170 protein-coding genes, 2 tRNA genes, 2 rRNA genes and 1 pseudogene are annotated in these 205,823 nt (G+C 60.0%); 104 read left to right on the top strand and 71 right to left on the bottom strand.

Annotation, left to right across the window (positions count from 1 at the left end; translation table 11 throughout):
- From rrf (ACP7C6_RS21955) to ACP7C6_RS21945, 3 genes are all read left to right on the top strand, one after another.
- A 5S ribosomal RNA gene (rrf, locus tag ACP7C6_RS21955) occupies positions 1–102 on the top strand; the annotation flags it as partial.
- A gap of 109 nt (positions 103–211) precedes the next feature.
- Positions 212–327: ribosomal RNA gene (gene rrf, locus ACP7C6_RS21950) — 5S ribosomal RNA — on the top strand.
- Between the two features lie 283 nt (positions 328–610).
- Entirely contained in the window at positions 611–2,491 is a 1,881-nt protein-coding gene (locus ACP7C6_RS21945; protein ID WP_028615204.1) for a methyl-accepting chemotaxis protein, read from the top strand.
- A gap of 38 nt (positions 2,492–2,529) precedes the next feature.
- Here ACP7C6_RS21945 and ACP7C6_RS21940 read toward each other — a convergent pair whose 3' ends face one another.
- The 5 genes from ACP7C6_RS21940 to ACP7C6_RS21920 form a co-directional block, all read right to left on the bottom strand.
- Complete coding sequence (locus ACP7C6_RS21940; protein ID WP_426109232.1) at positions 2,530–2,988, bottom strand: SRPBCC family protein; 459 nt, start codon at positions 2,986–2,988, stop codon at positions 2,530–2,532.
- A gap of 19 nt (positions 2,989–3,007) precedes the next feature.
- Complete coding sequence (locus ACP7C6_RS21935; protein ID WP_426109231.1) at positions 3,008–6,376, bottom strand: amino acid adenylation domain-containing protein; 3,369 nt, start codon at positions 6,374–6,376, stop codon at positions 3,008–3,010.
- The gene (locus ACP7C6_RS21930; RefSeq protein WP_426109230.1) at positions 6,373–7,320 is read right to left on the bottom strand and encodes a diiron oxygenase; all 948 of its coding nucleotides are present in this window, start codon (positions 7,318–7,320) and stop codon (positions 6,373–6,375) included. The genes ACP7C6_RS21935 and ACP7C6_RS21930 overlap by 4 nt, the downstream gene beginning before the upstream one ends.
- Positions 7,317–8,075, bottom strand: a complete 759-nt coding sequence (locus ACP7C6_RS21925) for a DUF3050 domain-containing protein (RefSeq protein ID WP_028615208.1) — start codon at positions 8,073–8,075, stop codon at positions 7,317–7,319. Before ACP7C6_RS21925 ends, ACP7C6_RS21930 begins: the two co-directional genes overlap by 4 nt.
- 375 nt (positions 8,076–8,450) lie before the next feature.
- Positions 8,451–9,149 carry a GntR family transcriptional regulator gene (locus ACP7C6_RS21920; protein ID WP_305383343.1) on the bottom strand — a complete coding sequence of 233 codons (699 nt, stop codon included), beginning with the start codon at positions 9,147–9,149 and terminating at the stop codon, positions 8,451–8,453.
- A 322-nt stretch (positions 9,150–9,471) separates the two neighbouring features.
- On the opposite strand from ACP7C6_RS21920, the gene ACP7C6_RS21915 reads away from it, so the two are divergent.
- The 11 genes from ACP7C6_RS21915 (at position 9,472) to ACP7C6_RS21865 (ending at position 22,097) form a co-directional block, all read left to right on the top strand.
- Positions 9,472–10,365 (top strand): TauD/TfdA dioxygenase family protein, encoded by an 894-nt coding sequence (locus ACP7C6_RS21915; RefSeq protein ID WP_426109229.1) that lies wholly within the window; start codon positions 9,472–9,474, stop codon positions 10,363–10,365.
- A gap of 40 nt (positions 10,366–10,405) precedes the next feature.
- A complete protein-coding gene (locus ACP7C6_RS21910) occupies positions 10,406–11,257 on the top strand; it encodes an ABC transporter ATP-binding protein (protein WP_068937688.1) in 852 nt (283 codons plus the stop codon).
- A gap of 11 nt (positions 11,258–11,268) precedes the next feature.
- The gene (locus ACP7C6_RS21905; protein ID WP_012721565.1) at positions 11,269–12,117 is read left to right on the top strand and encodes an ABC transporter permease; all 849 of its coding nucleotides are present in this window, start codon (positions 11,269–11,271) and stop codon (positions 12,115–12,117) included.
- A 99-nt stretch (positions 12,118–12,216) separates the two neighbouring features.
- On the top strand, positions 12,217–12,843 hold the full coding sequence (locus ACP7C6_RS21900) for a TonB family protein (protein WP_305383345.1): 627 nt from the start codon (positions 12,217–12,219) through the stop codon (positions 12,841–12,843).
- 52 nt (positions 12,844–12,895) lie between these two features.
- Complete coding sequence (locus ACP7C6_RS21895; RefSeq protein ID WP_028615213.1) at positions 12,896–13,816, top strand: LysR family transcriptional regulator; 921 nt, start codon at positions 12,896–12,898, stop codon at positions 13,814–13,816.
- Between the two features lie 152 nt (positions 13,817–13,968).
- A complete protein-coding gene (locus ACP7C6_RS21890; RefSeq protein ID WP_068937690.1) occupies positions 13,969–15,504 on the top strand; it encodes an MFS transporter in 1,536 nt (511 codons plus the stop codon).
- 15 nt (positions 15,505–15,519) lie between these two features.
- Positions 15,520–16,578, top strand: coding sequence for an HlyD family secretion protein (locus tag ACP7C6_RS21885; RefSeq protein WP_028615215.1), 1,059 nt, complete (start codon positions 15,520–15,522; stop codon positions 16,576–16,578).
- Positions 16,575–18,020, top strand: a complete 1,446-nt coding sequence (locus ACP7C6_RS21880; RefSeq protein ID WP_068937691.1) for an efflux transporter outer membrane subunit — start codon at positions 16,575–16,577, stop codon at positions 18,018–18,020. Before ACP7C6_RS21885 ends, ACP7C6_RS21880 begins: the two co-directional genes overlap by 4 nt.
- 74 nt (positions 18,021–18,094) lie before the next feature.
- A complete protein-coding gene (locus ACP7C6_RS21875) occupies positions 18,095–18,604 on the top strand; it encodes a sigma-70 family RNA polymerase sigma factor (RefSeq protein WP_028615217.1) in 510 nt (169 codons plus the stop codon).
- On the top strand, positions 18,601–19,551 hold the full coding sequence (locus ACP7C6_RS21870) for a FecR domain-containing protein (RefSeq protein WP_308908189.1): 951 nt from the start codon (positions 18,601–18,603) through the stop codon (positions 19,549–19,551). Before ACP7C6_RS21875 ends, ACP7C6_RS21870 begins: the two co-directional genes overlap by 4 nt.
- A 92-nt stretch (positions 19,552–19,643) precedes the next feature.
- Positions 19,644–22,097 carry a TonB-dependent siderophore receptor gene (locus ACP7C6_RS21865; protein WP_426109228.1) on the top strand — a complete coding sequence of 818 codons (2,454 nt, stop codon included), beginning with the start codon at positions 19,644–19,646 and terminating at the stop codon, positions 22,095–22,097.
- Positions 22,098–22,226: 129 nt separating this feature from the next.
- On the opposite strand, the gene ACP7C6_RS21860 is transcribed toward ACP7C6_RS21865, so the two are convergent.
- Together ACP7C6_RS21860 and ACP7C6_RS21855 are read right to left on the bottom strand one after the other, a co-directional pair.
- Positions 22,227–22,931, bottom strand: coding sequence for a DUF3142 domain-containing protein (locus ACP7C6_RS21860; protein ID WP_028615220.1), 705 nt, complete (start codon positions 22,929–22,931; stop codon positions 22,227–22,229).
- A complete protein-coding gene (locus ACP7C6_RS21855) occupies positions 22,928–25,096 on the bottom strand; it encodes an outer membrane assembly lipoprotein YfiO (RefSeq protein ID WP_236317881.1) in 2,169 nt (722 codons plus the stop codon). Before ACP7C6_RS21855 ends, ACP7C6_RS21860 begins: the two co-directional genes overlap by 4 nt.
- A gap of 168 nt (positions 25,097–25,264) precedes the next feature.
- Between ACP7C6_RS21855 and ACP7C6_RS21850 the strand changes: the two genes are divergently transcribed.
- From ACP7C6_RS21850 to ACP7C6_RS21765, 18 genes are all read left to right on the top strand, one after another.
- Positions 25,265–26,869 (top strand): glycosyltransferase family 39 protein, encoded by a 1,605-nt coding sequence (locus ACP7C6_RS21850; RefSeq protein ID WP_028615222.1) that lies wholly within the window; start codon positions 25,265–25,267, stop codon positions 26,867–26,869.
- A 35-nt stretch (positions 26,870–26,904) separates the two neighbouring features.
- On the top strand, positions 26,905–27,150 hold the full coding sequence (locus tag ACP7C6_RS21845) for a DUF2789 domain-containing protein (RefSeq protein ID WP_028615223.1): 246 nt from the start codon (positions 26,905–26,907) through the stop codon (positions 27,148–27,150).
- Between the two features lie 347 nt (positions 27,151–27,497).
- The gene (locus ACP7C6_RS21840) at positions 27,498–27,908 is read left to right on the top strand and encodes a MarR family winged helix-turn-helix transcriptional regulator (protein WP_028615224.1); all 411 of its coding nucleotides are present in this window, start codon (positions 27,498–27,500) and stop codon (positions 27,906–27,908) included.
- Entirely contained in the window at positions 27,905–29,983 is a 2,079-nt protein-coding gene (locus tag ACP7C6_RS21835; protein ID WP_028615225.1) for an FUSC family protein, read from the top strand. Before ACP7C6_RS21840 ends, ACP7C6_RS21835 begins: the two co-directional genes overlap by 4 nt.
- Complete coding sequence (locus ACP7C6_RS21830) at positions 29,980–30,189, top strand: DUF1656 domain-containing protein (RefSeq protein ID WP_012721577.1); 210 nt, start codon at positions 29,980–29,982, stop codon at positions 30,187–30,189. Before ACP7C6_RS21835 ends, ACP7C6_RS21830 begins: the two co-directional genes overlap by 4 nt.
- Complete coding sequence (locus ACP7C6_RS21825; RefSeq protein ID WP_028615226.1) at positions 30,186–31,076, top strand: efflux RND transporter periplasmic adaptor subunit; 891 nt, start codon at positions 30,186–30,188, stop codon at positions 31,074–31,076. Before ACP7C6_RS21830 ends, ACP7C6_RS21825 begins: the two co-directional genes overlap by 4 nt.
- On the top strand, positions 31,073–32,515 hold the full coding sequence (locus tag ACP7C6_RS21820; protein ID WP_426109227.1) for an efflux transporter outer membrane subunit: 1,443 nt from the start codon (positions 31,073–31,075) through the stop codon (positions 32,513–32,515). Before ACP7C6_RS21825 ends, ACP7C6_RS21820 begins: the two co-directional genes overlap by 4 nt.
- An 81-nt stretch (positions 32,516–32,596) precedes the next feature.
- Positions 32,597–33,229, top strand: a complete 633-nt coding sequence (locus ACP7C6_RS21815; RefSeq protein ID WP_028615228.1) for a hypothetical protein — start codon at positions 32,597–32,599, stop codon at positions 33,227–33,229.
- A 147-nt stretch (positions 33,230–33,376) separates the two neighbouring features.
- Positions 33,377–34,873, top strand: coding sequence for a YdgA family protein (locus ACP7C6_RS21810; protein ID WP_426109226.1), 1,497 nt, complete (start codon positions 33,377–33,379; stop codon positions 34,871–34,873).
- A gap of 300 nt (positions 34,874–35,173) precedes the next feature.
- Positions 35,174–37,654, top strand: coding sequence for a poly-beta-1,6 N-acetyl-D-glucosamine export porin PgaA (pgaA, locus tag ACP7C6_RS21805; protein ID WP_068937699.1), 2,481 nt, complete (start codon positions 35,174–35,176; stop codon positions 37,652–37,654).
- Between the two features lie 12 nt (positions 37,655–37,666).
- Positions 37,667–39,664 (top strand): poly-beta-1,6-N-acetyl-D-glucosamine N-deacetylase PgaB, encoded by a 1,998-nt coding sequence (gene pgaB, locus ACP7C6_RS21800; RefSeq protein ID WP_122730218.1) that lies wholly within the window; start codon positions 37,667–37,669, stop codon positions 39,662–39,664.
- Between the two features lie 2 nt (positions 39,665–39,666).
- On the top strand, positions 39,667–41,007 hold the full coding sequence (pgaC, locus tag ACP7C6_RS21795) for a poly-beta-1,6-N-acetyl-D-glucosamine synthase (RefSeq protein ID WP_068937700.1): 1,341 nt from the start codon (positions 39,667–39,669) through the stop codon (positions 41,005–41,007).
- Positions 41,008–41,009: 2 nt separating this feature from the next.
- Positions 41,010–41,492 (top strand): poly-beta-1,6-N-acetyl-D-glucosamine biosynthesis protein PgaD, encoded by a 483-nt coding sequence (gene pgaD / locus ACP7C6_RS21790; RefSeq protein WP_068937701.1) that lies wholly within the window; start codon positions 41,010–41,012, stop codon positions 41,490–41,492.
- A gap of 366 nt (positions 41,493–41,858) precedes the next feature.
- On the top strand, positions 41,859–43,580 hold the full coding sequence (locus ACP7C6_RS21785; protein WP_426109225.1) for a ShlB/FhaC/HecB family hemolysin secretion/activation protein: 1,722 nt from the start codon (positions 41,859–41,861) through the stop codon (positions 43,578–43,580).
- 31 nt (positions 43,581–43,611) lie between these two features.
- A complete protein-coding gene (locus ACP7C6_RS21780) occupies positions 43,612–51,864 on the top strand; it encodes a DUF637 domain-containing protein (protein WP_426109224.1) in 8,253 nt (2,750 codons plus the stop codon).
- A gap of 1 nt (position 51,865) precedes the next feature.
- Entirely contained in the window at positions 51,866–52,273 is a 408-nt protein-coding gene (locus tag ACP7C6_RS21775) for an Imm63 family immunity protein (protein ID WP_305383357.1), read from the top strand.
- Between the two features lie 562 nt (positions 52,274–52,835).
- Positions 52,836–53,102, top strand: a complete 267-nt coding sequence (locus ACP7C6_RS21770) for a hypothetical protein (RefSeq protein ID WP_426109223.1) — start codon at positions 52,836–52,838, stop codon at positions 53,100–53,102.
- A gap of 505 nt (positions 53,103–53,607) precedes the next feature.
- On the top strand, positions 53,608–56,196 hold the full coding sequence (locus ACP7C6_RS21765) for an autotransporter domain-containing protein (protein ID WP_426109222.1): 2,589 nt from the start codon (positions 53,608–53,610) through the stop codon (positions 56,194–56,196).
- Positions 56,197–56,259: 63 nt separating this feature from the next.
- Here the strand turns inward: ACP7C6_RS21765 and ACP7C6_RS21760 are convergent, their stop codons facing one another.
- Together ACP7C6_RS21760 and ACP7C6_RS21755 are read right to left on the bottom strand one after the other, a co-directional pair.
- On the bottom strand, positions 56,260–56,847 hold the full coding sequence (locus ACP7C6_RS21760) for a hypothetical protein (RefSeq protein WP_068937705.1): 588 nt from the start codon (positions 56,845–56,847) through the stop codon (positions 56,260–56,262).
- A gap of 15 nt (positions 56,848–56,862) precedes the next feature.
- Positions 56,863–57,474 (bottom strand): hypothetical protein, encoded by a 612-nt coding sequence (locus ACP7C6_RS21755; protein WP_028615239.1) that lies wholly within the window; start codon positions 57,472–57,474, stop codon positions 56,863–56,865.
- Positions 57,475–57,646: 172 nt separating this feature from the next.
- Between ACP7C6_RS21755 and ACP7C6_RS21750 the strand changes: the two genes are divergently transcribed.
- The 7 genes from ACP7C6_RS21750 to ACP7C6_RS21720 all read left to right on the top strand — a co-directional run bounded on the left by ACP7C6_RS21750 (position 57,647) and on the right by ACP7C6_RS21720 (position 63,056).
- Complete coding sequence (locus ACP7C6_RS21750) at positions 57,647–58,228, top strand: hypothetical protein (RefSeq protein ID WP_426109221.1); 582 nt, start codon at positions 57,647–57,649, stop codon at positions 58,226–58,228.
- Positions 58,229–58,268: 40 nt separating this feature from the next.
- The gene (locus tag ACP7C6_RS21745; RefSeq protein ID WP_010214228.1) at positions 58,269–58,949 is read left to right on the top strand and encodes a CsgG/HfaB family protein; all 681 of its coding nucleotides are present in this window, start codon (positions 58,269–58,271) and stop codon (positions 58,947–58,949) included.
- Positions 58,950–58,978: 29 nt separating this feature from the next.
- Positions 58,979–59,341 (top strand): DUF4810 domain-containing protein, encoded by a 363-nt coding sequence (locus tag ACP7C6_RS21740; RefSeq protein ID WP_028615241.1) that lies wholly within the window; start codon positions 58,979–58,981, stop codon positions 59,339–59,341.
- The gene (locus ACP7C6_RS21735; RefSeq protein WP_028615242.1) at positions 59,338–59,988 is read left to right on the top strand and encodes a DUF799 domain-containing protein; all 651 of its coding nucleotides are present in this window, start codon (positions 59,338–59,340) and stop codon (positions 59,986–59,988) included. Before ACP7C6_RS21740 ends, ACP7C6_RS21735 begins: the two co-directional genes overlap by 4 nt.
- A 112-nt stretch (positions 59,989–60,100) precedes the next feature.
- The gene (locus ACP7C6_RS21730) at positions 60,101–61,741 is read left to right on the top strand and encodes a vWA domain-containing protein (protein ID WP_426109220.1); all 1,641 of its coding nucleotides are present in this window, start codon (positions 60,101–60,103) and stop codon (positions 61,739–61,741) included.
- Between the two features lie 152 nt (positions 61,742–61,893).
- A complete protein-coding gene (locus ACP7C6_RS21725; protein WP_028615244.1) occupies positions 61,894–62,466 on the top strand; it encodes an RNA polymerase sigma factor in 573 nt (190 codons plus the stop codon).
- Complete coding sequence (locus tag ACP7C6_RS21720; protein ID WP_426109219.1) at positions 62,463–63,056, top strand: hypothetical protein; 594 nt, start codon at positions 62,463–62,465, stop codon at positions 63,054–63,056. Before ACP7C6_RS21725 ends, ACP7C6_RS21720 begins: the two co-directional genes overlap by 4 nt.
- Before the next feature lie 56 nt (positions 63,057–63,112).
- Here ACP7C6_RS21720 and ACP7C6_RS21715 read toward each other — a convergent pair.
- Positions 63,113–63,189, bottom strand: a tRNA-Arg gene (locus tag ACP7C6_RS21715).
- Positions 63,190–63,560: 371 nt separating this feature from the next.
- On the opposite strand from ACP7C6_RS21715, the gene gabD reads away from it, so the two are divergent.
- From gabD to ACP7C6_RS21700, 3 genes are all read left to right on the top strand, one after another.
- The gene (gabD, locus tag ACP7C6_RS21710) at positions 63,561–65,003 is read left to right on the top strand and encodes an NADP-dependent succinate-semialdehyde dehydrogenase (RefSeq protein WP_126569792.1); all 1,443 of its coding nucleotides are present in this window, start codon (positions 63,561–63,563) and stop codon (positions 65,001–65,003) included.
- A gap of 182 nt (positions 65,004–65,185) precedes the next feature.
- Positions 65,186–66,463 carry a 4-aminobutyrate--2-oxoglutarate transaminase gene (gene gabT, locus ACP7C6_RS21705; protein WP_028615250.1) on the top strand — a complete coding sequence of 426 codons (1,278 nt, stop codon included), beginning with the start codon at positions 65,186–65,188 and terminating at the stop codon, positions 66,461–66,463.
- Between the two features lie 139 nt (positions 66,464–66,602).
- Positions 66,603–67,811 carry an HDOD domain-containing protein gene (locus tag ACP7C6_RS21700; RefSeq protein WP_236317838.1) on the top strand — a complete coding sequence of 403 codons (1,209 nt, stop codon included), beginning with the start codon at positions 66,603–66,605 and terminating at the stop codon, positions 67,809–67,811.
- A 101-nt stretch (positions 67,812–67,912) separates the two neighbouring features.
- Here ACP7C6_RS21700 and ACP7C6_RS21695 read toward each other — a convergent pair whose 3' ends face one another.
- On the bottom strand, positions 67,913–68,914 hold the full coding sequence (locus ACP7C6_RS21695; RefSeq protein WP_028615252.1) for a sensor domain-containing diguanylate cyclase: 1,002 nt from the start codon (positions 68,912–68,914) through the stop codon (positions 67,913–67,915).
- A gap of 188 nt (positions 68,915–69,102) precedes the next feature.
- Positions 69,103–70,287 carry a delta-9 fatty acid desaturase DesA gene (gene desA / locus ACP7C6_RS21690; RefSeq protein ID WP_353631970.1) on the bottom strand — a complete coding sequence of 395 codons (1,185 nt, stop codon included), beginning with the start codon at positions 70,285–70,287 and terminating at the stop codon, positions 69,103–69,105.
- A gap of 165 nt (positions 70,288–70,452) precedes the next feature.
- On the opposite strand from desA, the gene dibA reads away from it, so the two are divergent.
- The 6 genes from dibA (at position 70,453) to ACP7C6_RS21660 (ending at position 76,770) form a co-directional block, all read left to right on the top strand.
- Positions 70,453–72,366: a phosphodiesterase DibA gene (gene dibA, locus ACP7C6_RS21685; protein ID WP_028615254.1), complete on the top strand. Its 1,914-nt coding sequence runs from the start codon at positions 70,453–70,455 to the stop codon at positions 72,364–72,366.
- Between the two features lie 301 nt (positions 72,367–72,667).
- A complete protein-coding gene (gene oscA / locus ACP7C6_RS21680) occupies positions 72,668–72,850 on the top strand; it encodes a sulfur starvation response protein OscA (RefSeq protein ID WP_003170956.1) in 183 nt (60 codons plus the stop codon).
- 66 nt (positions 72,851–72,916) lie between these two features.
- Positions 72,917–73,927: a sulfate ABC transporter substrate-binding protein gene (locus ACP7C6_RS21675; protein ID WP_028615255.1), complete on the top strand. Its 1,011-nt coding sequence runs from the start codon at positions 72,917–72,919 to the stop codon at positions 73,925–73,927.
- 154 nt (positions 73,928–74,081) lie between these two features.
- Positions 74,082–74,900, top strand: coding sequence for a sulfate ABC transporter permease subunit CysT (gene cysT, locus ACP7C6_RS21670; protein ID WP_010214167.1), 819 nt, complete (start codon positions 74,082–74,084; stop codon positions 74,898–74,900).
- A 13-nt stretch (positions 74,901–74,913) separates the two neighbouring features.
- Positions 74,914–75,786 carry a sulfate ABC transporter permease subunit CysW gene (gene cysW, locus ACP7C6_RS21665; protein WP_010214166.1) on the top strand — a complete coding sequence of 291 codons (873 nt, stop codon included), beginning with the start codon at positions 74,914–74,916 and terminating at the stop codon, positions 75,784–75,786.
- 3 nt (positions 75,787–75,789) lie between these two features.
- Complete coding sequence (locus tag ACP7C6_RS21660) at positions 75,790–76,770, top strand: sulfate/molybdate ABC transporter ATP-binding protein (protein ID WP_028615256.1); 981 nt, start codon at positions 75,790–75,792, stop codon at positions 76,768–76,770.
- Positions 76,771–76,902: 132 nt separating this feature from the next.
- On the opposite strand, the gene ACP7C6_RS21655 is transcribed toward ACP7C6_RS21660, so the two are convergent.
- A complete protein-coding gene (locus ACP7C6_RS21655) occupies positions 76,903–77,427 on the bottom strand; it encodes a DUF962 domain-containing protein (RefSeq protein ID WP_426109218.1) in 525 nt (174 codons plus the stop codon).
- 83 nt (positions 77,428–77,510) lie between these two features.
- Here ACP7C6_RS21655 and ACP7C6_RS21650 point away from each other — a divergent pair, with 83 nt between their 5' ends.
- Entirely contained in the window at positions 77,511–78,200 is a 690-nt protein-coding gene (locus tag ACP7C6_RS21650; RefSeq protein ID WP_426109217.1) for a Crp/Fnr family transcriptional regulator, read from the top strand.
- Here ACP7C6_RS21650 and uraH read toward each other — a convergent pair.
- Positions 78,197–78,607, bottom strand: a complete 411-nt coding sequence (uraH, locus tag ACP7C6_RS21645) for a hydroxyisourate hydrolase (protein ID WP_028615259.1) — start codon at positions 78,605–78,607, stop codon at positions 78,197–78,199. The genes ACP7C6_RS21650 and uraH overlap by 4 nt on opposite strands.
- Positions 78,608–78,617: 10 nt before the next feature.
- The gene (locus ACP7C6_RS21640) at positions 78,618–79,091 is read right to left on the bottom strand and encodes a GlcG/HbpS family heme-binding protein (protein WP_028615260.1); all 474 of its coding nucleotides are present in this window, start codon (positions 79,089–79,091) and stop codon (positions 78,618–78,620) included.
- Positions 79,092–79,189: 98 nt separating this feature from the next.
- Between ACP7C6_RS21640 and ACP7C6_RS21635 the strand changes: the two genes are divergently transcribed.
- Entirely contained in the window at positions 79,190–79,555 is a 366-nt protein-coding gene (locus ACP7C6_RS21635; RefSeq protein ID WP_028615261.1) for a response regulator, read from the top strand.
- 128 nt (positions 79,556–79,683) lie between these two features.
- Here ACP7C6_RS21635 and ACP7C6_RS21630 read toward each other — a convergent pair whose 3' ends face one another.
- Complete coding sequence (locus tag ACP7C6_RS21630) at positions 79,684–80,688, bottom strand: AraC family transcriptional regulator (RefSeq protein ID WP_426109216.1); 1,005 nt, start codon at positions 80,686–80,688, stop codon at positions 79,684–79,686.
- A gap of 101 nt (positions 80,689–80,789) precedes the next feature.
- On the opposite strand from ACP7C6_RS21630, the gene ACP7C6_RS21625 reads away from it, so the two are divergent.
- Entirely contained in the window at positions 80,790–81,884 is a 1,095-nt protein-coding gene (locus tag ACP7C6_RS21625) for a fatty acid desaturase (RefSeq protein ID WP_236317836.1), read from the top strand.
- On the opposite strand, the gene ACP7C6_RS21620 is transcribed toward ACP7C6_RS21625, so the two are convergent.
- The 3 genes from ACP7C6_RS21620 to ACP7C6_RS21610 all read right to left on the bottom strand — a co-directional run bounded on the left by ACP7C6_RS21620 (position 81,775) and on the right by ACP7C6_RS21610 (position 84,425).
- Positions 81,775–82,710 (bottom strand): LysR family transcriptional regulator, encoded by a 936-nt coding sequence (locus tag ACP7C6_RS21620; RefSeq protein ID WP_122554713.1) that lies wholly within the window; start codon positions 82,708–82,710, stop codon positions 81,775–81,777. The genes ACP7C6_RS21625 and ACP7C6_RS21620 overlap by 110 nt on opposite strands.
- Before the next feature lie 97 nt (positions 82,711–82,807).
- The gene (locus ACP7C6_RS21615; protein ID WP_323988629.1) at positions 82,808–83,977 is read right to left on the bottom strand and encodes a CynX/NimT family MFS transporter; all 1,170 of its coding nucleotides are present in this window, start codon (positions 83,975–83,977) and stop codon (positions 82,808–82,810) included.
- Complete coding sequence (locus ACP7C6_RS21610; RefSeq protein WP_426109215.1) at positions 83,964–84,425, bottom strand: nucleoside deaminase; 462 nt, start codon at positions 84,423–84,425, stop codon at positions 83,964–83,966. The genes ACP7C6_RS21615 and ACP7C6_RS21610 overlap by 14 nt, the downstream gene beginning before the upstream one ends.
- A gap of 106 nt (positions 84,426–84,531) precedes the next feature.
- Here ACP7C6_RS21610 and ACP7C6_RS21605 point away from each other — a divergent pair, with 106 nt between their 5' ends.
- From ACP7C6_RS21605 to ACP7C6_RS21555, 11 genes are all read left to right on the top strand, one after another.
- Positions 84,532–85,383 carry a LysR family transcriptional regulator gene (locus tag ACP7C6_RS21605; RefSeq protein ID WP_099491454.1) on the top strand — a complete coding sequence of 284 codons (852 nt, stop codon included), beginning with the start codon at positions 84,532–84,534 and terminating at the stop codon, positions 85,381–85,383.
- Positions 85,384–85,623: 240 nt separating this feature from the next.
- The gene (locus ACP7C6_RS21600; RefSeq protein WP_426109214.1) at positions 85,624–86,439 is read left to right on the top strand and encodes an energy transducer TonB; all 816 of its coding nucleotides are present in this window, start codon (positions 85,624–85,626) and stop codon (positions 86,437–86,439) included.
- A gap of 51 nt (positions 86,440–86,490) precedes the next feature.
- A complete protein-coding gene (locus ACP7C6_RS21595) occupies positions 86,491–87,213 on the top strand; it encodes a MotA/TolQ/ExbB proton channel family protein (protein WP_099491561.1) in 723 nt (240 codons plus the stop codon).
- A gap of 1 nt (position 87,214) precedes the next feature.
- Positions 87,215–87,616 carry an ExbD/TolR family protein gene (locus tag ACP7C6_RS21590; RefSeq protein ID WP_010565408.1) on the top strand — a complete coding sequence of 134 codons (402 nt, stop codon included), beginning with the start codon at positions 87,215–87,217 and terminating at the stop codon, positions 87,614–87,616.
- Between the two features lie 175 nt (positions 87,617–87,791).
- Positions 87,792–88,373, top strand: coding sequence for an alpha/beta hydrolase (locus tag ACP7C6_RS21585; RefSeq protein WP_016975008.1), 582 nt, complete (start codon positions 87,792–87,794; stop codon positions 88,371–88,373).
- A 50-nt stretch (positions 88,374–88,423) separates the two neighbouring features.
- Positions 88,424–89,350 carry a sigma 54-interacting transcriptional regulator gene (locus tag ACP7C6_RS21580; protein WP_028615271.1) on the top strand — a complete coding sequence of 309 codons (927 nt, stop codon included), beginning with the start codon at positions 88,424–88,426 and terminating at the stop codon, positions 89,348–89,350.
- 127 nt (positions 89,351–89,477) lie between these two features.
- Positions 89,478–90,260, top strand: a complete 783-nt coding sequence (locus ACP7C6_RS21575; protein ID WP_122685646.1) for a MetQ/NlpA family ABC transporter substrate-binding protein — start codon at positions 89,478–89,480, stop codon at positions 90,258–90,260.
- Positions 90,261–90,753: 493 nt separating this feature from the next.
- Positions 90,754–91,419: an amino acid ABC transporter permease gene (locus tag ACP7C6_RS21570; protein WP_016975005.1), complete on the top strand. Its 666-nt coding sequence runs from the start codon at positions 90,754–90,756 to the stop codon at positions 91,417–91,419.
- Positions 91,400–92,059, top strand: a complete 660-nt coding sequence (locus ACP7C6_RS21565) for an amino acid ABC transporter permease (protein WP_028615274.1) — start codon at positions 91,400–91,402, stop codon at positions 92,057–92,059. Before ACP7C6_RS21570 ends, ACP7C6_RS21565 begins: the two co-directional genes overlap by 20 nt.
- Positions 92,056–92,832 carry an amino acid ABC transporter ATP-binding protein gene (locus ACP7C6_RS21560; protein WP_068937730.1) on the top strand — a complete coding sequence of 259 codons (777 nt, stop codon included), beginning with the start codon at positions 92,056–92,058 and terminating at the stop codon, positions 92,830–92,832. Before ACP7C6_RS21565 ends, ACP7C6_RS21560 begins: the two co-directional genes overlap by 4 nt.
- Positions 92,829–93,677, top strand: a complete 849-nt coding sequence (locus ACP7C6_RS21555) for a transporter substrate-binding domain-containing protein (protein ID WP_071493188.1) — start codon at positions 92,829–92,831, stop codon at positions 93,675–93,677. The genes ACP7C6_RS21560 and ACP7C6_RS21555 overlap by 4 nt, the downstream gene beginning before the upstream one ends.
- Positions 93,678–93,767: 90 nt before the next feature.
- On the opposite strand, the gene ACP7C6_RS21550 is transcribed toward ACP7C6_RS21555, so the two are convergent.
- Positions 93,768–94,928 carry an AAA family ATPase gene (locus ACP7C6_RS21550; protein WP_068937753.1) on the bottom strand — a complete coding sequence of 387 codons (1,161 nt, stop codon included), beginning with the start codon at positions 94,926–94,928 and terminating at the stop codon, positions 93,768–93,770.
- Positions 94,929–95,049: 121 nt separating this feature from the next.
- Here ACP7C6_RS21550 and ACP7C6_RS21545 point away from each other — a divergent pair, with 121 nt between their 5' ends.
- Genes ACP7C6_RS21545 through ACP7C6_RS21530 form a run of 4 tightly spaced genes read left to right on the top strand, consistent with a single transcriptional unit; the run spans position 95,050 to position 102,435 of the window.
- Entirely contained in the window at positions 95,050–96,132 is a 1,083-nt protein-coding gene (locus ACP7C6_RS21545) for an efflux RND transporter periplasmic adaptor subunit (protein ID WP_028615278.1), read from the top strand.
- Positions 96,129–97,199 (top strand): efflux RND transporter periplasmic adaptor subunit, encoded by a 1,071-nt coding sequence (locus tag ACP7C6_RS21540; protein ID WP_426109213.1) that lies wholly within the window; start codon positions 96,129–96,131, stop codon positions 97,197–97,199. Before ACP7C6_RS21545 ends, ACP7C6_RS21540 begins: the two co-directional genes overlap by 4 nt.
- Positions 97,196–100,249 carry an efflux RND transporter permease subunit gene (locus tag ACP7C6_RS21535; protein ID WP_305383381.1) on the top strand — a complete coding sequence of 1,018 codons (3,054 nt, stop codon included), beginning with the start codon at positions 97,196–97,198 and terminating at the stop codon, positions 100,247–100,249. The genes ACP7C6_RS21540 and ACP7C6_RS21535 overlap by 4 nt, the downstream gene beginning before the upstream one ends.
- A 2-nt stretch (positions 100,250–100,251) precedes the next feature.
- Positions 100,252–102,435: a glycoside hydrolase gene (locus ACP7C6_RS21530; RefSeq protein ID WP_426109212.1), complete on the top strand. Its 2,184-nt coding sequence runs from the start codon at positions 100,252–100,254 to the stop codon at positions 102,433–102,435.
- A gap of 40 nt (positions 102,436–102,475) precedes the next feature.
- Here ACP7C6_RS21530 and ACP7C6_RS21525 read toward each other — a convergent pair whose 3' ends face one another.
- Positions 102,476–103,102: a class I SAM-dependent methyltransferase gene (locus ACP7C6_RS21525; protein ID WP_311894127.1), complete on the bottom strand. Its 627-nt coding sequence runs from the start codon at positions 103,100–103,102 to the stop codon at positions 102,476–102,478.
- Positions 103,103–103,280: 178 nt separating this feature from the next.
- Here ACP7C6_RS21525 and ACP7C6_RS21520 point away from each other — a divergent pair, with 178 nt between their 5' ends.
- A complete protein-coding gene (locus ACP7C6_RS21520) occupies positions 103,281–104,384 on the top strand; it encodes a hypothetical protein (protein WP_426109211.1) in 1,104 nt (367 codons plus the stop codon).
- Between the two features lie 2 nt (positions 104,385–104,386).
- On the opposite strand, the gene ACP7C6_RS21515 is transcribed toward ACP7C6_RS21520, so the two are convergent.
- From ACP7C6_RS21515 to ACP7C6_RS21465, 11 genes are all read right to left on the bottom strand, one after another.
- A complete protein-coding gene (locus ACP7C6_RS21515) occupies positions 104,387–105,031 on the bottom strand; it encodes a methionine ABC transporter permease (protein WP_027607841.1) in 645 nt (214 codons plus the stop codon).
- A complete protein-coding gene (locus ACP7C6_RS21510; protein ID WP_028615286.1) occupies positions 105,021–106,136 on the bottom strand; it encodes a methionine ABC transporter ATP-binding protein in 1,116 nt (371 codons plus the stop codon). Before ACP7C6_RS21510 ends, ACP7C6_RS21515 begins: the two co-directional genes overlap by 11 nt.
- Complete coding sequence (locus ACP7C6_RS21505) at positions 106,133–106,948, bottom strand: MetQ/NlpA family ABC transporter substrate-binding protein (RefSeq protein WP_068937738.1); 816 nt, start codon at positions 106,946–106,948, stop codon at positions 106,133–106,135. Before ACP7C6_RS21505 ends, ACP7C6_RS21510 begins: the two co-directional genes overlap by 4 nt.
- A complete protein-coding gene (locus ACP7C6_RS21500) occupies positions 106,945–108,324 on the bottom strand; it encodes an LLM class flavin-dependent oxidoreductase (RefSeq protein WP_068937739.1) in 1,380 nt (459 codons plus the stop codon). The genes ACP7C6_RS21505 and ACP7C6_RS21500 overlap by 4 nt, the downstream gene beginning before the upstream one ends.
- Entirely contained in the window at positions 108,324–109,517 is a 1,194-nt protein-coding gene (locus ACP7C6_RS21495; protein WP_028615288.1) for an SfnB family sulfur acquisition oxidoreductase, read from the bottom strand. Before ACP7C6_RS21495 ends, ACP7C6_RS21500 begins: the two co-directional genes overlap by 1 nt.
- Positions 109,518–109,541: 24 nt before the next feature.
- Positions 109,542–110,783, bottom strand: coding sequence for an SfnB family sulfur acquisition oxidoreductase (locus ACP7C6_RS21490; RefSeq protein WP_068937740.1), 1,242 nt, complete (start codon positions 110,781–110,783; stop codon positions 109,542–109,544).
- A gap of 187 nt (positions 110,784–110,970) precedes the next feature.
- Entirely contained in the window at positions 110,971–111,735 is a 765-nt protein-coding gene (locus ACP7C6_RS21485; protein ID WP_236317807.1) for a hypothetical protein, read from the bottom strand.
- A 372-nt stretch (positions 111,736–112,107) separates the two neighbouring features.
- Positions 112,108–112,854: an L-cystine ABC transporter ATP-binding protein TcyN gene (gene tcyN, locus ACP7C6_RS21480; RefSeq protein WP_016974987.1), complete on the bottom strand. Its 747-nt coding sequence runs from the start codon at positions 112,852–112,854 to the stop codon at positions 112,108–112,110.
- A gap of 3 nt (positions 112,855–112,857) precedes the next feature.
- The gene (tcyL, locus tag ACP7C6_RS21475) at positions 112,858–113,523 is read right to left on the bottom strand and encodes a cystine ABC transporter permease (protein ID WP_010214112.1); all 666 of its coding nucleotides are present in this window, start codon (positions 113,521–113,523) and stop codon (positions 112,858–112,860) included.
- A complete protein-coding gene (gene tcyJ / locus ACP7C6_RS21470; protein WP_028615291.1) occupies positions 113,523–114,317 on the bottom strand; it encodes a cystine ABC transporter substrate-binding protein in 795 nt (264 codons plus the stop codon). Before tcyJ ends, tcyL begins: the two co-directional genes overlap by 1 nt.
- Before the next feature lie 281 nt (positions 114,318–114,598).
- Positions 114,599–115,594 (bottom strand): D-cysteine desulfhydrase, encoded by a 996-nt coding sequence (locus tag ACP7C6_RS21465; RefSeq protein ID WP_068937741.1) that lies wholly within the window; start codon positions 115,592–115,594, stop codon positions 114,599–114,601.
- Positions 115,595–115,758: 164 nt separating this feature from the next.
- Between ACP7C6_RS21465 and epsC the strand changes: the two genes are divergently transcribed.
- From epsC to mgrA, 5 genes and pseudogenes are all read left to right on the top strand, one after another.
- Entirely contained in the window at positions 115,759–116,685 is a 927-nt protein-coding gene (gene epsC, locus ACP7C6_RS21460; RefSeq protein ID WP_028615293.1) for a serine O-acetyltransferase EpsC, read from the top strand.
- 307 nt (positions 116,686–116,992) lie between these two features.
- Positions 116,993–118,954: a choline transporter BetT gene (gene betT / locus ACP7C6_RS21455; RefSeq protein ID WP_162834914.1), complete on the top strand. Its 1,962-nt coding sequence runs from the start codon at positions 116,993–116,995 to the stop codon at positions 118,952–118,954.
- Positions 118,955–118,993: 39 nt separating this feature from the next.
- Positions 118,994–119,086: pseudogene (locus tag ACP7C6_RS21450) on the top strand (LysR family transcriptional regulator); the annotation flags it as partial.
- 161 nt (positions 119,087–119,247) lie between these two features.
- Positions 119,248–120,576, top strand: coding sequence for an OprD family outer membrane porin (locus tag ACP7C6_RS21445; protein ID WP_028615295.1), 1,329 nt, complete (start codon positions 119,248–119,250; stop codon positions 120,574–120,576).
- A 108-nt stretch (positions 120,577–120,684) separates the two neighbouring features.
- Positions 120,685–121,722 carry an L-glyceraldehyde 3-phosphate reductase gene (gene mgrA, locus ACP7C6_RS21440; protein ID WP_068937742.1) on the top strand — a complete coding sequence of 346 codons (1,038 nt, stop codon included), beginning with the start codon at positions 120,685–120,687 and terminating at the stop codon, positions 121,720–121,722.
- 132 nt (positions 121,723–121,854) lie between these two features.
- Here the strand turns inward: mgrA and tauD are convergent, their stop codons facing one another.
- The 7 genes from tauD to ACP7C6_RS21405 form a co-directional block, all read right to left on the bottom strand.
- Positions 121,855–122,691 (bottom strand): taurine dioxygenase, encoded by an 837-nt coding sequence (tauD, locus tag ACP7C6_RS21435; protein WP_426109210.1) that lies wholly within the window; start codon positions 122,689–122,691, stop codon positions 121,855–121,857.
- A gap of 11 nt (positions 122,692–122,702) precedes the next feature.
- A complete protein-coding gene (gene tauC, locus ACP7C6_RS21430) occupies positions 122,703–123,539 on the bottom strand; it encodes a taurine ABC transporter permease TauC (protein WP_028615298.1) in 837 nt (278 codons plus the stop codon).
- The gene (tauB, locus tag ACP7C6_RS21425) at positions 123,536–124,315 is read right to left on the bottom strand and encodes a taurine ABC transporter ATP-binding subunit (RefSeq protein ID WP_426109209.1); all 780 of its coding nucleotides are present in this window, start codon (positions 124,313–124,315) and stop codon (positions 123,536–123,538) included. The genes tauC and tauB overlap by 4 nt, the downstream gene beginning before the upstream one ends.
- Positions 124,316–124,331: 16 nt before the next feature.
- Positions 124,332–125,309 (bottom strand): taurine ABC transporter substrate-binding protein, encoded by a 978-nt coding sequence (gene tauA, locus ACP7C6_RS21420; protein WP_426109208.1) that lies wholly within the window; start codon positions 125,307–125,309, stop codon positions 124,332–124,334.
- 203 nt (positions 125,310–125,512) lie between these two features.
- The gene (gene gshA, locus ACP7C6_RS21415) at positions 125,513–127,096 is read right to left on the bottom strand and encodes a glutamate--cysteine ligase (RefSeq protein ID WP_426109207.1); all 1,584 of its coding nucleotides are present in this window, start codon (positions 127,094–127,096) and stop codon (positions 125,513–125,515) included.
- A 214-nt stretch (positions 127,097–127,310) separates the two neighbouring features.
- Positions 127,311–127,694: a PaaI family thioesterase gene (locus tag ACP7C6_RS21410; protein WP_016979039.1), complete on the bottom strand. Its 384-nt coding sequence runs from the start codon at positions 127,692–127,694 to the stop codon at positions 127,311–127,313.
- Positions 127,694–130,018 (bottom strand): Tex family protein, encoded by a 2,325-nt coding sequence (locus ACP7C6_RS21405; protein ID WP_028615303.1) that lies wholly within the window; start codon positions 130,016–130,018, stop codon positions 127,694–127,696. The genes ACP7C6_RS21410 and ACP7C6_RS21405 overlap by 1 nt, the downstream gene beginning before the upstream one ends.
- 356 nt (positions 130,019–130,374) lie before the next feature.
- Here ACP7C6_RS21405 and ompR point away from each other — a divergent pair, with 356 nt between their 5' ends.
- A complete protein-coding gene (gene ompR / locus ACP7C6_RS21400; RefSeq protein ID WP_016979041.1) occupies positions 130,375–131,115 on the top strand; it encodes a two-component system response regulator OmpR in 741 nt (246 codons plus the stop codon).
- 117 nt (positions 131,116–131,232) lie between these two features.
- A complete protein-coding gene (locus tag ACP7C6_RS21395) occupies positions 131,233–132,546 on the top strand; it encodes an ATP-binding protein (RefSeq protein ID WP_021491614.1) in 1,314 nt (437 codons plus the stop codon).
- Between the two features lie 48 nt (positions 132,547–132,594).
- Here ACP7C6_RS21395 and rimK read toward each other — a convergent pair whose 3' ends face one another.
- The 3 genes from rimK to ACP7C6_RS21380 are packed head-to-tail and all read right to left on the bottom strand — an operon-like array spanning position 132,595 to position 134,772.
- Positions 132,595–133,500: a 30S ribosomal protein S6--L-glutamate ligase gene (gene rimK / locus ACP7C6_RS21390; RefSeq protein ID WP_010214091.1), complete on the bottom strand. Its 906-nt coding sequence runs from the start codon at positions 133,498–133,500 to the stop codon at positions 132,595–132,597.
- Positions 133,497–133,946, bottom strand: a complete 450-nt coding sequence (locus ACP7C6_RS21385) for an ATP-dependent zinc protease family protein (RefSeq protein ID WP_170949822.1) — start codon at positions 133,944–133,946, stop codon at positions 133,497–133,499. The genes rimK and ACP7C6_RS21385 overlap by 4 nt, the downstream gene beginning before the upstream one ends.
- 46 nt (positions 133,947–133,992) lie before the next feature.
- The gene (locus tag ACP7C6_RS21380) at positions 133,993–134,772 is read right to left on the bottom strand and encodes an EAL domain-containing protein (protein WP_028615304.1); all 780 of its coding nucleotides are present in this window, start codon (positions 134,770–134,772) and stop codon (positions 133,993–133,995) included.
- A 116-nt stretch (positions 134,773–134,888) separates the two neighbouring features.
- Between ACP7C6_RS21380 and ACP7C6_RS21375 the strand changes: the two genes are divergently transcribed.
- Complete coding sequence (locus tag ACP7C6_RS21375) at positions 134,889–135,296, top strand: RNA-binding S4 domain-containing protein (protein ID WP_028615305.1); 408 nt, start codon at positions 134,889–134,891, stop codon at positions 135,294–135,296.
- A 116-nt stretch (positions 135,297–135,412) separates the two neighbouring features.
- Here ACP7C6_RS21375 and ACP7C6_RS21370 read toward each other — a convergent pair whose 3' ends face one another.
- Positions 135,413–136,216 carry a phosphatase PAP2 family protein gene (locus ACP7C6_RS21370; protein WP_028615306.1) on the bottom strand — a complete coding sequence of 268 codons (804 nt, stop codon included), beginning with the start codon at positions 136,214–136,216 and terminating at the stop codon, positions 135,413–135,415.
- 104 nt (positions 136,217–136,320) lie between these two features.
- Between ACP7C6_RS21370 and hslO the strand changes: the two genes are divergently transcribed.
- On the top strand, positions 136,321–137,223 hold the full coding sequence (gene hslO, locus ACP7C6_RS21365; protein WP_028615307.1) for an Hsp33 family molecular chaperone HslO: 903 nt from the start codon (positions 136,321–136,323) through the stop codon (positions 137,221–137,223).
- 179 nt (positions 137,224–137,402) lie between these two features.
- The gene (locus ACP7C6_RS21360) at positions 137,403–138,944 is read left to right on the top strand and encodes a phosphoenolpyruvate carboxykinase (protein ID WP_016979047.1); all 1,542 of its coding nucleotides are present in this window, start codon (positions 137,403–137,405) and stop codon (positions 138,942–138,944) included.
- 57 nt (positions 138,945–139,001) lie between these two features.
- Here the strand turns inward: ACP7C6_RS21360 and ACP7C6_RS21355 are convergent, their stop codons facing one another.
- The 4 genes from ACP7C6_RS21355 to ACP7C6_RS21340 all read right to left on the bottom strand — a co-directional run bounded on the left by ACP7C6_RS21355 (position 139,002) and on the right by ACP7C6_RS21340 (position 141,640).
- The gene (locus tag ACP7C6_RS21355; protein WP_353631954.1) at positions 139,002–139,865 is read right to left on the bottom strand and encodes a DMT family transporter; all 864 of its coding nucleotides are present in this window, start codon (positions 139,863–139,865) and stop codon (positions 139,002–139,004) included.
- A gap of 91 nt (positions 139,866–139,956) precedes the next feature.
- On the bottom strand, positions 139,957–140,604 hold the full coding sequence (locus ACP7C6_RS21350; RefSeq protein ID WP_426109206.1) for a DUF1493 family protein: 648 nt from the start codon (positions 140,602–140,604) through the stop codon (positions 139,957–139,959).
- Between the two features lie 266 nt (positions 140,605–140,870).
- Positions 140,871–141,470 carry a putative adenosine monophosphate-protein transferase Fic gene (locus ACP7C6_RS21345; protein ID WP_426109205.1) on the bottom strand — a complete coding sequence of 200 codons (600 nt, stop codon included), beginning with the start codon at positions 141,468–141,470 and terminating at the stop codon, positions 140,871–140,873.
- Entirely contained in the window at positions 141,470–141,640 is a 171-nt protein-coding gene (locus ACP7C6_RS21340; protein ID WP_016979054.1) for a YhfG family protein, read from the bottom strand. Before ACP7C6_RS21340 ends, ACP7C6_RS21345 begins: the two co-directional genes overlap by 1 nt.
- 175 nt (positions 141,641–141,815) lie before the next feature.
- Here ACP7C6_RS21340 and ACP7C6_RS21335 point away from each other — a divergent pair, with 175 nt between their 5' ends.
- The 3 genes from ACP7C6_RS21335 (at position 141,816) to ACP7C6_RS21325 (ending at position 145,704) form a co-directional block, all read left to right on the top strand.
- Positions 141,816–142,991 carry a tetratricopeptide repeat protein gene (locus tag ACP7C6_RS21335; protein ID WP_028615311.1) on the top strand — a complete coding sequence of 392 codons (1,176 nt, stop codon included), beginning with the start codon at positions 141,816–141,818 and terminating at the stop codon, positions 142,989–142,991.
- Positions 142,992–143,312: 321 nt separating this feature from the next.
- The gene (locus tag ACP7C6_RS21330) at positions 143,313–145,250 is read left to right on the top strand and encodes a RecQ family ATP-dependent DNA helicase (RefSeq protein ID WP_236317618.1); all 1,938 of its coding nucleotides are present in this window, start codon (positions 143,313–143,315) and stop codon (positions 145,248–145,250) included.
- A 22-nt stretch (positions 145,251–145,272) separates the two neighbouring features.
- A complete protein-coding gene (locus ACP7C6_RS21325; RefSeq protein WP_311894153.1) occupies positions 145,273–145,704 on the top strand; it encodes an acyl-CoA thioesterase in 432 nt (143 codons plus the stop codon).
- Positions 145,705–145,729: 25 nt separating this feature from the next.
- Here ACP7C6_RS21325 and ACP7C6_RS21320 read toward each other — a convergent pair whose 3' ends face one another.
- From ACP7C6_RS21320 to ACP7C6_RS21305, 4 genes are all read right to left on the bottom strand, one after another.
- Complete coding sequence (locus tag ACP7C6_RS21320; protein ID WP_028615314.1) at positions 145,730–146,209, bottom strand: glycine zipper domain-containing protein; 480 nt, start codon at positions 146,207–146,209, stop codon at positions 145,730–145,732.
- 202 nt (positions 146,210–146,411) lie between these two features.
- Positions 146,412–148,760, bottom strand: coding sequence for an FdhF/YdeP family oxidoreductase (locus tag ACP7C6_RS21315; RefSeq protein ID WP_028615315.1), 2,349 nt, complete (start codon positions 148,758–148,760; stop codon positions 146,412–146,414).
- Entirely contained in the window at positions 148,757–149,596 is an 840-nt protein-coding gene (gene fdhD, locus ACP7C6_RS21310; RefSeq protein WP_305383393.1) for a formate dehydrogenase accessory sulfurtransferase FdhD, read from the bottom strand. The genes ACP7C6_RS21315 and fdhD overlap by 4 nt, the downstream gene beginning before the upstream one ends.
- Positions 149,597–149,693: 97 nt before the next feature.
- Positions 149,694–150,581, bottom strand: coding sequence for a LysR family transcriptional regulator (locus ACP7C6_RS21305; protein WP_028615317.1), 888 nt, complete (start codon positions 150,579–150,581; stop codon positions 149,694–149,696).
- Between the two features lie 132 nt (positions 150,582–150,713).
- Between ACP7C6_RS21305 and lysM the strand changes: the two genes are divergently transcribed.
- Positions 150,714–151,154 carry a peptidoglycan-binding protein LysM gene (gene lysM, locus ACP7C6_RS21300; RefSeq protein WP_068933749.1) on the top strand — a complete coding sequence of 147 codons (441 nt, stop codon included), beginning with the start codon at positions 150,714–150,716 and terminating at the stop codon, positions 151,152–151,154.
- Between the two features lie 108 nt (positions 151,155–151,262).
- On the opposite strand, the gene yrfG is transcribed toward lysM, so the two are convergent.
- Positions 151,263–151,925: a GMP/IMP nucleotidase gene (gene yrfG / locus ACP7C6_RS21295; RefSeq protein WP_426109204.1), complete on the bottom strand. Its 663-nt coding sequence runs from the start codon at positions 151,923–151,925 to the stop codon at positions 151,263–151,265.
- 87 nt (positions 151,926–152,012) lie between these two features.
- Here yrfG and nudE point away from each other — a divergent pair, with 87 nt between their 5' ends.
- Both nudE and cysQ read left to right on the top strand, forming a co-directional pair.
- Complete coding sequence (gene nudE / locus ACP7C6_RS21290) at positions 152,013–152,579, top strand: ADP compounds hydrolase NudE (protein WP_028615320.1); 567 nt, start codon at positions 152,013–152,015, stop codon at positions 152,577–152,579.
- On the top strand, positions 152,576–153,412 hold the full coding sequence (gene cysQ / locus ACP7C6_RS21285) for a 3'(2'),5'-bisphosphate nucleotidase CysQ (RefSeq protein ID WP_028615321.1): 837 nt from the start codon (positions 152,576–152,578) through the stop codon (positions 153,410–153,412). The genes nudE and cysQ overlap by 4 nt, the downstream gene beginning before the upstream one ends.
- A 124-nt stretch (positions 153,413–153,536) precedes the next feature.
- Here the strand turns inward: cysQ and ACP7C6_RS21280 are convergent, their stop codons facing one another.
- The 7 genes from ACP7C6_RS21280 to rfbB are packed head-to-tail and all read right to left on the bottom strand — an operon-like array spanning position 153,537 to position 160,599.
- Positions 153,537–153,992 carry a YiiD C-terminal domain-containing protein gene (locus ACP7C6_RS21280; protein ID WP_068933750.1) on the bottom strand — a complete coding sequence of 152 codons (456 nt, stop codon included), beginning with the start codon at positions 153,990–153,992 and terminating at the stop codon, positions 153,537–153,539.
- Between the two features lie 26 nt (positions 153,993–154,018).
- Positions 154,019–155,395: a sigma-54-dependent transcriptional regulator gene (locus tag ACP7C6_RS21275; protein ID WP_028615323.1), complete on the bottom strand. Its 1,377-nt coding sequence runs from the start codon at positions 155,393–155,395 to the stop codon at positions 154,019–154,021.
- On the bottom strand, positions 155,392–157,200 hold the full coding sequence (locus tag ACP7C6_RS21270; RefSeq protein WP_236317611.1) for a sensor histidine kinase: 1,809 nt from the start codon (positions 157,198–157,200) through the stop codon (positions 155,392–155,394). Before ACP7C6_RS21270 ends, ACP7C6_RS21275 begins: the two co-directional genes overlap by 4 nt.
- A 45-nt stretch (positions 157,201–157,245) precedes the next feature.
- On the bottom strand, positions 157,246–158,106 hold the full coding sequence (rfbD, locus tag ACP7C6_RS21265; RefSeq protein ID WP_308908219.1) for a dTDP-4-dehydrorhamnose reductase: 861 nt from the start codon (positions 158,104–158,106) through the stop codon (positions 157,246–157,248).
- Complete coding sequence (rfbC, locus tag ACP7C6_RS21260; protein ID WP_323988642.1) at positions 158,103–158,648, bottom strand: dTDP-4-dehydrorhamnose 3,5-epimerase; 546 nt, start codon at positions 158,646–158,648, stop codon at positions 158,103–158,105. Before rfbC ends, rfbD begins: the two co-directional genes overlap by 4 nt.
- Positions 158,645–159,520: a glucose-1-phosphate thymidylyltransferase RfbA gene (gene rfbA, locus ACP7C6_RS21255; RefSeq protein ID WP_016979071.1), complete on the bottom strand. Its 876-nt coding sequence runs from the start codon at positions 159,518–159,520 to the stop codon at positions 158,645–158,647. The genes rfbC and rfbA overlap by 4 nt, the downstream gene beginning before the upstream one ends.
- Positions 159,517–160,599, bottom strand: coding sequence for a dTDP-glucose 4,6-dehydratase (gene rfbB / locus ACP7C6_RS21250; RefSeq protein ID WP_028615327.1), 1,083 nt, complete (start codon positions 160,597–160,599; stop codon positions 159,517–159,519). Before rfbB ends, rfbA begins: the two co-directional genes overlap by 4 nt.
- A 151-nt stretch (positions 160,600–160,750) precedes the next feature.
- Between rfbB and ACP7C6_RS21245 the strand changes: the two genes are divergently transcribed.
- The 3 genes from ACP7C6_RS21245 to ACP7C6_RS21235 all read left to right on the top strand — a co-directional run bounded on the left by ACP7C6_RS21245 (position 160,751) and on the right by ACP7C6_RS21235 (position 165,327).
- Positions 160,751–163,651: an aminotransferase gene (locus ACP7C6_RS21245; protein ID WP_426109203.1), complete on the top strand. Its 2,901-nt coding sequence runs from the start codon at positions 160,751–160,753 to the stop codon at positions 163,649–163,651.
- Positions 163,652–163,773: 122 nt separating this feature from the next.
- Positions 163,774–164,880, top strand: coding sequence for an agmatine deiminase (gene aguA / locus ACP7C6_RS21240; RefSeq protein ID WP_068933757.1), 1,107 nt, complete (start codon positions 163,774–163,776; stop codon positions 164,878–164,880).
- A gap of 234 nt (positions 164,881–165,114) precedes the next feature.
- Positions 165,115–165,327 (top strand): hypothetical protein, encoded by a 213-nt coding sequence (locus tag ACP7C6_RS21235; protein ID WP_028615330.1) that lies wholly within the window; start codon positions 165,115–165,117, stop codon positions 165,325–165,327.
- 115 nt (positions 165,328–165,442) lie between these two features.
- Here ACP7C6_RS21235 and ACP7C6_RS21230 read toward each other — a convergent pair whose 3' ends face one another.
- Positions 165,443–167,530 carry a TonB-dependent receptor gene (locus tag ACP7C6_RS21230; RefSeq protein ID WP_426109202.1) on the bottom strand — a complete coding sequence of 696 codons (2,088 nt, stop codon included), beginning with the start codon at positions 167,528–167,530 and terminating at the stop codon, positions 165,443–165,445.
- Positions 167,531–167,942: 412 nt separating this feature from the next.
- Between ACP7C6_RS21230 and ACP7C6_RS21225 the strand changes: the two genes are divergently transcribed.
- The 3 genes from ACP7C6_RS21225 to ACP7C6_RS21215 all read left to right on the top strand — a co-directional run bounded on the left by ACP7C6_RS21225 (position 167,943) and on the right by ACP7C6_RS21215 (position 170,389).
- Positions 167,943–169,259: an OprD family porin gene (locus tag ACP7C6_RS21225; RefSeq protein ID WP_010214034.1), complete on the top strand. Its 1,317-nt coding sequence runs from the start codon at positions 167,943–167,945 to the stop codon at positions 169,257–169,259.
- A 204-nt stretch (positions 169,260–169,463) separates the two neighbouring features.
- Complete coding sequence (locus ACP7C6_RS21220; RefSeq protein WP_016979078.1) at positions 169,464–169,667, top strand: tautomerase family protein; 204 nt, start codon at positions 169,464–169,466, stop codon at positions 169,665–169,667.
- Between the two features lie 20 nt (positions 169,668–169,687).
- A complete protein-coding gene (locus tag ACP7C6_RS21215) occupies positions 169,688–170,389 on the top strand; it encodes an SDR family NAD(P)-dependent oxidoreductase (protein WP_028615332.1) in 702 nt (233 codons plus the stop codon).
- 15 nt (positions 170,390–170,404) lie between these two features.
- Here ACP7C6_RS21215 and ACP7C6_RS21210 read toward each other — a convergent pair whose 3' ends face one another.
- The gene (locus ACP7C6_RS21210) at positions 170,405–170,539 is read right to left on the bottom strand and encodes a helix-turn-helix domain-containing protein (protein ID WP_240037385.1); all 135 of its coding nucleotides are present in this window, start codon (positions 170,537–170,539) and stop codon (positions 170,405–170,407) included.
- A gap of 525 nt (positions 170,540–171,064) precedes the next feature.
- Between ACP7C6_RS21210 and ACP7C6_RS21205 the strand changes: the two genes are divergently transcribed.
- The 4 genes from ACP7C6_RS21205 (at position 171,065) to ACP7C6_RS21190 (ending at position 178,691) form a co-directional block, all read left to right on the top strand.
- A complete protein-coding gene (locus tag ACP7C6_RS21205) occupies positions 171,065–172,258 on the top strand; it encodes an SIR2 family protein (protein WP_120731273.1) in 1,194 nt (397 codons plus the stop codon).
- Positions 172,248–174,008, top strand: coding sequence for an ATP-binding protein (locus ACP7C6_RS21200; protein ID WP_426109201.1), 1,761 nt, complete (start codon positions 172,248–172,250; stop codon positions 174,006–174,008). The genes ACP7C6_RS21205 and ACP7C6_RS21200 overlap by 11 nt, the downstream gene beginning before the upstream one ends.
- A 15-nt stretch (positions 174,009–174,023) precedes the next feature.
- Entirely contained in the window at positions 174,024–174,236 is a 213-nt protein-coding gene (locus tag ACP7C6_RS21195; protein ID WP_120731278.1) for a KTSC domain-containing protein, read from the top strand.
- 669 nt (positions 174,237–174,905) lie between these two features.
- Positions 174,906–178,691 carry a hypothetical protein gene (locus ACP7C6_RS21190; RefSeq protein ID WP_426109200.1) on the top strand — a complete coding sequence of 1,262 codons (3,786 nt, stop codon included), beginning with the start codon at positions 174,906–174,908 and terminating at the stop codon, positions 178,689–178,691.
- A gap of 277 nt (positions 178,692–178,968) precedes the next feature.
- On the opposite strand, the gene ACP7C6_RS21185 is transcribed toward ACP7C6_RS21190, so the two are convergent.
- The 5 genes from ACP7C6_RS21185 to ACP7C6_RS21165 all read right to left on the bottom strand — a co-directional run bounded on the left by ACP7C6_RS21185 (position 178,969) and on the right by ACP7C6_RS21165 (position 183,649).
- Complete coding sequence (locus ACP7C6_RS21185) at positions 178,969–179,244, bottom strand: hypothetical protein (RefSeq protein ID WP_150579524.1); 276 nt, start codon at positions 179,242–179,244, stop codon at positions 178,969–178,971.
- Positions 179,241–180,221, bottom strand: coding sequence for an integrase domain-containing protein (locus tag ACP7C6_RS21180; protein ID WP_426109199.1), 981 nt, complete (start codon positions 180,219–180,221; stop codon positions 179,241–179,243). Before ACP7C6_RS21180 ends, ACP7C6_RS21185 begins: the two co-directional genes overlap by 4 nt.
- Before the next feature lie 913 nt (positions 180,222–181,134).
- The gene (locus ACP7C6_RS21175) at positions 181,135–182,457 is read right to left on the bottom strand and encodes a tyrosine-type recombinase/integrase (protein ID WP_426109198.1); all 1,323 of its coding nucleotides are present in this window, start codon (positions 182,455–182,457) and stop codon (positions 181,135–181,137) included.
- Between the two features lie 172 nt (positions 182,458–182,629).
- Positions 182,630–182,705 (bottom strand) — tRNA-Thr (locus tag ACP7C6_RS21170).
- Positions 182,706–183,304: 599 nt separating this feature from the next.
- A complete protein-coding gene (locus ACP7C6_RS21165) occupies positions 183,305–183,649 on the bottom strand; it encodes a hypothetical protein (protein ID WP_426109197.1) in 345 nt (114 codons plus the stop codon).
- 218 nt (positions 183,650–183,867) lie between these two features.
- On the opposite strand from ACP7C6_RS21165, the gene bcsQ (ACP7C6_RS21160) reads away from it, so the two are divergent.
- The 10 genes from bcsQ (ACP7C6_RS21160) to bcsQ (ACP7C6_RS21115) all read left to right on the top strand — a co-directional run bounded on the left by bcsQ (ACP7C6_RS21160) (position 183,868) and on the right by bcsQ (ACP7C6_RS21115) (position 199,401).
- Positions 183,868–184,902, top strand: a complete 1,035-nt coding sequence (gene bcsQ, locus ACP7C6_RS21160) for a cellulose biosynthesis protein BcsQ (protein WP_308908232.1) — start codon at positions 183,868–183,870, stop codon at positions 184,900–184,902.
- Positions 184,899–187,118 (top strand): UDP-forming cellulose synthase catalytic subunit, encoded by a 2,220-nt coding sequence (bcsA, locus tag ACP7C6_RS21155; RefSeq protein WP_068933761.1) that lies wholly within the window; start codon positions 184,899–184,901, stop codon positions 187,116–187,118. Before bcsQ (ACP7C6_RS21160) ends, bcsA begins: the two co-directional genes overlap by 4 nt.
- Positions 187,115–189,382: a cellulose biosynthesis cyclic di-GMP-binding regulatory protein BcsB gene (gene bcsB, locus ACP7C6_RS21150; protein ID WP_028615343.1), complete on the top strand. Its 2,268-nt coding sequence runs from the start codon at positions 187,115–187,117 to the stop codon at positions 189,380–189,382. Before bcsA ends, bcsB begins: the two co-directional genes overlap by 4 nt.
- On the top strand, positions 189,379–190,575 hold the full coding sequence (gene bcsZ, locus ACP7C6_RS21145) for a cellulose synthase complex periplasmic endoglucanase BcsZ (protein WP_426109196.1): 1,197 nt from the start codon (positions 189,379–189,381) through the stop codon (positions 190,573–190,575). The genes bcsB and bcsZ overlap by 4 nt, the downstream gene beginning before the upstream one ends.
- Positions 190,557–194,405 carry a cellulose biosynthesis protein BcsC gene (locus ACP7C6_RS21140; RefSeq protein WP_028615345.1) on the top strand — a complete coding sequence of 1,283 codons (3,849 nt, stop codon included), beginning with the start codon at positions 190,557–190,559 and terminating at the stop codon, positions 194,403–194,405. The genes bcsZ and ACP7C6_RS21140 overlap by 19 nt, the downstream gene beginning before the upstream one ends.
- Before the next feature lie 16 nt (positions 194,406–194,421).
- Entirely contained in the window at positions 194,422–195,087 is a 666-nt protein-coding gene (locus ACP7C6_RS21135; RefSeq protein ID WP_028615346.1) for an SGNH/GDSL hydrolase family protein, read from the top strand.
- A complete protein-coding gene (locus tag ACP7C6_RS21130; protein ID WP_426109195.1) occupies positions 195,087–195,752 on the top strand; it encodes a cell division protein FtsQ in 666 nt (221 codons plus the stop codon). The genes ACP7C6_RS21135 and ACP7C6_RS21130 overlap by 1 nt, the downstream gene beginning before the upstream one ends.
- Before the next feature lie 17 nt (positions 195,753–195,769).
- Complete coding sequence (locus ACP7C6_RS21125) at positions 195,770–197,185, top strand: MBOAT family O-acyltransferase (protein ID WP_426109194.1); 1,416 nt, start codon at positions 195,770–195,772, stop codon at positions 197,183–197,185.
- A 12-nt stretch (positions 197,186–197,197) separates the two neighbouring features.
- Positions 197,198–198,322 (top strand): alginate O-acetyltransferase AlgX-related protein, encoded by a 1,125-nt coding sequence (locus tag ACP7C6_RS21120; RefSeq protein WP_308908237.1) that lies wholly within the window; start codon positions 197,198–197,200, stop codon positions 198,320–198,322.
- Between the two features lie 176 nt (positions 198,323–198,498).
- On the top strand, positions 198,499–199,401 hold the full coding sequence (gene bcsQ, locus ACP7C6_RS21115; RefSeq protein WP_122685727.1) for a cellulose biosynthesis protein BcsQ: 903 nt from the start codon (positions 198,499–198,501) through the stop codon (positions 199,399–199,401).
- A 241-nt stretch (positions 199,402–199,642) separates the two neighbouring features.
- On the opposite strand, the gene ACP7C6_RS21110 is transcribed toward bcsQ (ACP7C6_RS21115), so the two are convergent.
- The 5 genes from ACP7C6_RS21110 to ACP7C6_RS21090 all read right to left on the bottom strand — a co-directional run bounded on the left by ACP7C6_RS21110 (position 199,643) and on the right by ACP7C6_RS21090 (position 203,848).
- Positions 199,643–200,830 (bottom strand): methyltransferase, encoded by a 1,188-nt coding sequence (locus ACP7C6_RS21110; RefSeq protein WP_426109193.1) that lies wholly within the window; start codon positions 200,828–200,830, stop codon positions 199,643–199,645.
- Positions 200,811–201,500 carry an ABC transporter permease gene (locus ACP7C6_RS21105; protein WP_028615352.1) on the bottom strand — a complete coding sequence of 230 codons (690 nt, stop codon included), beginning with the start codon at positions 201,498–201,500 and terminating at the stop codon, positions 200,811–200,813. Before ACP7C6_RS21105 ends, ACP7C6_RS21110 begins: the two co-directional genes overlap by 20 nt.
- 38 nt (positions 201,501–201,538) lie before the next feature.
- A complete protein-coding gene (locus ACP7C6_RS21100) occupies positions 201,539–202,234 on the bottom strand; it encodes an ABC transporter permease (protein ID WP_016979103.1) in 696 nt (231 codons plus the stop codon).
- Between the two features lie 74 nt (positions 202,235–202,308).
- Positions 202,309–203,061 (bottom strand): ABC transporter substrate-binding protein, encoded by a 753-nt coding sequence (locus ACP7C6_RS21095; RefSeq protein WP_028615353.1) that lies wholly within the window; start codon positions 203,059–203,061, stop codon positions 202,309–202,311.
- 13 nt (positions 203,062–203,074) lie between these two features.
- Complete coding sequence (locus tag ACP7C6_RS21090) at positions 203,075–203,848, bottom strand: ABC transporter ATP-binding protein (protein WP_028615354.1); 774 nt, start codon at positions 203,846–203,848, stop codon at positions 203,075–203,077.
- Between the two features lie 554 nt (positions 203,849–204,402).
- Between ACP7C6_RS21090 and gabP the strand changes: the two genes are divergently transcribed.
- Entirely contained in the window at positions 204,403–205,794 is a 1,392-nt protein-coding gene (gene gabP / locus ACP7C6_RS21085) for a GABA permease (protein ID WP_028615355.1), read from the top strand.
- Positions 205,795–205,823: the final 29 nt, after the last annotated feature.

Here is a 205,823-nt window from a genome sequence, read left to right as displayed (position 1 = left end):
AGCATTGGAACCACCTGATCCCATCCCGAACTCAGCAGTGAAACGATGCATCGCCGATGGTAGTGTGGGGTTTCCCCATGTGAGAGTAGGTCATCGTCAAGATTAAATTCCAAAACCCCTGTTTGCTAACGCAAACAGGGGTTTTGTTTATGTAGAAGTCCATGAATTTCATCGGCACGTCGCTAGCGCAACGGTCCGATATACAGAATTTCTTGACGACCATAGAGCATTGGAACCACCTGATCCCATCCCGAACTCAGTAGTGAAACGATGCATCGCCGATGGTAGTGTGGGGTTTCCCCATGTGAGAGTAGGTCATCGTCAAGATTGAATTCCGAAACCCCTGTTTGCTAACGCAGACAGGGGTTTTGTCGTTTAGGACTATTAAGTCACTGCGCTTGGTATCTCCTCGCAAATGCCTACCGCTGGTCGGTTTCCTACATAAAAAAAGGAAACACCTCATAAATTCCTAAGATTTGCCAAGCCTTGGCCGAAAGCCTGACGAGCCATGCGTGCACCGAAATAGAGCGGCCCGAGAGTCCGCCTATACCGCTACATGGAATGTTCCACTCGGCACGCTCACCCCCCTTTGGCAAAAGAAGTCGATGAAATGAATCTCAAGTTCAGTCATAAAATTCTGTTGGCCGCGTCAGGCGTCGTGGTTCTGGCCTTCGCGTTATTCACCCTCTACAACGACTACCTGCAACGCAGCACCATCAAGCAGAACCTGGAGTCGTCCATTCAGCAATCCGGTGAGCTCACTGCTAGCAGCGTGCAAAACTGGCTTAGTGGGCGAATACTGGTACTCGAAAGTCTGGCGCAAAACGTAGCCCATCAGGGCAATGGCGCAGACCTTCCGGGATTGGTCGATCAACCCGCCTTCACTGCCAACTTCCAGTTCACCTATGTCGGTCAAACCAACGGCGTATTCACGCAGCGCCCCGACGCGAAGATGCCCGATGGCTACGACCCACGCCAGCGCCCCTGGTACAAACAAGCTGTGGCTGCTGACAAAACTATGCTGACTCCGCCTTACATGGCGGCGGTAGGCGGGCAGATCGTGACTATCGCTTTGCCGGTGAAAAAGAATGGTGAGCTACTGGGTGTCGTTGGTGGTGACCTGAGCCTGCAAACCCTGGTGAAGATCATCAACTCGGTGGACTTCGGTGGTATCGGTCATGCGTTCCTGGTCAGCGGCGATGGTCAGGTCATCGTCAGTCCCGACCAAGATCAGGTGATGAAGAACCTCAAGGACATCTACCCTGGCACTCAGGTGCGTATCGAGAAGGTCAGTCAGGAAGTGATCCTTAATGGCCAGGAACGTATCTTGTCGTTCACGCCTGTGAGCGGCCTGCCAGGTGCGGATTGGTATATCGGTCTTTCGATCGATAAAGGCAAGGCCTACGCACCGTTGGGTAAATTTCGTACCTCAGCGCTGATAGCCATGTTGATTGCCGTGGTGGCGATTGCAGTACTCTTGAGCCTGCTGATCCAAGTTTTGCTGCGTCCTCTGACCACCATGGGCGTTGCCATGCAGGATATTGCCCAGGGCGAAGGCGACCTGACCCGTCGTTTGGATGTCACCAGTAAAGACGAGTTTGGTGAGGTAGGGAGCGCGTTCAACCAGTTCGTAGAGCGTATCCACGCCTCCATCTCCGAGGTGTCTTCTGCAACACGCCAAGTGCATGATTTGTCCCAGCGTGTCATGGCATCTTCCAACGCCTCGATCATCGGCTCCGACGAACAGAGCGCGCGCACCAACAGTGTGGCTGCCGCGATCAACGAATTGGGTGCCGCTACTCAGGAAATCGCACGTAACGCTGCCGACGCTTCGCAGCATGCCAGCGGTGCCAGCGAACAGGCTGATGATGGACGCAAAGTGGTAGAGCAAACCATCCTGGCAATGTCGGAACTGTCGCAAAAGATCAGCCTGTCTTGCACCCAGATCGAGACCCTGAACGCTAGCACCGACAACATTGGTCATATCCTTGATGTGATCAAAGGCATCTCCCAGCAGACCAACCTGCTCGCGCTCAACGCTGCGATCGAGGCTGCCCGTGCCGGAGAAGCGGGTCGTGGGTTTGCCGTGGTCGCTGATGAAGTGCGCAACCTGGCACACCGTACGCAGGAGTCCGCCGAGGAGATCCACAAGATGATCACCTCACTGCAGGTGGGGTCGCGTGAAGCGGTGACCACCATGAACGCCAGCCAGGCCTCCAGCGAAGAAAGTGTCGAGGTGGCCAACCAGGCCGGTGAGCGGCTTATCAGCGTGACGCAGCGGATCGTTGAAATCGATGGCATGAACCAATCCGTCGCTGCCGCCACCGAGGAGCAGACGGCTGTGGTGGAAACACTCAATGTCGACATCAACCAGATCAACCTGCTGAACCAGCAAGGCGTGACCAATCTCAACGAAACGTTGAAGGATTGTGATGCGTTGTCTCAACAGGCCAGCCGTTTGAAACAACTGGTCGACAGCTTCAAAATCTGAGTCTGAATGAACAGGAGCGAATGTCTCGCTCCTGTTCTTCAACCAAGCATCTGGCGCACATTCCCCAGTGCGCTTTCGGCGAACTCTCGCACAAACTGCTCAAACCCCGCCTGCGCCATTTCTATCGACTCGCCGATCAGTGTCCATGTTGCCCTGGAGCGGCTTGAGCCAAGTGCTTCAACGTGCATCGCTGCCCACAAACGCGCCAGGCCCAACGTGTTGTAAATCGTGGTCCAGGTCATACACATGGCCTGTTCGTCCCGACTGTTGAGTTGTTCCACGACGCAATGACCATTGTGGAAGAATTTGGTGCGTAAAGCGCCCACGCCCTCACCTGTCATTTCGATGTGGGATAGGGCGGGAATGAAGGCATCAAAGCCTGCAAAGTGACCCACCACGCCCCACAGTCGGGTGGCCTCGCAGTCGACCACGACAGAGGTCACTACAGGCGTTCCACGTGGGTTTTGAATCAATGTATCGGGTTGCAGCGGTTTCATGGGGATGTCCTGAAGCGGTTCAAAGAAAGCCTATGGTTTTGAGGTGGTCGCAGCCCTTGCGTAGCAGCGACGGGGTCTTTTCGGGGTAGTGGGCACCCATTTCTTCCACGACCTTACGCGCGTTGGCGCAATGGATCATTGAAGTGTCGCCAATGTCTTCACCTAGCTCATCCAGATAAAAGCCCAATACACCAAACAGTGCGTTTTCGCGGCTGACGGTGCGTAAGGCCTGTTGCCAGTGCGCGACACTGACCCGGTCGAATACGTAGCCCGCCTGGTTGAACGCATCAAGATACTGAGCCCAGCTCAAAGGCTGCGGGTTATGCAGGTTGAATACGTATCGCGCAGCTTCAAAACGGCCGCAGTGGAACGCAACAAAGCCAGCAAAAAAATCCACAGGCATCAGGTCGAAATTCACCTCGAAACAAGGCACCACACCCAATTGCAGCGAGCCCTTGAGCATCAGCATCAGACGATTTTGCTGTGGCTGGCAAACACCGCTTCGGGTGTTGAAGCTGATGTTTCCCGGGCGGTGAATGTTCACCCAGGAACCTTGTGTTACCGCGTGCCCCAGCCAGCGCTCGGCGACCCATTTGGACAAGTTGTAGCCATTTTTGATGTAAATGGGAGGGGTCGACGCGGCAGGCGTTTCGAGGACGTGGCCATCCGCGTCGATGTTGCTGCATGCCGACAAGGTCGACACGTAATTGAGCACTTTTTTGCAGTGGGTCTCACACAGGCGCAGACACTCCAGCACGGGGTCTACGTTGTCTTTTACCAACGAGGCATAATCCATCACGTGATTGACCTGCGCTGCGTTGTGCACAACCACACCGTAGTTGCGTGCAAGGTGTTCATACGTATCGTCAGCCAAACCCAGGCGTGGCTGGCTGATATCCGCGGCATAGACCTGCACCCGGCTCAAGTCCAAGTGTTCAAGACGGTGCTCGCGCAATGCCTCGGTGAATCGCGCAGCTGCCGGTTGGTCTGGATGCTCTCGCACCAGACATGCAACGTGCTTGGCACCCTTTGCCAGCAGCGCTTCGACAATATGCACACCAATAAAGCTGTTGGCGCCTGTCACGATGACTCTGCCGCGATCACCGGCGCGTTGCTCAGGCAATACCTGAATAACGTTTTCACGCTGCGCATCCCGTACCGCAAGACCGGAAGACGTGTCGGGCAGCGCACCATTCTCAATCAACAGCGCGAGGGTACGGATCGTCGGTGTTTCAAAAAATCGGTTCAAAGGCAGGCTACGGCCAAATTGCTTTCGAATGCGCAGCAACAGCGTCGACAGCAATATGGAGTGGCCGCCAAGATTGAAGAAGCTGTCATCAATCGACATCGCTTCCATGGGCAACCGCAGCAACTCACGCCATAACGCCACCAGTTGCATTTGAAGGGGCGTTTGCGCAGTCTGCCCAGCGCCCGTCAACGTCGGTTGGGCCGGTAATGCGAGTAAGGCCGCGCGATCGATTTTGCCGTTACTTGAGCAAGGCAGGCTGGGTAGTTCGGTCCACACGCCAGGCTGCAAATAGTCTGGCAGCCACTGTTGTGCATGCTGCTTGAGGTCGCTCAGAGTGGCACCAGGTTCTGGTTGGGCGACGACACTGCGAATCCTGTATTTATCATCAATCACCACCGCCAGTTGGCGATACAGTCGACTGGCGCGCAGACACTGTTCGATTTCCTGAGGCTCGACCCGAATTCCGCGAATTTTCACCTGCGAGTCCCGCCGTCCGCCCAACTCGATACCTTCGGCAGTCCATTTCGCGAGGTCGCCACTACGATAGGCGCGCACGGTCTGGCCACCTGGCAGGGCCAGCTTTATGAAGGGGGAGACGGGCAACTGCACGGCATTCAAATACCCCAGGCTTACTCCCGGGCCGACGATGTAGAGTTCGCCTATTACCTGTTCATCCACGGGTTGCAGTTCATCGTCGAGGATCAACACCTGGCTGTTGGCGATGGGGCGGCCCACGTTGCGATTGCTGTCCCCGACCTGCAGCGTTCGATGGGTGACCAGTACCGTCGCCTCGGTGGGGCCGTAGAGATTGTGAAGGTGGCATTGACCCGCCAAACGCTCGATCACGTAGGGCTCGCAGGCGTCGCCACCGGTGAACAGATGCATCAAACCCAGGGGTTGATCCAGCGGCAGGATGCTGAGCAGCGCCGGAGGTAGGAACGCGTGGCTGATGTGTTGTTGGCGGATCAACTCGACCAATTGCAGCGGATCGCGCCGTTGCGTTTCGCTGGGGACGATCAATTGTGCGCCGGCGATCAGGGTGGGAAAAATATCCATCAGTGATGCATCGAAATTCACTGAGGCAAACTGCAACACGCGACTTTGTTCGCTCAGCGCCATTTGGCTACCAAACCAGGCGGTGAAGTGGGCGAGGTTGGCCTGGCTGAGCAGCACACCCTTGGGCCGTCCCGTGGAGCCCGAAGTGAAGAGCGCCATGCACGGTGATTCAAGCTCCGTGGCATGCTGCGAGGGGCTTGCTGTGTGTGGTATGCCAAAAGTGCTCACATCCAGTGAAACGAAATGCTCACGCAACGGGTGGGCGCCGCCATCCAGCAAAACGCGGGCCCCTGCGCTGTCCAGCATGGCCTGCTGGCGCTGTGGCGGGTCACTCGGTGCCAATGGCAGGTACACTGCGCCGCAGCCGAGCACTGCGAGAATGCTGGCGTACAATTCGATGGACTTCTCCAGGCAAACACCGACCACGGCTGGGCGCTCAATGCCCTCCAGTAACGGTTCCAGCTGTTGCTGGATGGCCAGGGCCTGAGCCTGCAGTTGCCGGTAAGTTGTCACGTTGCCCGCAATGTACAGTGCGGGTCGCTCGGCGAAGGCAAGAAGGCTGGCCTGCAATCGATCGATCATGGGTACTTGAGCCGCCTGCAACAGCGCTGGGTCTGCCGTACGATTGAACCGATGCTCAAACGCCAGCACGTCCAGCCGCAGGAGGTCTTGCTCAGGCCAGGCATTGGCATGTGCCTCTGGCGGCAAATACTCAGGGTCACGTGCGAAGCTGCTGACCTGCAACGCTACCCATTCCGCCAGCACCTGCGTTGCTTGCAAACGCAATCGCTGGCCGTTTCCGCTGGGCTCTGCTGCCAGCTCCAGTACAGCTAGCAGGTGTCGGTTGCGGTCATACCCGCGCAATTGCAGTGCAGGCAGCCCGTGTTCGGTCAGAGGGCCGATGCCCAGGCGCAGGCTGATATGGACGACTTCTGCCAAGTGCTTTGGCAATGGCTGGCTCCCGTCTTCGACCACCAAGTCGACGGCTTCTTCACCGGACCTATGGCCGTATTGCTCCAGGGCTTGCTTTACGCGGTCCAGGGCTTGGCTGACACCGACCCATCCAATGGTCAGGCATCTCATGCTGCTCTCCCGGCCAGTGGTAAATAGTCGCTCAGGGCGTGTGCCACGCTTGGCGTCTGCAACAAACCGCTATGGTGCAAAAAACTCGTGATGTTGCCGATCATCGGGTGTTGTCGGGTGATGGGGAAATCCAGAGCGTCTATTTCTTCCCTTAGTGCCTGACGGACGCTGGCGCTGACGTTCAGGTGTTCGATCAGTTTCAGGTCAAAGGATTTCTGCAGGTCGTTGGTCAGGTAGTGGGCCAGAAATGTTGGCAGGACGTGGGCGATGATGTCGCGATCTTCCGGGCTCGCCGCCTCCCAGTACAGGCGAACCAGGCGTGTCCAGAATTGGGCATGACGTCCTTCGTCAAAGAGATGATCGGCCATCATGCCGCGGATCGACGACTTGACGCTGTCGTCCTTGGCGAAAGCTGCCACGTCATGAGTCACGGTGTTCTCGGCGATGGCCACACCAATCAACCCGACGGCATCACGCAGGTGCGAAGGCGCCAGCGCCTGGGCTGCGGGCAGGGCACGGCTGAGTTCGATTTGCGCGGGCAGGTCGAGTGGTTGTATGCCGGTCATTGCCACGGCCTGTTGCAGAAAGTCCAGCGCGACCAGAGCGTGATAATCCTCGTCCACCACGATGGTCATTGCATCGTAGCGACAGGCGAGGGGGAAGGGCACGGCGAAGCGGTTCTTGGCGATGCGGCGGGCGACGTCATCGACGATTTCGGTTTCGAAAATCACCACGTCATTGATGAATTTGTAGAAGCTTTGTACCAGTACAAAATCGCGCCATTGCGAACAGTGATCGAGAAACGTCGCGCCCAATACCAGGGGTTGACGGCTCAGTGGATAGATCAGGTTTTCGTCGTTCTCCAATACGCGCCGAGGCCGTGTACGAATGGTTGCACGGCGCTCCCAGTCGTCTGCGATGGAGCGGTAGTCAGCGCTATTCATGAGTGCACCGCCTGCAACGAGGCCCGTACGGTGTCCCAGAACGCTATGCGGTTTTCCACGGCATCGAGAGCCGCTTCATTGGCTTGTTCCTTGTGGTTCACGTCGTTGCCGATCAGGTGTTGGAGCAACTGTTGCGCCCCGGGCTCATGGCCCTGGGTGTCCAGTTCGATGTGACGGTTCATATAATGGACCAGGACGGGAGCCTGTCGATTGATGACTTCGCTACCCTGCAACAAGCGTTCAAACATTGCTGGGATGACGCTTTCACGGCCATGTAGGAACGCCGCTGCTACAGAATGGGTAGGGGCGTTCAAGGCGATGAGCAGGGTGCTTTCGACAAAGCGAGACACGCCCGGTGGCACATCGATCTGCTGCAACGCTGCCCGAGCCTCGAGGCCTCGACGTTGTAGCGTGATAAAGGTATCGATGGCGGCGGTGCTGGCGCCCACTTCGATCATCGCCTCCCGGTACAGCTCGAAATGGCTGCAATAACCTCCCTCGGGACGCTCATCCGACTCTTCGCCCAGCACGATCTCGTTGATAAGGCGTGTGGCATGTGGGTCAGTCGGTGGAAGCCAGGGTAGTCGCGTGCAAGTCAGATCTTGTTGCAGGCGTTTGGTAAGGGTCATGAAGTCCCATACTGCAAATACGTGGCTTTCCATAAAAAGTTGTAACTTGCTAAGTGAAGTTATTTCTTCAAATAACAGGTGGTTGCATAATTGTTGTTTCTTTTGTTGAAGCAAAGTTGGGTGCATGGTTGATGCCTATAAGTTGTTGCAACTGCTCGTGGAGCAGTGATGGCTCTTGCAGCCGGAAGAAGACAGCTAACGTTTAACCAGGCCCAAGACAGGGTGCGCCATACACTTGAGCTGGCAAGGTCAATTTAAGTATTTGACTATCAGTGAGCGATAATAAGCTGATTAAGTGATGGGGTGAGGTTATAAGTGTATGAGATGTTTTTTCGAAAAGTTACATGTGGTGGGCGAATTGTTTTATAACGGTGGGAAGTTTCCGGAGTGGAAGTAGACTTAATCTAATAAGGCTTATAAGTTGGAAGTGTCAGCGCGGAGTTCACCCCGGATGGGAGAAACCCCGCAATGTCTGTGGGTCAAAGCGAAGTGCTGGGAAAACTATCTGTCGGGCGCGCCGAGGCCATTGAGATAAGTGGCGATGACCTCCATGCCACGCGTCAGGTGATTGCGCAGTGTCAGGATGCTTTCTTCGATCTTTTTCTGCGCCACCAGGTTCAGCAATTCGCGGTGATCTTCCTGGGAGGTCTCGCCCAGTCCCATTGCCTCAAGGTTGAAGCGTAAAAAACGTTCCTCTTCATTCAATCCGTGCTCGACCAGCTTGAGCAATCGCTGATTGGGTGCCTTGCCATACAGGACCATGTGAAACAGGCGGTTCAGGCGGCCAATCTCGGTATAGTCCTTTTCCTGTTCCAGGGCAGTTATATAGGACTCTGCCTCGGCAATATCGGCGGCGGTTAGCAATGGGGTCGACAAGCGCAGCGCTTCGGACTCCAGCAGCATGCGCAGGGCGTAGGTCTCAGCCGAATTGTCTTCGATCAATGGCGCAACCACTGCACCCTTGTGCGTCACCACATGCAGCAATGACTGTGCTTCAAGCTGTCGCAAGGCCTCGCGCACCGGCATGCGGCTGACCCCAAACAGGCTGGCCAACTCTTGCTGGCGCATGGCAGTCCCACACGGCAATCGACCATCGAGAATGGCGTTACGCAAGGTTTCTTCAATCACGGAACGAGCAAGATGGGCGGGAATAGGACCGCTGATCTTGATGCTGTTCAAAGGGTTCGGCTTCTGCGTCACGGCTACGCTATCCTACTACTTGAATGGGCATGGCTAATTGGATCCAATGAACACTAGAGACTGCCTACCAGCTTGTCAAACGGGCAAGGTTTTCGGCTTGTAAGCGGCTAAACATGGGGCTCTTGGTGCTCACACAGTATTTTTGCAACGTCTTACAGTCATGCTCTGAACTGAACGCTTCGCGTCGCAGATTTATTTCAGAGTGAGTGCCGGCAATGGGCATTCACCGGCACATTCCAGTCTATAGATATTCACTAACGGTATTTAAAGTGCTGGTCTTATATCTATAAAGTCACGCTCCTGTCTGACCGGGAGTGAATTCATGTCCGCCGCCTCTACTGTTCCAACAGCGACCCTTACCGCCCAAGCCTTCGAGATTCGCCCGCTTCCCGGCAGCGTGGGGGCCGAGATCATAGGCCTGGATCTGACCCGCCCGATCGATGACCATGACTTTGCGCGGATTCACCGCGCGCACCTCGATCATCATGTCGTGGTCTTTCGTGACCAACGTATCACTCCCGAGCAACAAATTGCCTTTAGCCGTCGCTTCGGCGTGCTGCAGATCCATGTACTCAAACAATTCCTGTTGGCTAACCATCCGGAAATCCTGATCGTCTCCAATATCATCGAAAACGGCCAATCCATCGGCCTGGGGGATGCGGGGAAATTCTGGCATTCGGACCTGTCCTATAAAGAACTACCAAGCCTGGGTTCAATGCTGCATGCCCAGGAGCTGCCCTCTGAGGGCGGCGACACCTTATTCGCCGACATGCATAAAGCCTGGGACCAGTTGCCGGAACATCTGCGCAAAGCTGTTGAAGGCCGCAGCGCGGCGCACTCCTACACCGCGCGCTACAGCGAAACCAAATTCGAAGGCAACTGGCGCCCCACGTTGACCCCTGAGCAGCTCGCCCAGGTTGCGGAAGTCGTACATCCGGTCGTGCGCACCCACCCGGAAAACGGCCGCAAAGCGCTATTCGTCAGTGAGGGTTTCACCACACGTATCCTCGGTCTGCCCGAAGACGAAAGCCGTGATCTGCTCGGCCAGCTTTATGCACACAGCGTACTGCCGCAAAACATCTATCGTCACCAATGGCAGCCCCACGACCTGGTGTTCTGGGATAACCGCTCGCTGATTCACCTGGCCGCCGGCTGCCCCAGTCATCTGCGCCGCAAGCTGTACCGCACCACCATTCAGGGCGACGCGCCTTTTTGAAAGGGCTTGCACTCCTTCCCCCAATCGCACGAGAGTTGAAATGAACGCGCGCTTGCCAGGCCACGCGGCCAGCAACTTGAACGCTGTCGAACCGCTGCTGGCGGTAGACCATGTAAGCCTTGAATACCGCACCCCCGAACGCGTGGTGCGGGCCACTCACCAAGTGAGTTTCGAGATCGACCCTGCCGACCGCTTCGTGTTGCTCGGCCCCTCGGGCTGCGGCAAATCCACCTTGCTCAAGTCCATCGCCGGGTTTATCAAGCCCTGCGAAGGCGAGATCCGCCTGTTGGGGCAAAAGGTCGAACAACCGGGCCCGGACCGCATCGTGGTGTTTCAGGAATTCGACCAGTTGCCACCGTGGAAAACCGTCAAACAGAACGTGATGTTCCCATTGCTGGCTTCGAAAACCTTGAAGCGCGCCGAGGCCGAAGCGCGCGCGCTGCACTACCTCGACAAAGTCGGCCTCACGGCGTTTGCCGATGCCTATCCCCACACGCTTTCCGGCGGGATGAAGGCCCGTGTCGCCATCGCCCGTGCGTTGGCCATGCAGCCGAAAATCCTGTTGATGGACGAACCCTTCGCTGCCCTCGATGCCCTGACCCGGCGCAAAATGCAGGAAGAACTGTTGCTGCTTTGGGAGGAGGTGCGCTTCACCCTGTTGTTCGTCACCCACTCCATCGAAGAAGCGCTGGTGGTGGGCAATCGCATCCTGTTGCTCTCGCCTCATCCAGGGCGCGTGCGTGCCGAAATCCACAGCCATCAATACGACCTGCACAGCCTCGGGGGTGTGGAATTCCAGGCGTCGGCGCGGCGGATTCATCGCTTGCTGTTCGATGAAGCGCCCGAGGCCGAACGTGAGTTGGGTTTCGCTGATATCCGCATCGCGTATTAAGGGGAACATCCATGCGCCAGGAATATGAAATTACCCTAGAACCGCTGCTCAGCGTCCCTGTCGAGCGCGAACTGCCCCTGCGCCAACGCCTGTGGCAACAAGGCTGGCTGCGCAAAGGCCTGATCCTGATCGTGCTCGCGATCCTCTGGGAAGCCGTCGCGCGCTACCAGAACAACGACCTGTTGTTGCCGAGCTTCCTGCAAACCTTTCACGCGCTGTACGACGGCCTGCTCAGCGGCGAATTGCTGAGCAAGGTGAGCATTTCACTGGTGGTGCTGATCAAGGGTTACCTGATCGGCATCGTGCTGGCGTTTGCCCTGACCACCTTGGCGGTGTCGACCCAATTGGGCCGCGATCTGCTCAGCACCTTGACCTCGATGTTCAACCCGCTGCCGGCCATCGCGTTGTTGCCGCTGGCGCTGCTGTGGTTTGGCCTGGGGCAGAACAGCCTGATCTTTGTACTGGTGCATTCGGTGTTGTGGGCGCTGGCGCTCAACACGTATTCCGGGTTCCTCGGCGTGTCCGAAACCCTGCGCATGGCCGGGCGTAATTATGGCCTCAAGGGCATGCGTTTTGTGCTGTTCATCTTGATCCCGGCGGCACTGCCGTCGATCCTCGCAGGCCTCAAGATCGGGTGGGCATTTGCCTGGCGCACGCTGATTGCCGCCGAGTTGGTGTTCGGTGCCACCAGTGGCAAGGGCGGCCTGGGTTGGTACATCTTCCAGAACCGTAACGAGCTGTACACAGACAAGGTGTTTGCCGGACTGGCGGTGGTGATCCTGATCGGACTGCTCGTGGAAAATCTGGTATTTGACACCTTTGAGCGCCTGACCGTGAAGCGTTGGGGTATGCAGCGCTAAACAGGAATGATTGCTCTTTGTCCGCCGTGAACCCGATAATGCTGACGGAATCTGACGCCCCCTTGGCGTCAGGCGTACCCGGTAAAAGGATTTACGACGATGCGGTTTTTTGTTTTGGCAGCGGCCTTGTTACTGTCGACCTCGGTCTTCGCGGAGTTTGTGCCCGAGGTGGTCAGCATGCCCAAGCCGCTTTATCCCAGTCACCTGACCTTCACCCAAGGGCATGCGCGCATCAGCTTGAATATTCACAACGACGGTACGGTCAGTGATGTCAAAGCGCTCAGCGCCACCAAGCCGGCGTTTGGTGAGGCTGCCGTGGCTGCGGCTACACTCTGGCGCTTCAAGCCGTGGACGGTCAGTGCCGATCGGCCGGCGGTGCTCGACGCGCAGAACGATATGATTTTCACGCCCGAACCGCCTAAGAAGGAAGCGACTCAGCTTACCTTCACCCAAACCACTTACCAATCCTGCAGTGCACTGACGGAAGAAGTCAGCCAGTTCCGTCGTGAGCATCCCACCCGGCCGTTGATTGCGATGAAGAGTTTTGCCATTACCCGGGTGGCGGTGATGTTCCCGGCGTTGAGCGGCAAAAGCGATTACAACGAAGGCCTGACGCGCGCCGACGAACTGGAAAACTCCCTGCCGGACATCGTGCGCAAATGCCAGGCTCATCCCAAGGCCACCTACGCGGATTACCTGCCGCGCAATTTGAAGCGTTACCTGTAAAGCCTGCTACGATTGCGCCCAGTTCACTCTCGATGGGTCACGAGTGCTTTGCATGCAACTACCGGATATGAACCTGCTGGTCGCCCTCGACGCCTTGCTCGACGAGGGGAGTGTGGTGGGCGCCGCACGCCGCATGAACCTCAGCCCGGCGGCCATGAGCCGCACCCTCACGCGTATCCGCGAAGCCGTCGGCGACCCGATCCTGGTGCGCGCCGGTCGCGGCCTGGTGCCAACGCCTAAAGCCCTGCAGTTGCAAGGCCAGGTGCGCAACGTGGTGGAGCAGGCGGCGCTGCTGTTCCGTTCGGCGGACCAAGTGGATTTGAGTACATTGCGCCGTCGCTTCAGCGTGCGCGCCAATGACTTTTTCATCGGCGTGTATGGCGGTCGCCTGTTCGACACCATGGAGCGCATGGCGCCATTGTGCGAGCTGTGCTTCGTGCCCGAAGGCGACACCGATGACGAAGCCCTGCGTGAAGGCCGGTTGGATTTACGCGTGAGCAACACCCTGCCGGTCACCCCCGAAGTGAAGGTGCAGAACCTGTTCTCCACCACTTTTGTCGGCTTGGCGCGGGAAGATCATCCGTTGTTCGACGAAGAAATCACCGCTGCACGTTTTGCCAGCTATTCCCACATCAGCATCTCGCGGCGCGGCATTGCCCGTGGGCCGATCGACACCGCGTTGAACGCCCAGGGCCTGGAGCGCCGTGTCGCGATGATCGCCCCCGGTTTTCACGGCGCGATGTTCATGCTGCCCGATTCCGACCTGCTGCTGCCGGTGCCCAAGGAAGCGCTGTTGAGCGCCAATCGCCTGAAGCTGCCCCTGCGGTCGTTCGCCCTGCCAATCTCGTTGCCAACACTGGTTCTCGCCCAATCCTGGCACCCGCGCTTCGATAAAGACCCCGCTCACAAATGGCTGCGCGAAACCATGCGCGAGAGTTGCCACGCCACCTGGCTCGAAGCGCAGCCCACCTGACACCCCAAGACCTCTGTAGCAGCCGGCAAGCCGGCTCCTACACGCGTTAAGGATTGCGTCTGGCGCAGTTATATCCTGCCAATAAGTAACTTTTTGTCATGTGTGTGCCTGATTAAACTGCTCGGGTATTTAACATTCCGAGTTACCTGTTCATGACCTCCCTCGCTGCCCCCACCCTTGCGGCCGCAGCCAAACCTACTGCCATGACCCCACCCGTATTCGGCCCGCGCATCATCATCGGGCTGGTCGGCGTGTTGCTGGCGGTACTGGTCTCCGGCCTCAACGAGATGGTCACCAAAGTGGCCCTCGCGGATATCCGTGGTGCGCTGTACATCGGTTTTGACGAAGGCACCTGGCTGGTCGCGGCTTACACCGCGACTTCCGTGGCGGCCATGGCGTTTGCGCCCTGGTGTTCGGTGACCTTTTCGCTACGTCGCTTCACGCTGTGCGCCATCGGCCTGTTCACTGTGCTGGGCATCTTGTGCCCGTTTGCGCCGAACTACGAAAGCCTGCTGGTACTGCGCACCGTACAAGGCCTGGCCGGCGGCGCGCTGCCGCCGATGCTGATGACCGTGGCCCTGCGTTTCCTGCCGGCCAACGTCAAGCTGTACGGCTTGGCCGGCTATGCGCTCACGGCCACCTTCGGCCCGAGCCTCGGCACGCCGCTGGCGGCGCTGTGGACCGAGTATGTCGGCTGGCAGTGGGCATTCTGGCAGATCGTCGCGCCGTGCCTGCTGGCCATGGTCGCCGTGGCCTACGGGCTGCCACAGGATCCATTACGCCTGGAGCGCTTCAAGCAGTTCAACTGGCGCGGTCTGCTGCTGGGCTTCCCGGCGATCTGCATGCTGGTTATCGGCATTCTGCAAGGCAACCGGCTGGACTGGTTCGAGTCGGGCCTGATCACCTTCCTGCTGTGTGGCGGCAGCCTATTGCTGGTGCTGTTCATGGTGAATGAATGGTCGCAGCCGATACCGTTCTTTAAATTGCAGATGCTTGGCCTGCGCAACCTGTCGTTCGCGTTGATTGTGCTGGCGGGCGTGCTGATGGTGCTGACCTCGGTGATCATCATCCCCTCAAGTTTCCTCGCCCAGGTCCAGGGTTACCGCCCGCTGCAAACCGCGCCGGTGATGCTGCTGATGGCGATCCCTCAGTTGATCGCGCTGCCGCTGGTGGCAGCGCTGTGCAACCTGCGCTGGGTCGATTGCCGCTGGGTGCTGGGGATCGGCCTGGGCATGCTGGTGCTGTGTTGCGTGGGCAGTGCGCACCTGACATCGGAGTGGATCCGCGACGATTTCTACGGCCTGTACCTGCTGCAGATCTTCGGGCAACCGATGGCCGTGTTGCCGCTGCTGATGCTTTCCACCGGCAGCATCCAGCCCATGGACGGGCCGTTCGCGTCCGCCTGGTTCAACACCATCAAAGGCCTGGCCGCCGTGATAGCTACCGGCGTAATCGACACCTTGACCACCCAACGCCTGCACTTTCACTCGACCATGTTGGTCGACCGCCTGGGCAATTCGCCCCTGGCCGACGGTGACGCGCCGGGCCTGGCGCACCGCCTGCACGAGCAGGCCGTGGTGCTGACTTCTTCGGATCTGTACTACGTCATGGCTGCGGTCGCGGTGGCGTTGATCTTGCTGATTTTCTGGATGCCCACGCGGATCTTTCCGCCTCGCGCACCGACTTGATAGAAAGGACTGTTCATGAAACGCAAAGACAAAATCGCCGTCTCCATCATCGCCGTATTTGCCGTCGGCGTGTTGGTGTACCTGGTCGCGCCGGGCGTGCTGGGCAACAAGCACCAGACCACCAACGACGCCTTCGTCGCTGCTGACTTCACCCTGGTGGCGCCGCGCGTGGCCGGCTTTATCAAAGAGGTGCTGGTGGAGGACAACCAGCGCGTCAAGGCCGGGCAACTGCTGGCACTGATCGACGACCGCGACTTCCGCGCCGCCGCGCAGGCGGCCGACGCCGATACCTTGGTGGCCCAGGCCCAACTGAAAAACGCCACGGCGACCCTGGAGCGGCAGAGTTCGGTCATCGCCCAGGCCCAGGCCACCGTCGCGGCAGATCGCGCCGAAATGGCCTTCGCCGAGCACGAGTTGAACCGCTACAACCACCTCGCCGGAGTCGGCGCCGGCACCGTGCAGAACGCTCAGCAAGCCAAGACCCGCATCGACCAGGCCACCGCGCGCCTGGCGAATGCCACAGCCGTGCTGGCGGCGGAACGCAAGCAGGTGGAAATCCTCACCGCCCAGCGCGATGCCGCCGAGGGTGGGCTCAAACGCGCCCAAGCCGCGTTGGAACTGGCCAGTTTTCAACTGTCGTACACGCGCATCGTCGCGCCGGTGGATGGCATGGTCGGTGAGCGTGCAGTGCGGGTGGGCGCCTATGTGACGCCGGGCAGCAAGATCCTCGCGGTCGTGCCGTTGGAGGAGGCCTACGTGGTGGCCAACTTCCAGGAAACCCAGCTCTCCCATATGCACGCCGGCCAAGCCGTGCAGGTGCGCGTCGACAGCCTCGACGGTGAGTTGCTCAACGGTCATCTGGAGAGCCTCGCGCCCGCGACGGGCGTGACGTTTGCCTCGGTCAAACCCGACAACGCCACTGGCAACTTCACCAAGGTGGTGCAGCGCATTCCGGTGAAAATCGTCCTCGAACCCAACCAGGCGCACACCGAGCGCCTGCGGGTCGGCATGTCGGTGGAAGCCAGCGTCGACACCTCGCCGGCCGCGCAGCAGCGTGAGGTGGCCCAGCAATGAAGCGAGTTGCCTGGCTCACCTTGAGTCTCATCAGCCTGAGCGCCTGCACGGTCGGCCCGGACTTCCACACGCCCCAGAGCCCACAAGTGACCCAATGGAGCGAACCCCAGGGCCGCCTGGCCGCCAGTCGTGCGGTCAACGACCCATTGCAGGAACGCTGGTGGGACGTGTTCCACGATGCGCAACTCTCGGCGCTTACACGCCGCGCGCTCACCGATAACCTCGACCTGAAACTCGCCAGCAGCCGCCTGCAACAAAGCCGCGCCGTGCGCCAGGTGACCACCGCCGAGCGCTATCCGAACGTCAATGCCAACGGTGATTACCTGCGCCAACGCAACAGCGGCAAAGGCTTGAGCGACCCGTCCGGCAACAATGGCCGTTCGGCGTTCAACCAGTGGGACATGGGCTTCTCGGCCTCCTGGGAGCTGGACTTCTGGGGCCGCGTCAAACGCGAAACCGAAGCCGCCGACGCCACCCTGCAAGTCGCCGAAAACGACCGCCGTGCCGTGCTGTTATCGGTACTCGCCGAGACCGCCCAGGACTATATCCAACTGCGCGGCGTACAGAACACCCGCGCCGTCACCGAGCAGAACCTCGACGTCGCCCGCCACAGCCTCAAGCTGTCACAGTTGCGCTTGGCTGACGGTGTGGCCACGGACCTGGACGTAGCGGAAGCCGCCGCTCAAGTCGCCGCCATCGAGGCACGGTTGCCAGATTTGCAACAGCGCCAAGACCAACTGATCAACGCCCTCAGCCTGTTGATGGGCGAGCCGCCGCAAGCCTTGCACGCGCAGTTGTCCAAAGACGCCGCCGTGCCGCAAACCCAACGCCAAGTTGCGATTGGCCTGCCTTCGGAGCTGGCTGAGCGCCGTCCGGATATCCGCCAGGCCGAGGCGCGCTTGCACGCCGCTACCGCGAGCATCGGTGTCGCCAAGGGCGACTTCTACCCGCGCATTACCTTGTCCGGCAGCCTCGGCTCCCAGGCCATGCAGCTCTCGGATTTCGGTTCCTGGGGATCCCGCGCCTTTGCTTTCGGCCCGCAATTCAGCTTGCCGCTGTTCAACGGCGGACGGTTGCAAGGCATGTTGAATCTGCGTGAAGCCCAGCAACAGGAAGCAGCGCTGGCGTACCAGCAAACCGTGCTGCGTGCCTGGCATGAGATCGATGACCAACTGACCCGCTATAACGCCAGCCAACTGCGCCGCGACAGCCTTGCCGAAGCCGTGCGCCAGAACCAGATTGCCCTGCGCACCGCGCAACAGCAGTATGTTGAAGGCGTGGTGGATTTCGTCAACGTGCTCACCGTGCAAAGCGCGCTACTGGCCACGCAGGAGCAGTGGGTGGAAAGCTCGACGGGCGTGTCGCTGGCGATGGTTGGGTTGTACAAGGCGTTGGGCGGAGGCTGGGAATCGGTGTATCCGCTGCAAACCGCCGGGCGCTAAGTACAAAGAGTTTTTGTCAGTCGCTAAATAAACTGTAATGATAATTGCTCTCAATAGTGTATCTGAGCTTTTTCATGGACAGCGCGACTGACGGCCAGCAACAGCTTCACCTCCTGTACCGCGACCATCACGGCTGGCTGCAAGGCTGGCTGCGCAAACGCCTGGGCGATCGCGAGCACGCGGCTGACGTGGCGCAGGACACCTTCCTGCGTCTGTTGGTGTCCGGGCGCTTCCCCGGCGACAAGGAAAGCCGCAGCTACCTGGCGCAGATTGCCCGCAACCTGGTGATCGACCAGTGGCGGCGCCTGCGCATCGAGCGCGCTTACCTGGAAAGCATCGCGCACCTGCCCGAGCCGGAGTCGCCGTCCCTGGAAACCCGTGCACTGATCCTTGAAACCCTGATGCAGATCGACGCCATGCTCGACCGCATGCCCGATAACGTGCGCCAGGCGTTTTTGCTGTCGCAGTTCGAAGGCCTGAGTTATGTACAGGTCGCGGAGCGCTTGAGCGTTTCCGTCAGCTCGGTGCAGAAGTACATGACCCGCGCCATCGTCGCCTGCTACCAAGTGGCCTACGCCGAATGAGACAGGACGCACCCATCGCCCCGGCGATTGTCGAGCAGGCCAGCGAATGGCTGATGCTGCAATGGGGCGGCGACCTGCAAGGCGAACAACGCCAGGCCTTTGCCCGCTGGCAGGCCGCCGACCCGGAGCATCGCCGTGCCTGGCAGCGTTTGCAGCAGCTGCAGCAAACCCTCGGCAGCGTGCCCGCCGACAGCGCCCGCGCGGTGTTGCGCGACACACCGGACACGCAGCGCCGCGCTGCGCTCAAGCTGCTCGGCGTGCTGTTGGTGGCCGGTGGCAGCGGCTACTTGGTGCAACGCAGCGAACCTTGGCACGCCGCCTTCGCCGAATACCGCACCCGCACCGGCGAGATTCGCCACCTCACCCTCAGCGATGGCACGCGCCTGGACCTCAACAGCGACAGCGCGGTCGACCTGCGTTTCAGCGCCAGCGAGCGACGTATCCGCCTCATCCGAGGCGAAATCCTATTGACCAGCGGCCACGATCCCGTCCGCCCATTGATCGTTGAAACCCCAGCTGGCGACGTGCAGGCGCTGGGCACCCGTTTTGCGGTGCGCGAACTGCCCGATGGCAGCCGTGTCGACCTGTACGAAGGCCGCGTTCGCGTGACGCCGTTACAGGGCGCAGCCGTGCAGATGAACGCCGGTGACAGCCTGTGGTTCAACCAACGCCAAAGCTCGGCGTTGGCAGCGGTGAGCGCCAATGCCAGCAGTTGGACCGAGCACCGTCTGATCGCCGAGCGCCAGCCGTTGGGCGAATTCGTGGCACAGCTGAGTCGTTACCGTCCGGGGCTGCTGCGGTGTGATCAAGCGGTGGCGGGGCTGCTGTTGACGGGCGTGTTTCCGCTCAACGATACCGACGCCATCCTCGCCGCGCTGGAGCGCTCGTTGCCGGTACAGGTGCAAGCGGTCACGCGCTACTGGGTGACGATCAAGGCACGGGCCTGAAAATTTTTTCACCTGCGCTTGTCGGTTTTTGCGTCCCGTTCGGGATACCTCTTGAAAGCCATTCAAGAAGCGATATCACGGGGAGTCCTGCAATGCCGCACCACCCAATCCAACCCTTGGCCCGCGCCCTGCGCCGTGGCTTGTTTGTCAGCCTGTTGGCGACGGTGCCGATGGTGCCGACGCTGGTCCATGCCGAAGAAAGTACCGAGGCGCTGCGCAGCTACAACATCCCGGCCGGTAGCCTAGACCAGGCACTGAACCGCTTTGCCAGCGCGTCGGGCATTTTGCTGTCGGTTGACGCGACGCTGACCGAAGGCAAGCGCAGTGCGGGCCTGCAAGGGCGCTATGGGGTCGGATCGGGTCTGGAGCGGCTGCTGGCGGGCAGCGGCCTGATGGCGATGCAATCCCAGGGCGGTTGGTCGTTGCAGGCGGTTTCCAATGGCGGGCCTTTGCAACTGGGCGCCACCCAGATCAGCGGCCAGCAAACCCAGGAAAATGCCTGGGGTCCGGTGGACGGTATTGTCGCCACGCGCAGTGCATCGGGCAGCAAGACCGATTCGGCACTGGTAGAAATTCCCCAGACCATCAACGTGATCACCGCCGCCGAGATCAAGGCGCGCGGCGCGCAAAGCGTCACCCAGGCGTTGCTCTACACCCCGGGCATGAGCGCGGGTGGTTTCGCCGATCGGGTGAAGCTCTTCGATGAGCCGACCTCTCGCGGTTTCTCGCCTACGCCCCTGTACCTCGACGGTCTGCACTTGCCCTATGGCGGCGGCAGTACCGGCGGCGCGTTGCAGATCGAGCCGTATTCCCTGGAACGCATCGAAGTGCTCAAGGGCCCGGCCTCCGTGCTGTACGGGCAGAACCAGCCCGGCGGCATCGTCAACATGGTCAGCAAGCGCCCCAGCGAAACGCCGATCCACCAAGTGGTACTGGAAGCGGGCACCTACGAGCACAAAAGCGCGGCCATCGACCTGAGCGGTCCACTGGATGAGCAAGGGCAATTTCTGTATCGCCTGACCGGCCTGGCCAATGACGGCCAGGACGAAATCAACTACGTCGAAAACAAACGCCAGTTCATCGCGCCGAGCCTCACCTGGCAGCCGAACGATGACACCAGTGTGACGGTGTTCGCGCAGTACCAGAAAGACAAAGGCGTGCCCGAAGCCCAGGGTTTACCGGCGTCCGGCACGCTGTGGGCCAACCCCAATGGCAAGATCAAGCGCGACCTGTTCATCGGCGAGCCTGGCGTCAACCAGTACAACCGCGAGCAATACGCGCTGGGTTACGAGATTTCCCATCGCCTGAATGACACGTGGACCCTCAAGCAAAACGCACGTTATGCCGAGGTCGACGACCGCTACACCGCGCCGTTGCACGGCTACCGTTTCGTCGCCAACCCGGCCACTGGCGTACAGGATCAACGCTACCTGCAACGCTTCGGTGTGGACTGGGCGCAGAACAACAAAGTGTTTGGCGTGGACAGCATTGCCCAGGCGGAATTTGATACCGGTGCCTTCTCTCATACGATGATCTTCGGCCTGGACTACTACCATTCCAACTCACTGTTCCACGGCTTGTACGACCGCAACCCGCCGATCATCGACCTGTTCAAGCCGGTCTACGGCCAGCGCCTGAATTTCGGCCAACCGTACCGCTGGGACCGCACCATCACCCAGACCGGCCTGTACGTACAGGACCAGATCAAGTGGGACAAATGGGCATTGGTACTGGGCGGGCGCTACGACTGGGCCAACGTCGTCAACAAAGAGCCCCTGACCGACACCCGCTTCGCTAGCAAAGACCAGGCCTTCACGGGGCGTGCGGGCCTGGTGTACCTGTTCGATAATGGCGTGGCGCCGTTTGTCAGCTACACGGAATCCTTCCTGCCACTGGCCGGCACGGACGCCAACCAGAAGCCATTCGAGCCGTCTACCGGCAACCAATACGAGGTCGGTGTGAAGTACCAACCGCCTGGGCAGAAGAGTTTCGTGCAGGTCTCGGTCTACCAACTGGACCAGGAAAATGTGCTCACCACCAACCCGGTCGACACCACCTTCAGCACCCAAAGCGGTGCCATGCGTTCACGCGGCGTGGAAGTGGAAGCCAAGGCCGTCCTCAGCGATGCCTGGGATATCGTCGCGTCGGCTTCGCGCAACGACATCAAATACACCAAGGACAACGATGGCCGCGAGGGTCGCCACCCGGCCGGCATCTCGCCGCTCACCGCGTCGATGTGGGTCAACTACAGCGTGCTCGGCGACACACCGCTGGCAGGTCTCGGCGCAGGCTTGGGCGTGCGTTACGCTCGCCAGAGCCTGGGTGACTACTACGAAGGCGCCTTTTCCGTGCCTTCCTACAGCGTCTACGACGCCAGCCTGAGCTATGACCTGAGTCGATCGCCGTTGAAACTCAAGGGCGTGAAACTGGCGATGAACGTGCAGAACCTCACCAACAAGACCTACGTGTCGCAGTGCACCAGTAACCTGGATTGCTATTACGGCGAAGGGCGCAGGGTGGTGTCGAGCCTGACCTACGACTGGTAATTCCCCACCTACTGTAGGAGCGAGCTTGCTCGCGAAAAACGCATGGACGACGCGCGGCTACCTGATAGCGCTGCGTTATCGTTGACGTCTTTCGCGAGCAAGCTCGCTCCTACAGGCCATGGTGAACCCTCATGGGTTTTGCAAAAACACCACGTACCCCCGAAACCACTCGTTCCCCTGCAAATACCCTGGTGCCTCCCACGTTCCACCCTGAATCAAGCCAATCTTGAACGGCAACCCCAACCGATTCATCCGCGGCAAATACGCCGCGTAATCCGGGATGCTGTGCCGCCCCTGATACGTTTGTACCACCACTTCATCCACCACCCCTTTGAGTTGAGCGATGGCCGCCGGATCAGCGTTGCTGCTCCAGTCCATCAAGCCGGTGATGCTCAGGCGCAGGTCGGCGGGCAGGCGCTGGCGCAGGTCGCGCAGGAAGTCGGCGTATTCATGCAGGTACTGAGTGCGGGCATCGAAGTCGATCTGGATGCCCACCACCGGATTGCCTGCGTCGCGCCAGCGTTGCACCTGGCCGAACAGTTGGCGGTAGACCTGCTCGGGCCAGTGCAGGGTGTGGGCGCGGTAGACGATCCAGATGTCGCCTTCGGTAAGGCGCGGCACGCTGATGCCTTGGGCAATCATCTGCACGCCGCGCTGGGGCGCGCGGCGCGTGGAGTTGATCTGGCCCTGGAGGATGTACAGGGTTTTTGCCTGCTTGAGCACCGGCTGTGGTGTAACCCCGCTCCACAGCCAGAAGGCGTCATAGTCACGGGCGTCGACGGCGCCGAAGGCCGGAATTGCCAGCAACAGCAAGCCGAGCCACAGGTGTTTCACCAGTAGTACTGCAGCGATTTGCCCCACTGGGTGTCGGCGTAGCTGGTTTTCAGCTGGCGGAACCAAGCCTTGCGCACGGCCGGTTCCACGTCGACGCCGCCGCAACTGTTGTAGCCCGACGGCCCGTAGCAGTTGATGGCGCGGAACAGGGCGTAGGCCTTGTCATTCTTGGGTGCCTTGGCGTTGCCGATCACCTGTTTGTAGCCATCCAGGCGCGAGAAGGTTTCACCCTTGAAGTCCGATGCACTGCTGCCCAGGCTGCCGGCGGCGCGCGCCTGTTCCAGTGGCATGCCGTCCAGGCCGTTACGCAGGATGAACTCACCCAGGCAGTTCAGGCCCTGTGGGTGTTTGGCATCGCTCTGCAAGGTCGCGGCGATTTGCGTGATGCTCGGACAGGCGTAGCCGGACTCGGCTTTGTCGCCGTTCCACTGGAACAGCTTCAAGGTCTGGCTGGCGCTGTAGACGTAGCCCAGGCTGGTGCCCAGTTTGTCTTCCGGGGCGGAGGCTGGCAGTTGCTTGAGGTCGTCGGCGAAGGTGGCGTACTGACCGCGCAGCAGGTCTTTGTAGAGCAGTACGAATTGCGCAGTCTGGCGTTCCAGCGGATCGCTGGCCTGGGCGATCTGCTGGCGCAGCAACTCGGGACCGGCGACGTTGCGCAGCAGGATGTAACGCACCTGCTTGGCGCTGATCGGCGAGTCGGCGGCAAACACCTTGGCCAACTGGCCGCTGCGTTCGTAGTTCATGGCCAACGCCAGCTCAAGCTGATCGCGTTGCAACGGCAACTTCGCCAGCGGCAGCAGTTGCAGCCAGAGCGCTTCGGCGCCTTTCCAATCTTGCTTGGCTTCCAGGGCCAGGGCACGCAGGGTTTGTTGGCTGAAGGCGAAGTAATTCAGGCTCGACGGCACGCTCTGGGGCAATTGTTTCAGCGCGGCGTCCGGCTGATGCTCGGTATACAGCGCAGACACTGCGAGCAAGTAGTCATACAGCTCCGGCGCGCTGGAAAACGCAGCTTTCTGCTTTTCCAGGTCGGTGCGGGAGAGGGCAGGCTGGTTGCCACCGCGCATCACCATCAGGTCGCTGACAAACTGGATCATCGGCGTGCTGACGGTTTCGCTATTGACCATCAACAGCTTGAGGTCGGCTTCCTCCACCAGATCATCTACCGACACATTACGCTGCGCGTCCGTTGCCTCGGTCATCGACCAGGCGTAGGCCTCGGCAAGCTTGGTGTTATCACCGGCCAACCAATAAACACGGCGCAACAGGCCACGGGCGGAGGCCAGGTAGTCGCCCTGTGGGTAAGTTTTCAGGTAACCGAGAAAGCCTTCCTCGGCATGGCTCAGGGCGGACTTATCCACATGCTCGAGTTGCGGCATGCCGTACTCGTCAAAGGCTTCAGCCTGGGCCTGGTTCAAAGACGTGCGCGCAGTCATATACAGCGCGGTTTCCTTCAGCCAAGGCACGTGGCTGGCGCTGGCGGCGGCAAAACCGCGCTCAGCGTCACCGAAGCGACCGCTGTAGAAGTCGGCGGCGGCTTGCAGGTAGGTACGGAACAGTTGGCCGTCGTTCGACTGGATCTGCTGGGCGTCCACCACCTGGCCTTCCCACGAACAGGCTGTGAGCAGTTGCAGGCGCGCTTTTATCAGCAGCTCACGCTCAGCAGCCGGCATGTCGGCCTTGATCACCTGGCTGATGAACGCCGTGGCGCTGTCATCATCGTTGCTGCGGCAACGGCTGCCCTCGCCAGTCAGGAACGCTTCGCCTGCGGTCTTGTACTCGTCGCGCTGGATGCCCAGGGGCTTGAGCAGGGTGTCGAGTTCGGCGGTGCGTGAATTGTCCGGCTTGTTGTCGGGCTCATCGTTTGTCGCGGGGATAGGCGCCAGGCGATAGACCGGGAACGGCACCGGGCCGAAGCCCTGAGACAGATCATCTTCGCTCAGCGCATTGGGCGTGAGCGGTTCGGCCTTTTTGTCCGCCAGCAGCAGGCGCAGGTTGACGCGACTGTCGTTGCCGGGGCTGAGGAAGGGCAGGTTACTGCAGGAATCGAGGCTATCACGCGAGACGCGCCAGTCGGGGTAGCACGAGTCGTCAGAGCTGGCCTGGGCCTGCTGGGTGATGCCGGCAAGCAGTGCCAGTGCCAGGGGTGACAGAAAACCGATGCGCATGACGTGTCCTTGATCCTGAGTCCTTGGAGGGAGGCAATAATAGCGTGTTCCTACGGTTGCTTCGGAGAAGCCCTGCACAAATTACTGATTTGTCCGATTCCAGCAGCCAGCCTGGATCTTTTGTCCTAGAGTGGCGGTGTTTGCGCTTGGGCAATCGGGGGAATCGAGGTGCGTCGGTCTGTGGTAGAGCAAAACGAAAAGGTCGGGACGTTACCCGCACTCAACCGCCTCAGTTGGGAAGGCGCCGGCTGGATCAGCCGCCTCTGGTGGGTGCCGATCCTGACGCTGGCCATGGCCCTGCGTTTTTACAACCTGACGTCGGCGGCGATTTGGGGCGACGAGGGCTCTAGCCTGCTGCTCAGCGAATACGCCCTGGGCGACCTGTGGTTCCACGCGGCACACGATGTGCACCCGCCACTGTATTTCTTCCTGCTGCGCGGTTGGATCGAACTGTTCGGCGACAGCATCTGGTCGATTCGCGGCATGAGTGCCATTCCCGGCGTGGTCGTCGTGGGCTTGGGCATCTGGCTGACGCGGCAACTGTCCACCCGCCGTGCGGCGGTGCTGGCGGGGATACTGCTGGCGCTGTTGCCGACGGCGGTGCGCTACAGCCAGGAAGTGCGCATGTATTCGCTGCTGGGTGTATGGCTGCTGGGCGCCACGCTGGCGCTGGTTTACTGGGTACGCCAGCCTGAGCGCACGCGGTATCTGGCGGTGTATGTCGTATTGATGACGGCCGGTTTCTACACCCATTACTTCACTGCGCTATGCGTGTTGGTGCATTGGGCTTACCTGGGCATGCTGAGTGTCACGATGCCGCGCGACCAACGACTGATCACGCGCCCGGCGTGGTGGTTGGCCAACGCCACTATTGTGCTGTTGTATCTGCCTTGGCTGCCGAATCTGCTGGACTTGGTGCAGCATGTCGAACAGCTCAAGGTGGGCGGTGATATTGGCTGGGAAGAGCCGGTAAGCCTGTTCTCCCTGCCGTCGATGGTCTGGCAATTCGTACTGCAGGATGAAGGTGTCGGTTTCTGGTCGCCACTGTTCTGGCTGTTCCCGTTGCTGCTGGTGGCTGTCGTCGTTGCCACCGCTTGGCGCGACCGCGACCGCTATCGGCCGGCCGGCCTGTTGGCGCTGTTTTTCCTGTTGCCACTGCTTTTGGTCTACGGGGTGTCGTTTATTTCCCCAGTGTTTATCGAGCGTTACCTGACGGTGTACGCCCTGGGCTTGCCGATCCTGCTGGCGATGGCCATCGATCGCCTGCCATCACGGTTTTCATTGCTGGGGGCAGCACTGTTCGTGCTGTTTGTCGGCGTGGAACTGGTGGGCTTGAAGAACAACTTCACCGTGGACGAACACGACCAATTCAACGTGCCGGTGGAGTTCGTCAACCGCAACTATCAGGAAGACGACCGCATCGTCCTCAGCGACATGATGTGGTACCTCAGCTACGTGTATTACGACCAGACCGACGCCCAGTTGCAGCTCTACACCCCGCCCAAACCCGACGGCACGCCCACCCGGCCGAATGCCTATGGCTTCGGCACCCTGGTGGACCAGGACGGCGGACGCATCTACCTCGACCACCTGTCGGCACTGCCCGCCGAAACCCGTCGCGTGTGGCTGATCAGCAGCAACGAAGCGCCGGACGATTTCGCCCCGCTGCCTGAGGGCTGGCGCGAACTCAGTCGCCAGGATGGCGGCGGCGCCAGGGCGCGCTTGTTCGTGTTGTGTAATGTCCCGTCGGCGCAACCCGAGGGCTGCCGCTAGACTGGGTGAATGCTTTTTTCTACCAGGAGCCCATCATGGAATCGCCCGTGCATAGCTTGCCGTCACTGTTCAAACAGCTGGGTCTGCCGGATGACCCGGTGAGTATCGAAAAGTTTGTGGCGGTGCATTCGCCGCTCAAGCCGGAGCTGAAACTGGCGGATGCGTTTTTCTGGACGGACAGCCAGAAGGCGTTTTTGCGCGAGGAGATTCTGGAGGATGCGGATTGGGCGGAAGTGGTGGATGAGTTGAATCTCATGTTGCGGGGTGGGCGAGGGGGGTAAAAAAACCTAGGGTTTTACCGCGTTAGTGAGCTTTTTCTGACGCACGCGCCTGTCTCCCCACGCTAAGACCCGGACGGGCCAAGCCCCGATCTAAATGTGGGAGTTGGCTTGCCTGCGATAGCGGAGTGTCAGTCGACATATACCTCGAGTGGCCCACCGCAATCGCAGGCAAGCCAGCTCCCACAGAGTTTTGCGGTGTTAGTAAATTCTGTACCGACGCACCGACCACCACCCATCCGCTAAATTGTTTCAAAACTTGACGCATCTGGATCCATCCACCATATTGATAGTTAGCAAACTAACTGTATGCGAACTATCCAGTGCCTCAATCCCTCGAACAACTCCAGATGAACCTCAGCAGCAGCATGGTGGTGGGCGCCCGTAACTGGCGCAAAATCTGCCAGACCACGCTGGTGAGCTACGGCATCTCCGAAGCCTGCGCCGTGCCGTTGTTGATGATCGGCCGCTTGGGCGACGGCGTGCACCAGGTCAAAGTGGCCCAGGCATCGGGGATGGAAAGCCCGTCGCTGGTGCGCTTGCTCGACCGGCTCTGTACCGACGGTTATGTGTGCCGCACCGAAGACGTTCACGACCGCCGCGCCAAGGCCCTGAGCCTAACCGAGCGTGGCCGCGAGCTGGTGCAAGCGGTGGAGGTGCAATTGGTGCGCCTGCGCAAGGAAGTGCTGGCAGACATGACCCCAGGTGATATGGAAGCCGCGCTGCGTGTACTGCGCGCCTTCGAGGCGGCGTCGCTTTGAACGGATTTTTTACCGGTTTCCCGCCTGCCCGTGATTGGTTCTACGGGGTACGCACCTTCGCGGCGTCGATGATCGCGTTGTACATCGCCATGCTCATGCAAATGCCGCGTCCGTATTGGGCGATGGCGACGGTGTATATCGTCTCCAGCCCGTTTGTCGGCCCTACCAGTTCCAAAGCGCTGTACCGCGCCATCGGCACCTTCATGGGGGCGGCGGCGGCCGTTCTTTTTGTGCCGATGTTCGTGCAGTCGCCCTACATGCTGGTGGTGGTGATTGCCTTGTGGACGGGCACCCTGCTGTTCCTCTCCATGCACCTGCGCACGGCCAACAACTACGCCCTGATGCTCGCCGGCTACACTTTGCCGTTGATCGCCCTGCCGGTGGTGGATAACCCCCTGGCGGTGTGGGATGTGGCAGAGGCGCGTACCGAAGAAATCTTCCTCGGTATCGCAGTGGCAGCAGTGGTGGGCGCAATGTTCTGGCCGCGCCGGCTGATGCCGGTGTTTGATGGTTCGGTGGCCAAGTGGTTTGCCGACGCTCAGGTCTACAGCCAGCGGTTCCTCACACGCAATGTAGAGCCCGACGAAATCAGCACGCTGCGCGGCGGTATGGTCGCCACCTTCAACACCCTCGAATTAATGATCGGCCAGTTGCCCCACGAAGGCGCGCGGCCGCAGACGGTGCGCAACACCAAGGAATTGCGCGGGCGCATGATCCACCTGCTGCCGGTGATCGATGCCCTGGATGATGCGGTGTACGCGATTGAACACCGCGCCCCGGAATTCGCAGATCAGCTCACACCGTTGCTGGAGGCCGCCAACGCCTGGCTGGAAAGCACCACCGAAACAGCCCCGCTTGAACGCTGGCGCGTGCTGCGCGACCAGGTCGACGCCGCTCAACCCCAGGGCGAAGCGCTGGATGACCGGCACACGCTGCTGTTCTCCAATGCGCTCTATCGTCTCGCAGAGTGGATCGACCTGTGGCAAGACTGCCGCAGCCTGCAAGCTGCCATCCAGTGCGAGAGCCAGGACACCTGGCGCGCCGTGTACCGTCACTGGCGCCTGGGCCGGCTCACGCCGTTCCTCGACCGTGGGTTGATGTTCTACTCGGCGTTCTCCACCGTCACCGCGATCATCGTCGCCTCGGTGCTGTGGATCCTGCTCGGCTGGACCGACGGCGGCAGCGCGGTGATCCTGGCCGCTGTCGCCTGCAGCTTTTTCGCCTCGATGGATGACCCGGCGCCACAGATCTATCGGTTCTTTTTCTGGACCGCCATGTCAGTGCTGTTTGCCAGCCTCTATTTGTTCCTGGTGCTGCCCAACCTGCACGACTTCCCGATGCTGGTGCTGGCGTTTGCCGTGCCGTTTATCTGCATCGGCACCCTCACCGTGCAGCCGCGTTTCTACCTGGGCATGCTGCTGACGTTGGTGAACACCTCGTCGTTCATCAGCATCCAGGGCGCCTATGACGCGGACTTCCTCAACTTCGCCAACGTCAACCTGGCGGGGCCGGTGGGCTTGCTGTTTGCCTTTGTGTGGACGCTGATCGCGCGGCCCTTCGGCGCTGAATTGGCGGCCAAGCGCCTGACCCGTTTCAGCTGGCGCGACATCGTCAGCCTCACCGAGCCCGCGACCCTGGCCGAACACCGGCACATGGCCGCGCAGATGCTAGACCGCCTGATGCAACACCTGCCGCGCCTGGCCCTGATCAACCAGGACACCGGCACCGCCCTGCGCGATTTGCGCGTGGCGCTGAACCTGCTCGACCTGCTGGCCTATTCGCCGCGCATCCTCGGGGTGCCACGGGTGTTGCTCAACCAGGTGGTGGAAGGCGTGGGCGGCTATTTCAAGGCGTGCCTCAAGGCCGGTGAACGCTTGCCCGCGCCCAGCGGTCTGCTGATGACCCTGGACCGCACGCGCCGAGCCCTCAACGGCCAAGGCCTGCAAGACGAAGACGACACCCGCCTGCATCTTTTGCATGCGCTGGCGGGCTTGCGCCTGTCACTGCTGCCGGGCGTGGAATTTATTGGCGGCACCGAGATGGAAGCGCCGCTGCCTGATGGAGCGCCTTTATGATCGGTGATCTGGATATCAGCGGGGTGTTCCTGCCTACGCTGCTGGTGCTGATGGGCATTACGTATGTGTTGTTCCTGGTGGTGCACGGGTTGTTGACCCGCGTCCACTTCTATCGCCTGGTCTGGCACCGGGCATTGTTCAATGTGGGGCTTTACGCGCTGTTGCTGGGCGCGGTGGACTCACTCAGTCGATACCTGATGACATGAAAAAACCTTTTTTGACCATCGGCCGTGTAGTCCTCACGCTGTTGATCGTGACGTTTGCGGTCGTCGTGGTGTGGCGCATGGTCATGTACTACATGTTTGCCCCCTGGACCCGTGACGGCCACATCCGTGCCGACATCGTGCAGATTGCTCCGGACGTGTCCGGTTTGATCCAGCGTGTGGACGTGCATGACAACCAGCTGGTGACCAAGGGCCAAGTGCTCTTCGCCGTCGACCAGGACCGTTTCAAGCTGGCCCTGCGCCAAGCCCAGGCCGCCGTGGCCGACCGCCAGGAAACCCTGGCGCAGGCCCAGCGCGAGTACAAGCGTAACCGTGGCCTCGGCAACCTGGTGCCCAGCGAGCAGCTGGAAGAAAGCCAGTCCCGCGTCGCCCGTGCCCAGTCGGCCCTGGCCGAAGCCCAGGTGACGGTGGATTCCGCCCAGCTCAACCTCGACCGCTCGGTGATCCGCAGCCCCGTGGACGGTTACGTCAACGACCGCGCGCCGCGCACCCAGGAATTCGTCACCGCCGGGCGTCCGGTGTTGTCGGTGGTGGACAGCAATTCTTTCCATATCGATGGTTATTTCGAAGAGACCAAGCTCGACGGCATCCACGTCGGCATGGCGGTGGACATCCGTGTGATCGGTGACAACGCCCGCCTGCGCGGCCATGTGCAAAGCATCGTTGCCGGTATCGAAGACCGCGACCGCAGCAGTGGCTCCAACCTGCTGCCCAACGTCAACCCGGCGTTCAGCTGGGTGCGCCTGGCCCAGCGGATTCCGGTGCGCATCGCCTTTGATGATGTGCCGGCGGACTTCCGCATGATCGCCGGGCGTACGGCCACCGTCTCGATCATCGGCGATAAGGTTAAAGACGGAGACCAGCCATGAAGCAGCTGTTGGCCACCGCCGCGCTGGGTGTGTTGCTGTCGGCCTGCCAGGCGGTGGGCCCGGATTACTCGCTGCCGGATAAAGCCGCGGTCAATCGTGGCGACCTGCAAGGGCAAATCGCCGGTGAGGGCAACAACGTGGTGTCGACGCCGGTACCGGCCGACTGGTGGAAGTTGTACAAAGACCCTCGCCTGGATGAGCTGGTGCGCCAGGCCATGGCGTCGAACACTGACTTGCGCGTGGCGGCTGCGAACTTGCAGCGTGCGCGCTATCAGACCCAACAAGCTGAATCCGCAGGCGGCTGGAGCCTTGGCGCAAAGGCGGAGGCCCAGCGCCTGCAAGAGTCCGGCGAAGCGTTTTTGCTAGCCGACAAAGTCCCGGTGGGTAACATCGGCAGCGTGGGGATTACCACCTCGTATCAGTTCGATCTGTTCGGCACCTTGCAACGTGGCATCGAAAGCGCCCAGGCCACTGCCGACGCAGCCCAGGCCGCTGCCGATATCGCGCGCATCACCCTGGTGGCCGATGTCGTGCGCTCCTACACCCAAGTGTGTGCAGCGAACGAAGAATTGGCGATTGCCAACGAGTCCCTAGACCTGCAAGCCCAAAGCACCCAGTTGACCCAGCGCTTGCGCGACGCCGGGCGCGGTGATGAAACCCAGGTGACGCGCTCGCAAACCCAATACAAATCCTTGCGTGCCGATATGCCGCGCTACGAAGCGGCGCGCCAGGCCGGTTTGTTCCGCCTGTCGATGTTGCTGGCCAAGCCGGTGGACCAACTGCCCGGGGGCACCGACACCTGCGCCGAATTGCCCCATATCGCCCAGCTGTTGCCGGTAGGCGACGGCGCCACGCTGCTCAAGCGCCGTCCCGATGTGCGCCAGGCCGAACGTCAACTGGCCGCTGCTACCGCGCGTATCGGCGTGGCCACTGGCGCGCTTTACCCGGATATCAGCATCGGCGCCACGGTGGGCACCGTTGGCCTGCTCGAAAACCTTGGTCAGCCTGCGACCAACCGTTGGGGCTTTGGCCCGATGATCAGTTGGACTGTCCCGACCAACGGCGCCCGCGCGCGCGTCCACGAGGCCGAGGCCGCCACGCAGGGCGCCCTGGCGCACTTTGACGGGGTGGTGCTCAACGCCATCCGTGAAACCCAGACCGGCCTTGCGCAGTACACCGCGCAACTGCAACGCCGCGACGCGTTGGCCGAAGCCGGCGAGTCGGCCAAGGAAGCGGCAGGGCAGACCCATCGCTTCTTCCAGGCCGGCCGCGCATCGTTCCTTGCCGACCTGCAAGCCACCCGCACCTATACCGATGTGCGAGCGCAACTGGCAGCGGCCAACACCCAAGTTGCCATGAGCCAGATCGATCTGTTCCTGGCCTTGGGCGGCGGCTGGGAAAGCGGACGAACGCAACCCGCGCCGGCCAGCAAACCCTGAGCAAATAGCTATGCTTTGACTGGCGGGCTCCCGTGATGGCCCGCCGGTCAACGTTCGCGTTTGCTCATGGGGATTCCAATAATGAAAAACCCTTATGCTCCCGCTTTCTGGTGCGTGTGTTTTGCACTGGTGTTGTTGTCGGCTACCTATTTCTACGGCGTCATGCTGGCTCACCAACTCGACAAGGCGATGGTGTTTCTCGACAGCGCCTGCCTGGTGATCGGCACCCTGTCCATCGGCGTCGTGGCGTGGGCCTCCTACCAGAATCAACGGGTGAAGAAAAAACTCCTCGAACAAGGCAAGACCCGCGTGGCGATCTGGGACACCAAGGTCGCGTTGCGCCGGGTCGAGACCGTGTTCGACCGCTACTTCTGGGGCAGCTACTGGCAACCGGGGCGCACCTTCCAGGAAGTCATGGGCGACCTGACTGGCACGCCCCTGGAAAAAAGCCTCGAAGTCCTGAAGAAACAGTGCGTGGCCCTCGATCAACAGGTCGCGGACGGTAGGCACTGGCTCAATAACGCGCGGGAATTGTCCGACGTGGCCACGCAAATGGCGCGCGAGCGCTATCAACTGGACTTCTGCGACCCCAAGGCCGACACCCCTGGCAATGCCGTGATACACCGCGAGTTTGAGGTGCTGGTGTACACCTGGACGGCGCGCCTGAAGAGTTTCGACCACCAGTTGGATGAAATTGAACTGGAGTATTCGTGAACTAGTACCGAACTGATCCCTCTGAAAAGCTGGGCCGTTCGCGGCCGCCAGTGCTAATCTTCCCCCGTTTTCGGCGGGCTTGAGCCAATCCCCCACGGGGTTCAAGGAAGACAGCCCACTTCTCACAGGATTTGATCAGGTCACTTCATGAATAAGCCAGCCGTTGTTCTTTTGGGTTTCGTTGTCGCCGTCGGCGTCGTCAGTGCAGGCGGTGCCTGGTACACCGGTAAGCAACTGGAGCCCGTGCTGCAAACGGCGGTGCAGGACGCCAACAAGGAGCTGCAACGTTCCATGGCCGGTGTCGACGGTACCGTTAACCTGGAGCTGGTGTCCCTGGACCGTGGCCTGTTCAGCAGCACCGCGCACTACCGCCTCAAGGGGCAAGGCTCGTTCTTCGGCGAGCAGAACCCGAACCCCGAGCTGCTGTTTGTCGATCATATCGAACACGGTCCGCTGCCCTTCTCGCGTCTGGTGTCGCTGAAGTGGCTGCCGGTCATGGCCACCAGTCATTTCGAACTGGAAAAGAACGCCACCACCGAAAAATGGTTCGCCGCTGCCAAAGACGTGTCGCCGCTCAAAGGCGTGGCCAATATCGGCTACAGCCGTTCGGTCACCGGCAACCTCGAATTGCTGCCGTTGGAGTTCAAGGACGAGACCTCCTCGGTGAACTTCTCGGGTCTGAACCTGGACTTTGACAGCACCGCCGAGGGCAAGAAGGTCAAGGTGGATGGCTACATGAACAGCCTCAAGCTGGACGTAGTCGATGCCAATGGCGCGCCGTTCAACGCCGAGTTCGCTGGCCTGACCGTGGCCAGCAACCTGGAAAAATCCACCTTCGGCTTCTACACCGGGCAGAACACCGTTGAGCTGACCGATACCAAGCTCACGTTCGGCCCGCAGAAAGCGGTGATGACCCTCAAGGGCTTTGAGCAGAAAGACACCAGCGAAGTCAAAGACAACAACATGTCCGGCCGCGTCGACTACAAGATCGACGAGATCGGCTATCAGGGCAAACCGGTCGGCTCTGCCGCCATGGCCGTGAGCTTGAAAAACATCGACGTGCCGTCGGGCCTGGTGCTGACCAAGCTGTATCAGGACAAGATGCAGCCGGTGCAAGCCGCTGCCGCCGCCGGTCAACCGGTGCCTGAGCTGCAACTGACCGAAGCCGAGCAAGCCCTGGCCGAAGCCAATGTCAACCAGTTGCTCGCCGCCAAGCCGCACCTGGCATTGGAAAACCTGTCCCTGAAAACCACCCACGGTGAAAGCAAGTTCAACCTAGTGGTAGACCTGGCCAAGCCTACGTCCATGGAACTGCCGCCGGTTGAACTGGGCAAGCAGATGGTTGCGCTGCTGGACGCCAACCTGACCCTGTCCAAGCCGATGATTGCCGACGTTGCCGCTCTGCAAGCGCAGGTCGGTGGCGTGACCGACCCTAAAGCCATCGAGCAGCAATCCCAGATGGCCAGCGAAATGGTCAGCAGTATGGCGGTAGGCACACAGCTGGCAACCCTGGTCGGCAGCGACGTGGTGTCCAAGCTGCATTACGCCAGCAATGAAGTGACCTTCAACGGCCAGAAAATGACCGTCGAGCAATTCATCGGTTTCGTGATGTCCAAAGCCGGTGCGGTTGGCGGCGCGCAGTAAAGATTTCGCCATCGCCCAGAAATAATTAATGGGGGAGCGGGGTTGTCCGCGATAAGGGTCAAAAGGTCGGCGCTCATGTCGATTAGCCACCCTTCATTGCAGGCAATCCCGCTCCCCCATTGGCTTTTCAGATTCGTAGGGCAATTCTGAACAATTGTTATGAATTGTCCTTTTTCATACAGGTGTCGGGGATAGTTCATACAGGAAAGCTAGGTCGGGTCACGAGACGCCGACACCCTGATGCAAACCGCTCAGGACCACCTATCGTTACAGCTTTCCGTGTGTAAGGAAGCTCACGATATGCTGCGAACACTCCCACTCAGTGCCTCAGGCCGGTTACGGCTGCTCATCGGGGTAACCTTGTGCAGCCAGTTGCTGATGCCCACCTTCGCCATGGCCGACCCGGCCTATGACGCCCTGATCATCCAGGCGCGCAATGGCAACTTCACACCCGCCCTGACTCAGTTGCGTCAATTGCCTGCCGAGCGCCAGACGCCAGGCCAGATCAGCGATCACCTGGTGATCGCCGGTTGGGCCGGCCAGGATGCCGAAGTGCTCAAGGTATACGAGGCACAGGGGCAGAATCGCAACTTGACCGCCCAGGCGCTGGCTACGGTCGCGCGGACTTATCGCAATCAGAAGCAGTGGGCACAGGCCGAGGCGGTTTACCGCAAGGCACTGCTGCGTGAGCCGAACAATGTCGACCTGCAACTGGGCCTGGCCCTTACCCAGGCTGACGGCGGCAAAGCCAGCGAAGCGGTGCAACGCGCTCGCGCGCTGGTGGCCGCCAAGCCGGATGATCCGAATCGTCGTATGGCACTGGGTTATGCGCTGACGCGCGCGGGCTTGCAGTACGACGCGCTGTTTGAATTCGACCAGGCGTTTACCCGCGCCGGTGACAAGCCGGAAGTGGCTCGCGAATACGTTGTCGCCTTGCAAAAAGCACGTCTGCCCGAGCCTGCGTTGCGCCTGTCGGCTCAGCGCCCTGGTCTTGTCGATCCGGTGACCCAGCGTCGCCTCGAAGGTGACCTGGCCGCTGAGCGCGTGCGCATGGCCGAGTTCGCCACGCGTACCGAGAAAGAGCGTTATGTGATTGCTGATCGCGCCTTGCAGGGGTACGACCAGCTCCTTGCCCGTTGGACCCCGGACCCTACGGCCAAAGACGATGTGGTGCGTTGGCGCATCGACCGCCTGGGTGCGCTCAAGGCGCGGGCGCGCACTGCCGAGGTGATCCGCGAGTACCAAACCCTCCAGGCCGAGGGTGTGCAGTTGCCCACCTATGCGGTGCGTTGGGTAGCCGCGTCCTACCTCGACCAGCGCCTGCCGGAAAAGGCTGCGCCGTTGTATCGCCAAGCGCTGAGCGCTCCCGATGCGGACGTGGGCGACCGTGTTGAAGACAGCACCGCCTTGTTCTACGCCTTGCTCGAAAACGACCAAGTGGATGAAGCGCGGGCGGTCGCCAAGAACTTGGCCGACAGCCAGAAACCCCGGGTTGAACTCAAGGGATTGCCCATCGGCAACCCTAACGATGAGTGGATGGACGCCCAACAACTGGCCGCTCAGGCCGGCACCTATGGTTCCGACCTGCCGTCCAGCGAAAAGGCCCTGGAAGAACTGGTCGGCAAGGCGCCTGGCAGCATCGGCCTGCGCCTGGCGCAAGCCGAGATGTACCGCGCCCGCGACTGGCCACGGCGCGCCGAGCAATCGCTCAAGGAAACTGAAGCGCAAAGCCCGCGTGACATCGGCCTGGAGATGTCCCAAGGCTTCACGGCCCTGGACCTGCAGGAGTGGCGTCAACTCGACATCCTCACCGACGACGTGGTCGCCCGTAACCCCGACAACCGGCAGGTGCAGCGCCTCAAACGCCTGCGCGATGTACATGATATGGCCGAGCTGCGCGTCGAGGCCTACACCGGCAAAAGCTTCGGCGGCGGCAACAACGGCGACGCCGGTGCCGTCTCGGGTAGCCGTGACTGGGGCATTGAAAGCCGTATCTACACGCCGCCTATCGACGAAGACTGGCGCCTGTTCGCCGGTGCCGGTTATGCCACCGCCGACTTTGAGGAAGGCACCGGCCATCACCGCTGGCAAGTGGTCGGCGTAGAGCGTCGGACCCGCGACATGACCATTGAAGCCGAGGTTTCCAACCACTCCTACGGCGATGGCTCCAAACAAGGCGCTGCTGTGTCGATTGCCCGCGACATCAACGACAACTGGCAATACGGCGGTAGCCTCGGCTACCTCCTGTCCACCACGCCATTGCGGGCATTGAATGACGGAATTACGGCCAACGGTGGCAGCGGTTTCATCCGCTGGCGCGCCAATGAAAGCCGCGAGTGGAAGCTGACCCTCAGCCCCTCCCATTTCAGTGACGGCAACGATCGTTTCGAGGCCTTGCTCAGCGGCCGCGAAGGCCTTTACAGCTCACCGAAAGTGCAAGTGGACCTGGGCCTGGAAGTCGGCGCCAGCCGCAACAGCAAGGAAGACACGGTCTACTTCAACCCGAAGTCAGACTTCACCGTGTTGCCTGTCCTCAACATCAACCATGTGCTCTATCACCGCTACGAGACCCAGTGGAGTCAGCAGTTCCAGGTCGGTGCGGGTACGTATAGCCAACAGGATTATTCCACGGGTGGCATCGGTCTGGTGGGCTACGGCCAACGCTATCGCTGGAACGATGTCCTGGAAGCCGGCGCCAACCTGAGCCTGATCAGCCGACCTTACGACGGCGATCGCGAACGCGATCTGCGTCTGCTCGTCGACCTCACTTACCGTTTCTAGAAGAGCCTGACCATGACCGTCCTCAGCCGTTGCTTGTTGATTCTGGGCGTAATGCTGGCCAGTGCCTGTGCCCAGCAACCCGCGCCTTTCACTCCACCCGCCGAGCGGCCGACACCGGCCAACGAAGCGCCGTGGCCGAAAAACCATTTCCTGGGCATTGCCTACCACGACGTCGAGGATCGCGACCCCGATCAGGCGGTGGTGGCGGTGCGCACCGAGCGTTTGATCGAACAGTTGGCCTGGCTGCGCGAGAACGGCTACAAGGCGGTCAGCGTCGATCAGATCCTGGCGGCTCGCAATGGTGGGCCTGAGTTGCCGCCTAAAGCGATCATGCTCAGTTTCGACGATGGCTATTCCAGCTTCTATACCCGCGTAATGCCGATCCTGCGCGCCTACCGTTGGCCAGCGTTGCTGGCGCCGGTGGGCTATTGGATCGACACGCCGATGAACCAGCCAGTGGACTTCGCAGGCCAGCCACGGCCGCGTGGCGAGTTCCTCACCTGGCAGCAGATCCGCGAAGTGTCTCAATCGGGCCTGGTGGAAATCGCTGCGCACACCGACAACAACCACAAAGGCATCCTGGCCAACCCCCAGGGCAACCTGGAGCCGGCGGCGACCTCGCTGCGTTTTGATCCGGCCACTGGGCGTTATGAAAGCCAGGCGCAGTTCGATGCGCGGATGCGTGCTGACGTTGCCGCGATCTCCAACAAGATCCAAAAGGTCACCGGCAAGAAACCGCGGGTGTGGGTATGGCCTTACGGTGCCGCCAAAGGCACCTCGCTGGCGATCATTGGCGAGCAGGGCTACCAGATGGCCCTGACCCTGGAAGATGGCCTCGACAGCTCCAGTGACCTGATGAACAGCCCACGCTTCCTGGTGGCCTCCGACCCGGACGGCGAGCATTTCGCCAACAGCATGGTCGCGGTACAAACCAAGGCGCCGATGCGCGTGTTGCATGTGGACCTGGATAACGTCTACGACCCGGACCCGGCTCAACAGGCACGCAACCTCGACCAGTTGGTACAGCGCGTGGTGGACATGGGCGCCGGCACCGTGTTCCTGCAAGCCTTCGCCGATCCCAAGGGTGATGGCCTGGTGCATTCGGTGTACTTCCCCAACCGCCACTTGCCGGTACGCGCCGACCTGTTTAACCGCGTCTCCTGGCAGTTGCACACCCGTGCCCATGCTGCGGTGTACGCCTGGATGCCGGTACTCAGTTTTGCCCTCGACCCCAAGCTGCCACGCGTAACGCGCTGGGACCCGGAAACTGGCAAGGTCGGCCTCGATCCAGACCAGTACAAACGCCTGTCGCCGTTTGACCCGCAGGTGCGCAAGATCATCGGTGAGATCTACGAGGACCTGGCGCGCAACAACGCGATCGACGGTGTGCTGTACCACGATGATGCGGTGTTCAACGATTTCGAAGATGCCAGCCCCGCCGCGCTCAAGGCCTATACCGCTGCTGGCCTGCCGAACACCATTGAGGCGCTGCGTGCCGATCCGGCCGTGATGCAACGCTGGACTCGTTTCAAGAGCCGCTACCTGATCGACTTCACCAAGGAGCTGACCGCCAAGGTCCGCGCCATCGGTGGGCCGCAGATACAGACCGCGCGCAATATCTTCGCCGAGCCGATGCTCAACCCCGGCAGCGAAGCCTGGTTTGCGCAGAACCTTGATGATTTCCTGCAGACCTACGACTGGACCGCGCCCATGGCCATGCCGCTGATGGAAGGCCAGGAGTACAGCAACTCCAACGCCTGGCTGGAGAAGCTGGTCGCCACGGTCAAGGCGCGCCCCGGCGCCATGGAACGCACGGTGTTCGAACTGCAAGCCAAAGACTGGCGCACCAAGGCCGCCCCGGACATCGACGCCAAACAGATGGCTGAATGGATGGGTGTACTCAAGCGCCAGGGTGTCACGAGTTTTGGCTACTACCCGGACAACTTCCTGGAAAACTCCCCGGACCTGAAGACGGTGCGTCCGGCCATTTCCAACCAATGGAACCCTTGACCATGTTCGACAGACTCTTGGCTTTATTCGTGCTGGCATTGGTATTGGGTGTGCCCCTGGGCCTGATCTTCCTGGTCACCGGGCAGTTCCTGATGGACTTCGTGTTTTTCTACCCGCTGTTCATGTCGGCGTTGTGGATCGCAGGCGGCCTGTATTTCTGGCTGCACTGGGAGCGCCATTGGCCGTGGGAAGAGGACACACCGGCACCTACCTTGGCCGGTAACCCGCTGATCTCGATCATCATCCCTTGCTACAACGAAGGGGATAACGCCGCCGATACCATCCATGCGGCACTGGGTCAGTTGTACCCGAACATCGAAGTGATCGCGGTGAATGACGGCTCCAAGGACAACACCGCCGCGGTACTCGACGCCCTGGCGCTGGAGAACCCGCGCCTGCGTGTGTTGCACCTGGCGCAGAACCAGGGCAAGGCAGTGGCCTTGCGCATGGGGGCCGTGGCGGCGCGTAGCGAGTACCTGGTGTGCATCGACGGCGACGCGTTGCTGGATAAAAACGCGGCAGCCTATATGGTGGCGCCGATGCTGGATAACCCGCGCCTTGGCGCAGTGACCGGCAACCCGCGCATCCGTACGCGCTCGACCTTGATCGGCCGCGTGCAAGTCGGCGAATTCTCTTCGATCATCGGTTTGATCAAGCGCACGCAACGGGTGTTCGGGCGGATCTTCACGGTATCGGGTGTGGTGGTCGCGTTCCGTAAAAAGGCGCTGGACCGCATCGACTACTGGAGCACCGACATGATCACCGAGGACATCGATGTCAGTTGGAAGCTGCAGCTTGATCACTGGAGCATCTTCTACGAACCCCGCGCTTTGTGCTGGATTCTGATGCCCGAAACCGTCGGCGGCCTGTGGAAACAACGCCTGCGCTGGGCCCAGGGTGGCGCTGAGGTGCTGTTCAAGAATATCCGTGGCATCTGGCAATGGCGTCATCGCTACCTGTGGCCGCTGTTGTTCGAATACTGCCTGTCCACCGGTTGGGCGTTCACCTTCCTGTTGTCGGTGATCTTCTGGGGCGTGGGTAAATTCATCCCGATGCCTCAAGCGATTGCGGTCGACTCCCTGATGCCACCGGCGTTTACCGGGCTGGTTTTGGCGATGGTGTGCTTGTTGCAGTTCGCCGTGAGCATCATCATCGACCGCCGCTACGAGAAGGACCTGTGGAAAACCCTGTTCTGGACCGTGTGGTACCCGATGGTGTTCTGGCTGGTCAGTTTGTTCACCACCCTGGTCAGTTTTCCCAAGGTGCTGTTCAACCAGCATCAGAAGCGTGCGCGCTGGGTCAGTCCCGATCGCGGCATCAAACCTACTGAAGAGGAGGCGTGATCATGAAATTGGTCAGAACTCGCCAACGTACGGTGATGTGGATCATCGACGTGCTGTTGACCTTGATGGCCTGGGCAGGCCTGATCTGGTTGCTGGCACGTGGAATCAGCTCGATGCTGGAGACCCATGATGGCCCGCGTATCGATGCGCCGATTTTTGCCGCGCTCAACACCCTGCAGATCTACCTGTGGATTGCGCTGTTCAACGCTGTGATCCTGATCAGCTGGGCGCGCTACCAGCAGCGCCGGGGCCGCAAGTTCGCCCAGCGTCGCGCCGAGGCCAAGGCGCTGACCGACCAGAACCTGAGCGAGAGTTTCAGCCTGGCTGAAGGGGATCTGGAGCAGTTGCGTAAGCCTGGGGTGCTGGTGATCCATAACGACGAGGAGGGTGGTGTGGCGGAAGTGAAGTCCCATGTCTCCCGCGATGTCGAGAAGCCGGGGCTGACCCTAGTGCCTGCCAAGGATCAGAGCAAAGACGCCAGTTAAGGCGAACGCTGGAGGATCGTTCCCATGCAAGGTGGGAACGATTCGGTTTAATCCCGACAAATGGGATCCAATTCACAAAAATGCCGCGAACTTTTCTGCTTTTTCCGATACTAACCTAACTCGGCAAGAAGTTGATGGCCAATTAATGGCAATCTATAAGTTCTCCGATGAATCGCTATCAAGAGTGCTGCCGCCTGTCGGAATAAAAATTCCATGGCCCGTCAGCTTTTCTCTTTGATAATTTTTAGTTGTTATAAATCAATATGTTGCATGACTAATTAGTACTAATGTCCAACTAGCTCGGCTTTTTGAGTTGTCGGAAGTTAGGTGTTAGTTTGCCGCCCCTTGATTTTCGATGGATCGAATATGTCTTCGTTATTACCACGGACTCGGTTACTGCTATGCACTTTCATGCTCGCTTATTTGGGCCTGAACAGTGCCATGGCCGCCCCCACGCCCGGGGATCAGGACCTGATCCGCGATCGGCAGAACCGCCTGCTTGAAGAGCAGCGCCGGCGTCTCGAAGAACTCAAGGACCTGCCCGGTAAAGAAGCCAGGCCCCAGGCCCCGGCGACGCCCGCCGACACACGTTGCTTCCCGATCAAAGACATCGAACTCAAGGGCGCTGACAGCCTGTCTGCCGACGACCGCGCACGCCTGCTCAAACCCTACACGGGCCAATGCCTGGGCGTGTCGCAGCTCAACGAACTGCTCAGGGTCATTACCGACTACTACATCGAAAAAGGCCGCGTTACCAGCCGTGCCTATCTGCCGCAGCAAGACCTTTCCAGCGGTCACCTGCAAGTGTTGGTGGTGGAAGGCAAGCTCGAAGGCTTGAAAGGCGCACAAGGCAGTACCGTTACCGACCGTGAGCTGGCGATGGCCTTTCCCGGCAAGGTTGGCGAGGCGCTCAACTTGCGTGAAGTCGAGCAACTGGTGGACCAGCTCAACCGGTTGCCCTCCAAGCAGGCTCAGATGGAGCTGACCCCCGGTACGCAGATCGGCGGCAGTGAAGTGGTGGTCAAGAACACCCCGCAAAAACCCTGGCGCGCCAGCCTGTCGCGCAATAACGATGGGCAGAAAAGTACCGGCGAGCAGCAGTGGGGAGCCGGCCTGGAGTGGGACAGCCCGCTGGGCCTGGCCGATCAACTGGTACTGCGTGGCGGCCACGACGCCGTGAGTGACCACCAGAAAACTTCAAAAAACAGCATGCTCTACTACAACGTGCCGTGGGGCTGGTGGAACTTCAGCTACACCTACAGCGAGAGCGACTACCGCACCTATGGCAGGGTCGACGACTTCATATTCAAACAGAACGGCGACAACCAGAACCACCAATTGCGCGCTGAGCGGGTGATCCACCGTGACGACGTGAGCAAGACATCGGTGAACGTGGGCCTTGCACACCTGCGCACCAACAACTACATCCTCGACACCCGTACAAAGCCAAGCAGCAACCGCCTCAGCGAATTGCAACTGGGCATCAACCACGGGCGGCGTATCGGCAACGCGTTCGTCAACGTCGACCTGGGCATGCAGAACGGCATCGGCTTGTTCGACGCGCAATCTCAAGATGAGCGCGACCCGTTCGGTAATCGTCAACCCAATGCGCGCTACCGCAAATACACCGCCACCGTCAGCTATCTGCAACCGTTCGCCTTGTGGGGCGAGTCGTTCAGTTTTTCCAGCCTGGCCACCGGCCAACGCAGTGAAGACATTCTGTTCAGCCCGCAGCGCATGAGCCTGGGTGGTTCGGCCTCGGTGCGTGGTTTCAAGGATCAGCAGTTGATTGGCGATAGCGGCGGCTACTGGCGCAACGAAGTGCGCTGGGCCCGTGCGGTGACCGTCGACTGGTTGCGCCCGGCTTTTGCTGAATACGGCGCCAGCGTCGGCTACGACCAAGGGGTGATCAGCAATGATCGCTATAACGGCGGTGTACATGGCCGGGTGTCGAGTAACTCCCTGGAGCTGTTCGCCCGCGGCAAGAACCTGAGCACCAGCGTGACCTTTGCGCATTCTTTGGAACGCCCGGCAGTGATGAGCGAGCGCGAAGCGCCGATCTACTTCCGTATGGATTTCTTCCTGTAATTAAACGCCCCGCAGCAACGAGAATCTGAAAATGGATGTTCGCCAATTTGCCTTCCTGGCCCGCCAACCTTCCGCTGCATTGATCCCGCGCAACTCGTTCTTCGGCCTGCCCAAGCGCGGGCTGGTGCTGGTCCTGGCCAACGCGCTGTTCTGGCAGCCGCTGCTGGCCCAGGCTGAGGGGATCGTAGTCAGTGCGCCGGGGACCACCGTTGGCGCGGCGGGCAATGGCGTGCCGGTGGTGAACATCGCGACGCCTAACGGCAGTGGGTTGTCCCACAACCAGTTCAAGGACTACAACGTCGGCCCCAACGGGGTGATTCTCAACAATGCCACGGGTGCCGTGACCAATACCCAGTTGGGCGGCTATATCGTCGGCAACCCCAACCTCAAGGGCGGTGCAGCCAGCGTCATCCTTAACGAAGTCAACGGCGGCAACCCCAGCCAGTTGCGCGGCTTCACCGAAGTGGCGGGGCAATCGGCCAAGGTCATCGTGGCCAACCCCCACGGCATCACCTGCAGCGGTTGTGGTTTCATCAACACGCCAAATGTCACCCTGACCACCGGTAAGCCGGTGCTTGATGCGAACGGCCAGTTGCAGCGCTACCAGGTGGATGGCGGCGCCGTGACCATCGATGGCCAGGGCTTGAACGCGAGCAACGTCGATCGCTTCGAAATCATCACCCGCTCGGCCAAGATCAATGCGCAGATCAACGCACGCGAACTGAACGTGATCGCCGGTCGCAATGACGTGGACGCACGAACACTGAACGCGACTCCGCGCGCCGATGACGGCAGCACCAAGCCAGAGCTGGCGATTGATTCCTCGGCCTTGGGCGGCATGTATGCCGGTGCGATCAAGCTAGTGGGCACCGAAGCCGGTGTGGGGGTGAAGCTTGACGGCACGCTCGCGGCCAGCGGCGGCGATATCCAGATCGATGCCAATGGGCGCCTGAGCATGGCGCAAACGCAGGCCACCGGTAACGTCAAGGTCGCCGCGAAGAACGTCGACCTCACCGACAAGGTGTACGCCACCGGCACTGTGCAGGTGACCAGCGCCCAAGCCCTGGTCAACCAGAAAAGTGTGGCTGCCGGCCAACGTATCGAGATCAACGCGGCCACGGTCACCAACCCAGGCATCATCGAAGCGGGTGTCGCGCCTGACAACAGTCGAAACACCACCGGCGACCTGGTGATCAATGCGCAAACCGTCAACACCACTGGCAACTTGCTGGCCAGTCGCGCCCTGGCGATCACCGCCGCGCAAGCGCTGACCAACCAGGGTGCAATCATCCAAGCCAAGAGCGTCAGCGTCAGCAGCGCCAAACTGACCAATCAGGGTGCCAACGCGCGCCTGTTCGGCGAACAAAACCTGGCGATCAACTCCCCGGCCATCGTCAACCTCGGCGGCCTGATCCGCTTCGGTGATGGCCAGGCAGCCACGCTCGACAGCGCGTCCCTGGACAACCGCCAGGGCCGTATCGAAATGGCCGGTGGCAGCTTGGTACTGAGCAGTGCGGACCTGAACAACAGTGGCGGCCAAGTCATCGCCAACGAGCTGACGGTCAACGCCGGCAAGCTGAACAACCAGAATGGCGTGCTGGTGGCCAAGACCGCCACAGTCAATGCCATCGATCTCGACAACAGCCTTAAGGGCCTGATCCAGGCCGACGGTGGCGCGCTCAACCTCACCGCCTCCAACAGCTTCAATAACAACCAGGGTTTTGCCCAGGCCAACACCGACCTCACCATCAAGACCGGCAACCTCAGCAGCAACGCAGGCGGCGTACTGAGCGCCAACACTGGCAAGTTGACGCTGACCGCTGCGCAACAGCTCAACAACGCCCAGGGCCGCTTGCAAGCCGGGCAGGGCGATGTCGAGCTGCACGCCGCGAACCTGGACAACCAGAGCGGCGTGATCGTCGGTAAGCAACTGCTGCTTGACGTCAAGGCAGGGGACATCGACAACCGCGCCGGCCGCGTACTGGGCGACAAGCTGGACGTGCGCGCCTCCGGCCTGGATAACCGCAACGCCGGCCTGCTGGCCGGTGGCACCGAAGGCGTGAGCGTGCTGCTCAAAGGCCCAGGCCAGTTGCTCAACGCCCAAGGTCGCATTCAAAGCGAAGGCCTCTTGCACCTGCAAGGCGAGCGCCTCGACAACAGCGCCGGCACCCTGCTCGGTAAAACGGTCGAGGTGACCGCGCAAAGCCTTAACAACAGCAGCAAAGGCGCGTTGGTCAGCGATGGCGGTGACATCACCTTCAATGTCAGCGACCTGCTGACCAACGTCGACGGCGTGATCGACGCCGGCGAGCGCAGTATTCTGGTCAAGGCCCTCACCACGCTCAACAACGACAGCGGCACCCTGCGCGGCAAGCGCCTGGACATCGCAGCCCAGCATTTGAACAACGACAACGGCCAACTGCTGGCCGGCAACCTGGGCCTGGGCTACAGCGGCCAAAGTGTGACCAACCGTAAAGGCCTGATCCTCAGCGGCGGGGCGCACACCGAACTGAACACCGCAAGCCTGGATAACCAGGGTGGCACCGTGCAAGGCGATACCTTGACTGTCACCGCCGGCACGGCCGACAACGGCAGCGGTGGCCTGATGGCGAGCTTGCTGGGCGACCTGCAACTGACAGTCGAAGCCCTGACTAACCGTGGCGGCAAATTGTTCGGCAAAGAACAAGTCACCGTCAGTGGTGCGACCCTCGACAACAGCGCCAGCGGTCAGATCAGCGGCAACCTGCTCAACCTGACCTCACGCGACACCCTCACCAACCAGGGGGGCCTGATCGAAGCCAACCAAGGCCTGACCCTCGTCGGCGGTAATCTCGACAACAGCGCCGGCGGCCAGGTGCGCGCATTGGGTGGTGCCAACAGCAGCCTCGACTTCAGCGGCCAGGTCAACAACCAGAACGGTATGTTGGAGTTCGCCAGCCAGGCTTTCAGCCTCGACGCCGCGAACCTCAATAACCTGGGCGGCATGTTGCAGCACGCCGGCAGTGGCCTGTTCCATATCAACACTGCCGGACTCACTGGCAGCCAAGGCAACATCCAGGGCATGGGCACCGCTGACTGGGCATTCGGTAAAGTCGAAAGCCTCGGTCGGGTACAACTCAACGAAGTCCTTACCTACAAAAGCGCCCAGGGCCTGACCCTCAAGGCTGGCGACCGCATGGCCAGCGGCAAGGGTTTGATCCTCGACGTCGCCAGCCTCGACAACGGTGGCGAACTGCTCAGCGATGGTGATTTGAGCATCACCACTGCCGGCGACATCACCAACAGTGGTCGTGTGTCGGCGTTGAAAAATCTCAGCGTGACGGCGAATAACCTCAGCCAGAACGGCGGGCGCCTGGCGGGCAGCCACACTCAACTGAACCTGGGCGGTACGCTGGATAACCTTGGCTTCCTGACTGCACGTCAGCAACTGGATATTGCGGCGACGCAGATCAATAACCGCGGAACCCTGGGCGCTCAGGGTGCGGTGAACCTGCTGGCGTCGAACGGCATCACCAATGCTGCCGATTCACTGTTGTTCAGTGGCGGCGAAATGATCTTGCGTGGCAACAGCTTCGGCAATACCTACGGTGACGTTTATAGCCAGGGCAACCTCAGCTTTGCCGCCATTAATGGCGGACCTGCCGCCGGTTTCAGCAACCTGTCCGGCACCGTAGAAAGTGCCGGCAATATCCGCATCAATGCGGCGTTTGTGGAAAACGCCAAGGCCGAATTCGAACTCGGGCAAACCCTGCAGGGTGGGCGTGTAGAGTGGCTATGCGGCCAGCATTGCGACGGGCATGATTCGTTCAAGCGCGGCCAAATCAACATCTACCAGACCTACCTCGAATCAGCGATCAAGGATTCGGCACCCGCTCGTCTTGTGGCGGGCAAAGATCTGCTGATCCAGGCAGACATGGTGCAAAACCGCTACAGCCTGCTGGCCGCTAATGGCAACCTGGGCATCGTCGCCAATGACCTGCTCAACCAGGGCGCGGGTACGCGCACGGGTCAAAACACCATCGTCATCGGTACGCCGCGCAGGATCGACCTTGGCTATTGGGACCAGACGGAGTACGTCGAAATTCCGGCGTTCAACGCCGCTGTCGCTGCGGGCAACTTTGACCTGGCGCGTTTCGAAGCACTCAAGGCGCGGTCTTCGGATGCGCGTTTCGCTGAGGTGAGCAACGTCACCACCTGGACCGACAATGCCGGCCCGGGCTATGGCGCCACGCTGCAAGCCGGCGGCACCGTCAACCTCAACGTCGCCCGTACCCTGCAAAACGGCACACTGCACGAAAACACCCTGGCGCAACTCACCGGCACCCTGGGCGATGACCAGACTGGCATCCCTGTCGGTGGCATCAACATCAACCTGAGCAAGCACGCCAACGACGCCAGCGCCCAGGCGCCCGGCAGCGTGCTGCCAGTGGCCGGTGTCGCGCCCGGCGGTGGATTCGTACCCGTGGACTACACGGGCACACCGTTCGCGCCGGTCGACCCCACCACTGCGCCCAACTTCCAGCTGCCCAAGGGCGAATACGGTCTGTTCGTTAAAAACGCCGACCCCACCAGCCATTACTTGATCGAAACCAACCCCGAGTTCACCTCGTTAACGGGCTTCTTCAGCTCCGACTACATGCTCGGCAAGCTTGGCTTCAACGCCGACAACGCCTGGCGTCGCCTCGGTGACGGCCAATACGAAACCCGCCTGATCCGCGACGCGGTGCTCGCCCAGACCGGCCAGCGCTTCCTCGCTGGCGGCCTGTACAGCGACGCCGACCAATTCCGCTACTTGATGGACAACGCCCTCGCGAGCAAAGACGCCCTGCGCCTGAGCCTCGGTGTGACGCTTACCAGCCAGCAGGTCGGCGCCCTGACCCACGACATTGTGTGGATGGAAAACCGCGTGGTCGACGGCCAGACAGTCCTCGTCCCAGTGCTGTACCTGGCCCAGGCCGAATCGCGCAATGTACGCGGCAACAGCCTGATCCAGGGGCGCGACCTCAACCTCGTCACCGGTGGCGACCTGGTCAACGTCGGCACCCTGCGCGCCAGCAACAACCTCTCTGCAGCCAGCACGGGCGGCAGCATCTACACCGGCGGCCTGGTCGAAGCCGGCAACAACCTGAGCCTGCTGGCCGACGACAGTATCCGCAACGCCATGGCCGGCGAAATTCGCGGCAAGCAAGTCAGCCTCGCCACGCTCAAAGGCGACATCACCAACGACACCACCGCCATCCAGGTGCGTGACGGCGCCGGCATGCGCACCCTCACGGACACCAGCGCCGGCACCATCGTCGCCCGCGAAAACCTGGCCATGGACGCCCACCGCGATCTCACCAACCGCGGCGCCCTGGTCGCCGGCAACGACGCCAACCTCGTCGCCGGCCGCGACCTCAGCCTCATTGCCGCCAGCGATACCAGCGTGAAACATGAGTTCAGCGACGGCGGGCACAAGTCCACCATCACCACCGACGTCAAAAACCTTGCCGCCACCGTCACGGCGGGGGGCAACCTGAACATGAAGGCGGGTCAGGATGTAAACATCATCGGCAGCACCGCCACTGCTGGCAAAGATATCAATGTCGACGCCGGGCGCGATTTCAACGTGGCGTCGGTCAGCGATGTGCATAACGTCGAGGGCAAGGAGAAGGACGGCAAGAAACGCATCAAGACTGCAGACGAGCAGACCACTCAAGTGGCGAGCGTACTGGCGGCGGGTGGGAACTTTGTCAGCCGGGCGGAGCGTGACACCACGATCGTGGCGAGCAAAATCAGTGCGGGGAATGAGGCTTATTTGTATAGCGCAGATAAGTTGAGTCTGCTGGCGGCTGAGAACAGCACGCACACGCTGTACGACATGAAGAAAAACAGTGGTTGGGGCTCCAAGAAGACCCAACGTGACGAGGTCACCCGCATAACCAACGTCGGCACTGAAATCAAGACTGGCGGCAACCTGATACTCCAAAGTGCAGGCGACCAGACCTATCAGCTTGCCAAGCTGCAAAGTGGTAAGGACATCACCCTGGACAGCGGTGGCACCATCACGTTTGAAGCCGTCAAGGATTTGCATCAAGAGAGCCACGAGAAAACCAACAACAACGCGTTCTGGGTGTCCTCCAAAGGTAAGGGCAACACAGATGAAACCGTGCGCCAGAGCCAGCTGATTGCCCAAGGCAATGTGGCGATCAAAGCCGTCGATGGTTTGAAGATCGACATCAACCAGGTCAACCAGGACACCGTTAGCCAGTCGATTGATGCAATGGTCAAGGCCGACCCGCAATTAGCCTGGCTCAAGGATGCCGAAAAGCGCGGTGATGTGGACTGGAGGCAGGTCAAGGAAATCCATGACAGCTTTAAATACAGCAACTCAGGCCTGGGTCCGGCTTCGCAGATCATTATCGCGATTGTGATGGCGGCCGTGGTTGGCCCCCTGGCAGCAGGTGCCATGGGCACCGCGACGGGCGGCATGGTCGCCGCCGGAACAATTTCCGCAGAAACGGCGGCCGGCATATCCGCTGCGGCCGGCGCCGTTGCAGCAGGCGCCGCGACAAATGCAACGGTCAGCGTTATCAATAACCGTGGCAACTTGGGCGCTGTGTTCAAGGACGTGACCTCTTCGGATGCGATGAAGGGGTACGTGATTTCCGGTGCTACTGCGGGCCTGACGGCTAGTTACTTCGACGGTTGGACCGGCACAGAGACCAACTACTCAACCGGTAACATCACTTCCCCGCCGTTGAATACATGGACCGGAGTCGGCCAGTTCGCGGCCAGTCAGACCTTGCAAAACGGCACGTCAATGCTGGTTGGCAAGGCATTGGGGCAGGGCGGCAGTGGCAGCGAGGCGTTGAAAAGTGCGCTGTTCAATACGTTGGCGGCGGTGAGTTTCAATGCGGTAGGCGACTACACCAAAGGGCGTTTGACCGATGGTTACCCGCCGAAAATCATTGTGCACGCAATGGTCGGGGGCTTGCTTGCGGAGGCGACGGGGGGCGACTTTAAAACGGGAGCGCTGGCCGCCGGGGTCAATGAAGCGGTGGTTGGCCATTTGAACGCCTTGGTTAAAGGTGACAAAACCCTGCTGTCCATGAGCTCACAAGTGGTAGGCGTTCTCGCGGCAGCTACACAGAAAGATGCTGACGCCAAATCCCTGGAGAAGGGAGGTTGGGTGGCGAAAAATGCCACGCAGTACAACCATTCGCTCCACGAAATGCAGACCGTTGCACTCGATGAGCTACGTCGACGCGACCCAGAAAACAAGGCGAGATATGACGCAGCGGCATGTGCATTGACCCATTGCAGTGCATCTGTTCCTCCGGATGACAAGAATTACAAAGCCCTTGTTGAGTTGGAAAATCAGGGGCAGGGGTATACCGAGGAAATTGCATTACTCAAAAGTACAGGGCAGTTCAATTACACCTTCAAGGATCGAGTAGACGACGCCCTTAGCGCGAATGATGAGCTACTTACGAATCTCGGGCACGTCACAAGCGCGGTGGGTGGCGCGGGTGCCGGCACCGCTTCTTACATTGGTATGGTCGGATCCTCGCCGGCCTGTGTGACCATTGTTGGTTGCGCTGCTCCGTTCACCCTGGGTGCTTTCGGAACGGTCGCGTTTGCAGGTGCCGCCAATTCATACGATCAGATCGGTGCACCTTACATCTCTACGGAGGGGGACCGAGTTCTAGCTTCGCTCCACCCAGAGCAATATCCTGGAGAGGCGAGTCCCCTTGGCGATCTTAGCTACAGGGCTGCTGAATCGCTGGCGGAGTTGGCAGCGGCGCATTATGGGGGTAAGGCGTTATCAGGGGAGCTTTCATCAGTTATTAAAGGCAGTTCCTCTCCGTCAAAGGTTGTCGACACTACAAGAGGGCAGCCTTCGATTGGTGCAACGGCAGACAACGAAGCCGGGGGTTACTCTTACTATGATCAATTTAAGGCTGGCGACGGGGGATGGGCTTGGCCGAAGGATCTTGGTTTTGCGGGTGCGCGCGAGCAGGGCATACTGCCTATTGGCACAAAGTTGGATCGTTATGGTTCACCGAAGGGTTCTTTCCTGTCACCTCAAGGCGTGCCCTTTGAGCAGAGAGCCTTGGCTCCGGGCTCAAGAGCTACGGATTATTATCAATACGAAGTTGTAAAGCCGCTTCCTGTTGTAAGAGGTGAGATTGCCCCGGCGTTTGGTGAGCCAGGGGGTGGCATTCAAATTTTGCCCGACTTTGCTGAAAGATATAATGTTGAAAGATTGATTCAAGAAGGTTATCTGAGGAGAACAAATTAATATGGCTTCTGGGTTGGATGATCTGCAACGTTCAGTCGGGTTGATAGGCGAGAAACTAGGAGCGCCGAAGTCGTTGCTGTTGGTCAGAGACCGCTCCCCTGAGGACGGAAGCCCCCACGTTGAGTTTAAAGATGATGGGTTTGATTATGTTTCTTCAGAAAGAGGATATGAGGTCTTCAGGAAACATGCGGGCTCCTTGGATGAGCTGCTTTTTTTGATAATAAGTGGTGTGGCTTTTGAGATGGCCGTTGAGTATGAGCTTCATCATCGAGTTGCTGGAAGGGATTCCAGAAGAGTGATGTTTGAAAAGTATATTTCAGATCTTAATAAAATTAATCCAGAGTGGGCAAGAAAAGCGTCGGATGAACTTGATGCGGTACTGCTCTCCAACCCGTTTGTAGATAGTTGATGATAAGTGTCGTCTGCAAATCGAAGCGGAGAAAGAGCGTGAAAATTAGTAAATGGCTGCTAACAGTATTATTGTCGGCCTTGGGGGGGTGCGCACCTTCCCATTCCAATTGGGAAAATGGAATGAATCTCTGGGTAGGTACTCATTTTGATTCCCATCTTTACAAGGACTGCACGCGAGGCTGTGGCGACTCATATTGGTCGCCTGTAAATAAGAACAAGACGTTTGATAAGGTTGTTGATGAAAGCGGAGGCAAACGGTATTACATAACTTGGATCAGAGATTGTCGATATTCGGTTTTTGTCGCTGCGGATCGGCTAATAAAGTCATGGAGATACGAAACGTCTAACGTAAAAGGATGTTATGTCTTTTAACTGCTGTCTTCAGCGCAGAGAAAGAATACAGATGTATTTAGTAATTACTTGCCGATCAGTGCCAAGCCTAAATAAATCCGTCCCCATTTTCGCTATATAGGTGGCTCGTCAGAAGTTCTTGGAAGCAGTCTGGGTGCCTACGGTTCTGAAGTTATTAACGGCGTTATAACCACTGCTGGAGAGAAGAAGTGATCAAGCCGAGATCAAGGGTGCAGGCATTTATATTGTTATTGATTTATGTGTTTTTGTTATTTCTGTTGATGGGGGTGATTGCAAAATTTTTGGGGGCGCTGATTAATTATTCAAAGAGTGATGTATGGCGCTTTGGTTGGGCTGATAGTGTTGATCTCTTTCCGGGTGTTTTCGCTTACGCACTTCCTGTTGGCGCAGGCATTTTGGTGCAGTCATGGTTGAAAGATCGTAAGAGAAGTAAGTCTGACAGTGGGGAGGGGTAAACGACTGAATGGGGTAATCGTTGTTCTGGTGTTCCTGGCCGGCTGTGCTCTGGGTCTCCAGCAACGATGGAACGACCGTTGAGTCGCCTGTTTACAGTCTTTGCTCGCGCGTGCCCCGTACCTCCAGTTGCTACCTGTTTTAGAAAAAAGTCGGACCACGGGTGTGATGTGATGGCGACGCGGGTAGATCTTGATTTCTGTGCTCAACTACGCATCTTGCCGATACAGCCCCGAACCTTTTCGTAGATCCCAATGTCTTTACCCCGCCCAACTACATCCGGTTGGGCTGCATGGACTGCAACGTTTTCAACAGCATTAAGGATTGATGTGAGCCTTTCCCCCCTATTCCCTGCCTCGTCACTGCCTTTCGCGGTGCGAAGGGTTGCACCTGCGCATCCGGCACGCGCGACAAGGGTATGCACTCGGATCCTTTGATCCTTCGCTTGGTACATCTACGGCCGCCGGGCCTATTGGCGGCTTTGACCTGTAGTTCATGGAGTTAGAAATGAAGCGCAAGCAGTTCCAGAAAAGCCTGTTAGCAGTCATGGTCGGCGCAATCAGCACCCAGGTGCTGGCGGTGGATGTCGACCTTGGAGCGGGCAAAACGATGTTCATCAGCGAAACCTACAATGAGTCGTTGGTGCTCACCGGGCAGACCACCCAGGTGGTCGATCAGAACAGCACGGCCGCTGCAGGGCTGGGGGTCGCCAATACCCACATCCAGGGCTCGTTGATCAACCGCGCGGACATTACGCTGAATGCCGATGGCCGTACCATCCGTGGCATTGCGCTGGACCCGATGTACTGGACCGGTCCTCAGAACCTGAGCCCTGGTTCCGTCACGGGTAACGTAGAGCAGGCCGGTATCATTTCGATGAACAATGGTGGCGACGAAGGCATGGAGATCGGCAAGACGGTCATTGGCGGCAGTGTGATCAACTCCGGCACCATCCGTTCGACACCGCCTTCGACACCGGCACCGTTTCCCTCCTTCATCGGTGGGGGCGAGGGTATTTACCTGCATGGCACCACCATCGCCGGGGATGTTTCCAACACTGGCCTGATCGACATGGCGGGTGAAGGCGCGATCGGCATCATACTGGACCGTGACAACAACACCCCGACCACCATCGGCGGCAAGATCCTCAACTCCGGCACCATCAAGGCGACAGGCGAAGGCGCCTGGGGCATCGAAGTTGAAACCGATACCAGCCCGCTGCGAATCGAAAACAGTGGCTTGATCTCGGCCAATGGTTTGGGGGCGCGTGGCATGTTGGTGTACCAGGGCACCTTCGATTACATCCTCAATACCGGCACCATCGAAGGCCTGGGCACCGATGCTGGGGCTTTCGAATTCTCCGGGGCCGACTTCGCGCAAAACAGCGCGGCGGGCTCACGCGGTATCGTCAACCGCGGGATCATCCGTGCGGATGGCACCGCCATCAGCGTCAACCCGGCCGATCAGGTTTCGACCTTTGAAATCAACCAGCAGGCCGGTGAAATCCGCAGTAATTCCGGCACCGCGATTGATGCAGCCAACCTTGCGACGCTGAATTGGACGGGTGGCAACATCATCGGTGACGTGCTGAACCTGAACGCGGTGAACATCGACGGCCAGGCGGGTTTCACAGGCAGCCGCATCATTGCGCCGGTGTCGATCAACTCAGGTTCCCTGAACCTCTCCGCGCCAGGCACTGCCATTACCGGCAACCTCAACGTAGCCAGCGGCGCCGGCATTGATATGCACCTTTCCGACAGCGTAGTGCCGACCACGCCGTACTTGACCGTCAACGGCGCAGCCAACTTTGCCCAAGCCTCGAAGCTGACGGTAAGCGCCAACCCAGGTGATTTCGCCAGCACCAACAGCGGCACCCAATACACCCTGCTGCAAGCCACCAGCGTGCAAGATGGCGGGCTGTCCGTGGCCAGTTCTTCGTCGCTGCTGGACGTGCTCAGCTATTCGGCCGACGCACAAACGGTCAAGGCCGTGGTGGCGGTCAAAGACAACCAGCAAGTGCAGCAGGAACTGGCTGGCGTAGGCGCGAGCGCGGCTTCGGCCACGGCGGTCAACACCTTCAAGAACGACGTATTGAGCCGACTCGGCCAAAACGATCAGGTGTTCCAGGCCCTGGCCAACGCCGGTACGGCGCAGCAACTGGCGCAGATCGGTGACCAGCTCAAGCCTGACGTCAACCGTGGCGCCCTGGATGTGGCGTTGTCCGGGCAAACCGTCATCAACGGCGCGATCTTCAATCGCCTCACTGACCAACGCGAAAGCCGCCAGGCCGGTGGCGTGTGGGTGCAGGGCCTGAGCAGCAACATGGACCAGGACGGCCGTGGTGGTGACAACGGCTACTCGGCCAACAGCAGCGGCATGGCAGTGGGTGTGGACAGTCGTGTGAACGACACCACCACGTTGGGTGTGGCGTACAGCTACCTTAATTCCAACATCCATTCCGACCTTGGCAACAAAACCGATGTCGAGGGCCACGCGCTGTCGCTGTACGGCAACTGGGCGCTGCAGAACTGGTTTGTCGACGGCAGCCTCAGCTACGGTCATAACGACAACGACAGCAAGCGCCACATTGCTGGCACCACGGCCAAGGGCAGCTACGACAGCAACGTGTTGTCGGCCAGTGTGATCGGCGGCTACAGCTTCAAGCCGTCCGAGACGGTTGTGATCGAGCCTCGTGTGGCTGCGCGTTACTCCAACGTACGCATGGATGGCTACGACGAGAAAGGGTCGTCGGCCGCTCTGAGCACACGTTCGCAGCGTTATGAGGTGGGCGAGTTGGGCGCCGGTGTGCGCCTGGCTGGCAATCTGCCGATGGGCGCAGGCAGCCTGCAGCCGGAAGCGACGTTGATGGCGTATCACGACTTGATGGGCGATCGCGTGGCGCAAACTTCCAGCTACATGCTCGGTGGTTCGGCATTCACCGTGACCGGCGCGTCAGTGGCACGTGATAGCTACGAGGCCAGTGTGGGTGTGAACTACCAGGTTGCAGACTTCACCGTGGGCGCCAGCTACACCCGTCAGGCGCGCAGTGGGTTTGATGCCGATGGCGTGATGCTCAAGGCGCGGTATGCGTTTTAAGCTCGGTTAAGGCATTACGCTGTACCGGTGGCGAGGGAGCCCGCTCCGTCGCCACCGGTTTCATCAGAACAACTTACGCTGCACCGCCTCATCCAGCGTACTGCGCGTCAACGCTTCGACCACTTCCCGCGTGTCGGTCTGGAACGGCAGGCCCACGATCAACACCAGGTGCACCCAGGTGCGCACCGACTCACTCTTTTTGACCCGGCCCAATTCCTTGCCGTCCTTGTCCTTGAACACCGTTTCAAGGGTGAAGATGTTCTTTGCGGTGGTGGGGATGATGCAGAACGTGAAGCCGGTGATGAACGCCGACACCGGGCTGTACTCTTCATTGTTGTGCAGCGTGGCATCCACATAGAGGTCCGAGTCGACCTTGTCGGTGCTGACCCGCGAAAAGCGATTGGACTGTTGGAAAGTGTCGGACACCGCCTTTTCCCACAGTACGACCGGGGCCCCGACCGCCGCATTGCCCGGGCCGCCGTTGACGTGGTTTTGCGCCGTGGTGCGCACATACACCGTCGGTTTTTGCGCCGGCGCGTTAGCCGTCGGAGGCCAGGTCTGGACCGCTGGCAGTTCGTGTTGTGAGTAGGACACACAGCCGGTCAGCAAGACGGCCGCGAGTACCAGGCAGTGTTTGATCAATCCTTTCATGTGTTGCTCCTGAAACTAAGGTTTCGCCAGGTTGGCGGTAGCGGTGTCGAGCAGTTGCGTGACCAGTTTGGTCAGTTGCTGGCCGCCCATCGACGGCGCCCAGTACTGGCCGCTGTACAACCCGACGTTGTGTTCGAACTTGATCGACTCCTTCGCCGACGCCAGTTCTTTGCCATCGCGATCGACGATGACCAGGTCGCCGGCGACGTCAAAGCTGTCGACGTAGATCGGTCCGTTGACCCAGATCCAAATGGTCAGCGTCAGCAGCGCGCCGGGTACATAGGCCGGGTGCGGGGCGCGATGCCCCTTGAGGGAAGTCATATTGAATTTGAGGGTGACGTCGTGTTCGCCCAGGCGTACCGGATACTCGGTCACCTGCTTGAAATAGCCCGCCGAGCGTACGTACTGATTGATCTGGGCCGTCAGGGAGCGGCTGATGGCCGTTTTGTTGGCCTCGTTGACGTCGCTGGCATTCACCGTCACATCGGCGACTTGGGCACTGCGCGCGCTGCTGACGGATGCTGGGTGGAGTGGGGCGCCGATAGGGCCGGTGACGGTGTAGGAAACACAGCCGGTCATCGACAACGCCGTCAGCAGGGCCGCAGCCCGAAGCAGTACTTTAAACACGCAATATCCCTATAAGTGAGCAGGCCAAGTCAGTGTCTCGACTGGGCGGCGGATAACTTGAGGCGTATTCGTCACTGCACGAAACCTGTCGAAACACCTTGAGAACCGCTCTCAACCCCGTAAAATGCCGCGATTGTTTAAAGCACGATACTTTTCAGGGACGAATTCAGACATGCGCATACTTGCCGTGTTTCTCGCGGCCTGCCTCATGGCGGGCTGTGCCTCCAAGCCGGACTACTACATCTCTCCGGCGCCGGTGACCATTCCCAAGACGGCTACTTACTGGCTCGACACCTTTGATGTTGAGGTGGTGGGCAAGAACGAACGCTTCCTGCCGGATGACAAAGTGCGCCAGCAACTGGGTGTCGATCTGGTCGACCGCCTGCTCAAGGCCAAGCGCTACGCCAGCAGCAAGGACAAGGCCGATTACCTGCTGGATGTGAACGTCATTTATACCCGGCGCATACAAGACACCCAAGGCGGTTTCATGACGGCCATCGTCGATGACAAGACCATCCTCGCCAGTGTCGACTTCAACTACCAGGTCAAGGTCAAGAAAGCCGGCGCCGAGGTGCTGCATTTCTCTCAGGTTCGCCAAGGGTTGATGCCAGGTGGGTACAAGGGCGACTGGCAGAACATGAAAACGATGGCCGGTGTGCTGACCAACTCTGGCAATTCCAGCGTCGAGACCTTCTACACCGGTTTATTGAGCCGATTCATCGTTGACGACCTTCGCGACATTCCGTCCCGCTAGCCTTAGCTGCCGCACCCGTTTTTCCACTTAGGAGCACCCTGTGAAAACACTGTCAAAAATCCTGCTGTCCGGCCTCACCGCCGCAGCGCTGTTGACCGTGGCCGGTTGCGCCACGGAGAGCAACCGCGCCATGCCGGTGGAACAAGTCGCCAGCGCCAACGTCGCCTATTCAGGCGTGCGTGTACCGATTGCCGTGGGTAAGTTCGACAACCGCTCCAGCTACATGCGCGGCATCTTCTCCGACGGCGTTGACCGCCTCGGCGGCCAGGCCAAGACCATCCTGATCACCCACCTGCAGCAGACCAACCGCTTCAGCGTGCTCGACCGCGACAACATGGGCGAGATCTCCCAGGAAGCCGCGATCAAAGGCACTGTGCAGAAGCTCAAGGGCGCTGACTACGTGGTGACGGGCGACGTGACCGAATTCGGCCGCAAAGAAACCGGCGACCGCCAGCTGTTTGGCATCCTTGGCCGTGGCAAGACCCAAGTGGCTTACGCCAAAGTCGCGTTGAATATCGTCAACATCAGCACCTCCGAAGTGGTGTATTCCACCCAGGGCGCCGGTGAGTACGCGCTGTCCAACCGTGAAGTGATCGGCTTCGGCGGCACCGCCAGCTACGACTCCACCCTCAATGGCAAGGTCCTCGACCTGGCCATGCGTGAAGCTATCAACCGCCTCGTCGACGGCATCAACGCCGGCGCCTGGAACCCACGCAACTGATCAGCAGCACCTCAAGGAGCAGTACAAGGATGAGCAAGGCAGTCAAGTTGGCGCTGGTGCTGACAGCAGTGGCGACGGTCGCGGGGTGCCAGACGGCGCCCCAACCCCTGTATCAGTGGGAAAGCTACCAGCCGCAGGTCTACGAGTACTTCAAGGGCGAGCCCAAGGAAGCGCAGGTCGAGGCGCTGGAGCGGGATCTGCAGAAGATCAACGCCAGTGGCCGCAAGGCCCCGCCGGGTTACCACGCCCACTTGGGCATGCTGTACCTGAGCATGGGCAAGGATGACCAGATGGTGCAGGAATTCCGCACCGAGAAGGCGCTGTTCCCTGAGTCCGCTGCGTACATGGATTTCCTGCTGAAAAACGCCAAGACTGGAGTCGCAACCAAATGAGCCTGTTGAAACTCACCGGCGCCTTGCTGGCCCTGGCCTTGCTCGGCGGTTGCGCGGCCCCCAAGACCATCGACTACACGGCGTACAAGCAGGCGCGGCCCAAGTCGATCCTGGTACTGCCGCCGCTCAATGAGTCGCCGGAAGTGCAGGCTTCCTACAGCATGGTCTCGCAAGTGACCTACCCGTTGGCCGAAGCCGGTTACTACGTGTTGCCGATTGCCCTGGTGGATGAAACCTTCCGCCAGAATGGCCTGACCACAGCCAACGATATCCAGGCCGTACCCCCGGCCAAGCTGCATGACATCTTTGGCGCGGATTCAGCGTTGTACATCACCGTGACTGATTACGGCACCAAGTACATGCTGATCTCCAGCGATACCTCCGTAACGGCCTCGGCCAAACTGGTCGACCTGCGCACCGGCACCACCCTGTGGACCGGTTCGGCGCATGCGTCCAGTGAGGAAGGCAACAACAACGGCGGCGGCATCGTCGGCATGCTGATCACGGCGGCGGTCAAGCAAGTGATCAACAGCTCCACCGACGCGGCGCACCCGATTGCCGGTATCACCAGTGCGCGCCTGCTGTCGCCGGGGCAGCGTGCGGGGATCCTGTACGGTCCGCGTAACCCGAAATACGGTACGGACTGATTGAGCGGTTCGGCAGGGCAGGTGTTTCTGTCCCGCCGAACGGTTTAACCCGAACAGCCAGCACCTTGCGTCTGACCTTGTGAACGGATCATTCATTCACGAGGTTTAGCCCATGTCCCGTCCTCTGCTCTTCCTGCGTCCTGCCGCCCAGGGCTTTGCGGTTACCTTGCTGGTGACGCTGACCGGTTGTGGGCTGTCCTCTTCCCATGATGTGGCCAAGCGTGACGAAGCGGCGCCTGTTTCCGAGTTGCAAAGCATCCCCGTGCAAGGCGCGTTAGCTAAACGCATGCCCATGCCCGCACCCATGAGCGCCAGAATGGTGATGCAGGAGTCCGCGGCGATGGATTACCGCAGCGAACCTCGCGAACACTACGAAAACCTGCCGGACAACCCGGTGCATCGCGTGGTTGAAACGCCGGTGTCTACCTTCAGTGTCGACGTCGACACCGGCAGTTACGCCAACGTAAGACGTTTCCTCAACCAAGGCAGCCTGCCGCCCGACGGAGCTGTACGACTGGAGGAAATGGTCAACTATTTCCCCTACCACTACGCGCTGCCCACCGACGGCTCGCCCTTTGGCGTGACCACCGAAGTCGCCTCCACACCTTGGAACCCTCACACACAATTGCTGCGCATCGGCATCAAGGCCTCCGACCGCGCCGTGGCGCAGTTGGCGCCGGCCAACCTTGTGTTCCTGGTGGATGTGTCCGGTTCCATGGATCGCCGCGAAGGCTTGCCACTGGTGAAAAGTACGCTGAAATTGCTGGTGGATCAGTTGCGTGAACAGGACCGCGTTTCATTGGTGGTCTACGCCGGGGAATCCCGTGTGGTACTCAAGCCCACGTCCGGACGGGACAAGGTGAAGATCCGCAACGCCATCGACCAACTCACTGCCGGCGGCTCAACGGCGGGCGCATCCGGCATCGAACTGGCCTACCAGATGGCCCGCGAAGGGTTTATCGACAAGGGCATCAACCGCATCCTGCTGGCGACCGACGGTGACTTCAACGTGGGTATCAGTGACTTCGACAGCCTCAAGCAGATGGCGGCTGAACAGCGTAAAAGCGGCGTGTCCCTCACCACCCTGGGGTTCGGTGTGGATAACTATAACGAACACCTGATGGAACAGCTGGCCGATGCGGGCGACGGTAACTACGCCTACATCGACAACCTTCGCGAGGCGCGCAAGGTACTGGTGGACCAACTCAGTTCGACCCTGGCGATTGTGGCTCGGGACGTGAAACTGCAGGTGGAATTCAACCCTGCGCGTGTCAGCGAATATCGCCTGCTGGGCTATGAAAACCGCGCCCTGAAGCGTGAGGATTTCAACAACGACAAGGTCGACGCGGGTGAAATTGGCGCAGGGCATACGGTCACGGCGTTGTACGAAATTGTGCCGAAGGGCCAGAAGGGTTGGCTGGAGCCCTTGCGCTACGCTGCTGCGTCGACCGCCGAAGATAAATCCACTGAGCTGGCGATGCTGCGTGTGCGCTACAAGCCTGCGGCGGGTGGTGAAAGCCAGCTGATCGAGCGGCCCATCAGTAATGAGTCCACCAAAGCCAGCGATGACCTGCGCTTCGCGGCAGCCGTGGCCGCTTTCGCCCAACAGCTCAAGGGCGATGGCCGCTACACTGGCAGCATGAGCCTGCAGGACACTGCCGCACTGGCCCGCTCAGCCCGAGGCAATGACCCGTTCGGCTTGCGTAACGAGTTCGTGCAACTGGTGGAGCTGGCTCAAAGCCTCAAACACTGAATTTGCCTGCAGCGTCGAACCAATGTGGGAGCTGGCTTGCCTGCGATAGCATCAATGCGGTGTGACTGAAACACCGAAGCGTCTGCATCGCGGGCAAGCCCGGCTCCCACAAGAAATCTGCATTGATCCATCGAAAGGAGTTCGCCACCTACATGGCCGTACCCGATGATTCACCCAGCGACGAAGCGCTGCTGGCCCGCTACCGAACCGGCGACAGCGCCGCGTTCGAAGCCCTGTACGCCCGGCACCGCCAGGGCTTGTACCGATTCCTCGTGTCCTTGAGCAACAAGGCCGAACTGGCCGAGGAAATCTACCAGGAGACCTGGCTCAGCCTGATCCGCAGCGCCACCCAGCCACAAGGCCGGGCGAGTTTTCGTACATGGTTGTTCCAGATCGCCCGCAACCGCCTGATCGATTACTGGCGCAAGCACGGCATCCACAACCCGCTGCACGACAGCTACGACGAGCAACTGCACGCCCAGGCCGACGACAGCGCCGGCCCCGAGCAGCAACTGAGCCTGAGCCGTGACCAGGCGCGGCTCGATGCTGCGCTGCAAGACTTGCCCGAAGACCAGCGCGAAGTCTTCCTGCTGCGCCTGCATGGCGACCTCGAAGTCCCGCAAATCGCCGCTCTCACCGGCACCCCGCTGGAAACCGTCAAAAGCCGCCTGCGTTACGCCCAGCAGAAACTGCGCCGCCTGCTGGCCGAGGAGATACCCGCATGACCGACTCCCGACACACCCCGGACCCCGACGACGTGCTGCTCCAGCACATGCGTCAACACAGCACCGGCGAACCGCCAGCGTCCCTCGACGCCTTCATCCTCAACGCCGCCCGCCGCGAAGCCCCGGCACCGCAACCGAACCTGTGGCAACGCTGGCTGCAAGCCTGCCAACGGCCACGCTGGCAGATGGCATTCGCCACCGTCGCAGGCTTGGCATTGATGATCGGCGTGGTGACGCGCGAACCCGTGCCGCAACCCGAAATCTCCACCGCGACCTTCTCTGCGCTGCATGAGCAAGCCGCCCCTGCCGCTGCGCCACCGATGTCTGCGCCCGCGCCCGTGGCCCGACTGGCCATCGCGCCTAAGGCCGAAAGTGCGCAAGTCATGGGCTCGATGGCGGATGAGTCGAGCGCCAAGCTCAGCAAGCGCGCGCCAGTGGTGTTGCCTTCGTTGGAGGAGGGGTTGCAGGAGATCCTCAACCTGCGTGAGGTTGGGGAGACCAGAGCGGCGGATGAGAAATTGTTGGCCTTGCATCAGCGCTTTCCTGAGGAGGACTTGCCGGCGCGGTTGGAGGCGTTGCAGAAACACTGAATCGTCGTCCACAAAAAAGCCCCAGGCCTTTCGACCTGGGGCTTTCTCATCATATCTGGTGCACCCGGCGGGATTCGAACCCACGACCCCTGCCTTCGGAGGGCAGTACTCTATCCAGCTGAGCTACGGATGCTTGTGCGGGCGACATCATACCCATGTCGACCTTGGGCGTCCATGCTGGTCTTTGGGCGTTTATACGTAGGAATTGGCCCCGCAGAGGCCCTGCGCCGGGTGCCGGTGATCGATGTGCTGGAACCTGGCTGAAACACGCTGATCAGAAAGTTTCGGCAAATGCGCCGTTTTCGTTCTTTTTTTCGAACAGACTATTGCCCTGCACCCCCATTGATCCTAGGATTCGTTTGAGATTTCAAACGCTCTGTCTCCCGCGCGCGCTTCCACTTCTCTTGCGCGCTGGGGCTGATTTCCCTGACGGCAGCCCACAAGGCGCCTTTCAACAACTCTAATTCGCTCCGCGTGCGCGCGGTGCTGTTAAGGAAAGCCGACATGCAGCTCAAAGATACCCAGTTGTTCCGCCAGCAAGCCTTTATCGATGGCGCTTGGGTCGATGCGGACAACGGTCAGACCATCAAGGTCAACAACCCGGCCACGGGTGAGATTCTCGGCACCGTGCCGAAGATGGGCGCCGCTGAAACACGCCGCGCCATCGAAGCCGCCGACAAGGCGCTACCGGCCTGGCGTGCACTGACCGCCAAGGAGCGCGCCAACAAGCTGCGCCGCTGGTTCGAACTGTTGATCGAAAACCAGGACGACCTCGGCCGCCTGATGACCCTCGAGCAAGGCAAACCACTGGCCGAAGCCAAGGGCGAAATTGTCTACGCCGCCTCCTTTATCGAGTGGTTCGCTGAAGAAGCCAAGCGCATCTACGGCGACGTGATTCCTGGCCACCAGCCTGACAAGCGCCTGATCGTGATCAAGCAGCCGATCGGCGTGACCGCTGCGATCACCCCGTGGAACTTCCCGGCCGCGATGATCACCCGTAAAGCCGGCCCGGCCCTGGCCGCCGGTTGCACCATGGTGATCAAGCCGGCTTCGCAAACGCCGTTCTCGGCCCTGGCCCTGGTTGAGCTGGCGCACCGTGCCGGTATCCCGAAAGGCGTGTTGAGCGTTGTGACCGGCAGCGCCGGCGACATCGGCGGCGAGCTGACCAGCAACCCGATCGTGCGCAAATTGTCCTTCACCGGCTCGACCGAAATCGGTCGCCAGCTGATGGCCGAATGCGCCAAGGACATCAAGAAAGTCTCCCTGGAACTGGGCGGCAACGCGCCGTTCATCGTGTTCGACGACGCGGACCTGGATAAAGCCGTCGAAGGCGCGATCATTTCCAAGTACCGCAACAACGGTCAGACCTGCGTCTGTGCCAACCGCCTGTACATTCAGGATTCGGTCTACGACGCCTTTGCCGAAAAACTCAAAGTGGCAGTCGCCAAGTTGAAGATCGGCAACGGTCTGGAAGACGGCACTACCACTGGCCCGCTGATCGACGAAAAAGCCGTGGCCAAGGTCCAGGAACACATTGCTGATGCCCTGAGCAAAGGCGCCAAGCTATTGGCCGGTGGCAAGGTGATGGAAGGCAACTTCTTCGAGCCGACTATCCTGGTCGACGTGCCGAAGGACGCTGCCGTGGCGAAGGAAGAAACCTTCGGCCCGCTGGCGCCGCTGTTCCGTTTCAAGGACGAAGCCGAAGTGATCGCGATGTCCAACGACACCGAGTTCGGCCTGGCCTCCTACTTCTATGCCCGCGACCTGGGCCGTGTGTTTCGTGTGGCCGAAGCCCTGGAATACGGCATGGTCGGCGTCAACACTGGGTTGATCTCCAACGAAGTGGCGCCGTTTGGCGGCATCAAGGCCTCGGGCCTGGGCCGTGAAGGCTCCAAGTACGGGATCGAGGATTACCTGGAAATCAAATACCTCTGCCTGGGCATCTAAGCTCAGCAAGAGATCGCAGCAAACGCAGAGGGCACGAGAGCGCTGACCCTTTGCGTGTTTCACCCCGTAATTCGTAGTGGCCGGGAAAGCTGTGGCAGTCGATCATCGCATGCTGCCGCAGTTGCCTCCCCGCCACGTATTCCTTGGACCACGCCACCCGATGAGTGGCGAATGAGGACTTTATGAGCAAGACCAACGCATCCCTGATGAAACGCCGCGAAGCCGCTGTCCCGCGCGGTGTTGGCCAGATTCACCCGATCTTCGCCGAATCCGCGAAGAACGCCACCGTGACCGACGTTGAAGGTCGCGAGTTCATCGACTTCGCCGGCGGTATCGCCGTGCTGAACACCGGCCACGTGCACCCGAAAATCATCGCGGCCGTGACCGAGCAACTGAACAAGCTGACGCACACCTGTTTCCAGGTACTGGCCTACGAGCCTTACGTGGAACTGTGCGAAAAAATCAACGCCAAGGTCCCAGGTGATTTCGCCAAGAAAACCCTGCTGGTCACCACCGGTTCCGAAGCCGTCGAAAACGCCGTGAAAATCGCCCGCGCCGCCACGGGCCGTGCCGGTGTGATTGCCTTTACCGGCGCCTACCACGGCCGCACCATGATGACCCTGGGTCTCACGGGTAAAGTCGTGCCTTATTCGGCCGGCATGGGCCTGATGCCAGGCGGCGTGTTCCGCGCGCTGTTCCCGAACGAACTGCACGGCGTGAGCGACGACGACGCCATCGCCAGCATCGAACGCATCTTCAAGAACGATGCCGAGCCGCGTGATATCGCTGCCATCATCATCGAGCCGGTGCAGGGCGAAGGTGGGTTCTACGTCGCGCCTAAATCCTTCATGAAGCGCCTGCGTGAACTGTGCGACAAGCACGGCATCCTGCTGATCGCTGACGAAGTGCAAACCGGTGCCGGCCGTACTGGTACTTTCTTCGCCATGGAGCAGATGGGCGTTGCCGCCGATCTGACCACCTTCGCCAAGTCCATCGCCGGCGGCTTCCCGCTGGCTGGTGTGTGCGGCAAGGCCGAGTACATGGACGCCATCGCGCCAGGCGGCCTGGGCGGCACCTACGCCGGTAGCCCGATCGCTTGCGCCGCGGCCCTGGCCGTGATGGAAGTGTTCGAAGAAGAGCACCTGCTGGACCGCTGCAAGGCTGTCGGCGAGCGTCTGGTGACCGGTCTGAAAGCTATCCAGGCCAAGTACCCGGTGATCGGCGAAGTGCGCGCTTTGGGCGCAATGATCGCGGTCGAGCTGTTCGAAGGTGGCGACAGCCACAAGCCAAACGCCGCTGCGGTTGCCGCCGTGGTAGCCAAGGCACGTGACAAGGGCCTGATCCTGTTGAGCTGCGGCACCTACGGCAACGTGTTGCGCGTACTGGTCCCGCTGACCTCGCCGGACGAGCAGTTGGACAAAGGCCTGGCGATCATCGAAGAGTGCTTCTCCGAGCTGTAAGCGGATGCTGACCTGATCGACAGAAAAAACCCGCTTCGGCGGGTTTTTTTATGCCCATTGCCGCACATTCAGGCCGTGTTCATTGTACGCAGGCGTCTGCATTGTCTAAGGTTGCAGCATTGCCGATGAAGCGTGCTGGATGACTGCTGTTGATTTACCCGCTGTACCCCGTGTGTTGATTGCCGAGGCGGACCCTTGGTCGCGGGATTTGCTCAAGCAAGTGCTGTTGAATGTGCGCTGCGACGCGCGGCTGGATGTGTGTGCCGATGGGCAACAGGCGGCGACGTTGCTGCGAGAGAAAGCCTACGATCTGATCCTGGCCGATTGGGAGCTGCCGGGTGTCGACGGCTTGAGCCTGTTGCGCACTGTACGCCAGAAGCGTCGCTCGCCCGGTCTGCCGTTCATTCTGCTGAGCAGTCGCAATGACAGCGCCAGCGTGCGCGAAGCCTTGCCACTGGCGCCCACGGCGTACCTGACCAAACCCCTGAACATGGAAGGCCTGACCCAGCGCCTGCAAGACCTGCTGCTCAATGAAGGCGAAACGGTGTACTGCGAGATTCCGCCGCTGGCGCCGGGCATGACCTTGCCGGTGTTCCTTGAGCGCCGCCGCGAAGCGTCCGATGGCGCACCCTTGCGAGTCGATGTGAAAGCCGCCGTGCAACACAGTCTCGGCCCCGATGGCTTGGACCTCAAGCGCCTGGAAGACCAGGTGCGCATGGACCCGCAAATCACCGCCGTGCTGATCGCCGCCGCCAACAGCGCCGGCCATCACGGTACCCCCGTGCAAACCTTGCCTGCTGCATTGCAAAAACTGGTGCCGGGGCAAAGCATGAACCTTATTCTTGGCCTGGCGCTCAAGCACAACGTGGTGTTGGGCGACCCGGCCTTGGTGGCCTATGCGGAGCGCCATTGGCAGTTGTCCCAGGACACCGCCGACTACGCTCGGCGGCTGGCACGCATGCTGGAGTTGGACCACGAACGCTGCTACAGCGCTGGTATCCTCCATCGGCTCGGTGACCTGGCGCTGTTGCGCTGCCTGGAAGATTGGCGCCAGGGCGGTGGTGCATTGGATGAGGAAGCGATTGGTGAGTCGCTCTACACCTTCGGCGCAGCCTATGGTTCGGCACTGCGCGCACGTTGGCGTTTGCCGCTGGAACTGCGCCAGTTGATCGCGGCGACTTACTCGTTGGAGGGCGGTGTGTATGCCAGGGATGCATTGGTGGTGAACCTGGCGGCGCAGATGGCGCGTTTGACTGAGCATGAAGGTTTGGAAGCGCTGGCCAGGGGCAAGACTGCGCGATTGCTCAAGGTCGGCTTGGCGGAACTGACGCGGATCCGCAAGGCCTGATGTCCACACCGAACCCCTGTAGGAGCTGGCTTGCCAGTGATAGCAGTGGAGGCTGACACACCGCCATCGCTGGCAAGCCAGCTCCTACAGGGTGATCGGTGTTAGCCCGCTATGACACGGTTCTTGCCCTGGCGCTTGGCCTCGTACATCGCTGCATCGGCGCGGGCGAACAGGCTGTCCAGTGTCGAGTCTTGTTCGGTGAGGCTGGCCAGTCCCTGACTGATAGTCACGCTGAAAACCTGGCCTTCATAGCTGAAACTCAGTTCCTGAATTTCCCTGCCCAGCCGCTCCGCCACTTGCAAGGCCATCTCCGGCGCGCAACCGGGCAGGACGGCTGCGAATTCTTCGCCGCCAATGCGCCCGAACAGGTCGCCACGGCGCAATACCCCGCGACCGCTCTCGGCGATGCGGCGCAACACCTGATCACCTTCCAGGTGGCCATAGCTGTCGTTGACGTCCTTGAAGTCATCGATGTCCAGCAGCAGGAAAGCCAACGGCGCACCTTGGGCACAGGCCGTATCGAAGGCCTGGTTGGCGCATTCGAAGAAGTGCCGGCGGTTGCTGCTCTGGGTCAGCACGTCGGTGGTGGCCAGACGGTGCAGTTCCAGCTCCAGTTGTTTCTTTTCAGTGATGTCTTCGGCCATGCCCACCACGATCAACGGTTCGCCGGGTTCGACCTGCTGGTTGATGTAGCACTTGTCGCTCAGCCAGCGGATCTGCCCGTCGGCGGTGATGATGCGATACTCGCGGTCCTCCACGGCACCCTGTTCCAGCACGCGGGCCAGGCTGTGCTCGGCGTAGTCGAGGTCTTCGGGGTGAATACTGTTGCGCCATTCCCGATGGTCGGCCAGCAGCAGTCCGGCGGAACGTCCGAAAACGCGTTCATAGGCCGGGCTCACGTACAGCACGCGGCGCGTTTCCCAATCGATGGCCCACAGCACGGCGTTCACGCTCACCAGCATCGAACTCAACAGCTGTTCGCGCTCGCTCAACCGCTCGACTTCACCCTGGGCATGCACCAGCGCCAACAGGGTCGCGGCGGCAGCCGGACGCGGATGTTCAGCGGTGGGAGGATCGGGCAAGTATGGATTTTCGTGAACCATCGGCACAACTCTCTCTGGGCGCGCCGCAAGTTGGAACAGCGGTCACTACAAGGGGCCACCATGATGGCGAAGTGTTCATTGAGAGAGGCGAATTGCAGTGAAGTTCCGTCAACAGGACCGATTGCCGGTGTCCGAGAAATGACGCCAAAAAGCCGATGGCTGGGAGGGCAGGCCCTCCCAGCGCACTGTCAGACCGCTGCAGGACGCAGTGAATAGGTCTTCAATTGGTGGGCAAAATCCCGCAGGGACTGGATGCCGCTGGCCTCGGCCTCATGCACCCATTCCTTGATGGCCGCGAGCATATCGTGGCCATTGGAACTGGTCTTCAGCCAGATCTGCTGCAGCGCCAGGCGCTTTTCGTAGATCACTTTCAGCGCCTGGCTGTGTTCCAGCATGCTCTGGATACGCACATGGTGGCGGTCATCCAGCAAACTGGTTTCTCGCGATAACAGGCGCTTGGCACGGTGGAATTGGTGGCGAACGGAGTGATCGACCTTTTCCAGCTCCTGCTTGACCAATGGGGCGATCACCAACTTGCGGTACTGGGCCATGATCTGGAAACGGTTATTGAGGATCGCCATGGCGGTGTCCATGTCCAGATGACCCTTGCCTTCCACACGGTGGGCGATGGGCGCGACGCGTTGCACCTTGGCCAGGCGCAGGAAGCTGAAGACTTTGATCCATGCCCAGCCCATGTCGAATTCCCACTTCTTCACCGACAGCTTGGCGGAGTTGGGGTAGGTGTGATGGTTGTTATGCAGCTCTTCGCCACCGACGATGATGCCCCACGGCACCAGGTTGGTCGCCGCGTCACGGCATTCGAAATTGCGATAACCCACGGCATGCCCCAGGCCGTTGATCACGCCGGCGGCCCAGAACGGGATCCACATCATCTGGATCGCCCAGATGGTGATGCCGATGGTGCCGAACAGCAGCAGGTCGATCACGCCCATGATCGCCACGCCCAGCAACGGGTAGGGCGTGTAGATTTTGCGTTCGATCCAGTCTTCCGGGCAGTTCTTGCCGTAGATGCGCAAAGTCTCGGAGTTTTCGGCCTCGGCGCGGTACAGCTCGGCACCTTTGCGCATCACGGTGGACAAGCCCTTGATGACCGGGCTGTGCGGGTCGTCGACGGTTTCGCACTTGGCGTGGTGCTTGCGGTGAATGGCGGTCCACTCGCGGGTGTTCTGCGCCGTGGTCAGCCACAGCCAGAAGCGGAAGAAGTGTTTCAGGCCGGCATTGAGCTCCAGGGAGCGATGGGCTGAATAACGATGCAGATAGACCGTGACCGCAACGATGGTCACGTGGGTCATCAACAGAGTGACCGCCACCAGTTGCCAGGCTGACAGGTCAAGAAAACCGTTGTACCACATAGGCTGTATGGCCCTCAGATAAAGAAAAGAACAGCTCACGCATTATCACTAAGCCTACAGAGAAAACCAGCCGCCCTTTCAGATAGGAGTGACTGGATGTTTCTTATTCTATAATCCGCAGCCTTTGTAGGGCGATTCTGTTTTTTGGTAAGGATTACTGACCATATGCTGTTTTCATACCGAGGTGCCCTGCGTGCTGGGCTGGTATACCTGCTGGTTTCCGTTCTGTGGATCGGCGTAACCCAGCGCGTATTGATCGAGTTTCTCGATAACCCGAGTGAGCTTACCCACTGGCTGCAGGTGCGCGGCTATGTGTGGGTGGCGCTCAGCGCCCTAGCGATTTACCTGATCTGCGCCCGGTTTGCCCGGGCCAACCAGCTGCAACAGCCCCTGAAAGAAAACCGTGAACGCCTGCGCCAGGCCGCCGCCGTGTTCGATTGCACTCGCGAAGGCGTGTTGGTCACCGACGCACAGGGGCTGATCGTGCACGTCAACCGGGCGTTCATGGAGATCACCGGCTACAGCCGCGAAGACGTCATGGGGCATCAGCCCAGCCTGTTCAAATCCGGTCGCCATTCGTCGAATTTCTACCAACAGATGTTCCAGAGCCTGGAACGCACCGGCGAATGGAGCGGTGAAATCTGGAACCGACGCAAAAGCGGTGAGATTTATCCACAGTGGCAAACCATTCGGGTGATTCACGATGACCAGGGCAAGGTCAGCCATTATGTGGCGGTGTTTTCCGACATCAGCGCCATCAAGGACTCCGAGCACGAACTGGCCCACCTCGCGCACCACGATCCGCTGACCGACTTGCCCAACCGCCTGCTATTCACCGACCGCGCCGAGCAGGCGCTGGCCTCGGCGCAGATCCACAAGCGTGGCTGCGCCTTGCTGTTGCTGGACCTGGACCACTTCAAGATCATCAACGACAGCCTGGGCCATAACGTCGGAGACCAATTGCTCAAGCTGGTGGGCGAGCGGCTCAAGGCACTGTTTGGCCCCGGCGTGACCCTGGCGCGCTTGGGTGGAGATGAATTCGCCGTACTGGCGGAAAGTTGTCCACAGGTGGCCCAGGCGGCGGGTCTGGCGCAGCGCATGCTGGAGGCGATGAAACAGCCCTTCATCTTTGATGGCCACCAGTTGTTTATCAGCGCCAGCATCGGGATCAGCCTGTTCCCCAACGATGCCCTGAGCGCCGAGCAATTGCTGCGTAACGCCGACTCCGCGCTGTTCAAGGCCAAGAGCGCCGGGCGCGAAGGCTACGCCTTGTACACCGAGGAACTGACTGCCCACGCGCAGAATCGCGTGGAAGTCGCCAGCGAACTGCGCCGCGCCCTCGAACAGCAGGAACTCTGCGTCTATTACCAACCCGTGCACGATCTGCACAATAGCCGTCTGATCGGCGTCGAAGCGCTGGTGCGCTGGCAGCATCCGGAACGCGGCCTGGTGCCGCCGGGGGAATTTATCCCGATCGCCGAGCGCACCGGGTTGATTGCCGAGATTGATGCCTGGGTGATGGACCAGGCGTGTCGGCAGATGTGCCAATGGCTGGCCGAGGGGGCACCGTTGAGTTTTATCGCCATCAATGTGTCTAGCCGCCTGTTTGCGCGGCGTGAGCTGTATGAACAGGTCGCCCAGGTGTTGCATGACACGGGCCTGGATCCGGCCTTTCTCGAGCTGGAAGTCACCGAAAGCGCTGTTATGGAAGACCCGGAGGTCGCGCTGGAGCAGATGCACCGTCTCCGAGAGTTGGGGCTGCGCCTGGCGATCGATGATTTTGGCACCGGTTACTCGTCACTGCTGCGCCTCAAGCGCCTGCCGGTGCAGAAGCTCAAGATCGACCAGGGCTTTGTTGCCGGTCTGCCCTGGGACGAAGATGACGCGGCCATCGTGCGCGTGGTGATCGCCCTCGCTAAAAGCATGGGCATGCAGGTGCATGCCGAGGGGATCGAGCAGGTTGAACAGGCGCGGTTTCTGTTGGATCAGGACTGCGATATGGGGCAGGGGTATTGGTTTGGCCGGCCGATGCCGGCCCACGAAATTGATTGGCACCGAGCCCCCCCAATCCAGACCTGAAATGCAGTCAAAAGGTGGGAGCGGGCTTGCCCGCGAATGCGGTGCATCAGTTAACACATTTTTAGCTGACACACCGCTTTCGCGGGCAAGCCCGCTCCCACATTTGGATCTTCTCTAGGCTTTATTTACGTACTTGGGCACCAAACCCGCACGCAACCCCACGTTCCACCAGAAAATTCTTTCTGGTTATATAAACATTCTTAAATAGTATTTTTAAGAATATCCGCGCTTATCTACTATCGCTCTCACGCCGCAAGCAGTGCCGCCACTGCGAGGCACTATTCATTTCAGGAGCGAGACCATGAGCGCATCTTTACGTAGCGTCGACGGCCAGGACGAAGCAGCCATTTTGCGTGAGATCCAGAGCGCCTTGCGCGATCTGCGGTTTGGCGCGGTGGAAATTACTGTGCACAACGCTCAAGTGGTACAGATCGAACGCAAAGAAAAATTCCGTTTGCAGAACCCGGGTAACAAACCGAGCTAAGCACTGACGGCGATAGACCCGCACTTAATAAGAAAAAGCCAACACCCCAGAATTTCAGGAGCTTCTATGTCGTCGATTCGCCGTTATGCCCTGGCCGCCCTGGCCAGCGCCGTGTTTGCAGGTTCCGCCGTTGCCAAGGACTACGAGTTGCTCAACGTCTCGTACGATCCGACCCGTGAGCTGTACCAGGACTACAACGCTGAGTTCACCAACTTTTGGAAACAGTCCCACCCCGGTGACAACGTCAAGATCCAGCAATCCCACGGTGGTTCGGGCAAGCAAGGCCGCGCTGTGATCGACGGCCTGCGCGCCGACGTGGTCACCCTGGCCCTGGCCGGTGACATCGACGAAATCGCCAAGCTGGGCAAGACCCTGCCGGAAAACTGGCAGACCCGCCTGCCAGACGCCAGCACCCCGTACACTTCGACCATCGTGTTTCTGGTGCGCAAGGGCAACCCTAAAGGCATCAAGGACTGGGGCGACCTGATCAAGAAAGACGTGTCCGTGATTACCCCGAACCCGAAAACCTCCGGCGGCGCCCGCTGGAACTTCCTCGCCGCCTGGGCCTACGGCCTGAAAACCGGTGGCAGCGAAGCCAAGGCCCAGGAATACGTGAAAGAGCTGTTCAAGCACGTGCCTGTGCTGGACACCGGTGCTCGCGGCTCGACCATCACCTTCGTCAACAACGGTCAGGGTGACGTGTTGCTGGCCTGGGAAAACGAAGCCTTCCTGGCCCTGAAAGAAGACGGTGGTGCTGACAAGTTCGATATCGTCGTGCCTTCCCTGTCGATCCTCGCGGAGCCGCCAGTGGCCGTGGTCGACAAGAATGCCGAGAAAAAGGGTAACACCGAGATCGCCACCGAATACCTTAAACACCTGTACAGCCCGGCTGGCCAGGAGATTGCGGCGAAGAACTTCTACCGCCCACGCGATGCAAAAGTGGCCGCCAAATACGCCCAGCAGTTCCCGAAACTGGACCTGGTGACTATCGACAAAGACTTCGGCGGCTGGAAAACTGCCCAACCGAAATTCTTTAACGACGGTGGCGTGTTCGACCAGATTTACACCGCGCAGTAAACGCATACCCCTGTAGGAGCTGGCTTGCCAGCGATGAGGCCAGAGAGAACACTGCAAGCCTCAAGGGCCCCATCGCCGGCAAGCCGGCTCCTACAATTAGAGCCCGCATTCACCTGCGGGTTTTGTGTGTCAGTTCCCTTAACCAAGGACTCTTATGTCGCGTCGTATCTCCCCCGTCATACCCGGCTTCGGGCTGACGCTGGGCTACACCGTGGTGTACCTCAGCCTGATCGTACTCATCCCCCTCGCGGCGATGTTTGTACACGCCGCTCAACTTACCTGGGATCAGTTCTGGAACATCATCTCCGCACCGCGCGTGCTGGCTGCGTTGCAACTGAGCTTCAGCACCGCGCTGTACGCCGCGCTGATCAACGGCGTAATCGGTACGCTACTGGCCTGGGTGCTGGTGCGCTACACCTTCCCCGGCCGCAAGATCATCGATGCGATGATCGACCTGCCGTTCGCCCTGCCCACCGCCGTTGCCGGTATCGCGTTGACCGCGCTGTACACGCCTAACGGCCTGGTCGGCCAGTTCGCCGCCGACCTGGGCTTCAAGATCGCCTACACCCCGCTGGGTATCACCCTGGCGCTGACCTTCGTCACGCTGCCGTTCGTGGTGCGCACGGTGCAGCCGGTACTGGCCGATATCCCCCGGGAAGTCGAAGAAGCCGCTGCCTGCCTGGGCGCCAAGCCGTTGCAGGTGTTCCGTCACATCCTGGTGCCCGCGTTGCTGCCTGCCTGGTTGACCGGTTTCGCCCTGGCGTTCGCGCGTGGTGTCGGTGAGTACGGCTCGGTGATCTTCATCGCCGGCAACATGCCGATGAAAACCGAGATCCTGCCGCTGCTGATCATGGTCAAGCTCGACCAATACGACTACCGCGGCGCCACGTCCATCGGCGTGCTGATGCTGGTGGTTTCCTTTGTCCTGCTGCTGCTGATCAACTTGTTGCAGCGGCGCATCGAACGTCCATAAGGAGGCGCGGAACATGTCCCAATCGTCTATTTCCGCCGCGTCCTCGGCCAACGCTGCCCGGCGTGGCAGCGCTGCATCGCGACGTATCCTGATCGGCCTTGGCTGGCTGGTATTTGCGCTGTTCCTGCTGTTGCCGCTGTTTATCGTGGTGACCCAGGGCTTGAAGAACGGCCTCGGCGCGTTCTTCACCGCGATCCTCGAACCCGATGCGCTATCGGCGTTGAAACTCACGGTGATCGCCGTGGTGATTTCGGTGCCGCTCAACCTGGTGTTCGGCGTCAGCGCCGCCTGGTGCGTGAGCAAGTACTCGTTCCGTGGCAAAAGCATCCTGGTGACGCTCATCGATTTGCCGTTCTCGGTGTCGCCAGTGATCGCCGGTCTGGTCTATGTGCTGATGTTCGGCGCCCAGGGCTTTTTTGGGCCGTGGCTGCAGGACCATGACATCCAGATCGTGTTCGCCTTGCCCGGTATCGTGCTGGCAACCATCTTCGTCACCGTGCCCTTCGTGGCCCGTGAACTGATCCCTCTGATGCAGGAGCAGGGCACCCAGGAGGAAGAGGCCGCGCGCCTGCTCGGTGCCAACGGCTGGCAGATGTTCTGGCATGTGACCGTGCCGAACATTAAATGGGGCCTGATCTACGGCGTGGTGCTGTGTACCGCACGGGCCATGGGTGAGTTCGGCGCGGTGTCGGTGGTGTCCGGCCACATTCGCGGCGTGACCAACACCCTGCCGCTGCACGTCGAGATTCTCTACAACGAATACAACCACGTTGCCGCGTTTGCGGTGGCGAGTCTGCTGCTGATCCTGGCGCTCTTCATCCTGCTGCTCAAGCAGTGGAGCGAGAACCGTATTAATCGCCTGCGCGCCGGTGCGGCTGAGGAATAAGTCATGTCGATCGAAGTCCGTAATGTCAGCAAGAACTTCAACGCCTTCAAGGCCCTGAACAGCATCAACCTGGACATCCAGAGTGGCGAGCTGGTGGCGTTGCTTGGCCCGTCCGGCTGCGGCAAGACCACCTTGCTGCGCATCATCGCCGGCCTGGAAACCCCGGATGACGGCAGCATCGTGTTCCACGGTGAAGACGTCTCAGGCCACGACGTGCGTGATCGCAATGTCGGCTTTGTATTCCAGCACTACGCGCTGTTCCGCCACATGACCGTGTTCGACAACGTGGCGTTCGGCCTGCGCATGAAACCGAAGAACCAGCGCCCGAACGAAAGCCAGATCGCGGTCAAGGTGCACGAGCTGTTGAACATGGTGCAGCTGGATTGGTTGTCGGATCGCTACCCGGAGCAGTTGTCCGGTGGTCAGCGCCAACGTATCGCCCTGGCCCGCGCCCTGGCGGTCGAACCCAAAGTGCTGCTGCTGGACGAACCCTTCGGCGCCCTCGACGCCAAAGTGCGTAAAGAACTGCGCCGCTGGCTGGCACGCCTGCACGAAGACATTAACCTGACGTCGGTGTTCGTGACCCACGACCAGGAAGAGGCCATGGAAGTCGCCGACCGTATTGTGGTGATGAACAAGGGCGTGATCGAGCAGATCGGTTCACCGGGTGACGTCTACGAAAACCCGGCCAGCGATTTCGTTTATCACTTCCTGGGTGATTCAAACCGCCTGCACCTGGGTGAAGACAAACACGTGCTGTTCCGTCCCCACGAAGTGTCGCTGTCACGGCATGAGCTGGAAGACCACCATGCTGCTGAAGTGCGGGATATTCGCCCGCTGGGCGCGACCACGCGTGTGACGTTGAAAGTGGAAGGCCAGAGCGAGCTGATCGAAGCTGAAGTGGTGAAAGACCACGACAGCCTGACCGGCCTGGCGCGCGGCGAGACGCTGTTCTTCAAACCCAAGGTCTGGCAAAAAGCCTGAGCCTAAAACACCGCAAAACCCTTGTGGGAGCCGGGCTTGCCCGCGATGGCGGACTTTCAGTCGACAATGATGTTGGCTGGTCCACCGTCATCGCGGGCAAGCCCGGCTCCCACAGTGGATCTTCATTAATCTTCAGACCGTGGCGCGTTTTCCTCTAACGGCCACCGGGCCCGAACGCTCCTCGATCTGTTGCTTGAGGTCATGGCGCAACCCCAGCAGAAACGCCAACTCCGCCACCACAAACAACGGCCCCACGATCAGCCCCGACACGTCATCCACAAACGCCGGCTTCTTGCCTTCGTAGTAATGCCCGACGAACTGAATCACCCAACCCACCACAAACATCCCAATGCCGCTGCTGAGCCACACCATCGTGCTCTGCGCCGCCAGCACATGCCCGGCCCATACCGACAAGCCCATCAGTAGCGTCATCAACACACCCAGCGCCAGTTCCAGGCGTAGGTAAAACCACGCCGACAGCAGTGCGACGATCGCCGCTGGTGAAATCCACACCCCACCGATCGCCCATTCCGGGCGCGACAGCAGCACGGCCACCGCAACAACAATCAGTGGAATGCCGATAAAGTGGCTGGCGATATTGCGCGGGTCGCGGTGGTACGCGGCATATTGACTGAGGTGGTCGACGAGGCTTTTCATTGTTATTCCTCCTGTAGGATGTTTAATCATCTCCCGTCAGCCGGCGACTGACTGTCAACTGGGCGACAATCTCTGGAGTTCTCATGATTGCGGCAACATGGCATGCCCGATTGGCCACCGGCCAGTGGTTCAGCCACCTGCCTGTACCGCTACAGGATAGTTTGCTGGCGGCGGCTCGGCTGCGTCAGCTGACGGCGGGGCAGTACCTGTTCAGGCGCGGTGATCCGCCCTGTGGGGTGTATGCGGTATTGGAGGGGGCGGTGCGGGTCAGCGCGGTCAATGCGCAGGGCAAGGAAGCTATTCTGAGCCTGGTTGAAACGCCTTACTGGTTCGGCGAGATCTGCCTGTTCGACGGTTTGCCGCGTACCCACGACGCCTTGTCGGTTGGGCCGTGCACGCTGTTGCAGGTACCGCAATCGGCGATGCTCGAGATTCTTGACCAAAGCCCGACGTATTGGCGCGACATGGCGTTGTTGATGAGCCAGAAGTTGCGCCTGTCGCTGATCAATATCGAACAGATGAGCCTGATGCCGGCGTCGACACGTATCGCTCACCGGCTGCTGATGATTGCCGGCGGGTACGGCGAGATAGAGCATTCCCGTCGCGTCCTGCAACTGCCCCAGGAAGATCTGGCCGCGATGCTGAGCCTGTCGCGCCAGACCACCAACACTTTGCTCAAGGCGTTAGAGCAGCAGGAGATCATCAAGCTGAGTTACGGCGCGATTGAAGTGCTCGACCTGCCGCGCTTGCAGCAGGCCGCCGGGGCTGGCTAGGAACCGCGATACGTCGAAAAGCCGTAAGGGCTCAGCAGCAGCGGGATGTGGTAGTGCTGGTCGGCCTGCTTGACCTCGAATATCACCGGGACTTCCGGGAAAAACGTCTCGCGATTGGCTTTCTTGTAGTAGTCACCGGTCTTGAACACCACGCGATACTCGCCCGGCTTCATGGCTTGGTTGGCCGGGAACAGTTCGGCGATGCGCCCCTGCTGGTTGGTGACACCTTCGGACAGCGACTGCCAGTGATCGCCTACGTGTTGCTCCAGGGTGACGCTGACACCGGCAGACGGCAGGCCGTTTTCCAAGTTCAGCACATGCACGCTCAGCGGGTTGCCGGCCGCCAGGGCCAGGCTGCTCAAGCCGCTCAGGCTGAGGGCGGCGAGGGTCATAGTCAGGGTTTTCATCGAGGTTTCCTCAAGGGGTGATTGTCAGGCCAAGTTGATTGGCCGCCTTTACCGCGCACGCTTCGTCCTGCTCGGCACCGCCGGCACCGGCAATGCCAAGCGCGCCTACCAGTTCAGAGTCGGCGAACAGCGGCACGCCGCCCCCGAGCAACAGCAATTCGGACAAGCTGTTAAGGTTGGCGGCCTCGGGGTTGTTGCGCGCACGCTCGGCAAACAACCGAGTGGGGGTTTTAGTCGACAACGCCGTGTACGCTTTGCGTTGGCTGGCGATGCTGTTGTGTGGACCTACGCCGTCGGCCCGCAGGCTCAGCAACGGATTGCCGCCCCGGTCGAGTACGGTAAGTGCCGCCGTGCACTGCGCCAGGCTGGCGTCTGCCAGTTGGCGTGCGGTGTGCAAATCCAGGTCGGCGTGGCGCGGCAGCGGTGGTGCTGCCAGGACGCTGGCGCTGATGGCGAAGCTCAAGAAGAAGGCATTGCGGTACATGGGAACGGCTCCAGAAAGCAGGCCGCTACCTTAGCCAGCGGTCTCGGTCAAAAGCCGAACAATTCGATTACAGGTTTGTAATGAACCAAGAGGTAGGCATGCAGGTGTTGTTAGTGGAAGACCAGCCGAAATTGGCGCAAGTCATGGCCCAGGGCTTGAGTGAGGCCGGCTTCGCAGTGGAAGTCGCAGCCAATGGCATGGCCGCTCAGCGGTTTGTGGAAAGCACTGACTATGACTTGGTGATCCTGGATGTCATGTTGCCGGGTTTGAATGCCTGGAAGTTGCAGCAGGCGATTCGCAAGAAGGGCGAGACGCCGGTGTTGTTCTTGACGACCCCGGAAGGGATTGAGGACCGTCTGCGCGGGTTGGAACTGCATGAGGATGATTACTTGCTCAAGCCGTTTGAAGCCAAGGCCTTGGTGGTGCGGGTGAAGAAGTTGTTGCGGCGTGACCGTGGGCGCTGATTGATCCGGCATCTTCAATACCTGGACCACCGCCATCGCAGGCAAGCCAGCTCCCACATTTGGAATGCATTCCCGTGTGGGAGCCGGGCTTGCCCGCGATGGGGCCATCACGAACACCGCACATCCACCTACCGCAACCCATCCCTGAACTGCCCCGGCGTCATCCCCGTCCAGCGCTTGAACGCGCGGTTGAAACTGCTGGTATCAGCAAACCCCAGCAAATGACTGATTTCCGCCAATGAGCATTGCGGATCCCGCAAATGCAGCAACGCCAAATTCTCCCGGCACTCATTGAGCAACGCATCAAACCGGCAGCCTTCATCCGCCAGATGGCGTTGCAGGCTGCGCAGGCTCAGGTGCAGCGCCTGCGCAACCCGCTCGGCGCTGGGTTCGCCGTCGGGCAACTGCGCTTCGATCACCCGGCGGACCTTGCGCTCCCAGGTCAGCGGTTGCAGTTGGGCGAGGGTGCGCTTGAGCACGGTTTCATTGTGCTCGGCCAGTTCGGGGTTGGCGTCGTCCAGGTGGCTGTCGAAATCCTGCGCGGCGAACTCCAGGCGGTCTTCCTCAGCGCCGAAAAACACCGGCGCGCGAAACACCGTGTGCCATGGCTTGGGATCGGCCGGTTCCGGCCTTCGCAGGTACACCGCCAGCGGCGCGTATTCGCGCCCCAGGCGATTGCGACAAGTGCGCACATAGATCGCCGCAAACGCATCGATGGCCTCGGACGCTGGCGCTGGGTTTCCTGGTAGTTGCAGCAAGCGGAACCGATAGCGTTCGCCGTCGCCGCTCAGCTCCAGGCTCAAGGCATCGCTGACCACCTGGTGATACCGCACGATGCGCTCGAACACTTCCCGCAAGCTGCCACTGGCCACCAGCGCATACCCCAATGCATGAAACGTGGTGGGGCTGACGAACCGCGACACCCGCAACCCAATCGCTGGATCGCCGCTGGCCTGCACCGCCAGCTCCCACAAGCGCGTGGTGGCCGACAGCGGGTAGCGCGCATTCGGGTCGTCCATCTGCTGTGGGTCGAGCCCGGCTTGCACGCACAGCGCGGCGCTGTCGAGGCCCAGGGCGTCGAGCTGCTTGCGCAGGGCGCGGGTCCAGCTGGCAAGGGAAGTGGGTTCGGTCATGGCGATTGGCGCTTGCGGTCAACAGGTTGGCGTCCGGGGCTAGCATCCTGATTGATCGCTTGGGGCAGGATGTGAGCACCAATAAGCAAGAGGATGGAAGCATGGACGGTACTTCTGCAAGTCCCCAGCAGATGAACGCGCAACAGCGTTCGGCGCATATCCGTGAAGTGGTGCTGGCCGAAGGCGTACGTCTGCGCCAGCAGCACCCCTGGTTGCTGCATCAGGACGCGTTGGGCGCAGGCATCCTGGCGTTTGCGTTGCTCGGCATGCTGGGCTCGGCGGCGCTCTACATCACCGGGCACATGGCCTGGTGGGTGTGCCTGCTGCTCAACGCGTTCCTGGCGTCATTGACCCACGAGCTGGAACACGACCTGATCCACAGCATGTATTTTCGCAAGCAGCGCCTGCCCCACAACCTGATGATGGGCCTGGTGTGGCTGGCGCGGCCGAGCACGATCAACCCGTGGGTGCGCCGGCACCTGCATCTCAACCATCACAAGGTCTCCGGCACCGAGACCGATATGGAGGAGCGCGCGATCACTAACGGCGAGCCCTGGGGTTTCGCGCGGTTGCTGATGGTCGGCGATAACGTCATGTCGGCCTTCATCCGCATCCTGCGGGCCAAGACCTGGAAGCACAAACTCACGATCCTCAGGCGCTCGCTGCTGGTGTATGCACCGCTGGCATTGCTGCATTGGGGCGCGTGGTACGTGTTCCTTGGCTTTCATGCCGCCAATGGCATTGCCAGTCTGCTCGGTGCGCCCATCGAGTGGTCAGCCGGCACCGTGCAGATGATGCAGGTGATTGATATCGCTACCGTGGTGATCATCGGCCCTAACGTGCTGCGCACCTTTTGCCTGCACTTTGTCAGCTCCAACATGCACTACTACGGCGATGTGGAACTGGGCAATGTGATCCAGCAGACCCAGGTGTTGAACCCGTGGTGGATGTGGCCTCTGCAGGCGTTTTGCTTCAACTTCGGCAGCACCCACGGCATCCACCATTTTGTGGTGAAGGAACCGTTTTACATCCGCCAGATGACCGCCAAGGTGGCGCACAAAGTGATGGCTGAGATGGGCGTGCGCTTCAATGATTTCGGGACGTTTGCGCGGGCCAATCGGCTGGGTTTTCCACCGCCTGCAGGGTTTCGATCAGCGCCTTCGCGGCAGGCGACAAACGCACCCCAGCGCGGCTGATCACCCCGCAACGGTTGCTGAGGCTGTCCAACGCATGTGGCAGATTACGCCAATGCAGCACCTGTAATTGACCACTGGCGAATGCCTCGACGAAAGCCTCTTCGGCGCCCAGGCCGATGGCGTCGGATTGCTTCACGATGGTGGCCAATGCGGCCAATTGCTCAAGCTCGATGGCAGGCGCAAAGTCGACGCGCCCGCTGAGGTTGGCCAGCAGCTTGCGAATGCCGGGCGCGATCAGGGGGGTGGCCAGCGGGTAGCTGAACAGGTCGTTGGTGGAAAGGCTGTCCTTGGCCAGTAGCGGGTGCCCGGCGCGGCAGAAAAACACGCTGCGCCGAGGCGTCAGGGCCTGGGTCTGAAAGTTCGGGTCAGCCTCGAAGTGACGCACATCGGCGATAAAGAATTCGATCTCTTCACGGTTCAGGCTGCGTCCGAGTTTTTCCCAGTTATCCACCTGCAATGCAGTGCGCACCTTGGGGTAGGTGGAGACAAAGCGCGCCATCGTCTGGGGCACCAGGTTCACGGCGGCCACCGCATCGCTGCCGAAGCGCACTTCGCCGGCGTCGAGCTTGGTCATGCGCGTGACTTCATGGCTCAGCAACGCCGCGCCTTGCACCAGGCTCAATGCGTGTTGCAGCACCACCTGGCCTTCGGGGGTGGGACGCAGGTCTTTGTTCGCGCGGTCCACCAGCACACAGCCGAATTCCTGCTCCAGGCCTTGGATGCTGCGGCTGAATGCTGGTTGCGTGATGCCCATGGCGTCCGCCGCGCGCACGAAACTGCGGTGCTCGTTGAGCGCGATGAAGTAGCGCAGTTGGCGAAGGTCCATGGTATGCCCGGCATCCTGTAGGGGAACCGGGATTTTAAGGGTGATGCTTATTCCGTCAATGAAGCATGTTTGTTTTATCTAGATCTTAAATGCATATCTATAGAGCGGGTGCCGTGCGGTAAGTGGCGGGGCTGAATACCCGGGTCACCACCAGCATCGCGACCGCCGTCACCGTCAGCACCACCCAGGCGCTGACAAAACTGCCGGTGAGTTCACGCAGCCAGCCGGTCAGCCACGGCGAAATCGCATTGATCAAAAAGCCCACGCCCTGCACGAACGCCGCCAGTTGCCCGGCCTGGCGCGGGTCGCGGTGGTGGTCGAGGGTCAATAACAGGCTTAGGGCAAAACACGCGCCCAGGCCGAAGCCACACAGCGCCACCCACAGATGAGGAAACTGCAACGGCGCGATCAACAGGCCGAGGTAGCCAATGGTCTGGGCCAGCAGGCTGATCCACAGCAGTGGCCGCCGATCGATCCCGCGTTGTGCCAGCACCGGCATCAACAGCGCGGCGATGACCTGAAAGATCGTCATGAAGGCCAGCAATGAACCACTGGGCAACACGCCCCAACCCAGTTGCTGATAGTAGGCCGGCAGCCACGCCACCATGCTCATGTAGCCGCAATTGACCAGGCCGAAGTACAGCGCCAGCAGCCACGCACGGCGATTGCGCAGGCCCTTGAAGGCGGGGATGACATTCGCGCTTTTTCCCGCACCCAGGGGCAACCAGGCCCACAACATCAATGCGGCCAATGCCGGCAGCAACCACACACCGAGCCCGGCTTCCCACCGCTGAAAATGCGTGGCCACTACTGGGCTGAGCAGCGCCGCCAGCCCACCACCGGCCATCAGCGAGGCTGAGTAAACCCCCATCGCCACCGGCACGCGGTGATGAAATTCGCGCTTGATCATCGCCGGCACCAATGCCTGGATTAACGCGACACCGGCCCCACCGAGCAATGCGGTCACCAGCAGTGTCGAGCCCTGGCCCATCAGCCAGCGGGCCAGGCACGCCAGCAGGATCATCATCAAGCCCAGGGCAATGCCACGCCGCTCACCGAGTTGCGCTTCAACACGCACGCCCACCAGTGCCACCAGGCCCATGCACACCACGGGCAGGCTGGTGAGCAAGGCACTGCTCTGGAAACTCAAGCCGGTGGCCAGGCGAATCTCGCCGAGCAACGGGCTGATGGAGCTGAGGATCGGCCGCAGATTGAGGCCGAGGACCACCAACAGGCCCCAGCCGGCGAGGGATTTATTCAGGGGCATGCAGGTTTTTCCAGTGCTGGTACAGCGTAGTCATGGCCGCATCAGGCAGATGCTGGATCGGCAGGCGCTGCTCACTCACTGGCAGGCCCACCTGCTGCCCGATCGCCGCCGTGGACAGGCCAAAGGGCTCGGCCATTTCGTTGCTGGCTGCAAATACCACCCGTTCCACACCGCACAGGTACATGGCACTCAGGCACATGGGGCAAGGTTGGCCGCTGGCGTAGATGACGCAACCGTCCAGGCGCGCGCCGAGCTGCTGGCTTGCTGCGCGGATTGCCAGCAGTTCGGCGTGGGCGGTGGGGTCTTGGGTCAAGTGGATTTCATTCACGGCCTCCACCAGCACTTCGCCGTTGCGCGTCAACACGGCGCCAAAGGGCCGGCCACCGCTGGCGACGTTGGCCTGGGCCAGTCGGATGGCGCGTTGCAGGTGCGGGTGATCGTCGGTCATGGGAACCCCTCTGGGCAGGATGGAGGGTGAAGTATGGGCAGCCGCCGAGGTATTCTGAAATTAAATATAACCATGCTAACCAGTGGCAAATGGAATGGTGAGTGCCATGTTCGACCCCGTGTTGTTGCGCAGTTTTGTCGCCGTGGTGGATTGCGGCAATTTCACCCGCGCCGCCGAGCGCCTGCACCTGACCCAGTCCACCGTCAGCCAGCAGATCCGTCGCCTTGAAGACGCGGTAGCGTGCCAGTTGCTGGACCGCGATCAGCGTCGGGTGGTGGCGACCGCTGAGGGCGAGCGCCTGCTGGCCTATGCGCGGCGCATCCTCGCGCTGCATGAAGAAGCCGCCGATGTGTTGATCAACCAGCAAAGCGACGGTGTGCTGCGCCTCGGTGTGCCGGAGGACTTTGCCGCCGAGCGCCTGATGCCGCTGCTTTCGTCGTTTGTGCAGGCCTATCCCCGGGTGCGCCTGGAGGTCACCAGTGGCCTTGGCCCCGAGTTGCAGCGCCAGTACCGCAGCGGTGAGTTCGACGTATTGTTGGTCAAGCAGATGGGTGACAGCGATGACTGCCAGGCCTCGTGGCCGGAGCCGTTGTGCTGGGTCGACAGCCGCAGCACGCCGTCGTTGGGGCGCGACCCATTGCCGTTGGTGGCATTTCCGGTGGGCGGCCTGTATCGCAATGAAATGCTGCAACACCTGGAAGTGGGCGGCTGGCGCTGGCGCATTGGTTACTCCAGCGCGAGCCTGGCCAGTGTGTGTTCCGCGGTGGCGGCGGGGCTGGGTATCAGTTTGTTGCCCCGTCGAGTCGTGCAGGACGGGCATGTCGTGCTGGGTTCGGACAGCGGTTTGCCGAAGGTCCAAGGCGTGCGGTTGGCGTTGTACGGCCGCACTGGCTTGGGCGCGGCGGGGCAGAGCCTGCAACGGCAATTGCTCGATTTGTGCGCAAACAGCCCTGCTTGACCCATGCCTTTACTGAATATTTTTTATGCCTGAAAGGCATTCAAATGTGGTGCCTCGGCGCCAGGCCACGTAGGACGTGGGTTGGCCATTTCAGGACCTTTCATATATTCAATTTAGATCTATGTATAACTTTAAAGATTACTTTAAGCGATAAGTGTCTGGCCCCGATGATTCAGCCCTCGACGGCCTCCCATGCAGGCCTGTCGGTTTTTTTGTTTCAAAACCGTAGGGAGTGAATCAATGGGCAATGTCCAGACCGCCGCCAGTGCACGCGAGGCGCAATGGCGCCAGGCACCGAGCGGTGAGTTGGTCGACCTTGGCCGGCCGCACCGCGCGCCGTTGGGGCAGCTGCGAACGCAGAAAACTCCAAAGCGTTTCTCTAGCCGTCGCGAAGGGATCCTGCTCGGTTTGCTGGTGCTGGCCTTGCACGGTGCGGTCATCTACTGGGTGAGCCAGAAGCCGACCCCGGTGTTGCCGATCGTGCCGCCGGAAATCCCACCGATGACCATCGAATTTTCCCAGCCGGCGCCGCCGGTGGTGGAACCGCCACCGCCCGTGCCGCCGCCACCGCCACCTGTGGTCGAGCCACCGCCGCCGGTCGTGGATGAATTGGCCGCCAAGCCAGCCCCACCCAAACCGATTCCAAAACCCAAGCCGAAGCCGGTTCCAAAGCCTGAGCCCAAGCCTGCACCGAAGCCGGTCGAGCAACCGCCTGCGCCACCCACGCCAGCCCCACCGGCCCCCGCGCCCGTTGCTCCGCCTGCGCCGGCGCCGGTAACGCCTGCTTCGGCCAACGCCGCGTACCTGAAGAACCCGGCACCGGAATACCCGTCACTGGCTCAACGACGCGGCTGGGAAGGCACGGTGTTGCTCAGGGTGCATGTCCTGGCCAGTGGCAAGCCGGGCGAAATCCAGGTCCAGAAAAGCAGCGGTCGCCAGCAACTCGACGACGCCGCGTTGTCAGCGGTGAAGCGTTGGAGTTTCGTACCGGCCAAGCAGGGCGATGTGGCCCAGGACGGCTGGGTCAGCGTCCCGATCGATTTCAAGATTCACTAACTATTCGGCTGCGGTGTGTTGCACACGCCGCGACCTGCACAGAGGGAAAACATCATGGCATTAGCATCTCCACTTGAATCCATCGAAAGCGCGGTGATCTGGCTGCTGGTGGTCTTTTCGGTCGCCACCTGGGGCCTGGCCCTGCTCAAGGGCGTGCAGTTCGGTCGCCTCAAGGCGCAGGATCGCAAGTTCCACAAACAGTTCTGGGCGGCGTCGAGTCTCGACTCGGCTGCCGAGCTGGCCGAAACCCAGCCGGGCGCCGCTGCCCGCGTGGCCCAGGCCGGTTATGCCGCGATTCAGGTGGGCGAAACCCCGCACGCGGCGGACCTGAGCCAGGCGATTAACCACCAGGACCGCCTCGAACGCGCCCTGCGTCAGCAGATCGTGCGTGAGCGCCGCTCCCTGGAAACCGGCCTGGCCGTGGTTGCCAGTATCGGCAGCACTTCGCCGTTCATCGGTCTGTTCGGCACCGTGTGGGGCATCATGGAAGCCCTCAAGGGCATCAGCGCCGCCGGTTCCGCCAGCCTTGAAACCGTGGCTGGCCCGATTGGCGCGGCATTGGTCGCCACCGGTGTGGGTATCGCCGTCGCGGTGCCTGCGGTGCTGGTCTACAACTATTTCCTGCGTCGCCTGAAGCTGACGGCTGCGGACCTGGACGACTTTGCCCACGACTTCTACAGCCTGGCGCAGAAAAATTCCTTCCGTGTGCTGCTGCACCCGACCCTGAACAAAACCACTGCCAGTAACCCGCAAAAAGTGAAGGAGGCGTCCTGAGATGGCCTTTTCCACGCAAGACAGCGATGAGGTACTGAGCGAGATCAACGTCACGCCGCTGGTGGACGTGATGCTGGTGCTGCTGGTGGTGTTTATCGTCACCGCGCCGTTGCTGACCAACGCGATCCCGATCAACTTGCCCAAGACTGAGGCGGTCGCGCCGGTGGAGCAGAAGGACCCACTGGTGGTGAGCATCGACGGTGCCGGCAAACTGTTTATCAACAAGGACGAAATCCAGCCGGACCTGCTGGAGTTCAACCTGCAGGCGGCCAAGGCCAAGGACCCCGATGTGCGGGTGCAACTGCAGGCTGACGATGGCGTGAACTACGGCGAAGTGGCGCGAGCCATGGCGTCTATCGAACGCGCGGGCATTACCAAGCTGTCGGTGATTACCGCTCGTTAAGTTACACAAGCCTCGACAATTTTTTGGCCGTCTCCTTGGCAGGGTGCGGCCTTTTTTTTTATGTAAAACCCATATGCATTTTTGGTTATTAATAAATAGCTTCTTATTCCTTAACGAATATAACACCCGTCCCTATACTGTTCAGCAACGTTAAACGCTGCAGGAGGGCACACCCATGCACAGCGAGTCGATTCGTTATCTGATCGTGCCGGGCTGGCAAGGATCGCCAGAAGATCATTGGCAAAGTCACTGGCAGAACAGCCTGCCCAATAGCGCCCGCGTGGAGCAGGCCGACTGGCTGACCCCGCGTCGCGAAGACTGGGTCGCCGCGCTGGCCGAGGCCATTGCGGCCGACAGCACGCCAGTGATCCTGATCGCCCATAGCCTGGGCTGCATCACCGTGGCGCACTGGGCGGCCACTGCACCGGTGCAGTTTCTGCGTCAGGTACGCGGCGCCTTGCTGGTGGCGCCGGCCGATGTCGAGCGTCCTGCTTGCTCTCCGGCATTGCGTAATTTCGCGCCGATCCCGACCGATCTGTTGCCGTTTCCCAGTCAGGTGGTCAGTTCCGATAACGACAGTGCCGTCAGCGCACCACGGGCCTTGGAATTGGCGCGTAACTGGGGGGCCGAAGCGGGCATTCTCTCCGGTGCTGGCCATATCAATGTCAAGTCCGGCCACCAACGCTGGGAGCAGGGATTTGCCTACCTGTACCGCCTGCAAAGTCGCCTTGAGCATCACGCCCGGCGCACTGCCTGAACATTTTTCAACGCCCCGTCCCTTAAGTGGATTTGGGGCGGGAGCCTGCCATGAGTCTGCATGAAACCTACGGTCAGCCCTTGCTGACCTTTCCCGACGCGGAAAAAAGCCCGCTGAGTATCCGCGCCAAGGCGCTGGTGTTTGTCGATCCCCGTTCGCGCCAATTGCGCGAAGACCTCGAGAGCCTCGCGCCGCGCGCCTTGCCCGTATTGATTCGTGGCGAAACCGGTAGTGGTAAAGAGTTGCTGGCGCGGCATATCCATCGTGGCAGCGACCGTACCGGCTTGTTTGTCTCGGTCAATTGCGGTGCGATCAGCCCGACCTACGCCGATGCTGAATTGTTCGGCTACGCCGCCGGTAGCCACAGTGGTGCAGCCAGCAGCCGGGCCGGTTGGTTCGGTTCGGCGAATGGGGGCACCTTGTATCTGGATGAGATTGGCGATTTGCCGTTGCCGATCCAGGTAAAACTGTTGGCCGCGCTGGAAAACCACGAAGTCACCCGTGTCGGTGCCCATCAGCCGAGCCCGGTGGATGTGCGCCTGGTCGCCGCCACCAGCATCGACCTGGCTCAGGCCGTGGCGGCCGGCAAGTTCCATGAGCGCCTGTTCCACTATCTGAGCGAAGGTCGGTTGGATTTGCCGGCGCTGCGCGAGCGGGTCGGTGACATCTTGTCCCTGGCCGAATACTTCCTGGGCATCTACAGTCAGCGCCTGGACCTGCCGGTGCCGCTGATCAGCGATGCCGCGCAGCGTGTGCTGGAACACCACAGCTGGCCGGGCAATACCCGTGAGCTGGAAAACGTCATTCACTTCGCGTTGCTGGTGAGCAGCGGCGACGAGATCCTGCCCGAGCATTTGAACCTGCCGGTCGCAGGTTCGCCGTTGGAACAGGTGCAGCGCATTTTCCAGAGTGCCAGCCCCGCCGAGCAGGAAACGCTGCGTAAATTCCTACATGAACAAAATGGAATATCAACGTGAATAAAAGATATTGTTCGGGAATAAAAAATCTAGGTATTGTCCCCTCCACGCCGCGATAGCACTTCGCTGGCACACCTCATAAAAAACGGTCGTCAGAGACGCCCCGGAATTTCGATAAGGACACTGCATGAAAAAGGTTCTGTTGTTTACCGCACTGGCGGCTGCCCTGACTGCAAGCTTCGCCCAGGCCAACGAGAAACTGGTGGTGGCCGCCACCCCGATCCCGCACGCCGAGATCCTCGAACTGGTCAAGCCTACCCTCGCCAAAGAAGGCGTGGACCTGGAAATCAAAGTCTTCACCGACTACGTACAGCCCAACGTACAGGTTGCCGAGAAACGCCTGGACGCCAACTACTTCCAGACCCTGCCGTACCTGGAAAACTTCAACAAGGGCAAGGGTACCAACCTAGTGACTGTGGTCGGCGTGCACGTTGAACCCTTCGGCGGCTACTCGAAAAAGATCAAGAAAATTGAAGATCTGAAAGATGGCGCCACCGTGGCCATCCCGAACGAAGGCTCCAACAGCGGCCGCGCCCTGTTGCTGCTGCAGAAAGCTGGTGTGATCACCCTGAAAGACCCGACCAACGCCCTGGCCACGCCAAAAGACATCAAGGACAACCCCAAGCACCTGAAATTCAAGGAGCTGGAATCGGCCCTGCTGCCACGCGTGCTGGACCAGGTTGACCTGGACCTGATCAACACCAACTACGCCCTGGAAGCTGGCCTGAACCCAGCCAAGGACGCGCTGATCATCGAAGACGCCAAGTCGCCATACGTGAACTTCTTGGTGGCTCGTCCGGACAACAAGGACAGCGATGCTATCCAGAAACTGTCCAAGGCCCTGACCAGCCCGGAAGTCAAAGCGTTCATCGAGAAGAAGTACAACGGCGCGGTAGTGCCTGCGTTCTGATGTAACCCAAACCCCCTTCAAGGTTTGAACGCCGACGGCTGTTACAGCGTCGGCGTTTTTTTATGCTCGGCATTGGAATGCGGTTAAAACTGTGGGAGCTGGCTTGCCTGCGATGGCGGTTTGTCAGCTAATGGCGTGCTGGCTGATCCACCGCTATCGCAGGCAAGCCAGCTCCCACCTTTGTCGGCGGTGTATTTTAGAGAGCGCGGCTGTTGATAGCCCGCCGCAGCGCCACCAACCATTTCACCAGCTCCTGCGGATCAATCGGTTTCACTTCTTTCATGGTTCGATCCCTCGAATCTCAGACCCTCCAACCATAGCTGTCACCCGTCAAACCCGCGAATCCGGGGGTTATCTTTTTGGGTGATATCAATATGCTATTTAGGTATTTAAATTTTCTTTTTTATACCTTTAAAGTTCGCGCTACCCGGCGTTACCCATGCCGGATCGGATTGCGCTCGCTGCATTACCCTTGCGGCGTCATGGACTGGAAATGACCTTCGATTTCGCTTTTATCCTCAGCACGCTCCCGGCGTTTCTGAAAGCCGTGGGCGTGACGCTGCAAGTCGGTCTGATCGCCATTGCCACCTCGTTACTGGTGGCGCTGATCAACGCGGCGCTGCTGGTGTTTCGCATGCCGTACCTGTCGCGCCTGGTGGCGCTCTATGTGGAGCTGGCGCGCAACACGCCGCTGTTGATCCAGCTGTTCTTCGTGTACTTCGCGCTGCCGGCCCTGGGTTTCAATATCTCCGGGTTCTGGGCGGCGATCATCACCATGACCTTCCTTGGCGGCGCCTACCTCACCGAAGTGTTGCGTGCGGGCGTGGAGGCCGTGCCGCTGGCGCAGATCGAGTCGGGCAAGTCCATCGGCCTGTCCGACTGGCAACTGCTGCGCCATGTGATCCTGCCTCAGGCCGGCATCCTCAGCCTGCCGGCGTTGTTCGCCAATTTCATCTTCCTGCTCAAGGAGACCACCGTGGTTTCCGCCGTGGCGGTGCCGGAGATTCTCTACACCACCAAGAGCTACATCGCCCTCTACTACAAGACCTACGAAATGCTCGCCGTGCTGACGTTGATCTGCGTGTTGCTGTTCTTGCCGCTGTCGCTGTTGCTCAGCCGCCTGGAAAGGAGGCTCCAGCATGGCCAGTTCGGGTCTTGAGTTGCTGTGGGTGTCGTTGCCGCAACTGGGCAAGGGCGCTGCGCAAACCCTGTCGATCTCGTTCTTGAGCATCGCGTTCAGCACCATCGGCGGCGTGTTGTATGGCGTGCTGCGGACGTTGAACAAACGGTTGATCAACGCGGTGCTGCGGGTGTACCTGGAGCTGTTCCGCGCGATCCCGGTGTTGGTGTGGTTGTACCTGCTGTTTTTCGGGCTGCCGATTTTCTTCGGCCTGAGCATTCCGAGTTTCTGGTGTGCGGTGCTGGTGCTGTCACTGTGGGGCGCCAGCGAGGTGGGCGAAGTGGTGCGCGGTGCCTTGCATTCGCTGCCACGCGGGCAACGTGAAGCGGGGTTGTCGATTGGTCTCTCGGACCCGCAGCTCTACGGTTACGTGCTGCTGCCCCAAGCCCTGAAACGCATGACGCCGCCGACCATCAACGTCTACACACGCATCATCAAGACCAGCTCCCTGGCGGTGCTGATCGGCGTGGTGGACGTGATCAAGGTCGGCCAGCAAATCATCGAACGCACCTATGAGTCTGTATTGATCTACGGCGTGCTGTTCCTGTTTTTCTTCTTTATCTGCTACCCGTTGTCGGCCGCCTCCAAGGTGCTGGAACGGCGCTGGGCCCAAGCATGAGTGCATTGATCGAGTTCCAGGGTTTCAACAAATTCTTCGGCGAGGCGCAGGTGCTCAAGGGCATCGACCTGAGCGTGCAAAGCGGCGAAGTGCTAGTGATCCTTGGCCCCAGCGGCTGCGGCAAAAGCACCTTGCTGCGTTGCCTCAACGGCCTGGAAGTGGCGCATAGCGGCAGCCTGCGGTTTGCCGGCAAAGAACTTTTGGACAAACACACCGACTGGCGCCAGGTGCGTCAGGACATCGGCATGGTGTTCCAGAGCTACCACCTGTTCCCGCACATGAGCGTGCTCGACAACATTCTGCTCGGCCCACTGAAAGTGCAAAAGCGCGACCCGCGCGAAGCCCGCGAACAGGCCGAGAAACTGTTGGAACGCGTGGGCTTGGCCGACAAGCGCGACGCCTTCCCGCGCCAGCTGTCCGGTGGCCAACAGCAACGCATCGCTATCGTCCGCTCGTTGTGCATGAACCCTCAGGTCATGCTGTTTGACGAAGTCACCGCAGCCCTCGACCCGGAAATGGTCAAGGAAGTGCTGGAAGTGATCCAGGGCCTGGCCCGCGATGGCATGACCTTGCTGATCGTTACCCACGAAATGGCTTTCGCCCGCGCCGTCGCCGACCGCGTGGTGTTCATGGAGGCCGGTCGCATCCTCGAACAAAACACCCCTGAGGCATTCTTTACGAACCCGCAAACCGCACGCGCGCAGCAGTTCCTGGAGAAGTTCTCCTTTGTTTCAACACTGCCCAAGAAAACCAAGGAACTGGAGCTGATATGAAAAAGTTACTGCTGCCACTGTTTGCCGTCGCTCTGCTGGCCGGCTGCGATAAAAAGGCCGAAGAGCCTGTAAAACCTGCCGCTGTCAGTTACATCGATAAGATCAAGGCCCGTGACAAACTGATCGTCGGTGTCTTCACCGACAAACCGCCGTTTGGTTTTGTGAACGAAGCTGGCCGTTACGTAGGCTTCGATACCGACATCGGTCGCCAATTCGCCAAAGACCTGCTGGGCGATGAAAACAAGGTCGAGTTCGTTGCCGTCGAGCCGGCCAGCCGTATTCCGTTCCTGCAAAGCGATAAGGTCGACCTGATCCTCGCCAACATGACCGTGACCCCTGAACGCAAGGAAGCAGTCGACTTCACCAACCCCAACCTGAAAGTCGCGGTGCAGGCCCTGGTACCAAACGACAGCGCGGTAAAAAGCCTGGATGACCTGGCCACCCGCACCACCATCGTCACCACCGGCACCACCGCCGATATCTGGCTGACCAAGAACCACCCGGACTGGAAACTGCTCAAGTTCGAGAAAAACTCCGAGTCGTTGCAAGCGCTGTCCGCCGGCCGTGGTGATGCCTATGCCCAGGACAACCTTGTGCTGTTCAGCTGGGCCAAGCAGAACCCGGGCTACCGTGTGCTGGAAGAAAAGCTGGGTGATGAAGCGCCGATTGCACCCGCGGTGAAGAAGGGCAACATCGAACTGCGCGACTGGGTGAATGCCGAGCTGGCCAAGTTGGGCGAGGAGAAATTCCTGCTCAAGCTGTACGACCAGTATGTGCGTAAAGAGCTGAGCGATGACACCAAGCCGGAAAGTGTGATTGTTGAAGGCGGGAAGTGGCAGGGCTGATTCAGCTATCGCCGGCAAGCCGGCTCCTAAAGGTCACCGTAGTCCTTGTAGGAGCCGGCTTGCCGGCGATGAGGCCCTCCCAGTCACCGGCTATTGCGGCCAATGCCACGCCGGCGCGTCCAGAATCCCTTGCCCAACTATCCGCGTCTCCCCCAACACCTTCTCCAACACAATCGAATTGCACCCCTCATCCTGCTGCAACGCCGCAATCAAGCGGCTGGCATGGGACACCACCCACACCTGGCACTGTTGGGATGCCTGGATGATCAAGCGCGCCAACGCCGGTAGCAGGTCCGGGTGCAGGCTGGTCTCCGGTTCGTTCAGTACCATCATGGTCGGTGGGCGAGGTGTGAGCAGCGCCGCGATCAGCAGTAAATAACGCAAAGTCCCGTCCGACAGCTCCGCCGCCGACAATGGCCGCAGCAAACCTTCCTGATAAAACTCAATCGCAAAGCGCCCGCCTTGTAACGGCTCGATATTCAGGCGTGCGCCGGGGAAAGCGTCACTGACTGCGCGCTGCAATGCCTCGGGATCGCCGATTTCACGAATGGTCTGTAACGCCGCCGCCAGGTCGCGCCCGTCGTGATGTAGCACTGGCGTGCGTGTGCCCAGTTGAGGTTGGCGCACCGGCGCGTCGACATCGCTGCGAAAGTGATCATAAAAGCGCCAGCCACGGATGCTTTCGCGCAGCAGCAACACCTCCGGCGAACCGCGCAGGCTGCCAACCTGATCAAACAGGCTGTGGTAGTTCGGCGTGTGCTGGGCCAGCACATCCCAGGCGCGGCCCTCACGCGCCCGCACCATCGGCCCGGAACGCTGCACCAGCAGGCTGGCCGGGCGGTAGATAGGGCCGGCCCAGATGCATTCCTTCTTCACTTCCGGGTCCAGCGAGAAATAGGACAGCGTTTTTTCCGGCAGCCCCAGGGAAATGGCGTAGCTGAAATCTTCCCCGGCAAAGCCCAGGCGCAAGCGTTTGACGTCCTGACGCACGATGGGCTCGACCGGCACCTCACCGCTGCGCATGCGCCGGCTGATGGTCTCCGGCCCGGCCCAGAAGGTCGAATCCAGCCCACCCTCACGGGCCAGCGCATTGATCACTCCGCCCTGGGCGGTTTCCGCCAGCAGGCGCAGGGCGCGGTACAAGTTGGACTTGCCGCTGCCATTGGGGCCGGTGACCAGGTTGAGTCGGCCCAGGGGCACTACCAATTTATTGATCGAGCGGTAATTGGCCACCGCGAGGGTCTTGAGCATGGGCATTCAGTCGGCGTGGGAACCATTGGAGTATGGGAGCCTCCATGCAGATAAGGAACCCTGAACTAAGCTCACAGTCGCATACACACTGGCACGTCGGCATCACGCACAAGGAGCCTGCATGGGCGGTCGCATTTGCACCTGTATTTTCGGAATTGGCCTACTCGCGCTGCTGAGCGGCTGTGGCGAGGAAAAGGCTGAGCCCAAGCAGCACTCGCGGGTATTCGTGCAGACCGTGCAGCCGGCGGATTTTGCCGCAGCAGTCACGTTGACCGGCGATATCCAGGCCCGTGTGCAAACCGATCTGTCCTTCCGTGTGGGCGGCAAGATCATCCAGCGCATGGTGGACGTGGGCGATCGCGTCAGCGCCAAGCAAGTGCTGGCCAAGCTCGATCCCAAAGACTTGCAGACCAACGTCGATTCCGCCCAGGCCCAGGTCGTGGCCGAGCAAGCGCGGGTCAAACAGACGGCCGCCGCCTTCGTGCGCCAGGAAAAGCTCCTGCCCAAGGGCTACACCAGCCGCAGCGAATACGATTCCGCCCAGGCCGCGTTGCGCAGCAGCCAAAGTGCCCTGGCCGCCGCCCAGGCCCAACTGGCCAACGCCCGCGAACAGCTCGGCTATACCGCGCTGATCGCTGAAGCGCCGGGAGTGATTACCGCGCGCCAGGCAGAAGTCGGCCAGGTAGTGCAGGCCACCGTGCCGATCTTCAGCCTGGCGCGCGATGGCGAGCGCGATGCGGTGTTCAACGTCTATGAGTCGCTGCTGGTGGAGCCGCCGCCGGAGGCGCCGATCACCGTCAGCCTCTTGGATAACCCGAGCATCAAGGCCGTGGGCAAGGTGCGTGAAGTCACGCCTGCCGTGGCGGCCAACACGGGTACCGTGCAGGTGAAGATCGCCCTGCAAGCGCTGCCCAAGGGCATGGAGTTGGGTTCTGTAGTGAGCGCTACCGCCAACGGCCCGGCCAAGGCCAGTATTGAATTGCCTTGGGCCGCGCTCACCAAGGACCTCAGCGAGCCTGCCGTATGGCTGATCGACAGCGACGGCAAGGCGCAATTGCACAAAGTCACCGTGGCGCGCTACCTCACCGGCAAAGTCATCATTGGCGATGGCCTAAAGGGCGGCGAAAAAGTCGTGGTGGCTGGCGGGCAATTGCTGCACCCCGGCATGATCGTCGAGATCGCCCAGCAAGGAGCCCAGCCATGAAGCGCCTGATGGTGTTACTCGCCGCCAGCCTGTTGCTGGTGGCTTGTTCGAAGGAAGAGCCGCCACCCGAACCGGTGCGCCCCGTGCTGTCCATGGAAGTGAAAGCCGAGGACCAGGAAAACCTCGGCCGTTTCGCCGGCACCATCCAGGCCCGTTATGAAAGCAACCTGGGTTTCCGTGTGCCAGGCCGCATTGCCCGCCGCGCCGTGGATGTGGGCGCCGAGGTGGAGAAGGGCGCCTTGCTCGCCGTCCTCGACCCTACCGATCAACAGAACCAGCTGCGCGCAGCCCAGGGCGACCTGGCCCGCGTCCAGGCGCAATTCATCAACGCCCAGGCCAACGCCCGGCGCCAGCAGGAACTGTTCAACCGGGGCGTCGGCGCCCAGGCCCAATTAGATATTGCCCAGACCGACCTGAAAACCACCCAGGCCTCTCTCGACCAGGCGCAAGCGTCCGTCAACCAAGCCAAGGACCAACTCAACTACGCCGAACTGCGCACCGACCACGCCGGCATCGTCACGGCCTGGAATGCCGAGGCCGGCCAGGTAGTCAGCGCCGGCCAGCAAGTAGTGACCCTGGCCCGCCCGGACATCAAGGAAGCGGTGATCGACCTGCCCGCCGGCCTGGCCGAGCGCCTGCCCCATGACGTGGTGTTCCTGGTCGCCGGGCAATTGGACCCCAGCGTCAACACCACCGCCATCGTGCGCGAGATCGAACCCCAGGCCCAGAGCGCCACACGCACCCGTCGTGCGCGCCTGACCTTGGCCGAAACACCGCTCGCGTTCCGTCTTGGCACGGCGATCAGCGTGACCTTGAGCACCGCCATCGCGCCGCGCATCGAAGTGCCCCTAAGTGCCTTGCAGGAGGTCGACGGCAAGACCCGCATCTGGCTGCTCGACACCCAAAGCCAGACCGTGCAACCGCGCGACATCACGGTGATCAGCCGTGACGCCAGCAGCGCCTTGCTCAACGGCGGCGTCAAACCCGGCGAGCGTATTGTCACCGCCGGCGTGAACAGCCTGAAGCCTGGGCAAAAAGTCAAAATCGACGAGGACAGCCCGCGATGAAAGGGAGCTTCAACTTATCCGACTGGGCCCTCAAGCATCAGTCCTTCGTCTGGTACCTGATGTTCGTCGCGCTGTTGATGGGCGTGTTCTCGTACATGAACCTGGGTCGCGAGGAAGACCCTTCGTTCACCATCAAGACCATGGTGATCCAGACCCGCTGGCCGGGTGCGACCCAGGAAGAAACCCTCAAGCAGGTCACCGACCGCATCGAGAAAAAACTCGAAGAGCTCGACTCCCTCGACTACGTGAAAAGCTACACCCGGCCGGGCGAGTCCACGGTGTTCGTGTTCCTCAAGGACACCACCAGTGCCAAGGCCATCCCCGAGATCTGGTACCAGGTCCGCAAGAAGATCGACGACATTCGCGGCACCTTCCCCCAGGGTTTGCAGGGGCCGTCGTTCAACGATGAGTTCGGTGACGTGTTCGGCTCGGTGTACGCCTTTACCGGCGACGGCCTGTCGATGCGTCAGTTGCGTGACTATGTGGAGCAGGTGCGCGCCGAGATCCGTTCGGTACCGGGGCTGGGCAAGGTCGAGATGATCGGCCAACAGGACGAAGTGATTTACCTGAACTTCTCCACGCGCAAACTGGCGGCCCTGGGGATTGACCAGCGCCAGGTCGTGCAGAGCCTGCAATCGCAGAACGCGGTGACGCCGGCCGGTGTGATCGAGGCCGGGCCGGAGCGCATTTCGGTGCGCACGTCGGGGCAGTTCGCCTCGGAAAAGGACCTGGCCAACGTCAACCTGCGGCTCAACGACCGCTTCTATCGCCTGGCGGACATTGCCGACATTAGTCGAGGCTATGTCGACCCGGCGCGGCCGATGTTCCGCTTCAACGGCAAGCCGGCAATCGGCCTGGCGATTGCCATGCAGAAGGGCGGCAATATCCAGTCGTTCGGCAAGGCCCTGCACACGCGAATGGACGAACTGACCGCCGACCTGCCGGTGGGCGTCGGCGTGCACAAGGTGTCCGATCAGGCAGAAGTGGTGGAAGAGGCTGTCGGCGGCTTTACCAGTGCGCTGTTCGAAGCGGTGATCATCGTGCTGGTGGTGAGCTTCATCAGCCTCGGTATGCGTGCCGGGCTGGTGGTGGCGTGCTCGATTCCGTTGGTGCTGGCGCTGGTATTCGTGTTCATGGAATACAGCGGCATCACCATGCAGCGGGTGTCGTTGGGCGCGTTGATCATCGCCCTCGGCCTGTTGGTGGATGACGCGATGATCACCGTCGAGATGATGATCACGCGTCTGGAAAAAGGCGAAACCAAGGAGCAGGCGGCGACCTACGCCTACACCTCCACGGCGTTCCCGATGCTCACCGGTACCCTGGTGACGGTCGCCGGTTTTGTGCCGATCGGTCTCAATGCCAGCTCGGCGGGCGAGTACACCTTCACCCTGTTCGCGGTGATTGCCGTGGCGATGCTGGTGTCGTGGGTGGTGGCGGTGCTGTTTGCGCCGGTGATCGGCGTGCATATCCTCAGTGCCAACGTGAAGCCTCACGATGCTGAGCCGGGGCGGATTGGCCGGGCGTTCAATGGCGGCATGCTGTGGGCCATGCGTAACCGTTGGTGGGCGATTGGCATCACCGTGGCGCTGTTTGTGGGGTCGGTGTTTTCCATGCAGTTCGTGCAGAACCAATTCTTCCCGTCATCGGACCGCCCGGAAATCCTGGTTGACCTGAACCTGCCGCAAAACGCCTCGATCAACGAGACGCGCAAGGCCGTCGACCGCCTGGAAGCGATCATCAAGGACGACCCGGACATTGCACGCTGGAGCACCTACATTGGCCAGGGCGCGATCCGGTTCTACCTGCCCCTCGACCAGCAACTGGAAAACCCCTACTACGCGCAGTTGGTCATCGTGAGCAAGGGCCTGGAAGAGCGCGGCGAATTGATCGCGCGCCTGCAAAAGCGCCTGCGCGATGACTTCGTCGGCATTGGCAGCTTTGTGCAGCCGCTGGAAATGGGCCCTCCGGTAGGTAGGCCGATTCAGTATCGCGTGTCGGGCAAAGACACCGATCAAGTGCGCAAACACGCCATCGAATTGGCGACCTTGCTGGACAAGAACACCCACCTGGGCGAGATCATCTACGACTGGAACGAGCCGGGCAAAGTGCTGCGTATCGACATCGCCCAGGACAAGGCGCGGCAACTGGGGCTGTCGTCGGAAGACGTGGCGCAGTTGATGAACAGCGTGGTCAGCGGTGCCTCGGTGACTCAGGTACACGACGATATCTACCTGATCAACGTGGTCGGCCGTGCCGAAGATGCCGAGCGCGGTACGCCGGAAACCTTGCAGAACCTGCAGATCGTCACGCCTAACGGCACCTCGATTCCGCTGCTGGCGTTCGCCACGGTGCGCTATGAGCTGGAGCAGCCTTTGGTGTGGCGTCGCGACCGTAAACCGACGATCACCATCAAGGCGTCGGTGCGTGATGAGATGCAGCCGACGGACCTGGTGAAACAGCTCAAGCCGGAGATCGACCAATTCAGCGCTGGCTTGCCGGTGGGTTACAAGGTCGCCACCGGCGGCACTGTGGAAGAAAGCGGCAAGGCCCAGGGCCCGATTGCCAGCGTGGTGCCATTGATGCTGTTCCTCATGGCGACCTTCCTGATGATCCAGCTGCACAGCGTGCAGAAGATGTTCCTGGTGGCGAGTGTCGCACCGCTCGGTTTGATTGGCGTGGTGTTGGCGCTTATCCCCACCGGCACGCCCATGGGCTTTGTGGCGATCCTGGGGATCCTGGCGCTGATCGGCATCATCATCCGTAACTCGGTGATTCTGGTGACGCAAATTCATGAGTACGAAGTGGCGGGCTATACGCCGTGGGATGCGGTGGTGGAAGCCACCGAGCATCGACGCCGGCCGATCCTGCTGACGGCGGCAGCGGCGAGCCTGGGCATGATCCCCATCGCCCGTGAGGTGTTCTGGGGGCCGATGGCCTACGCGATGATTGGCGGGATCATCATTGCGACGTTGTTAACACTTTTGTTTTTGCCTGCGCTGTATGTGGCTTGGTACAAGATCCGCGAGCCCAAACACGAACAGAGCTGAACATGCCCCACTTCCTGCGCCACGGTTTGTTGATCTGCACCCTGTTGCTGTCGCCCGTGGCTTTGGCCGGTACCGTTCTGGAAAACGCGCTGTGGCGGGTCGAACTCGACCCGGCCACCCTTGCGATCCGCGTGACCCCCGGCGGGCAACCGACAATACAAGCTTCCAGCGGCGTAGCGGCGCGTGCCGTCAGTCAGCTTGTACACAGCGACCAACAGGCCGATTGGCAGTGGGATGACGGTGCCTTTCGTGTGAGCGCTACCCTTGAGCAGCGCGACCTGGCGCTGTCCATCCGTGCGCGTGAGCCGGGTGAAATCCCCATTCTTCAACAACCGGCCAGTGCCTTGGGCAAAGGCTTTATGTGGCCTTTGGCCGAAGGGCATTACGTACCCGCCGATAACGCCGTATGGAAAACGTTTCTGCGGGAGCAAGGCGACCTCAATACGACCCAGGATCTCAGCCTGCCGCTTTGGGGTGTCGACCATGGCACGTTTACCCTCAACTGGTTGCTGACCAACCCCTACAACAATCGCCTGCGCTGGCAACAGGACCGGACGCTGTCCCTGGCCCATGAATTCACCTCGCTCGACCCTGGGGCGCCGATGACCTTGCGGTTGCATCTGGGCGATGGCGATCCTTTGGCCGGCGCCAAGCGCTATCGCCAGTGGCTGGTGGAGCAGGGGCGGTACGAGCCTTTGGCGGACAAGCTGCGTCAGACGCCCGAGGCGCAGAAGTTGCTGGGCGCCAGTCATATCTACCTCTGGGGCAATGACCTGCTGGCATTGGAGGATGTGCTTGACTGGCCGCTGCTGCTCAAGCGCTTACGTGGGCATGAACTCAAAGGCTTGCTGGATAAGGAGTCTGCCAAGGTACTGGCGCAGGCCTCGGCGTTGAACCGCTATGAGCAGACGGTGCTGCTGCGAGGTCTGAACGCAGCGATCAACAAGAAGGCCCGGCAGAGTTGGCAGATAGCAGAGCCCGATATGGCACGGCTCGCTGCGCGCTATGGCGAATTGCGCAGCGAGTTGGCCGTGGACTTTGCCGGTGCCCTCAGTGAAAACCCGTCAGCCTGGGGCAACCCAGTGATTCAATCGCTGAGCAACGCCGGCTTGCCCCGTGTATTGCTGACCCTTGGCGAAGGCTGGGAAGGCGGCCTGTGGCACCCCGAGGCGATTCGTGCCGGTGTCGATGCGGGTTTCCTGATGGCGCCCTACGACTCTTATGAAACCGCGTTATCTGCCACGGAAAACCCCGATTGGACCACCGCCCACCTTGGCAGTAATGCCTACCGCAACTGCGCGATTGTGTTAAAGGGCGGCAAGCTCAAGACCGGTTTTCAACAGTCCGGGCACTACACCGACCCGCGCTGTGTGCGGTCGTTGCTGGAGGCGCGGGTGCAGGCCGTCAAAGCCAAGGCCGGCTTCAACGCCTGGTTCCTGGATGCCTACGCCACCAGCATGGTGTTTGACAGCTACCGCGACAGTGCGCCGATGACCCAGGCGCAAAACGCCGAGGGCAACATCGACGCCTCCCGCTGGATCAATACCGCGCTCAAGTTGCCCACAGGTTCTGAAGACGGCAACGCCATCACGGCACAGGGCATTCTGTTTGCCCATGGCATGCAGACGCCGGTGATCGGTTGGGGTGATCCAGCGATGACCAAGGACAAGCAGTCACCCTATTACGTCGGTAATTGGTTCCCGCCGGAGCAGCCGGCAGTGTTCTTCAAGCCGGTGCCGCTGAAGGAACCGTTTCGCACGCTGTACTTTGAGCCGAGCATGCGCCTGCCGCTGTATCAGACGGTGTTCCATGGCTCGGTGATCACGACCCATCACTGGTTGTTCGATAGCCTGAAACTGAGCAATGTGCAGGTAGAAAACGAGCTGACCCAACTGCTCTACAATGTACCGCCGCTGTATCACTTGAGTGCTGCGACCCTGAAGCAGCGACTGCCACTGATCCAACGCCAGGATGCCTTTTTCCGCCCACTGCATCAGCGTTTGGCCACGCAGGAACTGACCGGGTTTCGTTGGCTGACAGCGGATCGGTTGGTGCAGGAAACCACGTTTGCCGATGGAACACGGTTGGTGGCGAATTTTTCCAGTGAGGAAAAAGCAGGGTATGCCGCTCGGAGTGTGACGGCGCTACTGAAGGGTGAAAAAGCCGAGGTATATCAGGTGAAATAACCTGTGGCGAGGGAGCACGCTCCCTCGCCACAAAAAGCGGTCAGGGTTTGCGCCAGACGCTGGCTAGCCAAGGCTGCTGGTCACGAGGCAGCCCGGCGGGGCGGTAGTAGTGTTCCAATTCGACAAAACCTGCGGCGGTGAGCAACGTTTGCCACGCCTCCAGGTCGTGATAAGACCCATACCGCGGCCCATTCCAGCCTTCCTGATTCTCGCCCCGAGGATTGGAGCTGAACAGCACGCCCCCAGGCTTCAACGCCCCCTGCAACTGCTTGAGCACGCGCGGCAATTCCTGTTTGGGAATATGAAACAGCACCGCATTGGCAAACACCCCGTCGAAGCGCTCGACAGGCAAGTCCAACTTCAGGAAATCCTGCTGCAACACCTCGCAACCACTGTCTTCCCGTGCCATCTGCGCAAACCGCTCCGAGCCGTCCAACCCCACGGCGATATGCCCCATGCGCGTAAACGTCTGCAAATCCCGCCCCGGCCCACAGCCAAAATCCAGCACGGTAAACGGCCCTGTGCCCTGGATATGTCGCAACAGCGCGTCGATGTTCTGGCTCACATCGTGATCGCGGGTGCCTTCACGGAAGTTCTCGGCCACCTTGTTGTAGTGGCCGAGGGTGGTGGAGGTGATCTGGATGAGGTCGTCGGGAGCAAGTTTCATGGCAGGGCGCACTGAGGCTGAGATCTTTGGACTATACCTCAGGGCAACGTCTGATTCAGTTGAAAGACGCGTGCGCTGTGTAGGGCGATTCAGTGCGTATTCAGTGTAAGCATCCGACATCCTGGCCGCAGGATTCTGGGTACCATTCGCTTCTCACTTAAAGAGGCGTCATATACCCATGGATCAGGCACCCCACTCCCCTGCTGATGAAACCGCTCAGCCAAACAAAATGGACCGATACGCCAATGTCTTGAGTAACGGACTGTTATGGCTCAATGAACGCGCATGGCCTTTGACTGTGGGCATTTTGTCTGTAGCCGGCCTGTACCTGTACCAATACATCCAAGTGGAAAAGGTGCCGCTGAGTATTTTGTCGGCCGCCGCGTTCACCGCATTGCCAGCGATGTTCGCCATGTTGGTATTTGTCATCGGCATGATGGGCGCGTCGATCCTGATGCCGACGTTCATCTTGTTTCATCGCCTGAACGACAAAGGCGTGCGTCTCAGTGATCAGCTCAACCCCAGCACGCGAACGCCGGAACTGATGGCCCGACATCGCCGTTTAATCCTGCATTGGGCGGCCAGTGTGGGCGTGGTTGGGGTTTTCTGGCTGTTCGCCGTGTCTGTGTTCGCAACCCTCGACAGCGGTCCTTTGCTGGCGACGGGGTGGGTCGTGGCGATAGTTATAGCGACCTTGGCCTATGTGTGCCTCATCATTCGGGCCCGCCCCGCCGAGGTCCGGGTGCGCGACATATCCATGGGCTTCTGGGTGGCAAGTATCAGTGCAGGTTTCATTCAAATGCTGGTGATTCTCGTGGTGACGGTTGCGGTATCCCGGGCATTCAGTGAGTACTCCGACAGCGTGATGCTCTTTGTGCCCTTCATGGCGGTGGAACTGGTGGTTCTGTTTGTGATTCAGGGGGTAGGTGCGTGTCTTGTGGTGGGCATGAAGAATCATAAAAATCCGATCGCGCTGACATCGCTGGCCGTGCTGTTACTTCTCGTCTTTCTCGGCCTGGTCCCTGAGACTGGCGCGAAATTGGGAGGGCTGCCTCTACAAGCCTCCGCATCCGGAGGGCGGATGTGTACGCTCATGATCTGGTCAGGCGACGCCAAAGTCCCCGGCCTGCTGCTGGACACCGAGAACCAGACACGCAGCATAAAACTGCGTGTGCTGGCAGATTCAGACGGCAGTTATATCGTGCGCCCTTGGCAGGCCAGGGAAAAGACCGTCACGTTCGTAGCCCATTCCAGCGTCGCCCAACTGGATGAGTGCCCATAACCTCAGCGCTTGTTCAGCACCCGCGCCAACCGATCACCCCCCAACTGAATCACCGCCACCAGAATCACCAGCAACACGATCACCGTGAGCATGATCTGCGTATCAAAGCGCTGATACCCATAACGGTAGGCAATATCGCCCAACCCTCCCGCGCCAATCGCGCCCGCCATGGCTGACGAGTTGATCATGGTCACCAGGGTGATGGTGAACCCGCCGACAATCCCCGGCAGCGCTTCCGGCAGCAGCACATGCCAGATGATGTGCCAGCGACGGCAGCCCATGGCTTGCGCAGCCTCGATCAGACCGTGATCGACTTCACGCAGGCTCACCTCGGCGATCCGCGCGAAAAACGGCGTGGCGGCGATGGTCAGCGGCACGACGGCGGCCCATACGCCATAGGTGGTGCCGACGATCAACCGGGTGAACGGAATCAACGCCACCATCAGGATCAGGAATGGAATCGAGCGGAACAGATTGACGAACGCCCCCAGCACGCGGTTAAGCGTCGGTGCCTGGTAGATGCCGCCTTTGTCGCTGGTCACCAGGAACACCGCCAGCGGGATACCCACCAGCAACGCTATCAGCGACGACACGCCGACCATCAACAAGGTGTCGATGGCGCCCTGCACTAAACGATCAAACCACATAGCCCAGTACCTCCGCCTGTTGTGCCCAATTGCCGGCGCGGATGCGCAGCTCGTTGGCGTCGTGGGTCGATCCACTTACCGCCAGCAGCAGTTGCCCGAGGGCATGTCCCTGGATGCGTTCCACGCCGCCTTGCAGCAAACGCACGCGCCCGCCGAGGGCGCTGAACAGCGCAGCCAGGTCCGGCTCGTCGGTATCGCTGCCGGTGAACTGCAAGCGCAGCACCACGGCGGCGTCGGCGGATGCCGGTGTGGCTTGCAAACGGCTCTGCAACTCGTCCGGCAGCCCGTGTTGCAGCGGCGCCAGCAGGGTTTTGCTGACGTCATGCTGCGGGTTGCCGAACACTTGCCACACCGGGCCTTGTTCAACGATATGCCCGTGTTCCAACACCACCACGCGGTCGCAGATTTCGCGGATTACTGCCATCTCATGGGTGATCAATACGATGGTCAAGCCCAGGCGCTTGTTGATCTCGCGCAGCAGGCCGAGGATCGACTGGGTGGTTTCCGGATCCAGGGCCGACGTGGCCTCGTCACACAGCAGAATCTGCGGGTCGTGCACCAGCGAACGGGCGATACCCACGCGTTGTTTTTGCCCGCCGGACAGTTGCGCCGGGTAAGACTTGTGTTTGTCCTGCAAGCCCACCAGCTCCAACAACTCGCGTACCTTTTGCTCGCGTTGCAGCTTCGGCACGCCCGCCACTTTCAACGGCAACTCGACGTTCTGCCACACCGTCTTGGCCGACATCAGGTTGAAATGCTGGAAGATCATGCCGATGCGCCGACGCAGTTCCACCAGGCGGTCTTCATCGAAGCCGCCGATGTCCACCTGATCGATCAGCACGCGCCCGCTGCTGGGCTGCTCCAGGCGGTTGATGGTGCGGATCAGCGACGACTTGCCGGCACCGCTGCGGCCGATGATGCCGAACACTTCACCGCGCTGGATCGCCAGGTCGATGCCTTGCAAGGCGTGCACGGTGCCGTCGTAGGTCTTGCCCAAGTTGATAAAGCGTACATGGGCGCGGTTCAGGTCAGGATGCAGCTCGGTCTGCTCGGCGTCCCTGGGCGGCAGGCCCAGGTCGCGCAGTTGGGCGTTGGCGGCGGTCATTTTTTATCTTCCCAGCCGACCTGGTAGAGCTTGCCCAGGGATTTGTCCAACGCGGCGCGCACGACCGGCGAATGTTGGTAGATATCGACGAACTTGATCACCCGAGGGTCGGTTTTGCTTTTCGGCTGGATCACGAACTGGATCACGTATTCCGGGTGGTCGAGGCCGTCGAACAGCAGTGCCGACTCGGCATCGAAGGTCTTGGACAGGCGTATGTACGCTGGGTAGCCCTGCACCAGATCGGCGTCGTCATAGGCGCGTACCAGCTGCACGGCCTCAACCTGCAGGATCTTGATCTTCTTCGGATTGGAAACGATGTCCTCTTCGGTGGCCTTGTAGCCCACGCCCGGCTTGAGGGTGATCAGTCCGGCCTTGGCCAGCAATTGCAGGCCGCGACCGCTGTTGATCGGGTCGTTGGCAATCGCCACGCTGGCGCCTTGGGGCAGCTCGTTGATGCTCTTGTACTTCTTCGAATACAGGCCGACGTTGTTGATGATCCCCGGCGCGTACGGCACCAGGTCAAAACCGGCGGCGGCCTTGGCGTTTTCCAGGAACGGGATGTGCTGGAAGTAGTTCACGTCGATATCGCCGGCCGCGAGGCTGACGTTCGGCGCGATCCAGTCGGTGAATTCCACCAGCTCGACCTTCAAGCCTTGCTTGCCGGCTTCGGCCACGGCGGCTTCAAGAGGAATCGCAAAGGCCGCAGTGGTGCCGATTTTCAACGGCGCATCGGCGGCGAACACCGCCGAACTGAACAATCCGAAAGCCAGGGCCAGTGCTTTGACTGGGTGAGCGAGCAGTGTCTTTTTCATAGGGTATTTCCAGTCAGAGAAGCCGTTTGGCGGTAGGTGGAACCGGTGTGTTGTTCGGGTAGACGGGCGCTGCCGTGGAAGACTTTTTCGCGCAGCGTGCCGGTCTCGTACGCGGTCTTGTAGGACCCGCGCTTTTGCAGCTCCGGCACCACCAGGTCGATGAAGTCCACGTAGCTTTCCGGGGTGACGATGCGTGTGAGGTTGAAGCCGTCCAGGCCGGTTTCGCTGATCCAGGATTCCAGCTCGTCGGCGACCTGTTCGGGTGAGCCGACCAGGGTGATGTAGCGGCCACCGAGGGCATGCTGTTCCAGCAACTTGCGCCGGGTCCAGTCGTTGTTCTGCAGGTTCTTGGTGGCCGACTGGATCGCGTTGCTTTTCACGTACTGGATCGGTTCGTCCAGCTCGTACTGGGCGAAATCAATCGCAGTAGACGCCGAGAAATGCGCCACGCCCGCCTCCGGACTGGCGTAGCTCAGGTACTCGGCGTGCTTCTCCCAGGCCAGCGCTTCGGTGGCGCCCACGATCACGTTGAGGCCCATGAACACCTTGATGTCATCCGGATTGCGCCCGGCCTCGACCGCACTGGCACGCACCTTGTCCACCTGGACCTTGGTCGCCGCCTTGTTCTGCCCGCTGATGAATACGCATTCGGCGTGCCGGCCGGCGAACAGCAATCCCCGATCCGAACTGCCGGCCTGGAACAGCACTGGTGTACGTTGCGGCGAGGGCTCGCACAGGTGATAACCCTCCACCTGGTAGAACTCGCCGTGGTGCTCGACCTTGTGCACCTTGCCCGGCTGCGCATATACCCGCGCCTGCGGATCGTTGAGCACCGCGCCGTCTTCCCAGCTGCCTTCCCAGAGCTTGTACAGCACCTCCAGGTACTCGTCGGCCTGGTCGTAGCGACGGTCATGCTCGACCTGCTCGGTCAGGCCCATGGCCTTGGCGGCGCTGTCGAGGTAGCCGGTGACGATGTTCCAGCCGACCCGGCCACGGCTCAGGTGATCCAGAGTGGACATGCGCCGGGCGAACAGATACGGCGGCTCGTAGGTGAGGTTGGCGGTGAGGCCGAAGCCGAGGTTTTGGGTGACGGCCGCCATGGCCGAGACCAACAGCAACGGGTCGTTCACCGGCAACTGGATCGACTCTTTGAGCGGTACGTCTATCGAGTTCTGATAAACGTCATACACGCCGACGATATCGGCGATGAATAAACCATCGAACAGCCCGCGTTCCAGCGTCTTGGCCAGCTCGGTCCAATACTCGATGGTCTTGTATTGGGTGGACGTGTCCCGTGGATGGGTCCACAGGCCGTGGTTGATGTGCCCGATGCAGTTCATGTTGAAGGCATTGAGCAGGATTTTCTTCTTAGCCATCAGATGGTCCCCCGCAGCGGTGGGTTTTCATCGTTGAGGTAGTAATTGCCCACCGCGTGGTACTTCCAACGCACCGGGTCGTGCAGGGTGTGCACGCGGGCGTTGCGCCAGTGGCGATCCAGACCGTGCTCGGCCAGGGTCGCCTGGCTGCCGGCGAGTTCGAACAAGGTGCTGCCGGCGGCCAGGGAAATTTCGGTACTCAAGGCGCGTACTTCAGCGACGGCGATCGAGGCGGCCGCAACCGTCTCGGCATTGCTGTCGGCCTGGGCCCGGTCGAGGAATTCACCCGAGCGCTCCAGCAGCGCCTCGGCGGCGTGCAGGCGGATGCTCAGGTGCCCGAAGCTTTTCAGGGTCAAAGGGTCTTCGGTGGCTTTGTCGTTGCCGGAGTCGATCCACGGGCGGGTCTTGGTGCGCACAAAGTGCAACGCATCCTCAAAGGCCGCGCGCGCGATGCCTGTGTCGATGGCGGCGTGAAGGATCTGCGCCAGGGGGCCGACGGTTGTGGGGCGTTCAAAGGCGCTCTGGAACGGGATCACGTCTTGCGCGGCGACCCACACGTTGTCGAACACTACCGACCCGCTGCCGGTGGTGCGCTGGCCGAAGCCGCTCCAGTCGTCGATCACGCTCAGGCCTTCGCTATCGCGCGGCACAAAGGCGAGTTGCTGCACGCCCTGTTCATCCACCACCGACGTAGGGATGCGTTGCGCGTAGATCGCGCCGGTGGAGTAGAACTTGCGACCGCTGATACGGAAACCGTCACCGTCGCGGGTGATGGAGGTTACGCGGTCGTGAGCGGTCTTAGTGCCCAGTTCCGCCAGCGCGTTGCCGAAGCGTTGGCCGGCGAGGACTTCGGCGTACAGGCGTTTTTGCTGCGCCGGGCTGCCGTTTACACGCAGCACTTCCAATGCATAAAAATGGTTCTGAGGAATCTGGCCCAGGGAAGCATCCGCCTGGGCGATCAGTGCAATGACCTTGGCCAGGGTGACGTTGGACACACCCGCGCCACCGTACTCCTTGGGCACGCTGATACCCCACAGTCCGGAACGCGAGAATACATCCAGCTCAGGCAGCGGCAGGCGGCGCTCGCGGTCGCGCTGGGCGCTGTCGCGGCGGAAGTCTTCGGCCAGGTCGCTGGCGACAATAAGGGCTTGTTCGTCGCTGGTGATAACCGCGACGTGAGTAGAGACAGTCATTGTGTTCTCCAGAGGTCTGGTCGGTTAAATCCAGGAGTGACGAGCCGGCAACGTGCCGTTCAGTCGATAGGCGCCGATGGCGTGATATTTCCAGCGCACCGGGTCGTGCAGGGTGTGCACGCGGGCGTTGCGCCAGTGGCGGTCGAGGTTGAATTCGGCGAGGGTCGCGCGGCTACCGGCCAGCTCGAAGAGTTTTTCGCTGACCAGCAGCGATACCTCGGTCGTAAGCACCTTGGCCTCGGCCACGGCAATCGACGCACGGGCCGCAGACTGCGCGGTGATCGGCGCAGCGCTGACCTGGTCCAGCACCTGGCCGGCCTTGCGCAGCAGGGCTTCGGCGGCGTGCAGTTCGATTTTCAGCTTGCCGATATCGGCGATCACATACAGGTCATCGCTGGCGCGTTCGACCTTGGCATCGATCCATGGGCGTGAGCGTTCACGTACGAAGGCGATGGTGTCATCCAGTGCGCCGCGTGCGATGCCGGCGTCGATGGCCGCCTGGATCAATTGGGATACGGCGCCCTGGATATTCGGGGTTTCGCCGATGCGCCAGTTTTCCACGACCAACTCGGCATCGATCGGCACCTGGTCCAGCAACACGGTGCCGCTGGCGGTGGTGCGTTGGCCAAAGCCGGACCAGTCATCGACGATGCGCAGGCCGTCGGCACCCCGACGCACGAAGGCCATGACCTGCTTGCCGTCATCGTTGAGTGCCTTGACGGCAACCCAGTGGGCGAAGAGCGCACCGGTGGAATAGAACTTTTGGCCGCTGATCACATAGCCGTCACCCTCAGCGGTGATGCGAGCCTTGAGTTCCAGGGTGTTTTTGGTACCGCGTTCCGGGCCGCCATTGCCGATGCGCCAGCCGTCGAGGACGCTCTGGAACAGCTGTTTTTTCTGGCGATCGGTGGCGGCGCCCTGCAACAGGTGCAGGATGCCGAAATGGTTCTGCGGGATCTGCCCGAGGGCTGGGTCTGCCGCACTGATGATCGCGAACACATCGGCCAGGGTCACGAAAGACACCTGTGGGCCGCCGTATTCACGGGGAATGGAAATACTGCCCAACCCACTGCGGGTGAACTGTTCGATCTGTGCCCATGGCAGCTTGCGTTGCTGGTCGCGCTTGGCGGCTTGCAGGCGCGCAGCCTGGGCGAGTTCATGGGCAGCCTTCAGCGCCTCTGCATCGTTGCGCAGCACGGCGGCTGGCAACAGCAGGGGGGCAATGTCCAGATCGCTCTGGGGGGGTGTTTGAGCCAAGTTAGACATCAGCGCCGCTCCTTGGCTGCACGTAATGCCCTGGCGTTGTGCACCGGGGTAATCCTGACCATACCGACCTCGCATTCAATGAAATAAAAACAGAAAAATCAGCGATGTCCGGTGGTCCGGTGCATATACCCTAAGCGTGTTAAATATTTAAATAAACTAACTTTTGGGAATATGCATAGAAGGTCTGTCACCCAGGCTCGCAGGGCGATCCCAGTGGACGCGGTTGATAGATCAGCGCCGCCCCGGCCTGGCGGGGCGGCGCCTCGGCGGCAATGCGTAATGTCCGGGCGGGCGCCCAGCGTGAGTTGTTGCCGACGCGATCCAGAATGCAGTACGTCACCTCCAACCGACAGTCGTCGCCGGCTTCGGTGATCATCGAGGAGGGCACCCATACCTGCACCGCCAGGCCGACCTCAAGGGCCTGGATCTTCGGCAGGTCCAGGCGCACATCGCCCCAGCGCAGGGTGATCGCATCGCCAGTGTCCATGTTCAGGTAGGGCGCGATGGTCAGCGGGATACCGCGCCGCACCTGGCTGGCGTTGACGCCGAAGCGGCGGATGGTGTCGGGCAACCCCACGGGGGCGAGGTTCTGGTTTTCGTCGCGGTACAGGGGCGAAGGCTGGCCGCCCGGGCAACAGGTCTTCACACGTACCCGCCTGACGGCAGAGCGGGCCGCGCAGTGGCCGACTTGCATCACCTGGTAATGCACCCGGGCCGGGCCATCCAGCACGAAACTCTCCGGCACCCGCAGGTGAGTGAACGCGCCGACCTTACAGGCGGTTATCCGACGCGAAGCGGCAAAACAGTTATTCCAGAACAGCTCAATCAAGTCGCCTTCGTCCATGCCGGGATAGGGGGCGATGTCGACCTGCAGGTGGGTGGCGGCCAGGGCATTGATGCCATCGCCGATGGCCTGGGGCAGTGTCGGGGCAGTGAGCAGGGGGTGTGTCATAAATAATCTCCTTGATGCAGCCAGCAGCAATCGCTCCGGACCCTTGGCGCAGGCAAGCGCGGTGGGCCGAACAGAACGATTCAGTGAGTAGCCGGGATAGGATCCAATCCTCTGGGCGCTAGATAAGAGGGTTGGGCACGGAGCGTCAATGGCGGCAAAGGGCTAAACGGCGGGTTTGGAGATATTCAGAAGGGTCTGACTGGTATGGGGATATTCGGGCGGATGCGGTGGGTGTGTTTTACCTGTTGGAGCAGCGATTCCCGTGTAGGAGCTGGCTTGCCAGCGAAGAACGTCAACGATTACGCGGTCATCAGATTTACCGCGTTGTCTGGTCGTTTTTCGCTGGCAAGCCAGCTTCTGCAGGGGGGGATGTCAGTGGGCGAGAAACTTGCTCAGGAACTGTTTGGTACGCTCTTCCTTGGGGTTGGCGAACAGTGCCTTGGCTTCGCCTTGCTCCACGATCACGCCCTTGTCGAAGAAGATCACCCGATTGGCTACGTCGCGGGCAAAGCTCATCTCGTGGGTGACGATCACCATGGTGCGGTTTTCTTCGGCGAGGCTGCGGATGGTTGCCAGCACTTCACCCACCAGTTCCGGGTCGAGGGCGGAGGTGGGTTCGTCGAACAGAATCACCTCCGGCTCCATGGCCAACGCACGGGCAATCGCCACGCGCTGTTGCTGGCCGCCCGACAGACGCCGGGGATATGCGTCCTCCTTGCCCGCCAGGCCGACCCTGGCCAGCAGCTTGCGGCCGAGGGCGTCAGCCGCTTCCCGTGGCATCTTCTTGACCACGGTGGGCCCTTCGATGACATTTTCCAGCGCAGTGCGGTGGGGGAACAGGTTGAAGCTCTGGAACACAAAGCCCACGTGCTGGCGCAGGCGCCGCACCAGGCTTGCCTGCTGGTTGATCGGCTTGCTGCTGTCGATCTCGATATCACCCACCTTGATACGACCGCTGGTGGGTTGTTCGAGGAAATTCAGGCAGCGCAGGAAGGTGGTCTTGCCGGAACCGCTGGGGCCGATGATGGCGATGACTTCGCCTTCCTTGACCTCCAGGTCGATGCCGTTGAGCACCACCTGTCCCTTGAATTGTTTGGTCAGTTTTTCAACCACGATCATGCTTCAGGACTCCAGGTCATGCCGGTTGACCCGGTCTTCCAGGCGATTCTGCAAATGCGCCAGGATGCTCGCCAAAATCCAGTAGATCAGGGCAGCGGAGAGATACATGGTGAAGATTTCGAAGGTCCGCGCCGACACCAGTTGCGCCTGGCGAAACAGCTCGGGCACCTGAATAGTGGCGGCCAGCGCCGTGTCCTTGACCAGCGAAATGAAGCTGTTGCCCAGCGGCGGCAAGGCCGTGCGCATGGCCTGCGGCAGGATGGCCCGGCGCAGGGTCTGTGCACGGGTCATGCCGATACTGGCCGCAGCTTCCCATTGGCCGCGTTCGATGGAACCGATGGCGGCGCGCAGGATTTCACAGGCGTAGGCCGCCATGTTCAGCGAAAAACCGATCATGGCCGCCGGGATCGGATCCAGCTCGATGCCCACTTGCGGCAAGCCGTAGTAGATCAAAAACAGCTGTACCAGCAAGGGCGTGCCGCGAAAGAACGACACGTAGACTCGGGCGAGCCAGCTCACCAGCTTGAAGCGCGACAACCGCATCAAGGCCAGGCCGAAGCCCAGCAGCAAGCCAAAAAACATCCCGCCGAGGCTGAGGATCACCGTGTAATACGCGCCCTTGAGCAGAAAGGGCGCAGAGTCCAGCGCGAGTTGGAAACCTGCTTCCATTATTGAGTGACGTCAGCGTTGAAGTACTTCTGGGACAGCTTCTTCAAGGTGCCATCGGCGCGCAGTTTGTCGAGAGCCTTGTTCACCGCATCGAGCAGTTCTGGCTCGCCTTTGCGCAGGGCAATACCGGCTTCCTGACGGGAGAAAGCGTCGCCGGCGGCGGCGGTATCTGGCGCTTTCTTGGCGTATTCCAGGGCGGCCAGGCGGTCGATCAGGATGGCGTCGATGCGGCCGATGCGCAGGTCCTGGAACTTGGTCGGGTCGTCGTTGTAAGTCTTGATGATGGCTTTAGGTTGGTTGTCCTTGAGCCATTGTTCGTAGTTGGTGCCCAGGCCCACACCGACTTTCTTGCCGGCCAGGTCGTCGGCGGTCTTGATCGCGTCAACGTTCTTCTTCAGGACCAGTGCCTGGATACCGGACACGGTGTAAGGCTTGGAGAAGTCGTACTTTTTCTTGCGCTCTTCAGAGATGGTCACTTGGTTGACCACGGCGTCCAGACGCTTGGATTCCAGGGCGGCGAGGATGCCGTCCCATGGCGTCGCTTGCAGCTTGACCTTCACGCCCAGCTCCTTGGCCAGCGCTTCGGACAGCTCCACTTCGAAACCACTGAGCTTGCCGCTTTCATCGACGAAGCTGAACGGCGGGTAGGTGCCTTCCAGGCCGATCTTGATCTCGCCTGCTTTCTTGATGTTGTCCAGCTGTTCACCCGCGACCGCTTGGCCGATCAGGCCAGCCCCGAGTGCCAGGCCCAAAGTGCCCACCAGCAATGTGCGACGGAATACAGAAATAGTCATGAAGAGCCCCTGTGTTTTTTATGTTGAGCGAAGCAGGTGACGTAGTAGTCGTATCCTGCCCTAAAGCGCGTAGCGCGTCTTCGCCTACGGCGCGACTATAAAGCGGGTTTTTAAGACTTGAAAATAATATAAATCTGAATTGATATTCATATTTGGAATATGTGGCAGTTTCAATGTGGGAGCGGGCTTGCTCGTGAATGAGCAGTGTCATCCAGCATATGCGTTGACTGATACACCGCATTCGCGAGCAAGCCCGCCCCCACATTTTGATCCCTGTTCCTTCAGCTGAATGCGGCGCCATAAGCAAACAACGCTGGCGCCCCACCCGTATGCAGGAAAATGATCGGCCCGTCCTCAAAGCGCTGACGCCCGATGCCATCCAGCAAGCCAGCCATGGCCTTGCCAGTGTAGACCGGGTCCAGCAGCAGGCCTTCCTGGCTCGCCAACAGCTTGACCGCCGCCAGGGTGCCGGCGTTCGGTTCGCCATAGCGCGGGCCGAAGTATTCGTCCCACAGGATCACCTTGAAGGCTTCGGGAATATCCACACCCAGCAACTCGGCGGTACGCTCGGCCAGGCCCTCTACTTTCGGACGCTGGGCTTCTTCAGTGCGTGAGACGGTGACGCCAATCACGGGCAGGTCTGGCAATACCTCGCTCAAGGCCAACGCCAAGCCACTGTGCGTTCCCGCACTGCCGGAGGCCAAGACCACGGCGGCGAACTCGATGCCACTGTCTTCGATCTGCCCGGCCAGCTCCAGCCCGGCGCGGACATAGCCGAGGGCGCCGAGGGCATTGGAGCCGCCAATAGGCACCAGGTACGGCTTCTTGCCGTTGCTGCGCAAGCGGTCGGCGAGGGCGTTGAGCTGGCCGTCGACGTTATCAAGGTTCTCCACCAACTCCACCTTGGCGTCGAACAGTTCCAGCAGCAGGCGGTTGCCGTTGCCCAGGTAATTGGGGTCTTCGGTGCCGGTGGGGTTTTCCAGCAGGGCGACGCAGCCCAGGCCGAGCTTGGCGGCCAGCGCGGCAGTCTGGCGTACGTGGTTGGACTGGATCGCGCCGGCGGTCACCAGCGTGTCGGCGCCTTGGGCGATGGCATCGGCGGCGAGGTATTCGAGTTTGCGCAGCTTGTTACCGCCCATGGCGAGCGGTGTGGTGTCGTCGCGTTTGACGTAGATATCCCTGCCCAACCAGGCCGACAGCCGCTCAAGTTTTTCCAGGGCAGTGACGCCGCCCAGCAGTTCCAGGCGGTTAAAACGGTCGAGCTGTTGTTTGATCATGGCTACGCACGGTTGATGAGTATGAGGCGACTATAGGCAGGCACTTTTCATCGGGCAACCGCAATCGCTTATTCCGGATGGTTCTTAGTATCACACCATTGGTTCTTAAGGGCGACCAGGGTGCATACCGTAAAGTGATGGGCATTTCGTCAGGAGTGAATACCGTGAGTGAGCGTTCCAGTCATTGGCAATTACAGACCATCGTCGGCCAACTGCGCAGTGCCCGGGACCAGTGGCGAACGCGCAATGGCCGCTTGAGTGGCGAGCATGGCGGGCGCGAGCTGCCGTCCCGCGAGGCCGTGGCGCAGATTCTAGAGTCGTTGTGCGGCGCACTGTTCCCCATGCGCCTGGGGCCGGTGGACCTGCGTGAAGAGAGTGAAGACTTCTACGTCGGCCACACCCTCGACGTCGCCTTGAATGCCTTGCTCGGCCAGGCCCGCCTGGAGCTACGTTACGCCGCACGCCAAGGCGCTAAAGATGACAGCGAAGTCGACGCGCTCGCCATCCGCCTGATCCAGGATTTCGCCCTGGCCCTGCCGTCCCTGCGCAGCCTGTTGGACACCGACGTATTGGCGGCCTATCACGGCGACCCGGCCGCGCGCAGCGTGGATGAAGTGCTGTTGTGCTACCCCGGCATCCTGGCGGTGATTCATCATCGGCTGGCCCACCACCTGTACCGCGCCGGCCTGCCGCTGTTGGCGCGGATCAGCGCAGAGATCGCCCACTCGGCCACCGGTATCGATATCCACCCCGGCGCACAGATCGGCCCAAGCTTCTTTATCGACCACGGGACCGGTGTGGTGATCGGCGAAACCGCGATCATCGGTGAGCGCGTGCGCATCTACCAAGCCGTAACGTTGGGCGCCAAACGCTTCCCGGCGGACGAAGACGGGCAGTTGCAGAAAGGCCACCCTCGTCACCCGATCGTCGAGGATGACGTGGTGATCTACGCCGGGGCGACGATCCTGGGGCGCATCACCATCGGCCAGGGTTCGACCATCGGCGGTAACGTGTGGCTGACCCGAAGCGTGCCGGCGGGGGCGAATATCACCCAGGCCAATCTGCAGCATGATGATGGCACGCAAAAATAAGTCGAACACGGACCCACATGTTTGTGCGCGTTTCACGCCGAAATCGCTGAACGATTTGCCATCTCCATCCGTCATACCTTTCCTTGAGCTAGTGTAGGAATGACCTACCACTCAGCCCTGCGATTAGTCCCAAACCGCCTATCCATGTTTAACTTGAATGCTCGTTCAAGTTAAACCCGGTGGTTCGCTGCCCGCTCACAACAGGAGGCTTACCTTTGCTGAGTCCGTTATTGACAGCCACATCTCATACCCTCGGGGTGCATCGCTCATGAGTGCATCGTCCACCCCATCCAGCGGCCTGGTGCGCATGAATGCGCCGGTCTTCTACTTCGCCGCGACGTTTATCCTGCTGTTCGGCATCACTGTCATCGCTATCCCGCAACAGGCTGGTGCCTGGCTGCTGGCCGCGCAAAACTGGGCGGCCAATACGGTCGGCTGGTACTACATGCTGGCGATGACCCTGTATCTGGTCTTCGTGGTGGTCACCGCGTTATCGGGCTACGGCAAGATAAAACTCGGTGCCGACCACGACGAGCCCGAATTCAGTTACCTGTCCTGGGCCGGCATGCTGTTCGCCGCCGGGATTAGCATCACGCTGTTTTTCTTCTGCGTCTCCGAGCCGCTGACGCACCTGGTGCAGCCGCCTCAGGGCGCGCCGATGAACGCCGACGCCGCGCGCCAGGCCATGCAGATCCTGTTTCTGCACTGGGGCTTGCACGGTTGGGGTGTGTTCGCGTTTGTCGGCATGGCCCTGGCGTACTTCGCCTACCGGCATAACCTGCCGCTGGCACTGCGTTCGGCGCTGTACCCACTGATCGGCAAGCGCATCAACGGCCCTATCGGTTACGCGGTGGATGGCTTCGGCATCATTGCCACGGTGTTCGGCCTGGGCGCCGACATGGGCTTCGGCGTGTTGCACCTCAACTCCGGTCTCGACTATCTGTTCGGCATCGCCCATACCCAGTGGATCCAGGTGGGTTTGATCACGCTGATGATGGGCGCCGCGATCATCGTCGCCGTGGCCGGTGTCGATAAAGGCGTGCGCGTGATGTCCGACATCAACATGCTGCTGGCCTGTGCGCTGCTGCTGTTCGTCTTGTTCGCCGGGCCCACCCAGCACTTGCTCAATACCCTGATCCAGAACATTGGTGACTACCTGGGCGCCTTGCCGACCAAGAGTTTTGACGTATACGCCTACGACAAACCCAGCGACTGGCTCGGCGGTTGGACGGTGTTCTACTGGGCCTGGTGGATCGCATGGTCGCCGTTCGTGGGCCTGTTTATCGCGCGTATTTCCCGTGGCCGCACCATCCGTGAGTTCGTGTTCGGCGTGCTGCTGATCCCGCTGGGTTTCACCCTGGCGTGGATGTCGATCTTCGGCAACAGTGCCATCGACCAGGTGCTCAACCACGGTATGGCCGCGCTCGGTCAGTCGGCCATCGATAACCCGTCGATGAGCCTCTACCTGCTGCTGGAAACCTACCCATGGAGCAAAACCGTCATTGCGGTCACGGTGTTCATCAGCTTCGTGTTCTTCGTAACCTCCGCTGACTCGGGCACCGTGGTGCTGTCCACTCTCTCGTCCAAAGGCGGCAACGCTGATGAAGACGGGCCGAAATGGCTGCGGGTGTTCTGGGGTGCGATGACCGCGCTGGTCACCAGTGCCTTGCTGTTTGCCGGCAGCATCGACTCGCTCAAATCGGCGGTGGTGCTGACCTCGTTGCCGTTCTCGATGATCCTGCTGCTGATGATGTGGGGGCTGCACAAGGCGTTCTATCTGGAGTCGCAAAAGCAGATCGCCCAGCTGCACTCATTGGCGCCGATTTCGACGGCGCGCAAAGGACGTGGCGGCTGGCGCCAGCGTTTGAGCCAGGCCGTGCACTTCCCGTCGCGAGACGAGGTGTACCGTTTCCTCGACTCGACGGTGCGCCCGGCGATCGAAGAAGTGACGGCGGTGTTTGTCGAAAAGGGTTTGAATGTCGTGACACAACCTGACCCCGCCAACGACAGCGTCAGCCTGGAAATCGGCCATGGCGAGGAGCGTCCCTTCATCTACCAGGTGCAGATGCGCGGCTACTTCACGCCGTCATTTGCCCGTGGCGGGATGGGCTCCAAGGAGCTCAACAACCGTCGCTACTACCGGGCTGAAGTGCACTTGGCCGAGGGCAGCCAGGACTACGACCTGGTGGGCTACACCAAGGAACAGATCATCAACGACATCCTCGACCAGTACGAGCGCCACCTGCAGTTCCTGCATCTGGTGCGTTGAGGTTCAGGCCCTGATCACCAGCTCCGACATCAGGAGCTGGTGTCGGTGCTTTATCCGCACAACCGACACCTGTCGCCCAGGGTGCGAGTGTTCGTCGACTGGCTCGCCGAAATCTTAGAAAATGCCCGCTAAGCCGCGTAGTAGAAGGGTTTCTTAAATTTAATTTCATCCGTCCGCGCCGCTGTTTGACGCGCAACTGTCATCTGGCCACTGCGTAATTGTGTGAAGCGTTTGACGCTTTCATTTCAGAACAGTGACGGAGACCGGTAACAATGAAGACGTTGATAAGCCCCATGGTGGGTGCCGCCATGGCGAGCTTTATGCTGTCCGCCCACGCCGATTTTATCGATGACAGCCACGCCGATGTGACCCTGCTCAACCGCTACCTCAACCAGCAGGGGCGGGATGTGGTGAACAGCAATGCCAAGGCCCACAGCATTCGCGATTGGGGCCAGGGGTTCGAGTTCAACTTCAAGTCCGGCTACACCGAAGGCCCAGTGGGTTTTGGCCTGGACCTGCAGGCGTTCTACGGGTTGAAACTGGACTCCGGCGGCGACCTCAACGACAAGGATCACCAGGGCCGCTACCCCGGCAGCATGTTCCCGTTGGACAACGGCAAATCCGCCGACCAGTTCGGCGTGTTGAGCCCGACGTTCAAGGTGCGTTTTGCCAAGGATGAACTGCGTGTCGGCACGCTCTACGGCAACAACCCGATACTCGCCAACACCGACGGGCGTCTGTACCAGCAGACCAATACCGGTGTGCAACTGGTGTCCAAGGACCTCAGCGACTTCACCTTCACCGGCGGCGACATCTTCAAGACCAAGATCCGCAACGAAACCGGCGATCAGGGCATGATCACCGCCGGCGGCACCAAAGAGAGTGATCGCTTCGTGTTTGGCGGTGCGGATTACACCGGCATCCAGAACACCACAGTCAGCCTGTGGTATTCCAACCTTGAGGATTACTACCAGCAGTTCTTCCTCGGCGCCAAGCGGCATGACGCGTTGTCCGTGGGCGCCATCGACACCGACGTGCGCGTGTTCCGCAGCCTCGGTGTGGGCGGCAACGCCGACGGTGACAAAGACTTCGCAGCGGCTGGCCTCTACGGTGACGGCACGGGCAAGGGCCGTATCAACCAGACCACCGCCAGCTTGCTTGAGAGCTACAGCCTCGACGGTCATACCGTCGGCCTGGGTATCCAGAAGAACAGCGGCGACAGCGACTTCCCCTACCTTGATTCCGGCCTGAACAGCGGCGACAACCGCCAGGGCCCAGGCTCAGGCGCCGACACCCCGGCGCTGACCAACATGCAGTTGAATAAATTTCAACACGCCGGTGAGCGCACGTGGCTTGCGCAGTACAAGTATGACTTCGGTAAGCTTGGCCTCACGGGCCTGACGTTCTCAGCCGCCTATGCCCACGGCGATGACATCCGCACGCCGCAAGGCACCACCAGCGAATGGGAACGTAACGTCGCCGTGGCTTATCAAGTGCCCACCGGTACCCTCAAAGGCCTGGGTGTGACCTGGAAAAACGCCCACGCCAGCCCCGACATCAGCGGTGCCACCGTGCAAGATGAAAACCGCTTCTATGTGAGTTATGTCGTTCCACTCTGGTAGGCAATTGCTGTAGAACGGAACGGCAGACTTAAGCGATTCAGCTGGTTAAAAGGCCTGGGAATAACCTTATTCCCAAGCCTTATTTGCCGACGTCCAAGAGAGGATTCGATGACTTACATTGCTGCCGAAAACCGCTATGAATCTATTCCGTACCGCCGTGTAGGCCGCAGTGGATTAGTGCTGCCTGCACTGTCCCTGGGCCTGTGGCACAACTTTGGCGACAGCACCCCGATCGACACCCAGCGCGCCCTGCTGCGCACCGCGTTCGACCTGGGCATCAACCACTTCGACCTGGCCAACAACTACGGCCCGCCCTACGGCAGCGCCGAGATCAACTTCGGCCGTTTACTGCGCGAAGACTTCAAGCACTATCGCGACGAACTGATCATCTCCAGCAAGGCGGGTTGGGACATGTGGCCCGGTCCTTATGGCCAGGGCGGCGGCTCGCGCAAGTACGTGCTGGCCAGCCTGGACCAGAGCCTGCAACGCCTGGGCGTCGACTACGTGGACATCTTCTACTCCCACCGTTTTGACGCCGACACCCCGCTGGAAGAAACCGCCAGCGCCCTCGCCACTGCCGTGCAACAAGGCAAGGCGTTGTACATAGGTATCTCGTCCTACTCGGGGGTAAAAACCCGCGAAATCGCCGCGCTGCTCAAAGAGTGGAAAGTGCCGCTGTTGATTCACCAGCCGGCCTACAACCTGCTCAACCGCTGGGTGGAAAAAGACCTGCTGGACACCACCGAGGAACTCGGTGCCGGGGTGATTGCCTTCACACCGCTGGCTCAAGGGCTGCTGACCGACAAGTACCTCAACGGCGTGCCGGCGGATGCGCGGGTGAATCGTCCGGGGGGTGGTTCGTTGCAGGCCAAGCACCTGTCCGAAGCCAACATCGCCCACGTGCGCGCGCTCAATGAAATCGCCCAGCGTCGTGGCCAGAGCCTGGCGCAATTGGCGTTGGCCTGGACCCTGCGTGATCCACGGGTGACCAGCGCGCTGATCGGTGCGAGCCGGCCGGAGCAGATCATCGAAAACGTCGGTGCGTTGAAGAACTTGAACTTCAGCGCTGAGGAATTGGCAGAGATTGATCGGTTTGCCCAGGAAGGCGGAATCAACCTGTGGGAAAAGCCATCCACGGCTGAATAACCTGGCGTAACCCGGTCACTGTGGGAGCCGGGCTTGCCCGCGATAGCGGTGTGTCAGTCAATGAATCTGTCGCTGACTCACCGCCATCGCAGGCAAGCCAGCTCCCACAGTGATTTTCAGTGTGTTTGAGAGCTAGAACGGCACATCCCCCAGAATCGTTGCGCGATGCATCACCCGCCGCTGCGGCCGGTAGTCGTCCACCGCGTAGTGCTGGGTCACGCGGTTATCCCAGAACGCCACATCGTTTTCCTGCCAACGCCAGCGAATGGTAAATTCCGGGCGTGTCGCGTGGGCGAACAAGAGCTTCAGAATCGCTTCACTCTCCGCCGGCTCAAGTTCATTGATCTTGGTGGTGAACCCATCACTGACAAACAGCGACTTGCGCCCACTCACCGGGTGCGTGCGCACCACCGGATGCGACAGCGGCGGGTTCTTCCTGCGAGTCTCTTCCCAACGCGCCAGGTCTTCAGCGGTGTTGCCAAAGCGCTCCAGCGGGAAGGACTTAGTGAAGTCATGGGTCGCCGTCAGCCCATCGAGCAAGCGCTTCAACGGCTCGGACAACGCCTCATACGCCGCAATCCCACTGACCCACAGCGTATCGCCGCCAAACGCCGGCAGCAGCTTGGCGCTGAGTACGGCGCCCAACGCCGGCGTCGGCAGGAAGGTCACGTCGGTGTGCCACACGGCGTTGTCGCGCACGTCGGTGACGGCGGTGTCGAGGATCAGCACTTCGGGCTGCTCCGGCACGTTGGGGTAGATCGGGTGGATATGCAGGTCACCAAAATTCGCCGCGAACCGTGCCTGCTGTTGCGGGTTGATCGGTTGATCACGGAAGAACAGCACCGAGTGTTTGAGCAACGCCTGTTCAATGGCATCGCGTTCTTCAATGTTCAACGGCTGGGTGATATCGACGCCACTGATCAGGGCGCCCAATGCGGTGCTGATGGGGGTAACGGTCAGGCTGCTCATACGGTTCTCACTCAATGTGCCTGGCCATGCCAGGGCACCCATTTACGCTGCAGGGCACGCAGGCCCATTTCCATGGCAAAGGCGATCAGGGCGATGACGAGGATGCCCAGCACCACCACGTCAGTGACCAGGAACTGCGCCGCCGACTGCACCATGAACCCCAGGCCGCTGGTGGCCGCGATCAGCTCGGCGGCGACCAATGTCGACCAGCCCACGCCCAGGCCGATGCGCACGCCGGTGAGGATGTCGGGCAGGGCACTCGGCAGGATCACATGGCGAATCAGCTGTGCGCGGGTAGCGCCCAACGACTGCGCCGCGCGCAGCTTGGCCGGGTCGACCGTGCGCACGCCGGTCGCGGTGGCGATGGCAATCGGCGCGAAGATCGCCAGGTAAATCAGCAGCACCTTGGACAGCTCGCCAATGCCGCACCAGATCACGATCAGCGGCAAGTAAGCCAGGGGAGGAATCGGGCGGTAGAACTCGATCAGCGGGTCGAGAATGCCCCGCGCAATCCGGTTGGAGCCGATGGCAATCCCCACCGGCACGGCGGTCAGCACCGCAAAACCCAGGCCCAGGCCGATACGGCTGAGGCTCGCGCCCAGGTGCTGCCACAGGGTTGAGTCCATGTACCCCGTGGTCGCCAGCAGCCAGCCTTTTTGCAGCACGGCGGACGGCGGTGGCAGGAACAGCGGCTCGATCAAGCCGGTGGCGGTCACGGCCCACCAAATGACCAGCAAGGCGACCAGGGTCAGCAGGCTGATCCAGCGGGTGCTCAAGCTGCGTCGCACCGGGACAACTGCGTGCGCCACCGGCTTGGTGGCGGTGGCGGGAAGTTCGTAGCTGCTCATGCGGACACCTGCCGTTGGGAGAACACTTTGCCCAGCACGTGTTCGCGGGTTTCGATAAATCGCAGGTCGGACTTGATCGCCCGCGCCGACTCACCGGCGGCGTAGCGTTGGCCAAAGTCCAGGCTCAGGCGTTCGACGATCTGGCCAGGGTTGGGCGCGAGCAGGATCAGGTCAGTAGCGAGGAAGACCGCTTCTTCGATGTCGTGGGTAATCAGGAACACCGGCTTGGCCGTGCGCCGCCAGACTTGTAGCAGCAGCTCCTGCATCTGTTCGCGGGTGAAGGCATCGAGGGCGCCGAAGGGTTCATCCATCAGCAACACGCGAGGGTCGGCCGCCAACGCGCGGGCCAGGCCTACGCGTTGCTTCTGCCCACCGGAAAGTTGCCAGATACGGCGGCTGTCGAAACCGGCCAGGTCCACCAGCTCGAGCATCTCCCGAGCGCGCACTTCGCGTTGCGCCTTGGGCACACCGGCCAGCTCCAGGCCGAAGCCCACGTTGGCCAGCACATCCTGCCAGGGCAGCAGGGCGTCGTCCTGGAACACCACGCCGCGCTCGGCGCTCGGACCTTTGACCGGCACGCCGTCGAGGGTAATGCGCCCGGCGGACGGTTCGACAAAGCCGGCAATCAGGTTCAACAGCGAAGTCTTGCCACTGCCGGACGGGCCGAGGGCCACCAGCAATTGCTGGGGCCCCAGGTCGATTGAAATGTCTGACAGTACCGGTTCTGTGGCGCCTGGGTACTGTGCGCTGATGCGCTCCAGTTGTAGCAAGGCCATCGCAATGAACTCCTGATCAGTTAGTAATGAACTTGGCGCTGACGTAAGGGGCGTAGTCCGGCAGCACGGCGTCGACCTTGCCTTGCTCCTTGAGGAACGCGGCGGTATCGGTCACGGCCTTGGTGGTTGGCGCGCCCAGCAGGGTCACTTGGTCAGCGGCCAGCGGGTAGACGTTGCCTTGCAGCAGCAGGGGGATGTCGCTGGCCTTGGCGCCGGAGAGTTTCACCAGCTTGTCGACGTTGCCTTTGTCAGCGAGCCAGGCTTGTGGGTCTTTGCGGTAGGCGGCGTAGGCATCCAGCGTCACTTTGGCGAACGCCGTGACGATTTCCGGGTGCTTCTCGGCATAATCCTTACGCACGATCCAAGCATCGAAGGTTGGCGCGCCGAACTTGGCCAGTTCGCCGGAGGTGATTAGCACCTTGCCGTTTTCCTTGGCCACACCCAGGGCGGGGTCCCATACGTAGGTGGCGTCGATATCACCGCGCTTCCAGGCGGCGATGATGGCGGGTGGTGCGAGGTTGAGGATGGTCACTTTGGACGGGTCGATGTTCCAGTGTTTCAGCGCGGCCAACAGGCTGTAATGGCCGGTGGACACGAATGGCACGGCGATTTTTTTGCCGATCAGGTCCTGCGGGCCGTTAATCCCCGCGCCGTTGCGCGCCACCAGCGCTTCGGCACCGCCGATCTGGGTGGCGACGAGGAAGGTTTCCACCGGCACTTTGCGAGTGATCGCAGCGGTCAGCGGGCTCGAACCGAGGTAGCCGATCTGCACATCGCCGGACGCGATGGCGGCGATGATGTCCGCGCCATTGTCGAATTTGCGCCAGTTGATCTTGGCGTTGGTGGCTTTTTCATAGGCGCCGTCGGCCTGGGCGACTTTGGCCGGGTCCACGGTGGTCTGGTAAGCGATGGTCACATCCGCCGCCTGGGCAAACAGGCTGGCACCGGCCAGGGACAATGCGGCCAAGAGGCGCAGAGGGGTAAGCAGTTTCAAGGGGAAGCTCCTCAATCAGGCGGCCGAGGGTCGGCGTGTGAGGAGACTAAATGATCTAAGAATCCGAAAATAAATAACATTTTCGAATTAGCTTATGAGAGGAAATGTGGTCGCGGCTAATACGACAAAACCCTTGTAGGAGCCCGGTGTGTCAGCTCGTTGATCGTTCCCATTCAAAGCGTGGGAACGATCAAGGGGGTGAGTCAGTTGCTGATGGCGAGGATGCTGGCCTGGTACGATCCGACAAACACATCGAAATCGCCCACTTCGTTCTGCTCCAACTCAGCTTGCTGCGCCAGCGAGGTCCGTGCCAGCTCCTCAAAGCGCGCCTGCTCTTCAGCCGGCAACGGCTCCTTACGGAAATGCTCGGCGTGCAACTGGCTCTGGTGCAGGGAGAACTGCGCAAAACTTTCCTTACGCTCGGCCATCGTCGCCAACACCTGGGCTGACGGGGTCAGGGACGAATCCTTGACCTTCGCCAGCTGAGCATCCAGCGCCTGGCTGTGCTCGGTGATGCCGTGGCTCTCATCCAGCAAGGCGGCCAGTGGCGCAATCTGCTCCAGCAGTTCGGCAGCCCATTCCTTCATGTCCACAGGCTGGCCCTGACGCTGCAATTGCAGGCCGGGACGACGACCTTCCTTGACCACGCTGAGGAAGTTGGAGGTGGCGTTACCGCACTCGTTGTCGGCGAACAGCGGGCTGTCGTTCAACGCGCAGTACAGCAGGAAGGCGTCGAGGAAACGCGACTCCGGCAGGTCGATACCCATCGGCAGGAAGGGGTTGATGTCCAGGCAGCGCACTTCGATGTACTGGATGCCACGGGCCATCAGCGCCTGGATCGGCCGTTCGCCGGTGTAAGTCACACGCTTGGGGCGGATGTTGGAGTAGTACTCGTTTTCGATCTGCAGGATGTTGGTGTTGAGTTGCACCCACTCACCGTCCTGATGCGTGCCGATTTCGACGTACGACGCGTAGGGCGTTGCCACCGCTTCGCGCAGGCTGTCGGTGTAGCTGGCCAGGTCGTTGTAGCACGGTGTGAGGCCGGCCTGGGCATTGCTCTGATAACCCAGGTCGCTCATGCGCAGGCTGGTGGCGTAAGGCAGGTACAGCGTATCGGCGTCGAGCACTTCCAGTTGGTGCGAACGACCGCGCAGGAAACCGGCGTCCAGGGCAGGGGATGCGCCGAACAGGTACATCAGCAGCCAGCTGTAGCGACGGAAGTTACGGATCAGCGCGATATAGGCGGTGGACTGGTAATCGCGGTCGGTGCCGACAAACCCTTCCGTCTCTTTGAGCAACGGCCACAGCGCTTCCGGTAACGAGAAGTTGTAGTGGATACCAGCGATGCACTGCATGGTCTTGCCGTAACGCAGGGCCAGACCCTTGCGATACACGTACTTGAGCTGTCCGATATTGGAGGTGCCGTAGTAGGCAATCGGAATATCTTCCTCGGCCGGCAACGGGCACGGCATCGAGGGGCTCCACAGGTATTCGCTGCCCAGCTTGGTGTAGGCAAAGCGATGGATCTTGTCCAGGCTGCTCAGGGTATCGGCCGGGTTGGGCAGGGCGGGAGTGATGAACTCCAGCAGCGATTCCGAGTAGTCGGTGGTGATCTGTTCGTGGGTCAACGCGGCGCCCAGGGCTTCAGGGTGCGGCGTTTGCGCCAGTCGACCCTCACCGGTGACACGCAGGCATTCGCGCTCGATGCCGTGCAAGCACTGCTCTAGCAGGGAGAGGTGTTCGCGCTTGCCGAGCAGGGCCAGGCGGCGGTTGAGAAGTTCGCTCAAGTTGGATTCCTTCACGCGTCAGTCGCCCCAATATGGGGGTGGGCAGGACGGTCTACAAGGGTGAAGTTAAAACTGGCGTGATCGCCTGGTTTAGAGTCGATTTAACCCGCTCTGAAAATGCCGACTTCACTCCATGAATTTGGCTACAGCGCAGCGAGAAAATTCCGACGCCGTGATTGCAGCGCCGAAATTAACTCAAATCGGGGGTGGGGAGCTATAGGACAGCGAAGGTGCCCTGCGCTTTTGCGACAAGTCTTTCGTCTTGATACACGTCTGCCTCGACCACCAACGTGCGGCGACCGGCATGAATCACTCGGCTGGTGCACAGCACGTCACCGTCAGACACGGCGCGGATATAGTTGATCTTGCACTCGATGGTCGCGCTCTGCTGGTCGAAACCATGGGAGCTGGAACACGCCAGCCCCATCGTAATGTCCACCAGGCTGAAAATCGCCCCGCCATGGAGCTTGCCCGCGCGGTTGCGCAGTTGCGGCTCCAGGGTCAGGGCCACCTCGGCAACGCCCTCTTCAAGGCGTTGCAGGCGGCAGCCGATCAGTTCGCTGAACGCGCTCTGGGTCAAACCGGCAGGGATTTCCATCAGCGTTTCTTCAACTGTTTGGCGTTGGCGAACAGCGAGGCCATGGCGTTGTTGCTTGGCGCTGCGGTGGCGGTTTCCTTGCGCGGTGCGTTGTTCTGCGACTGGCGCGGCGCCGAACCCGGACGCGCGCCACGGGCACCGTCGATTTTCTCGCCGGGGGTGTCGCTCATGCGCATCGACAGACCAACGCGTTTGCGTGGGATGTCGACTTCCATGACCTTGACCTTGACCACGTCACCGGCTTTCACCGCTTCACGCGGGTCCTTGATGAATTTCTCCGAAAGCGCGGAGATATGCACCAAACCGTCCTGATGCACGCCGATGTCCACAAAGGCGCCGAAGTTGGTCACGTTGGTGACCACGCCTTCGAGGATCATGCCCAGCTCCAGATCCTTGAGGTCTTCGACGCCGTCCTGGAACTCGGCAGTCTTGAACTCGGGACGCGGGTCGCGGCCCGGTTTTTCCAACTCTTGCAGAATGTCGGTGATGGTCGGCACGCCGAAGGTTTCGTCGGTGTACTTCTTGGGATCCAGGCGCTTGAGGAACGCGGCGTCGCCGATCAGCGAGCGGATGTCGCGGTCGGTCTCGGCGGCGATGCGTTGCACCAGCGGGTAGGCTTCCGGGTGGACTGCGGAGGAATCCAGCGGGTTGTCGCCGTTCATTACGCGTAGGAAACCGGCGGCTTGTTCGAAGGTTTTCTCGCCCAGGCGTGCGACCTTTTTCAGCGCTGCACGGGTTTTGAACGCGCCGTTTTCGTCACGGTGGGTCACGATATTCTGTGCCAGGGTGGCGTTGAGGCCGGAAATACGTGCCAGCAATGCAACAGAGGCGGTATTCACGTCCACGCCCACGGCGTTTACGCAGTCTTCCACCACCGCGTCCAGGCCGCGCGCCAGTTTCAGCTGCGACACATCGTGCTGGTACTGGCCGACGCCGATGGATTTAGGGTCGATCTTCACCAGTTCGGCCAGTGGATCCTGCAGGCGACGGGCGATGGACACCGCGCCACGGATCGACACGTCGAGGTCCGGGAATTCCTTGGAAGCCAGTTCCGACGCCGAGTACACCGAAGCGCCGGCCTCGGAGACCATGACCTTGGTCATCTTCATGGCGGGATACTTTTTGATCAGTTCGGCGGCCAGTTTGTCGGTTTCACGGCTGGCGGTGCCGTTGCCGATGGCGATCAGGTCCACCGCGTGCTTGGCGCACAGGGCGGCCAGGATCGCGAGGGTCTGGTCCCATTTGTTGTGCGGCACATGCGGATACACCGTGGCGTGGTCCAACAGCTTGCCGGTGGAGTCGACCACGGCGACCTTGCAGCCAGTACGCAGGCCCGGGTCAAGGCCCAGGGTGGCGCGCGGACCTGCCGGGGCGGCCAGCAGCAGGTCGTGCAGGTTGTGGGCGAACACGTTGATCGCCTCGGTCTCGGCGCCGTCGCGCAGCTCGCCGAGCAGGTCGGTTTCCAGGTGGGTGTAGAGCTTGACCTTCCAGGTCCAGCGCACCACCTCACCCAGCCACTTGTCCGCAGGACGGTTCTGATTCTGGATGCCGAATTGTTGACCGATCATGCCTTCACAGGGGTGCATGGTGCCCGGCAATTCGTCGCCGACCTTCAGCGCAGAGCTGAGAATGCCTTCGTTGCGACCACGGAAAATGGCGAGCGCACGGTGGGACGGCATGCTTTTCAGCGGTTCGTCGTGTTCGAAGTAATCGCGGAACTTGGCGCCTTCCTCCTCTTTGCCGGCGATGACGCGGGCACTGAGAATGGCTTCCTGCTTCAGGTAAGTACGCAGTTTTTCCAGCAGGCTGGCGTCTTCGGCGAAGCGCTCCATGAGGATGTACTTGGCGCCTTCGAGGGCGGCCTTGACGTCGGCAACGCCTTTTTCGGCATTGATGAACCGGGCGGCTTCGGTGTCCGGAGTCAGCGACGGGTCGTTGAAGAGGCCGTCGGCCAGCTCGCCCAGGCCGGCTTCTAGGGCGATCTGGCCCTTGGTGCGGCGCTTCTGCTTGTACGGCAGGTAGAGGTCTTCGAGGCGGGTCTTGGTGTCGGCGAGCTTGATGTCGCGCTCAAGCTGTGGGGTCAGCTTGCCCTGTTCCTCGATGCTGGCGAGGATGCTGATGCGCCGTTCGTCGAGTTCTCGCAGGTAGCGCAGACGCTCTTCCAGGTGACGCAACTGGGTGTCGTCGAGGCTGCCGGTCACTTCTTTACGGTAACGGGCGATGAAAGGCACTGTGGAGCCTTCATCCAGTAGAGCGACGGCCGCTTCGACCTGTTGTGGGCGTACACCGAGTTCCTCGGCGATGCGGCTGTTGATGCTGTCCATAAAACCACCTGAAATTCTGAAAAGCAGCTCGCAGGCCCGGAAAACAAGGCCCTGGGAGGCTGGTTGAGCGGCCCGACTGGCGCCGCTGCCTGGGTCAAGAGGCAGCCTATTGACCCTCGAAATCGAAAAAATCACACAAGCGGGTAAAAAAAGCCTCGGCATCAAACGGTAACGATCGGACGTTGCCCTGCACGACGGCGCCGCATTATAACCAGCGTTCTGCCCTAGGGGGGGATTGCGCCAACGGTTGTACGGCGCGGGTTCGCTGGCAGTAGAGGAAAAATCTGCTAACAATGCACACGGTGCGTATAACGGCAGCTAGGCCATAATGCGCGCCGAGATAAGAGGAGCATCTAATGAGCAGCACTGCACAAACTGCTGAAGGCGAAAAAATTCTCATCGTTGATGACGATCCGGGGCTGAGTAGCCTGCTGGAGCGTTTTTTCAACTCCAAGGGCTACCGGGCCCGCGCGGTGCCGAACACCGAACAGATGGACCGCCTGTTGGGGCGTGAGGTGTTCAACCTGGTCGTACTCGACCTGATGCTGCCCGGCGAAGACGGCCTGACCGCCTGCAAACGCCTGCGCGGCGCAAACAACCAGATTCCAATCATCATGCTCACCGCCAAGGGCGATGAGCTGAGCCGCATCAAGGGCCTTGAACTGGGCGCCGATGACTACCTGGCCAAGCCGTTCAACCCTGACGAACTGATGGCTCGGGTCAAAGCCGTACTGCGTCGCCAGGCACCGCCGGTTCCAGGTGCCCCAGGTAGCGAAGACGAGAGTGTCACCTTTGGCGACTACGAACTGTCGCTGGCGACCCGTGAGCTCAAGCGTGGCGATGAAGTGCACATGCTCACTACCGGTGAATTCGCCGTGCTCAAGGCTCTGGTGATGAACGCTCGCCAGCCGCTGACCCGCGACAAGCTGATGAACCTGGCCCGTGGCCGGGAATGGGATGCGCTGGAGCGCTCCATCGACGTGCAGATCTCCCGTCTGCGCCGGATGATCGAGCCGGACCCGTCCAAGCCGCGGTATATCCAGACGGTGTGGGGCGTGGGTTATGTGTTTGTGCCGGACGGCAATAAAACCAGTTGATCGGTGATTTGCAGGGGCGGGCATCCTGGCGTTTGACTCCATAAGAGTCGGCGGGGTGTCCGGCGTCTGCAATTCTGCGAGCGCCGCTCGTTTCTGCAAGGTATCTAGCAGTCTTCTATGAAAACCCCGCTGTGGTTCCCCCAAAGTTTCTTCTCCCGCACCCTTTGGCTGGTGCTGATCGTCGTTCTGTTTTCCAAGGCACTCACGCTGGTTTATCTGTTGATGAACGAGGACGTGCTGGTGGATCGACAGTACAGCCACGGTGTCGCCCTGACGCTGCGCGCCTATTGGGCGGCGGACCCTGAGAACCGCGAGAAAATCGCCAAGGCCGCGACCCTGGTGCGTGTCGCCGGCGCGGGAGTGCCGGAGGGCGAGCAGCATTGGCCCTACAGTGAGATCTACCAGCGCCAGATGCAGGCCGAACTCGGTGAAGACACCGAGGTGCGGCTGCGCATGCACGTGTCGCCTGCGTTGTGGGTGCGTGCGCCAAGCCTGGGCGAGGATTGGCTGAAAGTGCCGCTTTACCCGCATCCGCTGCGGGGGCAGAAGATCTGGAACGTGTTGGGCTGGTTCCTGGCGATCGGTTTGCTTTCAACGGCGTCGGCGTGGATTTTCGTGCGCCAGCTTAATCAGCCTTTAAAACGCCTTGTGTTTGCCGCCCGTCAATTGGGCCAGGGGCGCAGCGTTCGCCTGCCGGTCAGCGACACGCCCAGTGAGATGACCGAGGTGTACGGCGCGTTCAACCAGATGGCGGAGGACGTCGAACAGGCCGGCCGCGAGCGCGAGCTGATGCTGGCGGGGGTGTCCCACGACTTGCGTACCCCGTTGACGCGACTGCGTTTGTCGCTGGAGTTGATGGGCAACCATACCGACCTCACCGACGACATGGTCCGCGACATTGAGGACATGGACGCGATTCTCGACCAGTTCCTGGCGTTTATCCGCGATGGCCGCGATGAAGTGGTGGAAGAAGTCGACCTGACCGACCTGGTGCGAGAGGTGGTGGCGCCCTATAACCAGAACGGTGAACAGGTGCGCATGCGCCTGGAGCCGATCCAGCCGTTTGCGTTGCGTCGGGTATCGATGAAACGCCTGTTGAACAACCTGATCGGCAACGCCCTGCACCACGCCGGTTCCGACGTGGAAGTGGCGGCGTATGTGTCTGGCGACAGCGCTGCGCCGTATGTGGTGCTGAGCGTGATGGACCGTGGCGCGGGCATCGACCCGGATGAGTTGGAAGGCATCTTCAACCCCTTTACCCGTGGCGACCGTGCCCGAGGTGGCAAGGGGACAGGCCTGGGGTTGGCGATTGTGCGGCGTATAGCCTCGATGCATGGCGGCAATGTTGAGCTACGCAACCGCGAAGAAGGTGGCCTGGAGGCGCGCGTGCGTTTGCCGCTTGGGCTGATGTTGCCCCGCGACGCGGTCTGACCTTGTGTAGGAGCCGGCAAGCCGGCTCCTACAGGTATTACGCTGGGGTCAGCCCTTGCCTTTGGTCCTGGTCATATTCGGCCCACCATTCTTCTCCAGATGCTGAATGATGATCCCCGCCACGTCCTTGCCCGTGGTGGTTTCAATGCCTTCCAGGCCCGGTGACGAATTCACCTCCATCACCAGCGGCCCGTGATTGGAGCGCAGGATATCCACACCCGCCACACTCAACCCCATCACCTTGGCGGCCCGCAGCGCGGTCATGCGTTCTTCCGGGGTGATCTTGATCAGGCTGGCGCTGCCGCCACGGTGCAGGTTGGAGCGGAACTCCCCCGGCTTCGCCTGGCGCTTCATCGCTGCAATCACCTTGTCGCCCACCACGAAGCAGCGGATGTCCGCACCGCCGGCTTCCTTGATGTATTCCTGCACCATGATGTTCTGCTTGAGGCCCATGAATGCCTCGATCACGGACTCCGCCGCTGTCGCGGTTTCACACAGCACCACGCCGATACCTTGGGTGCCTTCCAGCACCTTGATCACCAGCGGTGCGCCGTTGACCATGTCGATCAGGTCGGGGATGTCGTCGGGAGAGTGGGCAAAGCCCGTCACTGGCAGGCCGATACCCCGGCGCGACAGCAACTGCAGCGAGCGCAACTTGTCCCGTGAACGGGCAATGGCGACCGACTCATTGAGGGGGAACACCCCCATCATTTCAAACTGGCGCAACACTGCGCAGCCATAGAACGTCACCGAAGCGCCGATACGTGGGATCACCGCATCAAACCCCTCCAGCGGCTTGCCCCGGTAGTGGATCTGCGGCTTGTGGCTGGCAATGTTCATATAGGCCCGCAACGTGTCGATCACCACCATTTCGTGGCCACGTTCGGTGCCGGCCTCAACCAGGCGGCGGGTGGAATACAGACGCGGGTTTCGCGACAGCACAGCAATCTTCATGCAGCACCTGGGACAGAAAGAGTAGAGACCGGGAACACCGGCTTGTCTTGAACGTACTTGATGCCGGGGTTGACCACCAGTTGGCCGTCAATCAAGGCTTTGGAGCCCAGCAACAGCCGGTAACGCATGGCTTTGCGGCAGGCCAGGGTGAACTCCACCCGCCATACCCGATCACCCAGCGCCAGGGTGGTGCTGATGACATAGCGCACCTGCGCATGCCCGTTGGAGCTCTTGATGGTTTTCATCGTCACCAGGGGCGCTTCGCAGCGGCGGTGACGCAGTTGCACAACGCTGCCCAGGTGCGCGGTAAAACGCACCCACTTCTCACCGTCGCGCTCAAATGGCTCAATATCGGTAGCGTGCAGGCTTGAGGTGCTGGCACCGGTGTCGATCTTTGCGCGCAGGCCTGCCACTCCCAAGTCGGGAAGTGCCACCCATTCACGCAGACCCACAACGGTCAAATGGTCAAATGTCTTCAATATGGGTAACCGATCAATTCGCCCAGGCCTGAGGGGAAACCTCGGCCAGGGCCTTGAATGCAGGCTTGGCGAACCAATAGCCCTGCATCAGAAAAATTCCGCAGTCGGACAGGAAGTCACGCTCGCCGGCACTTTCGATGCCTTCGGCGATGACAGTAACCCCCAACTGCTCACAGATTGTGACAATTCCCTGAACGATGACCTGACGAACACGATCCTGATCGACATCGCGAATCAGCGCCATGTCGAGTTTGATCAAGTCAGGTTGGAAATCGGCCAGCAGGTTCAGCCCCGAATAGCCCGCGCCGAAATCGTCGATGGCGGTCTTGAAGCCGAATTCGCGGTATTCACGCAGAATATTCGTCAAATGGCGATAGTTATCTACGTGCTCGCTTTCGAGTGTCTCGAAAATCAGCTGGTTCAACGGAAAATTATGCGCGCGAGCCGCCTCCAGGGTGCTACGGATGCACAATTCCGGACGGTACACGGCGTTGGGCATGAAGTTGATCGAAAGGTGGGTTTGCATGCCAAGGGCCGCTGCCCCGGCAATTGCCTGGGTTCGACAGCGTTGGTCGAAGCGGTAGCGGTTGCTTTCGTTGACCTGGTCGAGCACCGACAGAGCCCCTTCGCCGTGGGGGCCACGCACCAGGGCCTCGTGGGCAAAGATCGAATGATCCCGCAGGTCTACGATAGGCTGGTAAGCGAATGCAAAATCGAACCCGAGGGGCTCGCTTTGCTGGCAACCCACGCAGCGCTGGTTGGGCGAGGTGAGTGAAAGGGGGAATTCGGTCACAGCATATCCTCGCGAAAACAGGGTGCTACCTGGCGTATCTTAGGTGAGCCTTGGGGTTTATGCGTCGAAGGGTTTCAACGGTAAAGTTGCGACATTTTTCAGAGCGAGGAATTCAAGTGGCTCAAAAGCAGGAAGAGGAAGAAAAGGTCCGTCTGGACAAGTGGCTATGGGCGGCGCGTTTCTATAAAACCCGTGCCCTGGCGAAGGCCGCTATCGAGAGCGGCAAGGTGCATCATCGTGGCGAGCGCTGCAAGCCAGGCAAAGAGCCACGTGTCGGCGATGAGTTGCAGATTCGTGTTGGATTTGATGAAAAGACGGTCGTGGTTCAGGCGCTTTCCATCGTGCGCCGTGGTGCGCCTGAAGCACAGGCGTTGTACACCGAGACCGAAGCCAGCATCGCCAAGCGTGAAAACGCGGCCGCCATGCGCAAGGCGGGCGCCACCGGTATGACCACCGATGGCAAGCCGAGCAAGAAACAGCGCCGCGATCTGTTCAAGTTTCGCGGCAGCGGCAATGACGACTAGCCTGAGTCGAATGGGCCTGTGTGGTGAGCGGGCTTGCCCCGCGCTGGAGTGCGTAGCGCTCCCGTTTTTTTGAGGCCGCTCCGCAGCCCAGCGCGAGCAAGCTCGCTCACCACAAATTATTGCGCAGTTCTAACGACGCTCATTCGCCCGACGATTGGTAGGCGTGCAGCCAGCCCGAACACCGGCGCCGTGAGCCGCAGCAACCCAGCCGACACCTTCGCTGCGAACGGCGTGTAATACCCCCACCCCAGCGCCAACAGCGCCAGCAATACGCCGCCGATGTAATCGTCCTGGCCCCAATGGGCACCAGCCACCAGGCGCGGCATCATGAACAGCAGCGCCAGGCCCCAGATCACGAGCAACTGGCCGACGCGCTTGGCGAACACCGTCATGAACATCCCCCAGATCAACAGCACCGATGCGTGATCCCCTGGAAAACTCTGGCTCGAGCGATCCTTCAATTCCCAGGTCTTTTCCAGCCCCGGGAAGTAGTCGCTCATCTGGATCGCTCCGCTGATCACCATCGATGGGCTGCTGTGTTGCCAGCCCATGTGCGCCGCGAATTTGGAAAACAGCATGCGGATAAACAGCAACAGCAGCAGAACGCCGACAAAACCGAACAGTGCCTGGCGCACCTGCACGGCCTTGAACACCCAGTCGCCGCGAATCAACAGCGCCAGCAGGATGACCCCGACCACCGCATCGAACGGCCGCAGACTGGCTACCGCCCACACGTGCAGCCAGGTCGAGTTGCTGGCCAGCGGGTCATTGAGCAGATGAAACAGCCACTCGTCGAAAAGCACACACAGCATCTGGCCCGTGGGCCACAGCCAGAAACACAGCAGCCCGATAGCCAGTAGATTGCAGAAGGCCCATCGCCCGAGGTTCCACTTGGCTTGGAACAAACCCGGATTGTTCATAAACTGTCCCTCACGGCTCTAGAAAACCGCACCAAAACGGTGCTAAAGCGTTTAATTCTATAAACTTTGTAATCAATTTGTCATCAATTCAGATACCCAGACCTATGACTGATCTACCGGATACCGACTTCACCCAACGCTTCATCTTTGACGAGAGCGACGCCCGCGGCGAGCTGGTCTCGTTGGAGCGCAGCTATGCCGAAGTCCTTGCCAAGCACCCCTATCCGGAGCCGGTCGCGCAACTGCTCGGGGAGCTGATGGCGGCGGCGGCGCTCCTGGTGGGCACCATGAAATTCGACGGGTTGTTGATCCTGCAGGCACGCTCCGAAGGGCCGGTGCCGATGCTGATGATCGAATGCTCCAGCGAGCGCGAAATCCGTGGTTTGGCCCGTTACGAAGCCGACCAGATTGCCCCGGACGCCACGTTGTCCAACCTGATGGCCAACGGCGTGCTGGCGATCACCGTCGATCCGACTGAGGGCCAGCGCTACCAAGGTATCGTCGATCTGGACGGCGAAACCCTGTCGGACTGCTTCACCAACTATTTCGTGATGTCCCAGCAGGTCGGCACCAAGTTCTGGCTCAACGCCGACGGCAAACGCGCCCGCGGGATGCTGTTGCAGCAATTGCCACCAGATCGCATCAAGGACGAAGACGAGCGCACTGACAGCTGGCGTAAGCTGACGGCGCTGGCCGGCACCCTCACCGCTGAAGAGCAACTGGGCCTGGACAACGAAACCATCCTGCATCGCCTGTACCACGAAGAAGCCGTGCGACTGTTTGACGCACAAGGCCTGCACTTCAATTGCAGCTGCTCGCGCGAGCGTTCGGCCAATGCCTTGGTCAGCCTAGGCCTGGAAGATGCGCAAAACCTGGTGGTGGAGCACGGCGGCCATATCGAGATCGACTGCCAGTTCTGCAACGAACGCTACCTGTTCGACGCGGCTGATGTCGCCCAATTGTTCGCCGGCGCAGGCATCGACACCCCTTCCGACACCCGCCACTAAAACGTTTAAGCACAGGTAAATCACCTGACAAACGCCGGATTAGCGCAGTTCTGACGGGAGGGCCCTACTCTTTTTGGGCTTTTCTGGCATAATCCGGCCCACTTTTTTCGCGGTAGTAGTGCGCAACTTTCTACTACAAAACGTTTGGAGCACTCGGCCATAGGCCGACGGGGAACCTCATGACGCAAGCCAACAACGCCGTATACACCGATCTGAGTGTTGACGATCTGGTTAAAGAAGCCCTGCAGCGTGGTGAAGGCGTGCTCGCCGATACTGGCGCGCTGGTCGTCGAAACCGGTCACCGTACTGGCCGTTCGCCGGTCGACCGTTTCATCGTTGAAGAGCCTTCCACCCAGGCTTCCATCGCCTGGGGCCCGATCAACCGCAAGTTCCCTGCCGACAAGTTCGATGCCCTGTGGGCTCGCGTCGAGGCATTCAACAACGCGCAAGAGCATTTCGTTTCCCACGTTCACGTAGGGGCGGCTGAAGACCACTACCTGGCCGTGAAAATGACCACCCAGACTGCCTGGCAGAACCTGTTCGGTCGTTGCCTGTTCATCAACCCGGCCCAGTACAACCCGGCCGGTCGTGAAGAATGGCAAGTGCTCAACGTGGCCAACTTCGAGTGCGTGCCAGAACGTGATGGCACCAACTCCGACGGTTGCGTGATCCTCAACTTCGCCCAGAAGAAAGTGCTGATCGCCGGCATGCGTTACGCCGGTGAGATGAAGAAAGCCATGTTCTCGGTGCAGAACTTCCTGCTGCCGGCTTCCGACGTGCTGCCGATGCACTGCGCTGCCAACATCGGCGAAGCAGGCGACGTGACCCTGTTCTTTGGTCTGTCGGGCACCGGTAAAACCACCCTGTCCGCCGACGAAAGCCGTTACCTGATCGGTGACGACGAACACGGCTGGGGTGAAGGCGTGGTGTTCAACATCGAAGGCGGTTGCTATGCCAAGTGCATCGACCTGTCCGAGAAGAACGAGCCGGTCATCTGGAAAGCCATCAAGCATGGCGCCGTGCTGGAAAACGTGGTGATCGACGAGGCCAAGCACGCCGACTACACCAACGTCAGCCTGACCCAGAACAGCCGCGCCGCCTACCCGCTGGAGCACGTTGCCAAGCGTTCCGAGAAGAACCTGGGCGGCGAGCCAAACGCGGTGATCTTCCTGACCTGCGACCTGACCGGCGTACTGCCGCCTGTGTCGATCCTCAGCGAAGAACAAGCGGCCTACCACTTCCTGTCCGGTTACACCGCACTGGTGGGCTCGACCGAAATGGGTTCCGGCGGCGGCATCAAGTCGACCTTTTCCACCTGCTTCGGCGCACCGTTCTTCCCGCGCCCGGCTGGCGAATACGCTGAGCTGCTGATCAAGCGCATCCGCGGCTTCGGCTCCAAGGTCTACCTGGTCAACACCGGCTGGACCGGCGGCGGCTACGGCGTTGGCAACCGTTTCAACATCCCGACCACTCGCGGCGTGATCGCAGCGATCCAGAGCGGCGCGTTGATCGGTGCAGAAACCGAACACCTCGACACGATCAACCTCGACGTGCCACTGGCCGTACCGGGCGTTGAAACCGGCCTGTTGAACCCACGTAACACCTGGGCTGACAAGGCTGCCTACGACGAAGCGGCGAAGGCGCTGGCGGGTCTGTTCATCGAGAACTTCAAGAAGTTTGAAGTGAGCGATGCGATCAAGGCTGCGGGTCCTAAGTTGTAAGATTCGAGCGTTGTGAAAAAGCCGCCTCTTGCAGGCGGCTTTTTTGTGCGCGAACGCTTAGTCGGCGATGTGCAGAACCACTGCGCCGACCAGTACCAGCACGACGCCCAATACCTGCACCACCGACAACCGCTCCTTGAAAAACACAAACCCCAAAATCGCCGCAATACCACCTGACAACGTACTGATCACCGTCACCACCGACACCGACCCCGCCATCGCCCCCCAGGAAAACGCCGAGAACCCACCCAGGTTCATCAAGCTCGCACCGGTCAGCGTCGCGCAGTTTTTCAGCGGTGGGATTTTCAGGCCGTCCTTGATCTTCAGCACCATCACCACCAATACGCATAGCCCCACCAGGTAACCGAGCCAGAGCATGGTGATCGGTCCCAGCGCCGGCAGTGTGTAGCGGCCTTGCAGCCAGAAACTGGTGCCATACAGCAAGGCGGCGAGCATGGCGTAGGCGATGGACAGGCGTGGATTGTTGTGGGGGACGCCGTTGTCCTTATGAATGCTGGAGAGGATCACGCCGATCACGCACACGGCGATGCAGCCCAGTTGCGTCAGGCTGATGTGCTCGCCGCTGGCCCAGGACAGCAGTGTGGTCACCACGCCGTAGGACGTCACCAGCGGCGCGACGATGGCGGCTTTGCCAAGGGCGAAGGCCTTGGACAGCGCAAGGGCGCCGGAGACGGTGAGCAGGGCGGCGGCGACGCCCAGGAGCCAGACGCTCAGCGGGGCGTCGAGGGATTTGAACAGCAAGCTTGGGAGAATGACCAACAGCAGGGTCATGATCAGAAAGCCCAAGGCCTGACCGAAATACACCGCGCGTTTAACGCCCACGGCTCGGGCGTTGAGGCCCACGAGAAAATCCGTACCACCCCAGAGCAGGGCGGCCAGCAGGCCCATCATTACGTCCATGTAAGGTCCTTTTCGAAGGCTCAATTTCCTGTAGGAGCCCGGCTTGCCGGCGAGGAGGCCCTCAGGACCGCCATCGCCGGCAAGCCGGCTCCTACAGTGAGCTCAGGTTTTCCAGCGTCTGCGTGTCCCAGCTGTGGGTCTTGATGGCCAGGTAGAGCATGCCCAGCGTCAGCGGCACTTTTTCGCCGCGGCTCTTGGCGCGGCGTTTGAGAAACACATCGAACGTCGGCGGATTGAAGTAACGATAAGTGTCGAAGTCGCCCAGGTCGAGCGCAAATTCCTGCTCCAGTGCTTCCATCAGTTGCTTGGCCTCACTGCCGTCGCAGCCGAGGTCGAAGTTGATTGAGGTTTGCAAGCGGATCGTCTTGTGTCTTGGCAGGCCGATTTCCTCGTGCAGCAGTTGCAGGAGTTGCTGCATGACGGGGTCTTCGGGCAAGTTGGGGGCGAGGTTCATGGTGGGGGCACGCAGGAGTGGGTGATTGGCTTTTACTTTGCTTACTTTGCAATAGATATTTTGGGTGCTCAACAACCCGATGCCTGTCACAAAGGCAATTATCGGCAAACTTTCAAGCTGTGCCCCTCTGATCCATGAGGTGGCATAGAACAGAAGTACTGGGCCGGTTACCAAGAGGCAGCGTCCAGCCCATCTCCTGAGTACGGGCAACGTTATTATCCTGTCGATTATGGCGGCCAGTGCGAGGAGGACGAGCAGATAGATCCACTGGGTGTATTCGCTCATCGTCTTGGCCACTCCGGAGCTGTAGATCCATGGCCGATATGTTGAGTCCTTTCGATGTTCAAAGGTGTTTGCCAGGGTCTGTTGAAAGGGCGCTAGTTTCGGTCAGAGAAAGGTGGGTTTTGTAGAGTGGCGGGCAGGAGTTTCAAGTAGTTTCGGAAGGGGATGTCGAGGCGTATGGAGGTTTCTTACAGGGCTTTCCGGGATTTGCGGCTTGCAGTGACTTAACAGCAAAACAGGTGAGTGGTGTGGGTCGAGCTGGCGTGTGATCAGTTGCTGACAGGCCGAGTCACACACCGCTCAAAAATCGCCTCCAACCCCCGGTAATCACACGCCACCGCATCAATATTCGCCGGTATCCACGCCGCGTGTTTCACCAGCCACCAATTCACCGAAAACCCCGCGTTGACGATGATCTGCTCGAACAAGATCCGTTGCGCCCGGCCGTTGCCTTCGCGGAAGGGGTGGATGACGTTGAGGTCGCCGTAGGCCTCGGCAATCTGCGTGATCAGCTCAGCCTGACTCACACCGACATACCAGTTGGACGCTTGCATACGCCGGATGATCTTTGCCGCTTCCGGCGGGATGCGTTCCGGGGTGCAGAACAGGGTATCGCCTTTCTGGATATTGACGCTGCGCAATTCGCCGGCCCAGTCGTAGAGGTCGCCGAACAGGGTGCGGTGGATATGTTGCAGGCGGTCGAGGTCGTAGGGCGGTGGGAAGAGGGGAAGGTTGCCTACGGCGATTTCGGATAACTCCCGCTCGGCCTGGTGCAAGCGGGTCTCGTCGTGCAAATCGAGGCGGTTGCGCAGGACGCTGCTACCGGGATAGCAGTACGGATCCTGGCCCACCCCGTATTTGTCGAGCATCAGCGTGGGGTGTTGCGGTACTTGGCGAGGACGGCTTCGCGGGTCGGCAGGGGTTTGTCGACGTCGGCCGGTTGGGTGTCGAACCCTTCGAGGCGCAGGCTGGCCAGGTAATTGGAACGGCGGATCTTGTGGTAGTGATCCTGTTTTTGCTCAAACGTCGGTTCGCTCATGGCAGCGTACTCCTGGGTAGCAAGGCTTGATTGTAGCGCAATGCTTCAGTAGGTAGGCGTGATAAAAACCACGTCACATTCTGTACAAAAATTCCGCCAGCGGCCGGATTTCAGCGTATGTTTCACCGCAAAATCTTGTAGGGCGATTCCGTCCACTACTTAAAGGGAGTTAAGCATGGGTTTGCTGCGTGTCGCCTCGGCGATGTCTTTGTGTGCGGTGGCGTTTTCGGTCCAGGCCGAGCAATTGCCGATTGAAGTGCTCAGTGCGGTGGTCAAGGACCAGAAAATCGCCGACGCCGAAGTGCTGCTGCAGCGCAACGGCGCGCAAAACGTGGTGGGCCGCACCAACGCCCAGGGCCAGGTCACGCTGACCAGCGAAGCTGCTGACGACGCCACCAGCCTGCTGATCATCAAGAAACCCGGCTACTCCAACCTGGTGGTGAAGTGCCCGTGCAAAGGCATGACCTACGCCATCAGCCCGGTCATGGAAAACCTCGACGGGCTGCGCGTGGTACTGACCTGGGGCAAAACCCCGGAAGACCTCGACTCCCACATGATCTTCCCCGGCAATAATATCTACTTCGAGAACAAGACCGGCACCGACGCCGAACTGGATGTGGACGACGTCGACAGTTACGGCCCGGAAACCATCACTCTGCAGAAAAAGCACTACGGCGAAAGCTACGTGTATGCCGTGCATGACTTCACCAACGGCGGCAATCCAAGCTCGCGCCAACTGTCCAACAGCGAAGCCAAGGTGTTTGTGTACATGGGCCAATCCCTGGTACGCACCTACTACGTGCCGAAAAACCGCAGCGGTAACCTGTGGACCGTGTTCCGCATGACTGGCAGCGGCGACTTCCAGGACATCAACACCTTCAGCGGCGTGACCGTGAATGCCGCGAATGTGCTGAACGAAGTCAAACCGCTGCTGGATGACAGCGTGGCCGTGACCGCTGTTGCGGTCAGCTCTTCCGCACAAACCGATGCGAAACGTCTGAACGTCCAAGGTGAAGCGGCCTACCAGGCGGGTAACCTCGACCAGGCCATCGACCTGTTCCGTCAGGCGATCGAGTTGGACAATGGTTTCGGCAAGGCCTACGGCAACCTGGGCTTGGCGTATCAGAAGGCTGGCAACACGGCCGAGTCGATCTGGGCCAATCGCAAGGCCATCGCCCTGGCAACCGGTGCGAATGCTGCGACGGTGCGTGCTGGCGCCTATTACAACATTGCGCGGATCTATGAAGCGGCGGGGCAGTTTGCCGATGCGTTGCGTCACTACCAGTTGGCCAAGGAGCAAAAGGCCAACCCGGTGTACGACACGGCGATTGAGCGGGTGCAGAACCGCTGATCGATAGCCAACACGTTTACCGACAACGCGCCCCATTGGCGCGTTGTTTGTTTGGGGGATGGCTAGAGCCGCGAGGCTGCGTCGAGGTCCATCAATCCCCGTCCATAGGCGCCACTGACCAACGCTGCGGCCGGCGATGTGCCGGTGGTGGGTCCGTAGCTGCCATCCTTGTCGGGGTAGGTGATCTGGCGTGTTACTGTCTGCGTTTTTGCGCGGGCTTGCTGGTTTTCTCTGTATCAGTTTGTAGCGTTTATCCCCGACCTTTTCTTGATCGCTGATCTATGTTTTTGATTCCTTCAGCGGTCAACGGAGTGACAGCCTATGCACGACACCCTCCAGCAGGTTTTTGGTTATCCACAGTTTCGTCTGGGCCAGGAAGAGACAGTCAGTGCGGTACTGGCCGGCCGTTCGGCAGCGGCTATTTTCCCAACGGGTTCGGGCAAGTCCCTGTGCTACCAGTTGTCGGCGGTGTTGCTACCGCACCTCACGCTGGTGGTGTCGCCGCTGTTGGCGTTGATGCAGGACCAGTTGGGTTTCCTGCAGCGCCACGGCATTTCGGCAGGCAGTATCGATTCGGCCCAGAGCCGCGAGGACGCCAATGAGGTGATGACCCGCGCGCGTTCGGGCGAGTTGAAGATCCTGATGATTTCCGTTGAGCGCCTGAAGAACGAGCGCTTTCGTAACTTCCTGCAAAGCGTGCGGATCTCGCTGTTGGTGGTGGACGAGGCGCACTGTATTTCCGAGTGGGGCCACAACTTCCGTCCGGACTATTTGAAGCTGCCGGACTACCAGCGTCAGTTCAATATCCCACAAGCGCTGCTGTTGACGGCTACAGCGACGCCCAAGGTGATTGCCGACATGCAGGCCAAGTTCGCCATTGCGCCGGACGATGTGGTCACCACGGGCTTCTACCGGCCCAATCTCAACCTGTTGGTGGAGCCGGTCAGCGGCGCGGACAAGCGTCGCCGGTTGGTGCAGTGGATGAGTGAGCGTGCCGATCAGCCGAGTATCGTCTACGTCACCCTGCAGAAAACCGCCGAACAGATTGCCGATCATTTGAACCGCAACGGCATCCAGGCCGAGGCGTATCACGCCGGTTTGCCTCACGATAAACGCGAGGGTATCCAGCAGCGTTTCATGGGCGGGCGCTCCAATTGCATCGTCGCGACCATCGCGTTTGGCATGGGCATCGACAAAAGTGATATCCGCAATGTGGTGCACTTCGACCTGCCCAAGTCCATCGAGAACTACAGCCAGGAAATCGGCCGCGCGGGGCGTGATGGGCAACCATCCGATTGCCTGGTGTTGGCCAACCGCGACAGCCTCAATGTGCTGGAAAACTTCGTGTACGGCGATACGCCGGAGCAGGAGGGCATTCGGCGGGTGCTCGAAGAATTGCAGGCTGCGCGAGGCGATGGGCAGTGGGAGTTTTTGCTCAGGTCCTTGTCGGACCACAGCAACATCCGCGAGCTGCCGTTGAAGACGCTACTGGTGCAGTTGGAGCTCAAGGGCGTGATTGCGCCGCGCTATGCGTTTTATGCAGAGTACCGTTTCAAGTACCTGATCGAACCTGAGGCTTTGCTCGCGCGCTTCTCTGGTGAGCGGCAGCAGTTCGTCGCGGCGATCATCCAGGTGTGCAAGCGGGCCAAGACCTGGGCGACGGTGGATTTTGACGCGCTTTATCAACAGCACAATGCCGAACGCAGCAGGGTGGTGAAGGCGCTGGATTACTTCCAGGAGCAAGGCCTGATCGAGCTTGAGAGCAAGCAGATGACGGAGGTCTATAGCTTGCTTGATACCGCGTTTGACCCTGATGTATTGAGCAAAGAGTTATACACAGGCTTCAAGCAGCATGAGGTGGGCGAAGTCGCACGGATTCACGCCATGCTCGATCTGTTCGCCACCGAACACTGCCTGGGTCAACGCCTGGCGCAGTATTTCGGCGATGAGAACGCGCCCCAGCGCTGTGGGCACTGCTCGGTGTGCCACGGCAATGTGGCGCACCTTCCACCGCCGCCAGGTTTGCCGCCGCTTGTGGATAAAAACTTCATGGGGCTTTGCGGTGATTTTATCCACAGGCATCATGAACACACCGGCCACTTGCCGGGAGCGGAACGCCTGACGCGTTTCCTCGGCGGCATCAGTGTGCCGTTATTCACCAAGTTGAAGGCGCGGGGCATTCCGGGCTTTGCTGCGTTGGAGGATTATCCGTACGCCGAGGTACGCGAGTGGGCCCAGGCCCATTTGAATGACCTGTAACTCACTTTAACGAGATGACCCGATGCCTGACTCAGTGCCTCAACGCAGCGATTACCCGCACTTCCAACCGATCATCACGCGCTGGCACGACAATGATGTGTATGGCCATGTGAACAACGTGACCTACTACAGCTTTTTCGACACGGCGGTGAATACCTACCTGATCGAGCAAGGTGGGCTGGATATTCATGACGGTGAAGTGGTGGGGTTTGTGGTGAGTTCGGCGTGTGATTATTTTGCGTCGATCGCCTTTCCCGAGCGCATCGAAATCGGCCTGCGGGTGGGCAAGCTGGGCAACAGTTCAGTGCAGTACGAATTGGCGGTGTTCAAGACAGGCGAAGAAGAAGCGTGTGCGGCGGGGCGCTTTGTGCATGTGTTTGTGGATCGGGGTTCGAACCAGCCGATGACGATTCCGGGGATGTTGCGCGAGGCGTTGCAGCGGTTGGTGGTGTAGGCGCGAACGCCTACACCCTCAGGCCTTAGCGGTGACGGTAGTGATGCTTGTTCTTGCGATGGCCATAGGCATGCCCGCGGCCAGGGTGATCATCGCGGTCATAACGACGGTTATCACGCCCACGGGAGCGACGATCATCGTCATCGCTCTTGTTGCCCATGTAGTTGCCCAGCGCGCCACCTGCACCGCCGCCGGCCGCTGAGCCGATCAGAGCACCGGTGCTGCCGCCGACACTGCGGCCCACTACGTTGCCGCCGGCCGCGCCCAAGGCGCCACCAATGGCCGCTTCGCCACGGCTGCGTTTGTCCGCACCCACCGCACTGCCGCCTGCGCCGCCCAGGGCTGCGCCGATGGTCGAGCCGGTGTTGCCGCCGATCGACTGGCCGACTACCGAACCTAAAACCCCGCCCAATGCGCCGCCCACACCGGCTTCGGTGGTGCCACCGGCCATGGCTGCGCCACTGACCAGGCCAAGGGACAACAAGAGAATCGAGGAGAACTTCATTAGGGGAAACCTCAAGGGGATGACGGCGCGATCCTGAGGCTGTATCGGGAGGGTGACAACAGAAATCCGACCAGTAACACGAGTTGTACACAATTCTCTAAGTTACTGTTTTTGCTTGGGAACTTAAGCCGTTTTTGTGAGTCTTTAACTACTTCGGATAGGCCGCTTTTATGCAAAAGCGGCCTTTTTTGTGCCCGAAGATTTATGCAGAGCGCGCCATGATCAGGCCATTATCACTCGCCGCTTCCAACCGAATTGCCACGAACTTCGACGTCGGCGTATGGCTGCCATCCCCGGTGCTTTCCAGCGGCACCAGCGGGTTCACTTCCGGATAATAGGCCGCAGCCTGCCCGGCCGGAATATCAAACGCCAGTAGGGTAAAGCCCTTCACCCGGCGCTCGCGGCCGTCTTCCCACAGCGACACGATGTCGGCCTTCTGCCCCGGCTTGAAGCCCAGGCGGATGATGTCGGCCTCGTTGACGAACAGCACGTCACGCTGGCCCTTGACCCCACGGTAGCGGTCATCCAGGCCATAGATGGTGGTGTTGTACTGATCGTGGGAGCGCATCGATTGCATGATCAGGTCTGGCACCTTGCCTGTCGCGTGGGTGCGCTCGTGGATCAGGTCCTTGGGCAGGATGTTCGGACGGAAGTTGGCGCGCCCCGACGGGGTGTTCCAGCGGCGTGCGCCGGCGGAGTTGCCCAGATAGAAACCACCCGGATTCTTGATCTTCTCATTGAAGTCCTTGAAACCCGGGATGGTATCGGCAATCAGGTCGCGGATGCGGCCGTAATCGGCCACCAGCCAGTTCCAATCCACAGGCTTACTGCCCAGGGTGGCGGCAGCGATACCGGCCAGAATCGCAGGCTCTGACTTCATCAGCTTCGACAGCGGCTGCAACTGGCCGTTGGAGCCGTGGACCATGCTGAACGAGTCTTCCACCGTCACCGCTTGCGGGCCGTCGGCCTGGATGTCGATGTCGGTACGGCCCAGGCACGGCAGGATCAGCGCGTCTTTGCCGTGCATCAGGTGGCTGCGGTTGAGCTTGGTGCTGATCTGCACGGTCAGGTCGCAATTGCGCAGGGCTTCGAAGGTGCGCGGGCTGTCCGGCGTGGCTTGGGCGAAGTTGCCACCCAGGCCGATAAACACTTTGGAACGACCTTCGAGCATGGCGTGAATCGCTTCGACCACGTTGTGGCCGTTGACGCGCGGCACTTGGAACTGGAAGCGACGTTCCAGGGAGTCGAGGAACGCCACGGGCGGACGTTCGTTGATGCCCATGGTGCGGTCGCCCTGCACGTTGCTGTGGCCACGCACTGGGCACAAGCCGGCGCCTGGGCGTCCGATGTTGCCGCGCAGCAGCATCAGGTTGGCGATTTCCTGGATGGTCGGCACCGAATGGCGATGCTGGGTGATGCCCATCGCCCAGCACATGATCACGTTCTTGCCTTTGGCGTACATGCGCGCCGCTTGCTCGATCTCGACCAGGGTCAGGCCGGACTGCTCGACGATTTCATCCCAGGAGGTGTCGTCGATCTTGCCCAGGTACTCCAGCACGTTGGCCGTGTGTTCGTTGAGGAAGTCGTGGTCGAACACGGCTTCTTTGCCTTCGGCCTGGGCCTGGCGCTCCCACAGCAGCAGGAACTTGGCCATGCCGCGCAGGATGGCCATGTCGCCACCCAATGCAGGTCGGAAGTAGGCAGTGTTGGTCGGTTTGTCACCGTTGGTGAGCATTTCCAGTGGATGTTGCGGATGCTGGAAGCGTTCCAGGCCGCGCTCTTTCAGCGGGTTGATGCACACCACTTGGGCGCCGCGTTTGACCGCCTCGCGCAGCGGTTCGAGCATGCGCGGGTGGTTGGTGCCGGGGTTCTGGCCCCAGACGAAGATCGCATCGGCATGCTCAAAGTCATCAAAGGTCACGGTGCCTTTGCCGACGCCCACGCTTTGCGCCAGGGCAACGCCGCTGGCTTCGTGACACATGTTCGAACAGTCGGGAAAGTTGTTGGTGCCGTAGGCACGCACGAACAGCTGATACAGGTACGCTGCTTCGTTGCTGGCGCGGCCCGAGGTGTAGAACTCGGCCATGTCCGGGCTCGGCAGGGCGTTGAGATGCTTGCCGACCAGGTCGAAGGCCGCTTCCCAACTGATGGGCTGGTAGCGGTCGGTTTCGGCGTCATAGCGCATCGGCTCGGTCAGGCGGCCCTGGTATTCCAGCCAGTAGTCACTTTGCTCCAGCAGGGCAGTCACGCTGTGTTTGGCGAAGAACGCCGCGTCGACGCGGCGCTTGGTGGCTTCCCAGTTCACCGCCTTGGCGCCGTTTTCGCAGAACTTGACCATGCCGCTTTCCGGCGAATCACCCCAGGCGCAGCCAGGGCAATCGAAGCCGCCGTTCTGGTTGGTCTTGAGCATCATGCGCAGGTTTTTCAGCGCGTTGTCGCTGGTCAGCCAGGCCTGCGCCACGCTGATCAGTGCGCCCCAGCCGCCGGCCGGGCCCTTGTAGGGCTTGTAGCGCGGGGTTGGGGTTTGGTCGGCTTGGTGGTGCTGGCTCATGGCTGATTCTCCATCGCAGGACTGTAGACCCGCGGCGCACTTTTCTGCGGCAGGTGGATGAGATTGAGGTTATGCCGGCGGGCCCATTGCAGGGCCAGGCCGGTGGGTGACGACAGGCTGACCAGGGTCTGGATGCCCGCGCGCAGGACTTTCTGGATCAACTCCAGGCTGCAACGGCTGGTGACAATCGCCAGGCCGCCTTCGGTCGGAATCTTTTGGCGGATCAAGGCGCCGATCAATTTATCCAGGGCGTTGTGCCGGCCGATGTCTTCCCGGCCGAGCAACAACTCGCCCTGGCCGTTCATGAACACCGCTGCATGCACGGCGCCGCTGTATTGGCCCAGGGGTTGAAAGGCGCTGATGCGTTGGCGCAGGCCATCCAGCCATTCGGCGGGCGGCAAGGGTGCGCCGGGCAATACCTGGAGGTCTGGCAGGGCCTGTTCAACGGCTTCCACGCCACACAAGCCACAGCCGCTGGTGCCGGCCAACTGGCGGCGCTGCTGCTTGAGGTTCCAGAAGGCGCGGCTGGAGATTTGCACCTGAGCGTATTGGGCCGACCCCGAACCGCTGAGTTTCAAGTCATAAATATCGCTAACGTCGGCGATAATGCCGCTACCGATACTGAAACCGACTATAAAGTCTTCCAGGTCCGTCGGCGTTACGAGCATCACCGCTTGGCTGATGTCGTTGTAGGCAATCGCCAACGCCACTTCTTCTGCCAAGGCGGTGGTGGCGGATTCCGTGTGTTCAAGATTGCAATACTGGTAGCTCTGGCTGGCGGCGGGCGCTGGCGTTTCGAGAGCGGGCGCCGCGCAGACTGGGCGCTTGGCGTTCATGGGGCAGTACCACCGGCGGATTGATCAGTGTTTAGACTAGGCGCGACAAAGCGTCGCGTCTAATTGCCAGTACTGATCTACCGATAGATGACGTCGATCAAGGTTCGTTTTGCGATTTCTGATACAGCGCGAAACACGCCTCGGCCAGTGCGGAGCGCGGGGCGCTGCGCCGCATGATCAGCCCTAGGCGCGCTAGGGTGTGGGCGTCTTCGATCGGCTGCAGCCGCAGGTGCTCGGTGAGTGCGTCCAGGCCGCCATCTAGCGGCATGACCGCGCAACACAATCCACCGTGCACGGCTTGTAACAATTGATGGACGGCGTCGGTCTGCAGCAGCGGTTGCGGGTTGAGCCCACGGCTGTGGAAGTTGTGGTCGATGGACTGGCGAAAGTGCATGCCGCTGGTGAGCATACCCAGCGGCAACTCGATCAGCGCTTCCCAGCTCAACGGCGTATCACCGAAGCTGAAGAAGCGCTGGTCGTAGAGCAGGCCCATACGGGTTTCGCCCAAGGCCAGCGAGTCGAAGCGCTCGTTATCCAGACGCTCCAGGTAAGACACGCCCAAGTCCAGCCGGTTACTCGCCAGCTGTTCAAGAATCTGCTCCGAGCTGAGGGCCGACAGCTCGAAGCGCAGGCTTGGGTGTTCTTTATGCAGTTGCTGCATCAATGCCAAAGGATCAAAGCTCGACAGCGGCACCACGCCCAGGCGCAACGTACCCACCAGGTTGCCGCGACAGGCTGCCGCCTCGGCCTGCAAGCCGTCATAGGCGGCCAGCACGGTGCGTGCCCATGCCAACACGCGCTCGCCCGGTGCGGTAAAGCTTTCAAAGCGCTGGCCGCGATTGACCAACGGCAGGTCAAGCTCTTCTTCAAGGTTACGCAAGCGCATCGACAGGGTCGGTTGGGTGATGTGGCAACGCGCCGCCGCCTGGCCGAAGTGACGGGTTTCGTCGAGGGCGATGAGGAATTTCAGCTGTTTGATGTCCATCTTCGCTCCAGGGCTTATTCCAATGGCGGGGGGATTCTAGCGCGTTTGGGTCTTTGGTCGGGCTGGAACCCAAATCTGTAGGACTGGTCTAGTCTTGGGCATCTGGAAATCAAAACCCAAGGAGAGCGCACTATGAGTATTTTTAGCTTTGTAAAGGAAGCGGGCGAGAAGTTGATTGACCTGCTGACTCCGGGTAACGCCAACGCGAGTGAGGACCTGAAAAAACATATTGAGAAAGTCGGCCTGGGTAATCCAGACGTTCACGCCACCGTCGAGGGCGACAAGGTCACGCTTACCGGGACAGTTGCCAGTCAGGAAGAGAAAGAAAAAGTCCTTCTTGCGGCAGGTAATATCGCCGGTGTGGCCAGTGTTGATGACCAGATCACCGTATCCGGCCCGGCCGTGGCTGCCGCCCGTTTCGTCGTGGTGAAAAAGGGCGACACCCTGAGCGCGATCTCCCTGGCGGTGTATGGCAATGCCAACCAGTACACCAAAATCTTCGAGGCCAACAAGCCGCTGTTGTCGCACCCGGACAAAATTTACCCAGGGCAGACACTGCGTATTCCTGAGTAAAACGCAGAGCAAAATGTGGGAGCGGGCTTGCCCGCGAAAGCGGAGTGTCAGTCACTGGATGTGTTGCTGATACACCGCATTCGCGGGCAAGCCCGCTCCCACATTGGTTTAGAGCCCGGCAATGAGGTCGCGATAGTCATCCACCGCTGCGAACTCCGCCGTGTCCTTTGGCCCCTTCTGGCTGTCCGGTTCCTTCACCGCCAGCAAATGCCCCACGCCAAAGTCCCGGGCGCTACGAAGGATCGGCAGTGTGTCGTCAATAAACAGGCTGCGGGCCGGGTCGAAGTGGATGTCGGCTTGCAGGGCATCCCAGAACTGCGGGTTTTCCTTGGCGAAACCGTAATCATGGGAGCTGATCAATCGTTCGAAATACGGCGCCAGTTCAATGCGTTCCAACTTCAATGACAACGAATCACGATGAGCGTTGGTGATCAGGATCACACGTTTGCCGGCCTGTTTGATTGCCGCGAGGAAGGTGTCCGCATCCGGGCGCAGGGCGATCAGGTGGGCGGTTTCCAGCTTGAGTTCGCGTACCGGGATCTTCAGTTCCGCACTCCAGAAATCCAGGCAGTACCATTGCAACTGTCCGGCGTTACGCTCGAACAGGGGCTGCAAGTCCATCTCCGCCATGGCCCGGCTCACCCCGTGCAGTTCGGCGTAGCGTTGAGGCAGGTGCTCCATCCAGAAGTGGTTGTCGAAATGCAGGTCGAGCAAGGTGCCGTCCATGTCCAGCAGGACAGTGTCGATGGCGTGCCAGGGCAAAGAGGGCATGGGGCGTTCTCATGTAAGTAAAGATATCCGACACAGACAATCGGAAAAGCCACGGTATAGTAACCCGATCACGCCAAGGAGCCGCTCATGCGCCAGAAACCCACCGTCCTCGCCCGCGAAATAGTCGCCAGTAGCCGTTTGTTCCGCGTGGAGGAAGTGCAACTGCGCTTTTCCAATGGCGTTGAACGGACCTACGAGCGTCTGGTGGGCCGCGGTGCCGGTTACGGCGCGGTGATGATCGTGGCGATGATCGACGCGGACCATGCGTTGCTGGTGGAAGAATACTGCGGTGGCACCGACGAATATGAATTGTCCTTGCCCAAGGGCTTGATCGAACCCGGCGAAGACGTACTGGCCGCCGCCAACCGCGAGCTCAAGGAAGAGGCTGGCTATGGCGCGCGGCAGTTGGAACACATCACCGAACTGTCGCTGTCGCCTGGCTACATGAGCCAGAAAATCCAGGTGGTATTGGCCACCGATCTCTATGAAGAACGCCTGGAAGGCGATGAACCTGAGCCGATGCGTGTGGACCGGGTCAACCTGCGTGAGCTGTCGATGCTCGCGCAAAACGAGCAATTCAGCGAAGGCCGCGCCCTGGCCGCGCTGTACCTGGTACGAGACCTGTTGACCCAGCGTGGAGCGTTTACCGCATGAGCGAACTGTTTTTAGGCCATCCGTTTATTGCCCCTGTGATCGAACTGGCTCGTCAGGCCGGTGAAGTGATTTTGCCGTACTGGCGCGCCGACGTGGCCGTGACCTCCAAAGCCGACGATTCGCCCGTGACGGCAGCGGATCTGGCCGCTCATCACCTGATCCTGGCGGGTCTGACCGCGCTGGACCCAAGCATTCCGGTGCTGTCCGAGGAAGACGCCGACATCGACCAGAGCGTGCGCGCTGGCTGGCAGCGCTGGTGGTTGGTGGACCCATTGGACGGCACCAAGGAATTTATCGCCGGCAGCGAAGAATTCACCGTGAACATCGCCCTGATCGAACAGGGCCGCGTGGTGTTCGGCGTAGTGTCGATGCCCACCAGCGGTCGTTGCTATTTCGGTGGCGCCGGCCTGGGCGCCTGGCGTTCGGATGTGAATGAGGCACCCAAGCAGATCCAGGTGCGCCAGGCACCGGCAGCGGGCGAGTCGTTTACGGTAGTGGCCAGCCGTCGGCATTCCAGCCCCGAGCAGGAGCGTCTGTTGGACGGTTTGAGCGAAGGCTTGGGCGCATTGAAGCTGGCGAATATCGGCAGCTCGTTGAAGTTCTGCCTCCTGGCCGAAGGCAGTGCGGATTGCTACCCGCGACTGGCGCCGACGTCACAGTGGGATACCGCCGCCGCCCAGGGCGTGCTGGAAGGGGCGGGGGGCGAGGTGTTGGAGTTGAGCGGTGAACCGTTCAGCTATCCGGCGCGGGCATCGTTGTTGAACCCGTTCTTCCTGGCGTTGCCGGCCAAGGCTGCATGGCGTGAGCGGTTGCTGACCCTGGCCCAGTCCTGACTTCTTCTGTAGGAGCGAGCTTGCTCGCGAAAAACCTGAGAGCGCCGCGATCAACCAGGATCGCTGCGTTATCGTTGACGATTTTCGCGAGCAAGCTCGCTCCTACAGGGCGGTCCCGCGGCTTTTAGCGGTGCAGGACGTATTGGCCGGTGAAAGCGACTGCGTGCTCCTCACTGCCCTCATTCACAATCCATGTCTCCAACGTCAGCCGTGCGCGACCATAGCGCTTGTAGGTCGCCAGAAACCGCTGCCACACCTTTTCCTCCGGCGCCGCGCAAATTGCCGTCGCATCCCGCGTGACCGGTAGCGGATAACTGATCTGCCCTTCCTGAATCACGATATGCCCGTCTTCAATCCCTTCTTCACGCAATTGCAAGTGCAGCCAGCCCCAACCCGCCAGCACTGCGCCGCAGTACAGGCTGCCGCCGAACATGGTGCTCTTGTGGTTGATGTTGGCCTGCAAGGGCAGATGCAGTTCCAGCCGCCCCTGTTGCCAGTCGAGCACCTTGAGGCCCATTTCCCGGGTGAGGGGGATGTCGTGGTGCAGGATGGATTCCAGGTAACGGCTGTCGCGGCTCATGGGGGCCTCTTGGCGGGTGGGGGCTGTCATTCATCGTCGCTGCTTTGGTTGGCGAAGTTCAGGCCATGCTTGCGCAGCTTGTCGTGCAGGGTCTTGCGCGGAACACCCAGGGCTTCGGCGAGGCTGCGCATGGAGCTGTGGGGACGGGTCAGTTCGGCGGCGATCAGGCTTTTTTCGAACTGCTCGACCTGTTCACTCAGACCGCCGGGCGTAGAGGTCAGGACACCGGCCGATGGATTGTCCGGCGTGTTATCCAGCGCCAGCTCCAGGCCCAGCGCGAAACGTTCTGCAGCATTCTGTAGCTCACGCACATTGCCCGGCCAGCTATGGCGCAACAGCAGCGCGCGCTGGCCCGGTTGCAGTTCGTGCAGCGGCAAACCGTGACGGCTGCTGGCTTCATCGGCGAAGTGCTGGAACAGCATCAATGCATCTTCCCCACGCTCGCGCAGCGGTGGAATACGCAGCGGCGCGACGTTGAGGCGGTAATACAGGTCGGCACGGAAACGGCCCTGGTCGGCGGACTGGCGCAGGTCTTCCTTGGTGGCGGCGATGATGCGGATATCCAGCGGGATCAGCTGATTGCCGCCCAGGCGTTCCACCACCCGCTCCTGCAACAGGCGCAACAGCTTGACCTGCACATCCAGGCTCATGCTTTCGATTTCATCCAGGAACAAGGTGCCGCCGTTGGCGAATTCGAACTTGCCGATACGGCGTTTCTGCGCGCCGGTGAAGGCGCCGGGCTCGTGGCCGAACAGTTCGCTCTCCACTACCGACTCGGCCAATGCCCCGGCGTTGATCGCTACAAACGGGCCACTGCGACGGCTCGACAAATCATGCAGCGCGCGCGCCACCACCTCTTTGCCGGCACCGGTTTCGCCGAGGATCAGTACATCGGCCTTGGTCGCGGCCAGTGCGCCGATCTGCTCGCGCAGGCGCAGCATTTGCGGCGAGTGGCCGACCAGACGCGTGCTCAGTTGCTGACGGTCGCTGAGGGCCAGGCGCAGGCTGCGGTTGTCCAGCACCAGGCGGCGCAGGGCCAGGGCGCGGCGCACACTGTCGAGCAGGGCGTCACTGGCGAACGGTTTTTCCAGGAAGTCATAGGCCCCGGCGCGCATGGCCTGCACCGCCAGTGGTACGTCGCCGTGGCCGGTGATCAGCAGCACAGGCAGCTCCGGGTCCTGGCCGTGCAGTTCGGCGAGGAGCTCCAGGCCGTCCATACCGGGCATGCGGATGTCGCTGACCACCACGCCCGGCCAGTCCCGCGACAGGCGCGCAGTGAGGCCAGTGGCTTCACCCAGGGTCAGGACTTTCAGCCCGGCCAGGTCCAGGGTCTGGCACAGGGCCTGACGCAGGTGTGGATCGTCGTCGATCAACACCACCTGAATCTGGTTATCGATACTCATACACTGCGGTCCTCGGACGGTTGCAGACTGACGCCCGGCGCACCGGCACGCAATTTCAAGGTTAACAGCGCGCCGCCTTCCTTGTGGTTGGCGAACAGCAGTTCGCCGCCAAAGGCACGCATCAGGGTGTCACAGATCGCCAGCCCCAACCCCAGGCCCTGAGTGCGGGTCTTGGTGGTGTAGAACGGCTCGCTGGCGCGGCCGAGGGCTTCCATGCAAAAACCCGGGCCGTTGTCGCGAATGTACAGGTTGACGCCCTGTTCGGTGGTTTCGGCACTCAGCCAGAGTTTACGCGGCGGGCCTTTTTCAGTGAGGGCGTCGAGGGCGTTGGCCAGCAGGTTGCCCAGCACTTGGCGCAGGCGGGTTTCACCGGCCTGCACCCACAAGGTCGCTTCGGGCAAATCGCGAATCAGCTCCACCTCCATCGACCGCCGCCGCTTGGCGAGCAACGCCAGTGCATCGTCCAGCGCCGGTTGCAGGGCCACGCTCTCGGGCGCATGGCGGTCGCGGCGGGCAAAGGCGCGCAGGTGGGCGATGATCGAGGCCATGCGACCGGTCAGTTCGCTGATCAGCTTGAGGTTGCCCCGAGCCTCTGTGGTGCGTTCATGGTCGAGCAGGATTTCAGCGTTTTCCGCATAGCTGCGAATGGCTGCGAGAGGCTGGTTGAGTTCATGACTGATGCTCGCCGACATGGTGCCCAGTGCCGACAACTTGCCTGCCTGCACCAGGTCATCCTGGGCGCGTACCAATTCCTGCTGGGCGTGTTCACGTTCCAGCACTTCCTGCTTCAGGCGCCGGTTGAGGCCTTCCAGGTCACTGGTCCGCTCGACCACACGCGCTTCCAGCTCGCGACGGGCCTTGGCTTCGAACGCAATGCGTTCCAGGTAATGGCGGCGACGTTGCATCATCAGGCCGAGCAGCAACATCAACACCAACAGCGTGGCGCCGCCGACTGCAACCACCGTGCGCACGGGGCGGTTGATCAGTGAGCGCGGCGCGAGGATCTCCACGTTCCAACCGGTCTCGGCGATGGCCGTGGATTGGCGCAGCCAGGCGGTGTTGCTCAGGCTCAGCGGCTGCGGGTCGCGAGTCGGGTAGGGCTGGATGGCGATGATGGCCTGGCGCTCTTCAGCGGTCAGTGGCCGGGTGGCGCGGAATCGCCATTGCGGGCGCGAGGTCAGGATCACCACGCCATTGTGGTCGGTGACCAGCAGTTGTTCCGGCGTGTTACCCCAGAGGCTTTCGGTGTGGTCCAGGTCGACCTTGACCACCAGTACGCCGATGATCGTATCGCCATCGCGCACGGCGGCGGCGAAGAAGTAACCGCGCTTGGCCGAGGTGGTGCCCAACCCGAAAAACCGCCCCAGGCGCCCGTCCATGGCTTCGCTGAAATAAGGCCGAAACGAGAAGTTGCGCCCGACGAAGCTGTCTTGCTTGTCCCAGTTGGACGCGGCCAGGGTCTTGCCGGTGGTGTCCATCAGGTACATCACCTCCACCCCGGCCTGGGCGGCGACGTCCTTGAGCAGCAGGTTGGCGTTGACCAGGTTGGTGCTCACCCCAGGCGCATCCAGCGCGGTGCGCAAGGCCGGCAAGTCGCCGAGGATCTGCGGCAGCACTTCATAACGGTGCAGGGTCCCGAGCAGGTTGGCCACGTACAGGTCGAGGGTCTGGCGGTTCTGGCCGGCCAGTTCGCTGCGGTAATAACGCTCGGCCAGGTGCTCCAGCGGCCACAGCAGCGGTGCCAGGCACAACGCCAACAAGGCGAGGCTTCGCCAGCGGGGTCTACGCGGGAGGGGTGGAGTCATGGGAGTCGTGCGCCTGTGGGTACAGGCGCATTATGCCTAGTGCTGCTATGCAAGACACTCGCGCAATGCATCTTGCCAGTGTGGCTGGCTGACGTGCCATTGCTGTAGCAGTCTGCTGCAGTCCAGGCGCGAGTTCAGCGGACGCTGGGCGGGTGTCGGATAAGCGCTGGAAGGGATGGGCTCCAGTTCGGCGCAGGCTTTGCCCTGTTCGCGCAGGTGCTCGCCAATGGCCTGGGCAAAACCGAACCATGAGGTCTCCCCTCCGGCGGTCAGGTGATAAATGCCCCATTCTCCCTGTTCGCCTGCTTGCCAGCGCTCGATCAACGCACGCGTGCTGTTGGCAATGCTGCCGGCCCAGGTTGGCGCGCCGATCTGGTCGGCGACGATGCGCATCTGCGGTTTCTCTTGCAGCAGGCGCTGCATGGTCAGCAGGAAGTTCTTGCCGTGGTTGGAGTAGACCCAACTGGTGCGCAGAATGAGATGTTTGCCACCGACGGCCGTAATCGCCTGCTCGCCCGCCAATTTGCTTTGGCCGTAGACGCCCAGCGGGTTGGGCGTGTCGGTTTCGGTATAAGGCGCAGGTTTGCTGCCGTCGAACACGTAGTCGGTGGAATAGTGGATCAGCGGGATGCCCAGCGCCTTGGCTTCCTCAGCGAGAATGCGCGGGGCGATGGCGTTGATGGCAAACGCAGCGTCCGGTTCGCTTTCGGCCAGATCGACGGCAGTGTGGGCTGCTGCGTTGATGATCAAGCCTGGGCGATGGGCTCGCACTTGCTGGCGGATCTGGTCTGCGTCAGCCAGGTCAAGCTGGTCGCGTCCCAGGACGATAAGCTCGCCCAGGCCTTGGAGACGCAGTTGCAGTTCGCGGGAGACTTGGCCATGTTGGCCGGTGATCAAGATCTTCATGGGAACAGGTCGGCTTCCAGCAAGGGTTTACCCGCCTGGTCCTTGGCGGACAACTGTGGCGCCTCGCCCAGCTCCCAGTCGATGGCCAGTGTCGGGTCATTCCACAGGATGCAGCGTTCGGCACTGGGCTGGTAGTAGTCCGTGGTTTTGTACAGGAATTCGGCGTGTTCACTCAGTACCACGAATCCATGGGCGAAACCTTCCGGCACCCAGAGTTGGCGGTGGTTCTGGGCCGATAAGCGTACACCTACCCACTGGCCGAAATTCGGCGAGCTTCGGCGGATATCGACGGCTACGTCCAACACTTCACCGGCGGTGACACGCACCAGTTTGCCCTGGGTGTGTTCGAGTTGGTAATGCAGGCCGCGCAGCACGCCTTTTTGCGAGCGCGAGTGATTGTCCTGCACAAAGTGACGCTTGAGACCCGTTGCCTCTTCGAAAGTCCGGGCGTTGAAGCTTTCGTAGAAGAAGCCACGCTCATCACCGAACACTTTGGGTTCGATGATCAGCACGCCGGGCAGTGAGGTTTCAATGACGTTCACTGGTTTTCTCCGGCCAGCGAGTACAGGTATTGACCATAACCGGTCTTGCCGAAGTACTTGGCACGTTCCAGCAGGTGGTCGCGGTCGATCCAGCCGTTTTCATAGGCGATTTCTTCGAGGCAGGCGACTTTCAGGCCTTGGCGGTGCTCGATGGTCTGCACGTACTGCGAGGCTTCCAGCAAGCTGTCATGGGTGCCTGTGTCGAGCCAGGCAAACCCACGGCCAAAACGCTCTACATGCAGGTCACCGCGCTTGAGGTAGGCGTTGTTGACGTCGGTAATCTCAAGCTCCCCACGAGGCGAAGGCTTGACCGCCTTGGCGATCTTGATCACGTCGTTGTCGTAGAAATACAGGCCGGTCACCGCGTAGCTGGATTTTGGCTTCGCCGGCTTTTCTTCGATGGAGAGGGCACGGCCCGCGCTGTCGAAATCGATCACGCCAAAGCGCTCAGGGTCCTTGACCCAGTAACCGAAAACGGTAGCGCCAGAAGGCCGTTTGGCCGCTCCAAGCAGTTGTTCACCGAAATGCTGACCATGGAAGATATTGTCGCCCAGGATCAGGCACACAGGGTCATTGCCAATGAATTCCTCGCCGATGATGAACGCCTGGGCCAGGCCATCCGGGGTGGGCTGCTCGGCGTAGCTGAAACGCACGCCAAACTGGCTGCCATCGCCCAGCAGGTTGCGGTATTGCGGCAGGTCCACGGGTGTGGAAATCACCAGGATTTCCTTGATACCCGCTAGCATCAACACCGAGATCGGGTAGTAGATCATCGGCTTGTCATACACCGGCAACAGTTGTTTGGATACACCCAGGGTAATGGGGTGCAAACGGGTGCCGGAACCGCCGGCCAATACGATTCCCTTCATCATGCGATCAAATCCTTAAAGTCGGTGTTGCCTAAACGTTCGCCCTGATAGCTGCCATCCTGGACCCTACGGCACCATTCCAGGTTATCGAGGTACCACTGCACGGTTTTGCGCAAACCGGTTTCGAAGGTTTCTTCAGGAACCCAGCCTAGCTCACGTTCAATCTTGCTGGCGTCGATCGCATAACGCTGATCGTGGCCTGGGCGGTCTTTGACGAACGTGATCAGGTCGGCGAATTTTTCGACGCCGCTGGGGCGTTGGGGTGCCAACTCTTCCAGCAATTGGCAGATGCCACGCACGACATCGATGTTTTTTTGCTCATTGTGGCCGCCGATATTATAGGTTTCGCCGACGACACCCTCGGTTACCACTTTCAGCAGCGCGCGGGCATGGTCCTCGACGAACAGCCAGTCACGTACTTGTAAGCCATCACCGTAGACCGGCAATGGCTTGCCCGCGAGTGCGTTGAGGATCACCAGGGGGATCAGCTTCTCGGGAAAATGGAACGGCCCATAATTGTTCGAACAGTTCGTAAGCAGCACCGGCAAGCCATAGGTGCGTTGCCATGCGCGTACCAGGTGGTCGGACGCGGCCTTGCTCGCAGAGTACGGCGAGCTGGGCGCATAGGGCGTGGTTTCGGTGAACAGGTCATCCACACCGTGCAGGTCACCGTACACTTCGTCAGTGGAAATGTGATGAAAACGGAAGCTGCCTTTGGCGGGCTCGGCCAGTTTCTGCCAGTAGGCGCGAGCGGCTTCCAGCAGGCTGTAGGTGCCGACGATATTGGTTTGAATGAAGTCCGAGGGGCCATCAATCGAGCGGTCCACATGGGACTCTGCCGCCAGGTGCATGATCGCCTGGGGCTCGAAGCGCTCCAGTACAGCGCTGACAGTGGCCTGATCGATGATATCGGCCTGGACAAACTCATAACGGCTGTTGGACGCGATGCTGGTCAGCGACTCCAGATTGCCCGCATAGGTGAGTTTGTCCAGGTTGAGGACTTCGTGCTCAGTGTGTTGAATCAGGTGTCGGATCAGGGCAGAGCCAATAAAACCGGCACCACCGGTGATGAGAATGCGCATGTCGGAGGGCCTTTTCCTTATACGGACATTAAGCGAATGGAGCATAGCTTGAGTTGTGTGGCGAGGTGGTGCAAGCGCGGTATGCGTAGGGGTTGCGTTATCCACCAGAACAATGGCGATATAGACGCCTAAAAAAATCGAGGTCGTCACAATGCCGCTCGCCACTCTGGTCCATCGCGCCAGCCTACCCTGCCCGCAAGTGGGCTCCGATCAGGCGGCTCACCTGCTCAAGCAACATTACGACCTCACTGGCACCTTGCAATCATTGGGCAGCCAGCAAGACCTCAACTACAAAGTCGACAGCCCCCGCGGCCGGTTTGTTCTGAAAATCTGCCGGGGCGACTACGACGCTGTTGAGCTGCACGCCCAGCACGCAGCGCTCAACAGCCTGCAGGCTGTGCGCGTACCCAAGGTCATCAAGTCTTTGACGGGGGAAGAGTTGTTGACCCTGACCCTCGACGGCCAAGCCCTGCACGTGCGGGTACTGGATTACATCGATGGCCAGCCGTTGACCCATCAGCCTCACTTGGGCCGTGGGGTGATCGCAGGGTTTGGTGACCTGTGTGGGCGGATGAGCCAGGCGCTGGCGCGGTTTGAGCATCCGGGCCTTGCGCGCACGCTGCAGTGGGACCCGCGCCATGCCCAGGCATTGATCAAGCATCTACTGGCGACGCTGGTAAACCTCCCGCATCGCGCGGCACTGGAGCAAGTGGCTGAGCAGGTCGAGGAGCGTATCCGCCCCCTGGCCGATCACCTGCCGTGGCAGGCGGTGCATATGGACATCACCGACGACAACGTGGTGTGGCAGCGCGATGCGCAACGGCACTGGCAGGTTCAGGGCGTGATCGACTTCGGCGACCTGGTGCATACCTGGCGCATTGCCGACCTGTCGGTGACCTGCGCCGCGCTGCTGCACCATGCCGAGGGCGATCCCTTTGCGATCTTGCCGGCGATTCAAGAGTGTCACGCGGTGACGCCGTTGCAGCACGAAGAATTGCGGGCGCTGTGGCCGTTGATCGTCGCCCGTGCGGCGGTGCTGGTGTTGAGCAGCGAGCAGCAGCAACGCCTGGATCCGGATAACAGTTACCTGCTGAAAAACGCTGAACATGAGTGGGAAATCTTCCATGTAGCGACGTCAGTGCCGTTTGAATTAATGGAGGCGGCCATTCTGGGGTGCGTCGGGCAGGCGCCCGCACCCATCGCCAGCCAGGGCTTTGCGCCGTTGCTGCCAGGGTTGGTTGGGCGTGAGTTTGCGTTGATCGACCTGGGCGTGCTCAGCCCACATTTTGAGGCCGGTAACTGGGAACAACCCGGCGTTGATCAACGCTTGTTGCAGGAGGCGGCGGCGGTGCATGGCCTGGCGGCGAGTCGTTATGGGCAATACCGTTTGTCGCGTACCCAGCCCGACAGCGCGAATGAGCCAGAGACGTTCCCGTTGCATGTCGAACTGCACGTGCCGTCGGGTACATCGGTTGAAGCGCCGTTTGCGGGTGTTGTGCGACGGGGTGCCAACGGTGAGCTTCAGGTGCACAGCAGCGAGGCAAGCGTTTGGCTATGGGGCGTTAAAGTACAGTTGCAGCCAGGTGCCGCAGTGCTCAAGGGCCAGGTGATCGGTGAGGTCGAAGGCCCGCTCACCGTGCAGCTATGCCGTGCTGACATACCCGCACCGTTGTTTTGCACGCCGTCACGGGCACAGGCATGGCAGTCGCTGTGTCCGTCGCCGGCCGCGCTGTTGGGCCTGGCCTGCGACGCCGAACCCGAGTTGGACCCCGAGGCCCTGCTGGCCCGCCGCGACGCCAGTTTCGCCCGTTCGCAAAAGCACTATTACGTCGACCCGCCGCGTATCGAGCGTGGCTGGCGCAACCACTTGATAGACATGCAGGGCCGTTCCTACCTGGACATGCTCAATAACGTCGCTGTGCTGGGCCATGGCCATCCGCGCATGGCGGCGGTGGCCGCGCGGCAGTGGTCGCTGCTCAATACCAACTCGCGCTTCCACTACGCGGCGATTGCCGAATTTTCCGAACGTTTGCTGTCGCTGGCGCCAGAAGGCATGGACCGGGTATTCCTGGTCAACAGCGGCACCGAGGCCAATGACTTGGCGATCCGCCTGGCCTGGGCCTTCAGCGGCGGGCGCGAAATGCTCAGCGTGCTGGAGGCCTATCACGGCTGGTCGGTGGCGGCGGATGCGGTGTCCACGTCGATTGCCGACAACCCTCAGGCATTAAGCAGTCGCCCGGACTGGGTACACCCGGTGACCGCGCCCAATACCTATCGCGGCGAGTTCCGTGGGCAGGACAGTGCGCCGGACTACGTACGAAGCGTGGAACACAACCTGGCGAAAATCGCCGCGAGCCAACGCCAACTGGCGGGTTTCATCTGCGAGCCGGTGTATGGGAATGCCGGGGGGATCTCGTTGCCGCCGGGCTATTTGCAGCAGGTGTATGGGCTCGTTCGTGCCCAGGGCGGCGTGTGTATCGCCGATGAAGTGCAGGTGGGTTACGGCCGCATGGGGCATTTCTTCTGGGGCTTTGAAGAGCAGGGCGTGGTACCCGACATCATCACCATGGCCAAGGGCATGGGCAATGGCCAGCCGCTTGGCGCGGTGATTACCCGCCGGGAAATCGCCGAAGCGCTGGAGGCCGAGGGTTACTTTTTCTCGTCGTCGGGAGGCAGTCCGGTCAGTTGCCGCATTGGCATGGCCGTGCTGGACGTGATGGAGGAGGAAAAACTGTGGGAAAACGCCCAGGTGGTTGGCGGGCATTTCAAGGCAAGATTGGAGGAACTGATTGACCGTCATCCGTTAGTGGGGGCTGTTCATGGCTCGGGTTTTTATCTCGGGCTGGAGTTGGTGCGCGACCGCCAGACTCTGGAGCCTGCCACCGAAGAAACTACCTTGCTGTGTGATCGCCTGCGCGAGCTGGGTATTTTCATGCAGCCCACCGGTGACTATCTGAACATCCTCAAGATCAAGCCGCCGATGGTCACGTCCCGGCGTAGCGTGGATTTTTTCGTCGACATGCTGTCGAAGGTGCTCGATGAGCATTTGTAATTTGCCGATTGTTATCGGTTAATTGTTGTAATATTTTCCCGTTATTATCTTGTGTCGCTATTAAAGCCGATTTTTATCCATTATAAAGTCGGCCTTCACCCCCATTCGGAGTCCTGATCGCCATGACCACCCTGCACAGCACCCCCCGCGCCGATGGCTTTCATATGCCTGCCGAATGGGCGCCACAGACCCAGACCTGGATGATCTGGCCGGAGCGCCCGGATAACTGGCGCCTGGGTGGCAAACCCGCGCAAGCTGCTCATGTGGCGGTGGCCAAGGCCATTGCGCGTTTTGAGCCGGTCACCGTGGCGGTTTCCGCTGGCCAGTACGAAAACGCGCGCGCGCGCCTGGATGTGCCGAATATCCGCGTGGTGGAGATGTCCAGCGATGACGCCTGGGTACGCGATACCGGCCCGACCTTCGTGATCAACAACAGCGGCGAAGTGCGCGGCGTGAACTGGGACTTCAACGCCTGGGGTGGTTTTGACGGCGGTCTGTATTCGCCATGGAATCGCGACTCCCAGGTCGGCGGCAAGATTCTCGAAATCGAACGCGCCTCGCGCTATCGCACCGAAGGTTTTGTGCTGGAAGGCGGCTCGATCCATGTCGACGGCGAAGGCACCCTGATCACCACCGAGGAATGCCTGCTCAACCGCAATCGCAACCCGCACCTCGACCGTGCCGAGATCGAAGCGGTGCTGAGCGCCAACCTGGCTGTGGATAAGATCATCTGGTTGCCGGACGGCCTGTTCAACGACGAAACCGACGGCCATGTGGATAACTTCTGCTGCTACGTGCGCCCAGGCGAAGTGCTGCTGGCCTGGACCGACGACCCACAAGACCCGAACTATGCGCGCTGCCACGCTGCCATGGACGTGCTGCAAAGCAGCACCGACGCCCAGGGTCGCTCGTTCACAGTGCATAAAATGCCGATCCCAGGCCCGCTGTATGCGACCGAAGAAGAATGCGCCGGCGTTGACCCGGTTGACGGTACCCAGGAACGTAATCCGACCGTGCGGTTGGCGGGTTCCTACGTCAACTTCCTGATCGTCAACGGTGGCATCATCGCGCCAAGCTTCGACGACCCGCTGGACAGCCAGGCCAAATCCATCCTGCAGGAGCTGTTCCCGCAGCATGAAGTGGTGATGGTGCCGGGCCGCGAACTGTTACTGGGCGGCGGCAACATCCACTGCCTGACCCAACAACAGCCGGCCCCGCACAAAAATTGAGTGCAGTTGTAACAGCGCTATGAGGATGAACCGGCGTTGATCGGTTCAGTCCTCCACAACAAGCCCGCGACCCAGACAGGTCGCGGGCTTTTTTGTGTCCAAACGCCTATGGGCACGAGACATTGGCATAGCTCTTGTATCGCCGTTGTCACAGTGGCCCAAGGCGATGACTGCGCAGTTCTGTCATAAACCTTGAGTAAGTTAGCCGCTCACGCAGTAGGAGAGAGCGCTGAAATGAATGCCGATATCAACCTGATGTACACGCGCACGTTTCACCCTTTGCGGGTCAACGGCGACGCGATCCATGCGCTGGCGCTCTGGTTGAAGGAAAACGGCTCGCGACAGATCAGGCAACAGCCTGACTTGCGCTGCGTGATAAATGAACGTTACCCGGCGGGGTTGTTCAGTGAGGATGAAGTGCACGCGTTGTGCGAGTTGATGAACTGATGCACTTGTAGGAGCGAGCTTGCTCGCGAAGGTCGCCAACGATAACGCAGCGATCCTGGTTAATCGCGGCGCTCTCGGGTTTTTCGCGAGCAAGCTCGCTCCTACAGGAAGACTTTTAGAAGCTGTAGGTACCTGTCACCACCACACTACGCGGTTCCCCTGGCTGAATCTGCGCCACACTGGTCGCCGACGCGTAGTAGGTTTTATCCGCGATGTTGTTCAGCGCCGCCCTCACGTCCCATTCCTTCTGACGAAACCCGGCCAACGCATCCCAACGACCATAACCCGGCAATACGACGGTGTTGAGGCTGTCGGCGTAACGGTCGCCCACCAGCGTCAGGCCGGTTTCTGCGTACCAGCCCATCTCTGGCTTCCAGGTGATGAACACACTGGCATTGCGCTTGGCCACATCGCTGACGCGTTTGCCTTCGAAGCCGTTGTTGTCCTTCTCGACCTTGGCATCCTGCAGGCCGACACCGCCGCGCACATACCAATTGCCGACGATCTTGCCGGTGGCGGTCAGCTCCACGCCACGTGAGCGCTGCAAGCCGCTGAGCAGGGTGATGGTACGGTCCAGCGGGTCGCTGGTGCGGCGGTTGTAGAGTTCCAGCTCGTACACCGCCAGGGTGGTGCTCAGGCGGTCGTCGAGCCAGTCGCTCTTGACGCCGATTTCCTTCTGCTTGGTCAGCTCCGGGCTCAGGTCGTTGACGCTGCCGGCAGCGTTGGGAGTGATACCGATCAAGCCACCGCCCGCAGGCGAAAATGTCTTGCTCCACGATGCGTAGAACGAGTGATGTTCCAGCGGCGTCCAGACCAGGCCAAAGCGCGGGCTGGTGCTGTGGCTTTTGACGTCCTGTTGGGTGTTGAGCAGCTTGTTCTTGGTGTCGACTTCAAAGCGGTCGTAACGCAGGCCGGCCAGGACTTGCCATTGATCATTCAGGCGCAGTTGATCCTGCACATAAAGGGCACGGCTTTCGACTTCGGTGTGGTTGTTACTCGACACGCTCATACGGCCGGTGTGGCTGAGGTTACGGTTGGGTTGGTTGAGGTCCAGGCTCGGCACGGCCTGACCGCCTCTACTGACGGCAGTGGCGGTGTACAGCTTGGGATCGCGGCGCTGGCTGCCCAGTTCGAGGCCGGTAAGCAGGCGGTGCTCCAGGCCGTAGGTGCTGAAGCCACCTTCCAGCTCGACGTTGTTGAAGATGTTGAGGGTGTTCAGGTCTTGCTGCCAGCGTTGGCGTGTGACGCTGTTGTTCGCCGGCACGTAGGCGGTTTGGTAGGTATTGTCGAAATCACTGTCGAGCTTGAACACACCGAGTGTCTGGCGCAGTTGCCAGTTGTCGTTGAGCTCATAGGCCAGCTTGGAGCGCAGCGACTGGGATTTGTCGTCGATGTAGTCGCGGTTATCAAAATAGGTGGTGCTGCGGCTCACATCGGCTGGTCGGCCGTTAACCCCCGGAATGCCACGGTCCGGCGTGCGGTTGTAGCGGCTGTATTCGTATTGCACCAGCCAGTTAAGGTCCGGCGTGAGCTGCCAACTCATGGACGGTGCGAACAGCTGGCGATTGCCGCTGACGCCGTCGCGAAAGCTATTGTTGTCCTGGTTGCCCATGTTCAGGCGCAGGCTGATGTTATCGGTGGGGTCGGTGCTGAGGTCGGCATACAAGCTACGCAGATCGTTGCTGCCGCCCTGCGCCTCGATACTCGATTTATGCCCGGCCACAGGCAGTTTGCTCACGCGGTTGACGATCCCTCCCTGACCGCCTCGCCCGTAGAGTACGGCTGCCGGCCCCTTGAGCACTTCAATGCGCTCGATGTTGTGCAAGTCGCGCACATATTGGCTGTCGTCGCGAATGCCATCCAGATAGAAGTCATTGCTCGCGTCGAAACCGCGGATGCGCAAGCTGTCGAAGCGCGTGTCGGCGCCGCTGCTGACGTTAGGGATGCCGCTCAATGCCTGGCCGAGGTCATTGGTGCCGTAGGAGCGCAGGCTTTCGGTTTTCACGGAGTCGATCGCCTGGGGCACATACCGCACAGGTGTGGCGGTGCGGGTGGCGGTGCTGGTTTCCTTGATGCGCGGGTCGTCTTCGTCAGCTTCGGCGCTGATCGACGTTTCGGGCAAGGTCGTGGCCGCACAGGCAAAACCGGCAGACAGCAGAACAGAAAGCCCAAGGGTGATGGGCGTTAGGCGAGGGGCAGGCATGGAGGAATGTATCCGAATTGTTAGGGAGGAAAACTGCGCGTTAATGGTAATGCTTTGCATTTGCGCGCGTTATCCATTACCAAACGTATCGGCTTTGAAATGTGTTACGAGATGTGTTTTTTGCCGTTTTGAGTGCGGTTTTTTGTCGCTTACAGGACTGCTGTAGGCGCTTGCTTAGAATTATTTCGCCTAAATACAGACGATTCGCGAAATTGACACATAGTTCCGGGCGCGACTAGGATTGCGCCCAACGCCTGTGGCTAACCGCCATGACTCATCCAATAAAAAAGGCCCGCGGCCTGTTAAGTCGTCCGCGGGCCTTTTTTTTTCCGGAATCAGTCGACACCAGAAAAAGCGACACGGAGCCTGGTGTCACAGCGCGTACTCAACCAGGAATAAGGAATACAAGAAAATGTTGAAGCAACGGATGAGTCTGATCGCTCTGGGGATTTTGAGCGCATCGACAGCAATGGCAAACGACCAGGACCAGTCCAAGGGTTTTATCGAAGACAGCCACCTGAACATCGCCGCACGTAACGCCTACATCAGCCGTGACTACAAGAACGGCAAGCAAGACAAAGCCGAGTGGGGCCAGGGCTTCATCGGCAAGCTCGAGTCCGGCTTCACCCAAGGCACCGTCGGTGTGGGTGTGGACGTGATCGGCCAATACGCTATTCGTCTGGACGGCGGTAAAGGCCGTGCCGGCGCTGGCGGTATCGACTTCTTCAAGCAGGGCAATGGCACCACCAACCCTGATGGCTCGAACAACCCTGGCTCGGCACCACACGACCTGGCCAAGGGCGGCGCTGCCGTGAAGTTCCGCGTTTCCAACACCGTGCTCAAGTACGGTGATCAGTTCCCGGCCGTGCCTGTGCTGCAGTACGACAACTCCCGTCTGTTGTCGGAAACCTACACCGGTACCTCGATCGTTTCCAAAGAGATCGCCGGTCTGCAACTGGACGCAGGTCACTTCACCAAAGAAGCCCGCAAGAGCATGGAAGGCACCGACAGCGGTCGCCTGAAAAGCATCGACTACATCGGTGGTAGCTACAAATTCACCGAGAGCCTGTCGGCCGCGCTGTACGCCTCCGACATGCAGGACGTGCTGAAGAAGCAATACGTCAACGTCAACTACGTGCTGGCCCTGCCAGAGAAGCAGTCGCTGACCTTTGACTTCAACGGCTACAAAACCAAGCTGGACCGCAGCTTCGCCCTGGAAAACCAGAAAGACGCTGACGCCCGTGACAACAAGATCTGGAGCCTGGGCGCTACGTGGGCTGTCGGCCCGCATAGCTTCACCGTCGCGCACCAGCGCAGCACCGGCGACACCGGTTACCTCTACGGCGGATACCGCAACGCTGGCGGCATCGGCGACGGTGGTAACACCATCTTGCTGGCCAACTCCTACTGGTCCGACTTCAACGGCAAGGACGAGCGTTCGTGGCAGCTTGGCTACGGCATCGACTTCGCCACCTTCGGCGTACCAGGCCTGACCTACAACGTTGCCTACGTTCGCGGTACCAACATCGACGACGGTACCAACCGCGGCGACGGCACCGAGCGTGAGATCTGGAACCAGTTCAAGTACGTGGTCCAGAGCGGTCCAGCCAAAGACTTGAGCCTGCGTGCTCGCGCCTCCTGGCTGCGTGTCTCCAACAACGCTGACCAGTACAACGTAGGCGGTAACGAAATCCGTCTGTTCGCCGACTACCCGATCAACGTTTTCTAATTGATCCGACGTAGCGCCTGATTCCGGGCGATAAAAAACCCCGACTGGTTCGGGGTTTTTTTATGCCTGGCATTCCAGCGCTGTCTTGTTACACCGCAGTACGAATGAAGTACCCGGCCCCGTCTTTATCCCCTCCTGACGCAAGCCTAAATTGACCCCACTGCCCGCCCATCACCCCGATGGCCGGCCACTGGAGTCATTGCCATGCCCTTTGTCAGCCTGCGCATCACCCGTGACGGCGTTACCCCGGAGCAAAAAGCCCAGGTCATCGCCGAGTTCACCGAAACCCTCGAACGCGTCCTGCACAAACGCCCGGACCTGACCCACATCGTCATCGAAGAAGTCGATACCGATAACTGGGGCTACGCCGGAATCACCACCACCGAATACCGCAAATCCCAAGCCTGAATCCCTACCGGAGAACTCTCATGAAAAAAGTCGTCATCATCACCGGCGCGTCCCAAGGTATCGGCGCCGCCGTGGTCCAGGCCTACCGCGCTTTGGATTACCGGGTCGTCGCCACTTCGCGCTCGATCCAACCGTCCACCGACCCGGACATCCTTACCGTCGCCGGCGACATCGCTGACCCGGCCACCGCCCAGCGCGTCATCCGCGAAACCCTGGCCACCTTCGGGCGCATCGACAGCCTGATCAACAACGCCGGTATTTTTATCGCCAAGCCCTTCACGGCCTACACCCAGGAGGACTACGCCAATGTGCTCGCGGTGAACCTCAACGGCTTCTTCTACATCACCCAACTCGCCATTGCCGAGATGGAAAAGAACAACGCTGGCCATATCGTCAACGTCACCACCAGCCTGGCGGACCACGCAATCCACGGCGTGCCATCGGTACTCGCCAACCTCACCAAAGGTGGGCTGAACTCAGCGACCAAGTCCCTGGCGATTGAGTACGCCAAGCGTGGCATCCGGGTGAACGCGGTGAGCCCAGGGATCATCAAGACGCCGATGCACAGCGAAGAAACCCACGCGGCGCTCGGGCAATTGCATCCGGTCGGGCATATGGGGGAGGTGAGTGACATCGCCCAGGCGATCGTCTATCTGGAGCGCGCTGGGTTTGTCACCGGCGAGATTCTGCATGTCGACGGTGGGCAAAGCGCGGGTCATTGATGAACACGTCCCGGCCTACCCCGGTCGGGCGTTGTCCTCCCGTGGCGGGCGACCAAAAAAGGCTTTGTAGGCGCGGCTGAACGCCGCCTCGGACTCATAGCCAATCGCAAAGCCAATTTCGCCGATACGAGCGTCCTGTCTGGACAGCATGGTTTTCGCTAGGACACCTCAGAAACACCCAAGCCTTCACGTGTTTGTCAGGGCTTGGTTGTTTCTGAGTAAGGGGGCGGTGAAGGTGACTCGTACAGCACACGGGTTTTTAGGTGCGTGATGTCGAGGCGTCCCTAAAATGAAATTGGACGAATCTTGGACTGAAGGGGGGGGTAGCGGTTTCAGAAAGAGTGATTTTCCAAACCCCAGAAACCACAAAGCCCCGCATTGCGGGGCTTCGAGATATGGTGCGGCACCAGGAGTCGAACCAGAACATTTGTTATTGAAATTAAAGGTAAATTTTTAGTTGAGAAACTATCTCTACCTCCATTTGTATCCTCAGATACTCCCGAAGCTGACGGTTTTGGCTTGGTTGTCACGCTTTTATTCCGACTTTTCGCTAACAGAGTTTCGGCATTCTCCGCTAGATGAGCCTCGTTCGATAAGAAATGGTGCTATAAAGCCACTAGTACAGCTGCACTGCCGGATAGCGATGCGTCGAGGTATCACCATAGGAAGTGGGAAATGGAAGAAATAAATGTACTGAAAGAAATTCGCGAGCTTAAAAGCCAGCTGTCATACGCTAAAAACCTCGGATTTTTTATGGGGGCAGGTACTTCCTGTGCATTAGGACTGCCAAATATCTCGCAATTAACTGTTCAGGTCGAAAAATCTTTAAACGTCGAGCTGTTAGAGTTTTTTAATATTATAAAAGCTGATTTGTCTAAACCTGCGGAGACAATCAGTATTGAAGATATTCTTAATCAAATAAGACGTATACGTGAAATTACTGAAGAGCGAGCCGATAGAGATTTTCTTGGAGTTACAGGCGTAAATGCTCGCGATTTAGACGTGGAAATATGTAAGAGTATTTATAATCTAATTACAGAAAAAGAGGTGGGCGCGGACCTCACAATTACAAAGAAATTTTTTGCATGGATGAACATGCAAAGTCGAGACTTTTCAAAAGAGGTCTTTACTACAAATTACGACTTGGTTATAGAGAAATCGCTTGAAGCTATTAGAGCACCATATTTCGATGGTTTTGTTGGTTCTTATGAGCCATTTTTTTGGCAGGAAAGTGTTGAAAAACTCGTTCGAAGAAGCGATCTAACTCAAAATTGGATCCGTCTATGGAAAATTCATGGTTCTCTTAGTTGGTTTTGGAAAAAAACTGCAAATCTGAAGTCACACAAAATTGTGCGTCTCGGAAAAGTTGAAAAAATAGAAGAAGAAAAAAATGAGATAGTTATTTATCCTTCAAAAGAAAAATATGATTCATCTCGTAGACAGCCCTTTCTGGTTTATTTTGATCGGCTTAAAAATTATCTGTTGAGTGGTGAGCTTCTTTTTGTTTTTAGCGGGTACTCATTTTTAGATCAGCATATTAATGAGATTATTTTCAATTGTTTGCGCCAAAATAATCGGCTTAGTGTGGTGGTGTTTTTTTATGCTGATAGCGAAGTTGAAAAGCTACACGCTCTTTCAGCGGGGTATTTAAATCTATCGGTGTTTGGTCCGACCACCGCAATCATTAATGGAACGTTAGGGGTATGGCATTTCGATAAGGCAGAGCTCAAAAACAAAGAGAGTAGCGATAGTTTTTGGCACGAAGGTAATAAGAAGTTATTGCTAGGTGATTTCAATCACTTGGTGGAGTTTCTGGTAGGCAACTCAGGACGCCGTAGCGAAATTGAGGTGTCTATAGATGAAAACTGATTCGACATTTTTGGGTAAGGTCATTCGTGTTGACTCAAGCACTGTAGAAGTAGAGGTGTCATCCGAAATTCCCTCGGCTGCTCCAATAATAAACGGACGTTTGTATAAAATCGGGCAGATTGGTACGTTCATAAAAATGCCGATGGGGAATATCACTATTTACGCTATCGTTGCAGCAGTAAGTGATAGACCATTTGCAGACGATGGTGACGGCGAAAATCGTAATAGCTCGAAATTTCTTGCTGTTCAACTTATCGGCGAAAAAATTGGCGACGGAGAATTTGAGAAAGGGGTTGGTACCTACCCGACAATAGGGGATGAAGTACATCTAGTGATTGAGCAAGATTTGTTTGAGATTTACGGAGAAAAAGATGCTGGCTCCATTGAAATAGGAAAACACTCCTCGTCCGACAACTTAGGTGTCTACGTAGATGCGCATAATTTGGTTCTACGGCATTGCGGCATTTTGGGGTCCACAGGAAGCGGGAAATCAAACGCAACTGTAAGTATTCTAAAATCTATTTTGGATGGCTATGTTGGCTCAAGGGTCATGTTGGTAGATCCGCATGGAGAGTACGCTTCAGCTTTTCCTAACTCCAAAGTACTTAGAATTAATGAAGTCGTTGAGCCATTGGTTATCCCGTTTTGGCTCATGACATTTGAAGAACTCGCTTATTTTTTGGTGGGGGCGGATTATCGTGATGAGCAAAAAATTGAATATCGTTTGCTTCGCGATCTCGTAACTGAGTTAAAACGGGAGAATGTTAATTTAAAAGCAGGTGTAGTCAATCGTGATCTTATAACTGCGGACTCCCCCATTCCCTTCAGTGCCCGACGTCTATGGTACGAAATGAATTGGAGTATAAATGCTTCTTTTTCGACGAGTGTAAAAGATGAACAGTTGAAAAATACTGCTCAACAACTTGCACCTGGTGATGCGGAACAATTGATTCCGGCATCATTCGAAGCGTATGCAATGAATAATGCGGCGCCTTATAAGTCGAAACATATGGAGTACTATTCATATGAGAAGAAACTACTTTCTCGGCTGAAAGACTCCCGATACGATTTTTTGTTTGATCCCGGGGATTATAAGACTGCTGACTCACCGAAAGACTTGCATGACTTACTAGCAGATTGGATAGGCTGCCCGCAGCGCTTAACAATTTTGGATCTCAGCGGTGTACCGTTTGAAGTTTTAGATATAACGATTGGGTTGATCACAAGATTTGTTTACGACAGCATGTTTTGGGGGCGTCGAGAGCCATATACGGGTAAGCAAAGACCTCTTCTATTAGCGTTTGAAGAGGCCCATACGTATTTAGGAAAAAATGACAAAAGTAGTTATTCCAAAGCGGCCGTTGAAAAAGTTTTCAAAGAAGGGAGGAAGTTTGGTGTAGGGGCTCTTGTGATTTCACAGCGGCCATCTGAGTTATCTGAAACAATTCTTTCTCAAATCGGAACTTTGATAGCTCTTAGGCTCACCAACTCAAGTGATCAGTCCATAGTGAAATCTGCGGCCCCTGATAATCTTAATAGTTTAATGGATCTCCTGGCATCATTGCGCGTTGGCGAGGCTGTGATATCTGGAGAAGCTATAAAAATCCCATCCAGAGTTCGACTAAAGCTAAATTACCCGCGTCCGACTAGTGAAGACCCCAAACTGATTGAATGCTGGACTCAAGAATTTCCTCCTGATGGAGAAAACTACAAGGCGGTAGTGACAAAAATACGTGAGCAAAAACTTTAAACAATGGAGATTCACATGGAACGTAGAAGCGTATCATCCAGCATGATTAGAAGTATTGGCTACGAGGATTCGATCTCTACTTTAGAGATTGAATTCAATAGCGGTGTGATTTGGAACTATTATGACTTTCCGCTTTCAAGTTGGTACGAGTTTGATGCGGCAGAGTCACATGGAAAATTTTTTCACAGCTCTATAAAAGGGCATTATCGAGAAGCTCAAGTTGGATGATTTGGCATTTCTATAAACATCTGCTAGGCATAAATTTTACCGAGAGCTGCCAGCTGTAATTGGCAGCTTTTCGCTGTTATTTACGGACATCTCATCACGATTAGTTATAGATGCTAAGTTCACGCTGAACTGCCAGGGTTTGTCTATTCGGAAAGCGAGCAAACGTACAGTTAATAGTTAGTAATAACGCATTGACGCAGCGTGTCGGTTCACATGTTGTTTGAGAAACCAGACGAGGTGCTTTTGCTGCCATCAGCAGTAATGCCAAACCAAAAAACTTCCTAATAAGCACACCTGTTTCTCTAATGAAAATTGAAATCTACAACTACAAACATGGGATGCCACTCAACATCCCCCTTAAAAATTATCGAGAATCGAGAATCGAGAAAAAGAGGTGATCTATTGGATAACAGGGACGCTCATTAGCTGGTCCTACGTCAAGATTCAAAGTTCCTTTTTGAGGCCGTAAGCATTGGTCAGTAAAAGCACCTCAGACCTTTCTGGCTTCTCGGCTCCCAGTGGAATTCAAATGATGGCTGATCGATGTCGCGCCGGTGTACATTCGACGTCAGTACATCACTAATCACAAAGGGACTTGTATGAAAAACGATGCCTTTGGAGCACGCGACTTGTCGCTGACATCATTCACCCTGCCGGGAGGTGCGTGCTTTGGATCGCATTGATTCGGAAATGAATGATGCGTTTGATTTCCAGGTGTTTCATGCGCTTATGGGAGAGCAACAACGCTGGGCCCAGCTGCGTATAAACCTTCAAGAAGCTTCCAAGGAAGCTGCGGTGCTTTGCCGCGATCTGGCTCGGTTCGACCCCGCGTCTGCTGTGCCGATGATATCGGGGTTGTTGACTATCCCGGAATACCAATCTAACTGCATCCGCCTTGAGCTTTTGGTTGCTTTGGCGCTGATTCATTGCAATGGGCGCAAGACACCGAGCATTACCGATTTGCAGCGATGGTTTGCCGAGTTGGGGAAAACGCGCTGTGTCTTGGGTGAAGACCCTGCGGAAGACGTATTTGTCTCTTTGGTGCAGACAGATCTCGGCGATTACCGGCTGCTGGAGGGTGTATGGGAGTCGGCCGGATTCTATACGCAACGCGTGATCAACGTGGTGGCCACGATGCCAGATCGGGGATCTTTCAGTCGGTTGAAGCGGGCAGTGCGATCGCTTCTGGTCATATCTGATCTCGTATGCTCAGCAGGCAGACTGAGTCGCTACCAGTTGGGATCAGACGTTCGGCACGCGTCTCTATCGCCCAATGGTATTGGGTCACGTACCTCCTTGATGTCGCGGGTCACGATTCCGTTTACTCAACTGACGGAGCATGGCGTAGCACTTGATGACCTTGAGCCATTTTTTCTGTCACCGAAGATGCGTTCCAGTTTGCTGTCGCAAGAAGTGGGGTTAAGTGTACTCGATCGAATGCCGTTGCTAGTTCAACGCGACATGTTGGTTGTCGCTCTACCTACGGCACTATCGACCGCACTACGCAGTTTTGTGATCGAATTCCTCCAAGATTCTGGACATGTCGATGTCTTCGATAAAGTAATTGCCGATGAGTTCGCGTTGCTGTTAGGCAACACCCCGTTGTTTGGTGGCCCCTTACGCGCACCGGCCTCATGGCGTTCCATAGGTACCCATCGATGGGCAACGTTCGTTCACGAAGTTGATCTCGGACACATCCTGGCGTTCCATCTGTTCTTTCCTTCTGTACGAGGGCATGACGCAGGTGGCTTAAAGCACGATGGTGCACTGGATGTGGAACTCGTTGAGGTCCTACATCAATCGATGCGAGGCGCCGAACAGCATTTCGGAGCCAAGGAAAACTTCCGTAGAGGTCTGCACGTGGTCGTTGGATGCGGCTGGGGCAAAGGCTACTCGGCGGCTATTGTTCCACCGGAAAATGGGAAGTGGGCCTTTGAATCTATATCCGCGGCTGACTTGGTGCGCTTGAGCGCCATGAGCGATATGACACCGGCTCATTTCTGGCGCTTAGAGGAGGGGCTCAGCGCCATCAAGCGTGCAGGCGTCGAATTGGTTAATCTCAATGGAGTACTCAACCTTCTTGGATGGATGCGGCGGAACCACGGTCATTTGGTGCCGCACGATGAGCTTCCGCCAGGCCGCATTTCCCCCGAGCGTCCGGTGCTCCTCAACCCACCACTAAACCTCTTGCGCGATGTCCGAGCAGAGGCGGACCTCGCCTACGACCATCATAGTGTGCGTGATACCTTCGGAACGTGGCACGACGTGTGCCATATCAATCCAAACCCGCTATTTCAGAGTACGGCCGAGCGGCGACTTTACAGCTGCTTGGACTGCGCGGGGAAAGGCCTACTGATCGCGCTCTATGAAGGCCGCCTGCATTTGTGGGTAGAGTTAGATACGCCCGAAATGGGAGTTCGGGATATTCCGTATCGGCTGTGGGATATGGTATGCGCCTGGCTGCCCCGTATCGGGGCCGCACTCGATGTGCGGTTGTCAGAACAATTATCGCAAGTATTAAAAGTCAAAGTTGTCTTTGAAGATGATCAAACATCTTTGGAAACACAGGTTGTAGATGACCTTCTGACACTGTGTTCTACAAGGTCGACCGAAGAGCCGCAGGCGCGCATGGTGGTGTTCGCTAAAGGGTTCATGAGTGGATTCAGGATTCCCACCAACGTCGCCGAACGAGCGGTTGTGCGTACGTTGACGCGGGCCTATTTGGAGTTAGTAGGTGAGCCGCAGGCCGACTCCGTCGCTCGTGAGCTAGAGTCCGCCATTGTTGAAAACGATGAGGCCCGGAGCTTTCATGTGCACCATGCACATAGATTTTTGGACTACGTTCAGGATCAGCTACCTGAGGAGTTGATCGAAATCGACGTCCTCGACATCGCAACAGTGCGGCTCGGCCTAGGCTGGCGGGTCGAACGAAATGATGACTCAGATACCATTAAGGGTAAGCACGCTTGCAACGCCTACCTCAATGGACTTGTTATGGTGCTCGTTGGCGACATCGTGGCAGGTCTAGGCCGCTTTAATCGAGTCGAGACTCTTCATAGGCTCCTGCTCAACTGCGAGAAAGCAGGATCAAAGGAGCGTCATTGGAAGCGTACGTCGGCGGCGGTAATAGGACTGCACGGTACGGCTCCTGATGCGATCCAGACTGTTGTAAGAGAGATGTCTAGATTCGCCGGAACGAATATCTCAAGTCGTGTTCTTGCAGAAATTGCGTTGTGCGCCTGCCCACTCGAAGGTGGCATCCTACCGGCTGATCTGGAGCTGAGTACCTTATTGGCTCGCGTATCATTGTTGATGCGGTTAGGGGGGTTGTCGGATGCTATCCACTACAACGCGCTGACGCCACAGTTGGTGATCTCGCCGCTTGGCGACATCTTATTCAAGGATGATTTTGGCAACAATGTTGTCGAGCCGATGCTTGCCCAAGCGATCGGGGACAACTATGTCGAAAGTGCTCCTCAACAGCGTAAGCATTACTTGCCGCCGGAGATTATCCAGTCTACTCGTGGGCGATTAAGTGAGGAGTTCTGGAGCGCATGGACAGTGGAGATGGGCTTCGACTGCGATGAGGCGCGTACTATCATCGGCGCACTTGAAGATATGGCAATACGGGAAAATGTCCCGGTCCTGAAAATCCGTCGAAGTGCATATTACGCCCTCGCCGAGGAGCATGTTGGCGAGGGACAGGTACGTAGGTTTCTAGAGCAGTTCAGTCTGGTGTCCCGGCCTCGTTGGGACAAGCCGCCCAAAAAATTTGCTGGTAAGGACATCTATCCATGGCGCTTCGGACGGCGCCTATCTCTGGTCTCACGTCCGATTCTTCAAGTGGATACTAGCGACGATCCACTTTTGCTAATTGCTCCCGACCTGCTCAGGAGGGGCTTCGCTTACGTCGTTGATGGTGCCTTTCGTGGTGAGCTTGACCAGTCATTTTTCCAGAGCAATGAGATGAGGAACATCTGGTGGGGCAAGGCTAGTGAGGGGCACACGTTTAATCGAAAAGTCACACAAACCCTCATCGAGGCCGGCTGGGTGGCTCGAGAGGGTGTAGTGCTGCCTGAGCTTCTGCAACGCAAGCTAGAGCGCGATTTTGGTGACATCGATGTCCTCGCCTGGCGGCCCAATGATGGTGTCGTGCTTGTTATTGAATGTAAGGACCTGTCATTCGCCCGCAATTACTCGGAAGTTGCCGCTCTTCTGTCGGAATACCAGGGAAGTGTCGTCGATGGAATTCCTGACAAGTTGCGCCGCCATCTAGACCGCTTCGAATTTTTGGAGGCTAACCTGGAGTCGGTGCGACGTTTCACCAACCTGCCGTCTCCGAGGTTAGTATCGTGCCTCGTGGTCAGCGGCATCGTTCCTATGCAGTACGCCAGAATCGATGCATTGACACACACTTTTGTCGGGAGCGTCGAAGCATTGTTGGAGGTTCATTGATGCAGATTGATCAGGTGGAAGAGCGAGAGTAAATACAGATAGTCACTCTGTTTATTGGGTGATGTTCAGGCGGTGGCGCTTTGTTTTTTAGGGGCGCTTGGTCCCTGTTGGGCCAAAGTGTGTTTCTTGGATTCAGGATGTTGCGCAAGTTAGGTGGTCATCAGGCGGTGGCCGTCCATAATGAGCAAAGGTTGCTGGCGGCGCGCAGCATAGCGCAAAGCCTTGCGCAGGTTTGCGACGCTGGCCAGGTCGATTTCTGCCGGTCGCGGACCTACGCTTAACGGTTGAAATACCAGGATTCTCCTAAGCGAAGAGTGATCAAGCGTATGGTTAGTACATAGTAATAGCGCGTCGATTCAGCGTGCGGGTTCATGCGGTGAGTTAGAAACCAGACGAGATGCTTTTGCTGCCAGGTCCATGGATTGTCGCGTTGCCAGCGATCAGCTATTGCTGTTTGGATAGCCTTCGCCTGACGCAGGTGGCGTTGGCGTGTGGTATGAGATCCAGTCAGGACGCTCGCCAGGAACAGCTCCATATCGAATGCCTTACTCATGCTCGGCCCCCGATGTAAGCCGAAACTACGTCGATACGACCGTGCCCCAGCTCATAGCTGATTTGCCCCCGGGCCTCCTGATCGAGGTGTCGGTCGAGCTGGTAGCAACGGCCACCGTTGATGGGCGCAGGATGCTGGGTGATTTGCTCATATCGTTCGCACGCATAGGCTGCCCGCAACTCGTGAAAGCCTTTGAGGTTGTGCTTATGGATGATGTCCCGTGCGGGTCGGACGATTCCCTGCAAAAAATCGAGGTAGCGTTCGTTCGGTGCAAGCAGGTTGCGGCTACCGTCGGGTGAGACCTTTTCGGCAAACCTCAATGCGTCACGAATATGATCATCTACCGTAATCCAACGAGGTGCTGACGCGCCTGAACGGCCACCTTTGGTACCGTCCTGGATGTTGATCTTGCCGAATTGCTTGGCTTCACGTTTTAGACGGGGAAGGTCGGCCAAGATCGTCTCGCGTAAGCGCATACCGGTGGCTCGGGCCAACAATGTGATAGCGGCTGCGCGCGACTGCTGATGTCCACAGAGCGCTTCTACGACCCGCTTCACGTGTTCGAGGTCTTGGCATTGCGGCACCGAGCTGCGAACACTAATGCGCTGCATGCCCAACGCCTCGCTCGGACTCGGGACGTTCGCGTATTGATCGCCGCGAAGTGCGGCCATGGTCCGATTCACGCTGGACAAGCGGTTTTGCGCGGTGGCGATGGCGAGCTCACCTTGTTCAACTTGCTGGCGCAGATGTCCGGCGTAGTCGAGCAGCGTTTTCTGATCTATTTGACGCGCATCGTTGAGCCCTGGCCCATCCTCTGAGTGACACCACCGCACGAATGCCCGCCACCGATCACTATGCGCCTTGACCGTGCCGTAATGCCCGCCGCAAAACATGTCCCGCAACGCCTGTGGCCCGGCATAACTCAATTGCCGGCCATAGCCAAAATTTCGCCCGTTTCGTCTACCTACCAATGCCATGATCAAACTCCTCTCGAACCCAAAACCTTTGAAACTTTCCCCACGTCATCCCGCCAAGGATGTTGAGTGTTATCAGGGATCAAGGCCCCTGCGACCTGTGAGGGTTGTCCACTAACGCGGGACTGGCGGCTCTTTACGACCGAGAGCTTGGGCATCTCATGATCTGGCCTCCTGAACACTTCCGAAGACGTGGGCGGGTGGAGGCTGCGCTGGCTGACGAGACCGACGCCGCGAGATCCTGAGTCGGGTGAAGGCAGCTATGCAATGACCGGGGCATGCCTGACTGTCAGTCAGGTGCAGTCCATTCCGTGGGCTGCGGCACCATCATCTGCATCGCTGTTGCTGGTGACTTTTCGGTGTTTGTCACGCCGATTGTCACGAAGGGGAATGCCGCAAAGCCTTGTACGAGTTGGGCTGCAGCAGCGGTAGGAGCGCCCGTCTCTTTCCGGAAGAAAGAGACGGGCGCAGGTTGGCGCAGTGAAATGGCCAAGCGGATAGGTTGCTGCAGAGCAGCTATGAAAGGGGATGAGTTGCCGCAGTGGGCACTGGTAAAAGTAGGCATCCATCACATTGCTGTGACCGTGCGAGCCGCCGGACGCTAATCGCACTTTGGGAGAACCACCACAGATGTGGCGTAGCCTTAAAGGTTCTGGCTACCTGGGTTGCTGTCAACGACAGCGCTTTGCCCGATCTTTTCTACGCCTGTGGATAATTCGGGTCAAGGCTCGAATTTTCGGGAGTTCTGCGGCTGTGGATGAAATTATCCACCGGTGGAAATCAGTGGTTTTCCACAGACAGTTGTGTGGGCTTTGGATCTTTTTAAGTGAGGTCCATCCAAGCAGGGCGGCTTTGCAGCCCTGCTTGGATGGACCCGCGTGGACAAGCGGATCACTGAGATATGAAGACCGAGCGCTTACTCGGTTGCGCCACGTTTTGCTTTTAGGCGAGTGACGTTCGCTCCGGTCTGGTTCGCGAATTCGTGTGGAGTGACATGCTCATGCTGGTTGGCCTCCAGATACCGGCTCCACCAGTTCATGATCAGCCTGCGCTCCTCGATGAACTCGGCCTTGTGGATGTAAGCGGCGCGGACGTTGTTGCGCTCCTTGTGGCTCATCTGCCGTTCAATAGCTGTCTCCGACCACAATCCCGACTCGATCAGTGCGCTGCAGGCCATCGAACGAAACCCATGCCCGCAGATATCGGTTTGGGTGTCGTATCCCATGGTCCGTAGCGCGTTGTTCACGGTATTTTCGGACATGGGCTTCCAGGGTTTGGCATCACCTGCGAAGACCAATGCGAATTTGCCTGTGAGTGCATGGATTTTTTCGAGTAGCGCCACTGCTTGCGGCGATAAGGGTACTAAATGGATATCCCCTGCCATCTTCGTACCCCTTGTGGAAAAGGGTACTCCCTCCAACGCGGGTCGAGTGTCCGGTATCTCCCAGGTGCCGCGCTTGAGGTCGAACTCGCTCCAGCGGGCGAAACGCAGTTCGCTGGATCGTACAAACACATGCAGCGATAGCATCACCGTCAGGCGGGTAAGTGCGCGGCCTTTATAGGTGTCGATCCGCTCCTGTAGTTCCGGCAGTCGCGATAAGGGTAGAGCGGGGCGATGTACCACCCGCGGGGCTTTGATCAAGCCTTCGAGGTCGTAAGCAGGGTTTGCGGTGATAAGCCGGAGGCGTTTTGCCTCGCGCATGATGCTCTGCAGGTAGTTTTGTACCCTTAAAGCTACGTCTATCGTTCCGCGCTTCTTGATCGCTTCCAAGGGCTGCATGAGGTCATGGGTGTCGAGGTCGACAATGGCGCGGGCGCCGATCAGCGGGAACACGTGGGTTTTGAGGCGGCTCATCACAGTCTTGGAATGGCCTGGTGCCCACTTGGCCGACATTTCCGTATGCCAGTCGAGCGCAACGCTTTCAAAGGTTCTGCCTTTGATTACGGCTTCCGCCTTGGCTTGGTGCTTGGTCTCTATAGGATCAACGCCATCCGCCAGCATTCGCTTAACTTCCAAGCGCTTGCGGCGCGCATCGGCGAGGCCAATGACGGGGTAGTTGCCGAACGAGGTCAGTCCTTCGCGTCCGTCAGGTTTGACGTAACGGAGCCGCCAGCCTTTGCGGCCATTGGGCTGGACTAGGAGGTAGAGGCCATCGCCGTCGAAAAGCTTGTAGGCGCGGTCTGTAGGTTTTGCCAAGCGGCAAGCTGCGTCGGAGAGCGGAGCTGTGGTGCGCGACATAAGGGTACTCCCTTTTATCGAAGTGACCTGTATCCCAAACTCTACCCTTAAAACGGTTGGAATCCACCAGTTTCTGACGGAAACCGATGGAACGCCAAAACGAAAAAACCCGCCAGAAGGCGGGTTTTTCGGGGGTTTCAGAGATTTTGAAAGCCTTCTCTGGAACCTTGTATGGTGCCGGCACCAGGAGTCGAACCCGGGACCTACTGATTACAAGTCAGTTGCTCTACCAACTGAGCTATACCGGCGTGTTAGGGCGACGATTATAGCGATTGAAAAGGTTCTGTAAACCCCTGAATTCTGACTATTTTTGCAGAACCCAAGGTTTTTTCATCCGCGCCCCTTTTTCCGATCAGCAAGGGTAGGATTCTTCCTGGGTCGCTGAAGGGTCTAACCCGGTGCAATCTCATCCCATCCAAAGGACGCCCCACGTGAAACGGTCGCTTCGTCATTACCTTCTACCGCGACGCGCAGCAGACTCAGGTGATCCAGACCGAGCAGGGTTCATGGTCAGCGGCCAATGGCAAGAATGAGTTGCGCACGGACGGCGTACGTTCGCCGGATGTGTACACCTATTAAGCTGCTCGACGCCGACACCGTTCACTACGTGAGTGTGTCGTCGGACCCTACCATCGATTGCCAGGATGACTACGCGTTCACCGAGCGCCGCGTGCGCCAATAAGGCGGGCCCGCTCCAATACTGGGCGCCCGGGTGCCCGGTTGTCATGGGTATCAACGCCCCTTCCCACAGTTCTTCTCGAACTTCTTGTAGCCCACTGCCTATTTCTGTCGGCATTTGCAGCAAAAGCCAACAGCCAACAGGCTGACTGCGATCAATTTAGTTTAGTTAATGGGCGGTATCCTCCGGGCTTAGCAGATTGAGTGCCTTAGGGGAGTCGTGCGGCGCGGGTTTTGCTTCGCTGTCCAGCGAGGCGCCGCCTGTACGCACCGATACACGGGCCGTGGCTTCGCGGGTGATTCGAATCAACCGCTCGGCTGGTTTTCCCTTGAATACAGGTGAGGTTTCCGTATTCTGTTGCGCGATATAAACCGTCAGATTAATCGCGGTTTGATGTAGGTAATTTTTCGAGACCATGTTGGGCAATCGAATATTTATTGATGGGTATGTCAGTTTTGCGCCGTTGTTGTCCACGCAGACAGCAATTTTCGCGAAATAACAGCGCAAGTTCATGTTCTTACAGCGAATGAATTTTTTATCACGCAAAAGTCATAAAAATGGCGCTATGCCGTTCGTCGGATTAATTTGAACTAAAAGCATCAAAATACTGACACCATCAATGTGATATCACAGAATGCGCCCGACACCACATAACTAGAAAAATACAAGGTCAGCTTATTGCTGACCTTTTTATCGCCTTTAGAGCGCAAACAGGTGGGGAGGGGCAGTGAGTGAGTCGAGCAGATGACATTTCAAAACTATTCAACAAGCTGGGTGCCAACCCGAGTGGCTACCGCGAGATCGACTTCGTCCATGAGTTTATTGAGGACGATGTAGAGGTTCTCGAGACCCCAGTAGTCACTCAAGCCCTGCCTGTGATCGAAGCGCCTTCAGCGCCTTTGTTGCGTCTGCTGGAGGAGCTTAGCCAAGGCGAAGCCGACCACCTGCGGCCGCCCGAAGTGATGGAGGGGCGTGACGGTGAAGTGTATTCGGAGCAATCCAACCCCAACGTCGTGGTGGTTGTCTCGGTGAAAGGCGGCGTCGGTCGCAGTACCCTGACCGCCGCGATTGCCAGCGGCCTGCAGCGCCAGGGTCGCCCGGCGCTCGCCCTGGACCTGGACCCGCAGAATGCTTTGCGTCATCACCTGTGCCTTGGCCTCGACATGCCTGGCGTCGGCGCGATCAGCTTGCTCAATGAAAGCTGGGAAGCCCTGCCTGAACGCGGTTTTGCCGGTTGCAGGCTGGTGGCATTTGGCAGCACCGGCCATGAGCAGCAGCAGAGTCTGAACCGTTGGTTGGGTGAGGATAGCGAGTGGCTGGGCAAACGATTGGCCAGCCTTAAATTGAATGGCCAGGACACTGTGATCATCGACGTCCCGGCCGGCAATACCGTGTACCTCGGCCAGGCCATGTCGGTGGCCGATGCGGTGCTGGTAGTCGTGCAGCCGGATGTGGCCTCGTTCAGCACCCTCGACCAGATGGACAGTGTGCTTGCGCCGTACTTCACTCGCGAAAAACCGCCACAGCGCTTCTACGTGATCAACCAATTGGACGCGGCCCACCGCTTCAGCCTGGACATGGCCGAGGTGTTCAAGACCCGTCTGGGTGCTGCCCTGCTGGGGACGGTTCATCGCGACCCAGCGTTCAGTGAAGCCCAAGCCTACGGTCGCGATCCCCTCGACCCCACCGTCAACAGTATCGGCAGCCAGGACGTCCACGCCCTGTGCCGCACCTTGCTCGAACGCATCGACTCGGACCTTCCATGACCGACAATACGTCCTCCACGCCCTTCGTCGAAGGGCGCGCTGAACAGCGCCTAAATGGCGCGATTGCGCGCTTCAATCGGTGGCCTGCGGCGCTGCGTACGGTGCTGGTTGTTGCCAGTTGCGTGCTCGGGGCCTTGCTGTTGCTGGGTATTATCAGCGCACCGCTCGACCTCTACAGCCAATGCCTGTTTGCCGGCGTGTGCTTCTTGGCGGTGCTGGTGCTGCGCAAAATTCCCGGACGCCTGGCGATCCTCGCGCTGGTGGTGCTGTCGCTGGTGGCGTCGTTGCGCTACATGTTCTGGCGGCTCACCTCCACCCTCGGGTTCGAGACCTGGATCGACATGTTCTTCGGCTACGGCCTGGTCGCCGCCGAGTTCTACGCCCTGATCGTCCTGATCTTCGGCTACGTACAAACCGCCTGGCCGCTGCGCCGTACGCCGGTGTGGCTCAAGACCGAGCCCGAAGAGTGGCCGACGGTCGACGTGTTCATCCCGACCTATAACGAAGCGCTGAGCATCGTAAAACTGACCATCTTCGCTGCCCAGGCAATGGACTGGCCCAAGGACAAGCTGCGCGTCCACGTGCTGGACGACGGCCGCCGCGACGACTTCCGTGACTTCTGCCGCAAGGTCGGCGTGAACTACATTCGCCGCGACAATAACTTCCACGCCAAGGCCGGTAACCTCAACGAAGCGTTGAAGGTCACCGACGGTGAATACATCGCCCTGTTCGACGCCGACCACGTGCCGACGCGCTCCTTCCTGCAAGTGAGCCTGGGCTGGTTCCTGAAGGATCCGAAGCTGGCGATGCTGCAAACGCCGCACTTCTTCTTCTCGCCGGATCCATTCGAAAAGAACCTCGATACCTTCCGCGCCGTGCCCAACGAGGGCGAGTTGTTCTACGGCCTGGTGCAGGACGGCAACGACCTGTGGAACGCCACCTTCTTCTGCGGCTCCTGTGCGGTCATCCGCCGTAAGCCGCTGCTGGAAATCGGCGGCGTAGCCGTCGAGACCGTGACCGAAGACGCCCACACCGCGCTCAAACTCAACCGCCTGGGCTACAACACCGCCTACCTGGCTATCCCGCAAGCCGCGGGCCTGGCCACCGAAAGCCTGTCGCGCCACATCAACCAGCGAATTCGCTGGGCGCGGGGCATGGCGCAGATCTTCCGCACCGACAACCCGCTGCTGGGCAAGGGCCTCAAGTGGGGCCAGCGCATCTGCTACGCCAACGCCATGCTGCACTTCTTCTATGGTTTGCCGCGCCTGGTGTTCCTGACCGCACCGTTGGCCTACCTCGTGTTCGGCGCGGAGATTTTCCACGCGTCGGCGCTGATGATCGTTGCCTACGTATTGCCTCACTTGGTGCATTCAAGCCTGACCAACTCGCGGATCCAGGGGCGTTTCCGTCACTCGTTCTGGAACGAGGTGTACGAGACGGTACTGGCCTGGTACATCCTGCCGCCGGTGCTGGTGGCGCTGGTCAACCCCAAGGCCGGTGGCTTCAACGTCACCGACAAGGGCGGCATCATCGACAAGCAGTTCTTCGACTGGAAGCTCGCGCGCCCGTACCTGGTGTTGTTGGCGGTGAATCTGATCGGCCTGGGCTTCGGTATCCACCAATTGATCTGGGGCGATGAGTCCACCGCTGTGACGGTAGCGATCAACCTGACCTGGACCCTCTACAACCTGATCATCACCAGCGCCGCCGTGGCCGTGGCTTCGGAAGCGCGCCAAGTGCGTTCCGAACCGCGTGTCAGCGCCAAGCTGCCGGTGAGCATCATTTGTGCTGACGGCCGTGTGCTTGAAGGCACGACTCAGGATTTCTCGCAAAACGGCTTCGGCTTGATGCTCTCCGATGGTCACTCGATCACCCAGGGTGAGCGCGTGCGATTGGTGCTGTCGCGCAACGGCCAGGACAGTTTGTTCGATGCCCGCGTGGTATTCAGCAAGGGCGCGCAGATCGGCGCCCAGTTCGAGCCCCTCAGCCTGCGCCAGCAAAGCGAGTTGGTTCGCCTGACCTTTTCCCGCGCCGATACCTGGGCCGCGAGTTGGGGCGCCGGCCAGCCGGATACACCGCTGGCGGCCCTGCGTGAAGTGGGCTCCATCGGCATCGGCGGCTTGTTCACCCTGGGCCGCGCCACCCTACATGAACTGCGTCTGGCCTTGAGCCGCACCCCCACAAAACCGCTTGATACGCTGATGGACAAGCCATGACCTCGAAGATATTCGCTCGCCCTCATCCGCGCCGTGCACTCGCGCTGATGATCGCCTCGCTGATGGGCCTCAACACCCTGGCGCAAGCTGCCGAGCAAGCGGCCACCACCGTGCCGGTACAAAGCACCGATAACGGCTACAGCCTGACCCTCAAGCAGTTGGGTCGTCGCGACACCATGAACCTGCAAGGCGTGGAGTCGTCCGACAGCGTCAACTTCGATATCCGTGCCGATGAAGTGGTGAAGGGCGCGCAACTGCTGCTCAAGTACAGCTACTCGCCGGCGCTGCTGGCCGACCTCTCGCAGATCAACGTGTTGGTCAACGGCGAAGTCGCCGCCAGCCTGGCGCTGCCCAAAGACGGCGCGGGCATCCAGCAGGAGCAACTGGTGCAGCTTCCGCCGAAGTTGATCACCGAGTTCAACCGCTTGAGCCTGCAGTTCATCGGCCACTACACCATGTCTTGCGAAGACCCGCTGCACAGCAGCCTGTGGGCCAAGATCAGCAACAGCAGCGAGCTCAAAGTGCAGGTCGAGCCCATCGTGCTCAAGGATGACCTGGCCGTGCTGCCGCTGCCGTTCTTCGACAAGCGTGACGCGCGCCAGGTCAGCCTGCCGTTTGTGTTCGCCACTGCGCCCGACAGCGCCGCGCTGGAAGCGGCCGGTGCCCTGTCTTCATGGATCGGCGGCCTCGCCAGCTACCGGGGCGCGACGTTCCCGACCACCCTCGGTGAGCTGCCGGCCAAAGGCAACGCCATCGTACTGGTGCAAACCGCCGACGCACTGGACGTGCACGGTGTTGCGGTCGCCAAGCCGACCGGTCCGACCCTGACCCTCATCGCCAACCCCAATGACGTCAACGGCAAACTGCTGATCGTCACCGGGCGTGACGGCGAAGAACTCAAGCGCGCCGCCAACGCGGTCGTGCTGGGCAACCCGGTATTGGCCGGCAACAGCGTGGTCATCACCAAGCTCGACAGCCTGGCACCGCGCCGTCCGTACGACGCGCCCAACTGGTTGCCAAGCAACCGCCCGGTGCGCCTGGGCGAGTTGATCGAACAGCAGAAACTCAGCGTGTCGGGCTACAACCCTGGCGCGATCAGCGTCGATATGCGCCTGCCGCCGGACCTGTTCAACTGGCGTGAAGAGGGCGTGCCGCTCAAGCTCAAATACCGCTACACGCCACAGCAAGTGTCGACCAATTCGTCGCTGCTGATCGGCCTGAATGATCAGTTCATGAAATCCGTGGCATTGCCGTCGGTGACCAACCTGGGCGGCGGCCAGACCCTGCTCGACCAGTTGAAGAAAGACGAAAGCCTGCCGCGCGAAGTGACGACGCTGTTGCCGATCAGCTCGGCATCGCCCAAGTCCAAGCTGCAACTGCGCTTCATGTACGACTACATCAAAGAAGGCGAATGCCGCGACATCATCGTCGACAACATGCGTGGCTCCATCGACCCGGATTCCACCCTCGACGTCACCGGCTACCAGCATTACATCGCCATGCCGAACCTGGGCGTATTCAACGACTCCGGCTTCCCGTTCACCCGCCTGGCTGACCTGTCGGAATCCGCCGTGGTCATGCCCGATAACTTCGGCACCGACGAGATGACCGCCTACCTGACCGTGATGGGCCGCTTCGGCGAAGCCACCGGCTACCCGGCCACCGCCGTCAAAGTGGTGCAGGCCAAGGACGTGCAAAGCGTTGCCGACAAAGACCTGCTGGTGCTCGCCACCGCCGCCAACCAACCGCTGCTCAAGCAGTGGCAGCAATACCTGCCGGCCACCAGCGATGGTGAACAGCACCAGTTCCTGCTGTCTGACCTGCCACGTTATGTCCGTAGCTGGGTCAGCCCGGACCCGGCGGCCAACCAGCACCCAGCCAACGCCGGCATTACCTTCAAAGGCCTGAGCAACAGCACCTGGCTGGCCGGTTTCCAATCGCCACTCAAGAGCGGCCGCAGCGTGGTGCTGATTGCCAGCAACCAGCCGCAGGGCCTGTTGGAAGCCACCTCGGCGCTAATTGGCGGTGACGATTACAAAGACTCGATCCAGGGCAGCCTGGCCGTGGTGCAGGGCACGACTATCAGCTCGCTGGTGGGTGACGAGCAGTACTACGTCGGCAAGCTCAACTACTTCAAATTCATGCAATGGCAGCTGTCGCAGCACCTGGGTTGGATGTTGTTGATCACCTTCCTGGGTCTGGCGGTGGTTACTTCCCTGATCTACCTGTCACTGCGTGCACGTGCAAAACGGCGGTTGGCATGAGCCCGCTCAAGCGCATGGCCCTGGCAGCGCTGGGCGCGGTGATGTTGGCCGGTAGCGCGCAGGCGCAAACCTGTGACTGGCCGCTGTGGCAGAACTACGCCAAGCGCTTTGTGCAGGACGATGGGCGAGTGTTGAACTCGTCGATGAAACCCACCGAGAGCAGTTCGGAAGGGCAGTCCTACGCGATGTTCTTTGCGTTGGTCGGCAACGACCGTGCGAGCTTCGACAAGCTGTGGACCTGGACCAAGGCCAACATGTCGGGCTCCGACATCGGCCAGAACCTGCCGGGTTGGTTGTGGGGCAAAAAAGCTGATAACACCTGGGGTGTGATCGACCCGAACTCCGCCAGCGACGCTGACTTGTGGATGGCCTACGCCTTGCTCGAAGCGGCCCGCGTGTGGAATGCACCGCAGTACCGCGCCGACGCGCAATTGTTGTTGGCCAACGTTGAACGCAACCTGATTGTGCGTGTGCCCGGCCTGGGCAAGATGCTGTTGCCGGGGCCGGTGGGCTACGTGCATCCGGGCGGCTTGTGGCGTTTCAACCCGAGCTACCAGGTGCTTGCACAACTGCGTCGCTTCCAGAAAGAACGCCCGAACGCCGGCTGGAACGAAGTGGCTGAAAGCAACGCGCGTATGCTCGCCGATACCGCCAGCAACCCTCATGGCCTCGCGGCCAACTGGGTCGGCTATCGCGCGACCAGCGCCAACGCCGGGCTGTTTGTGGTCGACCCGTTCTCCGATGACCTGGGCAGCTACGACGCGATCCGCACCTACATGTGGGCCGGCATGACCGCCAAAGGCGATCCATTGGCGGCGGCGATGCTCAAGTCGCTGGGCGGTATTTCCCGCGCAACGGCCGCGTCGGTCACGGGCTTCCCGCCGGAAAAAATCCACGTGCTGACCGGCGAAGCCGAGAAAAACAACGGCTACACGCCGATGGGTTTCTCCGCGTCCACCATTGCCTTCTTCCAGGCCCGCGGCGAAACCGCCCTGGCGCAGCTGCAAAAGGCCAAGGTCGACGAGGCACTCGCCAAGGCCCTGGCGCCTTCAGCACCCGAGAGTGCACAGCCGATCTACTACGACTACATGCTCAGCCTGTTCGGCCAGGGCTTTGCCGATCAGAAGTACCGTTTTGAACAAGACGGTACGGTCAAATTATCCTGGGAGGCCGCATGCGCCGTCACACGCTAGCCATTGCGATTCTCGCCGCCCTGGTCTCGACGGCCAGCGTGGCTGAAACCAGCGACCCGCAGTCCCTGCTGATTGAGCAGGGCTACTACTGGCAGTCGAAAAAGAACCCTGAGCGCGCGCTGGAAACCTGGCAGAAACTCTTGAGCCTGTCTCCTGAGCAACCGGATGCGCTGTACGGTATCGGCTTGATCCAGGTGCAACAGAACCGTCCGGCTGAAGCGCAAAAGTACCTGGCCCGCTTGCAAGCGCTGAGCCCGGTGCCGCGTCAGGCGTTGCAGCTGGAGCAGGACATTACCGTGGCTGTGCCGGACAACGCCAAGTTGCTGGAGCAGGCGCGCGAACTGGGCGAGCCGGATGCCGAGCGTGAGCAGGCCGTGGCCTTGTATCGCCAGATTTTCCAGGGGCGTCAGCCGCAAGGCCTGATCGCCCGTGAGTACTACAACACGCTTGGATTCACCGCCAAGGGCACCAATGAGGCCATCGCTGGCCTGCAGCGATTGACCCGTGAGCGTCCCAACGATCCGATCGTTGCGTTGTTCCTGGCCAAGCACCTGGCGCGCAACCCGGCCACGCGGCCTGACGGCATTCGTGCCCTGGCTAAACTGGCACCGAATAACGACGTGGGTGGCAATGCCGATGAAACCTGGCGCTTCGCGCTGATCTGGCTCGGCCCGCCGAAGCCGGACCAGGTGTCGCTGTTCCAGCAGTTCCTCACCGTGCATCCGGATGACGCCGAGATCCGCGCGCTGATGAACAAAGGCATTGCCCAAGGCAAAGGCGGCGGCACCTGGCAGCGTGACCCGCAGATGACCAAGGCTTTCAAGGCGCTGGATGACGGCGACCTGAAAACTGCCGAACCGTTGCTGGCCGCGCGCCTTGCGCAAAAATCCAATGACGTCGATGCCCTCGGTGGTATGGGCGTACTGCGCCAACAGCAAGAGCGTTACAGCGAAGCCGAAAACTACCTCGTCCAGGCCACCCGCTTGCCCGGTGGTGCCGCGTGGCAGTCGGCCCTGAATGACGTACGCTACTGGAACCTGATCAGCCAAAGCCGTGACGCCCAACGCGCCGGCCGCAGCGCCCAGGCCCGTGACCTGGTGGCCCAGGCCGAGCGCCTGAACCCAGGCCAGCCTGGCGCGGCGGTCGCGTTGGCGGGTTTCCAGTCTCAGGACAACCAGTTCGAAGAAGCCGAAGCCGGCTACCGCAAGGTGTTGGCCCGTCATCCCGGTGACCCGGATGCCTTGAGTGGCTTGATCAACGTGTTGTCCCAATCGGGTCAACCGGATGAGGCCTTGAAGCTGATCGACTCGGTCTCGCCGGCGCAGCGCGCCAAGTTCGCACCGAGTGTGAAAATCAACGCATTGCGCGCGACCCAGGTCGGCAAACTGGCGGAGCAACGCGGTGACGTGAAAGGCGCACAAGCTGCCTATCGCCAGGCTCTCGACGCTGACCCTGAAAACCCGTGGACTCGCTTTGCCCTGGCGCGCATGTACCTGCGCGACGGCCAGATCCGCAATGCCCGTGCGTTGATCGACGGCTTGCTCAAGACCCAGCCCAACCAACCGGACGCGCTGTACACCAGCACGCTGTTGTCGGCGCAACTGAGCGAGTGGAAACAGGCCGAGACGACCCTTGGGCGTATCCCCGCGGCGCAGCGCACGGCAGACATGAACGAGCTGGCGATCGATATCGCGCTGCACCAGCAGACCGACGTGGCCATCGAAACCGCTCGCCGTGGCCAGCGCCCGGAAGCCTTGGCATTGCTGGGGCGTTCCGAGCCGTTGACCCGTCAGAAGCCTGAGCGTGTGGCCGTACTGGCCGCCGCCTATGTAGAAGTCGGCGCCGCGCAGTACGGCCTGGACATGATGCAGAAGGTGGTGGAGAACAACCCCAACCCGACGGTCGACCAGAAACTGCTGTACGCCAACGTGTTGCTCAAGGCCAACAAGTACAGTGAGGCGGGCGAGATCCTGCGCGAAGTGCAAGGCCAGCCTTTGAGCGAAATCGGTCGCCAGCGCTATGACGATCTGATTTACCTGTACCGGGTCAAACAGGCGGATGCCCTGCGCGAGAAGAACGACCTGGTGGCCGCCTATGACATGCTGTCCCCGGCCTTGGCCCAGCGTCCCAATGACGCGCTTGGCGTCGGCGCATTGGCGCGGATGTACGCCGCCAGTGGCAACGGCAAGAAGGCGATGGAGTTGTACGCGCCGTTGATCCAGCAGAACCCGAACAACGCACGCCTGCAGTTGGGCCTGGCGGACATCGCCCTGAAAGGCAATGACCGCAGCTTGGCGCAGAGCGCCAGTGACAAGGCGCTGGCGCTGGAGCCGGGTAACCCGGAGACACTCACCTCGGCCGCGCGCATTTACCAAGGGCTGGGCAAGAACAGCGAAGCTGCCGAGTTGCTGCGCAAGGCCCTGGCGATTGAAAACGCCATGAAGGCCAAGACTCAAGTGGCCCAGGCTGGCGCTCCAGGAACTTCGTACAACCCGTTCGTAGGCTTGCCGGGCCAGCGCCGCCAGGTCACCGACCTGACCGTTGCCGGCGCCGTACCGCCACCGATCGATGCGCCAACCAAGAGCGTGACGTCCAACGCGTTTGCGAGTGCAACGTCCAACGACCTGAGCGATCCGTTTGTGCCGCCATCGAGCATTGCCTCCATCGACAGTCCCGAGCTGAGCCCGGCGCGGCGTGCGCTGGATACCATCCTGCGTGACCGTACCGGTTATGTGGTGCAAGGCTTGAGCGCTCGCAGCAACAACGGTGAGAAAGGCCTGAGCAAAATCACCGATGTGGAAGCGCCGTTTGAAGCGCGGATGCCGGTGGGTGATAACACGGTGGCGCTGCGCGTGACGCCGGTGCATTTGACGTCTGGTGCGGTTAAAGGCTTCGCAGCACAGCGCTTTGGCGGTGGGACCAACGATGAGCTGGGCAAGCAAAGCGACAGCGGCGTCGGTTTTGCCATCGCGGTAGAGAATCCTGATCAGGGGTTGAAGGCGGATCTCGGGGTCAGCCCGATAGGTTTCACCTACAAGACCTGGATCGGTGGTGTGAGTGTTGCGCGACCGTTTGAGGCGAATTCGAACTTCCGCTACGGCGCCAATATTTCTCGTCGCCCAGTAACTGACAGCGTGACCTCGTTCGCCGGCTCAGAAGATAAGCGCACTGGCGAAAAATGGGGCGGTGTGACCGCTAACGGCGGCCGTGGCGAGTTGAGCTACGACAACCAAAAGCTGGGTGTTTATGGCTATGCGTCGTTGCATGAAATGCTGGGTAACAACGTAGAGGACAATACCCGTCTGGAACTGGGCAGCGGTATCTACTGGTACCTGCGTAATACCCAACGGGACACTCTGACCTTGGGCATCAGTGGTTCGGTGATGGGCTTCAAGGAAAACCAGGGTTATTACACCTACGGTCATGGCGGTTACTTCAGTCCGCAACGTTTCTTCTCTCTAGGCGTGCCGATCCGTTGGGCCCAGAGCTTTGACCGTTTCAGCTACCAAGTAAAAACTTCGGTAGGTGTGCAGCATATCGAGCAAGATGGCGTCGATTACTTCCCGGGGCACAACGATCTTCAAGACAGCCAGACCGTGGGTAATCGCACCTATGCCAGCGACAGCAAAACCGGCCTCGGCTACAGCTTCAACGCCGCCGCCGAATACCGCTTGAGCTCGCGGTTCTACCTGGGTGGCGAAATCGGTGTCGACAACGCCCAGGACTACCGCCAGTACGCCGGTAATGCTTATTTGCGCTACTTGTTCGAAGACCTGAGCGGGCCTATGCCGCTGCCGGTCAGCCCGTACCGTTCACCTTATTCCAACTGATTAATCGGAGTCATTCATGCCTGTTTCTGCGATTGCCGGCCTAACCATGCTGGTATTGGGCGAAAGTCATATGAGCTTTCCCGATTCGTTGCTCAACCCGTTGCAAGACAACCTCACCAAGCAAGGCGCGGTGGTTCACTCCATCGGTGCGTGCGGTGCCGGTGCGGCGGATTGGGTTGTCCCGAAAAAAGTCGAGTGCGGTGGCGAACGCACGCCCACCGGCAAGGCCGTGATCTATGGCAAGAACGCCATGAGCACCACGCCGATCCAGGAACTGATCGCCAAGGACAAGCCCGACGTGGTCGTGCTGATCATCGGCGACACCATGGGCTCTTACACCAACCCGGTGTTCCCGAAAGCCTGGGCCTGGAAAAGCGTGACCTCGCTGACCAAAGCCATCACCGACACCGGCACCAAATGCGTGTGGGTCGGCCCGCCATGGGGCAAAGTCGGTTCCCAGTACAAGAAGGATGACACCCGCACCAAGCTGATGTCGTCGTTCCTGGCCAGCAACGTGGCGCCGTGCACCTACATCGATTCGCTGACGTTCTCCAAACCGGGCGAGTGGATCACCACCGACGGCCAGCACTTCACCATCGACGGTTATCAGAAGTGGGCCAAGGCGATCGGTACTGCCTTGGGTGACCTGCCGCCATCGGCCTACGGTAAAGGAAGCAAATAATGAAACGGATGACCCTGGGCCTGGCGACTTTGCTCGCCAGCGTCAGCGCCTACAGCGCCGACATCCCTTTGTACCCGACGGGCCCGGAGCAAGACGCAGCGTTCCTGCGTTTTGCCAACGGCACGCCTGGCGAGTTGAAGCTGGTGGCCGAAGGTTCCAAGGCCAGCCTGGTGTTGAATGGCGACAAAGCCGTTTCGGCCTTCTTGCCAGTGGTCGGCGGTGACAAGCCGATCAAAGGCGTGTTGAGCAGCGCCGGTAAAAACACCGATTTCTCCGTGAAAGTGGCGCCTGGCGAATTCGCCACGGTGGTTGCACTGGTCGATGCCAAGGGCGCCACGCGCCAATTGGTGGTGCGCGAAGTGCCGGACGACTTCAACGCACTCAAAGCCTCCCTGGCCTTTATCAACGCCGACGCCACCTGCGCCGACGCCAGCCTGGAAGCCGTGGCGCAAAAGGCCGAGCTGTTCAAAAAGGTCGCGGAAGGTGCGGTGCAGCGTCGCATGATCAACCCGGTGGAACTCTCGGTGCAGCTCAAATGCGCCGGCGCGCCGGTTGGCCAGCCGCTGACGTTTACCCTCAAGGCGGGCGAGCGCTACAGCGTTTTGGCCGTTCCTTCAGACGAAGGCTCGAAGTTGCTGTTCGCCTCTGACGCACTCGCTAACTGATCGGGTCCGACACCACCATGGTCTTTGCCTCACTCGAATTCCTCACGCTGTTCCTGCCGGCCTTCCTGTTGATCTATGCCCTGGCTCGTCCGAGCTGGCGCAATGTCATCCTGTTGATCGGCAGCTGGTTGTTCTACGGCTGGTTGAGCCCGTTGTTCCTGTTCCTGCACATGGTGTTGACCGTGGTGGCGTGGGTCGGCGGCTTGCTGGTGGACCGCTCCCGTGAGGATGGCAAGGGCCGGGTGCGCCTGTTGATCGCGTTGATCGTGTTCAACACGGCGGTGCTGTGTTGGTACAAATACGCCAACATCGTCGCCGGCACGGTGAGTGAGGTGATCACCTGGTACGGCTATATGCCGCTTGATTGGCAGCGTGTGGCTTTACCGGCCGGTCTGTCGTTCATCGTGTTGCAGGCGATTTCCTACCTGGTGGATGTGCACCGGCATACGGTGCCGGTGGAGCGCAGCTTCATCAACTACGCCACCTATATCTCGATGTTCGGGCACTCGATTGCCGGTCCGATCATCCGTTATGACTGGGTTCGTCGTGAGCTGAACCAGCGCTATTTCAACTGGGCGAATTTCTCCCTCGGCGCGCGACGCTTCATGATCGGCATGGGCATGAAAGTGTTGGTGGCTGACACCTTGTCGCCGCTGGTGGACATTGCCTTTCACCTGGAGAACCCAAGCCTGGTAGACGCCTGGATCGGTTGCCTGGCGTACTCGCTGCAACTGTTCTTCGACTTCGCCGGTTACAGCGCCATGGCCATCGGCCTGGGCCTGATGCTGGGCTTCCACTTCCCGGAAAACTTCAACCGGCCGTACCTGGCCAGCAGCATCCAGGACTTCTGGCGGCGTTGGCACCTGTCGTTGTCCAGCTGGTTGCGCGACTACCTGTACATCGCCTTGGGCGGTAACCGCGACGGCGTATGGCGCACTTATCGCAACCTGTTTCTCACCATGGCGATTGCCGGGTTGTGGCACGGTGGCGATAGCTGGAACTACCTGTTGTGGGGTTCGGCCCATGGCGTGGCGTTGTGCGTTGACCGTGCGTGGTCGCGTTCGAGCCTGCCGAGCATTCCGCCGGTGTTGTCGCACCTCCTCACATTGCTGTTTGTGTGCCTGGCCTGGACCTTGTTCCGTGCGCCGGACTTCCACTCGGCCCTGACCATGTACGCGGGCCAGTTCGGGATGCACGGCATGGGCCTGGGTGACGCGATGGCCGTGGCCATGCGCCCGGCCCATGGCATGGCGGCATTGTTGGGCCTGGTGTGCATCATTGCGCCGATCTGGCAGGTGCGTTGCGAACAGCGTTTCGGCACCCAGCCCTGGTTTGTGGTGGCGGCTTCGCTGTGGCCGGTGGCCGGGTTTGTGTTGTCGTTTGCGCTGATTGCCAGCCGCGACGCCGTACCGTTTCTGTACTTTCAGTTCTAAGGACGCCCGACCATGCCTGCTCCTACCGCGCCGACTCCACCGAGCGACCTGGCCGTTCGCACCAGCCCCCTGGCGGCCTGGGTGCTGGTGCCCTTTTTGGCGGCGGGACTGATCTCCTGCGCCTGGCTGATGGTGAAGGGGCCGATCAGTTATATGCCGGCCAAGGTCAACAGCGACATGCTGCTGCACGGCGACCTGACCCACCGTTTTGCCAAGGAGCTGGCCAAGGCACCGTTGGCGATCCAGGCCGCGAACCTGGAGCGTGGTGGCAGCTGGCTGGCGTTTGGCGATACCGGGCCGCGCGTGCGTCCGGGGTGTCCTGGCTGGCTGTTTATCAGCGATGAGTTGCGCATCAACCGTCACGCCGAAGCCAATGCTCAGACCAAGGCCCAGGCGGTGATCGACCTGCAAAAACAACTGAGTCAAAAAGGTATCGATCTGCAAGTGGTAGTGGTGCCGGACAAGAGCCGCATTGCCGCCGCCCAACGCTGCGGCCTGTACCGCCCGGCGGTGCTCGATAGCCGGATCCAGGACTGGACCCAGTTGTTGCAGGCTTCCGGCGTTTCAGCGCTGGACCTGACCGATACGCTCAAGCCGCTGGGCGCCGAGGCTTACCTGCGCACGGATACTCACTGGAGCGAAATCGGCTCCAACGCCGGTGCCCAGGCTCTGGCGCAACGTATCCAGCAACGCGGCATCAAGGCCACGCCGGAACAAACCTTCGGCATTACCCAGGCACCGCTCGCCGTGCGCCCCGGTGATTTGGTACGCCTGGCAGGTCTCGATTGGTTGCCGCCCAAGTTGCAGCCAGCCGGCGAATCAGTTGCCGCCAGCACCGCCCATGAAACCGGTGGCGCGACCAGCAATGCCGATGACCTGTTTGGCGACGCGGGCCTGCCCAATGTGGCACTGATCGGCACCTCGTTTTCGCGTAATTCCAACTTTGTTGGCTTCCTGCAGAAAGCCCTGAATGCGCCGGTCGGCAATTTCAGCAAAGACGGTGGCGAATTCTCCGGCGCGGCCAAGGCCTATTTTGAAAGCCCGGCGTTCAAGCAAACGCCGCCTAAGTTGTTGATTTGGGAGATTCCGGAGCGGGATCTGCAAACGCCCTACGATGTGATCAGTATTGGTCAGTAATTTGACTATTTGCCGCTTGTCTAAAAAATAGGCAACTATCTCATCAAAATAATGACACTTTTACGCTCCTGAAGCAGACTGCTTGCACTAGGGCGACCACAAAAAGACCTGCGGTAAGCAGTCGTATCAGCTGACCTTTTCACGTCTTTGAGCTTCGCCGTGATGAGGGGTTTGTTATGGGCATTACTGATGGTCTTTTAGCCTTGCTCGGCAAGGACATCTGCCAGGATGAGCGCGGCATGGAGTCGCGTTTGCATTTCTTCGGCAGTATTCCCCGCGCGGATGATGTTGCCGTCAACCAGGACGCAGACACCGTGCCCCTCAAGCCAAAAGTGGTGGCGCTGGTGTCGATCAATGGCGGCGTCGGCCGTAGCACCCTGGCCACCGCCTTGAGCAGTGGTCTGCAACGTCAGGGTGAGTCCGTCGTGGCTTTGGACCTGGACCCGCAGAACGCCTTGCATCTCCACTTCGGCGTGAGTCCGGCGTTGCCGGGCATCGGGCGCACCAGCCTGGAACATGGGCCATGGAGCCCGCTTCAACAGCTCAGCTTCGCTGGCTGCCAGGTGATCCCCTTTGGCGAAATCGATACCCCACAGCAGGAAAACCTGGAGCGCTGGCTCAAGCACGAGCCGTGCTGGCTGGCTCAACACCTCGCGTCCCTGGACTTGAGTGCGCGGCATACGGTGATCATCGATACCCCCGCCGGTAACAACGTCTACTTCCATCAAGCGGTGAGCGTTGCCGATGTGGTGCTGGTCATCGTGCAGGCAGATGCTGCATGCCTGGGCACCCTTGACCATCTGGATGTACTGCTTGCCCCGCATCTTGAGGGGCAACACCCGCCTCGCGTGCAAGTGGTTATCAACCAAGTGGATGAAAGGAATGCCTTCAGCCTGGACATGGTCGAGGCCTTCACGCAAAGGCTGGGGAAAGCGGCGCTGCAAGTGCACCGCGACATAGCGATCAACGAAGCACTGGCGTTTGGTGTCGACCCATTGGATAGCGTGGAGAAGGGGCTGGCAGCTGACGATATCAACGATCTTTGCCGGTTGTTGAAGGCGCCAAAAACAAGCGCCTGAAGCGTTGGTTATACGCTGAACGCCAGATGCTTATGCACAATCGGTTGGATGCGGCTGTCACTAAACAGCCATTTTGTGGAGCTGTTCTCATCACGCCGCAACTGCCTGTTTTGCGTGCGTTTTATTTTGTGAACAAAAAATGACCAGCTCGGTTTGTGACCTGCAGCGCAGATGGCTACAGGCTCCGTAAAGATTTCATCAACAGAGTTATCCACAGGCTGTGCTGCAACAAATTTGCCCTTTATTCGCGCTCGGCAAGCACCATCAAGTTGCGCGGTGTCAGTACGGGTTCGCAGAAAGTGCCTATCTGGACCTTGTAGCCGTTTTCTTCGAGAAATAATGCCCGATCCAGCACCAGCCACACTTCCAGCGGGCGCCGGAATAGACCGCGTACCAATTCCAGATTTCTGACCTCGGCCAGACGGCGCCAGCCGTACGCCTCCAGGCCCGTCCAGTCCTGTTCGCCTGTGGATAACCCTTTGAAGCTGGCCAGTTCCTGGCAATAGTCGGCAAAGGGTTTGTCCAACCAGCTGGCGGGCAGGGAGGGTGTAGGCAGGTACTCGTCGACGCCACGAAGTTCACGTTGCAGTTGATCGAAACCCAGGCGCCGCGCCATGGACGTGTCCCGTTGCAGACGCACCCGTTTGCCTGCGGTGACGGTTTCGCTCAGCGGCAGGCCGAGGTCATCGATCGATAACTGCAGCCGTGATGCGCGGCCGGCGTTGGACAGTGGTTGGTAGGAATTGGCGTTGATGCGGTTGTAGCAGCAGGGCGCCAATGCAAGCTGTTTGCAGCCGGCCGTGCTCGCCAGTTGCATCAGCCGCACATGCAAGTCGCCACAGGCATGCAGGGCGACGGGCGTGTGTGCTGAGCTGATTGCCACGTCGGCCATCACGTCTTTCAGGCGATGGGTGACCGGCAGGCGGTGATGGTCGCTCAAGGCTTGGCCTGCGGCGATCAGCGCCGGGTCGTATTCCAGGCAGGTCAGCGCTTGACCGGCTTGTAACAGGCGGCGTCCGAGGTGACCCTTGCCCGCACACCAATCCAGCCAATGCTTGGGCGTTTGTGCAAACTGCAGCGCCGCGCCGAAGGCTTCGATCTGTTCCCACTTGCGGCCCGGCACATCGACGTTCAGGCGATGGTGAGCCGGGGGCAGGGGCTGCGTCGGTAACTTATCCACAGCACTGAGCTGTCTGGCTTGCACGGCAAGTTGTGGAAAAGGTGCCGGCGCCGGCAGGTCAAAGGGGTGGTTGTGACTGGCTTCCGCATCGTCCAACGAGCGTTGGCGCAGCCACTGGGTGAGTTCCGGGTGCTCGGTTTCCCAAGGTAAGTGCAGGTGAGTAAAGGGCCGTGGTTTCCACAGCCCTTGATGCTCTATCAGGAACGCATCCAGCGCCTGGAAGCGTGCCTCAACGTCCTTGGCAGGCATCGACGCGTAGCCAGCGTTCCAGCAGTTTGAAGCCGCGCACCAGAATGTAGGCCATCAGCAGGTAGAACAGCCCGGCGGCGAAGAATATTTCTACCGGCAAATAGGTGCGGGCGATGATGGTCCGCGCCATGCCGGTCAATTCCAGCAAGGTGACGGTACTGGCCAGGGCGCTGGCCTTGAGCATCAGGATCACTTCGTTGCTGTACGCCGGCAGGCCGATGCGCGAGGCGCGTGGCAGGATGATGTAGAAGAGTGTCTTCGGCTTGGACATGCCCAACGCACGTGCCGCTTCAATCTCACCCGGCGGAATGGCCTGGATCGCGCCGCGCAGGATCTCGGCAATATAGGCCGCAGTGTGCAGGGTCATGGTAGCGGTGGCGCACCAGAACGGATCGCGCAGGTACGGCCACAGGAAGCTCTCACGCACGGAGTCGAACTGCGCCAGGCCGTAGTAGACGAGGAACAACTGCACCAGCAAGGGCGTGCCACGGAAGAAGAAAATGTAGGCATAGGGCAGGGCGCTGACATACCAGCGGCGCGATGAGCGGGCGATACCCAGTGGGATTGCCAGCAGCAGACCGGCGATGACGGCAATGGCTACCAGTTCCAGGGTCAGGGTCGCGCCCTGGGCCAATCTTGGCAGCCACTTGATGATCACGGCCCAGTTCAGGCCCAGGTCGAAATGCGCCAGCCAGCTGTAGTCGCCGCTCATTGGGTGCTCCTTGCAAAGCCGCGGGCGGCGCGTTTTTCCAGGAAGTGCATGCCGGTCATGGCCAGCACGGTCAGGCCCAGGTACATGAAGGCGGCAACCATAAAGAAGGTGAAGGGTTGCTTGGTGACGGTCACGCCGATCTGCGCATGGCGCATGATTTCTTCCAGGCCTATCACCGATACCAGCGCGGTGTCTTTCATCAGGATCATGAACAGGTTGCCCAGGCCCGGCAGGGCGATGCGCCACATCTGCGGCATGATCAACCGGGTGAAGATCCTGAATTTCGACAGGCCCAATGCCACGCCGGCTTCGCGGTGGCCCTTGGGAATGGCGAGGATCGCGCCACGGAACACTTCCGTAGCGTACGCGCCAAAGCACAGGCCCAGGGCGATAACCCCGGCGGCAAAGGCGCTGAGGGAAAGGTCGGGGTTGCCGAAGAACTCACCGAGGGCACGCATCAGGTTGACCGTGCCGAAATAAATCAGCAGCACCCACAGCAATTCGGGAATGCCACGAACGATAGTCGAGTAAGCACCGCCCACCCATTGCAGCGGCTTGTACGGCGAAGTCTTGGCCAGGGCCCCGGCCAGGCCGAGCACCAGCCCCAGGCACAGGGCCGTGAGCGCCAGTTTGACGGTCATCAGCGCGCCAGCGGCAAGCGCCGGGCCGAATCCGTAGAGATCGAAATTCATGGTGTTTTCATATCGCGGCAGGCAGTGCAAAAAGCCGACGCGCTCAAGTGAGCGCGCCGGGCATACCGTTCAGATCATTCGATGCTGAAAGGGAAGTACTTGTCGTTGATCTTCTTGTAGGTGCCGTCTGCCTTGATCTCTGCCAGGGCTTTGTTCAGGCGCTCGCGCAGTGGGTCGCCCTTGCGTACGGCGATACCGATCTTGTCGCTTTCTACCACCGGGTCGCCTTTGAATTCATAGGCCGAACCGTCTTTGCTCTTGAGCCATTCGTACTGCACGTACTTGTCGGCGAGGATACCGTCCAGGCGACCGGAGGTCAGGTCGAGGTAGGCGTTTTCCTGGGTGTCGTACAGCTTGGCGGTGGTGTCTGGCAGTTCGTCTTCCAGATAAGTGCCAGCCAGGGTCGCGCGCTGCGCACCGATGGTCTTGCCCTTGAGGTAGGCAGCGTCGGTCTTGAAGTCGGCGGTGGCCTTAGGCGCGATGAACTGCAGCTTGTTGGAATAGTACGGGTCGGTGAAGTCGACGGCCTGCTTGCGCTCATCGGTGATCGACAGCGAGGACACCAGGAAGTCGAACTTCTTGGCGTTCAGAGCCGGGATGATGCCGTCCCAGTCGGACACATACACTTCGCACTTCTCGACTTTCATCTTGGCGCACAGGGCGTCGCCGATGTCTTTGTCGAAGCCGACGACGTTGCCGCTGGCGTCTTTATTGTTGAACGGCGGGTAAGCCGCTTCGATCCCCATTTTCAAGGTTTCTGCCATGGCCGTGGCGCTGAACGCCATCGAGACGGCCGCGGCCAGAAGGAATTTTTTATAGTTCTGCATGCATGTTGCTCCGTTAGCGGTTGCTGGACATGAATTGTTTGCAGCGCGCCGAAAGCGGGTTTTCAAACACCTGCTGTGGCGATCCTTGCTCTTCGACCAGGCCCTGGTGCAGGAACACCACCTCACTGGACACCTGACGGGCGAAGCCCATTTCATGGGTGACCAGCAGCATGGTGCGGCCTTCTTCGGCCAGCGCGCGGATCACATTAAGTACTTCCTGAACCATTTCCGGGTCAAGCGCCGAAGTGGGTTCGTCAAACAGGATGACTTTAGGCTGCATCGCCAGGGTGCGAGCAATGGCCGCCCGTTGCTGCTGGCCGCCGGACAGTTGCGCAGGGTAGGCGTGACGTTTGTCAGCAATGCCGACCTTGGCCAGCAGGGCTTCGGCCGTTTCGATGGCGTCGCGTTTGCTTTGGCCAAGCACACGGCGAGGGGCCTCGATGATGTTGTCGAGGATGCTCATGTGCGGCCACAGGTTAAAGTTTTGAAACACAAACCCGATTTCGCTGCGCAGGCGATTGATCTGCTTACCGTCGGCGGCCATCAGCTCGCCGTTTTTCGCGGCCTTGAGCTTGAGCTCTTCGCCGGCGACCAGGATCTGGCCCTGATGCGGGTTTTCCAGCAGGTTGATGCAGCGCAGGAAGGTGGACTTGCCGGAACCGGAGGAACCCAGGATCGAGATCACGTCGCCGTCGCGAGCGGTCAGCGAGATACCTTTGAGTACCTCCAGCTCACCATAGCGTTTATGCAAGTTGCGGATTTCAAGCGCGGGCGTGGCCTCGGCCATGTGGGGTCCTCATTGTGTTCGTTGCAATCCTGCTGTTGGGCCGCCTTCCTGGCGAGGCGCCAAGCTAGCATAGCGTCTTGATGGCAGCCAACAGCATGGCCGGCGGTAAACAGGTGGTGTGCGGCAAGGTGTCGCATCGGCACAGCAGCGTGTCGCGCCATCAACAACCGAACATCCGTTTGAACCCGAAAAACCGCAGGCTTCGCGTAAAAAAGGGCGCGATGGTGCCAGCTTTGGCCGGGTGTTGGAAGGGTTAACCGGGCAAACGGTGCATATCAGCCCTTTTGTGGGGCGTCACGTACTTTTTGTGTGTGTTTATGGTGCGTTTGTTCGTCGTATATGTGGGTCGCACGGTAACGCTATAGCGGAATGCCATTGTTCTCAATGACTTGCAAGTGATGTTGAAACGTCCTACAGCCCGCGTCAATCGCGGCTCTGTAACATTTTGGCGCAAATCTTGCGTAAAAAATAAAGAACGCCCTGTTGGTTTCTTTTCACGAGAAAGATCCCGGGCCGGGCGGACCGTTTTCGCAATTCCTCGTAAAGGTGTGTCAATGAGTAGTACGCAAAGCTCCAATGACCTCGAACAGGGGCTCAAACCGCGTCACGTCACCATGCTGTCGATTGCTGGCGTCATCGGTGCCGGTTTGTTTGTCGGCTCCGGCCACGCGATTGCTGCCGCCGGCCCGGCCGTACTGCTGGCTTACGCCGCTGCGGGCACGCTGGTGGTGTTGGTGATGCGCATGCTGGCCGAAATGGCCGTGGCGTCGCCGGATACCGGTTCGTTCTCCACCTACGCCGACCGGGCAATTGGCCATTGGGCCGGTTTCACCATCGGCTGGTTGTACTGGTGGTTCTGGGTGTTGGTGATTCCGCTGGAAGCCAACGCGGCTGCGACCATCCTGCATGCCTGGTTCCCGGATGTAGCCATTTGGGCCTTTACGCTGATCATCACCTTGCTGCTGACGGCGACTAATCTGTTCAGCGTGAAGAACTACGGCGAGTTTGAGTTCTGGTTTGCGTTGATCAAGGTTGTGGCGATCGTGGGCTTCGTGATCCTTGGTCTGGCTGCGATTTTCGGTTTCCTGCCGACCAGCCAGGTCAGCGGCGTTTCGCACCTGTTCGACACCCAAGGCTTCATGCCCAACGGCATGGGCGCCGTGTTGGCCGCGATCCTGACCACCATGTTCTCCTTCATGGGCACCGAGATTGTCACCATCGCCGCCGCTGAATCGAAGAACCCAGGCCAGCAGATTACCAAGGCCACCAACTCGGTGATCTGGCGCATTGGTTTGTTCTACCTGTTGTCGATCTTCATCGTGGTGTCCCTGGTGCCATGGAACGATCCGACCCTGGCGGCCGTAGGTTCCTACCAGACTGTGCTGGAGCGCATGGGTATCCCGAATGCCAAGCTGATCGTCGACCTGGTGGTACTGGTTGCCGTGACCAGCTGCTTGAACTCGGCGCTGTACACCGCCTCGCGCATGCTGTTCTCCCTGGGTCGTCGCGGTGATGCACCGGCGGTGGCCAAGCGCACCAACAAGAGCGGCACGCCTTACTGGGCGGTGTTGTTGTCTACTGGCGCGGCGTTCCTGGCGGTATTCGCCAACTACGTGGCCCCTGCGGCGGTGTTCGAGTTCCTGCTGGCCAGCTCCGGCGCTATTGCGCTGCTGGTGTACCTGGTCATCGCTGTGTCGCAACTGCGCATGCGCCAGAAACGCACGGCGGCGGGCGAGAAGATTGTCTTCAAGATGTGGCTGTTCCCAGGCCTGACCTACGCGGTGATGGTGTTCATCGTGGGCACGCTGACCATCATGCTGTTTCAGGAAGCGCATCGGATCGAGATTATTGCGACCGGTGTCCTGAGCTTGTTGGTGGTGGTGGCGGGACTGATTGTGGCGAGCCGTCGCAAGGCGCAGAGAGTAGGCGCTGCAGTACTGAACTAAACGATGACTGTAGGAGCCGGCTTGCCGGC

This window comes from Pseudomonas sp. TWR1-1-4 (genome assembly GCF_049897165.1).
Classification (GTDB): Bacteria; Pseudomonadota; Gammaproteobacteria; order Pseudomonadales; family Pseudomonadaceae; genus Aquipseudomonas; species Aquipseudomonas canadensis.
This window is presented reverse-complemented; position numbering and strand designations above follow the sequence as displayed.

Excerpts from the sequence above, each read along its gene's own strand:
- ACP7C6_RS21945 (WP_028615204.1), top strand. The coding sequence starts at position 611 with ATGAATCTCAAGTTCAGTCATAAAATTCTGTTGGCCGCGTCAGGCGTC.
- ACP7C6_RS21940 (WP_426109232.1), bottom strand. The coding sequence starts at position 2,988 with ATGAAACCGCTGCAACCCGATACATTGATTCAAAACCCACGTGGAACG.
- ACP7C6_RS21935 (WP_426109231.1), bottom strand. The coding sequence starts at position 6,376 with ATGAGATGCCTGACCATTGGATGGGTCGGTGTCAGCCAAGCCCTGGAC.
- ACP7C6_RS21930 (WP_426109230.1), bottom strand. The coding sequence starts at position 7,320 with ATGAATAGCGCTGACTACCGCTCCATCGCAGACGACTGGGAGCGCCGT.
- ACP7C6_RS21925 (WP_028615208.1), bottom strand. The coding sequence starts at position 8,075 with ATGCACCCAACTTTGCTTCAACAAAAGAAACAACAATTATGCAACCAC.
- ACP7C6_RS21915 (WP_426109229.1), top strand. The coding sequence starts at position 9,472 with ATGTCCGCCGCCTCTACTGTTCCAACAGCGACCCTTACCGCCCAAGCC.
- ACP7C6_RS21910 (WP_068937688.1), top strand. The coding sequence starts at position 10,406 with ATGAACGCGCGCTTGCCAGGCCACGCGGCCAGCAACTTGAACGCTGTC.
- ACP7C6_RS21905 (WP_012721565.1), top strand. The coding sequence starts at position 11,269 with ATGCGCCAGGAATATGAAATTACCCTAGAACCGCTGCTCAGCGTCCCT.
- ACP7C6_RS21900 (WP_305383345.1), top strand. The coding sequence starts at position 12,217 with ATGCGGTTTTTTGTTTTGGCAGCGGCCTTGTTACTGTCGACCTCGGTC.
- ACP7C6_RS21895 (WP_028615213.1), top strand. The coding sequence starts at position 12,896 with ATGCAACTACCGGATATGAACCTGCTGGTCGCCCTCGACGCCTTGCTC.
- ACP7C6_RS21890 (WP_068937690.1), top strand. The coding sequence starts at position 13,969 with ATGACCTCCCTCGCTGCCCCCACCCTTGCGGCCGCAGCCAAACCTACT.
- ACP7C6_RS21885 (WP_028615215.1), top strand. The coding sequence starts at position 15,520 with ATGAAACGCAAAGACAAAATCGCCGTCTCCATCATCGCCGTATTTGCC.
- ACP7C6_RS21880 (WP_068937691.1), top strand. The coding sequence starts at position 16,575 with ATGAAGCGAGTTGCCTGGCTCACCTTGAGTCTCATCAGCCTGAGCGCC.
- ACP7C6_RS21875 (WP_028615217.1), top strand. The coding sequence starts at position 18,095 with ATGGACAGCGCGACTGACGGCCAGCAACAGCTTCACCTCCTGTACCGC.
- ACP7C6_RS21870 (WP_308908189.1), top strand. The coding sequence starts at position 18,601 with ATGAGACAGGACGCACCCATCGCCCCGGCGATTGTCGAGCAGGCCAGC.
- ACP7C6_RS21865 (WP_426109228.1), top strand. The coding sequence starts at position 19,644 with ATGCCGCACCACCCAATCCAACCCTTGGCCCGCGCCCTGCGCCGTGGC.
- ACP7C6_RS21855 (WP_236317881.1), bottom strand. The coding sequence starts at position 25,096 with ATGCGCATCGGTTTTCTGTCACCCCTGGCACTGGCACTGCTTGCCGGC.
- ACP7C6_RS21845 (WP_028615223.1), top strand. The coding sequence starts at position 26,905 with ATGGAATCGCCCGTGCATAGCTTGCCGTCACTGTTCAAACAGCTGGGT.
- ACP7C6_RS21840 (WP_028615224.1), top strand. The coding sequence starts at position 27,498 with ATGAACCTCAGCAGCAGCATGGTGGTGGGCGCCCGTAACTGGCGCAAA.
- ACP7C6_RS21830 (WP_012721577.1), top strand. The coding sequence starts at position 29,980 with ATGATCGGTGATCTGGATATCAGCGGGGTGTTCCTGCCTACGCTGCTG.
- ACP7C6_RS21825 (WP_028615226.1), top strand. The coding sequence starts at position 30,186 with ATGAAAAAACCTTTTTTGACCATCGGCCGTGTAGTCCTCACGCTGTTG.
- ACP7C6_RS21820 (WP_426109227.1), top strand. The coding sequence starts at position 31,073 with ATGAAGCAGCTGTTGGCCACCGCCGCGCTGGGTGTGTTGCTGTCGGCC.
- ACP7C6_RS21815 (WP_028615228.1), top strand. The coding sequence starts at position 32,597 with ATGAAAAACCCTTATGCTCCCGCTTTCTGGTGCGTGTGTTTTGCACTG.
- ACP7C6_RS21810 (WP_426109226.1), top strand. The coding sequence starts at position 33,377 with ATGAATAAGCCAGCCGTTGTTCTTTTGGGTTTCGTTGTCGCCGTCGGC.
- pgaA (WP_068937699.1), top strand. The coding sequence starts at position 35,174 with ATGCTGCGAACACTCCCACTCAGTGCCTCAGGCCGGTTACGGCTGCTC.
- pgaB (WP_122730218.1), top strand. The coding sequence starts at position 37,667 with ATGACCGTCCTCAGCCGTTGCTTGTTGATTCTGGGCGTAATGCTGGCC.
- pgaC (WP_068937700.1), top strand. The coding sequence starts at position 39,667 with ATGTTCGACAGACTCTTGGCTTTATTCGTGCTGGCATTGGTATTGGGT.
- pgaD (WP_068937701.1), top strand. The coding sequence starts at position 41,010 with ATGAAATTGGTCAGAACTCGCCAACGTACGGTGATGTGGATCATCGAC.
- ACP7C6_RS21785 (WP_426109225.1), top strand. The coding sequence starts at position 41,859 with ATGTCTTCGTTATTACCACGGACTCGGTTACTGCTATGCACTTTCATG.
- ACP7C6_RS21780 (WP_426109224.1), top strand. The coding sequence starts at position 43,612 with ATGGATGTTCGCCAATTTGCCTTCCTGGCCCGCCAACCTTCCGCTGCA.
- ACP7C6_RS21775 (WP_305383357.1), top strand. The coding sequence starts at position 51,866 with ATGGCTTCTGGGTTGGATGATCTGCAACGTTCAGTCGGGTTGATAGGC.
- ACP7C6_RS21765 (WP_426109222.1), top strand. The coding sequence starts at position 53,608 with ATGAAGCGCAAGCAGTTCCAGAAAAGCCTGTTAGCAGTCATGGTCGGC.
- ACP7C6_RS21760 (WP_068937705.1), bottom strand. The coding sequence starts at position 56,847 with ATGAAAGGATTGATCAAACACTGCCTGGTACTCGCGGCCGTCTTGCTG.
- ACP7C6_RS21750 (WP_426109221.1), top strand. The coding sequence starts at position 57,647 with ATGCGCATACTTGCCGTGTTTCTCGCGGCCTGCCTCATGGCGGGCTGT.
- ACP7C6_RS21740 (WP_028615241.1), top strand. The coding sequence starts at position 58,979 with ATGAGCAAGGCAGTCAAGTTGGCGCTGGTGCTGACAGCAGTGGCGACG.
- ACP7C6_RS21735 (WP_028615242.1), top strand. The coding sequence starts at position 59,338 with ATGAGCCTGTTGAAACTCACCGGCGCCTTGCTGGCCCTGGCCTTGCTC.
- ACP7C6_RS21730 (WP_426109220.1), top strand. The coding sequence starts at position 60,101 with ATGTCCCGTCCTCTGCTCTTCCTGCGTCCTGCCGCCCAGGGCTTTGCG.
- ACP7C6_RS21725 (WP_028615244.1), top strand. The coding sequence starts at position 61,894 with ATGGCCGTACCCGATGATTCACCCAGCGACGAAGCGCTGCTGGCCCGC.
- ACP7C6_RS21720 (WP_426109219.1), top strand. The coding sequence starts at position 62,463 with ATGACCGACTCCCGACACACCCCGGACCCCGACGACGTGCTGCTCCAG.
- gabD (WP_126569792.1), top strand. The coding sequence starts at position 63,561 with ATGCAGCTCAAAGATACCCAGTTGTTCCGCCAGCAAGCCTTTATCGAT.
- gabT (WP_028615250.1), top strand. The coding sequence starts at position 65,186 with ATGAGCAAGACCAACGCATCCCTGATGAAACGCCGCGAAGCCGCTGTC.
- ACP7C6_RS21700 (WP_236317838.1), top strand. The coding sequence starts at position 66,603 with ATGACTGCTGTTGATTTACCCGCTGTACCCCGTGTGTTGATTGCCGAG.
- ACP7C6_RS21695 (WP_028615252.1), bottom strand. The coding sequence starts at position 68,914 with ATGGTTCACGAAAATCCATACTTGCCCGATCCTCCCACCGCTGAACAT.
- desA (WP_353631970.1), bottom strand. The coding sequence starts at position 70,287 with ATGTGGTACAACGGTTTTCTTGACCTGTCAGCCTGGCAACTGGTGGCG.
- dibA (WP_028615254.1), top strand. The coding sequence starts at position 70,453 with ATGCTGTTTTCATACCGAGGTGCCCTGCGTGCTGGGCTGGTATACCTG.
- oscA (WP_003170956.1), top strand. The coding sequence starts at position 72,668 with ATGAGCGCATCTTTACGTAGCGTCGACGGCCAGGACGAAGCAGCCATT.
- ACP7C6_RS21675 (WP_028615255.1), top strand. The coding sequence starts at position 72,917 with ATGTCGTCGATTCGCCGTTATGCCCTGGCCGCCCTGGCCAGCGCCGTG.
- cysT (WP_010214167.1), top strand. The coding sequence starts at position 74,082 with ATGTCGCGTCGTATCTCCCCCGTCATACCCGGCTTCGGGCTGACGCTG.
- cysW (WP_010214166.1), top strand. The coding sequence starts at position 74,914 with ATGTCCCAATCGTCTATTTCCGCCGCGTCCTCGGCCAACGCTGCCCGG.
- ACP7C6_RS21660 (WP_028615256.1), top strand. The coding sequence starts at position 75,790 with ATGTCGATCGAAGTCCGTAATGTCAGCAAGAACTTCAACGCCTTCAAG.
- ACP7C6_RS21655 (WP_426109218.1), bottom strand. The coding sequence starts at position 77,427 with ATGAAAAGCCTCGTCGACCACCTCAGTCAATATGCCGCGTACCACCGC.
- ACP7C6_RS21650 (WP_426109217.1), top strand. The coding sequence starts at position 77,511 with ATGATTGCGGCAACATGGCATGCCCGATTGGCCACCGGCCAGTGGTTC.
- uraH (WP_028615259.1), bottom strand. The coding sequence starts at position 78,607 with ATGAAAACCCTGACTATGACCCTCGCCGCCCTCAGCCTGAGCGGCTTG.
- ACP7C6_RS21640 (WP_028615260.1), bottom strand. The coding sequence starts at position 79,091 with ATGTACCGCAATGCCTTCTTCTTGAGCTTCGCCATCAGCGCCAGCGTC.
- ACP7C6_RS21635 (WP_028615261.1), top strand. The coding sequence starts at position 79,190 with ATGCAGGTGTTGTTAGTGGAAGACCAGCCGAAATTGGCGCAAGTCATG.
- ACP7C6_RS21630 (WP_426109216.1), bottom strand. The coding sequence starts at position 80,688 with ATGACCGAACCCACTTCCCTTGCCAGCTGGACCCGCGCCCTGCGCAAG.
- ACP7C6_RS21625 (WP_236317836.1), top strand. The coding sequence starts at position 80,790 with ATGGACGGTACTTCTGCAAGTCCCCAGCAGATGAACGCGCAACAGCGT.
- ACP7C6_RS21620 (WP_122554713.1), bottom strand. The coding sequence starts at position 82,710 with ATGGACCTTCGCCAACTGCGCTACTTCATCGCGCTCAACGAGCACCGC.
- ACP7C6_RS21615 (WP_323988629.1), bottom strand. The coding sequence starts at position 83,977 with ATGCCCCTGAATAAATCCCTCGCCGGCTGGGGCCTGTTGGTGGTCCTC.
- ACP7C6_RS21610 (WP_426109215.1), bottom strand. The coding sequence starts at position 84,425 with ATGACCGACGATCACCCGCACCTGCAACGCGCCATCCGACTGGCCCAG.
- ACP7C6_RS21605 (WP_099491454.1), top strand. The coding sequence starts at position 84,532 with ATGTTCGACCCCGTGTTGTTGCGCAGTTTTGTCGCCGTGGTGGATTGC.
- ACP7C6_RS21600 (WP_426109214.1), top strand. The coding sequence starts at position 85,624 with ATGGGCAATGTCCAGACCGCCGCCAGTGCACGCGAGGCGCAATGGCGC.
- ACP7C6_RS21590 (WP_010565408.1), top strand. The coding sequence starts at position 87,215 with ATGGCCTTTTCCACGCAAGACAGCGATGAGGTACTGAGCGAGATCAAC.
- ACP7C6_RS21585 (WP_016975008.1), top strand. The coding sequence starts at position 87,792 with ATGCACAGCGAGTCGATTCGTTATCTGATCGTGCCGGGCTGGCAAGGA.
- ACP7C6_RS21580 (WP_028615271.1), top strand. The coding sequence starts at position 88,424 with ATGAGTCTGCATGAAACCTACGGTCAGCCCTTGCTGACCTTTCCCGAC.
- ACP7C6_RS21575 (WP_122685646.1), top strand. The coding sequence starts at position 89,478 with ATGAAAAAGGTTCTGTTGTTTACCGCACTGGCGGCTGCCCTGACTGCA.
- ACP7C6_RS21570 (WP_016975005.1), top strand. The coding sequence starts at position 90,754 with ATGACCTTCGATTTCGCTTTTATCCTCAGCACGCTCCCGGCGTTTCTG.
- ACP7C6_RS21565 (WP_028615274.1), top strand. The coding sequence starts at position 91,400 with ATGGCCAGTTCGGGTCTTGAGTTGCTGTGGGTGTCGTTGCCGCAACTG.
- ACP7C6_RS21560 (WP_068937730.1), top strand. The coding sequence starts at position 92,056 with ATGAGTGCATTGATCGAGTTCCAGGGTTTCAACAAATTCTTCGGCGAG.
- ACP7C6_RS21555 (WP_071493188.1), top strand. The coding sequence starts at position 92,829 with ATGAAAAAGTTACTGCTGCCACTGTTTGCCGTCGCTCTGCTGGCCGGC.
- ACP7C6_RS21550 (WP_068937753.1), bottom strand. The coding sequence starts at position 94,928 with ATGCTCAAGACCCTCGCGGTGGCCAATTACCGCTCGATCAATAAATTG.
- ACP7C6_RS21545 (WP_028615278.1), top strand. The coding sequence starts at position 95,050 with ATGGGCGGTCGCATTTGCACCTGTATTTTCGGAATTGGCCTACTCGCG.
- ACP7C6_RS21540 (WP_426109213.1), top strand. The coding sequence starts at position 96,129 with ATGAAGCGCCTGATGGTGTTACTCGCCGCCAGCCTGTTGCTGGTGGCT.
- ACP7C6_RS21535 (WP_305383381.1), top strand. The coding sequence starts at position 97,196 with ATGAAAGGGAGCTTCAACTTATCCGACTGGGCCCTCAAGCATCAGTCC.
- ACP7C6_RS21530 (WP_426109212.1), top strand. The coding sequence starts at position 100,252 with ATGCCCCACTTCCTGCGCCACGGTTTGTTGATCTGCACCCTGTTGCTG.
- ACP7C6_RS21525 (WP_311894127.1), bottom strand. The coding sequence starts at position 103,102 with ATGAAACTTGCTCCCGACGACCTCATCCAGATCACCTCCACCACCCTC.
- ACP7C6_RS21520 (WP_426109211.1), top strand. The coding sequence starts at position 103,281 with ATGGATCAGGCACCCCACTCCCCTGCTGATGAAACCGCTCAGCCAAAC.
- ACP7C6_RS21515 (WP_027607841.1), bottom strand. The coding sequence starts at position 105,031 with ATGTGGTTTGATCGTTTAGTGCAGGGCGCCATCGACACCTTGTTGATG.
- ACP7C6_RS21510 (WP_028615286.1), bottom strand. The coding sequence starts at position 106,136 with ATGACCGCCGCCAACGCCCAACTGCGCGACCTGGGCCTGCCGCCCAGG.
- ACP7C6_RS21505 (WP_068937738.1), bottom strand. The coding sequence starts at position 106,948 with ATGAAAAAGACACTGCTCGCTCACCCAGTCAAAGCACTGGCCCTGGCT.
- ACP7C6_RS21500 (WP_068937739.1), bottom strand. The coding sequence starts at position 108,324 with ATGGCTAAGAAGAAAATCCTGCTCAATGCCTTCAACATGAACTGCATC.
- ACP7C6_RS21495 (WP_028615288.1), bottom strand. The coding sequence starts at position 109,517 with ATGACTGTCTCTACTCACGTCGCGGTTATCACCAGCGACGAACAAGCC.
- ACP7C6_RS21490 (WP_068937740.1), bottom strand. The coding sequence starts at position 110,783 with ATGTCTAACTTGGCTCAAACACCCCCCCAGAGCGATCTGGACATTGCC.
- ACP7C6_RS21485 (WP_236317807.1), bottom strand. The coding sequence starts at position 111,735 with ATGACACACCCCCTGCTCACTGCCCCGACACTGCCCCAGGCCATCGGC.
- tcyN (WP_016974987.1), bottom strand. The coding sequence starts at position 112,854 with ATGATCGTGGTTGAAAAACTGACCAAACAATTCAAGGGACAGGTGGTG.
- tcyL (WP_010214112.1), bottom strand. The coding sequence starts at position 113,523 with ATGGAAGCAGGTTTCCAACTCGCGCTGGACTCTGCGCCCTTTCTGCTC.
- tcyJ (WP_028615291.1), bottom strand. The coding sequence starts at position 114,317 with ATGACTATTTCTGTATTCCGTCGCACATTGCTGGTGGGCACTTTGGGC.
- ACP7C6_RS21465 (WP_068937741.1), bottom strand. The coding sequence starts at position 115,594 with ATGATCAAACAACAGCTCGACCGTTTTAACCGCCTGGAACTGCTGGGC.
- betT (WP_162834914.1), top strand. The coding sequence starts at position 116,993 with ATGAATGCGCCGGTCTTCTACTTCGCCGCGACGTTTATCCTGCTGTTC.
- ACP7C6_RS21445 (WP_028615295.1), top strand. The coding sequence starts at position 119,248 with ATGGTGGGTGCCGCCATGGCGAGCTTTATGCTGTCCGCCCACGCCGAT.
- mgrA (WP_068937742.1), top strand. The coding sequence starts at position 120,685 with ATGACTTACATTGCTGCCGAAAACCGCTATGAATCTATTCCGTACCGC.
- tauD (WP_426109210.1), bottom strand. The coding sequence starts at position 122,691 with ATGAGCAGCCTGACCGTTACCCCCATCAGCACCGCATTGGGCGCCCTG.
- tauC (WP_028615298.1), bottom strand. The coding sequence starts at position 123,539 with ATGAGCAGCTACGAACTTCCCGCCACCGCCACCAAGCCGGTGGCGCAC.
- tauB (WP_426109209.1), bottom strand. The coding sequence starts at position 124,315 with ATGGCCTTGCTACAACTGGAGCGCATCAGCGCACAGTACCCAGGCGCC.
- ACP7C6_RS21410 (WP_016979039.1), bottom strand. The coding sequence starts at position 127,694 with ATGGAAATCCCTGCCGGTTTGACCCAGAGCGCGTTCAGCGAACTGATC.
- ACP7C6_RS21405 (WP_028615303.1), bottom strand. The coding sequence starts at position 130,018 with ATGGACAGCATCAACAGCCGCATCGCCGAGGAACTCGGTGTACGCCCA.
- ompR (WP_016979041.1), top strand. The coding sequence starts at position 130,375 with ATGAGCAGCACTGCACAAACTGCTGAAGGCGAAAAAATTCTCATCGTT.
- ACP7C6_RS21395 (WP_021491614.1), top strand. The coding sequence starts at position 131,233 with ATGAAAACCCCGCTGTGGTTCCCCCAAAGTTTCTTCTCCCGCACCCTT.
- rimK (WP_010214091.1), bottom strand. The coding sequence starts at position 133,500 with ATGAAGATTGCTGTGCTGTCGCGAAACCCGCGTCTGTATTCCACCCGC.
- ACP7C6_RS21370 (WP_028615306.1), bottom strand. The coding sequence starts at position 136,216 with ATGAACAATCCGGGTTTGTTCCAAGCCAAGTGGAACCTCGGGCGATGG.
- hslO (WP_028615307.1), top strand. The coding sequence starts at position 136,321 with ATGACTGATCTACCGGATACCGACTTCACCCAACGCTTCATCTTTGAC.
- ACP7C6_RS21360 (WP_016979047.1), top strand. The coding sequence starts at position 137,403 with ATGACGCAAGCCAACAACGCCGTATACACCGATCTGAGTGTTGACGAT.
- ACP7C6_RS21355 (WP_353631954.1), bottom strand. The coding sequence starts at position 139,865 with ATGGACGTAATGATGGGCCTGCTGGCCGCCCTGCTCTGGGGTGGTACG.
- ACP7C6_RS21350 (WP_426109206.1), bottom strand. The coding sequence starts at position 140,604 with ATGAGCGAATACACCCAGTGGATCTATCTGCTCGTCCTCCTCGCACTG.
- ACP7C6_RS21345 (WP_426109205.1), bottom strand. The coding sequence starts at position 141,470 with ATGCTCGACAAATACGGGGTGGGCCAGGATCCGTACTGCTATCCCGGT.
- ACP7C6_RS21340 (WP_016979054.1), bottom strand. The coding sequence starts at position 141,640 with ATGAGCGAACCGACGTTTGAGCAAAAACAGGATCACTACCACAAGATC.
- ACP7C6_RS21335 (WP_028615311.1), top strand. The coding sequence starts at position 141,816 with ATGGGTTTGCTGCGTGTCGCCTCGGCGATGTCTTTGTGTGCGGTGGCG.
- ACP7C6_RS21330 (WP_236317618.1), top strand. The coding sequence starts at position 143,313 with ATGCACGACACCCTCCAGCAGGTTTTTGGTTATCCACAGTTTCGTCTG.
- ACP7C6_RS21325 (WP_311894153.1), top strand. The coding sequence starts at position 145,273 with ATGCCTGACTCAGTGCCTCAACGCAGCGATTACCCGCACTTCCAACCG.
- ACP7C6_RS21320 (WP_028615314.1), bottom strand. The coding sequence starts at position 146,209 with ATGAAGTTCTCCTCGATTCTCTTGTTGTCCCTTGGCCTGGTCAGTGGC.
- ACP7C6_RS21315 (WP_028615315.1), bottom strand. The coding sequence starts at position 148,760 with ATGAGCCAGCACCACCAAGCCGACCAAACCCCAACCCCGCGCTACAAG.
- fdhD (WP_305383393.1), bottom strand. The coding sequence starts at position 149,596 with ATGAACGCCAAGCGCCCAGTCTGCGCGGCGCCCGCTCTCGAAACGCCA.
- ACP7C6_RS21305 (WP_028615317.1), bottom strand. The coding sequence starts at position 150,581 with ATGGACATCAAACAGCTGAAATTCCTCATCGCCCTCGACGAAACCCGT.
- lysM (WP_068933749.1), top strand. The coding sequence starts at position 150,714 with ATGAGTATTTTTAGCTTTGTAAAGGAAGCGGGCGAGAAGTTGATTGAC.
- yrfG (WP_426109204.1), bottom strand. The coding sequence starts at position 151,925 with ATGCCCTCTTTGCCCTGGCACGCCATCGACACTGTCCTGCTGGACATG.
- nudE (WP_028615320.1), top strand. The coding sequence starts at position 152,013 with ATGCGCCAGAAACCCACCGTCCTCGCCCGCGAAATAGTCGCCAGTAGC.
- cysQ (WP_028615321.1), top strand. The coding sequence starts at position 152,576 with ATGAGCGAACTGTTTTTAGGCCATCCGTTTATTGCCCCTGTGATCGAA.
- ACP7C6_RS21280 (WP_068933750.1), bottom strand. The coding sequence starts at position 153,992 with ATGAGCCGCGACAGCCGTTACCTGGAATCCATCCTGCACCACGACATC.
- ACP7C6_RS21275 (WP_028615323.1), bottom strand. The coding sequence starts at position 155,395 with ATGAGTATCGATAACCAGATTCAGGTGGTGTTGATCGACGACGATCCA.
- ACP7C6_RS21270 (WP_236317611.1), bottom strand. The coding sequence starts at position 157,200 with ATGACTCCACCCCTCCCGCGTAGACCCCGCTGGCGAAGCCTCGCCTTG.
- rfbD (WP_308908219.1), bottom strand. The coding sequence starts at position 158,106 with ATGAAGATCTTGATCACCGGCCAACATGGCCAAGTCTCCCGCGAACTG.
- rfbA (WP_016979071.1), bottom strand. The coding sequence starts at position 159,520 with ATGATGAAGGGAATCGTATTGGCCGGCGGTTCCGGCACCCGTTTGCAC.
- rfbB (WP_028615327.1), bottom strand. The coding sequence starts at position 160,599 with ATGCGCATTCTCATCACCGGTGGTGCCGGTTTTATTGGCTCTGCCCTG.
- ACP7C6_RS21245 (WP_426109203.1), top strand. The coding sequence starts at position 160,751 with ATGCCGCTCGCCACTCTGGTCCATCGCGCCAGCCTACCCTGCCCGCAA.
- aguA (WP_068933757.1), top strand. The coding sequence starts at position 163,774 with ATGACCACCCTGCACAGCACCCCCCGCGCCGATGGCTTTCATATGCCT.
- ACP7C6_RS21235 (WP_028615330.1), top strand. The coding sequence starts at position 165,115 with ATGAATGCCGATATCAACCTGATGTACACGCGCACGTTTCACCCTTTG.
- ACP7C6_RS21230 (WP_426109202.1), bottom strand. The coding sequence starts at position 167,530 with ATGCCTGCCCCTCGCCTAACGCCCATCACCCTTGGGCTTTCTGTTCTG.
- ACP7C6_RS21225 (WP_010214034.1), top strand. The coding sequence starts at position 167,943 with ATGTTGAAGCAACGGATGAGTCTGATCGCTCTGGGGATTTTGAGCGCA.
- ACP7C6_RS21220 (WP_016979078.1), top strand. The coding sequence starts at position 169,464 with ATGCCCTTTGTCAGCCTGCGCATCACCCGTGACGGCGTTACCCCGGAG.
- ACP7C6_RS21215 (WP_028615332.1), top strand. The coding sequence starts at position 169,688 with ATGAAAAAAGTCGTCATCATCACCGGCGCGTCCCAAGGTATCGGCGCC.
- ACP7C6_RS21210 (WP_240037385.1), bottom strand. The coding sequence starts at position 170,539 with ATGCTGTCCAGACAGGACGCTCGTATCGGCGAAATTGGCTTTGCGATT.
- ACP7C6_RS21205 (WP_120731273.1), top strand. The coding sequence starts at position 171,065 with ATGGAAGAAATAAATGTACTGAAAGAAATTCGCGAGCTTAAAAGCCAG.
- ACP7C6_RS21200 (WP_426109201.1), top strand. The coding sequence starts at position 172,248 with ATGAAAACTGATTCGACATTTTTGGGTAAGGTCATTCGTGTTGACTCA.
- ACP7C6_RS21195 (WP_120731278.1), top strand. The coding sequence starts at position 174,024 with ATGGAACGTAGAAGCGTATCATCCAGCATGATTAGAAGTATTGGCTAC.
- ACP7C6_RS21185 (WP_150579524.1), bottom strand. The coding sequence starts at position 179,244 with ATGAGTAAGGCATTCGATATGGAGCTGTTCCTGGCGAGCGTCCTGACT.
- ACP7C6_RS21180 (WP_426109199.1), bottom strand. The coding sequence starts at position 180,221 with ATGGCATTGGTAGGTAGACGAAACGGGCGAAATTTTGGCTATGGCCGG.
- ACP7C6_RS21175 (WP_426109198.1), bottom strand. The coding sequence starts at position 182,457 with ATGTCGCGCACCACAGCTCCGCTCTCCGACGCAGCTTGCCGCTTGGCA.
- ACP7C6_RS21165 (WP_426109197.1), bottom strand. The coding sequence starts at position 183,649 with ATGAACTTGCGCTGTTATTTCGCGAAAATTGCTGTCTGCGTGGACAAC.
- bcsA (WP_068933761.1), top strand. The coding sequence starts at position 184,899 with ATGACCGACAATACGTCCTCCACGCCCTTCGTCGAAGGGCGCGCTGAA.
- bcsB (WP_028615343.1), top strand. The coding sequence starts at position 187,115 with ATGACCTCGAAGATATTCGCTCGCCCTCATCCGCGCCGTGCACTCGCG.
- bcsZ (WP_426109196.1), top strand. The coding sequence starts at position 189,379 with ATGAGCCCGCTCAAGCGCATGGCCCTGGCAGCGCTGGGCGCGGTGATG.
- ACP7C6_RS21140 (WP_028615345.1), top strand. The coding sequence starts at position 190,557 with ATGCGCCGTCACACGCTAGCCATTGCGATTCTCGCCGCCCTGGTCTCG.
- ACP7C6_RS21135 (WP_028615346.1), top strand. The coding sequence starts at position 194,422 with ATGCCTGTTTCTGCGATTGCCGGCCTAACCATGCTGGTATTGGGCGAA.
- ACP7C6_RS21130 (WP_426109195.1), top strand. The coding sequence starts at position 195,087 with ATGAAACGGATGACCCTGGGCCTGGCGACTTTGCTCGCCAGCGTCAGC.
- ACP7C6_RS21125 (WP_426109194.1), top strand. The coding sequence starts at position 195,770 with ATGGTCTTTGCCTCACTCGAATTCCTCACGCTGTTCCTGCCGGCCTTC.
- ACP7C6_RS21120 (WP_308908237.1), top strand. The coding sequence starts at position 197,198 with ATGCCTGCTCCTACCGCGCCGACTCCACCGAGCGACCTGGCCGTTCGC.
- bcsQ (WP_122685727.1), top strand. The coding sequence starts at position 198,499 with ATGGGCATTACTGATGGTCTTTTAGCCTTGCTCGGCAAGGACATCTGC.
- ACP7C6_RS21110 (WP_426109193.1), bottom strand. The coding sequence starts at position 200,830 with ATGCCTGCCAAGGACGTTGAGGCACGCTTCCAGGCGCTGGATGCGTTC.
- ACP7C6_RS21100 (WP_016979103.1), bottom strand. The coding sequence starts at position 202,234 with ATGAATTTCGATCTCTACGGATTCGGCCCGGCGCTTGCCGCTGGCGCG.
- ACP7C6_RS21095 (WP_028615353.1), bottom strand. The coding sequence starts at position 203,061 with ATGCAGAACTATAAAAAATTCCTTCTGGCCGCGGCCGTCTCGATGGCG.
- ACP7C6_RS21090 (WP_028615354.1), bottom strand. The coding sequence starts at position 203,848 with ATGGCCGAGGCCACGCCCGCGCTTGAAATCCGCAACTTGCATAAACGC.
- gabP (WP_028615355.1), top strand. The coding sequence starts at position 204,403 with ATGAGTAGTACGCAAAGCTCCAATGACCTCGAACAGGGGCTCAAACCG.